General features: G+C 60.2%; 188 protein-coding genes, 1 other RNA gene and 11 pseudogenes (2 of these 200 only partly in view). 88 read left to right on the top strand and 112 right to left on the bottom strand.

Going from position 1 to position 230,686, the window contains the following annotated elements; translation table 11 throughout:
* From acnA to PSH84_RS13895, 3 genes are all read left to right on the top strand, one after another.
* Positions 1–820: the final stretch of an aconitate hydratase AcnA gene (gene acnA / locus PSH84_RS13905; protein WP_122567930.1), read on the top strand. Its footprint begins 1,922 nt before the window's first position; only the last 820 of its 2,742 coding nucleotides appear in the window; its start codon lies beyond the left edge, outside the window; it ends in the stop codon at positions 818–820.
* Between the two features lie 324 nt (positions 821–1,144).
* A complete protein-coding gene (locus PSH84_RS13900) occupies positions 1,145–1,933 on the top strand; it encodes a CPBP family intramembrane glutamic endopeptidase (protein WP_305470363.1) in 789 nt (262 codons plus the stop codon).
* 77 nt (positions 1,934–2,010) lie between these two features.
* Positions 2,011–3,576 carry a methyl-accepting chemotaxis protein gene (locus PSH84_RS13895; protein ID WP_122567927.1) on the top strand — a complete coding sequence of 522 codons (1,566 nt, stop codon included), beginning with the start codon at positions 2,011–2,013 and terminating at the stop codon, positions 3,574–3,576.
* A gap of 160 nt (positions 3,577–3,736) precedes the next feature.
* Here PSH84_RS13895 and PSH84_RS13890 read toward each other — a convergent pair.
* A pseudogene (locus PSH84_RS13890) lies at positions 3,737–4,431 on the bottom strand (alpha/beta family hydrolase).
* A 96-nt stretch (positions 4,432–4,527) separates the two neighbouring features.
* Here PSH84_RS13890 and ccoN (PSH84_RS13885) point away from each other — a divergent pair.
* The 18 genes from ccoN (PSH84_RS13885) to PSH84_RS13800 all read left to right on the top strand — a co-directional run bounded on the left by ccoN (PSH84_RS13885) (position 4,528) and on the right by PSH84_RS13800 (position 21,308).
* Positions 4,528–5,952 carry a cytochrome-c oxidase, cbb3-type subunit I gene (gene ccoN / locus PSH84_RS13885; protein WP_003199614.1) on the top strand — a complete coding sequence of 475 codons (1,425 nt, stop codon included), beginning with the start codon at positions 4,528–4,530 and terminating at the stop codon, positions 5,950–5,952.
* A 10-nt stretch (positions 5,953–5,962) separates the two neighbouring features.
* Complete coding sequence (ccoO, locus tag PSH84_RS13880; RefSeq protein ID WP_122567925.1) at positions 5,963–6,571, top strand: cytochrome-c oxidase, cbb3-type subunit II; 609 nt, start codon at positions 5,963–5,965, stop codon at positions 6,569–6,571.
* A 5-nt stretch (positions 6,572–6,576) separates the two neighbouring features.
* Positions 6,577–6,777, top strand: coding sequence for a cbb3-type cytochrome oxidase subunit 3 (locus tag PSH84_RS13875; protein ID WP_060743060.1), 201 nt, complete (start codon positions 6,577–6,579; stop codon positions 6,775–6,777).
* On the top strand, positions 6,774–7,727 hold the full coding sequence (ccoP, locus tag PSH84_RS13870; RefSeq protein ID WP_122567924.1) for a cytochrome-c oxidase, cbb3-type subunit III: 954 nt from the start codon (positions 6,774–6,776) through the stop codon (positions 7,725–7,727). Before PSH84_RS13875 ends, ccoP (PSH84_RS13870) begins: the two co-directional genes overlap by 4 nt.
* 481 nt (positions 7,728–8,208) lie before the next feature.
* A complete protein-coding gene (gene ccoN / locus PSH84_RS13865; RefSeq protein WP_053120682.1) occupies positions 8,209–9,651 on the top strand; it encodes a cytochrome-c oxidase, cbb3-type subunit I in 1,443 nt (480 codons plus the stop codon).
* Complete coding sequence (ccoO, locus tag PSH84_RS13860) at positions 9,651–10,259, top strand: cytochrome-c oxidase, cbb3-type subunit II (protein ID WP_122567923.1); 609 nt, start codon at positions 9,651–9,653, stop codon at positions 10,257–10,259. Before ccoN (PSH84_RS13865) ends, ccoO (PSH84_RS13860) begins: the two co-directional genes overlap by 1 nt.
* A 5-nt stretch (positions 10,260–10,264) precedes the next feature.
* The gene (locus tag PSH84_RS13855; protein ID WP_003183474.1) at positions 10,265–10,450 is read left to right on the top strand and encodes a CcoQ/FixQ family Cbb3-type cytochrome c oxidase assembly chaperone; all 186 of its coding nucleotides are present in this window, start codon (positions 10,265–10,267) and stop codon (positions 10,448–10,450) included.
* Positions 10,447–11,430: a cytochrome-c oxidase, cbb3-type subunit III gene (ccoP, locus tag PSH84_RS13850; RefSeq protein WP_305470362.1), complete on the top strand. Its 984-nt coding sequence runs from the start codon at positions 10,447–10,449 to the stop codon at positions 11,428–11,430. The genes PSH84_RS13855 and ccoP (PSH84_RS13850) overlap by 4 nt, the downstream gene beginning before the upstream one ends.
* Before the next feature lie 152 nt (positions 11,431–11,582).
* The gene (locus PSH84_RS13845) at positions 11,583–11,837 is read left to right on the top strand and encodes a type II toxin-antitoxin system Phd/YefM family antitoxin (RefSeq protein WP_122567922.1); all 255 of its coding nucleotides are present in this window, start codon (positions 11,583–11,585) and stop codon (positions 11,835–11,837) included.
* Positions 11,838–12,260, top strand: a complete 423-nt coding sequence (locus tag PSH84_RS13840; RefSeq protein ID WP_305470361.1) for a type II toxin-antitoxin system VapC family toxin — start codon at positions 11,838–11,840, stop codon at positions 12,258–12,260. It begins immediately after the preceding gene.
* Positions 12,261–12,740: 480 nt separating this feature from the next.
* Positions 12,741–14,156, top strand: coding sequence for a cytochrome c oxidase accessory protein CcoG (ccoG, locus tag PSH84_RS13835; protein WP_305483078.1), 1,416 nt, complete (start codon positions 12,741–12,743; stop codon positions 14,154–14,156).
* 11 nt (positions 14,157–14,167) lie between these two features.
* Positions 14,168–14,707, top strand: a complete 540-nt coding sequence (locus PSH84_RS13830) for a FixH family protein (RefSeq protein WP_122568399.1) — start codon at positions 14,168–14,170, stop codon at positions 14,705–14,707.
* Positions 14,708–14,849: 142 nt separating this feature from the next.
* Complete coding sequence (locus PSH84_RS13825) at positions 14,850–17,300, top strand: heavy metal translocating P-type ATPase (protein WP_122567918.1); 2,451 nt, start codon at positions 14,850–14,852, stop codon at positions 17,298–17,300.
* Between the two features lie 24 nt (positions 17,301–17,324).
* On the top strand, positions 17,325–17,543 hold the full coding sequence (gene ccoS, locus PSH84_RS13820) for a cbb3-type cytochrome oxidase assembly protein CcoS (RefSeq protein ID WP_122567917.1): 219 nt from the start codon (positions 17,325–17,327) through the stop codon (positions 17,541–17,543).
* Complete coding sequence (locus tag PSH84_RS13815) at positions 17,536–18,219, top strand: sulfite exporter TauE/SafE family protein (RefSeq protein WP_305470359.1); 684 nt, start codon at positions 17,536–17,538, stop codon at positions 18,217–18,219. Before ccoS ends, PSH84_RS13815 begins: the two co-directional genes overlap by 8 nt.
* Before the next feature lie 252 nt (positions 18,220–18,471).
* Positions 18,472–19,854 carry an oxygen-independent coproporphyrinogen III oxidase gene (hemN, locus tag PSH84_RS13810; RefSeq protein ID WP_305483077.1) on the top strand — a complete coding sequence of 461 codons (1,383 nt, stop codon included), beginning with the start codon at positions 18,472–18,474 and terminating at the stop codon, positions 19,852–19,854.
* Positions 19,855–19,948: 94 nt separating this feature from the next.
* The gene (gene fnr, locus PSH84_RS13805) at positions 19,949–20,683 is read left to right on the top strand and encodes a fumarate/nitrate reduction transcriptional regulator Fnr (RefSeq protein ID WP_122567916.1); all 735 of its coding nucleotides are present in this window, start codon (positions 19,949–19,951) and stop codon (positions 20,681–20,683) included.
* A gap of 76 nt (positions 20,684–20,759) precedes the next feature.
* The gene (locus PSH84_RS13800; RefSeq protein WP_122567915.1) at positions 20,760–21,308 is read left to right on the top strand and encodes an adenine phosphoribosyltransferase; all 549 of its coding nucleotides are present in this window, start codon (positions 20,760–20,762) and stop codon (positions 21,306–21,308) included.
* A 127-nt stretch (positions 21,309–21,435) separates the two neighbouring features.
* Here PSH84_RS13800 and recR read toward each other — a convergent pair whose 3' ends face one another.
* The 4 genes from recR to dnaX all read right to left on the bottom strand — a co-directional run bounded on the left by recR (position 21,436) and on the right by dnaX (position 25,915).
* Positions 21,436–22,038: a recombination mediator RecR gene (recR, locus tag PSH84_RS13795; protein WP_122568397.1), complete on the bottom strand. Its 603-nt coding sequence runs from the start codon at positions 22,036–22,038 to the stop codon at positions 21,436–21,438.
* A 66-nt stretch (positions 22,039–22,104) separates the two neighbouring features.
* A complete protein-coding gene (gene curA / locus PSH84_RS13790) occupies positions 22,105–23,139 on the bottom strand; it encodes an NADPH-dependent curcumin/dihydrocurcumin reductase (RefSeq protein WP_305483075.1) in 1,035 nt (344 codons plus the stop codon).
* Positions 23,140–23,430: 291 nt separating this feature from the next.
* On the bottom strand, positions 23,431–23,769 hold the full coding sequence (locus PSH84_RS13785; protein WP_003183512.1) for a YbaB/EbfC family nucleoid-associated protein: 339 nt from the start codon (positions 23,767–23,769) through the stop codon (positions 23,431–23,433).
* Positions 23,770–23,833: 64 nt separating this feature from the next.
* The gene (gene dnaX / locus PSH84_RS13780; protein ID WP_305483074.1) at positions 23,834–25,915 is read right to left on the bottom strand and encodes a DNA polymerase III subunit gamma/tau; all 2,082 of its coding nucleotides are present in this window, start codon (positions 25,913–25,915) and stop codon (positions 23,834–23,836) included.
* 143 nt (positions 25,916–26,058) lie between these two features.
* On the opposite strand from dnaX, the gene PSH84_RS13775 reads away from it, so the two are divergent.
* Positions 26,059–26,829 carry a substrate-binding periplasmic protein gene (locus PSH84_RS13775; protein ID WP_122567912.1) on the top strand — a complete coding sequence of 257 codons (771 nt, stop codon included), beginning with the start codon at positions 26,059–26,061 and terminating at the stop codon, positions 26,827–26,829.
* Here PSH84_RS13775 and PSH84_RS13770 read toward each other — a convergent pair.
* Positions 26,775–28,524 (bottom strand): annotated as a pseudogene (locus PSH84_RS13770) (putative bifunctional diguanylate cyclase/phosphodiesterase). The gene PSH84_RS13775 and the pseudogene PSH84_RS13770 sit on opposite strands and share 55 nt — an antisense overlap.
* A gap of 337 nt (positions 28,525–28,861) precedes the next feature.
* On the opposite strand from PSH84_RS13770, the gene PSH84_RS13765 reads away from it, so the two are divergent.
* Complete coding sequence (locus PSH84_RS13765) at positions 28,862–29,176, top strand: helix-turn-helix domain-containing protein (RefSeq protein WP_122567910.1); 315 nt, start codon at positions 28,862–28,864, stop codon at positions 29,174–29,176.
* Between the two features lie 198 nt (positions 29,177–29,374).
* Positions 29,375–29,881 carry a DUF4823 domain-containing protein gene (locus tag PSH84_RS13760; RefSeq protein ID WP_305483072.1) on the top strand — a complete coding sequence of 169 codons (507 nt, stop codon included), beginning with the start codon at positions 29,375–29,377 and terminating at the stop codon, positions 29,879–29,881.
* 180 nt (positions 29,882–30,061) lie between these two features.
* Here the strand turns inward: PSH84_RS13760 and ffs are convergent.
* The 7 genes from ffs to PSH84_RS13725 all read right to left on the bottom strand — a co-directional run bounded on the left by ffs (position 30,062) and on the right by PSH84_RS13725 (position 40,227).
* Positions 30,062–30,158: signal recognition particle sRNA small type (gene ffs / locus PSH84_RS13755), an RNA gene on the bottom strand.
* Positions 30,159–30,579: 421 nt separating this feature from the next.
* Positions 30,580–30,930 carry a hypothetical protein gene (locus PSH84_RS13750; RefSeq protein ID WP_305483071.1) on the bottom strand — a complete coding sequence of 117 codons (351 nt, stop codon included), beginning with the start codon at positions 30,928–30,930 and terminating at the stop codon, positions 30,580–30,582.
* 160 nt (positions 30,931–31,090) lie between these two features.
* Positions 31,091–32,251 (bottom strand): zinc-binding metallopeptidase family protein, encoded by a 1,161-nt coding sequence (locus tag PSH84_RS13745; protein WP_305483070.1) that lies wholly within the window; start codon positions 32,249–32,251, stop codon positions 31,091–31,093.
* Positions 32,252–32,482: 231 nt separating this feature from the next.
* Positions 32,483–34,840, bottom strand: coding sequence for an NAD-dependent DNA ligase LigA (ligA, locus tag PSH84_RS13740; protein ID WP_305483069.1), 2,358 nt, complete (start codon positions 34,838–34,840; stop codon positions 32,483–32,485).
* Between the two features lie 133 nt (positions 34,841–34,973).
* Positions 34,974–35,819: a cell division protein ZipA gene (gene zipA / locus PSH84_RS13735; RefSeq protein ID WP_122567906.1), complete on the bottom strand. Its 846-nt coding sequence runs from the start codon at positions 35,817–35,819 to the stop codon at positions 34,974–34,976.
* A gap of 258 nt (positions 35,820–36,077) precedes the next feature.
* Positions 36,078–39,566, bottom strand: a complete 3,489-nt coding sequence (gene smc / locus PSH84_RS13730; RefSeq protein ID WP_305483068.1) for a chromosome segregation protein SMC — start codon at positions 39,564–39,566, stop codon at positions 36,078–36,080.
* 1 nt (position 39,567) lies between these two features.
* On the bottom strand, positions 39,568–40,227 hold the full coding sequence (locus PSH84_RS13725; RefSeq protein WP_122567904.1) for a GntR family transcriptional regulator: 660 nt from the start codon (positions 40,225–40,227) through the stop codon (positions 39,568–39,570).
* A 382-nt stretch (positions 40,228–40,609) separates the two neighbouring features.
* Here PSH84_RS13725 and xdhA point away from each other — a divergent pair, with 382 nt between their 5' ends.
* From xdhA to guaD, 4 genes and pseudogenes are all read left to right on the top strand, one after another.
* Complete coding sequence (xdhA, locus tag PSH84_RS13720; protein WP_122567902.1) at positions 40,610–42,064, top strand: xanthine dehydrogenase small subunit; 1,455 nt, start codon at positions 40,610–40,612, stop codon at positions 42,062–42,064.
* Positions 42,057–44,456 carry a xanthine dehydrogenase molybdopterin binding subunit gene (gene xdhB / locus PSH84_RS13715; protein WP_305483066.1) on the top strand — a complete coding sequence of 800 codons (2,400 nt, stop codon included), beginning with the start codon at positions 42,057–42,059 and terminating at the stop codon, positions 44,454–44,456. The genes xdhA and xdhB overlap by 8 nt, the downstream gene beginning before the upstream one ends.
* A 122-nt stretch (positions 44,457–44,578) precedes the next feature.
* Positions 44,579–45,421, top strand: coding sequence for a xanthine dehydrogenase accessory protein XdhC (xdhC, locus tag PSH84_RS13710; protein WP_122567900.1), 843 nt, complete (start codon positions 44,579–44,581; stop codon positions 45,419–45,421).
* A gap of 19 nt (positions 45,422–45,440) precedes the next feature.
* Positions 45,441–46,744: pseudogene (guaD, locus tag PSH84_RS13705) on the top strand (guanine deaminase).
* 122 nt (positions 46,745–46,866) lie between these two features.
* On the opposite strand, the gene PSH84_RS13700 reads toward guaD, so the two are convergent.
* The gene (locus PSH84_RS13700; RefSeq protein ID WP_003183531.1) at positions 46,867–47,631 is read right to left on the bottom strand and encodes a GntR family transcriptional regulator; all 765 of its coding nucleotides are present in this window, start codon (positions 47,629–47,631) and stop codon (positions 46,867–46,869) included.
* Positions 47,632–47,955: 324 nt separating this feature from the next.
* On the opposite strand from PSH84_RS13700, the gene PSH84_RS13695 reads away from it, so the two are divergent.
* Positions 47,956–49,146, top strand: a complete 1,191-nt coding sequence (locus PSH84_RS13695; RefSeq protein ID WP_122567898.1) for a benzoate/H(+) symporter BenE family transporter — start codon at positions 47,956–47,958, stop codon at positions 49,144–49,146.
* A 168-nt stretch (positions 49,147–49,314) separates the two neighbouring features.
* Here PSH84_RS13695 and PSH84_RS13690 read toward each other — a convergent pair whose 3' ends face one another.
* Positions 49,315–49,659: a YggL family protein gene (locus PSH84_RS13690; RefSeq protein ID WP_305483065.1), complete on the bottom strand. Its 345-nt coding sequence runs from the start codon at positions 49,657–49,659 to the stop codon at positions 49,315–49,317.
* Between the two features lie 232 nt (positions 49,660–49,891).
* Here PSH84_RS13690 and dacB point away from each other — a divergent pair, with 232 nt between their 5' ends.
* Positions 49,892–51,358, top strand: coding sequence for a D-alanyl-D-alanine carboxypeptidase/D-alanyl-D-alanine endopeptidase (gene dacB / locus PSH84_RS13685; protein WP_305483064.1), 1,467 nt, complete (start codon positions 49,892–49,894; stop codon positions 51,356–51,358).
* Positions 51,359–51,786: 428 nt separating this feature from the next.
* Here the strand turns inward: dacB and PSH84_RS13680 are convergent, their stop codons facing one another.
* Positions 51,787–54,171, bottom strand: coding sequence for a sensor domain-containing diguanylate cyclase (locus tag PSH84_RS13680; protein ID WP_305483063.1), 2,385 nt, complete (start codon positions 54,169–54,171; stop codon positions 51,787–51,789).
* A 141-nt stretch (positions 54,172–54,312) separates the two neighbouring features.
* Complete coding sequence (rlmKL, locus tag PSH84_RS13675; protein ID WP_122567895.1) at positions 54,313–56,583, bottom strand: bifunctional 23S rRNA (guanine(2069)-N(7))-methyltransferase RlmK/23S rRNA (guanine(2445)-N(2))-methyltransferase RlmL; 2,271 nt, start codon at positions 56,581–56,583, stop codon at positions 54,313–54,315.
* 531 nt (positions 56,584–57,114) lie between these two features.
* On the opposite strand from rlmKL, the gene rmf reads away from it, so the two are divergent.
* Positions 57,115–57,330 (top strand): ribosome modulation factor, encoded by a 216-nt coding sequence (gene rmf / locus PSH84_RS13670; protein WP_003223300.1) that lies wholly within the window; start codon positions 57,115–57,117, stop codon positions 57,328–57,330.
* 288 nt (positions 57,331–57,618) lie between these two features.
* Here rmf and PSH84_RS13665 read toward each other — a convergent pair whose 3' ends face one another.
* Entirely contained in the window at positions 57,619–58,638 is a 1,020-nt protein-coding gene (locus tag PSH84_RS13665; RefSeq protein ID WP_122567894.1) for a quinone-dependent dihydroorotate dehydrogenase, read from the bottom strand.
* Positions 58,639–58,870: 232 nt separating this feature from the next.
* Here PSH84_RS13665 and PSH84_RS13660 point away from each other — a divergent pair, with 232 nt between their 5' ends.
* The 8 genes from PSH84_RS13660 to cobA all read left to right on the top strand — a co-directional run bounded on the left by PSH84_RS13660 (position 58,871) and on the right by cobA (position 70,714).
* The gene (locus tag PSH84_RS13660) at positions 58,871–60,082 is read left to right on the top strand and encodes a CmpA/NrtA family ABC transporter substrate-binding protein (protein WP_305483061.1); all 1,212 of its coding nucleotides are present in this window, start codon (positions 58,871–58,873) and stop codon (positions 60,080–60,082) included.
* Between the two features lie 14 nt (positions 60,083–60,096).
* A complete protein-coding gene (locus tag PSH84_RS13655; protein WP_003199539.1) occupies positions 60,097–60,672 on the top strand; it encodes an ANTAR domain-containing response regulator in 576 nt (191 codons plus the stop codon).
* Between the two features lie 451 nt (positions 60,673–61,123).
* Positions 61,124–62,335, top strand: a complete 1,212-nt coding sequence (locus PSH84_RS13650) for a nitrate/nitrite transporter (protein ID WP_305483060.1) — start codon at positions 61,124–61,126, stop codon at positions 62,333–62,335.
* Positions 62,336–62,344: 9 nt separating this feature from the next.
* Positions 62,345–64,015 (top strand): bifunctional protein-serine/threonine kinase/phosphatase, encoded by a 1,671-nt coding sequence (locus tag PSH84_RS13645; RefSeq protein WP_305470348.1) that lies wholly within the window; start codon positions 62,345–62,347, stop codon positions 64,013–64,015.
* Positions 64,016–64,463: 448 nt separating this feature from the next.
* Positions 64,464–66,917, top strand: a complete 2,454-nt coding sequence (nirB, locus tag PSH84_RS13640) for a nitrite reductase large subunit NirB (RefSeq protein ID WP_305483059.1) — start codon at positions 64,464–64,466, stop codon at positions 66,915–66,917.
* On the top strand, positions 66,914–67,231 hold the full coding sequence (nirD, locus tag PSH84_RS13635; protein WP_018605256.1) for a nitrite reductase small subunit NirD: 318 nt from the start codon (positions 66,914–66,916) through the stop codon (positions 67,229–67,231). The genes nirB and nirD overlap by 4 nt, the downstream gene beginning before the upstream one ends.
* Positions 67,231–69,948 (top strand): nitrate reductase, encoded by a 2,718-nt coding sequence (locus PSH84_RS13630; RefSeq protein WP_305483058.1) that lies wholly within the window; start codon positions 67,231–67,233, stop codon positions 69,946–69,948. Before nirD ends, PSH84_RS13630 begins: the two co-directional genes overlap by 1 nt.
* 10 nt (positions 69,949–69,958) lie before the next feature.
* A complete protein-coding gene (gene cobA / locus PSH84_RS13625) occupies positions 69,959–70,714 on the top strand; it encodes a uroporphyrinogen-III C-methyltransferase (protein WP_305483057.1) in 756 nt (251 codons plus the stop codon).
* A gap of 251 nt (positions 70,715–70,965) precedes the next feature.
* On the opposite strand, the gene PSH84_RS13620 is transcribed toward cobA, so the two are convergent.
* The 8 genes from PSH84_RS13620 to ppsA all read right to left on the bottom strand — a co-directional run bounded on the left by PSH84_RS13620 (position 70,966) and on the right by ppsA (position 79,088).
* Positions 70,966–72,000 carry an OmpA family protein gene (locus tag PSH84_RS13620; RefSeq protein ID WP_122567888.1) on the bottom strand — a complete coding sequence of 345 codons (1,035 nt, stop codon included), beginning with the start codon at positions 71,998–72,000 and terminating at the stop codon, positions 70,966–70,968.
* A 107-nt stretch (positions 72,001–72,107) separates the two neighbouring features.
* Positions 72,108–72,698: an RNA polymerase sigma factor SigX gene (sigX, locus tag PSH84_RS13615; RefSeq protein ID WP_003183614.1), complete on the bottom strand. Its 591-nt coding sequence runs from the start codon at positions 72,696–72,698 to the stop codon at positions 72,108–72,110.
* Between the two features lie 91 nt (positions 72,699–72,789).
* A complete protein-coding gene (locus PSH84_RS13610; protein ID WP_003199523.1) occupies positions 72,790–73,614 on the bottom strand; it encodes a mechanosensitive ion channel family protein in 825 nt (274 codons plus the stop codon).
* Between the two features lie 2 nt (positions 73,615–73,616).
* Positions 73,617–73,862, bottom strand: a complete 246-nt coding sequence (locus tag PSH84_RS13605; protein WP_122567887.1) for a CrfX protein — start codon at positions 73,860–73,862, stop codon at positions 73,617–73,619.
* Between the two features lie 63 nt (positions 73,863–73,925).
* The gene (cmaX, locus tag PSH84_RS13600) at positions 73,926–74,921 is read right to left on the bottom strand and encodes a divalent cation transporter CmaX (RefSeq protein ID WP_122567886.1); all 996 of its coding nucleotides are present in this window, start codon (positions 74,919–74,921) and stop codon (positions 73,926–73,928) included.
* A 25-nt stretch (positions 74,922–74,946) separates the two neighbouring features.
* A complete protein-coding gene (gene rraA, locus PSH84_RS13595) occupies positions 74,947–75,438 on the bottom strand; it encodes a ribonuclease E activity regulator RraA (protein ID WP_122567885.1) in 492 nt (163 codons plus the stop codon).
* 126 nt (positions 75,439–75,564) lie between these two features.
* Positions 75,565–76,554 (bottom strand): alpha/beta fold hydrolase, encoded by a 990-nt coding sequence (locus tag PSH84_RS13590; RefSeq protein WP_122567884.1) that lies wholly within the window; start codon positions 76,552–76,554, stop codon positions 75,565–75,567.
* Between the two features lie 158 nt (positions 76,555–76,712).
* A complete protein-coding gene (ppsA, locus tag PSH84_RS13585; RefSeq protein WP_305483056.1) occupies positions 76,713–79,088 on the bottom strand; it encodes a phosphoenolpyruvate synthase in 2,376 nt (791 codons plus the stop codon).
* Between the two features lie 184 nt (positions 79,089–79,272).
* Between ppsA and ppsR the strand changes: the two genes are divergently transcribed.
* Positions 79,273–80,091, top strand: coding sequence for a posphoenolpyruvate synthetase regulatory kinase/phosphorylase PpsR (ppsR, locus tag PSH84_RS13580; protein ID WP_003199510.1), 819 nt, complete (start codon positions 79,273–79,275; stop codon positions 80,089–80,091).
* Positions 80,092–80,239: 148 nt separating this feature from the next.
* Here ppsR and PSH84_RS13575 read toward each other — a convergent pair whose 3' ends face one another.
* Positions 80,240–81,085 carry a type 1 glutamine amidotransferase domain-containing protein gene (locus PSH84_RS13575; protein WP_305483055.1) on the bottom strand — a complete coding sequence of 282 codons (846 nt, stop codon included), beginning with the start codon at positions 81,083–81,085 and terminating at the stop codon, positions 80,240–80,242.
* 103 nt (positions 81,086–81,188) lie between these two features.
* Here PSH84_RS13575 and PSH84_RS13570 point away from each other — a divergent pair, with 103 nt between their 5' ends.
* The gene (locus tag PSH84_RS13570; RefSeq protein WP_122567881.1) at positions 81,189–82,085 is read left to right on the top strand and encodes a LysR family transcriptional regulator; all 897 of its coding nucleotides are present in this window, start codon (positions 81,189–81,191) and stop codon (positions 82,083–82,085) included.
* A 190-nt stretch (positions 82,086–82,275) separates the two neighbouring features.
* Here the strand turns inward: PSH84_RS13570 and PSH84_RS13565 are convergent, their stop codons facing one another.
* From PSH84_RS13565 to PSH84_RS13545, 5 genes are all read right to left on the bottom strand, one after another.
* Positions 82,276–82,503 carry an MbtH family protein gene (locus PSH84_RS13565; protein WP_014337323.1) on the bottom strand — a complete coding sequence of 76 codons (228 nt, stop codon included), beginning with the start codon at positions 82,501–82,503 and terminating at the stop codon, positions 82,276–82,278.
* An 84-nt stretch (positions 82,504–82,587) separates the two neighbouring features.
* Complete coding sequence (locus PSH84_RS13560; protein WP_305483054.1) at positions 82,588–84,000, bottom strand: aspartate aminotransferase family protein; 1,413 nt, start codon at positions 83,998–84,000, stop codon at positions 82,588–82,590.
* Positions 84,001–84,097: 97 nt separating this feature from the next.
* Complete coding sequence (locus tag PSH84_RS13555; RefSeq protein WP_305470341.1) at positions 84,098–84,619, bottom strand: GNAT family N-acetyltransferase; 522 nt, start codon at positions 84,617–84,619, stop codon at positions 84,098–84,100.
* 224 nt (positions 84,620–84,843) lie between these two features.
* Complete coding sequence (locus tag PSH84_RS13550) at positions 84,844–86,181, bottom strand: ATP-binding protein (RefSeq protein ID WP_305483053.1); 1,338 nt, start codon at positions 86,179–86,181, stop codon at positions 84,844–84,846.
* Complete coding sequence (locus PSH84_RS13545; RefSeq protein ID WP_122567877.1) at positions 86,178–86,858, bottom strand: response regulator; 681 nt, start codon at positions 86,856–86,858, stop codon at positions 86,178–86,180. Before PSH84_RS13545 ends, PSH84_RS13550 begins: the two co-directional genes overlap by 4 nt.
* A gap of 175 nt (positions 86,859–87,033) precedes the next feature.
* Here PSH84_RS13545 and dsbD point away from each other — a divergent pair, with 175 nt between their 5' ends.
* Genes dsbD through dsbG form a run of 3 tightly spaced genes read left to right on the top strand, consistent with a single transcriptional unit; the run spans position 87,034 to position 90,373 of the window.
* A complete protein-coding gene (dsbD, locus tag PSH84_RS13540; RefSeq protein WP_305483052.1) occupies positions 87,034–88,761 on the top strand; it encodes a protein-disulfide reductase DsbD in 1,728 nt (575 codons plus the stop codon).
* Positions 88,761–89,630, top strand: coding sequence for a TlpA disulfide reductase family protein (locus PSH84_RS13535; RefSeq protein WP_122567875.1), 870 nt, complete (start codon positions 88,761–88,763; stop codon positions 89,628–89,630). The genes dsbD and PSH84_RS13535 overlap by 1 nt, the downstream gene beginning before the upstream one ends.
* Complete coding sequence (gene dsbG / locus PSH84_RS13530) at positions 89,606–90,373, top strand: thiol:disulfide interchange protein DsbG (RefSeq protein WP_305483051.1); 768 nt, start codon at positions 89,606–89,608, stop codon at positions 90,371–90,373. The genes PSH84_RS13535 and dsbG overlap by 25 nt, the downstream gene beginning before the upstream one ends.
* A 164-nt stretch (positions 90,374–90,537) precedes the next feature.
* Here the strand turns inward: dsbG and PSH84_RS13525 are convergent, their stop codons facing one another.
* Together PSH84_RS13525 and PSH84_RS13520 are read right to left on the bottom strand one after the other, a co-directional pair.
* Positions 90,538–91,344: an alpha/beta fold hydrolase gene (locus tag PSH84_RS13525; RefSeq protein WP_122567873.1), complete on the bottom strand. Its 807-nt coding sequence runs from the start codon at positions 91,342–91,344 to the stop codon at positions 90,538–90,540.
* 216 nt (positions 91,345–91,560) lie between these two features.
* Positions 91,561–104,548, bottom strand: a pseudogene (locus PSH84_RS13520) (non-ribosomal peptide synthetase).
* Between the two features lie 281 nt (positions 104,549–104,829).
* Here PSH84_RS13520 and PSH84_RS13515 point away from each other — a divergent pair.
* A complete protein-coding gene (locus PSH84_RS13515) occupies positions 104,830–105,378 on the top strand; it encodes an RNA polymerase factor sigma-70 (RefSeq protein WP_092327046.1) in 549 nt (182 codons plus the stop codon).
* Positions 105,379–105,524: 146 nt separating this feature from the next.
* Here the strand turns inward: PSH84_RS13515 and PSH84_RS13510 are convergent, their stop codons facing one another.
* The 3 genes from PSH84_RS13510 to PSH84_RS13500 form a co-directional block, all read right to left on the bottom strand.
* Positions 105,525–106,538, bottom strand: a complete 1,014-nt coding sequence (locus tag PSH84_RS13510) for a GNAT family N-acetyltransferase (protein WP_122567871.1) — start codon at positions 106,536–106,538, stop codon at positions 105,525–105,527.
* A 70-nt stretch (positions 106,539–106,608) separates the two neighbouring features.
* Positions 106,609–107,385 carry a substrate-binding periplasmic protein gene (locus PSH84_RS13505; RefSeq protein WP_305483168.1) on the bottom strand — a complete coding sequence of 259 codons (777 nt, stop codon included), beginning with the start codon at positions 107,383–107,385 and terminating at the stop codon, positions 106,609–106,611.
* 115 nt (positions 107,386–107,500) lie between these two features.
* Positions 107,501–108,127 (bottom strand): TetR/AcrR family transcriptional regulator, encoded by a 627-nt coding sequence (locus tag PSH84_RS13500; RefSeq protein WP_122567870.1) that lies wholly within the window; start codon positions 108,125–108,127, stop codon positions 107,501–107,503.
* Positions 108,128–108,307: 180 nt separating this feature from the next.
* Here PSH84_RS13500 and PSH84_RS13495 point away from each other — a divergent pair, with 180 nt between their 5' ends.
* The 6 genes from PSH84_RS13495 to ppnP all read left to right on the top strand — a co-directional run bounded on the left by PSH84_RS13495 (position 108,308) and on the right by ppnP (position 116,207).
* Complete coding sequence (locus tag PSH84_RS13495) at positions 108,308–110,104, top strand: acyclic terpene utilization AtuA family protein (protein ID WP_305483050.1); 1,797 nt, start codon at positions 108,308–108,310, stop codon at positions 110,102–110,104.
* Positions 110,105–110,267: 163 nt separating this feature from the next.
* Positions 110,268–111,884, top strand: a complete 1,617-nt coding sequence (gene atuC / locus PSH84_RS13490; RefSeq protein ID WP_305483049.1) for a geranyl-CoA carboxylase subunit beta — start codon at positions 110,268–110,270, stop codon at positions 111,882–111,884.
* Between the two features lie 33 nt (positions 111,885–111,917).
* Positions 111,918–113,075 (top strand): citronellyl-CoA dehydrogenase, encoded by a 1,158-nt coding sequence (gene atuD / locus PSH84_RS13485; protein ID WP_305470333.1) that lies wholly within the window; start codon positions 111,918–111,920, stop codon positions 113,073–113,075.
* A 178-nt stretch (positions 113,076–113,253) separates the two neighbouring features.
* Positions 113,254–115,224 (top strand): acetyl/propionyl/methylcrotonyl-CoA carboxylase subunit alpha, encoded by a 1,971-nt coding sequence (locus PSH84_RS13480; RefSeq protein WP_305483048.1) that lies wholly within the window; start codon positions 113,254–113,256, stop codon positions 115,222–115,224.
* 62 nt (positions 115,225–115,286) lie between these two features.
* The gene (locus PSH84_RS13475; RefSeq protein ID WP_122567865.1) at positions 115,287–115,829 is read left to right on the top strand and encodes a 3'-5' exonuclease; all 543 of its coding nucleotides are present in this window, start codon (positions 115,287–115,289) and stop codon (positions 115,827–115,829) included.
* A 93-nt stretch (positions 115,830–115,922) separates the two neighbouring features.
* Positions 115,923–116,207: a pyrimidine/purine nucleoside phosphorylase gene (gene ppnP, locus PSH84_RS13470; RefSeq protein ID WP_122567864.1), complete on the top strand. Its 285-nt coding sequence runs from the start codon at positions 115,923–115,925 to the stop codon at positions 116,205–116,207.
* Positions 116,208–116,520: 313 nt separating this feature from the next.
* On the opposite strand, the gene PSH84_RS13465 is transcribed toward ppnP, so the two are convergent.
* Together PSH84_RS13465 and PSH84_RS13460 are read right to left on the bottom strand one after the other, a co-directional pair.
* A complete protein-coding gene (locus PSH84_RS13465; RefSeq protein ID WP_122567863.1) occupies positions 116,521–117,330 on the bottom strand; it encodes an MOSC domain-containing protein in 810 nt (269 codons plus the stop codon).
* A gap of 70 nt (positions 117,331–117,400) precedes the next feature.
* Complete coding sequence (locus PSH84_RS13460; protein WP_053120553.1) at positions 117,401–118,324, bottom strand: chemotaxis protein CheV; 924 nt, start codon at positions 118,322–118,324, stop codon at positions 117,401–117,403.
* Between the two features lie 481 nt (positions 118,325–118,805).
* Here PSH84_RS13460 and PSH84_RS13455 point away from each other — a divergent pair, with 481 nt between their 5' ends.
* From PSH84_RS13455 to PSH84_RS13445, 3 genes are all read left to right on the top strand, one after another.
* Positions 118,806–119,276: a hypothetical protein gene (locus PSH84_RS13455; RefSeq protein WP_305470331.1), complete on the top strand. Its 471-nt coding sequence runs from the start codon at positions 118,806–118,808 to the stop codon at positions 119,274–119,276.
* A 220-nt stretch (positions 119,277–119,496) separates the two neighbouring features.
* The gene (locus tag PSH84_RS13450) at positions 119,497–120,390 is read left to right on the top strand and encodes a sensor histidine kinase (RefSeq protein ID WP_122567860.1); all 894 of its coding nucleotides are present in this window, start codon (positions 119,497–119,499) and stop codon (positions 120,388–120,390) included.
* A complete protein-coding gene (locus PSH84_RS13445) occupies positions 120,387–121,046 on the top strand; it encodes a response regulator (protein ID WP_122567859.1) in 660 nt (219 codons plus the stop codon). Before PSH84_RS13450 ends, PSH84_RS13445 begins: the two co-directional genes overlap by 4 nt.
* On the opposite strand, the gene yegS is transcribed toward PSH84_RS13445, so the two are convergent.
* Positions 121,030–121,947 (bottom strand): lipid kinase YegS, encoded by a 918-nt coding sequence (yegS, locus tag PSH84_RS13440; protein WP_122567858.1) that lies wholly within the window; start codon positions 121,945–121,947, stop codon positions 121,030–121,032. The genes PSH84_RS13445 and yegS overlap by 17 nt on opposite strands.
* Positions 121,948–122,262: 315 nt before the next feature.
* Between yegS and PSH84_RS13435 the strand changes: the two genes are divergently transcribed.
* Positions 122,263–122,571 (top strand): hypothetical protein, encoded by a 309-nt coding sequence (locus tag PSH84_RS13435; RefSeq protein ID WP_240998505.1) that lies wholly within the window; start codon positions 122,263–122,265, stop codon positions 122,569–122,571.
* 59 nt (positions 122,572–122,630) lie between these two features.
* Here PSH84_RS13435 and PSH84_RS13430 read toward each other — a convergent pair whose 3' ends face one another.
* Positions 122,631–123,818 (bottom strand): molybdopterin molybdotransferase MoeA, encoded by a 1,188-nt coding sequence (locus PSH84_RS13430; RefSeq protein ID WP_163006838.1) that lies wholly within the window; start codon positions 123,816–123,818, stop codon positions 122,631–122,633.
* Positions 123,819–123,840: 22 nt separating this feature from the next.
* A complete protein-coding gene (gene moaB, locus PSH84_RS13425; RefSeq protein ID WP_053120541.1) occupies positions 123,841–124,380 on the bottom strand; it encodes a molybdenum cofactor biosynthesis protein B in 540 nt (179 codons plus the stop codon).
* 78 nt (positions 124,381–124,458) lie between these two features.
* On the opposite strand from moaB, the gene mobA reads away from it, so the two are divergent.
* The 3 genes from mobA (at position 124,459) to PSH84_RS13410 (ending at position 125,581) form a co-directional block, all read left to right on the top strand.
* The gene (gene mobA, locus PSH84_RS13420; protein ID WP_305470329.1) at positions 124,459–125,061 is read left to right on the top strand and encodes a molybdenum cofactor guanylyltransferase MobA; all 603 of its coding nucleotides are present in this window, start codon (positions 124,459–124,461) and stop codon (positions 125,059–125,061) included.
* A gap of 75 nt (positions 125,062–125,136) precedes the next feature.
* Positions 125,137–125,358, top strand: coding sequence for a YgdI/YgdR family lipoprotein (locus PSH84_RS13415; RefSeq protein ID WP_003199454.1), 222 nt, complete (start codon positions 125,137–125,139; stop codon positions 125,356–125,358).
* Positions 125,359–125,377: 19 nt separating this feature from the next.
* The gene (locus PSH84_RS13410; protein WP_305470328.1) at positions 125,378–125,581 is read left to right on the top strand and encodes a hypothetical protein; all 204 of its coding nucleotides are present in this window, start codon (positions 125,378–125,380) and stop codon (positions 125,579–125,581) included.
* A gap of 196 nt (positions 125,582–125,777) precedes the next feature.
* Here PSH84_RS13410 and PSH84_RS13405 read toward each other — a convergent pair.
* The 4 genes and pseudogenes from PSH84_RS13405 to PSH84_RS13390 all read right to left on the bottom strand — a co-directional run bounded on the left by PSH84_RS13405 (position 125,778) and on the right by PSH84_RS13390 (position 129,242).
* Positions 125,778–126,799 (bottom strand): annotated as a pseudogene (locus PSH84_RS13405) (IS110 family RNA-guided transposase).
* 832 nt (positions 126,800–127,631) lie between these two features.
* Entirely contained in the window at positions 127,632–128,522 is an 891-nt protein-coding gene (locus tag PSH84_RS13400) for a pseudouridine synthase (RefSeq protein ID WP_305470326.1), read from the bottom strand.
* Positions 128,523–128,593: 71 nt separating this feature from the next.
* Complete coding sequence (locus PSH84_RS13395; RefSeq protein WP_003199451.1) at positions 128,594–128,914, bottom strand: hypothetical protein; 321 nt, start codon at positions 128,912–128,914, stop codon at positions 128,594–128,596.
* A gap of 91 nt (positions 128,915–129,005) precedes the next feature.
* The gene (locus PSH84_RS13390) at positions 129,006–129,242 is read right to left on the bottom strand and encodes a glutaredoxin family protein (protein WP_122567853.1); all 237 of its coding nucleotides are present in this window, start codon (positions 129,240–129,242) and stop codon (positions 129,006–129,008) included.
* Positions 129,243–129,431: 189 nt separating this feature from the next.
* Between PSH84_RS13390 and PSH84_RS13385 the strand changes: the two genes are divergently transcribed.
* Entirely contained in the window at positions 129,432–131,144 is a 1,713-nt protein-coding gene (locus PSH84_RS13385; protein WP_122567852.1) for a cation:proton antiporter, read from the top strand.
* 8 nt (positions 131,145–131,152) lie between these two features.
* Here PSH84_RS13385 and PSH84_RS13380 read toward each other — a convergent pair whose 3' ends face one another.
* A complete protein-coding gene (locus PSH84_RS13380) occupies positions 131,153–132,361 on the bottom strand; it encodes an ammonium transporter (protein WP_122567851.1) in 1,209 nt (402 codons plus the stop codon).
* A gap of 338 nt (positions 132,362–132,699) precedes the next feature.
* On the opposite strand from PSH84_RS13380, the gene PSH84_RS13375 reads away from it, so the two are divergent.
* From PSH84_RS13375 to PSH84_RS13345, 7 genes are all read left to right on the top strand, one after another.
* Positions 132,700–133,014 (top strand): ElaB/YgaM/YqjD family protein, encoded by a 315-nt coding sequence (locus PSH84_RS13375; RefSeq protein WP_122567850.1) that lies wholly within the window; start codon positions 132,700–132,702, stop codon positions 133,012–133,014.
* Between the two features lie 2 nt (positions 133,015–133,016).
* Positions 133,017–133,406, top strand: coding sequence for a phage holin family protein (locus tag PSH84_RS13370; protein ID WP_060738527.1), 390 nt, complete (start codon positions 133,017–133,019; stop codon positions 133,404–133,406).
* The gene (locus PSH84_RS13365; RefSeq protein WP_122567849.1) at positions 133,403–133,738 is read left to right on the top strand and encodes a hypothetical protein; all 336 of its coding nucleotides are present in this window, start codon (positions 133,403–133,405) and stop codon (positions 133,736–133,738) included. Before PSH84_RS13370 ends, PSH84_RS13365 begins: the two co-directional genes overlap by 4 nt.
* Positions 133,739–133,928: 190 nt before the next feature.
* Positions 133,929–135,257 (top strand): deoxyguanosinetriphosphate triphosphohydrolase, encoded by a 1,329-nt coding sequence (locus PSH84_RS13360; RefSeq protein ID WP_305483046.1) that lies wholly within the window; start codon positions 133,929–133,931, stop codon positions 135,255–135,257.
* 399 nt (positions 135,258–135,656) lie between these two features.
* Positions 135,657–136,283, top strand: a complete 627-nt coding sequence (locus PSH84_RS13355) for a response regulator transcription factor (RefSeq protein WP_014337291.1) — start codon at positions 135,657–135,659, stop codon at positions 136,281–136,283.
* 9 nt (positions 136,284–136,292) lie between these two features.
* A complete protein-coding gene (locus PSH84_RS13350) occupies positions 136,293–139,913 on the top strand; it encodes a transporter substrate-binding domain-containing protein (protein WP_305483044.1) in 3,621 nt (1,206 codons plus the stop codon).
* A 115-nt stretch (positions 139,914–140,028) separates the two neighbouring features.
* The gene (locus PSH84_RS13345) at positions 140,029–142,977 is read left to right on the top strand and encodes an HD domain-containing phosphohydrolase (protein WP_305483043.1); all 2,949 of its coding nucleotides are present in this window, start codon (positions 140,029–140,031) and stop codon (positions 142,975–142,977) included.
* Here PSH84_RS13345 and PSH84_RS13340 read toward each other — a convergent pair whose 3' ends face one another.
* Entirely contained in the window at positions 142,978–143,460 is a 483-nt protein-coding gene (locus PSH84_RS13340; protein WP_305470322.1) for a free L-methionine (R)-S-oxide reductase MsrC, read from the bottom strand.
* Positions 143,457–144,347, bottom strand: a complete 891-nt coding sequence (locus tag PSH84_RS13335) for an ATP-binding protein (protein ID WP_122567845.1) — start codon at positions 144,345–144,347, stop codon at positions 143,457–143,459. The genes PSH84_RS13340 and PSH84_RS13335 overlap by 4 nt, the downstream gene beginning before the upstream one ends.
* A 163-nt stretch (positions 144,348–144,510) precedes the next feature.
* On the opposite strand from PSH84_RS13335, the gene PSH84_RS13330 reads away from it, so the two are divergent.
* Positions 144,511–146,832: a hybrid sensor histidine kinase/response regulator gene (locus PSH84_RS13330; RefSeq protein ID WP_305483042.1), complete on the top strand. Its 2,322-nt coding sequence runs from the start codon at positions 144,511–144,513 to the stop codon at positions 146,830–146,832.
* On the opposite strand, the gene PSH84_RS13325 is transcribed toward PSH84_RS13330, so the two are convergent.
* From PSH84_RS13325 to msrB, 3 genes are all read right to left on the bottom strand, one after another.
* On the bottom strand, positions 146,816–147,277 hold the full coding sequence (locus PSH84_RS13325; protein ID WP_122567843.1) for a MarR family winged helix-turn-helix transcriptional regulator: 462 nt from the start codon (positions 147,275–147,277) through the stop codon (positions 146,816–146,818). The genes PSH84_RS13330 and PSH84_RS13325 overlap by 17 nt on opposite strands.
* On the bottom strand, positions 147,274–147,759 hold the full coding sequence (locus PSH84_RS13320) for a glutathione peroxidase (protein ID WP_003199416.1): 486 nt from the start codon (positions 147,757–147,759) through the stop codon (positions 147,274–147,276). The genes PSH84_RS13325 and PSH84_RS13320 overlap by 4 nt, the downstream gene beginning before the upstream one ends.
* 184 nt (positions 147,760–147,943) lie before the next feature.
* Positions 147,944–148,339 (bottom strand): peptide-methionine (R)-S-oxide reductase MsrB, encoded by a 396-nt coding sequence (msrB, locus tag PSH84_RS13315; RefSeq protein WP_122567842.1) that lies wholly within the window; start codon positions 148,337–148,339, stop codon positions 147,944–147,946.
* Positions 148,340–148,559: 220 nt separating this feature from the next.
* Here msrB and PSH84_RS13310 point away from each other — a divergent pair, with 220 nt between their 5' ends.
* Together PSH84_RS13310 and htpX are read left to right on the top strand one after the other, a co-directional pair.
* A complete protein-coding gene (locus PSH84_RS13310; RefSeq protein WP_305483041.1) occupies positions 148,560–149,771 on the top strand; it encodes a pyridoxal phosphate-dependent aminotransferase in 1,212 nt (403 codons plus the stop codon).
* 302 nt (positions 149,772–150,073) lie between these two features.
* Positions 150,074–150,961, top strand: coding sequence for a protease HtpX (htpX, locus tag PSH84_RS13305; RefSeq protein ID WP_003183732.1), 888 nt, complete (start codon positions 150,074–150,076; stop codon positions 150,959–150,961).
* 888 nt (positions 150,962–151,849) lie between these two features.
* Here htpX and PSH84_RS13300 read toward each other — a convergent pair.
* Positions 151,850–153,143: pseudogene (locus PSH84_RS13300) on the bottom strand (IS4 family transposase).
* 244 nt (positions 153,144–153,387) lie between these two features.
* Positions 153,388–154,041, bottom strand: coding sequence for a thiopurine S-methyltransferase (locus PSH84_RS13295; RefSeq protein WP_305483040.1), 654 nt, complete (start codon positions 154,039–154,041; stop codon positions 153,388–153,390).
* Between the two features lie 103 nt (positions 154,042–154,144).
* Here PSH84_RS13295 and PSH84_RS13290 point away from each other — a divergent pair, with 103 nt between their 5' ends.
* Positions 154,145–154,912: a DODA-type extradiol aromatic ring-opening family dioxygenase gene (locus PSH84_RS13290; RefSeq protein WP_122568539.1), complete on the top strand. Its 768-nt coding sequence runs from the start codon at positions 154,145–154,147 to the stop codon at positions 154,910–154,912.
* 196 nt (positions 154,913–155,108) lie between these two features.
* On the opposite strand, the gene PSH84_RS13285 is transcribed toward PSH84_RS13290, so the two are convergent.
* A complete protein-coding gene (locus PSH84_RS13285; protein WP_122568540.1) occupies positions 155,109–156,782 on the bottom strand; it encodes a DEAD/DEAH box helicase in 1,674 nt (557 codons plus the stop codon).
* A 443-nt stretch (positions 156,783–157,225) separates the two neighbouring features.
* Positions 157,226–157,981, bottom strand: coding sequence for a spermidine synthase (locus tag PSH84_RS13280; protein ID WP_122568541.1), 756 nt, complete (start codon positions 157,979–157,981; stop codon positions 157,226–157,228).
* A 142-nt stretch (positions 157,982–158,123) separates the two neighbouring features.
* Here PSH84_RS13280 and PSH84_RS13275 point away from each other — a divergent pair.
* A pseudogene (locus PSH84_RS13275) lies at positions 158,124–159,472 on the top strand (class II 3-deoxy-7-phosphoheptulonate synthase).
* Positions 159,473–159,606: 134 nt separating this feature from the next.
* On the opposite strand, the pseudogene PSH84_RS13270 reads toward PSH84_RS13275, so the two are convergent.
* Positions 159,607–160,838: pseudogene (locus PSH84_RS13270) on the bottom strand (winged helix-turn-helix domain-containing protein).
* A 64-nt stretch (positions 160,839–160,902) separates the two neighbouring features.
* The gene (locus PSH84_RS13265) at positions 160,903–161,121 is read right to left on the bottom strand and encodes a DUF1127 domain-containing protein (protein ID WP_053120494.1); all 219 of its coding nucleotides are present in this window, start codon (positions 161,119–161,121) and stop codon (positions 160,903–160,905) included.
* Between the two features lie 97 nt (positions 161,122–161,218).
* Here PSH84_RS13265 and PSH84_RS13260 point away from each other — a divergent pair.
* Positions 161,219–162,075, top strand: a pseudogene (locus PSH84_RS13260) (LysR substrate-binding domain-containing protein).
* Here PSH84_RS13260 and PSH84_RS13255 read toward each other — a convergent pair.
* The gene (locus PSH84_RS13255; protein ID WP_436278788.1) at positions 162,065–162,832 is read right to left on the bottom strand and encodes a sulfite exporter TauE/SafE family protein; all 768 of its coding nucleotides are present in this window, start codon (positions 162,830–162,832) and stop codon (positions 162,065–162,067) included. The pseudogene PSH84_RS13260 and the gene PSH84_RS13255 sit on opposite strands and share 11 nt — an antisense overlap.
* Positions 162,833–162,961: 129 nt before the next feature.
* Between PSH84_RS13255 and PSH84_RS13250 the strand changes: the two genes are divergently transcribed.
* The 3 genes from PSH84_RS13250 (at position 162,962) to PSH84_RS13240 (ending at position 165,278) form a co-directional block, all read left to right on the top strand.
* Positions 162,962–163,423 carry a MarR family winged helix-turn-helix transcriptional regulator gene (locus PSH84_RS13250; RefSeq protein WP_305470317.1) on the top strand — a complete coding sequence of 154 codons (462 nt, stop codon included), beginning with the start codon at positions 162,962–162,964 and terminating at the stop codon, positions 163,421–163,423.
* Between the two features lie 385 nt (positions 163,424–163,808).
* On the top strand, positions 163,809–164,228 hold the full coding sequence (locus PSH84_RS13245) for an organic hydroperoxide resistance protein (protein ID WP_122568544.1): 420 nt from the start codon (positions 163,809–163,811) through the stop codon (positions 164,226–164,228).
* Between the two features lie 36 nt (positions 164,229–164,264).
* Positions 164,265–165,278, top strand: a complete 1,014-nt coding sequence (locus PSH84_RS13240) for an alpha/beta hydrolase (RefSeq protein WP_305470316.1) — start codon at positions 164,265–164,267, stop codon at positions 165,276–165,278.
* 208 nt (positions 165,279–165,486) lie between these two features.
* Here PSH84_RS13240 and PSH84_RS13235 read toward each other — a convergent pair whose 3' ends face one another.
* Both PSH84_RS13235 and earP read right to left on the bottom strand, forming a co-directional pair.
* Positions 165,487–166,056, bottom strand: coding sequence for an elongation factor P (locus PSH84_RS13235; protein ID WP_003199385.1), 570 nt, complete (start codon positions 166,054–166,056; stop codon positions 165,487–165,489).
* 48 nt (positions 166,057–166,104) lie between these two features.
* Positions 166,105–167,241 (bottom strand): elongation factor P maturation arginine rhamnosyltransferase EarP, encoded by a 1,137-nt coding sequence (earP, locus tag PSH84_RS13230; RefSeq protein ID WP_305483039.1) that lies wholly within the window; start codon positions 167,239–167,241, stop codon positions 166,105–166,107.
* A 121-nt stretch (positions 167,242–167,362) separates the two neighbouring features.
* Here earP and PSH84_RS13225 point away from each other — a divergent pair, with 121 nt between their 5' ends.
* Both PSH84_RS13225 and PSH84_RS13220 read left to right on the top strand, forming a co-directional pair.
* Positions 167,363–167,755 (top strand): hypothetical protein, encoded by a 393-nt coding sequence (locus PSH84_RS13225; RefSeq protein WP_122568547.1) that lies wholly within the window; start codon positions 167,363–167,365, stop codon positions 167,753–167,755.
* A gap of 1 nt (position 167,756) precedes the next feature.
* Positions 167,757–168,239, top strand: coding sequence for a GreA/GreB family elongation factor (locus tag PSH84_RS13220; RefSeq protein ID WP_122568548.1), 483 nt, complete (start codon positions 167,757–167,759; stop codon positions 168,237–168,239).
* Positions 168,240–168,252: 13 nt separating this feature from the next.
* On the opposite strand, the gene cysB is transcribed toward PSH84_RS13220, so the two are convergent.
* The 4 genes from cysB to PSH84_RS13200 form a co-directional block, all read right to left on the bottom strand.
* Complete coding sequence (gene cysB / locus PSH84_RS13215) at positions 168,253–169,227, bottom strand: HTH-type transcriptional regulator CysB (protein ID WP_003199376.1); 975 nt, start codon at positions 169,225–169,227, stop codon at positions 168,253–168,255.
* Positions 169,228–169,337: 110 nt separating this feature from the next.
* Positions 169,338–169,838, bottom strand: coding sequence for a universal stress protein (locus tag PSH84_RS13210; RefSeq protein ID WP_014337270.1), 501 nt, complete (start codon positions 169,836–169,838; stop codon positions 169,338–169,340).
* 96 nt (positions 169,839–169,934) lie between these two features.
* Positions 169,935–170,840 (bottom strand): 5'-nucleotidase, encoded by a 906-nt coding sequence (locus tag PSH84_RS13205; protein WP_305470314.1) that lies wholly within the window; start codon positions 170,838–170,840, stop codon positions 169,935–169,937.
* A 22-nt stretch (positions 170,841–170,862) separates the two neighbouring features.
* Positions 170,863–171,816 (bottom strand): putative 2-dehydropantoate 2-reductase, encoded by a 954-nt coding sequence (locus PSH84_RS13200; RefSeq protein WP_305483038.1) that lies wholly within the window; start codon positions 171,814–171,816, stop codon positions 170,863–170,865.
* 267 nt (positions 171,817–172,083) lie between these two features.
* On the opposite strand from PSH84_RS13200, the gene PSH84_RS13195 reads away from it, so the two are divergent.
* A complete protein-coding gene (locus PSH84_RS13195; protein WP_003183777.1) occupies positions 172,084–173,160 on the top strand; it encodes a 3-deoxy-7-phosphoheptulonate synthase in 1,077 nt (358 codons plus the stop codon).
* 87 nt (positions 173,161–173,247) lie between these two features.
* Here the strand turns inward: PSH84_RS13195 and PSH84_RS13190 are convergent, their stop codons facing one another.
* Entirely contained in the window at positions 173,248–173,529 is a 282-nt protein-coding gene (locus PSH84_RS13190; RefSeq protein ID WP_053120470.1) for a GNAT family N-acetyltransferase, read from the bottom strand.
* A gap of 635 nt (positions 173,530–174,164) precedes the next feature.
* Here PSH84_RS13190 and oprI point away from each other — a divergent pair.
* Positions 174,165–174,416, top strand: coding sequence for an outer membrane lipoprotei OprI (gene oprI, locus PSH84_RS13185; protein WP_003183784.1), 252 nt, complete (start codon positions 174,165–174,167; stop codon positions 174,414–174,416).
* Between the two features lie 124 nt (positions 174,417–174,540).
* Here oprI and PSH84_RS13180 read toward each other — a convergent pair whose 3' ends face one another.
* The 3 genes from PSH84_RS13180 to PSH84_RS13170 form a co-directional block, all read right to left on the bottom strand.
* Positions 174,541–175,512 carry a L,D-transpeptidase family protein gene (locus PSH84_RS13180; protein WP_060738551.1) on the bottom strand — a complete coding sequence of 324 codons (972 nt, stop codon included), beginning with the start codon at positions 175,510–175,512 and terminating at the stop codon, positions 174,541–174,543.
* A gap of 228 nt (positions 175,513–175,740) precedes the next feature.
* Positions 175,741–176,034 (bottom strand): hypothetical protein, encoded by a 294-nt coding sequence (locus tag PSH84_RS13175; RefSeq protein ID WP_003199347.1) that lies wholly within the window; start codon positions 176,032–176,034, stop codon positions 175,741–175,743.
* Between the two features lie 56 nt (positions 176,035–176,090).
* Positions 176,091–176,696 carry an arylesterase gene (locus PSH84_RS13170; protein ID WP_122568551.1) on the bottom strand — a complete coding sequence of 202 codons (606 nt, stop codon included), beginning with the start codon at positions 176,694–176,696 and terminating at the stop codon, positions 176,091–176,093.
* A 10-nt stretch (positions 176,697–176,706) separates the two neighbouring features.
* Here PSH84_RS13170 and PSH84_RS13165 point away from each other — a divergent pair, with 10 nt between their 5' ends.
* The 3 genes from PSH84_RS13165 to greB are packed head-to-tail and all read left to right on the top strand — an operon-like array spanning position 176,707 to position 180,426.
* Positions 176,707–177,390: an ABC transporter ATP-binding protein gene (locus PSH84_RS13165; RefSeq protein WP_060738553.1), complete on the top strand. Its 684-nt coding sequence runs from the start codon at positions 176,707–176,709 to the stop codon at positions 177,388–177,390.
* Positions 177,390–179,894: an ABC transporter permease gene (locus tag PSH84_RS13160; protein ID WP_305470311.1), complete on the top strand. Its 2,505-nt coding sequence runs from the start codon at positions 177,390–177,392 to the stop codon at positions 179,892–179,894. Before PSH84_RS13165 ends, PSH84_RS13160 begins: the two co-directional genes overlap by 1 nt.
* 34 nt (positions 179,895–179,928) lie before the next feature.
* Positions 179,929–180,426, top strand: a complete 498-nt coding sequence (greB, locus tag PSH84_RS13155; protein ID WP_003199337.1) for a transcription elongation factor GreB — start codon at positions 179,929–179,931, stop codon at positions 180,424–180,426.
* A gap of 7 nt (positions 180,427–180,433) precedes the next feature.
* On the opposite strand, the gene PSH84_RS13150 is transcribed toward greB, so the two are convergent.
* The 4 genes from PSH84_RS13150 to PSH84_RS13135 all read right to left on the bottom strand — a co-directional run bounded on the left by PSH84_RS13150 (position 180,434) and on the right by PSH84_RS13135 (position 183,928).
* Positions 180,434–180,742, bottom strand: coding sequence for a class I SAM-dependent methyltransferase (locus tag PSH84_RS13150; protein WP_122568553.1), 309 nt, complete (start codon positions 180,740–180,742; stop codon positions 180,434–180,436).
* Positions 180,743–181,531: 789 nt separating this feature from the next.
* Positions 181,532–181,696: a hypothetical protein gene (locus PSH84_RS13145; protein ID WP_163006873.1), complete on the bottom strand. Its 165-nt coding sequence runs from the start codon at positions 181,694–181,696 to the stop codon at positions 181,532–181,534.
* A gap of 274 nt (positions 181,697–181,970) precedes the next feature.
* Complete coding sequence (locus PSH84_RS13140; RefSeq protein WP_305483037.1) at positions 181,971–182,405, bottom strand: DoxX family protein; 435 nt, start codon at positions 182,403–182,405, stop codon at positions 181,971–181,973.
* Positions 182,406–182,506: 101 nt separating this feature from the next.
* On the bottom strand, positions 182,507–183,928 hold the full coding sequence (locus PSH84_RS13135) for an MltF family protein (protein ID WP_122568914.1): 1,422 nt from the start codon (positions 183,926–183,928) through the stop codon (positions 182,507–182,509).
* A 235-nt stretch (positions 183,929–184,163) separates the two neighbouring features.
* On the opposite strand from PSH84_RS13135, the gene PSH84_RS13130 reads away from it, so the two are divergent.
* The 3 genes from PSH84_RS13130 (at position 184,164) to PSH84_RS13120 (ending at position 187,397) form a co-directional block, all read left to right on the top strand.
* Positions 184,164–184,970, top strand: coding sequence for a TatD family hydrolase (locus tag PSH84_RS13130; protein WP_122568915.1), 807 nt, complete (start codon positions 184,164–184,166; stop codon positions 184,968–184,970).
* A 299-nt stretch (positions 184,971–185,269) separates the two neighbouring features.
* The gene (locus PSH84_RS13125) at positions 185,270–186,751 is read left to right on the top strand and encodes a methyl-accepting chemotaxis protein (RefSeq protein ID WP_305470308.1); all 1,482 of its coding nucleotides are present in this window, start codon (positions 185,270–185,272) and stop codon (positions 186,749–186,751) included.
* Positions 186,752–187,022: 271 nt separating this feature from the next.
* On the top strand, positions 187,023–187,397 hold the full coding sequence (locus PSH84_RS13120; protein ID WP_122568918.1) for a terminase: 375 nt from the start codon (positions 187,023–187,025) through the stop codon (positions 187,395–187,397).
* A gap of 8 nt (positions 187,398–187,405) precedes the next feature.
* On the opposite strand, the gene PSH84_RS13115 is transcribed toward PSH84_RS13120, so the two are convergent.
* The 3 genes from PSH84_RS13115 to PSH84_RS13105 all read right to left on the bottom strand — a co-directional run bounded on the left by PSH84_RS13115 (position 187,406) and on the right by PSH84_RS13105 (position 189,621).
* The gene (locus PSH84_RS13115) at positions 187,406–188,203 is read right to left on the bottom strand and encodes an acyl-CoA thioesterase (RefSeq protein ID WP_305483036.1); all 798 of its coding nucleotides are present in this window, start codon (positions 188,201–188,203) and stop codon (positions 187,406–187,408) included.
* A 260-nt stretch (positions 188,204–188,463) separates the two neighbouring features.
* Complete coding sequence (locus PSH84_RS13110; RefSeq protein ID WP_122568920.1) at positions 188,464–189,225, bottom strand: CHAD domain-containing protein; 762 nt, start codon at positions 189,223–189,225, stop codon at positions 188,464–188,466.
* 105 nt (positions 189,226–189,330) lie between these two features.
* Entirely contained in the window at positions 189,331–189,621 is a 291-nt protein-coding gene (locus tag PSH84_RS13105) for a hypothetical protein (protein ID WP_122568921.1), read from the bottom strand.
* Positions 189,622–189,828: 207 nt separating this feature from the next.
* On the opposite strand from PSH84_RS13105, the gene PSH84_RS13100 reads away from it, so the two are divergent.
* On the top strand, positions 189,829–190,866 hold the full coding sequence (locus PSH84_RS13100) for a patatin-like phospholipase family protein (RefSeq protein ID WP_060738563.1): 1,038 nt from the start codon (positions 189,829–189,831) through the stop codon (positions 190,864–190,866).
* A gap of 150 nt (positions 190,867–191,016) precedes the next feature.
* On the opposite strand, the gene PSH84_RS13095 is transcribed toward PSH84_RS13100, so the two are convergent.
* The 6 genes from PSH84_RS13095 to kdpF form a co-directional block, all read right to left on the bottom strand.
* Positions 191,017–191,715: a response regulator gene (locus tag PSH84_RS13095; protein ID WP_305470307.1), complete on the bottom strand. Its 699-nt coding sequence runs from the start codon at positions 191,713–191,715 to the stop codon at positions 191,017–191,019.
* A 78-nt stretch (positions 191,716–191,793) separates the two neighbouring features.
* On the bottom strand, positions 191,794–194,445 hold the full coding sequence (locus PSH84_RS13090) for a DUF4118 domain-containing protein (protein ID WP_305470306.1): 2,652 nt from the start codon (positions 194,443–194,445) through the stop codon (positions 191,794–191,796).
* A 223-nt stretch (positions 194,446–194,668) separates the two neighbouring features.
* A complete protein-coding gene (gene kdpC / locus PSH84_RS13085) occupies positions 194,669–195,214 on the bottom strand; it encodes a potassium-transporting ATPase subunit KdpC (protein WP_122569066.1) in 546 nt (181 codons plus the stop codon).
* A 138-nt stretch (positions 195,215–195,352) separates the two neighbouring features.
* Positions 195,353–197,407, bottom strand: coding sequence for a potassium-transporting ATPase subunit KdpB (gene kdpB, locus PSH84_RS13080; protein ID WP_305483034.1), 2,055 nt, complete (start codon positions 197,405–197,407; stop codon positions 195,353–195,355).
* Positions 197,408–197,417: 10 nt separating this feature from the next.
* Entirely contained in the window at positions 197,418–199,112 is a 1,695-nt protein-coding gene (gene kdpA / locus PSH84_RS13075) for a potassium-transporting ATPase subunit KdpA (RefSeq protein ID WP_305483033.1), read from the bottom strand.
* Between the two features lie 8 nt (positions 199,113–199,120).
* A complete protein-coding gene (gene kdpF, locus PSH84_RS13070) occupies positions 199,121–199,210 on the bottom strand; it encodes a K(+)-transporting ATPase subunit F (RefSeq protein WP_003218754.1) in 90 nt (29 codons plus the stop codon).
* Between the two features lie 404 nt (positions 199,211–199,614).
* Between kdpF and eat the strand changes: the two genes are divergently transcribed.
* Positions 199,615–200,979, top strand: a complete 1,365-nt coding sequence (gene eat / locus PSH84_RS13065) for an ethanolamine permease (protein ID WP_305483032.1) — start codon at positions 199,615–199,617, stop codon at positions 200,977–200,979.
* A gap of 120 nt (positions 200,980–201,099) precedes the next feature.
* The gene (locus PSH84_RS13060) at positions 201,100–201,267 is read left to right on the top strand and encodes a DUF2897 family protein (protein WP_003183831.1); all 168 of its coding nucleotides are present in this window, start codon (positions 201,100–201,102) and stop codon (positions 201,265–201,267) included.
* Between the two features lie 181 nt (positions 201,268–201,448).
* Here the strand turns inward: PSH84_RS13060 and PSH84_RS13055 are convergent, their stop codons facing one another.
* The 30 genes and pseudogenes from PSH84_RS13055 to wbpA all read right to left on the bottom strand — a co-directional run.
* Positions 201,449–202,300 (bottom strand): urea carboxylase-associated family protein, encoded by an 852-nt coding sequence (locus PSH84_RS13055; protein WP_122568928.1) that lies wholly within the window; start codon positions 202,298–202,300, stop codon positions 201,449–201,451.
* 15 nt (positions 202,301–202,315) lie between these two features.
* Positions 202,316–202,966 carry a GntR family transcriptional regulator gene (locus PSH84_RS13050; RefSeq protein ID WP_305483030.1) on the bottom strand — a complete coding sequence of 217 codons (651 nt, stop codon included), beginning with the start codon at positions 202,964–202,966 and terminating at the stop codon, positions 202,316–202,318.
* Positions 202,967–203,119: 153 nt separating this feature from the next.
* Positions 203,120–203,456: pseudogene (locus PSH84_RS13045) on the bottom strand (ComEA family DNA-binding protein).
* Between the two features lie 114 nt (positions 203,457–203,570).
* Positions 203,571–205,528, bottom strand: a pseudogene (locus PSH84_RS13040) (polysaccharide biosynthesis protein).
* Between the two features lie 113 nt (positions 205,529–205,641).
* Positions 205,642–206,658 (bottom strand): MraY family glycosyltransferase, encoded by a 1,017-nt coding sequence (locus tag PSH84_RS13035; protein WP_122568932.1) that lies wholly within the window; start codon positions 206,656–206,658, stop codon positions 205,642–205,644.
* Positions 206,659–206,692: 34 nt separating this feature from the next.
* The gene (locus PSH84_RS13030) at positions 206,693–207,652 is read right to left on the bottom strand and encodes an NAD-dependent epimerase/dehydratase family protein (RefSeq protein WP_122568933.1); all 960 of its coding nucleotides are present in this window, start codon (positions 207,650–207,652) and stop codon (positions 206,693–206,695) included.
* Positions 207,649–208,404, bottom strand: coding sequence for a glycosyltransferase family 2 protein (locus tag PSH84_RS13025; protein ID WP_240998538.1), 756 nt, complete (start codon positions 208,402–208,404; stop codon positions 207,649–207,651). The genes PSH84_RS13030 and PSH84_RS13025 overlap by 4 nt, the downstream gene beginning before the upstream one ends.
* Positions 208,404–209,813: a mannose-1-phosphate guanylyltransferase/mannose-6-phosphate isomerase gene (locus PSH84_RS13020; protein WP_305470301.1), complete on the bottom strand. Its 1,410-nt coding sequence runs from the start codon at positions 209,811–209,813 to the stop codon at positions 208,404–208,406. The genes PSH84_RS13025 and PSH84_RS13020 overlap by 1 nt, the downstream gene beginning before the upstream one ends.
* Positions 209,814–209,911: 98 nt before the next feature.
* On the bottom strand, positions 209,912–210,886 hold the full coding sequence (gene fcl / locus PSH84_RS13015) for a GDP-L-fucose synthase (RefSeq protein WP_122568936.1): 975 nt from the start codon (positions 210,884–210,886) through the stop codon (positions 209,912–209,914).
* A 2-nt stretch (positions 210,887–210,888) separates the two neighbouring features.
* Positions 210,889–212,013: a GDP-mannose 4,6-dehydratase gene (gmd, locus tag PSH84_RS13010; RefSeq protein ID WP_305470300.1), complete on the bottom strand. Its 1,125-nt coding sequence runs from the start codon at positions 212,011–212,013 to the stop codon at positions 210,889–210,891.
* Complete coding sequence (locus PSH84_RS13005) at positions 212,010–213,152, bottom strand: glycosyltransferase family protein (RefSeq protein WP_305470299.1); 1,143 nt, start codon at positions 213,150–213,152, stop codon at positions 212,010–212,012. Before PSH84_RS13005 ends, gmd begins: the two co-directional genes overlap by 4 nt.
* Positions 213,153–213,251: 99 nt before the next feature.
* A complete protein-coding gene (locus tag PSH84_RS13000) occupies positions 213,252–214,319 on the bottom strand; it encodes a hypothetical protein (protein WP_305470298.1) in 1,068 nt (355 codons plus the stop codon).
* A gap of 130 nt (positions 214,320–214,449) precedes the next feature.
* On the bottom strand, positions 214,450–215,538 hold the full coding sequence (locus PSH84_RS12995; protein WP_305483029.1) for an N-acetyl sugar amidotransferase: 1,089 nt from the start codon (positions 215,536–215,538) through the stop codon (positions 214,450–214,452).
* A 28-nt stretch (positions 215,539–215,566) separates the two neighbouring features.
* Positions 215,567–216,274: an AglZ/HisF2 family acetamidino modification protein gene (locus PSH84_RS12990; RefSeq protein WP_305483028.1), complete on the bottom strand. Its 708-nt coding sequence runs from the start codon at positions 216,272–216,274 to the stop codon at positions 215,567–215,569.
* A gap of 68 nt (positions 216,275–216,342) precedes the next feature.
* A complete protein-coding gene (gene hisH / locus PSH84_RS12985) occupies positions 216,343–216,717 on the bottom strand; it encodes an imidazole glycerol phosphate synthase subunit HisH (RefSeq protein ID WP_305483027.1) in 375 nt (124 codons plus the stop codon).
* The gene (locus tag PSH84_RS12980) at positions 216,695–216,970 is read right to left on the bottom strand and encodes a type 1 glutamine amidotransferase family protein (protein WP_305483026.1); all 276 of its coding nucleotides are present in this window, start codon (positions 216,968–216,970) and stop codon (positions 216,695–216,697) included. Before PSH84_RS12980 ends, hisH begins: the two co-directional genes overlap by 23 nt.
* Positions 216,967–218,241 (bottom strand): hypothetical protein, encoded by a 1,275-nt coding sequence (locus PSH84_RS12975; RefSeq protein WP_305470296.1) that lies wholly within the window; start codon positions 218,239–218,241, stop codon positions 216,967–216,969. Before PSH84_RS12975 ends, PSH84_RS12980 begins: the two co-directional genes overlap by 4 nt.
* Positions 218,238–218,942 carry an acylneuraminate cytidylyltransferase family protein gene (locus PSH84_RS12970; protein ID WP_305470295.1) on the bottom strand — a complete coding sequence of 235 codons (705 nt, stop codon included), beginning with the start codon at positions 218,940–218,942 and terminating at the stop codon, positions 218,238–218,240. The genes PSH84_RS12975 and PSH84_RS12970 overlap by 4 nt, the downstream gene beginning before the upstream one ends.
* A complete protein-coding gene (locus PSH84_RS12965) occupies positions 218,935–219,990 on the bottom strand; it encodes a nucleotidyltransferase family protein (RefSeq protein WP_122568945.1) in 1,056 nt (351 codons plus the stop codon). The genes PSH84_RS12970 and PSH84_RS12965 overlap by 8 nt, the downstream gene beginning before the upstream one ends.
* Positions 219,991–220,002: 12 nt before the next feature.
* Positions 220,003–220,656, bottom strand: a complete 654-nt coding sequence (locus PSH84_RS12960; RefSeq protein ID WP_305470294.1) for an acetyltransferase — start codon at positions 220,654–220,656, stop codon at positions 220,003–220,005.
* A 2-nt stretch (positions 220,657–220,658) separates the two neighbouring features.
* Positions 220,659–221,747: an N-acetylneuraminate synthase gene (gene neuB / locus PSH84_RS12955; RefSeq protein WP_305470293.1), complete on the bottom strand. Its 1,089-nt coding sequence runs from the start codon at positions 221,745–221,747 to the stop codon at positions 220,659–220,661.
* Positions 221,748–221,750: 3 nt separating this feature from the next.
* Positions 221,751–222,905, bottom strand: coding sequence for a UDP-N-acetylglucosamine 2-epimerase (neuC, locus tag PSH84_RS12950; RefSeq protein ID WP_305470292.1), 1,155 nt, complete (start codon positions 222,903–222,905; stop codon positions 221,751–221,753).
* A complete protein-coding gene (locus tag PSH84_RS12945) occupies positions 222,902–224,053 on the bottom strand; it encodes a LegC family aminotransferase (protein WP_305470291.1) in 1,152 nt (383 codons plus the stop codon). Before PSH84_RS12945 ends, neuC begins: the two co-directional genes overlap by 4 nt.
* Before the next feature lie 9 nt (positions 224,054–224,062).
* Entirely contained in the window at positions 224,063–225,040 is a 978-nt protein-coding gene (locus tag PSH84_RS12940) for an NAD-dependent 4,6-dehydratase LegB (protein WP_305470290.1), read from the bottom strand.
* 139 nt (positions 225,041–225,179) lie between these two features.
* Positions 225,180–225,692 carry an acyltransferase gene (locus PSH84_RS12935; protein ID WP_305470288.1) on the bottom strand — a complete coding sequence of 171 codons (513 nt, stop codon included), beginning with the start codon at positions 225,690–225,692 and terminating at the stop codon, positions 225,180–225,182.
* Complete coding sequence (locus tag PSH84_RS12930) at positions 225,689–226,981, bottom strand: lipopolysaccharide biosynthesis protein (RefSeq protein WP_305483024.1); 1,293 nt, start codon at positions 226,979–226,981, stop codon at positions 225,689–225,691. The genes PSH84_RS12935 and PSH84_RS12930 overlap by 4 nt, the downstream gene beginning before the upstream one ends.
* Entirely contained in the window at positions 226,981–228,108 is a 1,128-nt protein-coding gene (locus tag PSH84_RS12925) for a DegT/DnrJ/EryC1/StrS family aminotransferase (RefSeq protein ID WP_305470286.1), read from the bottom strand. The genes PSH84_RS12930 and PSH84_RS12925 overlap by 1 nt, the downstream gene beginning before the upstream one ends.
* Complete coding sequence (locus PSH84_RS12920) at positions 228,105–228,686, bottom strand: acyltransferase (protein ID WP_122568953.1); 582 nt, start codon at positions 228,684–228,686, stop codon at positions 228,105–228,107. Before PSH84_RS12920 ends, PSH84_RS12925 begins: the two co-directional genes overlap by 4 nt.
* Positions 228,687–228,693: 7 nt before the next feature.
* Positions 228,694–229,644: a UDP-N-acetyl-2-amino-2-deoxy-D-glucuronate oxidase gene (gene wbpB, locus PSH84_RS12915; protein ID WP_305470285.1), complete on the bottom strand. Its 951-nt coding sequence runs from the start codon at positions 229,642–229,644 to the stop codon at positions 228,694–228,696.
* Between the two features lie 17 nt (positions 229,645–229,661).
* A protein-coding gene (gene wbpA, locus PSH84_RS12910; protein WP_305470284.1) for a UDP-N-acetyl-D-glucosamine 6-dehydrogenase crosses the window boundary here: on the bottom strand, positions 229,662–230,686 show its 3' portion. The gene runs 289 nt beyond the window's last position; the window shows 1,025 of its 1,314 coding nt (coding positions 290–1,314); the start codon falls outside the window, past its right edge; it ends in the stop codon at positions 229,662–229,664.

The following is a 230,686-nucleotide window of genomic DNA, read 5'->3' as shown; positions in this document are numbered from 1 at the left end:
CATCGAAGTGCCGCAAGCGGCGACTTACGTCTGGCAGGATGACTCGACCTACATCCAGCACCCGCCGTTCTTCGACGACATCGGCGGGCCGCCACCGGCCGTCAGGAACGTCGAGGGCGCCCGGGTCCTGGCCCTGCTGGGAGACTCGGTGACCACCGACCACATCTCCCCGGCCGGCAACATCAAGGCCGACAGCCCGGCCGGTCGCTACCTGCGCGAACAAGGCGTGGAGCCACGGGACTTCAACTCCTATGGCTCCAGACGTGGTAACCACCAGGTGATGATGCGCGGCACCTTCGCCAATATCCGCATTCGCAACGAAATGCTCGACGGCGAGGAAGGCGGCAACACGATCTACATCCCCAGCGGCGAACGCATGCCGATATACGATGCCGCCATGCTGTACCAGGCCACGGGCACGCCCCTGGTGGTGATCGCCGGCCAGGAGTATGGCACCGGGTCGAGCCGGGACTGGGCGGCCAAGGGCACCAACCTGCTGGGGGTCAAAGCGGTGATCGCCGAAAGCTTCGAGCGCATCCATCGCTCCAACCTGGTGGGCATGGGCGTGCTGCCGCTGCAGTTCAAGCTAGACCAGAATCGCAAGCGCCTGAACCTCACAGGCAAGGAAACCTTGGACATCCTGGGACTCAATGACGTCGAACTGACGCCGCGCATGAACCTGCCCCTGGTCATCACCCGGGAGGACGGCAGCCAGGAGCGAATCGAAGTGTTGTGCCGGATCGATACCTTGAATGAAGTGGAGTATTTCAAGGCCGGTGGGATTCTTCATTATGTCTTGCGACAATTGATCGCCGCGTGAAAAGACCGCCTCGATGGCGAATACGAGCCTAGGCAAATACCTGTGGGAGCGAGCTTGCTCGCGATAGCGGTGGATCACTCAACATCAATATTGGCTGGCAAGCCCCTATCGCGAGCAAGCTCGCTCCCACATTATTTAACAGGCGCCGTTTTTGTATGAGCCCGCCTATAATCCCGCCGGCACTCACGCAACCGCGTCAGCCAACTGCTTGCCCCTCCTGCGCATGAATCTGCATGGACACAAATGTGCTCTTTGCGCGACACGGTGGCGTCGAAGACCCGACGGCCGCCCTCGCCCAGAGTTTTCCCGCTAAAAGGATGTTGTATGCCCGCTTTACCCTGGCTCCACCTGGCCCTTCTTTCCACAGGCTACGGCCTGGCGCTGGTCTATGGCCAGTTGACCTGGACCGCGCTCATCTCGGTCGCGCTGCTGCTGTTCGCCGGGTATGCGGTTCGCCAGCAACAAACGCCGGTTGGCCAGTTTCTCGGGCACGCCCTGTTTCTGGTCATGGCACTGGCACTGGCCCTGCACTGGATGCCTGGTTTTTTCAACGGACGGGTAATCGCGCCGCAACGCTTGACCGATGACGCCGTGCCGTTTGCCATGTACCTGAACCAGGACAAGCCGCTGATCGGCTTCTGGCTGTTGCTGGCCTGCCCCTGGATCGTCGGCCGACGCTCATGGCGCCTGTCGGTCCAGGCCACGGCCCTTGGCCTGACGTTGAGCGCCGTGCTGGCCCTCGGCGGGGCCGTGCTGCTGGGCATGATCCAGTGGGCGCCGAAGTGGCCGGATCACGCCGGGGTGTGGATCCTTAATAATCTTTTATTGGTAACGCTCGTGGAGGAAGCGCTGTTTCGTGGCTACATTCAAGGGGGCTTGAGCCGGCGCTTCAAACATTTGGCCCAGGGCGACAACCTGGCGCTGCTCCTGGCCTCGCTGCTGTTCGGCCTGGTGCATGCCGGTGCCGGTTGGCAATGGGTGTTGCTGTCGGGCCTGGCGGGGGCCGGTTACGGCCTGGCGTATCGTTTTGGCGGCCTGGGCGCGGCGATTGCCACGCATTTCCTGCTCAACCTGCTTCATTTCGCCCTCTTTACCTACCCGATGCTGGCGTGATAGCGACAGGCAAAAATAACTTCAACTAAAACCTGACAACGCCGACAACCTTTCAAAGCCTTGCGGATCTACACACCATGCGTAACAACCAACCCGTCACACAGCGCGAAAGGACCTTCCCGGCCCAGCAACGATTGATTTCCACCACCGACGCCAAGGGTGTCATCACCTACTGCAACGATGCGTTCGTTGAGGTCAGCGGGTATTCGAAGGAAGAACTGATCCGTGCGCCGCACAACCTCGTGCGCCACCCTGATGTCCCATCCGCCGTGTTCGCGCACATGTGGGGCACGCTGAAACAAGGCTTGCCATGGATGGGCATCGTCAAGAATCGCTGCAAGAGCGGTGACCATTACTGGGTCAACGCCTATGTCACACCCGTGTTCGAAGGCAATCAGGTGGTCGGCTACGAATCGGTGCGGGTCAAGCCCTCCGCCGAGCAGATCGCCCGTGCCGAAGCCCTGTATCAACGCATCAACCAGGGCAAGTCCGCGGTTCCGGGCAGTGACAAATGGGTGCCGATCCTGCAGGACTGGCTACCGTTCATCCTGGTCAGCCAACTGGGCTTCGTCGTCGGCGCGTTTCTGAATTCATCCTGGGGCTTTGCCCTGGCCGCCCTGTTGTCCGTGCCCTTGGGGCTGATGGGCCTGCAATGGCAGCAACGCGGGATCAAGCGTCTGCTGCGCCTGGCCGAGCAAACCACCTCCGACCCGCTGATCGCCCGGATGTACACCGACAGCCGTGGCGTCCAGGCACGCCTGGAGATGTCGATCCTCAGCCAGCAAGCGCGCCTGAAAACCTGCCTGACGCGCCTGCAGGACACCGCCGAGCACCTGAACGACCAGGCTCGCCAGTCCAACACCTTGGCCCATGACAGCTCCAGCGGCTTGGAGCGGCAACGGGTGGAAACCGAACAGGTCGCCACGGCCGTCAACCAGATGGCGGCAACCACCCAGGAAGTCGCCAGCCACGTGCAGCGCACTGCCGATGCCACCCAGGAAGCCAATCGCCTGACCAGTCGCGGCCGCGACATCGCCGGGGAAACCCGCGAAGCCATCGAGCGACTGTCGGTGGTGGTCGGTGAGACCGGTCAAACCGTGACCCAGCTGGCCCAGGACAGCGACGAGATCGGTGGTGTAGTCGACGTGATCAAAGGCATCGCCGACCAGACCAACCTGTTGGCCCTCAACGCCGCCATCGAAGCCGCCCGTGCCGGTGAAATGGGTCGTGGCTTTGCCGTGGTGGCCGACGAAGTGCGGCAACTGGCACAACGCACCAGCGAATCCACTGGGCAGATCCACGCCCTGATCGCCAAGCTCCAGCAGACCGCCACCAATGCCGTGCAAACCATGGAAGCCGGCCATCGCCAGGCCGAAGAAGGCGTGGCGCGGGTCATGGAGGCGGATCAGGCACTGGTGGGCATCAGCGAAGCGGTGGCCCACATCACCGACATGACCACCCAGATCGCCGCCGCCACCGAGGAACAAAGCTCAGTGGCCGAGGAGATCAGCCGCAACATCAGCAACATCTCGGACCTGGCCGACCAGACCTCGGGGCAAGCTCACAGCTCGGCGTTGCTGAGCGAAGAACTGACCCGAACGGCCAATACGCAGTATTCGTTGGTGGAGCGGTTCAACCGCTGACTTCAGTCGGAAAACTAAAACCCGGACAGCGAACGCTTCCGGGTTTTTTATTGCCTGACAGGCCGCTATCGCGAGCAAGCTCGCTCCCACATGGGATGGTCAACGCCGCAAATCCAGTGTGGGAGCGAGCTTGCTCGCGATGAGGCCATGACAGGCACCATCAATCTTGAGACAGGAACCCGGACACCCCCTGCGCCGCCGCCTCCAGATGCTGCTCATGACTGAACCCCGAAGCCTTCAACGGCTTGAGGTCATGATCCCCCGCCACCAACCACAACACCTCGATGCTCGGAGACAAACTGTAGCCCTGCACCGCTTCCCGATTGCCCAACGCATCGCGCTCGCCCTGGACGATCAAGGTTCGGGTCTTCAATGCGGCCAAGTGCTCGACCCGGGGCTTCTCCGGCTTACCCACCGCATAGAAGGGATAGCCCAGGCACACCAGCGCATCGACGCCCAACTCATCGGCCAGCAAACTCGCCATGCGCCCGCCCATGGACTTGCCGCCAATGGCCAGCCGCCCAGCGACATAAGGCCGCACCGTGGCGTACACCTCACGCCAGCATTCCAGCAGCTTAGGTGCCGGGTTGGGCGGGCGTTTCCCCCCATCCAGACGCCGCTGGGCCATGTAAGGAAACTCGAAACGCAATACGTTGACGCCCCGTGCAGCAAGGCGCGTGGCTATTTCCTCCATGAAACCGCTGTCCATCGGCGCACCGGCACCATGGGCCAGAATCAGGGTCGCAGGCGTGGCGCCCGCGCCCGGCTGCGCGGCCACGTCCACAGCCAGCCGTGTTGCGCGACGCACCGCGCCCATTGATCCCCGTCAATACTGGCCTTGTGCTGTTTGTCCATGCTTGCCTCGCTTTTAGTCTGCCTATAACTCCAGGCGAAGAACGCCGCACTGCCTTGCGCAGGCGCTCACTTCGGCTGAACCGTGGATGGGGAACCATGAACACTTCTATCAGTACCGCCTACAACTACAAGGTGGTCCGCCAATTCGCCATTATGACGGTGGTGTGGGGCATCGTCGGCATGGGGCTCGGGGTTTTTCTCGCCGCCCAATTGGTCTGGCCACAACTCAACTTCGATTTGCCCTGGACCAGCTTCGGCCGCCTGCGCCCGCTGCACACCAACGCAGTGATCTTCGCTTTCGGCGGCTGCGCCCTGTTCGCCAGTTCGTTCTACTCGGTGCAACGCACCTGCCAGACCCAGCTGTTTGCGCCGAAAATCGCCGCGTTCTGCTTCTGGGGCTGGCAACTGGTGATCCTGCTGGCGGCCATCAGCCTGCCCCTGGGCTACACCAGTTCCAAGGAATACGCCGAACTGGAATGGCCGATCGACATCCTGATCACCATCGTCTGGGTGGCCTACGCCATCGTGTTCTTCGGCACCGTGGCCAAGCGCAACACCAAGCACATCTACGTCGGTAACTGGTTCTTCGGCGGGTTCATCCTGACCGTGGCGATCCTGCACATCGTCAACAACCTGGAACTGCCGGTGAGTTTCACCAAATCCTACTCGGTGTACGCCGGGGCCACGGATGCGATGGTGCAATGGTGGTACGGGCACAACGCCGTAGGCTTTTTCCTCACCGCAGGCTTCCTGGGGATGATGTACTACTTCGTGCCGAAACAGGCCGAACGTCCGGTGTATTCCTATCGCCTGTCCATCGTCCACTTCTGGGCACTGATCACCCTGTACATCTGGGCCGGCCCGCACCACCTGCACTACACCGCGCTGCCGGACTGGGCGCAGTCCCTGGGCATGGTGATGTCGCTGATCCTGCTGGCACCCAGCTGGGGCGGCATGATCAACGGCATGATGACCCTGTCGGGGGCCTGGCATAAATTGCGCAGCGACCCGATCCTGCGCTTTTTGGTGGTGTCCCTGGCGTTCTACGGCATGTCGACCTTCGAAGGTCCGATGATGGCGATCAAGACCGTCAACGCCCTCTCCCACTACACCGACTGGACCATCGGCCACGTGCATGCCGGCGCGCTAGGCTGGGTGGCGATGATTTCCATCGGGGCGCTGTACCACATGATCCCGAAAGTCTTCGGTCGGCCACAGATGCACAGCATCGGCCTGATCAACGCGCATTTCTGGCTCGCGACCATCGGCACGGTGCTGTACATCGCCTCGATGTGGGTCAACGGTATCGCCCAGGGCCTGATGTGGCGTGCGGTGAACGAGGACGGCACGCTTACCTACTCCTTCGTCGAAACCCTGGTGGCCAGCCACCCAGGCTTCGTCGTGCGGTTGGCGGGCGGGTCGATCTTCCTTCTCGGCATGCTGCTGATGGCCTACAACACCTGGCGCACCGTGCGGGCCTACCAGCCTGCCGAAGCCGCCGCTGCCGCGCAGATGGCCTGAGGAGTCCGCCATGAAACACGAAACAATCGAAAAAAACGTCGGCCTGCTGATGCTGTTGATGGTCCTGGCGGTGAGCATTGGCGGCCTGACCCAGATCGTGCCGCTGTTCTTCCAGGACGTGACCAACAAGCCGGTGGACGGCATGAAGCCCTACACCGCCCTGCAACTGGAGGGCCGCGACATCTACATCCGTGAAGGCTGCGTCGGCTGCCATTCGCAGATGATCCGTCCGTTCCGCGCCGAGACCGAGCGCTACGGCCACTACTCCGTCGCTGGCGAAAGCGTCTGGGACCACCCATTCCTGTGGGGCTCCAAGCGTACCGGGCCGGACCTGGCACGGGTCGGCGCACGCTACTCCGACGACTGGCACCGCGCCCACTTGTACAACCCGCGCAACGTTGTGCCCGAATCGAAAATGCCGGCCTACCCGTGGTTGGTGGCCCAGGCGGTGGACAGCAGTCACACCGAGGGCAAGCTGCGCGCCATGCGCACCCTCGGCGTGCCGTACACCGACGACGACATCGCCGGCAGCGTGGCCGCGCTCAAGGGCAAGACCGAAATGGACGCGCTGGTGGCCTACCTGCAAGTGCTCGGCACTGCCATCAAGAGCAAGAGGTAAGCCTGATGTTCTTTGAAATGAGCACTGGAATGATCCGTGGCCTGGGCACCGTCGTGGTGTTCATCGCCTTCATCGGCCTGACCCTGTGGGTGTTCAGCAGCAAGCGCGGGCCGGAATTCGCCCAGGCGCGCCTGCTGCCGTTCGCCGACGAACCGCCCGCCGACATCACCCCCCAAGACCCTGCGACAAGGAGTACCCGGCCATGACCACCTTCTGGAGTACGTGGATCTGCGTACTGACCATCGGCAGCCTCATCGGCCTGACCTGGCTGCTGATCGGCACCCGCAAGGGCGAGACCAAGGGCAGCGTCGACCAGACCATGGGCCACAGCTTCGACGGCATCGAGGAATACGATAATCCGCTGCCGCAGTGGTGGTTCCTGTTGTTCGCCGGCACCCTGGTGTTTTCCGTTGGCTACCTGGTTCTCTATCCGGGCCTGGGCAACTGGAAAGGCATCCTGCCCGGCTACGAAAACGGCTGGACCGGCGCCCATGAATGGGAAAAGGAAATGGCCAAGGCCGACGCCCGGTTCGGGCCGATCTTCGCCAAATTCGCCGCCATGCCCGTGGAAGAAGTGGCCAAGGACCCACAGGCCTTGAAGATGGGTGGGCGCCTGTTTGCCTCCAACTGCTCGGTCTGCCATGGCTCGGACGCCAAGGGTGCCTTCGGCTTCCCGAACCTGGCCGACAGCAACTGGCGCTGGGGCGGCGCCGCCGACACCATCAAGGCGACCATCATGGGCGGCCGCATGGCGGCGATGCCAGCCTGGGGTGAAGTGCTGGGGGACGCCGGGGTCAAGAACGTGGCCGCGTATGTACGCCACGACCTGGCCGGCCTGCCGTTGCCGGCGGACAGCGGTGCCGACCTGCAAGCCGGCCAGCAGGCCTTCAACACCACCTGCATCGCCTGCCACGGCGCCAACGGCCAGGGAACCGAAGCCATGGGCGCGCCGAACCTGACGCAACCGGCCGGCTTCATCTACGGCACCAGCCTGGCCCAGTTGCAGCAGACCATTCGCCATGGTCGCCAGGGCCACATGCCGGCGCAGAATGAGTTGTTGGGCAATGACAAGGTGCAACTGCTCGCGGCTTACGTCTATAGCCTGTCCCAGGGTGCGGGCACCGAGCGCCTGCAAGCGGAACACAAAAGCGAATAAATCCTGACCACACGAACCGCCGCATTCATCTGGATGCGGCGGCTCCCTGCCCCTGCGCGACGCATTGTCGCACCCTCCCTTCGTCTTTCTTTCGGTTCCCTTGAATCGGGTCTAAGCTTGCCTCTGCGTGCGCTGGCGACTGCCGGTTTCAGGTCGACCCGACCCGATGCGTTCGACAATCGTTCGACAAAAAGGCCGCAAAGGCAGGTGAATACCGGCTGTTGCGACAGTTGCCTGGCATCACCCGAACGCCGTGTTCGAACACACCCCGTTACAACCGACCTGACCCCCTCGCCTCTTTCCTTCGTTGCGACATTTTGCCGAGGGCCAATTTTGTCCCTACTCGGCACATGGAAAGGCCGCAGAATCAGCTTTGGAAAGCATTGACCCAGGTCATGGCGCGTTGCAATGACCCCCCGCTTTCTCCATACTTGCGACCGATTTTTATCCTAATAAAACACCCAAACCGTGGAACCTTAGAATGAGCACAGCAATCAGTCCGACTGCTTATAACTATAAGGTAGTCCGCCAGTTCGCCATCATGACGGTGGTCTGGGGGATCCTTGGCATGGGGCTCGGTGTCTTCATCGCCTCGCAACTGGTCTGGCCGGAGTTGAACTTCGATCTGCCATGGACGACATTTGGACGCCTGCGCCCGCTGCACACCAACCTGGTGATCTTCGCCTTCGGTGGTTGTGCGTTGTTTGCCACTTCTTACTACGTCGTGCAGCGAACCTGCCAAACGCGACTGATCTCCGACAGCCTCGCCGCCTTCACCTTCTGGGGCTGGCAAGCGGTGATCGTCGGTGCGATCGTGACCTTGCCAATGGGTTTCACTACCACCAAGGAATACGCGGAACTGGAATGGCCCCTGGCTATCCTGCTGGCCATCGTCTGGGTGACCTACGGTTTGGTGTTCTTCGGCACCATCGTCAAGCGCAAGACCAAGCACATCTACGTCGGTAACTGGTTCTACGGTGCTTTCATCGTCGTGACCGCCATGCTGCACATCGTCAACCACGCCTCCCTGCCGGTCAGCTTCTTCAAGTCGTACTCGGCCTACTCGGGCGCGACCGACGCGATGATCCAGTGGTGGTACGGCCACAACGCCGTAGGCTTCTTCCTGACCACCGGCTTTTTGGGGATGATGTACTACTTCGTGCCGAAACAGGCCGAGCGTCCGATCTATTCCTATCGCCTGTCCATCGTCCACTTCTGGGCGCTGATCACCCTGTACATCTGGGCCGGTCCGCACCACCTGCACTACACCGCACTGCCGGATTGGGCACAGTCCCTGGGCATGGCAATGTCGATCATCCTGCTGGCGCCAAGCTGGGGCGGCATGATCAACGGCATGATGACCCTGTCGGGTGCCTGGCATAAGCTGCGCACCGACCCGATCCTGCGGTTCCTGGTCGTGTCGTTGGCGTTCTACGGCATGTCGACCTTCGAAGGCCCGATGATGGCCATCAAGACCGTCAACTCCCTGAGCCACTACACCGACTGGACCATCGGCCACGTGCACGCCGGTGCGCTCGGCTGGGTGGCAATGATCTCCATCGGCGCCATCTACCACATGATCCCGAAACTGTTCGGTCGTGCGCAGATGCACAGCACCGGCCTGATCAACGCGCACTTCTGGCTCGCGACCATCGGCACCGTGCTCTACATCGCCTCGATGTGGGTCAACGGCATCACCCAAGGCTTGATGTGGCGTGCGATCAACGACGACGGCACCCTGACCTACTCGTTCGTCGAAGCGCTGCAAGCCAGCCACCCTGGCTTCATCGTGCGTGCCCTGGGCGGCGCGTTCTTCGCCAGCGGCATGCTGTTCATGGCCTACAACGTGTACCGCACCGTTCGTGCCTCTGACCCGGCTGAAGCTGAAGCCGCCGCCAAGATCGCCGTAGTTGGAGCTCACTGATGAAGCACGAAGCAGTAGAGAAGAATATCGGCCTGCTGGCCTTCTTCATGGTCATCGCCGTGAGCGTCGGCGGCCTGACCCAGATCGTTCCACTGTTCTTCCAGGACGTGACCAACAAGCCGGTCGAAGGCATGAAGCCGCGTACCGCCCTGGAACTGGAAGGCCGCGACATCTACATCGCCAACGGCTGTGTCGGCTGCCACTCGCAGATGATCCGTCCGTTCCGCGCTGAAACCGAACGCTACGGCCACTACTCCGTTGCCGGTGAAAGCGTCTGGGACCACCCGTTCCTGTGGGGTTCCAAGCGTACCGGTCCGGACCTGGCCCGCGTTGGCGGCCGTTACTCCGACGACTGGCAGCGTGCGCACTTGTACAACCCGCGCAACGTCGTGCCTGAATCGAAAATGCCGGCCTACCCGTTCCTCGTAGAAAACAAGCTCGACGGCAAAGACACCGCCAAGAAAATGGAAGTCCTGCGCGCCTTGGGCGTGCCTTACACCGACGAAGACATCGCCGGTGCCAAGGATGCCGTCAAGGGCAAGACTGAAATGGACGCGCTGGTGGCCTATCTGCAAGGCCTGGGCACCATCATCAAAAGCAAACGGTGATCTGGATGGATATCGGGATGATTCGTGGCCTGGGCACCGTCGTCGTGATGGTGGCCTTTATCGGCCTGGCCTTGTGGGTGTTCAGCCCCAAGCGCAAGTCGGAGTTTGACGACGCGACCTTGCTGCCGTTCGCGGATGATCCCGAAGCCATCAAGCACGTCGAGCAAGCTTCTAGGAGTAACAAAGAATGACTACGTTCTGGAGTCTGTACGTCACAGTCCTCAGTCTGGGTACGATCTTCGCCCTGACCTGGCTGCTGCTGTCGACCCGCAAGGGCCAGCGCAGCGAAGCCACCGAAGAGACGGTTGGCCACTCCTTCGACGGGATCGAGGAGTACGACAACCCGCTGCCGAAATGGTGGTTCATGCTGTTCGTGGGCACCATCGTGTTCGCCCTCGGTTACCTGGTGCTCTACCCTGGCCTGGGCAACTGGAAAGGCCTGCTGCCAGGCTATAACTACCTGGACAACGAAAAGCAGACCGCCTTCGCCAACGGCCAGACCGGCTGGACAGGCGTTCACGAGTGGGAAAAGGAAATGGCACGCTCGGACGCCAAGTTCGGTCCGATCTTCGCCAAGTTTGCCTCCATGCCGATCGAAGAAGTCGCCAAGGACCCGCAAGCCCTGAAGATGGGTGGCCGCTTGTTCGCCTCCAACTGCTCGGTCTGCCACGGTTCCGACGCCAAGGGTGCCTACGGCTTCCCCAACCTGACCGACGCCGACTGGCGCTGGGGCGGTGAGCCGGAAACCATCAAGACCACCATCATGGGCGGCCGTCACGCGGTGATGCCGGGCTGGGCTGCCGTGGTGGGCGAACAAGGCGTGGCCGACGTGGCCGCCTACCTGGTGACCAGCCTGCACGGTCGCAAGCTGCCGGAAGGCGCCAAGGCCGACCCGGCCAACGGCCAGAAACTGTTCGCGGCCAACTGCGTGGCCTGCCACGGTCCTGCCGGCAAGGGCACGCCCGCCATGGGCGCACCTGACCTGACGCACCCGGCCGGTTTCATCTACGGTTCGAGCTTCGCTCAACTGCAGCAGACCATCCGCTACGGTCGCCAGGGCCAGATGCCGGCCCAGGCCGACCTGCAAGGCAACGATAAGGTCCACCTGCTGGCGGCCTATGTCTACAGCCTGTCTCACGGCGAAAAGGCTCCGGCCGCTGACGCCCAGTAAGACAAGCAACTGATACACGAAAGGCCCCGCCAATCCGATTGGCGGGGCCTTTTTGTTACCGGTCGAAAAGCCTGGACGAATCGGTTGCGCTTGCCGCCCCTCCATACCAGTAGTAACGTGCCTACATTCGAATTCAAAATGAGGGCGCGCCCATGTCCATCACGACGATCTCCAGCCGCGAATTCAACCACGACACAAGTGGTGCCAAAAAAGCCACCCGTGAAGGGCCAGTAATCATCACCGACCGTGGCAAGCCGGCCCATGTGCTGCTAAGCATTGAGGAGTACCAGAAACTGACCGGCATTGGCGCCAGCATTGTCGAGTTGTTGGTCATGCCCGATGCGCCGGACATCGATTTCGATACCGAGCGCGCCGTCATCACACCCCGCTCGGTGGACCTGTCCTGAATGTTTCTACTCGATACCAACGTCATTTCCGAACTGCGCAAATCCCAGGCAGATAAAAACGTCCAGGCCTGGGCGCGTAGCGTTCCCGCTCCCAGCCTGTACGTCTCGGCGATTACCGTACTGGAACTGGAAACCGGCGTGCTGCGCTTCGAACGCAAGGACCCGACGCAAGGCAGCCGCTTGCGGGCCTGGCTGGATAATCATGTGCTGCCGGCCTTTGCCGGCAGGATCCTGGCCGTGGACCGTGCCGTCGCGCTGCGTTGCGCTCGCCTGCATGTGCCTGGCCGCAGCAATGAAAGCGATGCATTGATTGCCGCTACCGCATTGGTCCATGGATTGACCGTGGTGACCCGCAACGTAAGTGATTTCCAGAGCAGCGGCGTGTCGGTACTCAACCCGTGGTCAGGAGATGAAAAGAACTAGATCTGAAGCTCCAGGTGCGGACCTGTGGCGAGGGGATTTATCCCCGCTGGGCTGCGAAGCAGCCCCCAATAAGCTGATTACATCGGCCTGACACACCGCGTTGGCAGGTTTTAGGACTGCTTCGCAGCCCAGCGGGGATAAATCCCCTCGCCACAAAGACAGACCTGCACCTGACAGAGGCATTTGCCCGCACCTGATGGAGCCTTCAGCGACCAAGTTGGGGGTTGCTCCTGTCTACTGATTTGTCCACAACCCCTCTTTCGTTTTTTCGTCAACGCCATGAACTGTCTATAGTCAATTGATCTGGGTCATGACTTGTTACATCCGCTACACCATTCGGCCCAGACGCCCAACGCGACCAAAGGTCGCACCCTTGAGCCAGAGCGACAGGCGTATCATTGCGCCACTGCAACACCCTTTCTGACCGAGGTCGGCACGTACTGGCCCCGGCACTTTTCCACTGCCGTGGGATGCAATTTGATGAGTAACCAGATTCCGGTACATGACGTTACCCCGCCTGCCAAGGACGCGAACAACAGCGTCGATCTGTATGCCTCTCGGGAAAAAATCTACACCCGCGCCTTCACGGGCCTGTTCCGCAACCTGCGGATGCTTGGCGGAGGGTTCTTGTTCCTGCTGTATTTCGGTACGGTCTGGTTGAACTGGGGCGGCCATCAGGCTGTCTGGTGGAACCTGCCGGAACGCAAGTTCTTCATTTTCGGCGCGACCTTCTGGCCCCAGGATTTCATCCTGCTGTCCGGGATGCTGATCATTGCGGCATTTGGTCTGTTTTTCATCACGGTCTATGCCGGACGGGTGTGGTGTGGCTACACCTGCCCACAAAGCGTGTGGACCTGGATCTTCATGTGGTGCGAAAAAGTCACCGAAGGCGATCGCAACCAGCGCATCAAGCTCGACAAGGCCCCCATGGGCGCCAACAAATTCCTGCGCAAATTCGCCAAGCACAGCCTGTGGCTGCTGATCGGCTTCGTCACCGGCGTGACCTTTGTCGGTTACTTCACGCCGATCCGCGAACTGGTGTTCGAGTTCTTTACCGGCCAGGCCGATGGCTGGTCGTATTTCTGGATCGGCTTCTTCACCCTCGCCACCTACGGCAACGCCGGCTGGCTGCGCGAGCAGGTGTGCATCTACATGTGCCCTTACGCACGCTTCCAAAGCGTGATGTTCGACAAGGACACGTTGATCGTGTCCTACGACCCGCGGCGTGGCGAAAGCCGTGGTCCGCGCAAAAAAGGCGTGGATTACAAGGCCCTGGGCCTTGGGGACTGCATCGACTGCACCATGTGCGTCCAGGTCTGCCCGACCGGCATCGACATCCGCGACGGCTTGCAGATCGAGTGCATCGGCTGCGCGGCCTGCATCGATGCCTGCGACAACATCATGGACAAAATGGATTATCCCCGCGGCCTGATCAGCTACACCACCGAACATAACCTCTCGGGGCAGAAAACCCATAAACTGCGCCCGCGCCTGATCGGTTACGCCTTGGTGCTGCTGGTCATGATCAGCTTGCTGGCAGCGGCATTCTTCATGCGTTCGCTGGTGGGTTTCGACGTCAGCAAGGACCGCGTGCTGTACCGCGAAAACGCCGAAGGCCGGATCGAGAACGTCTACAGCCTGAAGATCATGAACAAAGACCAACACGACCATACGTATGTCCTGGAAGCCGTCGGCCTGCCCGACCTCAAGCTGCAAGGCCGCCGGGAAATCAAGGTCGCGGCCGGCGAGATCTACAGCCAGCCGGTTGAACTGTCCAGCGCACCGGAACAACTGCCATCGAGCACCAACGAGGTGACTTTCATCCTCAAGGACGCCGATGACGAAAGCGTACATGTCGAAGCCAAGAGCCGGTTCATCGGCCCACAAACTCGTTGAGAGAAATGAACATGCCTGCAGCAACCGCCACCAGCCCTTGGTACAAGCACCTCTGGCCGTGGATTATCATTGCGATCCTGAGCTGTTCGGTGACACTGAGCCTGACGATGGTGACCATTGCGGTGAAGAACCCGGACAACCTGGTCAACGACAACTATTACGAAGCCGGCAAAGGCATCAACCGCTCGCTGGAGCGCGAACTGCTGGCCCAGACCCTGCAACTGCATGCCAACGTGCAACTGGATGACGTGACCGGCGAAGTGAACCTGCGCCTGAACGGCAACAGCCGCCCCCAGACACTGGAACTGAGCCTGATCTCGCCGACCCAGCCGGAGAAGGACCGCAAGATCATCCTCACCCGCAACGACAGCGAACCGGGTCGCTACGTCGGCCAGTTGACGGACAAGATCGAAGGCCGGCGCTTTGTCGAATTGCTGGGGGTGGAGAACGACAAGACCTGGCGCCTGTTCGAAGAAGAACAGATCAACCACGACCAGGCCATCCTGCTCGGCGATGAACCGCTGCAAGGCGCTGAAGACCTGAAAAAATAGACGACTGCGCTTCGCGCAATCGCGAGCAAGCTCGCTCCCACAGTTGATCGCGGATGGCTATACACCGCCCATCCCCTGTGGGAGCGAGCTTGCTCGCGAAGAGATTTTCAGACGCCCTGAAAGCTGCGATATGTGAATACTCATGACCACTCCACAGCCTTGCTACCACTGCGCCCTGCCCGTCCCCCCTGGCAGTCGCTTCACCGCCGTTGTCCTCGGTGAAACCCGCGAGCTGTGCTGCCCGGGCTGCCAGGCGGTGGCCGAAGCCATTGTCGCCGGTGGCCTGGAAAGTTATTACCTGCATCGCAGTGAAGCGTCGGCCAATCCCGAGACCCTGCCCGTCCAGTTGACCGATGAACTGGCGCTGTACGATCGCCCTGATGTGCAGCAGTCGTTCGTGCGCCATGAGGGCGACTTGGCCGAAACCACCCTGTTGATGGAAGGCATCAGTTGCGCCGCCTGCGGCTGGTTGATCGAAAAACAGCTGCGCAGCCTGCCGGCCGTGGCTGAGGCGAGGTTGAACCTGTCCAACCATCGCTTGCATGTGCGTTGGGCCGACGCCCAGTTGCCGCTGAGCACGCTGCTCGCCGAGTTGCGCCAGATCGGCTACGTCGCCCATCCGTACCAGGCCGACCAGGCGTGCGAGCAACTCGCCGCACAAAACCGCCTGGCCCTGCGCCAGTTGGGCGTGGCCGGCCTGTTGTGGTTCCAGGCGATGATGGCAACGATGGCCACCTGGCCGGAATTCAACATCGACCTCAGTCCCGAGATGCACACCATCCTGCGCTGGGTCGCCTTGTTTCTCACCACGCCCATCGTGTTCTACAGCTGCGCGCCATTCTTCAAAGGCGCCATGCGCGACCTGCGCACCCGCCACCTGACCATGGACGTGTCGGTGTCCCTGGCAATTGGCAGCGCCTACGTTGCCGGAATCTGGACGTCGATCACCGGCGTCGGCGAGTTGTACTTCGATGCCGTGGGCATGTTCGCCCTGTTCCTGCTGGCCGGCCGTTACCTGGAACGCCGGGCCCGGGAGCGCACGGCCGCCGCCACCGCCCAACTGGTCAATCTGCTGCCGGCCTCGTGCCTGCGCCTGGCGGCTGACGGCCAGAGTGAACGCATCCTGCTCAGCGAATTGCGCACTGGTGACCGGGTGTTGGTGCATCCCGGGGCGGTCCTGCCGGCTGACGGCAAGATCCTCGAGGGGCAGTCCAGCATCGACGAATCGCTGCTGACCGGCGAGTACCTGCCACAACCTCGACAAGCGGGCGATGCGGTCACCGCGGGCACACTGAATGTCGAAGGCGCCTTGACCGTCGAGGTGCTGGCCCTCGGGCAAGACACCCGGTTGTCGGCCATCGTGCGGCTGCTGGAGCGGGCCCAGGCCGAGAAACCGCGACTGGCGGAAATCGCCGACCGCGCCGCTCAATGGTTCCTGCTGTTCTCCCTGGTCGCGGCAGCGGCCATCGGCCTGTTGTGGTGGCAACTTGATGCCTCGCGGGCTTTCTGGATCGTCCTGGCGATGCTGGTCGCCACCTGCCCCTGCGCATTGTCCCTCGCCACGCCGACCGCCCTCACCGCGGCCACCGGCACCTTGCACAAACTTGGCCTGCTGCTGACACGCGGCCATGTGCTGGAAGGCCTGAACCAGATCGACACGGTTATTTTCGACAAGACCGGAACCCTCACCGAAGGCCGCCTGGCGTTGCGCGCCATTCGGCCGTTGGCGGCCCTCGACAGCGATCAATGCCTGGGGCTGGCCGCGGCCCTGGAAAACCGCTCGGAACACCCCATCGCCCGAGCCTTCGGCCGCGCGCCACTGGCCGCCGAGCAGGTGCAAAGCACCCCGGGACTGGGGCTGGAAGGCTTCGTGGCCGAACAACGCCTGCGCATCGGCCAGCCCGGTTTTGTCTGCGAACTGAGTGGCGCCGCCGTGCCGCAAATGCCGGACGAACCCGGGCAATGGCTGTTGCTGGGCGACGAGATCGGACCATTGGCCTGGTTCGTCCTCGATGACCGCTTGCGCGCCGATGCTCCGGCCCTGCTGGCGGCCTGCAAGGCACGGGGTTGGCGAACGCTGCTGCTGTCGGGCGACAGCTCACCGATGGTCGCCAGCGTCGCCGCCGAACTGGGCATCGATGAAGCCCGCGGCGGCCTGCGCCCGGACGATAAACTGGCGGTATTGCAGCAATTGCACCAACAGGGCCGCAAGGTGCTGATGCTCGGCGATGGCGTGAACGACGTGCCCGTGCTGGCGGCGGCCGACATCAGTGTCGCCATGGGCTCGGCCACCGACCTGGCCAAGACCAGCGCCGACGCCGTGCTGCTGTCCAACCGCCTCGACGCCCTGATCCATGCCTTCAACCTGGCCCGGCGCACTCGCCGGGTGATCGTCGAGAACCTGGTGTGGGCAGGGCTGTACAATGGCCTCATGTTGCCGTTCGCCGCCCTCGGCTGGATTACGCCGGTGTGGGCCGCGGTCGGCATGTCCATCAGTTCGTTGACCGTGGTGTTGAATGCCCTGAGGCTAACGCGTCAGCCCAAGGCGCAGGTTTTCGCCGCCACGCCCGATACCCGCCCGCTGCCGGCCTGAGCCGCGCGGGCATGGAGTTCCGACATGCCAGCTCTTTACGTGATGATCCCGGCCGCGCTGCTGATCGTGGCCATCGCCGTGTACATTTTCTTCTGGGCCGTGGACAGCGGCCAGTACGACGACCTCGACGGTCCGGCCCACAGTATTCTGTTCGACGATCAGGACCCGAACCACAAGGCAGCGGTGGACGAAGCCAGTGGCGAGGCCCGCCAGCCGGACGACAAGGCCCCGCCCCATGCTTGACCTGGCGCCACTGCTGGTTTCGGCCGTCATCCTTGGCCTGTTGGGCGGCGGCCACTGCCTGGGCATGTGCGGCGGCCTGATGGGCGCCCTGACCCTGGCGATTCCCAAGGAACAGCGCAGCCGCCGCTTTCGGTTGCTACTGGCGTACAACCTGGGGCGGATCCTGAGCTATGCCACCGCCGGGTTGCTGATCGGCCTGGCCGGCTGGGCTGTGTCCAACAGCCCGGCCGCGATGATCATGCGGGTGCTGGCCGGCTTGCTGTTGATTGCCATGGGCCTGTACCTGGCGGGCTGGTGGAGCGGCCTGACCCGCATCGAAAGCGTGGGGCGTGGCCTGTGGCGGCACATCCAGCCCGTCGCCAACCGCTTGCTGCCGGTGTCGAGTCTGCCCCGGGCCTTGCTGCTCGGCGCCCTGTGGGGCTGGCTGCCGTGCGGGTTGGTCTACAGCACCCTGCTCTGGTCCGCCAGCCAGGGCAATGCTCTGGACAGTGCCTTACTGATGCTCGCCTTCGGCCTGGGCACCTGGCCGGTGCTGCTCGCCACCGGCCTGGCCGCCGAGCGCATCACCGCCCTGCTGCGCAAACGCAGCGTGCGCATGGCCGGTGGGCTGTTGGTGATTGTCTTTGGCGTCTGGACATTGCCAGGGCCGCATCAGCATTGGCTCATGGGGCATTGACCAGCCCTGTGGCGAGGGAGCTTGCTCCCGCTGGCCTGCGAAGCAGGCCTCAACAATCCTCAGGCAGAACGCATCCACAGATATAGCGACTGCTGCGCAGCCGAGCGGGAGCAAGCTCCCTCGCCACGGGTTTGAGCTGTCTGGGCTGACATCATCCTCGACAACTCCCCATGCCCGTTGACACAAATCAAAACGGCCTCGTGCCCAGCCCCCTAGACTCGCCCCATGCCAGCCTACCCGGGGAACACCCGCATGCTCGACGCCATCCGTTGGGACTCAGACCTGATCCGCCGCTACGACCTGGCGGGACCACGCTACACCTCGTACCCGACTGCGGCGCAGTTCGGCGGCCAGGTGGGCACCTTCGACCTGCTCCATGCCCTGCGTGACAGCCGCAAGGCCCGGCGGCCACTGTCGCTGTATGTGCACGTGCCGTTCTGCGCGAACATCTGCTACTACTGCGCCTGCAACAAGGTCATCACCAAGGACCGTGGCCGCGCCCACGCCTATCTGCAACGCCTGGAACAGGAGATCCAGCTGATCGGCTGTCACCTGGACCCCACCCAGCGCGTGGAGCAGCTGCACTTTGGCGGCGGCACCCCGACGTTCCTCAGCCACGACGAGCTGCGCCAACTGATGGCCTCGCTGCGCCAGCACTTCAATCTGCTGGACGACGATTCCGGCGACTACGGCATCGAGATCGATCCCCGGGAGGCCGACTGGTCGACCATGGGGCTATTGCGTGAACTGGGCTTCAATCGGGTCAGCATCGGCCTGCAAGACCTCGACCCGGCGGTGCAGCGTGCCGTCAATCGCCCGCAAAGCCTGGAAGAAACCCGCGCCGTGGTCGAGGCTGCCCGGACCTTGCAATTCCGTTCGATCAACATCGACCTGATCTATGGACTGCCCAAGCAGACCCCGGACACCTTCGCCCGCACCGTCGAGGAAGTCATCCACCTGCAACCGGACCGGCTCTCGGTGTTCAACTACGCCCACCTGCCGGAACGCTTCATGCCCCAGCGGCGCATCAACAGCCAGGACTTGCCGAACCCGGAGCAAAAACTGGCGATGCTACAAGACACCATCGAACAGCTAACCTGCGCCGGCTACCGCTACGTGGGCATGGACCACTTCGCCCTGCCCGACGACGAGCTGGCCATCGCCCAGGAAGAGGCCACGTTGCAGCGCAACTTCCAGGGCTACACCACCCATGGGCATTGCGACCTGATCGGCCTCGGCGTGTCGGCCATCAGCCAGATCGGCGATGTGTACTGCCAGAACAGCAGCGACCTGAACCATTACCAGAACACCCTCGCCAACGGGCAATTGGCGACCAGTCGCGGCCTGATCTGCAATACCGACGATCGGTTGCGACGCGCGGTGATCCAGCAGTTGATCTGTCACTTTCATCTGGCCTTCGCCGAGATCGAGCAACGCTTCAATATCGATTTCCGCGGTTACTTCGCCCCGCTTTGGCCGCAATTGCGGGCGATGGCCGAGGATGGGCTGATCAAATTGGATGACACCCACATCCAGGTATCGCCCGCTGGTCGCTTGCTGGTGCGATCGGTGTGTATGGTGTTCGACGCCTATTTGGAACAACATAATCGGCAGCGTTTCTCCCGCGTTATCTGAGCGCGACAATTTGACGAGGAAAGCGCGCTAGTCGGAGTGCCTGCACTGGGGTACCCTTACGTCTTATGTGTGTTTTCCCACAAGGATTGAAGAAATGTCCGAGCCAGTCAAACTGCGCGCCCACAACCAGGCCCACTGCAAGGATTGCAGCCTGGCGCCTCTGTGCCTGCCACTTTCATTGAATCTGGAGGACATGGAGGCGCTGGACGAAATCGTTAAACGGGGCCGTCCGTTGAAAAAAGGTGAATTTCTGTTTCGCCAGGGTGACACCTTCGATTCCGTCTATGCGGTGCGCTCGGGCGCCTTGAAAACCTTTAACCTGAGCGACGGCGGCGAAGAACAGCTCACCGGTTTCCACCTGCCCAGCGAACTGGTGGGCCTGTCGGGCATGGACACCGAGACCCATCCGGTCTCGGCCCAGGCGCTGGAGACCACCTCGGTGTGCGAAATTCCTTTTGATCGCCTGGACGAGCTGGCCATCCAGTTGCCGCAACTGCGTCGCCAGTTGATGCGGGTCATGAGCCGGGAAATCCGTGACGATCAGCAGATGATGCTGCTGCTCTCGAAAAAAACCGCCGACGAGCGCATCGCCACGTTCCTGGTCAACCTCTCGGCGCGCTTCCGCGCCCGCGGGTTCTCGGCCAACCAGTTCCGCCTGAGCATGTCGCGCAACGAAATCGGCAATTACCTGGGCCTGGCGGTGGAAACCGTGTCCCGGGTGTTCACCCGTTTCCAGCAGAACGAGTTGATTGCCGCCGAAGGCAAGGAAATTCACATCCTCGACCCGATCCAGCTTTGCGCCCTGGCCGGCGGCTCGATCGAAGGCTGATGGACAAGCGCGGCTGAGGGATTGGCCTCGCCGCGCTATACTGCGCCGTTTGCAGCCCTGCCAGGACACTTCCACGATGGTCTTTGACTCCTTCGACATCAAATCCCTGATCCGTCCCGTGATCGACTTCCCCAAACCCGGCGTGATCTTTCGCGACATTACCCCCCTGTTCCAATCCCCGACCGCCCTGCGCCTGGTCATGGACAGTTTCGCCCACCGCTATGTCGAGGCCGAGTTCACTCACATTGGCGCGATGGATGCCCGGGGCTTTCTGATCGGCTCGATCCTGGCCTATCAGTTGAACAAGCCGCTGATCCTGTTTCGCAAGCAAGGCAAGCTGCCGGCCGACGTGCTGGCCGAGGGTTACCAGACCGAATACGGCGAAGCCTTCCTTGAAGTGCATGCCGACAGCCTGTGCGAGGGGGATTCGGTGGTGATGTTCGATGACCTGATCGCCACCGGGGGCACGCTGATCGCCGCCGCCAACCTGATCCGCCGCATGGGCGCCAAGGTCCACGAGGCCGCAGCGATCATTGACTTGCCGGAACTGCTCGGCTCCCAGCGTCTGGAAGACATGGGGATTGCGACGTTCTGCCTGACGCAGTTTTCGCTCAGCGAAAAATAATTACCGAGTGAGTAACCCTGTGGGAGCGAGCTTGCTCGCGATAGCGGTGTGTCAGCAAACATAGATATCGGCTGATCTACCGCCATCGCGAGCAAGCTCGCTCCCACAGGGGATCGTGTTGCTGCTGTTACAAAGCGATCGGCTTGCGCCCCGCAAACGAATGCGCCAACGTCCCGCCATCTACCAGTTCAAGCTCCCCACCCAGCGGCACGCCGTGGGCGATGCGGGAGGCGATCAGGCCTTTGTTGTTCAACAACTGGGCGATGTAATGGGCAGTGGCTTCGCCTTCGACCGTCGGATTCGTGGCGAGGATGACTTCCGTAAACGTGCCCGCCTCTTCGATCCGCGCGATCAGCTGTGGAATGCCGATGGCTTCAGGCCCCAAGCCGTCGAGCGGGGACAAATGGCCCTTGAGCACGAAATAACGGCCACGAAAACCAGTCTGTTCCACCGCATACACATCCATCGGCCCCTCCACCACGCAGAGCAAGGTGTCGTCCCGACGCGGGTCGGCGCATTGCGGGCAGAGGTCGTCCTCGGTGAGGGTGCGGCATAAGCGGCAATGCCCCACGCCTTCCATGGCCTGGCTCAAGGCCTGGGCCAGGCGCGAACCGCCGCTGCGATCACGCTCAAGCAATTGCAACGCCATGCGCTGGGCAGTTTTCTGACCCACACCCGGCAACGTTCGCAGGGCATCGATCAGTTGGCGAATCAAAGGGCTGAAGCTCATGGAGGAAATGTCCGACATAACAACGAGACGCGGTTTATACCCGCGCCTCCGATTAGCGTCAAATACTCAATCCTGCGCGACTCGCACCACCAACTTGCCGAAGTTGCGTCCTTCCAACAGGCCGATAAACGCCTGTGGCGCATTTTCCAGGCCATCGACCACGTCCTCGCGGAACTTGACCTTGCCATCGCGCACCCAAGGGGCCATGGCACTGGTGAACTCCGGCTGACGGTCACCGTAGTCATCAAACACAATAAACCCCTGAATCCGCACGCGCTTGGTCAGCAAGGTGCGCTGCAGTTGCGGCAAGCGATCCGGGCCGCTCGGCGCCTGATGCTCGTTGTAGGACGCGATCAGGCCACAGAGCGGGATCCGTGCCTTGGCGTTGAGCAACGGCACGACGGCATCGAAGACCTTGCCGCCGACGTTTTCGTAATAGATATCGATGCCCTTGTCACAGGCCCGCGCCAGTTCCTCGGCAAAATTTTCGCTCTTGTGATCGACACAAGCATCAAAACCCAGCTCGTCGACCACGTACTTGCATTTTTCGCTGCCGCCCGCGACGCCGACCACACGCAGGCCCTTGATCTTCGCCACCTGGCCGACCACCGAGCCCACGGCACCCGAGGCGGCCGCGACCACCAGGGTTTCCCCGGCCTTGGGCTGGCCAATGTCCATCAGTCCCATGTAAGCGGTCATGCCCGGCATGCCCAGTACACCCAAAGCCATCGACGGGCTGGGCAACCCCGAGGGGATGGGCATCACGTTGCGCCCGTCGCTGATGCTGTGGCTCTGCCAACCCGTGGCGCCCACCACCAGATCACCCTCCTGGAATTTCGGGTGCGTCGAACGTTCCACGCGGCTGACAGCGCCGCCGGTCATCACTTCATCGATTTCCACCGGAGCGGCGTAGGAAGGGCCTTCACTCATGCGCCCGCGCATGTAGGGGTCCAGGGACAGGAACAGCGTCTTGAGCAGGATCTGCCCTTGTGCCAGGTCCGGCAGGGTCACGTGCTCCAGGCGGAAATTGTCCGGGGTCGGGGCGCCGTGGGGGCGAGAGGCCAGGACGATGCGCTGGCTGGTGGTCGATGCTTGTGACATGGAAGCGTCTCCTTGATCGTTGAGTGGCACGTATAGGGAGCAGACCATTATCGGGGGCGCGGCGTTCGATGTTTGTTCAGCGGGTCATTGTGGGAGCAAGGCTTGCCCGCGATGAACGATGGCGCGCAGTTCCGACAAACCGAGGCGTCTGTATCGCGGGCAAGCCTTGCTCCCACAGAGCCTTGCTCCCACAGGTTAGGTTTGTGTCACCGCTCACCCCTATGACAGAAACAAAAATGCCAGGCGCGATGCCTGGCATTGTGTGTAGCCCATCCCGACCGGGATGGCGAATCAGAACGGCAGTTTCATGCCCGGCGGCAGTTGCATGCCAGCGGTCATGCCGGACATCTTGTCCTGGCTATTGGCTTCGATCTTGCGCACCGCGTCATTGACGGCGGCGGCGAAGAGGGCTTCGAGCATTTCCTTATCATCTTCGCTCAGGCCTTCGACCACGCTTGGGTCGATGCTGACGCGCTTGATGTCGTGGCGACCGGTCATGACCACGGTCACCATGTCGCCGCCGGATTTGCCGGTGACTTCGGCGTTGGCCAGTTCTTCCTGCATCTTGGCCATTTTTTCCTGCATCTGCTGCGCCTGCTTCATCAGGCCGGCCATGCCACCTTTCATCATGGGAATCACCTCGAAAGTACTTGGATAAACAACGCGCCCGACCCGTTCGGCCCGGCGCCTTCAGTTATGAGCCCTGGGTGACCGGGGCTTCGACAGGTTCGATAGTATCGTGACGGACCACGGCGCCGAACTGTTGCATCATCTGCTGGATGAATGGATCACTGTGGATCGACTCCTCGGCTTCACGCTGACGGTCGGCACGGCGACGGGACGCGGCCTGGGCCGGGGTCTCCTGCTCGGGCTTGATCAGCTCGATGGTCAGCGTCAGGGTGCGCTGGTGGTACTGGTTCAGCGCATCGTTGAGGCGACGTTGCTGGGTCGCGTTGAACAGTGCGCTGTGGGCCGGATCCAGGTGCAACAGCCAGTGGTCGCCTTCCACGGCCATCAGCGTGCAGTTGGCCGCGATGCTGCCAGTCATGCCGCTGATCGGCAGTTTAGGGAACAGTTCCAGCCATTGCAGGGCCAGCCCGGTGGCCGGCATCGCCGCCGGTTCCGGCTCGGGCTCCGGGGCCGGCTCAGCGGCGTGCTCGCTGGCCAGGTCGTCCAGGTAGCTGTAGGCCGAATCCATGTCCGGCTCGATGTAATCCTCGTCCAGCGGCGGCTCGTCGTCCAGGTCGATGCCTGGCGTGGCGACATCGACGTCGGCCACCGTCGGCTCGGGCACGGGTGCGGCGACCCACTCAGGCGCATCGGGCACCACGCTGTCGGGCGTCGGCAGCGGCATCGGCGGCAACTCGGGCTGCTCGGCGACCGTTTCCAGCACGGGCTCGACGACCGGCTGCTGGACCACTTCCGGCTCGACCGGGTCATTCCAAGGCAGGTCGACGACTTCTTCAGCGACGGGTTCGGGCAACGCCTCGACGACCGGCTCGGGTTCCGGCTCAGGCGCCGCGACCACAGGTACTGGCGCCGGAATCGGTTGGGGTACAGGTGCCACCGCTGCCGGCACCGAAGCCACTGCCGGCGCAACGACGGGCGCGGCAGCCACTGGCTTGGCGGAATCAGCTGTGGCCTGGCTGATCCCCACTGGCTTTAGCGTTTGCCTCGGGGCGTCCGCCGTGTCGGCTGGCCGGAACGCCAGCATGCGCAGCAGAACCATTTCGAAGCCGCCTCGCGGATCCGGCGCCAGGGGCAGGTCGCGACGGCCGATCAGGCCCATCTGGTAATAGAACTGTACGTCTTCGGCCGGCAGTGCCTGGGCCAAGGCCAGTACGCGATCACGGTCGCCATGGCCGTTGTCGACGCCTTCAGGCAGGGCCTGGGCGATGGCGACACGGTGCAGCACGTTGAGGATTTCCGAGAGCACGCCATTCCAGTCCGGCCCCTGCTCGGCCAGGTGACGCACCGCCTCGAGCAGCGCCTTCGCGTCGCCTTCGATCAGCGCATGCAAGACGTCATAGACCTGGCCGTGGTCGAGGGTTCCGAGCATGGCCCGGACATCGGCGGCCATGACCTTGCCTTCACCGAAAGCGATGGCCTGGTCGGTCAGGCTCATGGCGTCGCGCATCGAACCATCGGCGGCGCGGCCCAGCAGCCACAGGGCATCGTCTTCGAACGGCACGTTCTCGACGCCCAGTACATGGGTCAGGTGCTCGACCACCCGTTCCGGCGTCATGTTCTTGAGGGAGAACTGCAGGCACCGCGACAGAATCGTTGCAGGAAGTTTCTGGGGGTCGGTGGTCGCCAGGATGAACTTGACGTAGGGCGGCGGTTCTTCGAGGGTCTTGAGCAGCGCATTGAAGGAATGGCTGGAAAGCATGTGCACTTCGTCGATCAAGTAGACCTTGAAGCGCCCGCGGCTCGGGGCGTACTGCACGTTATCGAGCAGTTCACGGGTGTCTTCGACCTTGGTGCGGCTGGCGGCGTCGATCTCGATCAGGTCGACGAAGCGGCCCTCGTCGATTTCCCGGCAGACCGAACACTCGCCACAAGGTGTCGAAGTGATACCGGTTTCACAGTTCAGGCACTTGGCAATGATCCGCGCGATGGTGGTCTTGCCCACGCCCCGGGTACCGGTGAACAGGTAGGCATGGTGCAGCCGCTGGCTGTCCAAGGCATTGATCAGAGCCTTGAGCACATGGGTCTGGCCGACCATTTCGCGGAACGAGCGCGGACGCCATTTACGTGCAAGAACCTGATAACTCATCGAAAACCGTCGCAACTAAGGAACATAAGCGGCTAATGCTAGCGGAGCAGGGGCGAAATTGCATCCGGTGTGCTCGTCTAATCTGACTAAGCTTGGACTTGGGACTCGGTTGTCGACACGGTTTTGTACAGTCAGGAGAGTTTATGCGCTCAGCCATGGGGGCTTTGCTGTTGTTGGGTACCGGTTGTTTTGCCGAGGAAGGCCCCTTGCGTTTCGCCATTACCGACGGTTGGGCAATGCCCCTGGTGCAGATCGAACGAGGTCGCCCGACCCAGGGCATCATTCCCGACATCATGACCAGCCTGGCGACCCAGGTAGGCAGGCCGGCGCAATTCCACGTCCTGTCCCGCGCCCGGCTCGATGGCGCCATGAAACACGGCGAAATCGACATGCGTTGCTACGTCAGCCCCGACTGGGTGAAGGACAGTGGCGATTACCTGTGGAGCATCCCGTTGTTTTTCCAGCGTGACCTGATCGTTGCCACGGCCAGCACCCCTGTGGCGGTAACACTGGCCACGTTGCCGGAACAACCCATCGGCACGGTGCTCGGCTATACCTACCCAACCTTGCAACCCTTGTTCGACCGCAATCAACTGCACCGCGACGACGCCCGCAGCCAGGAACAAGTGCTGGCGAAACTGCTGGCCGGGCGTTATCGCTATGGGATCAGTAATCAGTGGGCACTGGACTGGTTCAATCAGCGCCATACCGAAGATCGACAACTTCATGAAGTGGCTGTGCTTCAGGAACAGCAGTTGAGCTGTTACGTGCGCGACGATCCAAACATTCCAGCACAACGCATCCTGAGGACCTTGCTGAACATGAAAACATCCGGGGAAATCGACGCGATCATCCAGCTTTACACCGGCCGCAGTGAAGCATCGCGGGCCAGGAGCGAGACGCCCTCGCCCTGATCGACTGGCCGTTGCTGCCATTGCGACGGCGGGATAAATCCCTGCACCCAGGCCGGTATCTGTTCGGGCGGCATGGGCCGGGCGATGAAATAACCTTGTGCCACCTCGCAGCCCAGGCTCAGCAACAGTTGGCCATGCTCCAGGCTGTCCAACCCCTCGGCGACCACCTCGCGACCAAACGCCCGGGCCAAGCCGATCACCGCCTCGGTCAGCGCCAGGTCGTCACGGTCATCGAGAATGTCGCGCACGAAGGTCTTGTCGATCTTGATGGTTTGCGTACGCAGGTGCTTGAGGTCGTTGAGCGAGCAGTAGCCGGTGCCAAAACCGCCCAGGGAAAACCCCACGCCCAACGCCTGGCAGGCCTGGAGACAGGCGCTGACGTGGGCAAGGTTCTCCACGGCGACGGATTCGACAATCTGCAGATCCAACAGGCGTGGCGGCACAGCCGGATGCCGCTCCAATACCTGCCGCAGCCGCTCGACAAAATCCGCCCGCTGGAAATGCCGCGCCGAGATATTGATGCTCACTGGCCAGCCCTGCCCCGCTTGCTGCCATTGCTGCAACTGGGTCAAGACCTGTTCCATGACCCACTCGCCAATCTCGACGATCAGGTCCGTCTCCTCCACCAGAGGCAGGAACTCCCGAGGCGGCACCAGGCCACGTTGCGGATGCTTCCAGCGCAGCAGTGCCTCCAGCCCGACCACGGTGCCATGACGCATATTGACCTTGGGCTGGAAATGCAGCCGCAACTCGTTATCGGCCAGTGCCTGGCGGACCCGTTCGACAGTCTGGTAAGTAGCCCGTACCTCCTTGTCCCGGGACACATCGAACAAGTGGAAACGATTGCGACCGCTTTGTTTGACCACGTACATCGCCTGGTCGGCGTGACGCAACAAGGTCTCGGCGTCTTCGTTGTCCCATGGGAACAGCGTGACGCCAATACTGGCGAAAACCTTGATGTCCTTGCCGTCAATGGCATACGGCATGGAGACGGCGATCAACACCCGGTTCAACGCGGCATGCAACTCTTCCATCCCACGCACATGGCGCAGCACCAGCACGAACTCGTCCCCGCCCAGCCGCGCCACCACGTCCTCGCCACGCACGATGCTGCGCAGGCGCCTGGCGACCTCCACCAACAGTCGATCACCGCTGGCGTGACCATAGCCGTCATTGACTGCCTTGAAGCCATCGAGGTCGAGCATGCACACCGCCAAGGGCAGGTTTTCCGCACGGGAAAACTCCAGGGCCTGGTCCAGCAAATCCGACAGATAAGTACGATTGGGCAGCCCGGTCAGCACATCGTGACCAACCCGCCATTGTAATGAATGCAGCAAGCGACGCTTTTCGCTGACGTCGAAGCGAATCGCCAGGTAGCGCTCGATGTTGGCCTGTCTCGTCGTCGATCACCGGCACCAGGGTGGTGTCGACCCAGTGCAGCGTACCGTCCTTGGCCCGGTTGCAGATTTCCCCTTTCCAGACCTGGCCCAGGGCAATGGTGCGCCACATGGCGCTGAAGAACTCGCCAGGGTGCTGGCCGGAATTGAGCAGGCGATGGTTCGCACCCAGCAACTCATCGCGCCGGTAACCAAAAAGGCTGCAAAATTGATCATTGACGTAGGTGATGCGCCCGCTCAGATCGGTCTCGGAAAAAATCGCGGCGGCGTCAACGGCCCTGCGGTACTTCTTATCCATCGAAGCAGTCATCCATGAGTCAGGCTCATTTGTCGCGCGCGGTTGCACCGCCTTCAAGACAGGCGAAAATCAACTAGGCTCAAACACTCTGAGAGAAACTGGAGCGCGGGCCCTGGCGGCGCCAAGGGAGGGCTCAGCCCTTGCCTTGTATCGTGGCAAGAACACAAGGCCCGGTCCCTGCACATACCTCGGCTTCGAAAAGCAGGTCACCAAATACCCGTGCCAAAGGCCGATTCTACGAAACACATCACATTTTGCAAAGCAAGGTGATGGATCACGCGGTTGCCTAATGCGAAAATCTATCGTTAAGTTCTTGATTCTAAATGGGAATTAAGCGATGCAAATTTCAAGTTTGGGTCCAGCCATCAGACGCTACCGCAAAGTAGCGGGGCTTACTCAGGCTGAACTTGGCGAAAAAACCGGTTTTGACCCTAAAACCATCAGCCGCTTCGAAACCGGCACCTACACCCCCAGCATCGAAGCCTTGTTCCTGCTTGCCAACGTGCTGGATGTGCAGATGAAGGCCTTTTTTGCCGACATGGCCGATGAGGACGAACAGCGGGCGTACCTGTTTGGTGTCATACATAAAGCCACCCCGAAGGACCTGGGAAAGCTGATCGCAGCGGTCGACCAGGCCTTGTCCAAGCCTTGATGCAGTGAAAGAGAAACCTGGCCTGTCGATACAAGACAGGCTGGGCTTCTCTTTGCTCGATCGCCCAATCCCGAGGGTGACGCAAGACACAATGTCACGTTGACATCGCTTGCCACGAACCTCGACTATCAACGCGTTGATTCCTGCGTCCCCATGACGCCTACGACTCGTCGATACAATAAAATCCCAGGGAACACTGTGCATAAACTTTCGATCATTCTTGCCTCGATACTCGCCACCGGCTGTACCGCCAAATACGCGCAACAAGAGGTATTTCCCAACCCGGGAAAACTTGATCGGCAAATGCCCGTCACCATCGCCACACCGATCGACGGCCGCTACGAAACAACGCCCTACCCTGCCTCCGGCGATATGACAGCTGCCGCTGTCAAAACAGCCTTCTCTTATTACACCAACCGTGTGACGGTCATGGGCTCGTGTCGTGAATTGAGCTGCCTGAGACAGAGCAACCCTTCGGGCTACTACGTCATCCCGGAAATCCTGCATTGGGAAGAACGCGCCACGGAATGGTCGGGCCTCCCCGACAAGATTGAGGTGAAGCTCGCCATTTATGGCCCGACTGGCGCACAGCCGCTGGGGTCTGCGATCTTGTCCGGTAAAAGCAAATGGGCGACTTTCGGCGGGGATCATCCGCAGGATCTTTTACAAGAGCCGATTGCTGAGTACGTGAAGGCTCAGTACTGACGGCAGGCCGCGGTCCTGTCGATGCACAGGGCCGGCCTCCTTGTTGACGTTGACACTCGGTTGCCCTGTCTGGCCAAAGACCGGACAGCAGAACGCACCGATCGGTACCGATCAGCAAAACAACAAGAAATTTTGAATTGGCAAACCTTGCGAATGAAGGCCTGGGCGTTATGGAGGCAACCCCACCAGCCACACCCCGGCACACAATGTTCCCGCTGTGGCTGCTTCCTTCCGGATCTGACCAGGTTCACGGGTAATCGTTGCGGGGGGACCGATGGGGTCACCATAACGACGCCCGCCTGACGGCGAGCCGCGCCATTGTACCTATCTGGCAAGAAGTTACAACCGTTCGTGCCGGATAAAAAAACTGAAGAGGTTCAAGCACTTGCTGTGGGAACCCAGCTTGCCTGTGATGGCGCCGACACATTCGGCATGGGTTCCGGCTGACCAGCCGCTATCGCGAGCAAGCTCGCTCCCACAGGGGATCTGAAGCGAACACTGGATCTGTGAACACTAGAGAGCCCATGTGAGAGCCGAGCTTGTTCGCAATGACGGAGGCTCATTCATCGATTCACCGCCATCGCGAGCAGGCTCGCTCCCACAGGGAACCTGTAGTGAAGTTGTAACAGACTGAACCTTTCAACCAACGACTAATGACTAACTACGACCTTAAATCATGGTTGATATTAAATAATCGGTCACGACGAAGTATTACAAACTACCGCTGGACAGAACGCCCCAAACTCACCATTGGAAGCTTGCGCCCGAACTTGAACATTGAAATAGACCGGTCGGGCGCCGCCACTGACGCCTATTTCATGTCGGTACCAACCGCGCCCGTCCGGTTTCACTTGGGTTGCAGGAACAAACTGCGGCTGCCCAGTTGCCACCGCAGTGACTTTAAACGTATGAGCCGCTATCTGATCGGGCCGAGCATTATCCGAGATTTGCCAAGCCAATATAATGCTGTATTTGCTTTGTCCGGCCTGGGCAAGCCGCCGAGGCGCATTGGGAATGGTTGTCGCTTTATCCACGTCATCATGTTTCATAGTATTTTCCTTAATAAATATAGCCATCATCCATGGCGGCCTTAGGGTAAAGGAAAACTTGAATATGAAACTACTATCAAAACAAATAGCATTACTTTAACTTGGCCCAGCTCCCTTATCGAGAATCGACGATGTAATCTGGCGAACAAACACCTGCTAGTTACATCAGCACCTCATCCGCCCGACCACCCTCCTCCTGGATCACCAGATGGATGAAATGCAGCTTGGTGATCACCGCCGCGGGTACGACGAACGGATAGAAATCCGGTTGGCCCATGCTGCGGGACAATTCGTTGAGCATGCCGGCCAGCTCGATCCAGGCGTTGACGAACGAGAGGAACGCCGCACCGCCTGTGTGCTCGGCGTCGTACAAGGTTTCGGGCGGGAACGGTTGGTAGTCGAAATCCATCTCCCGGGCACTCATGCCGAAGCCCAAGGCGGTGTCCACCGCGTCCATCATGTGCAGGTAATGGGCCCAGGTTTCCGCCCAGTCCTCCCACGGGTGCATGGTGGCATAGGCGCTGACGTAGCGGGTTTGCCAATCCAGCGGCGCGCCTTGCTGGTAGTGCCGCTCCAGGGCTTCGGCGTAGCTGGCGCGCTCGTCACCGAACAGTTCGCGAAAAGCCTCGAGCCAGTGGCTGTTGGCAATCAGCCGGTCCCAATAGTAATGCCCCACCTCATGACGAAAATGCCCGAGCAAGGTGCGATACGGCTCGCGCATCTGCTGGCGCACGTATTCACGATGGGCGTCGTCCGCCTCTTTGATGTCGAGGGTGATCAGCCCGCTGGCATGGCCGGTCATTGGCGATTTGCCGTCGGGGTCGACGCCGATGAAGTCGAAAGCCAGGCCGATAGTTTCGTCGACGGTTTTGGGGATGACCGGCAAGCCGAAGGTAATCAGTTGCGCGACCAGCCGACGCTTGGCGGTCTCGACCTTGCGCCAACGCTCAGGGTTTTCCGGAATCGACAGGTCGGGGATGGTGCGATTCAGGCTGCAGGCGATGCACAGGGTATCGCGCCCATTGTCCGGCAGCAGCCAATTGCAGGCAGCCGGGGTGTCGAGGTTGGCGCAACGGCGGAACAGCCCGGCGTGCGGATCGGCATCCAGCGTCCAGGTGTCGGGCTGCTCACCGGGTTGCAAGGACGACAGGCGACTCTGCTCGGGTTGATACCCCAGGGCCGCCAGGCAGGCCAGGCATTGGCTGTTGCGAAAGAACAACGACTGGCCGCAGCGGCACGGCCAGACCTTGCTGTTACGTGACCGATCGCCCAGGAACGGCGCGGCGATGCGTGAGCTCAGTTGTTCGAAGAAGCGGTACATGGCGATCTCTCCCTGGAGCCTGCAAGACTAGATCACCTTACGTTCATGATCGTTCCAAAGCGCTGCGTCATAGCGCCGATCAACCGTGGCGAGGGAGCTTGCTCCCGCTCGGCGGCGCAGCCGTCGCAAAACCGGCCAATGCGGTCCACCAGGAGGATTGGGTCGCCCCGATTGGGGCGGCTGCGCCACCCAGCGGGAGCAAGCTCCCTCGCCACAAAAAGCCGAGCACCCTCAGAGTGCGACGCCATGCCCTGTCAGGAAATCGACAAAGGCTTGCTCATCCAGCACCTTGAGCCCCAGCTCATTGGCCTTGGTCAGTTTCGAACCCGCCCCCGGCCCGGCCACCACACAATGGGTTTTCGCCGACACGGAACCGGCGACCTTCGCCCCCAGGCTCTCCAGCTTGTCCTTGGCAACGTCGCGACTCATCAGCTCCAGCGAACCGGTCAGCACCCAGGTGTGCCCTGCTTCGGGCAAGCCTTCGACGACTTTCCTCTCGCTTTGCCAATGCATACCGAAATCGCGCAACTGTTGTTCCGCTGCTTCGGCCTGCTGACGGTTGGCAGCAATGGCGAAAAACTCGCGTACGGCGTTGGCCTGCTTTTCCGGCAGCGCCTGGCGCATGTCCAGCCAGTCGGCGCTCATCACCCCTTCGAGGGAGCCGAACTTGTCCGCCAGTTTCTGCGCCCCGCCCGGTCCGACCGAAGGAATGTGCAGCTTGTCGAGAAAGCCGCCCAGGGTAGTGCTGGCGGAGAACTCGGCGCCCAGTTCGCCCTGATCCTGGATCTCAAGACCGTGACGCAGCAGGTCCTTGATCACCTGTCGGTTGTGCGGGTCTTCGAAGAAGCTGTGGATCTCGTGGGCGACTTCCAGGCCGACGTCAGGCAAGTACGTGAGCACCTGGGGCAACGCCGCCTGCACGCGCTCCAGCGAACCGAGGGAGCGGGCCAGGACCTTGGCGGTCTCCTCGCCCACGTCCGGGATGCCAAGGGCATAGATGAAACGCGCCAGGCTCGGTTTTTTGCTGTCGACGATGGCGGCCAGCAGGTTCTTGCTCGACAGTTCGGCGAAGCCTTCCAGGTCGACCACCTGCTCGAAGGTCAGGGCATACAGATCGGCAGGCGAACCCACCAACCCCTCATCCACCAGTTGCTCGACGCTCTTCTCGCCCAGGCCTTCGATGTCCATGGCCCGACGCGAGACGAAATGGATAATCGCCTGCTTGAGCTGCGCGCCACAGGCCAGGCGACCAACGCAGCGGTACACCGCACCTTCGCTGACGGTTTCACGGCCCTTGCTGCGTTTGATCAATTGCGTGCGCTCGACGTGGGAGCCGCAGACCGGGCATTGCTGGGGTACTTCCACCGGGCGGGCGTTTTCCGGGCGGCGCTCGGTGACGACCTGCACCACCTGCGGGATCACATCCCCGGCGCGACGGATGATCACCGTGTCGCCGATCATCACGCCCAGGCGCGCCACTTCGTCCATGTTGTGCAAGGTGGCGTTGGCCACGGTCACGCCAGCGACTTTTACCGGTTTGAGACGGGCCACAGGGGTCACCGCCCCCGTGCGGCCGACCTGGAACTCGACGTCGAGCAACTCGGTGAGTTCTTCAGTGGCGGGAAACTTGTGGGCGATGGCCCAACGCGGTTCCCGAGCGCGGAAACCGAGCTCGCGCTGCGAGGCGATGCTGTTGACCTTGAACACCACACCGTCGATCTCGTAGGGCAGCGCGTTGCGTCGCTCGCCGATGTCACGGTAGTAATCCAGGCATTCATCGATGCCGTGGGCCAGCTTCAACTCACGGCTGATGGGCATGCCCCAGGCCTTGAGTTGCTTGAGATTGCCGATATGGGTGTCGGCGATGTCCGACGTCACCTGGCCGATGCCGTAGCAACAGAACTCCAGGGGACGGTTGGCCGTGATCCTGGAATCGAGCTGACGCAGGCTGCCGGCCGCCGCGTTGCGCGGGTTGGCAAACGTCTTGCCGCCCACCTCCAACTGCGTGGCGTTGAGACGCTCGAAGCCGGCCTTGGACATGTACACCTCGCCGCGCACTTCCAACAGCGGTGGCCAACCAGTGCCTTGCAACTTGAGGGGAATGTTGCGCACGGTGCGCACATTGACGCTGATGTCCTCGCCCGTGGTGCCGTCACCGCGGGTGGCACCACGCACCAGCATGCCGTCCTGATACAACAGGCTGACCGCCAGGCCATCGAGCTTCGGCTCGCAGCTGTATTCCACCGCCGCGCCACCACCCAGCAAATCGCCCATGGGCAGGTCGAGACCTTCCGTCACCCGGCGGTCGAATTCACGCATGGTGGTTTCATCGAAGGCGTTGCCCAGGCTGAGCATCGGGATCTCATGGCGCACCTGGCTGAACGCCGACAGCGCCACGCTGCCGACCCGCTGGGTCGGGGAATCGCTGGTGACCAGTTCCGGGTGCTGCTCTTCCAGGGCCTTGAGCTCGTGGAACAGACGGTCGTACTCGGCGTCCGGGATGCTCGGTTCATCGAGGACGTGGTAACGGTAGTTGTGCTGGTCCAGCTCGGTGCGCAGCTGTTGGATGCGGGATTCGACGGCATTCATGGGGTGTTCTCTCATAAAGCAAAAGAGCAGCCTGGGCTGCTCATTTTTTCAAGACTTTTTGGGGGGGCTTCGCCCCCAGCGGGAGCAAGCTCCCTCGCCACAAAAAGCCCTAGCCATAAAGACTCTGGCGACTTTAGCGCTTCTGCGTCAGTGCCCGGCGCTCGAATTCGACGATGCGCTGGCGGTAATGCTCGATGGTCTGGGCGGTCAGCACGCTGCGCTGGTCATCCTTCAGTTCGCCATTGAGCTCCTGGGACAGCTTGCGAGCCGCGGCCACCATCACGTCGAAGGCCTGTTTGGGATGACGCGGGCCAGGCAGGCCGAGGAAGAAGCTCACCGCCGGCGTGCTGAAATGATCGATGTCGTCCAGGTCGAACACACCGGGCTTGACCGCGTTGGCCATGGAGAACAGCACCTCGCCGTTGCCGGCCATGCTTTCGTGACGGTGAAAAATGTCCATCTCGCCGAAACGCAGGCCGCTTTCGAGGATGTTCTGCAGCAACGCCGGGCCCTTGAAGCCGGCCGGGTCGCGGCAGATGACGCTGATCACCAGCACTTCTTCAGCCTGGGCCTGGTCCTTGTCGACGCTCGGGGTCTTGCTCTCGTCCGGGAAGTCGCCGTCGCGACTGCTGAAGCTCGGCCCGCCATCCAAGTCGAGGTTCAGGTTCAAATCACCCTGGGACGGCTCGCTGTTGCGCTTGCCGCGCTTGGAACCTGTCTCCCGTGGCTCACGGGCAGGCGCGCTCATCGACGGCAAGTCGTGTTCATCCAGCTGCGGCTCCTTGTGGGTGTCCAGCACCCGCGGCGGGCCCAGCAGTTCGGCGCTGTCATCCTCATCGGGCAGGTTCGACAGGCTGCGATCCAGGCGAAACTTCAGTTTCCCCTTGCCGCCGCGCATGCGACGCCAGCCGTCGAAAAGAATACCGGCAATGACAATGATGCCGATGACGATCAGCCACTCGCGCAGACCGATTTCCATGTAATCCCGTGCCTCTATAAAAATGCTGAAAAATAAGGGGCTTAGCTATTTGCAAACCGCTTTAAAACGTGGCGCCAACTCTATGTTCTGAATGGCGTTTTGCCCACGCATACGAAAAATTGACATTAAACTAGCACGACCAAAGATAACTTTACACCGTCTGTCGCATAGGCTTGTGCCCAATCTGTGAATTGAACATCAGCCACCCGGGTAAAAAATACCTACAGCGTTCGAAGCAGAAGCCCTACAACCGGTTCTTCAGGCATCCACCAGAGCCATGGCCTCCTCCACATCCACCGCCACCAGTCGCGAACAGCCCGGCTCGTGCATGGTCACCCCCATCAACTGATCGGCCATTTCCATGGCGATCTTGTTGTGGGTGATGTAGATGAACTGCACCGTTTCAGACATCTCCTTCACCAGCCGTGCGTAACGGCCTACGTTGGCGTCGTCCAATGGCGCGTCGACTTCGTCGAGCATGCAGAACGGCGCCGGGTTCAATTTGAAAATGGCAAAGACCAGGGCCAGCGCTGTCAGCGCCTTTTCGCCGCCGGAGAGCAAATGGATGGTGCTGTTCTTCTTGCCAGGAGGACGCGCCATGATTGTCACCCCTGTATCGAGTAAATCTTCGCCCGTCAGTTCCAAGTAGGCGCTGCCACCACCGAAAACTTTTGGAAAAAGTGCCTGCAAACCGCCGTTGATCTGATCAAAGGTATCCTTGAAGCGGTTGCGGGTTTCCTTGTCGATCTTGCGGATGACGTTTTCCAGGGTCTCCAGCGCTTCCACCAGATCATCGTTCTGGGCGTCCAGGTAGCGCTTGCGCTCGGACTGCTGCTGGTACTCGTCGATGGCCGCCAGGTTGATTGCCCCCAGGCGCTGGATGCGCTGGGCAATGCGTTCCAGTTCTTCCTCGGCATCCTTCTCGTTCGCTCCGGCCACCAGGGTGGCGAGCACGCCATCGAGGTCGTAGCCGTCTTCCAGCAACTGGTCCTGCAAGGCTTTGCGCCGCACCGTCAGGGCTTGCCACTCCATGCGTTGCTGTTCCATCTGGCCGCGGATCAGTTGGGATTGCTGCTCGGCCTGGCTGCGGCGCTTTTCGGCGTCGCGCAGTTCGCGGTCGGCGTCCTCCAAGGCGATCTGCGCGGTCTTGAGTTCTTCGTCGACGCTCATGCGCTTGTCGAGCAACTCCTCGAGCTTGAGACGCAGCTCTTCCAGCGGCGCCTCGCCCTCCTCCAGATTGAGGCTCAACTGCTCGCGTTTTTCGGTCAGGCGCTCGGACTGCATTTCCAGCCGTTCCAAGGCCTGGCGCGTGGAATCGTGCTGGGCCTTGAGCGAGCCCAGGCGCACCGCCAACTGATGGGCATGGTCCTTGTGCTGGCGCGCTTCCTGGCGCACCCGGTCCAGGCGCTCACGCAAGCTGTCACGCTGGGCCAGCAGCAACTCGCGCTGCTCGGTGTCCAGCGCCATGGCATCGAGGGCTTCTTGCAGTTGCAAGCGCGCCTCGCCGATCTGTTCGTGCTCCAGCGCCCGCTGCTCGCCCAGTTCGGCGATCTCTTCATCGAGGCGGGTGCGGCGCAGCGCCAGTTGTTCAACCTTGGCCTTGCCGGCCGACAACTGCGCCTTGAGCTCGCCTTGCTGGCGCGCTTCATCCTGCAACAGCCGCCGCAGGTGCTCGCGGCCGTTCTCCTGCTGACGCTGTTGCGCCCGCAGGTTTTGCAATTCGGTTTCCAGGGCTTCGACGCTGGCCTCACGCTCTTCGCGCTCGGCGCCCAGGCGCTGAATTTCCTGGCCGCGGGCGAGCATGCCGCTTTCGGCTTCGCTGGCCCGGCGCACCCGCAGGAAATGCCGGCCAACCCAATACCCGTCACGACTGATCAGGCTTTCGCCGGCCGCCAATTGCCCACGCAGGGCCAAGGCCTGTTCAAGGCTGTCCACCGGTTTGACCTGCCCGAGCCAGGGCGACAGGTCGACCTGGGCCTCGACCTTGTCCAGCAAGCTGCCGGGGATTCGCACGCCGTCGCCGGCCGGGCTGAGCAGACGCAGATCGCCCTGGGTGAAGCCCGACAGGTCGAAGCCGCCGAAGTCATCCACTAGCACCGCTTGCAGGTCGGCCCCCAGCACGGTTTCCACCGCCAGCTCCCAACCGGCATCGACCTTCAGGCCCTCGGCCAGTCGCGGACGCTCGGCCAAGTGCTGGTCGCGCAGCCATTCGGCGGCGCCAGTGCCCGGATCCAGCGCCGCTTGCTGCAAGGCCTCCAGCGAAGCCAGGCGCCCATTGAGCCGCTGCAACTCACCCTGGCCCTGCTGCTGGTTCTGCAAAGCCAATTGCAAGGCCTGGCGCAGTTGCTCAAGGCGTTCGACTTGGGCGTCTTCGCTGGCCTGCAGGTCTTCGAGGGTGGCTTCGCTGGTCGCCAGCTGCTCGCTCAGTTCCAGGATCGCGGCGTCTTCCGGGTCCGCCGCGAGCAACGCGCGTTCTTCGGACAAGCGGCGCTGACGTTCGGCCAGGCGCTCCATGCTGCTTTCCAACTGCTGGATGCGCGACTGCTGGACTTCAGCCTGACGCCGCGGCTCGGCCGAGGTCAGATTGAAACTATCCCACTGCTCTTGCCAGCCATGCATGGTCAGTTCGGCTTCTTCCAAGGCCGCGGCAGCCTCTTCGGCGGCGGCGCTGGTGATTTCCTGCTCCGGCGTCAGCCTGTCCAGCTCTTCGCCGAGGGTCAACAGCAGGGTGCGGTCGTGGCCCAGGTGCGATTCGGTTTCCAGGCGCGCCCGCTCGGCTTCCTTCAAGTCATCCTGCAACTGCCGCAGCCGTTGCTGCCCATGCTGGATGCTCTGCTCGACCCGGGCGATGTCACCCCCCACGGAATAGAAACGTCCTTGCACCAGATTGAAGCGCTCGGACAGGTCATGGTGGCCGTCGCGCAGGCGCTCGATGGCGGCGTCCGCATTACGCTGCTCGGCCACCAGGGCTTCGAAGCTGACTTCCTGGTTGCCGATGATCGCCTCACGCTGGCCGACCTGCTCGTTCAACGCCTGCCAGCGCAGGGCCGACAGTTGGGCCTTGAGCTGGCGCTCCTCGCCCTTGTATTCCTGGTACTTTTTCGCGGCCTCGGCCTGACGGTGCAGACGTTCAAGCTGGCGTTCGAGTTCTTCGCGCAGATCGGTCAGGCGTGCCAGATTTTCGTGAGTGCGACGAATGCGGTTTTCGGTCTCGCGCCGTCGCTCCTTGTATTTGGAAATACCGGCGGCTTCTTCGATGAAATTGCGCAGATCTTCGGGCTTGGCTTCGATCAGCTTGGAGATCATGCCCTGTTCGATGATCGAGTAGCTGCGCGGGCCCAGGCCGGTGCCGAGGAAAATGTCGGTGATGTCGCGACGCCGGCACTTGGCACCGTTGAGGAAATAGCTGTTCTGGCTGTCGCGGGTCACTTTGCGACGAATGGAGATTTCCGCATAGGCCGCGTACTCGCCCACCAGGGTGCCGTCGGAGTTATCGAACACCAGCTCGATGCTCGCCTGGCTCACCGGCTTGCGACTGGTGGAGCCGTTGAAGATGACGTCGGTCATCGACTCGCCGCGCAGGTTCTTGGCCGAACTTTCGCCCATCACCCAGCGCACGGCGTCGATGATGTTCGACTTGCCGCAACCATTGGGCCCGACCACCGCCGCCATGTTACTGGGGAAGTTCACCGTGGTCGGGTCGACGAAGGATTTGAACCCCGCCAACTTGATGCACTTGAGCCGCACGTCAGGCCGCCGTCAGGGCAGCAACCACCAGATCGCAACTGCGCTGGGCGTAAGCCGTGAGCACGATGCGGATCTGCGGCAAATCACGGGCCAGCACGGCGGCGAGCAGGCGCTGGAACAGGTCGAGGAATTCGCTCATTTCCGCCTTGCGCTGCTCCAGGGCCAGGAAATAGGCGCGGCTCATGGCCGGTTGCAGGTTCTCGACGGTTTCCTGCAGGTACGGGTTGTTGGCAAACGGATAGGCGGCGCGCATCACGCTGAAGCTTTCATCGACGAAAGTGCGGATGTCCTGGCGTGCGTAGGCGTCCTTGAGACGCTGCTGGATCGCCACGAACGGCGCCATGTCGGCCTGTTCTTTCCAACCATGGGCCACGGCGTTGCCCAGCAGGATGTACAGCTCGCTCATCAACGCGCAGAGGCTGCGCACCTTGTGCTCGGTGAGTTCGGTGACGTGGGCGCCACGGCGCGGCAGGATCGCGATCAAATGGCGTCGCTCCAGGATCAGCAAGGCCTCGCGGACCGAGCCGCGGCTGACGTTGAGCGCCAGCGTGACCTTCTGCTCCTGGATGCGCTCTCCCGGTTTCATTTCGCCGCGAATGATGCGTTCGGCGAGGTGATGGGCGATTTGCTCGGCGAGGCTGTCCGGGGCCTTGAACGTCATGGTTGTCCTTCAAACTCTTCGATTTGCACAAGCGGCGCAGTGTAGCGCACTCAATACGTCATGGCGCAGGGCCTGTAGCGGGTTTTTGGCACGATTCAAGCAAAAAAGTTTGAGCCTTCACCTTGAAACCAAACCTGTGGAAGAACCTGTGGGAGCGAGCTTGCTCGCGATAGCGGTCTGTCAGCTTGCATCCATACTGAATGTACCGCCGTCATCGCGAGCAAGCTCGGCTCCAACAGGGTTCTACAGTGTCCATAGATGGTTGTTTATCGACTAGACGGATTTTCTTGACCTTTAAGTCAGAAAATCGTTGACCGAAAAGTCAGACCTGATAAATTCAGGCTCACGTCGATACAACAATAATGAGTCTGCGAGGCCTTCCGTGATCCAGTTTTTACTCAACCAGGAACTCCGTAGCGAGCACGCCCTGGACCCGAACCTGACCGTGCTCAACTATTTGCGCGAACACGTTGGTAAACCAGGCACCAAGGAAGGCTGCGCTAGTGGCGACTGTGGTGCGTGCACCGTGGTGGTGGGCGAATTGGAAACGGACGCGAATGGCCGCGAACGCATTCGCTACCGCAGCCTCAATTCGTGCCTGACCTTCGTCTCGTCCCTGCACGGCAAGCAACTGATCAGCGTCGAAGACCTCAAGCACCAGGGCCAATTGCACAGCGTCCAGCAAGCCATGGTCGATTGCCACGGTTCGCAGTGCGGCTTCTGCACACCGGGCTTCGTCATGTCGCTGTTCGCCCTGCAAAAAAACAGCGAACAACCCGACGCCCACCAGGCCCACGAAGCCCTGGCCGGCAACCTGTGCCGTTGCACCGGCTATCGGCCGATCCTGGCCGCCGCCGAGCAGGCCTGCTGTGACAAGCCAGCGGACCAGTTCGACGCCCGCGAGGCCGAGACCATCGCCCGCCTCAAAGCCATCGCCCCGACCGAGACTGGCGAGCTCAACAGCGGCGACAAACGCTGCCTGGTGCCACTGACCGTGGCCGACCTGGCCGACCTCTACGACGCTTATCCCCAGGCGCGCCTGTTGGCCGGCGGCACCGACCTGGCCCTGGAAGTCACCCAGTTCCACCGCACCCTGCCGGTGATGATCTACGTGGGCAACGTCGCCGAACTCAAGCGTGTCGAACGCTTTGACGATCGCCTGGAGATCGGCGCCGCCACGGCGCTGTCCGATTGCTACGGGGCCCTGAAAGCCGAATACCCGGACTTTGGCGAATTGCTGCAACGCTTTGCCTCGCTGCAGATCCGCAACCAGGGCACCCTGGGCGGCAACATCGGCAATGCCTCGCCGATTGGCGACTCGCCGCCCCTGCTGATCGCCCTCGGTGCGCAGATTGTGCTGTGCAAGGGCCAGACCCGTCGCACCCTGGCCCTGGAAGACTATTTCATCGACTACCGGGTCACCGCCCGCCAGGAAAGCGAATTCATCGAAAAAATCATCGTGCCCCGGGCCAGCGCCGAACAGGCGTTCCGCGCCTACAAGGTGTCCAAGCGTCTGGACGATGATATTTCCGCGGTGTGCGCGGCGTTCAACCTGCGCATCGACAACGGCGTGGTCCGCGATGCCCGCGTGGCCTTCGGCGGCATGGCCGCCACACCGAAACGCGCCAAGCATTGTGAAGCCGTATTGATCGGTGCGCCGTGGACCGACAGCACCGTCGAACGCGCCTGTATCGCCCTGGCCGAGGACTTCACACCGCTGTCGGATTTCCGCGCCAGCAAGGAATACCGACTGCTCAGTGCCCGCAACCTGTTGCGCAAATACTTCATCGAACTGCAAACGCCGCACATCGAGACTCGGGTGACCGCTTATGTCTAACCATCACGCCGTAGAGAAGACCCAAGCCGAACTGGCCGAGCTGTTCGCCCGCGACCTCACCACTGGCGTGGGCCGCAGCGTCAAGCATGACAGCGCCGCCAAGCATGTGTCCGGCGAGGCGCAGTACATCGATGACCGCCTGGAATTCCCGAACCAGTTGCACGTCTATGCCCGGCTTTCGGACCGCGCCCACGCCCGGATCATCCGCATCGATACCGCGCCCTGCTACGCCTTCGAAGGCGTGCGCATCGCCATTACCCATGCAGACATCCCGGGGCTGAAGGACATCGGCCCGCTGTTGCCCGGCGACCCGCTGCTGGCCATCGATGATGTGCAGTTCGTCGGCCAACCGGTGCTGGCCGTCGCCGCCAAGGATCTTGAGACGGCACGCAAGGCGGCCATGGCCGCAATCATCGAATACGAAGACCTGGAACCGGTGCTGGACGTGGTCGAGGCCTTGCGCAAGCGGCATTTCGTGCTCGACAGCCACACCCACCAGCGCGGCGATTCGACCACAGCGCTGGCAAGCGCCGAACATCGCATTCAAGGCTCGCTGCACATCGGCGGCCAGGAGCATTTTTACCTGGAAACCCAGATTTCCTCGGTGATGCCCACCGAAGACGGCGGCATGATCGTCTACTGCTCGACCCAGAACCCCACCGAAGTGCAGAAACTGGTGGCCGAGGTGCTGGGCGTGTCGATGAACAAGGTCGTGGTGGACATGCGCCGCATGGGCGGCGGCTTTGGCGGCAAGGAAACCCAGGCCGCCAGCCCCGCGTGCCTGTGTGCGGTCATCGCACACCTCACCGGTCAGCCAACCAAGATGCGCCTGCCCCGCGTGGAAGACATGCTGATGACCGGCAAGCGCCATCCCTTCTACATCGAATACGACGTGGGTTTCGACAGCACCGGACGCCTGCAAGGCATCGCCTTGGAACTGGCCGGCAACTGCGGTTGCTCGCCGGACTTGTCGGCCTCGATTGTCGACCGGGCGATGTTCCACGCCGACAACGCCTATTACCTGGGCAATGCGACCATCAACGGCCACCGCTGCAAGACCAACACCGCGTCTAACACCGCTTACCGGGGTTTCGGCGGCCCCCAAGGCATGGTCGCCATCGAAGAGGTGATGGATGCCATTGCCCGGCACCTGGGGCTCGATCCGCTGGCGGTGCGCAAGGCCAACTATTACGGCAAGACCGAACGCAACGTCACCCATTACTACCAGACCGTCGAGCACAACATGCTCGAGGAAATGACCGCCGAGCTTGAACAAAGTAGCCAGTACACCGAGCGCCGTGAAGCGATCCGTCGCTACAACGCAGGCAGCCCGATCCTGAAAAAAGGCCTGGCGCTGACACCGGTGAAATTCGGCATTTCGTTCACCGCCAGCTTCCTCAACCAGGCCGGCGCCTTGATCCATGTCTACACCGACGGCAGCATCCACCTCAACCACGGCGGCACCGAAATGGGCCAGGGCCTGAACACCAAGGTCGCTCAGGTGGTGGCCGAGGTGTTCCAGGTGGAAATGGACCGCGTGCAGATCACCGCGACCAACACCGACAAGGTGCCGAATACCTCGCCCACCGCGGCCTCCAGCGGCGCCGACCTGAACGGCAAGGCGGCACAGAATGCCGCCGAAACCATCAAGCGGCGCCTGGTGGAGTTCGCTGCGCGGCAGTACAAGGTCAGCGAAGAAGACGTGGAATTCCACAACGGCCATGTGCGGGTGCGCGATCACATCCTGACGTTCGAGGCCCTGGTTCAGCAGGCGTATTTCGCCCAGGTCTCGCTGTCGAGCACCGGCTTCTACAAGACCCCGAAAATCTACTACGACCGCAGCCAGGCCCGTGGCCGGCCGTTCTATTACTACGCCTATGGCGCGGCCTGTGCCGAGGTGATCGTCGACACCCTCACCGGCGAGTACAAGATGCTGCGCACCGACATCCTCCACGACGTCGGTGTCTCGCTGAACCCGGCCATCGACATCGGCCAGGTCGAGGGCGGCTTCATCCAGGGCATGGGCTGGCTGACCATGGAAGAGCTGGTGTGGAACGACAAGGGCAAGCTGATGACCAACGGTCCGGCCAGCTACAAGATCCCCGCCGTAGCCGACATGCCCCTGGATCTGCGGGTCAAGCTGGTGGAAAACCGCAAGAACCCCGAAGACACCGTGTTTCACTCCAAGGCCGTGGGCGAACCGCCGTTCATGCTCGGCATCGCCGCGTGGTGCGCCATCAAGGACGCCGTGGCGAGCCTGGGGGATTACCGGCACCAACCGAACATCGATGCGCCAGCGACACCGGAGCGGGTGTTGTGGGGGTGTGAGCAGATGCGGGGGCTAAAAGCGCTCAAGGCCCAGAAGGCTGAAGCCGAAGTGGCTTCGCTCTAGACCGCGGCGCGGCCATCGCGAGCAAGCTCGCTCCCACAGGGGATTTGTGAATACCGACCCAATGTGGGAGCGAGCTTGCTCGCGATGAGGCCCGAACAGACAACAGAGATGTCGAGGTGAATATGTACAACTGGATCAGCGCCCTCGCCGACCTGCAAACCCGCGGCGAACCCTGCGTGCTGGTGACGATTATCGAAGAGCTCGGCTCCACCCCGCGCAACGCCGGTTCGAAGATGGTCATCAGCGCCAGCCAGACATTCGACACCATCGGTGGCGGGCACCTGGAATACAAGGCCATGGAAATCGCCCGGAACATGCTTGCCAGCGGCCAGCAGAACACCCATCTGGAGCGCTTCAGCCTCGGTGCGAGCCTGGGCCAGTGCTGCGGCGGCGTCACCGTGTTGCTGTTTGAACCCATGGGCCAGGTCCAGGCGCAGATCGCCGTGTTCGGCGCCGGCCATGTCGGCCGCGCCCTGGTGCCGCTGCTGGCGAGCCTGCCCTGCAAGGTGCGCTGGATCGACTCGCGGGAAGCGGAGTTCCCCGAACACCTGCCCCACGGCGTGCACAAGATCGTCACCGAAGAGCCACTGGATGAAGTCGACGAATTGCCCGCCGGCAGCTACTGCATCGTCATGACCCACAACCACCAGCTCGACCTGGAACTGAGCGCCGCGATCCTCAAGCGCAACGACTTCGCCTACTTCGGCCTGATCGGCTCGAAAACCAAGCGGGTCAAGTTCGAACATCGCCTGCGCGATCGTGGTTTCGACAGCAGCACCTTGCAACGCATGCGTTGCCCGATGGGCATCGGCGAAGTCAAAGGCAAGCTGCCTGTGGAAATCGCCATCTCCATCGCCGGCGAAATCATCGCCACCTATAACGCCGATTTCGGCCAGCACACCGTGCGCGCCGAACCGATTGCCAAGCTGCTGCCGGCTTCGCGCCGCAGCCAGGCGAACCGTTGAACACTCGTTGAGAACTCCCATGCCCCTGACACGCAAAGCCTACCGCGCCGCCCTGCTCCACAGCCTCGCCGACCCGGCCGAAGTCGGTATCGAGGCGTCCTATGAATATTTCGAAGACGGTTTGCTGGTGGTGGAAAACGGCCAGATCAGCGCCATCGGCCACGCCCATGACCTGCTGCCCACCCTGGCGGCGGATATCGAAATCGCCCACTACCCGGACGCGCTGATCACGCCGGGTTTGATCGACACCCACATCCACCTGCCGCAAACCGGCATGGTCGGCGCCTATGGCGAGCAATTGCTGGACTGGCTCAACACCTACACCTTCCCCTGCGAGAGCCAGTTCGCCGACAAGGCCCATGCCGAGGCGGTGGCGGATATTTTCGTCAAGGAACTGCTGCGCAACGGCACCACCACCGCGCTGGTGTTCGGCAGCGTGCATCCGCAGTCAGTGAAATGCGTTTTTCGAAGTGGCCCAGAAGCTTGACCTGCGGATGATCGCCGGCAAGGTGATGATGGACCGACGCCCCGGACTACCTGACCGACACTGCCGAATCCAGCTACACCGAGAGCAAGGCGCTGATCGAGCGCTGGCACGGCAAGGGCCGGCTGCACTACGCCGTGACCCCGCGTTTCGCCCCCACCAGCACCCCGGAACAACTGGCCCTGGCCGGTCAGTTGCTGGGGGAATACCCCGACTTGTACATGCAGACTCACATCAGTGAGAACCTGCAAGAAGTGCAGTGGGTCAAGGAACTGTTCCCGGAACGCAAGGGCTACCTGGACGTCTACGATCACTACCAACTGCTCGGCGAGCGCTCGGTGTTCGCCCACGGCGTGCACCTGTGCGATGACGAATGCGCGCGCCTGGCCGAGACCGGTTCGGCCATTGCCTTCTGCCCGACCTCGAACTTTTTCCTTGGCAGCGGCCTGTTCAACCTGCCGATGGCCGAGAAGCACAAGGTGAACGTAGGACTGGGCACAGACGTGGGTGGCGGCACCAGTTTTTCGCTGCTGCAAACCCTGAACGAAGCCTACAAGATGATGCAGCTGCAGGGCGCACGGCTGAGCCCGTTCAAGTCGCTGTACCTGGCCACCCTCGGCGGCGCCCGGGCCCTGCGCCTGGAGGACAAGATCGGGACGTTGCAGCCGGGGACGGACGCGGATTTCCTGATATTGGACTACAACGCCACGCCGCTATTGAGCTATCGCCTCAAGCAGGCCAAGGACATTGCCGAGCGGTTGTTCGTGTTGATGACGCTGGGGGATGATCGGACGGTGGCGCAGACTTATGCGGCGGGTCGGTTGGTGCATCAGCGCTAGATTTCAGCGTCTGTTGGATTGCCATCGCGAGCAAGCTCGCTCCCACAGTGGATTTGTGTCGTTCACATACCCCTTGTGGGAGCGAGCTTGCTCGCGATTGGCGGCACGACTGATTCAACCCATCAAAGCTTGGCCGTCGACCGCCCCGGCTTCTTGCTCTGCAACAAATGCGAGAACACCGCGTGCAAGTCATCCGACGCGCTTTCTTCGTCGAGGTTGAGCTTGCTGTCGATGTGGTCCATGTGATGCATCATCAGGTCCACCGCCAATGTCGCATCGCGCGCCTCGATGGCGTCGATCAACTGCGTGTGTTCGTCGTAGGAACAGTGGGACCGGTTGCCGCTTTCGTACTGGGCGATGATCAGCGACGTCTGGGACACGAGGCTGCGCTGGAAACTGATCAGCGGGGCGTTCTTCGCCGCTTCGGCCAGCTTGAGGTGGAACTCGCCCGACAGACGGATGCCGGCACCGCGGTCACCGCGGGAAAAACTGTCGCGCTCGTCGCTGACCATCTGCCGCAGCTCAGCCAGTTGTTCGGCGGTAGCGTGCTGCACCGCCAACTCGGTGATCGCCCTCTCCACCAGGCGCCGGGCCATGAACACCTGGCGGGCCTCTTCGACACTCGGGCTCGCCACCACGGCACCGCGATTGGGCCGCAGCAACACCACGCCTTCGTGGGCCAGGCGTGACAACGCCCGGCGGATGATCGTGCGGCTGACCCCGAAAATTTCCCCCAGCGCCTCTTCGCTCAACTTGGTACCGGGCGCCAGGCGTTGTTCGAGGATGGCCTCGAAGATATGCGCATAGACAATATCGTCCTGGGTTCCGCTGCGGCCGGCTTTACCAGCTCGCGGTTGTTTCTTGAGGGGCTGCAACTGTTCGTTCATGGGCACTCGAGTCGGGAGAACTGCGGCGAATTGACCGTGACTGTAATACGGCACAGCGGGTCGCTGGCAAGTATCGCGTAAAAAACAGCTCGATTGTACACAACCTCTGATGGCAACACGACTGTACGGCTGTTTGCGGGCATGGCTGTATTGCAATCGCTCACAGGGTTGAGTTTAGGCTTAAACCCACAATTCTGTGACACCTGTGGGAGCAAGGCTTGCCCGCGATAAAGCTGACGTAATGCCTTGGAATCGAGGCGTTCTCATCGCGGGCAAGCCTTGCTCCCACAGACGCATAACCTACAACAAGGAACACCGCCCACCATGACCGAAGTCACGACCACACCACTTCGTCCATTGGCCGACACCTCGCCTTCGGCCATCGTCGCCGGGTTCATCGCCATGATGACCGGCTACACCAGCTCCCTGGTGCTGATGTTCCAGGCCGGACAGGCGGCAGGGCTCACCAGCGGGCAGATTTCCTCGTGGATCTGGGCGATTTCCATCGGCATGGCGGTATGCACCATCGGGCTGTCGCTGCGCTATCGCACGCCGATCACCATCGCCTGGTCGACACCCGGCGCGGCGCTGCTGATCACCAGCCTGGGCGGTGTGAGTTACGGCGAGGCCATCGGCGCCTATATCACCTGTGCAGTCCTGGTGACGATCTGCGGCCTGACCGGCAGTTTCGAGCGTTTGGTCAAGCGCATTCCGGCCTCGCTGGCGGCGGCGTTGCTGGCGGGCATCCTGTTCAAGATCGGCAGCGAGATCTTCGTCGCCACCCAGCATCGCACCGGCCTGGTGCTGGGGATGTTTTTCACCTACCTGATCGTCAAGCGCCTGTCGCCGCGCTACGCGGTATTGGCGGCACTCTTGATCGGTACGGCGCTGTCGGGCCTGCTGGGGCTGTTGGACTTCAGCGGCTTTGCCCTGGAAGTCGCGACGCCGGTCTGGACCACGCCGCACTTTTCCCTGGCGGCCACCATCAGCATCGGCATCCCGCTGTTCGTGGTGGCGATGACCTCTCAGAACATGCCTGGCATCGCCGTGTTGCGGGCCGACGGTTACACCGTGCCGGCCTCGCCGCTGATCACCAGCACCGGCATCGCCTCGCTGCTGCTGGCGCCGTTCGGCTCCCATGGCATCAACCTGGCGGCCATCAGCGCGGCCATCTGCACCGGCCCCCACGCCCACGAAGATCGCAACAAACGCTACACGGCGGCGGTCTGGTGCGGGATTTTCTACGGGATCGCCGGGGTGTTCGGCGCGACGCTGGCGGCGTTGTTCGCGGCGCTGCCCAAGGAACTGGTGCTGTCCATCGCCGCGCTGGCGCTGTTCGGCTCGATCATCAATGGGTTGAGCATCGCCATGAGCGAAGTGAAGGAACGGGAAGCGGCGCTGATTACCTTCATGGTCACGGCGTCGGGGATGACGCTGTTCTCCATCGGTTCGGCGTTCTGGGGGATTGTGGCGGGGGTGTTGACCTTGCTCATCCTGAACTGGCGCAACGCCTGACAGCTTTTAAGAGCATCGCGAGCAAGCTCGCTCCCACAGGGAATTTGTGTCGTTCACATCACCACTGTGGGAGCGAGCTTGCTCGCGATGGCGACCTGAAGGACAACACCTACCCAACAGACAGGCACAAAAAAACCGGCGCCCAAACGGGCTGCCGGTTTTTGAACATCAAGCGACCGGATTGATCGGCTTTTCCGGGTACCAGACGTCCATCAGCGGGCTGACTTCAGCGCTGGTCAGCTCAGGACGCGCCTTGAGCCAGGCTTCAACGGCAGCACGCTGCTCTTCGGAGACCGAGCCACGCTTCTGCAGGCAAACCAGACCGTAGTCGTCGCCGCCGACGTAGCCCAGGCCATTGGCTTCCATGGCTTCTTTCAGGAAAGCGTCGAGGAAAGCGTCAATAGCCTCATCGGCCAGATCTTCTTTGAAATCCAGGTTCAGTTCGAAACCCAGCTCTTGAAATTCATCCACGCACAGTTTTTTGCGCAGACGCTGGGAACGGTTAGTCGCCATTGGAACAATCCTCATAAGTAATAACGGCCGGCACTTTACCAGTTTGGCTCGTCGATTGCCCGACTGATCGGGGCGTATCGGCCTACCGTCGGTAAAAAATAGCAGCCGAAGGGCTCAGGCACGGCCCAAGCCGTTGCGGCTTGGGGCATAATGCCGACACTTTCATGACCGTTGAGGACGTTCATTTTCATGTCCTCGTTTTTTCCCCCTCGCCCGTAGGGTTCTATTTCAAATGATCAAATCTTTGCGTCCACTGCTTCTGGCCAGCCTTCTTCTTCCCCTGGCCCTCCCTGTCACCGCCCACGCCGCCACGATCAACACTGCCCTGTCGCTCAACGTGCAAAAGGCCCTCAAGGCCAGCAAGCTGCAGAACGACGCCCTGTCCCTGGTGATGGTGCCGCTCAATGGTCCCGGCACCCCGACCTTGTACAACGCCGACGTCTCGGTCAACCCCGCTTCCACGATGAAACTGGTGACCACCTACGCGGCCCTGGAAATGCTCGGCCCCAATCACCAGTGGAAAACCGAGTTCTACACCGACGGCACCCTCAGCGGCGGGATCCTCAACGGCAACCTATACCTCAAGGGCGGCGGCGATCCCAAGCTGAACATGGAAAAACTCTGGTTGCTGATGCGCGACCTGCGGGCCAACGGCGTGCAGCAGATCACCGGCGACCTGGTCCTGGACCGCAGTTTCTTCATCCAGCCGCAACTGCCCGAATTCAACGACGACGGCAACGACGAAAACAAGCCATTCCTGGTCAAGCCCGACTCGTTGCTGGTCAACCTCAAGGCCCTGCGCTTCGTCGCCCGCAACGACGGCGGCCGGGTCCTGGTGTCGGTGGAACCGCCGATTGCCAGCATCCGCATAGAAAATCAGGTCAAGGCGGTCAATTCCAAACAATGCGCCGGCGGCGTGCGCTACAACCCGGTGCCACAGGCGGACGGCAGCGTGACGGTGACCGTCGGCGGCCAGCTCGGTGACGGTTGCAGCTCCCAGACCTACCTGTCGCTGCTGGACCATGCCACCTACACCGCTGGCGCCGTGCGGGCGATCTGGAAGGAACTGGGTGGCAGCATCCAGGGCAAGGACCGCCTGGCCGCTACCCCGAGCAACGCCAAGGTGCTGGCCCGGGCATTCTCTCCGGACCTGGCGGAGATCATCCGCGACATCAACAAATACAGTAACAACACCATGGCCCAGCAACTGTTCCTGAGCCTCGGCGCGCAGTTCCGTAACGAAGCCGACGGCGATGACGCCAAGGCCGCGCAACGGGTGGTGCGCCAGTGGCTGGCCAAGAAAGGCATCACCGCACCGCACCTGGTAATGGAGAACGGCTCCGGCCTGTCCCGCGCCGAGCGGGTCAGCGCCCGGGAAATGGCCGCGATGCTGCAAGCCGCCTGGCGCAGCCCGTATTCGGCGGAGTTCATCAGTTCGATGCCAATTGCCGGCACCGACGGCACCATGCGCAGACGCCTGAAGACCACCGCCATGGCCGGCGAGGCCCACGTCAAGACCGGGACCCTGAACACTGTCCGCGCCATCGCCGGCTACAGCCGCGACATCAATGGCAACACCTGGGCGGTGGTGGCGATCCTCAACGATCCGAAGCCATGGGGCGCTTCGTCAGTGCTGGACCAGGTGTTGCTGGACCTGTACCGCCAGCCGAAACTGTCACAGACGGCTTCGGTGCTCTGACCCCCGACTCACCACAGATTCAGTGGTGATCAGAGGTACAAATGTGGGAGCGAGCCTGCTCGCGATGCGGTCGGTCAGCAAACATCGATGCTGAATGACATACCGCTATCGCGAGCAAGCTCGCTCCCACAGTGGATCTGTGTCGAACACGAATGTTGGGCCCACTGAAGATCAAGTGTGGGAGCGAGCTTGCTCGCGATTCGGTCGGTCAGTTGATGGGGATGTGGCTGGCCTGACGCTATCGCGAGCAAGCTCGCTCCCACAGGGGATTTGTGTCGAGCACAGATTTTTTGCCCACTGAAGATCAACTGTGGGAGCGGGCTTGCTCGCGAAGGCGGCGTGTCAGCCAATGCAATGCTTGAATGTTACACCGCATTCGCGAGCAAGCCCGCTCCCACACCTTTCGCCCCCAGACCCGGCCAAAATGGCTAACCCAACTGCGTCTCGACCCGGTCCCGCCCGGCCTGCTTGGCCGCGTACACGCCTGAATCGGCCCTGAGCAGCAGCGCATCGGCGCCCTCCCCGGCACGCCAAGTGGCGATGCCGAAGCTGGCGGTGACAACGCCCACATCGTCGATGGGCGCAGCCCGCAAGCCTTCCCACAGCTCCAGCGCCAGAGAGTAGGCGCTGTCACTGTCAGTGTCCGGACACAGCACCACGAACTCTTCCCCACCCAACCGACAGAACACATCGGTGCGGCGCAACCGTTGGGCGATGCGCTGGCAGACCGCCTGCAACACCCGGTCGCCCACCGCATGGCCGTGCTGGTCGTTGATGCGCTTGAAGTGATCGATGTCGAGCATGATGACCGCCAGCCCCCCCGAACCGCGCTCAACCCGGACCATCTCCGAGGTCAGCCGCTCCTGGAAATAACGACGGTTGCGAATGCCGGTCAAAGCGTCGGTCACGGACAAGGCCCGTAGTTCTTCTTCCACCCGTTTCAAGTCGGAAATATCCGAGATGTAGCCGTGCCACAACACCCCACCGCCGGGCAACTCCTCGGGTGTGGCCTCGCCGCGCACCCAGCGCAGGCCGCGTAAAGGCAATTGCACCCGGTACTCTTCCCGCCACGGGCTCAAGGTATGGGCCGAAGCACGAATCGAAGCACGGACGCGCGTGCTGTCCAACGGGTGAATACGCGAGAAAATAGCCTCGGCGTTCTGCACCAGTACATCGGGTTCCAGCTCATAGATGTCACGAATGCCGTCGCTGGCATAGATCACGCTGAAGCGATCATTGAAATCCATCTTGAACTGGTAGATCCCCCCGGGCACGTGGGCGCTGAGCTTTTTCAGCAACAGATCACGGGCCGCCAGCGCTTCGTGAACGCGCTTGCGTTCGGTGATGTCGATGCAGATCGCCAGGTGCCCGACCCACAACCCCTGGTCATCGAGCATCGGTGTAGCCAGCATGTTCACGGTCAGGTGGCTACCATCGCGACGCACCAGCGTCCATTCCCGCGCCTGTTGTCCACCCTGTTCGCCGCCCTCGAGCAACATCGCGTGGCAGGTGGGAATCGGTTTGCCAAAACGCGCGCCAAGCTGGGCGGCCCGAGCCTGGAGTTCGCGCGGCACATGCAAGCTCTCCAGGGTCATGCTTTGCAGCACCTCGCAACTCGGGTAGCCGAGCATCTGTTCGGCGCCGACGTTGAAGGTGGTGATGACCCCGCGCAGGTCCGTGGCGATGATCGCGACCTGGGTCGCGGCATCCAGCACGCCGCGCAATTGGCCATGAGTACCGCGCAGCTCCTGCTCCCGGGCGCGCAGTTCACGGGTGCGTTGCTCGACCAGTTTCAAGGCCCGCTGCCGCTGGCTGACCAGCACATAGAGCAAGGCGCTGAGCAGCAGGCTGAGCAAGCCGCCGAGTATCACCAGGCTGGTGACCGAAGAATGATTGGTCGACAGGAATACCCGGCTGGGCCGTAACTCCACCCGATAGTCGTGATCGGCCAGACGTAACAGGCGGGTCGCCGACAAATCGCTCTGGCCCGGCTGGTTGCGGGATTCGAACAGCGTCTGCGCACCGTTTTCGGCAGACAGGTCCACGACCCGCATCGACAGATTGTCGTGACTGGACGCCGGCAGTCCGTCGCCCACCAGTTGCGACATACTGATAGCCGCCACCACGTAGCCGAACGGTTCATTGGCCGATTCCCTGATAACTGGCGCGACCAGCAATATTCCGTGGGTAGACACCGGGTCGCCGTCCATCAAGTCCAGCGGTTGCGAGGCCACCAGCCCGCCGCGCTGGCGAGCCCGCTGGAGGGTGGCACGGCGCAAGGGTTCGGAAAGCAGATCCAGGCCCAGCGGTGCACCGTAGGGAGTCCGGCTCTGGATGTAGAGCACCGGAACGTACTCGTCCCGTTCGGCGGCCTGCCGCAGGCCACCGCTGCCATCCGCCTCGCGGATCGAAAATTGAGGAGCCCCTTCGGCCTGCGCCTGCTGTTCGAACGCTTGCCGTTCGTCGCGAAGCACCCTGGGCGCCCAGACGAAGGCCCGGGTACGGCGCAACAGCGCGTCGGCGTAGCCACGGAATTCCCGGTTGGAAACGTCTTCGGAGTTGGCAAAGAAGCGCCCGAGGCTGCCGAGGAGTAGCTCCTCGTCCTGGAATTGTTCCTCGATGCGGCTGAAGCGCTCCTCAACGTGCAACTCGAAGCGCTGGCGCAATTGCTGATTGAACAGGTTCGTCATCGCCCAGCTCAACACGCCGGTCAGGAAGGTACCGGCCAGCAGCACCAGCGAAGCCACCAGCCAGGCCGACACATCTTCGCTGATAAAGCCCAGGATTCTGGGGCGCACCTGATGCAATGCCATAAATACAACCCGCAAAGGGACCAGGCATAGATACAACCCTGGACACAGCCTAAGTTATAGCTATTCGCCATCACTTTAGCCAGCCCCAAACGAGGCTAGAAGCCCTGAATTACAAGGCTTCGTGGATCCAATCAGGCCCAGTCAACGCGCCATGATTTTCCAGGCACGGTGGATCTTGCCGTTGCGGGCGAAATCCGGATCAATCGTCTTGGCGGTGATTTCTTCCACCGCATAGCGCTCGCCGAGGTTGTCCTCGAGTTGGAACTTGCGGAAGTTGTTGGAGAAATACAGCACACCGCCCGGGGCCAGGCGCGCCATGGCCAGGTCCAGCAACTGCACGTGATCGCGCTGCACGTCAAACACGCCTTCCATGCGCTTGGAGTTGGAGAAGGTCGGCGGGTCGATGAAGATCAGGTCGTACTCGTCACGACTGGCTTCCAGCCATGCCATCACGTCACCCTGCTCCAGGCGGTTCTTGTCGGAAAAACCATTGAGCGACAAGTTGCGCCGCGCCCAGTCCAGGTAGGTTTTCGACAAGTCGACACTGGTGGTGCTCCGGGCTCCCCCCTTGGCGGCGTGGACGCTGGCGGTCGCGGTGTAGCAGAACAGGTTGAGGAAACGCTTGCCGGCGGCCTCTTTCTGGATCCGCAGACGCATCGGTCGATGATCGAGGAACAGCCCGGTGTCCAGGTAATCGGTAAGGTTGACCAGCAGCTTCACGCCGCCTTCGTTGACCTCGGTGAACTTGCCCTGGGCGCTCTGGCGCTCGTACTGCTTGGTGCCGCTCTGACGCTCGCGGCGCTTGATCACCACGCGGCTCTTGTCCACGTTCAGCGCCTGGGGAATCGCCGCCAGGGCGTCGAACAGCCGGGCCGAGGCCTTTTCCGGGTCGATGGACTTCGGTGCGACGTATTCCTGGACGTGAACCCAGTCGTGATAGAGGTCGATGGCCATGGAGTATTCCGGCATGTCGGCATCGTAGACCCGGTAGCAGTCCACACCTTCACGCTTGGCCCATTTACTCAGCAACTTGAGGTTCTTTTGCAGGCGATTGGCGAACATCTGCCCGCCTTCGCTCAACCGCGCCTGCTCGACCACAGGGGCCGGTGCCGGCGCCGGTTTGATCGGGTTACCGTTCTTGTTGTACTGGCGCTCTTGCGGCACTTCGGGGGCTTGATCGTAAGCGGCTTGCTCGCGCTCGGCCTGGCGTTGCTCCGGGGTGCGACGCTCGCCAGTGACGAACTGGTCCGGCAGGACCTTGATCAGCAACAACTTGCACGGCAAGGCGCCGTTCCAGAACGAATACTGCTTGTGGCTGCGAATGCCCATGCGCTTGCCCAGGTCCGGCGCACCGGTAAACACCGCCGCCTCCCAGTTCAGGCACGCCTGGCGCAGGCGTTCGCCCAGGTTCTGGTAGAGATAAAGCAGGCTGGCTTCGTCGCCCAGACGCTCGCCGTACGGCGGGTTGCAGATCACCAGGCCTTTCTGGTTCTGATCCGGACGCGGTTCGAAGGTGGCAACTTCGCCCTGATAGATCTTGATCCACTCGCTCAGGCCCGCCCGCTCGACGTTGTTGCGGCCCGGTTGGATGAGCCGTGGGTCGGCTTCGTAGCCGCGAATCCACAACGGCGGCTTGGCCAGCCCGGCGGCGGCGCGTTCGCTGGCCTCTTCGTGGAGCTTCTTCCACAACGCCGGCACGTGGCCGAGCCAGGCGGTGAAGCCCCACTGCTGGCGACGCAGGTTCGGCGCCATGTCGGCGGCGATCATGCCGGCTTCCACCAGGAACGTGCCGACACCGCACATTGGGTCGGCCAGCGCCCCGCCTTCAGCGGCAATGCGCGGCCAACCGGCGCGGATCAGAATCGCGGCGGCGAGGTTTTCCTTCAGCGGCGCGGCGCCTTGCTGCAGGCGATAACCGCGCTGGTGCAGGCTGTGGCCGGAAAGGTCGAGGGAGAGGATCGCTTCGCCACGGTCCAGGCGCAGGTGGATGCGCAGGTCCGGGTTGAGCTTGTCGATGGACGGTCGCTCGCCCGATGGCGTGCGCAGCTTGTCGACGATGGCATCCTTGACCTTCAAGGCGCCGAAGTGGGTGTTGTCGATGCCCGAACCATGACCGCTGAACTCCACTGCCAAGGTGCCATCGGCCAGCATATGGTCTTGCCAGTCGACATCCAGCACACCGTGGTACAGGTCTTCGGCATCCTTCATCGGGAAGCGCTTGAGCACCAGCAACACGCGGTTGGCCAGGCGCGACCACAGGCACAGGCGATAAGCCGTTTCCATGTCGGCCATGCCGCGCACGGCCGAGGTGTGCTCGCGCGCCTCTTCAAGGCCAAGCCCGACGGCTTCCTCGATCAGCAGGCCTTCGAGGCCCTTGGGGCAGGTGAGGAAGAGTTCGAAACGATCGGACATGGGGTTTCCAGAGCCTTTGGCTAAGTGGGCCGGGCAACGCATTGCCGGGCCGGGTTCAGTCAGGTGCTTTTCTCAAGAGCACCCGCGTGGCACGAATGTGTGCCGTGCCGCCCTCGCCGCTCAGGTTAAAAGAGCTTTGATGCGAAGGCAGGTAAAAAATTCTGTGCAACAAATTGTGAAAACTCGACCCTTTCGTCGAATAGTACCTGAGTGCAACAGGGGGACATTCTCATTCAAGGAAAGGCCGTCCCCTTTGGCGCAGGGCCGATCATACAGGGGTCTTGCTCAAAAGCGGTCAATGAACATGAAGTTACTTATCGCCCTAACATCTTTACTGTTACGTGCTTATGACAAAACGATCATTCCATCCCTGTGACGCTTTGGTTAGAACTCAACACAGGTTGACGTCGCAACGGCGTCAACACCTCGGCTCGTCACGCCGGCAACGAGCCACCAACGGCAGAATGATTCTGCCCCGGCCTCGATAGAGGTCGACGCTAAGTAACAGTCAACAAGTGAGGGCAACACCCTATGAGAAGACTTAAGCGTGATCCGTTGGAAAGAGCATTTTTACGTGGTTACCAATATGGCGTTGGTGGTAAATCCCGTGAGCTTTGCCCCTTTACTCTACCGTCGGTACGTCAAGCCTGGATCAATGGCTGGCGAGAAGGACGCGGCGACAACTGGGACGGTATGACCGGCACTGCGGGTATCCATAGACTCAACGAACTTCACGCCGTCGGCTGACACAGGGCTTAATACTCAAGAACTCGACAATTTGAAACCCATATCGATTTAACCACGCACGTCCCATCCGGGCGGCGGGCTACGGCCCAGGGGGCTCCTTCGAGGAGCCCTTTTTAATGCCTGGGTTATTAACTTGAGTTGCAACATGTTGTGGCGAGGCCCTGTGGGAGCAAGGCTTGCCCGCGATGAAGACAACGCGGTCTGTCTGGAACCGAGGCGACCTTATCGCGAGCAAGCTTTGCTCCCACAGAAAACCTGCTCGCCACAATAGAGCCGAGCACTCCTGAATCAACCCAACGCCGCAATCGCATCCACCGACTCACGAATCAACGCCGGCCCCTTGTAGATGAAGCCCGAGTAAACCTGCACCAGGCTCGCCCCGGCGGTGATCTTCTCGGCGGCATGCCTGCCTTCGGTAATCCCGCCCGCCGCGATGATCGGCAAGCGCCCCGCCAACTCAGCGGCCAGCACCTTCACGGTGTGGGTGCTCTTGTCACGCACGGGCGCGCCAGACAAACCGCCCGCCTCGTCACCGTGCTCCAGCCCTTCGACGCCTTCGCGCCCCAGGGTCGTGTTGGTGGCGATCACCGCGTCCATGCCCGTCTCGATCAGGGCCTGGGCCACCTGGCTGGTCTCTTCGTCGGTCATGTCCGGGGCGATCTTGATCGCCAGTGGCACATGCCGACCATGGGTCAAAGCCAGTTCCGCGCGACGCCGGGCCAGGTCGGCCAGTAGTTGCTTGAGGGAATCACCGAATTGCAGGCTGCGCAGCCCCGGGGTGTTGGGAGAGCTGACGTTGACGGTCACGTAGCTGGCGTGGGCGTAGACCTTGTCCAGGCAGATCAGGTAGTCGTCGACGGCGCGCTCCACCGGCGTGTCGAAGTTCTTGCCGATGTTGATGCCGAGCACGCCCTTGTATTTGGCCGCGGCCACGCGGGCCAGCAGGTTGTCGACGCCCAGGTTGTTGAAGCCCATGCGATTGATGATCGCCTCGGCTTGCGGCAGGCGGAAGAGCCGTGGCTTGGGGTTGCCCGGCTGCGGGCGCGGAGTGACGGTGCCGATTTCCACGAAACCGAAACCCAACTGGGCGAAGCCGTCGATGGCCGCGCCATTCTTGTCCAGGCCCGCCGCCAACCCGACCGGGTTGGGAAACTCCAGGCCCATGACCGTCACCGGCAATTTCACCGGCGCCTTGCACAGCAAACCGTTGAGGCCGAGGCGTCCGCCCGCGCCGATCAAGTCCAGGGACAGGTCGTGGGAAGTTTCCGGGGAGAGTTTGAACAGCAGTTCACGGGCCAGGGTGTACATGGGCGGCTTTGACTCGGGCGACGAAATGAGGCGGCGATTATAGCCGGGCAACGGCGGCTCAAGCGAGGCGCCCGCACAAAACGATAGCGCTGGCATATGCCTTGCACCCTTTTGGTCATCAGCGCCCATGCCAGCGACGGAATGAGTGCCACACTGTTTTAAGGGACAACGGCGTCGTCGTCCGGTCTCCTGAGCCCGGACACGGCGCTTTTTTATGCGGAAGGTGATACCGATGAATGAAGTTCCAGCCAACCCCCTGGCCTGGGTCAACGGCAGCGATGCCCCGGAAAAGAGCGCGATCAACCTCGGTTTCATGGCCTTGAGCGACTGTGCCCCGGTGGTGGTCGCTGCCACCCAGGGCTTCGCCCAACCCTACGGCCTGACCCTGAACCTCAAGCGCCAAGCGTCCTGGGCCAACCTGCGGGACAAACTGGTCAGCGGTGAAATCGATGCCGCCCACAGCCTGTATGGCCTGATCTATGCGGTGCATCTGGGCATCGGCGGCGTGGCACCGACCGACATGGCGGTGCTGATGGGGCTGAACCAGAACGGCCAGAGCATCAACCTGTCCCATGGCTTGCAGGCCCAAGGCGTGACCAGTCCTGAAGCACTGGAACGGCACGTGCACCAAACTCGCCCGAAACTGACCTTCGCCCAGACCTTCCCCACCGGCACCCACGCCATGTGGCTCTATTACTGGCTTGCAGCCCAGGGCATCCACCCCTTGTCGGACGTCGACAGTGTGGTGGTGCCGCCGCCGCAAATGATCGCGCACCTGCAAGCCGGGCGCATCGACGGGTTTTGTGTCGGCGAGCCGTGGTGCGCCAGCGCGGTGAAGCAGAACCTCGGTTTTACCCTTGCGACCACCCAGACCATCTGGCCCGACCACCCGGAAAAAGTCCTGGGCTGCACCCAGGCGTTCGTCGAGCAATACCCCAATACCGCCCGGGCCTTGGTGATGGCAATCCTCGAAGCCAGCCGCTTCATCGAACAGAGCAACGAAAACCGCCGCAGCACCGCGCAACTATTGAGTGCACCGGAATACCTCGACGCCCCGCTGGACTGCATCGAGCCGCGCCTGCTGGGGATCTATGCCGACGGCTTGGGCAACAGCTGGCAGGATCCCCACGCAATGCGCTTTCATGGCGGCGGCGAAGTGAACCTGCCGTACCTGTCCGACGGCATGTGGTTCATGACCCAGTTCCGTCGCTGGGGCCTGCTGCGTGAAGACCCGGATTACCTGGCCGTGGCCAGGGACGTCCAACAGCTCAAACTGTACCGTGAAGCCTGCGCTGCACTCGACATCGCGTCTGCGGACCAGGACATGCGCAGCAGCCAACTGATCGACGGCACCACCTGGGACGGCTCGGACCCGGCCGGGTACGCCCGCAGCTTCAAACTGCACGCCTTGAGCGATGCGGCTCCCCTTCTCGCCAGCCGCTGACAGGAGCCACGACCATGCTGCGTATCCTGCTGATCAACGACACCGCGAAAAAAGTCGGCCGCCTCAAGGCTGCCCTGATTGAGGCCGGCTTCGAAGTGATCGACGAATCCGGCCTGACCATCGACCTGCCGGCGCGCGTCGAAACGGTGCGTCCGGACGTGATCCTGATCGATACCGAGTCACCCGGACGCGATGTGATGGAACAAGTGGTGCTGGTCAGCCGCGACCAGCCACGACCGATCGTCATGTTTACCGACGAGCACGACCCCAATGTGATGCGCCAGGCGATCAAGTCGGGCGTCAGTGCCTACATCGTCGAAGGCATCCACGCTGCGCGCCTGCAACCGATCCTCGACGTGGCCATGGCCCGCTTCGAAAGCGACCAGGCCCTGCGTGCCCAACTCCTGGCCCGGGACCAGCAACTGGCCGAACGCAAGCGCATCGAACTGGCCAAGGGCATGCTGATGAAGATGAAGGAGTGCAACGAAGAACAGGCCTATACCCTGATGCGCCGCCAGGCCATGAGCCGCCAGCAGAAGCTGATCCAGGTGGCGGAGCAGATCATTGCCATGAACGAGTTGCTCGGCTGACAGCCTTGTAGCGCCTGGCCTGACGCCATCGCGAGCAAGCTCGCTCCCACAGGTCCTGTAGCCACTGGAGTTCCAATGTGGGAGCGGGCTTGCTCGCGAAAGCGGCTTTCCATTCAACATCGATGTCGACTGACCGGACGCCTTCGCGAGCAAGCCCGCTCCCACAGGTATTGTGCCCACTGAAGATCCATTGTGGGAGCGAGCTTGCTCGCGATAGCCCTCACGCCAATCCCTCCTGTTGGCACAGATCTCGCTTAAGCAATCCCACAGGTAACCAACGGCGGTTGCCCCACCTACGACAAAGACGTCGCACACCCACCTTGCCTCTCTGGCAATCCGGGTTGCGGCGTTTTTTTGTTTTGGCTCTTCGGAGCCGGTGGTGCGACCACAGACGGCGCACTGCTTCTGAGCACTGACTCATTTCTCGAGACTTTTACAGCTGAGGTGCGCGATGAATTCAAGCTTCTGGAAATCCGGCCACACCCCGACACTGTGCGCGGCCTTCCTCTATTTCGACCTGAGTTTCATGGTCTGGTACCTGCTCGGTCCACTGGCAGTGCAGATCTCCGCCGACCTGCACCTGACCACCCAGCAACGCGGCCTGATGGTCGCGACGCCGATCCTGGCCGGTGCCGTACTGCGTCTGTTCATGGGCTTGCTGGCCGATCGCATCTCGCCGAAAACCGCCGGCATGGTCGGCCAGGTGATTGTGATCGGTGCGTTGTTTTGCGCCTGGAAACTGGGCATCCACAGCTACGAACAAGCCCTGCTGCTCGGCCTGTTCCTGGGCGTGGCCGGCGCTTCGTTCGCCGTGGCCCTGCCGCTGGCTTCCCAGTGGTATCCGCCACAACACCAGGGCAAGGCCATGGGCATCGCTGGCGCCGGTAACTCGGGCACCGTGCTCGCGGCGTTGATCGCTCCGGTCATGGCCGTAGCCTTCGGCTGGACCAACGTGTTCGGCTTCGCGCTGATCCCGCTGGTGTTGACCCTGGTCCTCTTCGCCTGGCTGGCCAAGAACGCTCCCGAACGGCCGAAAGCCAAATCCATGGCCGACTACCTCAAGGCCCTGGGCGACCGTGACAGCTGGTGGTTCATGTTCTTCTACAGCGTGACCTTCGGCGGTTTCATCGGCCTGGCCAGCGCCCTGCCCGGCTACTTCAACGACCAATACGGCCTGAGCCCCGTCACCGCCGGCTACTACACCGCTGCCTGCGTCTTCGGTGGCAGTCTGATGCGTCCCTTGGGTGGCGCCCTGGCGGACCGTTTCGGTGGCATCCGCACCTTGCTCGGCATGTACACCGTTGCTGCAGTCTGCATCGCCGCGGTGGGCTTCAACCTGCCGAGTTCCTATGCGGCCCTGGCCCTGTTCGTTTGCACCATGCTCGGTTTGGGTGCGGGCAACGGCGCGGTGTTCCAACTGGTGCCACAACGCTTCCGTCGCGAAATCGGCGTGATGACCGGGCTGATCGGCATGGCCGGCGGCATCGGCGGCTTCGCCCTGGCGGCGGGCATGGGCGCGATCAAACAAAGCACCGGCAGCTATCAACTGGCCCTGTGGTTGTTCGCCAGCCTCGGTGTCCTGGCCTGGTTCGGCCTGCACGGTGTCAAGCGTCGCTGGAGAACCACTTGGGGTTCGGCAGCCGTCACCGCTGCTCGGGTATAACCTGCAACCATGAGCCTGCAATTGAGCTTCGCCGAAGCCAGTGCCATCGGCCCGCGGGAGGAAAACCAGGACGCCCTGCGCCTGGTCACCCCCGCCCCGGCCCTGGCCGCCAGCAAGGGTTACCTGTTCGCCATCGCCGACGGCGTGAGCCAATGCGCCGATGGCGGATTGGCCGCCCGTTCGACCTTGCAGGCCCTGGCCCTGGACTACTATTCCACGCCGCAAACCTGGGGCGTGGCCCAGGCGCTGGACCGCTTGTTACTGGCGCAGAATCGCTGGCTGCAGGCCAACGGTGGCGGGCAACCGCTGCTCACCACCGTCAGCGCCCTGGTCCTGCGAGGCCGGCGCTTCACCCTGGCCCACGTGGGTGATTGCCGGGTCTATCGCTGGCACGCCGATCACTTGCAACGGGTCAGCGAAGATCACGTCTGGGAACAGCAAGGCATGCAGCATGTGCTCAAGCGGGCCCTGGGACTGGATCAACACCTGATTCTCGACTTTCTCGACGGTGAACTGCGCACCGACGAAACGTTCGTGTTGCTCAGCGATGGCGTCTGGGCCGTCCTGGGGGACACGGCCATCGCCGGCATCCTTCGCGACCAACCGGACCTGGACCTCGCGGCCCAGACGCTGGTCAACGCCGCGCACCTGGCCGGCAGCCAGGACAACGCCAGCGCGTTGTTGGTGCGGGTCGATGCCCTGGGCGAAGCCAGCATCGGCGATGCCTTGATCCAACTGCAGCAATGGCCCCTGCCCCCCATGCTGAAACCGGGCCAGGTGTTCGAGGGCTGGCAGGTCGAAGGCCTGCTTGGCCAGAGCCAGCAATCGTTGCTCTACCGGGTACATGACGGCCAGGGCCAACCCTGGTTGCTGAAAACCTTGCCCGTGCAGCTACGGGACGACAGCCGGGCTGGACAGGCCTTGCTCTCGGAGGAATGGTTTCTCAAGCGCGTCGCCGGGCGGCAGTTTCCCGAGGTCCATGGCGTTCCCCAGCGTCAGCATTTGTACTATGTGATGCGCGAGTATCCGGGCGCGACCCTGGCCGAGCTGTTCAACCAGGCCGGGCCATTGCCCCTGGCCCAATGGCAGGACCTGGCGCAACGGCTGATGCGGGCGGTGGGCCTGTTGCATCGAAGGCAGATCTACCACCGCGACATCAAGCCGGAAAACCTGCACCTGGGTGACGACGGGGAGTTGCGCTTGCTGGATTTCGGCCTGGCCTACTGCCCGGGCCTGTCCGAGGACCAGGCCAACGTCTTGCCCGGTACGCCCAGCTACATTGCCCCGGAAGCCTTCGGCGGCACCGCACCCACGGCGCAACAGGATTTGTATGCCGTCGGCGTGACCTTGTATTTCCTGCTGACCGGGCACTATCCCTACGGCGAAATCGAAGCCTTCCAGCGCCCGCGCTTTGGCGTGCCGGTCAGTGCCAACCGCTATCGGCCGGACCTGGCTGAATGGCTTGGGCAAAGCCTGGAACGCGCCGTCGCGGCGGACCCGGGCCAGCGCTTTGAAACCGCCGAGGAATGGCTGTTGCTGCTGGAACAGGGCGAACGCCGCAGCTTGAGCGTAAGGCCCAGGCCGTTGCTGGAAAGGGAGCCGCTGAAGGTCTGGCGGACGTTGGCACTGGTGTCGTTGGTGGTGAATGTTGTGTTGTTGTTTCTGATGTTTCACAGCTGAAATCCGGTCGTCCCCATCGCGAGCAAGCTTTGCTCCCACAAGGGACCTGCTGTCACAGGGCATTTGCTGCCACAAGGGATCTGCTGTGGGAGCAAAGCTTGCTCGCGATGGCGGCCTGCCTGCCACTAAAAAGCTATCGGCCCCACGCTCCATTACCGGGCAACACGCTTTGATTCGGTGCAATAAACCCCACCCCAATCCGCTCAATCAGCTCGCTGCTCAATAAATCCGCACCTTAGAGCCAGTTGGCACAACCACTGCATAACCTCTCTCACCATACATAAAGCAACGCCTCCAACGATGAAGGCGGTGCTTCCCGAGAGAACGGGACCAGGACAAAGGCGTCCTCGCTAGCTTGCTAGCGGGACGCCTTTTTTTGTTTTCGTAAAAATTGCCGAGCCAGTCCGATCGCCGTGATGAAACGGACCTGAGCTTGCGGAGAACCCTGATGAAAAAACTCAAACTGGTGATGATCGGCAACGGCATGGCCGGGGTTCGAACCCTCGAGGAACTGCTCAAGCTGAGCAACGAGCTGTACGACATCACGGTGTTCGGCGCCGAGCCCCACACCAACTACAACCGCATCCTGCTCTCGCCGGTGCTGGCCGGTGAGCAGACGTTCGAAGAGATCGTGCTCAACGACCTGAGCTGGTACCTGGACAACAACATCAAGCTGCTGCTCAACCGCAAGGTGGTGGAGATCGACCGGATAAAGCGCCGGGTCATCGCCGAAGACGGTAGCGAAGCCGAATACGACCGCCTGCTCATCGCCACCGGCTCCACGCCCTTCATCCTGCCGATCCCCGGCAACAGCCTGGACGGCGTGATCGGCTACCGCGACATCGCCGACACCCAGGCGATGATCGATACCGCCAAGACCCACAAGCACGCCGTGGTCATCGGTGGCGGCCTGTTGGGCCTGGAAGCGGCCAACGGCTTGAAGCTGCGGGGCATGGACGTGACCGTGGTGCACCTGGGCGAATGGCTGCTGGAACGGCAACTGGACAAGACCAGCGGCCAACTGCTGCAAACCGCCCTGGAAAACCGCGGCCTGAAATTCCGCCTCAGCGAACAGACCCAGGCCTTGCACGATGCCGGCAATGGCCGGGTCGGGTCGGTCCAGTTCAAGAACGGCGACATCATCCCCGCCGACCTGGTGGTGATGGCCGCCGGCATCCGCCCCAACACCGAACTGGCGGAAAAATCCGGCATCCCGTGCAACCGCGGGATCCTGGTCAACGACACCATGCAAACCTACGACCCACGCATCTACGCCATCGGTGAATGCGCCAGCCACCGCGGCACCGCCTACGGCCTGGTGGCACCGCTGTTCGAACAAGCCAAAGTCTGCGCCAACCACCTCGCGCAACTGGGCTTCGCCACTTACAAGGGTTCGGTCACGTCGACCAAGTTGAAAGTCACCGGCATCGACCTGTTCTCCGCCGGCGACTTCATGGGCGGCGAAGGCACCGAGACCATCACCCTGTCCGACCCCATCGGCGGCGTCTACAAAAAACTGGTGATCAAGGATGACGTGCTGGTCGGTGCCTGTCTGTACGGCGATACCGCGGACGGCGGCTGGTATTTCCGCCAGATCCGTGAGAACCACGGCATCAGCGAGATCCGCGATCACCTGATGTTCGGTGAGAATGCACTCGGCGACGTAGGCCACCAGGGCCAGGACAAAGCCATGAGCATGGCCGACAGCGCCGAAGTCTGCGGCTGCAATGGCGTGTGCAAGGGCACCATCGTCAAGGCGATCCAGGAACACGGGCTGTTCAGCGTCGATGACGTAAAAAAACACACCAAGGCCGCCAGTTCCTGCGGTTCCTGCGCCGGCCTGGTGGAACAGATCCTGATCAACACCGTCGGCGGTGCGGCGGACGTCAAGCCGAAAAGCGAAAAAGCCATCTGCGGTTGCAGCGACCTCAACCACGGCCAGATCCGCCAGGCGATCCGCGACCAGCACCTGCTGAGCATCGCCGGGACCATGAGCTACCTGAACTGGCGCACCCCGAACGGCTGCGCCACCTGCCGTCCGGCATTGAACTACTACCTGATTTCCACCTGGCCCGGCGAAGCCCACGACGACCCACAGTCGCGCCTGATCAACGAACGCGCCCACGCCAACATCCAGAAAGACGGCACCTACTCCGTGGTTCCACGGATGTGGGGCGGCGTGACCAACCCCTCCGAGCTGCGGCGCATCGCCGACGTGGCCGACAAATACAACGTGCCGATGGTCAAGGTCACGGGCGGGCAGCGCATCGATTTGCTGGGGATCAAGAAGCAGGACCTGCCCGGCGTCTGGAAAGACCTCGACATGCCCTCCGGCCACGCCTATGGCAAGTCCATTCGCACCGTGAAGACCTGCGTGGGCAGCGAGTTCTGCCGCTTCGGCACGCAGAACTCCACCCAACTGGGCATCGAGCTGGAACACGACCTGTTCAACATGTGGTCGCCCCACAAAGTGAAGCTGGCCGTCTCCGGTTGCCCACGCAACTGTTCGGAAGCCGGGATCAAGGACGTCGGCATTATCGGCGTCGATTCCGGCTGGGAGATGTACATCGGTGGCAACGGCGGGATCAAGACCGAGGTCGCCGAGTTTTTCGTCAAGCTCAAGACCGCCGAAGAGGTGCGTGAATACAACGGCGCCTTCCTGCAGCTCTACCGTGAGGAAGCCTTCTACCTCGAACGCACCGTGCATTACATGCAGCGGGTTGGCATGGAGCACATCAAGAAAGCCGTGCTGGAAGACCCCGAACGACGCAAGGCCCTCCACGAACGCCTGAAGTTTTCCCTGTCGCTGGAACAGGACCCTTGGAAGCAACGCCTGGAACAGCCTCAGTTGAAGAAAGAGTTCGAGGCCATCCCCGTGAAGAACCTGGAGGTGCCGGCATGAACTGGTTGGATATCTGCGCACTGGAAGAGATCAACATCCTCGGTTCGCGCATCATCAATGGCCCCAAAGGCGATATCGCGATATTCCGCACCAGCGACGATGAAGTGTTCGCACTGGATGACCGTTGCCCGCACAAGGGCGGCCCGTTGTCCCAAGGGTTGGTCTACGGCAAGCGCGTGGCCTGCCCGCTGCACAACTGGCAGATCGACCTGGAAAGCGGCCAGGCCCAGGCCCCCGACGTGGGCTGCGCCCATCATCATTCGGCCCGGGTCGAGAACGGCCGGGTGCAACTAGCCCTGCGGGATGCAAGCTGATGAACCGCCAGATCACTGCCTCCACCTGCTGTTATTGCGGGGTCGGTTGCGGCGTCCTGATCGAGCATGACGGCGAGCGCATCCTCGGCGTCAGCGGCGATCCCGCCCATCCGGCCAACTTCGGCAAACTGTGCAGCAAGGGTTCCACCCTGCACCTGACCGGCGACCTCGCCGCTCGCGCCCTGTACCCGGAACTGCGCCTGGGCAAAGGCCTGGCCCGGGCCCGTACCGACTGGGACAGCGCCCTGGATCACGCCGCCAGCGTCTTCGCCGAGACCATCGCCGAGCACGGCCCCGACAGCGTGGCGTTCTACATCTCCGGCCAGTTGCTGACCGAGGATTACTACGCATTTAACAAACTTGCCCGGGCATTGGTGGGCACCAACAACATAGACAGCAATTCCCGGCTGTGCATGTCCTCCGCCGTGGTGGGCTACAAACGCAGCCTCGGCGCCGACGCCCCACCCTGCAGCTACGAAGACCTGGAACTGAGCGACTGCGTGATGATCGTCGGCAGTAACATGGCCTACGCCCATCCCATCCTCTTTCGCCGCCTCGAAGAGGCCAAATCCCGCCGACCACAGATGAAAATCATCGTCATCGACCCCCGGCGTACCGACACCTGCGACCTGGCGGACCTGCACTTGGCGATCCTGCCCGGCACCGATGTCGCTTTGTTCCATGGGATTTTGCACCTGCTGCTGTGGGAAGACTGGGTCGACCGCGACTTCATCAAGGCCCATACCGAAGGCTTCGCAGACCTGAAGAACCTGGTGCGCGACTACACCCCGGCCATGGTCGCCCAGTTGTGCGGCATCAGCGTCGAACAACTGCACCAGTGCGCCGAATGGGTCGGCACGTCGCCAAGCTTCCTGTCGTTGTGGTGCATGGGTTTGAACCAGTCCACCGCCGGCAGCGCGAAAAACAGCGCCCTGATCAACTTGCACCTGGCCACGGGACAAATCGGTCGACCGGGTGCAGGCCCCTTCTCTCTGACCGGCCAACCCAATGCCATGGGTGGACGGGAAACCGGCAGCCTGTCGAACCTGCTGCCGGGCCATCGCGAAGCCGCCAACCCGGAGCATCGCGCCGATGTCGCCCGCTATTGGGGTGTCGAGCAATTGCCCGCCACCACCGGTTTGAGCGCCATCGAGCTGTTCGAACAGGTGCGCAGTGGCAAGATCAAGGCCTTGTGGATCGCCTGCACCAACCCGGCCCAGTCGATGCCGGACCAGACAGCGGTACGTGAGGCGCTGCAAGCTTGCCCGTTCGTGGTGTTGCAGGAAGCCTTCCGGACCACCGAGACCGCCGCCTTTGCCGACTTGCTGCTGCCGGCAGCCAGCTGGGGCGAGAAAGAAGGCTCGGTGACCAACTCCGAACGGCGGATTTCCCACGTCCGTCGGGCCGTCGGCGCACCGGGTGAAGCACGTCCGGACTGGGCAATCACAGTGGATTTCGCACAGCGCCTGGAGAAACGTCTGCGCCCGGGCCAAACCAGCCTGTTCGCCTTTGACACCCCGGCCCAACTGTTCGATGAATACAAACAACTGACCCGAGGCCGCGACCTGGACTTGTCCGGCATCAGCCATGCCCTGATCGATCAACTCGGCCCCCAGCAATGGCCCTTCCCCGAAGGCGCCACGGTCGGAACGGCGCGCCTGTACGTGGACGGGATTTTCCCGACCGACAACGGCCGGGCGCGTTTCGTGGCCGATCCCTATCGCGCCGCCCAGGAACTGCGTGACGCCCGCTACCCATTGACCCTCAACACTGGCCGCCTGAGGGACCAGTGGCACGGCATGAGCCGTACCGGCACCGCCGCGCAGCTGTTTGGTCATGTGAACGAAGCCGTGCTCAGCCTGCACCCCGACGAAATGCAGCGCCATCGCCTGCAAGCGGGCGACCTGGTCAACCTCAAGAGCCGTCGCGGCAGCGTGATCGTGGCCGTGGACAGCGACGACAGCGTGCGCCCGGGCCAGGCGTTCCTGCCCATGCACTGGGGTGATCGGTTCCTCAAGGGCGGCGTGAACACCCTGACTCAACCGGCCTTCGACCCCTTGTCGAAACAACCGGAACTCAAGCACAGCGGCGTGCGCCTGGAACCGGTGAACCTGCCTTGGCAGTTGTTCGCCTTGATCGAAGGCGATGTTCAACAACATTTGGAGGCGCTGCGCCCCCTGTGCGAGGGGTTTTCCTACGTCAGCCTGAGCCTGACCGGCCGTGAGCGTCCCGCATTGCTGATTCGCGCTGCCAGCGCCGTCGCGCCAGAACCGCAACTGCTCAAGGCCATCGACGAGCAATTGGGCCTGATCGACGGGCCGGTACTGGCCTATGACGACCCGCGTCGCGCCATCGGTAAACGGGTGCGCATCAAAAACGGCCGCATCACCGCCATCCGCCTGGCCGGCGAAACCCTGGCCCGGCACTGGCTGCAGAACCTGTGGCTGGAAGGCCGTGCCGATGAACAACTGCGGCGCTGGCTGCTGGCGCCTTTGAGCGCGCCGCCGGGCAATGTCGGCGCTACAACGGGTGGCAGCAAAACGCTGTGCAACTGCATGAACGTGAGCCAGCGTGCGATCTGCGCAGGCATCGAGCGTGGCTTGGACTTGCAGGGGCTCAAGCAAGAATTGGGCTGTGGCACGCAATGTGGTTCTTGCGTACCGGAAATCAAACGTCTGCTGGTTGCCACGGCGCAACCGCTGGCGGCTATCTCGTGAGGAAAACACTATGAACGCAAAAGTCTGGCTGGTGGGTGCAGGTCCCGGTGACCCTGAATTGCTGACCCTCAAAGCCGTGCGCGCCTTGGGCGAGGCCGACGTGGTGTTGATCGATGACCTGGTGAATACCGCGGTGCTGGAACACTGCCCCGACGCGCGCATCATTGCCGTGGGCAAGCGCGGCGGCTGCCGCTCCACACCGCAGGCTTTCATTCATCGGCTGATGCTGCGTTATGCCCGCCAGGGCAAATGCGTGGTGCGCCTCAAGGGTGGCGACCCGTGCATCTTCGGCCGCGGCGGTGAAGAGGCGCAGTGGCTGCGCGAGCATGGCGTCGAGGTGGAACTGGTCAACGGCATCACCGCAGGCCTCGCGGGGGCGACTCAGTGCGATATTCCACTGACCTTGCGCGGAATTGCCCGGGGCGTGACCCTGGTCACGGCCCACACTCAAGACGGCAGCAGCCTGAACTGGCAAGCCCTGGCGCAAAGCGGGACCACCTTGGTGGTGTACATGGGCGTGGCAAAACTGAGCGAGATCCGCGAGCAGTTGCTGGCCGGTGGCCTGGCGGCGAACACGCCCGTGGCCATGATCGAAAACGCCTCCCTGCCCCACCAGCGTGATTGCCGCAGCGACCTGGCCTCGATGGAAGCCGATGCCAGCACCTTTCAACTCAAGAGCCCGGCGATTCTGGTGATTGGCACGGTGGCCGGCGCTGCCGAACTGGCCGACTCCTCGCCGACCTGGGCCCAGGTTTCAGCCCTCTAACAGACACCCATGTGGGAGCGAGCTTGCTCGCGATTGCAATGTATCAGCAGCCTGGAGGGTGACTGACACACCGCAATCGCGAGCAAGCTCGCTCCCACATGGGATTGAGTACGACCGAGAGAGACAGGCCGCCATCGCGAGCAAGCTCGCTCCCACAGGTCTTGTGTGTTCCAACCCACCCCATGATTTTCATAAATCCCAGGCAAAGAAAAGCCCGGCCTAAGCCGGGCTTTTCCAAAGCTGTGGGCTAATTACTTAGCTTGGGCTTCAACCTGCGCTTCTACGCGACGGTTAACTGCACGACCAGCGTCAGTGGCGTTGTCGGCAACTGGGCGGGATTCGCCGTAGCCAACAGACTGAACGCGGGACGATTCAACACCGTACTGGTTGGTCAGAACTTGCTTAACGGCGTTTGCACGACGCTCAGACAGTTTCTGGTTGTAAGCGTCAGGACCGACGGAGTCAGTGTGACCTTCAACAGTAGTGGTGGTGGATGGGTACTGCTTCATGAAGTCAGCCAGGTTCTTGATGTCGCCGTAGCTGTTAGGCTTGACAGTCGACTTGTCGAAGTCGAACTTGACGTCCAGCTCAACACGAACGACTTCAGCAACAGCTGGGCAGCCATCAGCGTCAACAGTTACGTTGGCTGGGGTGTCAGGGCACTTGTCGACGTTGTCGCACACGCCATCGTTGTCGCTGTCGGAGCAGACTTCAGCCGGAGCTGGAACTGGAGCAGCAGCAGGCTTGGAGCCGCCACCGAAGTTCACACCGATACCGACGCTTGGTGCCCACTCGGTGTCGCCCTGGTCGATGTTGTACTGAGCTTCGACGCCAGCACGGGCGTAGAAGTTGTCAGTGAAATACAGCTTGGCGCCGCCACCAACGTTAGCGAAGGTAGAACGGTTACGACCGTTGCTGCCATTCTGGTCGATGCTCTGGTCCGAGAAACCGGCAGAGACGTAAGGACGCAGCATGTCGCCTGGGTTGTTGAAGTGGTACAGAGCGTCCAGAGCGGTGTTGGCGCCCTTGACGTTAGTGCCGTCTTCGGTACGTGCGTTGTGCACTTCGTCGTAGGCCAAACGCAGTTCAACGTCGTCGGTCAGGAAGTAACCAACCGAACCGCCGAACAGGTTGCCGTTGTTCTTGAAATCACGAGCGCTGTCGAACATTTCTTTCTTGGCGAAGCCTTCGATTTCAACTGCGCCTTGGCCTTGTGCCAGAGCGCCGAACGAAGTGGCAGCAATCAAAGAACCAATGGCAAAGCCCAAGGTGTTTTTCAGTTTCATCCGTTAAATCCCCATCTGGTGATTGTGAAGCAGTCCCGCAAACCGGGGGACAACTCGGCGGCAAGTCTATCAGAACTTGCCTACACGTAAGAGATATTTGCGCCGAACTAAGTTTCAGCAATGCCCGCAAATTTCTCACGCAATTTGTCAAGAGCGCGCTTGTAACGCATTTTTGTCGCGCTCAAACCCATATGCATTATGTCTGCGATCTCCTGGAATTCCAGCTCTGCGACAAATCGTAGCACCAGAATTTCCCGGTCGATCGGGTTTACATAGACCAACCAGCGATCGAGTCCACCCTTTTCCTCGGGCTTGGGCGCCTTGTCTTCCGACGCTTCCTCGAGAGGGTCCAGGCTCAATGCGTCCATCAAGCGACGCTTTCGCCGTTCCTTGCGATACTGCGTGATGCATTCGTTGTACGTGATGCTGTAGAGCCAGGTCTTGAACTTCGATTTCCCCTCGAAGTTCTTCAGGCCATACAGCACCTTCAACATCACCTCCTGACAGACATCGTCAGCATCACGATCGTTCCCTAGATAACGCGCACAAACGTTAAATAAAGTTCTCTGGTAGCGACGCATCAACTCTTCATAGGCGCGTGTTACGTGAAACAGCTCCGTATGCGCGCGCGCGACCAACTCCTCATCGGAGAGATCACGGGGGTCGTAGCGCGTGGATAGCGATTGGGGTTTGTTCAAAACAAGTCGGGCCGACAGTCTAGGTCAATGTGCGCCACAGCCTGTGGTAGCAGGCATTTCGCGGCGGCATACATTAGCAGGGTTTGCCGGGTTAGCGGCTACTCACATGCTGTTCCAGCAGGATCCGATTGGAAAGCGACACCAGCTCGCCCTCCTCGGTCAGCAATGTGGTTTTCACCGTGCCGATCTCTTCGATCTGGCCTTCGACCTCGCCAACACGCACTTGTTGCCCAACCTCATACAATTCACGCACATAGATTCCCGCAAGAATCTGACCGGCGATTTCCCGGCTTCCCAATCCCATTGCCAGCGCAACCGCCAGACCAACGGTAATCAATACGATCACGATCACGTGGTTGAGCAGGTCAGTCTTGACCTCCAACTGGCTGATCGCCACCGAAATACTGATGATAATCACCAGGCCCTGGGCGATACGCCCCACGCCAGCGGCGTAGTCCAGCCCGACGCCTTCGGCCGCACCGCGCACCAGCCCATTGGCCAGTTGCGCCAGCAGGACACCGACCAGCAACACCAGCGCGGCACCAAAAACCTTCGGCAAATACAATGCGAGCATATCGAGCGTAGCCGAAACTCGCTCAAGGCCAAGGGATTCTGCTGCGGAAACCAGGAAAATCAGCAAGACGAACCAGTACACGATCTTGCCGACCAGGGTCGAGATCGGTACCTGGATGCCGCCACGGGACAGCAGCTTGGTCAGGCCAGTGCCGCCCATCAGGCGATCGAGGCCCAGCTTGGCGAGCAGCTTGGACAGCAGCGTGTCCAGCAACTTGGCCACGACAAAACCCAACAACAGCACCACCAGCGCGCCGAAGAGGTTCGGGATGAAGTTAGCTACCTTGGTCCACAACGCAGTCATTGCCGTGACGAGGCTCTGGGTCCAGAGATCAAGTTCCATATTCAATCAGCCTTATCAGCGGTGCGAGCAACAGGTTTACGGCGGGAAACCGGCGAGACATGGGCCGATCCATTATTCAGGGCGATCATCAGCGCGGGCAACCAACGGCCCAGCAGGCTGAACAGATCGCCCGCACCGACCTGGCGGTTGGCGGTTTTCAGTACACGCCCCAAGCACGCGTCGTCGTCCCGGCTGGACGGCGAAGCCTTGAGCATGTCGCGCAAAGACTGTTCAAACGGATCGTGCATACGCACCTCTCGTGATGTCTGTGGAAGACGCGATCACATTTGGTCGGGTCACATGAAACCCCATCACACCCAGCGCAAGCGGCGAAACAACCACCACTGCCCCAGCGCCACGCAGATCATCAGCAGGCACGCGACCATGAAACCGTAGGGACTTTCGGAGAACGGAATGCCGCCGACGTTGATACCCAAAAGACCGGTGAGAAAACTCATCGGCAGGAAAATCCCGGTGACGATGCCGAAGCGGTACATGGTGCGGTTCATGCGCACCGAAAGTCGCCGGTCTTCAGCCTCCAGCACAAGCCCCACGCGCTCTCGGGTCAATTCAAGCTCTTCGAGATAACGGGTCAGGCTGTTGTTCAATTCGTTCCAATAGTCGCCGTCTTCCTCCAGGAACCATGGCAACTTGATCCGCGACATCTGGCCGAAAATATCCCGTTGTGGTGCCAGGAAACGCTTCAGTCCGGCGGCCCTTCGACGGATGTGCAAAATGGCGTCATGCTCGGGTGCATACCGTTCGTCGGCGTCGAGTTTTTCTTCCTCGCCATCGACGATTTCCGAGAGGCAAGTGACCAGGTCCTGCACCTTGTCGGTGAGGTATTGCGCCATATAAAGGATGAGCTCAGAGGCGTTTTCAGGCCCCTTGCCTTCAGCCAGTTGCGCCAACAATTCATCGGTAGCGCGCAACGGCCGCAGGCGCAGGGAGATCACCCGCTGGGCGGACGCGAAGATCCGTACCGAGACCATGTCTTCAGGTTCGGCGCCCGGGTTGAGGTTGATCCCCCGCAGGAACAGCAGCATCTCGGCATTGGGCAACGGCAACAACCGCGGCCGCGTGTTCTCTTCGAGCAGCAGGTCGCAGTTGAATTCGCTCAAGCCGCTGGATTTGCGCAGCCAGGTGTGGGTTTGCGGATGACTGCGATCCCAGTGCAGCCACAGGCTTTCGTGGGCCTGCAACTGCAAATCGTCGAGTTCGGTCCGGGCTATGGAACGCGCGCCGCCTTTACCATCCAGCACCAGGGCATGCACCAGCCCCCATTGCGCGTTTTCTTCCTCGAACATCCTCATCCCTTATGGCAGTGGTGCTTCATTCAGGCATTTTCAGCGGGCTTGGCGAAACGATCACGCCGTTGTTGTCGGCATAGACATACTCACCCGGGCGGAACGTCACGCCGGCAAAGGTCACCGCTACATTGAGCTCGCCGACGCCGAGCCGGTTGGTTTTCATCGGATGGCTGGCCAGGGCCTGGACCCCGAGGTCGGTCTGGGCGATGACATCGACGTCGCGGATGCAACCGTAGATCACCAGCCCTTCCCAGCCATTTTTCGCGGCTTTTTCCGCCAGCATGTCCCCCAGCAGTGCCCGACGCAGGGAACCGCCGCCGTCGACCACCAGCACCTTGCCGTTGCCTTTGAGTTCAACTTGCTCCTTGACCCGCGAGTTGTCCTCGAAGCACTTGATGGTCACGATTTCGCCACCGAAGGAGTCGCGGCCACCGAAATTGCTGAACATCGGTTCCAACACCTGCACCAGTTCCGGGTAGGCGTCGCACAGGTCGGGCGTGAGGTAATGGTTCATCGAACAACTCCTGAAAGGCTGGAACGTCAGACTGAATGAGCAACCGTTTGTGACTGGAACCGCTAGACGCGTCATATCTTAGCCGCAAGCCGACCAGAGCGAAATGCCCTTGTCAGAGCCTTCGCTTCAAACCGCCTCGGCCAGCTGGGGCTGTTCGCCCAGCAAGGGTGCCTGCTGATCCTCGAGCCAACGGGCCACCAACGGCCAGACCTCAAGGTGAGCGGCTTTGCTGACCAGCATCTCGACGTGACCGAAATCGTCACTGAAGCCCTGTCCCCGGCCCAGGCAGACAAACTGCTTGTGCGCGGAACCGATCTGATCGAAGAGTTTGCGGCACGCCCAGGTCGGGTCCTGGTGATCGCCGGCTGCACTCACCGCCAGCACTGGCAGCTGGACATCGGCCAACCCGGCCCACCAGTTTTTCTCGGCATCGCCGAAACGCCCGAACAGGCCGTACCAGCGCATGCTTTCCAGGGCCAGGCCGATGGGTTCGTCCTCGGGGCCGCGCTTGAGCCTTGAACCGGACAATTGGGCAAAACGCTTGAGAATGAAGCGACCGCTCCATTCCACCGGCGGGATCTTCAGCGGCCAGTAGGTGCGGCTGACCTGGGTGCCGAAAAACGCCGCCGACGCCACCGCGGGCTCACCCAGGTAGTGGCCGCCCAAAGCTGCCGCCAGGGTAATGCCACCCAGCGAATGACCGATCCAGTGGGGCACTTGCCCGCTCTGCTCACGCACGAAGGCGCCAATGGCCGGCAAGTCGTAACGGGCATAGTCGGCCACACGATTGTTGCGATAGCCCTGGTTGCGCTGGGACAAGCCGTGGCCGCGCATCTCGGGAATCCACACATCGAACCCCAGGCGTGCCAGGTACGCCCCCAGGCCCAGGCCCTTGGGCGAGTACCAGAAGCGCCGGTTGGAAAAACTGCCATGCAACAGAATCACCGGGACGCCACGGGTTTCACCGGCGTCGGCCATGCCCAATCGGGTGACAGCCAGTTCGACACTGGCGTCCGGGCTGTTGCCGGGTTTCAAGCGATAGACATCTTCGCTCAGATCACCGCGCCGCTCGGCGCTGATCAAGGCGACAGGAAAGAGGTTGCTGCTGCTTTGCATAATCTTCTTGCACAAAAAAAGACGACTGTGGGAGCGAGCTTGCTCGCGATTGCGGTGGATCAGCAAAAACAATCTTGGCTGACATTCCGCTATCGCGAGCAAGCTCGCTCCCACAAAGGTTACCCGCCTTACATTACCGGCGAGGCCCCTTCACTCAATCAGACCGCAGCCTGACCCTCAGCCAGGAAGAACCAGGTTTCCAGCACGGAGTCCGGGTTCAACGAAACGCTTTCGATGCCCTGCTCCATCAGCCATTTGGCCAGGTCCGGGTGGTCCGAAGGGCCCTGGCCGCAGATGCCGATGTACTTGCCGGCCTTGTTGCAAGCGGCAATGGCGTTGGCCAGCAGCTTCTTGACCGCCGGGTTACGCTCGTCGAACAGGTGGGCGATGATCCCGGAGTCGCGGTCCAGGCCCAGGGTCAATTGGGTCAGGTCGTTGGAACCGATGGAGAAACCGTCGAAGAACTCAAGGAACTCTTCAGCCAGGATGGCGTTGGACGGCAGCTCGCACATCATGATCACGCGCAGGCCGTTGTCGCCACGGGCCAGACCGTTTTCCGCCAGCAGGTCGACGACCTGGCTCGCTTCGCCCAGGGTCCGCACGAACGGCACCATGATCTCGACGTTGGTCAGGCCCATCTCGTTGCGCACGCGCTTGAGGGCGCGGCATTCGAGCTCGAAGCAGTCGCGGAACGATTCGCTGATGTAGCGCGAAGCACCACGGAAGCCCAGCATCGGGTTCTCTTCTTCCGGCTCGTAGAGCTTGCCGCCGATCAGGTTGGCGTATTCGTTGGACTTGAAGTCCGACAGGCGCACGATGACCTTTTTCGGCCAGAACGCCGCCGCCAGGGTGCTGATGCCTTCCACCAGTTTCTCGACGTAGAAGCCGACCGGGTCGTCGTAGCCGGCAATGCGCTTGTCGACGCTGTCCTTGATGTCCTGGGGCAGGCCGTCGTAGTTCAGCAGTGCCTTGGGGTGCACGCCGATCATGCGGTTGATGATGAATTCCAGGCGGGCCAGGCCCACGCCGGCGTTCGGCAACTGTGCGAAATCAAAGGCGCGGTCCGGGTTGCCGACGTTCATCATGATCTTGAACGGCAGGTCCGGCATGGCATCGACGGAGTTTTTCTTGATGTCGAAGCCCAGTTCCCCTTCGAAGATGTAACCGGTATCGCCTTCGGCGCAGGAAACGGTCACGCCCTGGCCGTCTTTCAACAGCTGGGTGGCGTTACCGCAACCCACAACAGCCGGAATACCCAGTTCACGGGCAATGATCGCCGCGTGGCAGGTACGCCCGCCGCGGTTGGTAACGATGGCGCTGGCGCGCTTCATCACCGGTTCCCAATCCGGGTCGGTCATGTCGGAGACCAGTACGTCGCCGGCCTGGACCTTGTCCATCTCCGAGACGTCCTTGATGATCCGCACCTTGCCCGCGCCGATGCGCTGGCCGATGGCACGGCCTTCCACCAGCACAGTGCCGGTTTCCTTGAGCAGGTAACGCTCCATGACGTTGGCCTGGGTACGGCTCTTCACGGTTTCCGGGCGGGCCTGCACGATGTAAAGCTTGCCGTCGTCACCGTCCTTGGCCCACTCGATGTCCATCGGGCACTTGTAGTGCTGCTCGATGATCATCGCCTGCTTGGCCAGCTCGCTGACTTCGGCGTCGCTCAGGCAGAAACGCGCGCGCTCGGCCTTGTCCACATCGACGGTTTTCACCGAACGACCGGCCTTGGCTTCGTCGCCGTAGATCATCTTGATGGCCTTGCTGCCCAGGTTGCGGCGCAGGATGGCCGGACGACCGGCTTGCAGCGTGCCTTTGTGAACGTAGAACTCATCCGGGTTCACCGCGCCTTGCACGACGGTTTCACCCAAGCCGTAGGCGCCGGTGATGAACACCACGTCACGGAAGCCCGACTCGGTGTCGAGGGTGAACATCACGCCGGCGGTGCCGGTTTCGGAGCGGACCATGCGCTGCACACCGGCGGACAGGGCGACCAATTTGTGGTCGAAGCCCTGGTGCACGCGGTAGGAAATGGCACGATCGTTGAAAAGGGAGGCGAAGACTTCCTTGGCTGCACGGATGACGTTTTCCACGCCACGGATGTTCAGGAAGGTTTCCTGCTGACCGCCAAAGGAGGCATCCGGCAGGTCTTCGGCGGTGGCCGAGGAGCGCACGGCGACGGCGATGTCGGGATTGCCTTCGGATAGCTTGGCGAAAGCGGTACGGATCTCGGCGTTCAGTTTCTCGGGGAACTCGGCTTCCATGATCCATTGGCGGATCTGGGCACCGGTCTTGGCCAGGGCGTTGACGTCATCGACGTCCAGGGCATCGAGCGCATCGTGGATCTGCTGGTTCAGGCCGCTCAGTTCCAGGAAATCACGATAAGCCTGGGCGGTCGTGGCGAAGCCACCTGGCACCGATACGCCGGCACCGGCGAGGTTGCTGATCATCTCGCCCAGGGATGCGTTCTTGCCCCCCACATGCTCCACATCATGGACGCCGAGCTTATCGAGGGAAACTACGTACTCTACCAAGGTGATCTCTCCACTAACTGTGTTGGAAAAGCTCAAGGCACCGGCGGCTCCAGGGGAGCGCTTGCCGGCGATATGGCCTGGACCTGGAAAATAAGTGAGAATGCAGGCCACTGGCGGCCGGCAAATCGCGCCTATCATATCCAAGAATCGTCACTAGCTCACTAGCTTAAGGCCCAAGGCGCAAATGAAACGATCTGCTTTCTTTATCTCCGACGGCACCGGCATCACGGCCGAAACGCTAGGCCAAAGCCTGTTGGCACAGTTCGAAAACATTACCTTCGCCAAATTCATACGTCCGTACATCGACAGCGTCGACAAGGCGCGGGCCATGGTACAGCAAATCAATAAAGCCGCCGAAACCGACGGTTTCCGCCCGATCATCTTCGATACCATCGTCAATCAGGACATCCGTGAGATTCTCGCAACGTCCAATGGTTTCATGATCGACATTTTTTCCACCTTCCTGGCGCCCCTGGAACAGGAGCTGAGCGAGCATTCCTCCTACTCGGTCGGCAAGTCCCATTCCATTGGCCACAACTCCAACTACATGGAGCGGATCGAGGCGGTCAATTTCGCGCTGGACAACGATGACGGCGCCCGCACGCATTATTACGACAAGGCCGACCTGATCCTAGTGGGCGTGTCGCGTTGTGGTAAGACACCGACGTGCCTGTACATGGCGATGCAATTCGGCATCCGCGCGGCCAACTATCCGCTGACCGAAGACGACATGGAGCGCCTGCAACTGCCCAGCGCGCTGCGCGCCCACCAGCACAAGCTGTTCGGCCTGACCATCGACCCGGACCGCCTCACCGCGATCCGCAACGAGCGCAAGCCCAACAGCCGTTATTCAAGCTACGCCCAGTGCGAGTTCGAAGTGCGCGAGGTGGAAAACCTGTTCCGGCGGGAGAACATTCCCCATATCAACTCCACGCATTTTTCCGTGGAAGAGATTTCGGCGAAGATCCTGGTGGAGAAAGGGGTGGAGCGGCGGTTCAAATAAAACCGCCACACCACTAAAACCTGTGGGAGCGAGCTTGCTCGCGATTGCGGAGTGTCAGCCGGCATCAATGTTGCTGATTCGCCACTATCGCGAGCAAGCTCGCTCCCACAGGAGGATCTCCCACAGGGAAATCGGTGGTGTTCCTGGGTCAGCGCTTCAGACGCTTGACCAACGCCTGCCCCACCGCCAGCGCCGACGCCGGGTTCTGGCCCGTGATCAATTCCCGATCCGTCACCACATGGGACGTCCACGGCGAGGTGTTGCTGCTGTAGTGCCCTCCCGCCTGCTCCAACGCGGTTTGCGGATAGAACTTCATGCTCCCGCCGCCCAGCAGGCCCTTGGCCAGCTCTTCTTCCTGATTGCTGATCACCGTCATCTTGTACCCGGCATAGATCCAGTCGGCCTTGCCCGAGGCCTGGCCTTTGGCGGCCAACTGACCCACGAAACCCTCGGCATCAGGCAGCGTCGACAGCAGCGCGATTGGCCCGTGGCAAACCAGCGCGGTGGTCTTGCCCTTGTCATGGAAGTGCGTCAGCACCCGCCCCAACAGTGCGCTCGTCAGCAAATCCTGCATCGGCGCATGCCCACCTGGGATGTACAGGGCGTCGAACTGCTCCAGGCCGATCTGCTCGACACGGGCCAGGCTGATCACCGGCGAGTCCTTGGCCGCCGTGATGTTCAACTGCGCCAGCAACGCCTGATAGCGCTCCAGCTCCGCCGAGTCGTTATTGAAATACATCTTGTCCACCGAGGACCGGTCCAGCGTCGGCGCCTTGCCTTCGGGCGTCGCGAACGTCACCTGGTGACCGGCATCCAGCAACAGTTTCACCGGTTGCAGCAGCTCGTTGAGGTAGAACCCGGTGGAGAAGACCTGGCCATTTTTCAAATCCAGATGATCGGAATCGGACAGGACCACCAGCACGTTATCGGCATGGGCCGCGACACTGATGCCTGCCAGAACGACAGATGTTGCCAAGGTCGTGAGCTTTTTCATGATGACTCCAGAACGCTTCGAGAAAAGATGCGCTCACTGTATTGATGCGCTTACCGGCGATAAACTTGTTCTCCGGAACATCACTTGGCCCCTGGAGGCAACAATGCCCCGTCGATTCGATCATCTGGCCGACGTGGAGGCCTTCGTCACGGTCGTGGAGAAAGGCACCCTCAGCGCCGGAGCCGTGGCGCTGGGCACCACACCTTCGGTCCTGAGCCGCGCCATTTCCCGCCTCGAAGCCCGGCTCGGGGTGCAACTGTTGCGACGCACGACCCGGCGGCTGAACCTGACCGATGCCGGCACGTTGTACCTGGAACAGTCGCGCTCGGCCTTTGCCCTGATTGACGACGCCGAGCGGCGAATCCAGGGCCAGGACGGTGTCTTGACCGGACGCGTGCGCTTGAGCGTACCGACCACCTACGGTCATTACCGCCTGCCATCGCTGCTGTCGCGTTTCGCCCAGGCGTGCCCGCAAGTTCGGGTCGAACTGAGCATCACCAACCGCAATGTCGATCTGGTCGCTGAGGGGTATGACTTGGCAATCCGCCTTGGGCCGCTGCCGGACAGCGGGCTGGTCGGGCGCAAACTCGAAGACGCCCGCCTTTGCCTGGTGGCTGCGCCGCAGTATCTGGAACGCGCCGGAACGCCCCGGCACCTCGATGAACTGGCTGCCCACGCTTGCCTGCCCTTCGTGATGCCCAGCAGCGGACGCATCGCACCCTGGCTGTTTCGCTTAAATCAGGAAGATCGAGAATGGCTGCCGACGGGCAATGTGCAAGTGTCCGACGATGTATTGGGCATCGTGTCCCTGGCTCAGGCCGGGATGGGGATCTGCCAGACCTATGACTTCATTGTCCGGGAGCGAATCGAGCGTGGGGAACTGGTGGCGTTGCTGGAGGACGTTGGCGGGCGCAGCCGACCGTTTTCGATCATCTACCCGCCCCATCGACAATTGCCAGCGGCGGCACGGGCGTTGATTGATTTTTTGATTGGGCAATAGCTGGTACCGCCGGCCGTCCCTGTGGGAGCGAGCTTGCTCGCGATGGCGGCGTGTCAGCCGGCATCGATGTTGCTGATCCGCCGCCATCGCGAGCAAGCTCGCTCCCACAGGGGTTCCGATGTGACTGCAGGATTTGCATCCTCCCGCAGCCATCCTGTGGAAAGCTTCCTTGCTGCCACAGGTTCTACATTCAATGAACCGCAGCCGCCTGCTCCTCCATCTTCTTGCGCAGGCTCAGCGGGCGCATGTCGGTCCAGACTTCTTCGATGTAGGCCAGGCATTCCTTCTTGAAGCCGCTTTTGCCAACGGTGCGCCAGCCCTCGGGGACGGCCTTGTAGTCCGGCCAGATCGAATACTGTTCTTCGTGGTTGACCACGACCTGAAAGACGATGTCCTCGCGGTCGAATACTGAAGTCATGGGTGTCTCTCCATCTTTGCTCGAGGTTCGCTGCGTCGCATACGCAGCCAGGATATGAAAGGAACGTACGGGGCCGGGTGAAAATTAGCTGTCGGTGACCGCCGCATGCAGGGCTCGCCCGAAAATCTCGGCGACCCGGTCGATTTCCGCCCGGGTGATGATCAACGGTGGCAGGAACCGCACCACGCCGCCCTGCCGGCCGCCCAGCTCCAGGATCAGCCCGCGCTTGAGGCATTCGCGTTGCAGCCGTGGCGCCAACTGTGCATGCACCGGCGGATGACCGAGGGCATCCGGCTTGCCCGCCGGGTCTACCAGTTCAACACCAAGCATCAACCCGCGACCGCGGATATCGCCCAGTTGCGGGAAGTCTCGCTGCAGGATGCGCAGGTGCTCGCTCAAGCGTTCGCCCATGGCGGCGGCGTGGGCCGGCAGGTCGTGCTCACGCAGATAGCGCATGACTGCGGAACCGGCGGCCATGGCCATCTGATTGCCACGGAAGGTCCCGGCGTGAGCGCCCGGCAGCCAGGTGTCGAGCCACTCGCGGTAAACCACCACCGCCAGCGGCAAGCTGCCGCCGATGGCCTTGGACAGCACGACCACATCCGGGATGATCCCGGCATGCTCGAAGGCAAACATTTTGCCGGTACGGCCGAAGCCGCTCTGGATTTCGTCGACGATCAACGCCACCCCTGCCTGCTCGGTGATCCGTCGCAAGCCGCGCAGCCAGTCCAGGTCGGCGGGAATGACCCCGCCCTCGCCCTGCACCACTTCGACGATGACCGCCGCCGGCAATTGCACGCCGGCCTCCGGGTCGTTCAGCAGGTTTTCCAGATAATGCAGGTTGGCCTTGACGCCCTCGACACCGCCCAGCCCGAACGGGCAGCGGTAATCGTAGGGGTATGGCATGAACTGCACACCACTGCTGAGCAAGGCGCCCAAGGGTTTCTTCGGCCCCAGGCTGCCCATCAGGCTCAATGCCCCCTGGCTCATGCCGTGGTAACCGCCCTGGAACGACAGCACGGTGCTGCGTCCGGTGGCGGTGCGCACCAGCTTGAGGGCGGCTTCCACCGCGTCGGTACCGGTGGGGCCGCAGAACTGGATTTTCGCCTCGGCGGCCAGCTCTATCGGCAACAGACCGAACAGATCCTGGACGAAGCGGTCCTTGACCGGTGTGGTCAGGTCCAGGGTGTGCAACGGCAGTTCATCGGCCAGCACCTGCTGGATCGCGTCGATCACCACCGGGTGGTTATGCCCCAGCGCCAGCGTGCCGGCGCCGGCCAGGCAATCGATGAAGGTACGGCCCTCGACGTCCTCGACATACAATCCCTTGGCGCGCTTGAGGGCCAGGGGTATCCGCCGTGGATAGCTGCGGGCATTGGATTCCTGCCGACTCTGGCGCGCCAGCAGTGGTGATTCATTGAACTGGTAGAGCGTCTCGGCCGGCACCGGGCTGACCCGGGCCGGCTGTGCTTCGATAAGGCTGTTGGCGACTGACATCTCTCGACCCCGCAGTACGTAGTGACCCAAAACGACACACCGGGCAGGTGCGCATCCGGTCGGGGCGCACATGCAGGTTTCCTGTTGTGGAAACGCATCAGCCACGGACGGATTTACTCGCGGGCAGCACTTTCGCCAGTGGCGCGATCAGTGGCTTGTGCATCGCGATGGCCTTGACCCCGCCGACGGCGAAGGCGTCAGCGCTTTGCTCGAAGCCCAGGTGTCGATAGAACGCCTGGCTGCTACGGGTGCTGTTGAGACGCACCCGGGCCACCCCGCGCCCGCGCAGCCAGGCCTCGATGTCCCGCACCAGCGCCTGGCCGACACCGCGGCGGAAGGACTCCGGTTGTACATAGCAGAAGGCGATCCGGCCACTGGCCGAGGCCATGGCGACACCCGCCGGCCGCCCCTGCAAACGTGCCAGGGTCAGGCGCAAGCGTGGGTCGGCCAACCAGGGGTGGATATGCGCAAGGGTGTTATTGCGTACCCAGGCGGCGACGATAGTGGGGTCGTTGCGGTGTTCGGCGGCACACCCGATCCGTATGGAGCGTTCGGCGATCCGGCTGATGATGCCGGCATCGCTGGGCGTGGCCGTGCAGATTTCGATGAACGTGTCCATGGCGCGGTTTTCCTCAGTCCTTGAGTCGAGCTGAAAAAAACATAGACCCGGATAAGGCCGAGGCGCCAATGGCGGATCGTTACAGCAGATGTACACAAGCCTGAAGAAGCAAATTCCGTGGGAGCAAAACCTGTGGGAGCAAAGCTTGCTCGCGATGGCAGCACCTTGGCCAACAGTCAGACCGAGGTGCCTGCCTCGCGAGCAAGCTTTGCTCCCACAGATAATTAACCGGGCAGCACCTGCACCGGCATCGTCAATTCGACCCGCAATCCATCCGGGCGGCTGTCGAAATGCAGCCCGCAGCCGCACCGCTGGACAATGGCCTGGACGATCGCCAGCCCTAGCCCGCAGCCGGTGCTCTGGCCGTTGCGCCAGAAGCGCTGGGTCAGGTGCTGAATGTCGTCGGCGGCGATGCCCGGGCCATGATCGCGGACTTGGAAGCGTACGCGCTGGCCGATCATTTCCAGGCTCAGTTCCACATCGGTATCGTCCGGGGTATGGCGCAGGGCGTTATCCAGCAGGTTGCGCAAGGCGGCGATGGAGAGCACCGCCGGCATCTGCACCGGTGCATCGGACAGCCCTGGGGCCAGGTGCAGCTTGATTCGCCGGGACTCACTGCTGGCCGAGTCCTGGATCGCCAATCGCGCGACCTGCTCGGCATTGCAGTGCACGCCATCGTCGAACGACAGGCTGCCTTCGACCCGCGCCAGCAACAGCAGTTGTTCGAGGGTGCGATGCAAGCGGTCGGCGCCCTCCTCGGCCCGGGCCAGGGATTGGTCACGGGCGGCGCCCTCGGTCATGCGCGCCACTTGCAGGTGGTGTGTCTTGATTGCGGTCAGTGGGCTGCGCAGTTCGTGGGCGGCGTCGCCGGTCAGCCGGCGCTCGCGTTCGATGGTCTTGCCGATGCGCTGGAACAACTGGTTCTGGGTCTCCAGCAAGGGTCGCAATTCGCTGGGCAGCGGATGGATCTGCAAGGGCTCCAGAGAGTCGGCATTACGCCGCATCAGCGCATCGCGCATGCGGTTGAGCGGCGCCAGGCCCTGGCCGATGCCCAGCCACAACAACAGGCACAGGCAACCGAGCAACGCCACGCCCACCGGCACCGAGGCGGCCAGCAGTATCGACATGTTCAGGGCTTCGCGCTCGATCTGGCGGTCGGCGGTGGTGATGCGCAAGTCGCCCCGGGCCAGGGTGAAGCTGCGCCAGGGCGCGCCGTCGATCATCTGGTCGTGGAAGCCCATTTTCTCGGCTTCCAGGACCTGTTCCGGGGTGCCGTGGCTGCGGGCCAGAATCTCCCCGCGCAAGGAACTGACCTGGCAGGCCATGCCGCCGGGAATGCTCAATTGCTCGGAGCTCAAATGCGTGCCGTCGCCCTTGCTGGGCAACGGCGGCATCTGTTCCAGCAACCCGGCGACCATCCGCGCCGAGGCCACCAGACGCTGGTCGAGGGAGAACATCATCTGGTTGCGCAGGTCACTGAGCATCCACGCCGCGGCCAGGGCCCAGATCAGGGCGAAGGCGGCGCCGAGGGTCAAGCTCAGGCGCAGTCGCAGGCTCATCACTTGGAGGACTCTCCGCCGTCGGCCGGCCCCAGGCGATAACCCAGGCCGCGCACGGTCTCGACAATGCCGTTACCCAGCTTGCGCCGCAGGTGATGGATATGGACGTTGAGGGCGTTGCTTTCCAGTTCGTCGTTGAACCCGTAGACGCTGTCCTTGAGTTGCTCGCTGGACAGCACCCGACCGCGACTGTGCAAGAGCGCCTGCAACAGCGATTGCTCGCGCCGGGACAGATCCACCGGCTGGCCGTCCAGGGTGGTCTCCCGACTGCTGGGGTCGTAGGTCAGGCGACCGTGCTCGATCAGGTTGACGCTACGCCCCGCCACGCGCCGCAGCAACGTATGCAGGCGCGCCGCGAGCTCGCGCAGGTCGAAGGGTTTGAGCAGATAGTCATCGGCGCCGGCCTGCAAGCCATCGACCCGGTCGGTCACCGAGTCACGGGCGGTGAGGATCAGCACCGGCGTTTCCAGCCCCTGCTGACGCAGTTGCCGGAGCAACTTGAGACCGTCCTCATCGGGCAATCCCAGGTCCAGCACCATGACATCGAACTCCGCCACGCCGACCATCGCCCGCGCCGCCGATGCGGTGGCCACGTGCTCGACCGTCAGGCCCTGCGCCGTGAGGCCGGCAACGATCCCGCTGGCAATCAACTCATCGTCTTCGCAGACCAGTACGCGCATGGTAAGCCCCGTGGAAAAAGGTACATTAGGCCGCCGGCCGATTAAGCCGACATTATGCGACGAGTACGGCCAACATGGGCGATCATTGCGGCCTGCCGGTCGTCGCCGGGTTAATCGACGGTTAATCGCCAGCCGCCATTGTGTTTTCCACTTGCTTCGTTCTAAGGCTTTATCCATGCGTCGATTGTTTTTGCTGTGGCTGTTCCTGATCTCGGGCCTGGCCCAGGCCGCCAATCCCTTCGAAACCAAACCCGATTTCCTGCCGGTGGAAAAGGCGTTCGTGTTGACCTCCGAACGCCTGGACTCCGGTCAGACGCAGCTGTTCTGGCAGATCGCCGATGGGTACTACCTGTATAAGCAGCGGCTCAAGTTCGATGGCCTGGCCGAGGCGCAGAAACCGCAGCTGCCGGAGGGTGAGGCCCACAGCGACGAGTTTTTCGGCGACCAGCAAGTCTATCGCCAGGCGCTGGAACTGAAGATACCCGCCGGTGCCACGGGCAAGATCAAGGTGGGCTTCCAGGGCTGTGCCGACGCCGGCCTGTGCTATCCACCCCAGACCCAGGTGATTGACCTGGGTGGCAGCGCACCCGCGGCGGCCACCGGCGAGGCACCGGACCAGGCCCTGGCCAGCGGCCTGCAACAACGGGCCTTGGGCTGGAGCCTGCTGGTGTTCTTCGGCCTGGGCCTGCTGCTGGCGTTCACCCCTTGTTCGCTACCTATGTTGCCGATTTTGGCCGGGCTGGTGGTGGGCAGCGGCGCCGGACCGAGACGCGGCCTGGCCCTGGCCGGCAGCTACGTGATCAGCATGGCCCTGGTGTATGCGGCCATGGGCGTGCTCGCCGCGCTGCTGGGGGCTAACCTGCAGGCACTGCTGCAACAACCGTGGCTGCTGGGCAGCTTCGCGGCCGTATTCGTGTTGCTGGCGTTGCCGATGTTCGGTTTCTTCGAATTGCAATTGCCGGCGGCGCTGCGTGACCGTCTGGAAAACGCCGGACGCCAGCGGCGCGGTGGCAGCCTGGTGGGCGCCGGTATTCTCGGGGCGTTGTCCGGCCTGTTGGTGGGCCCGTGCATGACCGCCCCGCTGGCCGGCGCCCTGCTGTACATCGCCCAGAGCGGCAATGCGCTGCACGGCGGGCTGATCCTGTTCACCATGGGCATCGGCATGGGTCTGCCGCTGTTGCTGCTGGTGACCGTGGGCAACCGCTTCCTGCCCAAGCCCGGCGCCTGGATGAACCTGCTCAAGGGCGTGTTCGGCTTCCTGTTCCTGGGCACCGCGCTGCTGATGATTCGCCCGATCATCGACGGCTCGCTGTGGATCGGCCTGTGGGGCGTGCTGCTGTTGATCGCCGCCTATAGCGCCTGGCGCCAGACCGAAGGCTTCGGCCGCATGGCCTACCTCTGCGGCAGCGCTTCGTTGCTGTTCGGCCTGTGGGGCAGCCTGCTGGTGATTGGCGCAGCGGGCGGTGGCGATGACCTCTTCCAACCCCTGAAGGTCTACGCCGGCAGCGAGGGCAGCGCGAGCGTCAGCGTCCACGACACCTTCGTTACCGTCAGCGAGCCCGCCGCCCTGCAACGGGAACTGGACGCCGCCAAGGCCCAGGGGCAGTGGGTGCTGCTGGACTATTACGCCGACTGGTGCGTGTCCTGCAAGATCATGGAAAAACAGGTATTCGGCCGCGCCGAGGTACTCGACGCCTTGCAAGGCGTGCGCCTGCTGCGCCTCGACGTCACCGCCGACAGCCCCGCCAGCCGCGAGCTGCTGAGCCGTTACCAGGTACCGGGGCCGCCGAGCCTGCTATGGATCGGCGCCGACGGTGAAGAGCGCCGCAGCCAGCGGATCACCGGGGAAGTCGACGCCAAGGCGTTCCTGGCGCGCTGGAACCTCACCCGGGACGCACGCTGATGCTGACGTTCACCCTCGGCACCTTCGCCATCGCCCTTAACCACCTGTTGCTGATCAGCGCCCTGGCCCTGGCGACCTTCGTCGGCTGGCGGGTGGCCAAGCGCGGTGGCGAGAACCCCGAGTCGGTGCTATTCGTGCTGTTTCTACTGGGGCTTTTGGCCGCGAGGATCGGCTTCGTCGTCGCCTATTGGCAACATTACCGCGACGACCCTTGGCAGATCGTCGACCTGCGCGACGGCGGCTTCCTCGCCTGGCCGGGGATTGTGGCGCTGCTGATCGGCGCCTTGTTGTGGGCCCGGCACCGCCCGGCCCTGCGCCGACCGTTGGGCTTCGGCGTCGGCAGCGGCCTGCTGTTCTGGCTGGTGGCGACCCTGTCGCTGACGATTTATGAACAAGGCACCCGACTGCCGGACATCACCCTGCGCACCGCCGACGGCCAGACCGTGAAGCTCACCGACTACCAGGGCGGCCCGCTGGTGATCAACCTCTGGGCCACCTGGTGCCCGCCCTGCCGGCGAGAAATGCCGGTGCTCGAAGAAGCCCAGCAACAGCGCCCGGACCTGACCTTCCTGTTCGTCAACCAGGCCGAAAGCATGCAAAGCGTCAGCACCTACCTGGCCACCCAGGGCCTGAGCCTGACCAACGTATTGTTCGATGGCAGCGGCCGCCTCGGCCAGGCCGTGGGTTCCATGGCCCTGCCGACCACCCTGTTCTACAGCGCCGACGGCCGCCTGCTGGGCAGCCACCTGGGCGAATTGTCGGAAGCGAGCCTGGCCCGCGCCCTGGAAAACTTCGAAACACCGGGCTCGACCACGGTGCCCCACTCCGCCACAAGGAAACCGCCATGCCCCGCCTCCGCCACCTGCTGACCCTGGCCGTTGCCGCCACACTGTCGCAGACCCCGTTGCTCCAGGCCGAAGAATTGCCTGCGGCCATCAAGAAGATCGAAGCCAAGGGCGCGAAAATCATCGGCACCTTCGAGGCCCCGGACGGGTTGCGCGGTTACGCCGCGCAATACCAGAACCGTGGCATGGCGCTGTACCTGACCCCGGATGGGCAGCATGTCCTGCTGGGCAACCTGTACGACGCCAACGGCAAGGACCTGAGCGCCGAGCCGCTGCAAAAACTGGTCTATGCACCGATGGCCAAGGCCATCTGGGCGAAGATGGAAGCGAGCAACTGGATCGCCGACGGCAACAAGGACGCACCGCGCACGGTGTACCTGTTCAGCGACCCGAACTGCCCTTACTGCAACATGTTCTGGGAGCAGGCCCGGCCTTGGGTCAAGGCTGGCAAGGTGCAGTTGCGCCACATCATGGTGGGCATCATCCGCGAAGACAGCCCAGGTAAATCCGCCGCCTTGCTGGCCGCCAAGGACCCGGAAAAAACCCTGGCCGAGCATGAAAAAGCCGGCAAGGGCAGCCCGCTCAAACCACTCAAGGACATACCGCCCGCCATCCAGGCCAAACTGGACGCCAACCAGCAGTTGATGGACGAACTGGAACTGTCCGCCACCCCGGCGATTTTCTACCTGGATGAGAAAGGCGACCTGCAACAGCAGCAAGGCGCGCCGTCGCCGGACAAGCTGGTGAAGATTCTCGGGCCGAAGTGACCGACCGCCAGACCGCCACTGCAGCCCCCCTGTGGGAGCGAGCTTGCTCGCGATTGCGGCAGATCAGTCAGCATTGAGGTGACTGACATACCGCTATCGCGAGCAAGCTCGCTCCCACAGTGGATTTGCATCGGTCACAAAATCCCTGCACGCGATGACAACGGTCAGCGACGCAGGAACTCCAGCAACGCCTCGTTCACGAATTGCGGGTTCTCCAGGTTGGAGATATGCCCCGCCTCCGGAATCAACACACGGGCACACCCGATCAACTCGGCCATTTCCAACGCCTCGGACGGCGGGCGGGGTTTGTCCTGGTCGCCGCACATCACCACTGTGCCCTTGGCATCCAGGGCATGCAGGCGTGGCAGGATGTCGTCCCGACCGAAAATGATCCGCCCCAGCGGCACGATGCTGTCGCGCAGTCGTTCAGTCGGCAGCGCGGCCAATGTGGCGCGGAACTGTTGATAGAGCGCCGACTGCGGATCGATGCCCGGCCGGAAGAAGATCGGCACGACGATGTCCAGCAACGGCTCGGGAATGCTGCCGATGGCCTCGATCTTGTCGAACAGTGAAAAATAATAAAGCCGGGTCGGCTCCGGCTCGACGCCGACGTAGGTGTCCATCAATACCAGCGACTGCACGCGCTCAGGCGCCGCCAGCGCCAGCCGAGCGCCCCACATCCCGCCCACCGAAAGCCCGACCAGGTGGAAGCAGTCAATGTCCAGGTGATCCATCAACGTCAATGCCTGGCGGGCCAGGTCGTCCAGGGAGGTCATGCCCTCGGGCAATCGCCCGGACTGGCCGTGGCCCCACAGGTCCAAGGCAATGACCCGGTAATGCCGGGATAACACCTCGATCTGCGGCGCCCACATGGTGTGGTCCCACAGATAGCTGCTGCCCAGCAGCACCACCGGGCCCTGGCCTTGGTCCAGGTAGTGAAGCGGTTGTCCGTCGATCGTTGCAAAGGGCATGGGTGACCTCCTTGTTTGAGTCTGGAAAAAAGCCTTGGGAGACTGAGCGGTACAGAGTAAGCAGTCAACCTTTAGGCCAACAGTGCCTGTTCTGCCCTCATCGCGGGCAAGCCTTGCTCCCACAGAGTTGAAGCTCGAACACAGATAATCTGCTCGCAGCCGATCCCTGTGGGAGCAAGGCTTGCCCGCGATGAGGCCTCTATAGACGCCGCAAAACTACATTCCTTCCAACTCCGCCATCAAATCATTCAACCGATCCACCTTTTCCTCAGTGATTTCGCTGGCCGCCAGGCCATCGATGTAGTCGGCCAGTTCCTGCACCGTGCTGCACTCGAACATCGCCCGCAGCGGCACGTTGCGTTGCAGGGCCTTTTGCACCCGTGAGGCGATTTGCGTCGCCAGCAAGGAATGACCGCCCAGCTCGAAGAAGTTGTCCCGCACGCCCACGCGCTCGACTTTCAGCACCTGGGCCCAGATGTCCGCCAGGGTCTGCTCCAGCTCATTGCCGGGCGCCTGATAGTCCTGGCTTTGCAACTGGCCGATCTCCAGAGCCGGCAAGGCCTTGCGGTCGAGTTTGCCATTGGCGTTGAGGGGCAGGCAGTCGAGCCACAGCCAGTGCAGCGGCACCATGTACTCCGGCAGCTCGGCCCGCAGGCGCTGCTTGATGCGCTCCAGGCGTTCGGTGGGTTTCAGTGCCGAATCGGTGGCAACCAGGTAGCCCACCAGATGCTTGCCATTGGCGCCCTCCTGGACGCCCACCGCCCCATCGCGCACTTCCGGCTGTTCATGCAACCGCGCTTCGATTTCCCCCAGTTCGATGCGGTAGCCACGGATCTTCACCTGATGGTCGATGCGCCCGACGTACTCCAACACCCCGTCGCTGCGCCGCCGCGCCAGGTCGCCGGTGCGGTACAGCCGCTCTCCCGGCGCCCCGAACGGGTTCGGCACAAACACCGGGGCGGTGCGCAACGGATCGCTGACATAACCGCGTCCAACCCCCGTGCCCGCCACGCACAACTCGCCCACCGCGCCGAGCGGTACCAGGTCCAGCGCGCCGTCGAGCAGGTACAAACGGTTGTTATCGGTAGGTGTGCCAATCGGTAAGTAAGTGCCACGGGTCGAGGCCATGTCGACCCGGAAAAACGCTACGTCATCGGAGCATTCCGCCGGACCGTAGGCGTTCACCAGGCCGATATCCGGGTAGCGCAACAGCCATTGATGAGCCAACTGCGGCGGCATCGCTTCGCCGGTGGGCAGCATCCAGCGCAGGCCGTCCAGACCGATACGGTCTTGGGCGAGCATGCCCTGGATCAGCGACGGCACGCTTTCCAGCACGGTAATGCCCTGGTGTTGCACATGCTCCAGCAGCCCTTGCGGGTCGTGGGCTATGGCGTTGGGCACGATGTCGACCCGGGCGCCGAACAACGGTGCGGCGAGGAACTGCCAGACCGAAATATCGAAGCTTTGGGACGCCGTCTGGGCGATCACGTCCGCCTCGCTCAGCGCCAGGTACGGCACTTTGCTCAATTGGTTGTTGAGCATGCCGCGCTGTTCCACCATCACGCCTTTGGGCTGGCCGGTGGAGCCGGAGGTGTAGATCACGTAGGCCAGGTTATCCGGCCCGCTGTAGACGCCGGGGTTTTCCTGCGACACAGCGCTGGCCTGGATGGCTTCCCACACCAGCAACTTCGGCCGCCCGGCACAGGCGAACTCCTCCAACAGCGCCAGCGCCTGGGCATGACAGGCCTGGGTGCAGACCAACAGCGGCGTGCGGCTCAGTTCGATGATGCGGCTCAGGCGCTGGCTCGGCAGGCCCGGATCCAGCGGCAAGTAGCCGGCACCGGCCTTGAAACTGCCGATGATCATGCCCAGCAGTTGTGCATCCCGTTCAGCCAGCAACGCCACCGGCTGATCCAGGCCGACACCGGCCGCGATCAGGGCGTGGCCGAGGCGGTTGCTGCGTGCATTCAACTCGGCGTAGCTGTAGCTCGCGTCCAGGCAACTGACCGCACGGCGGTGGGGATGGGCCGCGACCCGCGCCTCGAACAGCTCGACGTAGCTCTGCTCCAGCGGATAGGCATGCGCGCTCTGGTTGCAGCCCTCGATGAGGAAGTCCTGTTCTTCGGCACCGATCAGCGGCAGCTCGCTCATGTCGCCGTGCAAGCCCTCCATCAACGCCAGCAGCAACCGTTTGAACTCGCCCAACAGCCCCTGGACGGTGCTTTCATCGAAGTAGCGCTGGTCGTACGAAAGGTGCAGTCCCAGGTCATCCCCCGGGTAGCAGACCGCCGTCAGCGGGAAGTTGGTGTGGGTGCGCCCCGAGTCGGAGGTGGCATTGAGGCTTTGGGCACGGTCCAGCACCGAGACTTCCACCGGCGCGTTCTCGAACACGAACAGGCTGTCGAACAGCGGCTGGCCCTTGGGCAGTTCGCTGACTTCCTGGATGCTCACCAGCGGCAGGTATTCGTACTCGCGTAGTTGCATGTTGCGGTCCAGCAAATCGCTGAGCCACTGGCGCACGCTGCAACGCTGATGGTCCTCGGGCATCTGCACGCGCAGGGCGATGCTGTTGATGAACAGCCCCACGGTGCGTTGCATCTGTGGCAGTTCCACCGGGCGTCCGGCCACGGTGACGCCGAACAGCACGTCGCGGTCGCCGCTGACCCGGCGCAGTACCAGGGCCCATGCCGCCTGGGCGAAGGTGTTGACCGTCAGTTGGTGGGCCTGGGCCAGTTCCCGCAGCCGTGCGCCGTCCCGGGCATCGAGACGGGTGTAGCAGTCGCCGACGATCATGCCGCCGCTGTCACCGGCGTGCTCGCGCAGGAACGGCCGGTCGCCAGGGATCGGCGTGGTCCGCTCAAAGCCTTGCAGGTTGCGCTTCCACCACTGCCGGGCGTCGTCCAGGCTCTGGTGTTGCAGCCAGCCGATGTAGTCGCGATAGCGCGGCGGCACGGCCAACTGCGGCTCGCGCTGTTCGCCCAGGGCGGTGTAGAGCTCGAAGAAGTCGTCCATCAGCAGCGAACGGCACCAGGCATCGATGAGGATGTGGTGGTTGCTCATCATGAACCAGTAGCGCGCCGCGCCGACCCGAATCAGCCGCAGGTGGAAGGGCGCCTGGTTCAATAGATCGAAACCGGCCTCGCGTTCATCCTTGAGCAGGGCCTGGAGCTTGGCTTCCTGGGCGTCTTCCAGCACCTCGGACCAGTCGAGGTAATCCACCGGCGTGCGGCCCGGCTTGTGGATAATTTGCAGCATGTCTTCGCCGACGTTCCAGCAGAACGAGGCGCGCAAGGCTTCGTGGCGAGCGATGACCGCCTGCCAGGCCTGGGCAAAACGCCGCGGGTCCAGTTCGCTGTTAATGCGGTAGCGATCCTGCATGTAGTACAGGCCGGTGCCCGGTTCCAGCAGGGTATGCAACAGCATGCCTTCCTGCATGGGCGTCAGCGGGTAGACGTCTTCGATCTGCGCGGCCGGCACGGGCAGGCTGTCGAGCTGGCCCTGGGTCAGCTTCGCCAGGGGGAAATCCGATGGCGTCAGGCCGCCCGCTTCGTCCGTCAGGCAATGTTCGATCAGGCGTTGCAACTCATCGAGGTAGGCCTCGGCCAGCGTGGCGATGGCCTCTGGGTCGTGACGCTGAGCGCTGAAGGTCCAGCGCAGCACCAGCTCGCCGCCGCTGACCTGGCTGTCGACGCTCAGTTCGTTGGGCAACGGTGCATCGGGATCGTGGATCGCCCCCAACGGCGCATCCAGCGGCTGGAACAGCGCATCCTGACCGAGGGTCTGGTCGAGCTGCCCCAGGTAGTTGAAGGTGATCGCCGCGTGCGGCAGGCCGGCCATCGCCTCGCGAGTCGCCGCGTCCGCCAGGTAACGCAGCACGCCATGGCCGAGGCCCTTGTGGGGCACCGCGCGCAGTTGCTCCTTGATGCTCTTGATCGAGACACTGAAATCTTCGGCCGCTGGACTCAGGCGCACAGGATAGACGCTGGTGAACCAGCCCACGGTGCGGGTCAGGTCGAGGTCGTCGAACAGCGCTTCACGGCCGTGGCCTTCAAGCTGGACCAAGGCCGAATCATGGCCGCTCCAACGGCACAGCACCCGGGCCAGCGCCGTGAGCAGCAGGTCATTGACCTGGGTACGATAGGCGCTCGACGCCCGTTGCAGCAGTTGTCGGGTGCGCTCGGCGTCCAGGCGCACGCTGACGGTTTGCGCGTGACGTTCCTGCAGCCCGCCGTCAGGATTGGCGCACGGCAACGCCAATGGCGCACCGCTCAACTGCGCTTGCCACCAATCCAGTTCTTCGCGCAAAGATTCGCTGCCGGCGTAGGCCTGCAAACGCGCGGCCCAGTCACGCAACGGGCTGGTCTTGGCCGGCAGTTGCAGCGCCTGCCCGGCGCTGAGCTGGCGATAGACAGTTTGCAGGTCGTCCAGCAGCACCCGCCACGACACACCGTCCACCACCAGGTGATGGATGACGATCAGCACCCGTTGCTGGCCATCCGGGAACTGCGCCAGCACGGCACGCAGCAACGGCCCGGTGGCGAGATTGAAACGGCTCTGCGCCTCGGCAAACAACGCTTCGCACGTCTGCGTGGTGTCCACGCAGACCTGCTGCAACAGCACGGCGCCAGACAACGACTGGTGCTCGGCGCACCACTGCCCGGCGCTTTTGTCGAAGCCCAGGCGCAAGGCATCGTGGTGCTGGAAGACGGCGTGCAACGCCCGTTCCAGAAGTTGCGGTGCCAGGGCCGTGGTCGGCTCCAGCACCAGCGCCTGATTCCAGTGATGCCGGTTGGGGATCGGACGGTCGAAGAACCAGTGCTGAATCGGCGTCAGCCCCGATTCACCCTGCAACAGCCCCTGTTCGGCGTGCACCTGCTGGCTGCGCGTGGCAACGGCGGCCAGGGTCTGTACGGTCTGGTGCTGGAACAAATCCCGGGGGGTGAAATGGATACTCTGCTGTCGGGCGCGGCTGACCACCTGGATGGACAGGATCGAGTCGCCGCCTAGCTCGAAGAAGTTATCGTTGAGGCCCACCTGCGTCACGTTCAGCACCTCGCACCAGATCGCCGCCAGGGCCTGCTCCAGAGCATTGCTCGGCGCCACGTAGTGTTGGCGATTGAGCTCAAGATCGGGCAGCGGCAAGGCGCGGCGGTCGAGCTTGCCGTTGGCGGTCAGCGGCATGCTCGCCAGCAGGATCAGGTGCGTGGGCACCATGTAGTCCGGCAGTTGGGTCTTGAGATGGTTTTTCAGTGCTTCGCGCAGAGCCGCTTGTTGCTCGTCGTCCTGGCTGGCGATGTCGCTCACCAGGTAGCCGGCCAGTTGCTTGCCGCCAGGCATGTCGAGGGCCAGGACCACCGCCTCGCGCACCGCCTCATGTTCCAGCAGACGGGTTTCGATTTCCCCCAGCTCGATACGGAAACCACGGATTTTCACCTGATGGTCGATCCGTCCCAGGTATTCCACCAGCCCGTCGGCACGCTGGCGCACCAGGTCGCCGGTGCGATACAGGCGCCCGCCCTCGGTGGCGAACGGGTCGGCGACGAAACGCTCGGCGGTCATGCCCGGACGCTGGTGATACCCCTGGGCCAGACCGGCGCCGCCGACATACAACTCACCCGTGGCGCCTGGCGGCACCAACGCCAGGTCGGCGTCGAGGATGTACGCCACCCGGGCGCCAATCACGCTGCCAATCGGCACACTGGCCGCGCCCTCCTCCAATTGCTCTGGGGCCAGGCTTGCCAGGGGCATGACCACGGTTTCGGTCGGGCCATAGGCATTGAAGAACAGGCTCGGGCTGAACGCGGCGCGAATGCGCTGCAAATGCTCGCCCGTCAGGGCTTCGCCGCCGGTGATGCACATGCGCACGGGCAAGGTCTGCCCTTGGGTCGCCAACCACTGCGCCAACTGGCTGCCGTAGCTGGGGGTGAACCCGAGGATGTTGATGCGGTGCTGGCGAATCAGCCCGCAGATTTCCTCGGCGTCCCACTGGCCCTGGGCCCGCAGCACCACGTGGGCGCCACTGAGCAACGGCACCAACAGGCGTTCGGTGGCCGCGTCGAAGTTGATGGAATAGAAATGCAGTTCGCAATCGTCCGGGCGCATGCCAAAGCGCTGGATCACCGCCTGGCAATGCATGGCGATTTCACCGTGGGACACCACCACGCCCTTGGGTTTGCCGGTGGAACCGGAGGTGTAGATCAGGTACGCCTGATGCTGTGGCAGATTGATCAGCGGCAGCGAGTGATCCGGGTATTGGGCCAGGGCCGCCGAATCATCTTCCAGGCACCAGCACCCCACACCCTCAGGCAATGCACCGAGGGCCTGGAGCATCGCCCTGTCGCTGAGCAGCAGGCTGATGCCACTGTCTTCGATCATGTAGCTCAAGCGGTCCAGCGGGTATTCCGGGTCCAGCGGCACATAGGCACCGCCAGCCTTGAGGATCGCCAGCAGGCCGATGACCATTTCCAGCGAACGCTCCAGGGCCAGACCGACCCGCACCTGCGGCCCAACGCCTCGCTCGCGCAGGCTCCAGGCCAGGCGATTGGCGTGGCTGTCCAGTTGCGCATACGTCAGGGTCTGCCCGGCGAAGGTCAGGGCTGGGGCGTCGGGACGCGCCCGGGCCTGTTCGTCGAACAGTGCGTGGAGGCACTGGTCCAGGCGATGCTCACCGGGCTCGACACCCAGGCTGTCGAGCAGTTGTTGCTGCTCGCTGGCGCCCAGCAACGGCAACTCGCTCAGCCGCCGGGTCGGATCCTCCAGCAACGCTTCCAGCAGATTGCGCCAGTGCCCGGCCATGCGTGCGATGCGCGGTTCGTCGAACAGGTCGGTGCTGTAGGTCAGGCAGCACCCCAGGCGCTGATCCAGGTCGGTGACCTCCAGGTTGAGGTCGAACTTGGTGGCCCGGGCGTCGTTGACCAGGTATTCGACGCTCATGCCGGCCAGCGTGCGGCTCTGCTGGAATTCCCAGCGCTGCACGTTGCACATCACTTGGAACAACGGGTTGTAGGCCGTACTGCGCGGTGGTTGCAGGGCTTCCACCAAATGATCGAACGGCAAATCCTGATGGGACTGGCCTTCGATGACGGTGTGGCGCACCTGCTCAAACAATTCGCCCACCGACATCTGCCCGTCGAGCTGGCAACGCAGCACTTGGGTGTTGAGGAACGCACCGATCAAGCCTTCGCTTTCCGGGCGGATGCGGTTGGCCACTGGCGCGCCGATGCGCAGGTCGGTCTGGCCGCTGTAGCGGTAGAGCAGCACGGCCAGGGCGGCGGTCATGGTCATGAACAGGGTCAGGCCCTGCTGCGCATTGAAGGCGCGGACCCGCGCTGCCAGCTCATCACTGAGATCGAAACGGAACAGTTCGCCGCGATGGCTTTGCACCGACGGACGCGGGCGATCGCCGGGCAGCTCCAGCAGCGGATGTTCGCGGCCCAGTTGCGCGGTCCAGTAGTCCAACTGCCGTTGACGCTCGCCGGATTCCAGCCATTGGCGCTGCCAGACGCTGTAGTCCAGGTACTGCACCGGCAACGGTTCCAGCGGGGATTCACGGTCGTCGACAAAGGCTTCGTACAGCGCGCTCAGTTCACGGGCGAAAATATCCATCGCCCAACCTTCGGTGACGATGTGGTGCAGCGTCAGCACAAAGTAATGCTCATGCTCGGCGGTCTTGACCAGACAGGCCCGCAGCAGCGGACCGGTTTCCAGGTCGAAAGGCTGGTGGGCCTCGCTGTCCGCCAGTTGCTGCACCCGCTGCTGGCGAATGTCAGCGGCCAGCCTCGAGAAGTCCTTCCAGCCCATGCGCAGGCCCGTCTCGCCGTGCACCTGTTGGCGAGCCACACCGTTGACGCTCGGGAACGTGGTGCGCAGGGTTTCGTGGCGCAGGATCAACGCCTGCAAGGCCGCCTCGAAGCGCCCGACGTCCAGCACCCCGCGCAATCGCGCCATGCCGCCGACGTTGTAGGCCGGGCTGTCCGGCTCCATCTGCCAGAGGAACCACATACGCTGTTGGGAATACGACAGCGGCACCGGTTGGCTGCGGTCGACCTTCTCGATGGGCGGCTGGCGGTTGGTCTGGCCGCTGCCCTGGATCAAGCGCACCTGTTCGGCGAAAGCCCCAAGCTCACTGGCCTCGAACAAGGTGCGCAGTGGCAGCTCGACGTCGCAGACCTGGCGGGTGCGGGAAATGATCTGGGTCGCTAACAGCGAATGGCCGCCCAAAGCGAAGAAATCATCCCGCAGGCCGACGCGCGCAAGGCCCAGCACGTCGCGCCAGATACCAGCGATTTGCTGCTCAAGGGCGCTGACCGGCTCGACGTGCTCGCGCACCTGCCATTGCGGCTCGGGCAAGGCGCGGCGATCGAGCTTGCCGCTCGGGCCCAGGGGCATGGCGTCCAGGCGCAGCAGTTGAACAGGCACCATGTAGTCCGGCAGCTCGGCGGCCAGGGCGGTTTTGAGCCGGGTGTTCAGTTCGTCCTGGCCGAGGGCAACCTCAGGCGCGGTGTAATAGCCGATCAACTGCGGGCCAGCCGAGGTGTCGCGCACCAGCACCGCCACTTGGGCGACGCCGTCCTGGGCCAGCAGGCGCGCTTCGATTTCCTGCGGTTCGACCCGGAAACCGCGCAGTTTGACCTGCTGGTCGAGGCGACCGAGGTATTCGATCACGCCGTCGGCGCTCCAACGTGCCCGGTCGCCGGTGCGGTACAACCGCGACCCAGCCGGCCCCATTGGGTCGGCGACGAAACGCTCGGCGCTCAGGCCCGGACGACCGAGGTAACCCCGGGCCAGGCCCAGGCCGCCGATGCACAGCTCGCCCGGCACACCGGCCGGCACGGGATTGAGGTCGCTGTCGAGCACCCGGCACAGCACGTTGCCCAACGGCCGCCCAATCGGCGAGCGCTCGCCATCGGCTTCAGTGCACTGCCAATGGGTGACATTGATCGCGGTTTCGGTCGGGCCGTAGCGGTTGTGCAATTGCGCCGACGGCAGGCGCGCCAGCACCCGGTTGCGCAACTCGGCCGGCAAGGCTTCGCCCCCAGAGAAGACCCGCCGCAGGCTGCTGCAATGGACACTCAGTGGTTCGTCGACGAACAGGCTCAACAGCGGTGGTACGAAGTGCAGCGTGGTGACGCCAAACTGCTGCGCCAACTGGGCGATGCGGTGCGGATCACGGTGCTCGCCGGGGCCGGCCAGCACCAGTTGGCTGCCGGTGATCAGCGGCCAGAAACATTCCCAGACCGACACGTCGAAACTGATGGGGGCCTTTTGCATCAGCACATCGCTGGCATCCAGCCCGTAGGTCGCTTGCATCCATTGCAGGCGCTCGGCCAGGGCCGCGTGGGTATTGCCGACGCCTTTAGGCTGGCCGGTGGAGCCGGAGGTGTAGATCACGTAGGCCAGGTGATCGCCGTGCAGGTGCAGGCCCGGTGGGTTGCTCGGCCATTGTTCCAGGTGCAGGGCGTCCATGGCGATCACGCTGACACCCTCGCAAGCTGGCAAGCGTTCGAGCAACGCGGTTTGGGTCAGCAGCAAGTCGACGCCGCTGTCGTCGAGCATGTAGGCCAGGCGGTCGGCCGGGTAGTCCGCATCCAACGGCACATAGGCACCGCCGGCCTTGATGATGGCCAGCACGCCGATGAGCAACTGCGGCGAGCGCTCGGCGGCAATCGCCACGCACACGTCCGGGCCAACGCCCTTGTCCCGCAGGTAATGGGCCAGGCGATTGGCCTGGGCGTGCAGCTCGGCATAATCGAGTTGACCGCCGTCCCAGCGCAGGGCGATTCGTTGCGGCGTGCAGCGGGCCTGCTCGTTCAACAGCTCCGGCAACCATTGGCTGGCCGGCGCGCACGGGGCCGCGCTCCACTGCTGCTGTTGGCTGTGTTCATCGGCGGTCAATAACGGCACATCGCCGATGGCTTGCTGCGGATCGGCACAGACCGCTCGCAACAGGTTGCAGTAATGCACTGCCAGCCGCTCGATGGTCGCCGCCTCGAACAGTTCGTCGGCGTAGTCGAACGACAGGGTCAGCCGGCCGTTGCGATCTTCTTCGCTGTGCAATTGCAGGTCGAACTTGGCTTCGCGACTGTGCCACGGCAATTCCTCGGCCAGCAACCCCGGCAAACGGCGCAAGGCACTCAGGTCACGCTGCTGGTGGTTGAACATCACCTGGAACAGGCCTTGTTCGCGCGCCTCGGGAAACGCTTCGAGCAGTTGCTCGAATGGCAGGTCCTGGTGGGCCTGGGCCCCGAGCGTGGCTTCCCGGGCCTGGGCCAGCAGCGCGGCGAACGGTTGACGGGAATCGACCTGCCCGCGCAAGACCTGGGTGTTGATGAAGAAGCCGATCAGCCCCTGGGTTTCCAGGCGCGGACGGTTGGCATTGGGCACACCGACGCGGATGTCGGATTGCCCGGTGTAACGCTGCAACAGCGCCTGGAAGGCCGCCAGCAACAGCATGAACGGCGTCGCGTCATGGGCCTGGGCCACATGGCGCAGGGCCTCGCCGAGATCCTTGTCCAGACGCAGGCTGTGCCGCGCGGCGCTGCGCAGACGTTGAGCGCTACGTAGGTGATCCGTGCCCAGCACCAGGGCCGAATGTTCAGCGCCCAGTTGCTGCTTCCAGTAGCTCAGTTGGCGCTCGGCCTCACCCTCGGCGAGCCACTGGCGTTGCCAACTGCCGTAGTCGGCGTATTGCAAGGGCAACGGCGCCAACTCGGCGATCTGGCCTTGGGAGGCGGCGGCATACAACCGGGAGAATTCTTCGAGCAATACATTCATCGACCAGCCGTCGGCGATGATGTGGTGCAGCGTCACCAGCAGTTGATGGTCATCCTCGTCGAGGCGCAACAGGGTGACCCGCAGCAGCGGCCCCTTCTCCAGATCGAACAGCGTGGCCGCTTCGTCTTCTCGAACCTGCCGCGCCCGGGCTTCGCGCCGGCTCCCTGGTTCGTCACTGAGATCGATCACCTGCAGCTTGAATTCGCCAGCCGGATCGACCTGTTGCAAGGCCACGCCATCGCGTTCCAGAAACCGCGTGCGCAAGGACTCATGACGCTCGATCAGTTGCTGGAAACTGGCGCGCAACGCGTCTTCGTCCAGCTCGCCGCGCAGGTGCAAGGCGCCGGGAATGTTGTAGGCGCGGCTCGTCGGGTCGAGCTGCCAGGTGATCCACAAACGGTTCTGCGCCAGCGACTGTGGCAGTGGCGCGTGGCGCGGCAATGCGCTGATCGCACCCTGGGCCCGGCCGCCGTCCTGCTGCTGGTTCGCCACCGCTGCCGTGAACGCAGCCAGGGTCGGGGCTTCGAACAACAGGCGCAGGTTGAGCGCCAGCCCGAGGGTTTCGCTCAGGCGGGCGATCACCTGGGTGGCGGCGATGGAGTTGCCGCCCAGCAGGAAGAAATGATCGTCGGCCTGGACCTGCTCGACCTGCAATTGCTCCCGCCAGACCTGGCCGATGAGGGCTTGCAACTCGGAGGCTGGGACAAACTCATCAACCACGTCGACTTCGACGGACGGGAACTGCGCATAACTGTCCAAACTGCCGTCGGCCAATCGGCTGCGGCAGGCCGAGCGCTGCAACTTACCGCTGGAGGTCTTGGGCAGCGCGCCGGGGTTGAGCAGCACCACCACGCTCGGGGCTTGTTGGCAGGCCTCGGCCACGGCCTGGCGAATGGCTTTGATCAAGGCCTCTGGCGGCAGGACTTTCTGCACGCTGCGGCTGATTTCCGCGGCGATGCCGATGCCTTCCTCGCCGTTGTCGTTGACCGCGAACACCGCCACCCGGCCCTTGCGCACCACTTCCACTTCGCGCTCGATAGTTTGCTCGATGTCCTGGGGATAGAGGTTGTGCCCACGCACAATCAGCAGGTCTTTCAGGCGACCGGTGATGAACAGTTCGCCGCCACGCCGGAACCCCAGGTCCCCGGTGCGCAGCCAGGTCCGGCCGTCGTGCTGGACAAAGGTCTTGGCGCTGGCTTCGGGGTTGCGCCAGTAGCCCAGGGCGATGCTCGGCCCGGCGGCCCAGACTTCACCGACCTGGTTATCGGCCAACGGCTGCAACGTGGCGGGCTCGACGATCAGCACCGCGTGCCCGGGTTGGCTGACACCGCAACTCATCACCGCGCCGCCCTGCCCCGGCTCGACCCGGTTTTGCGCCAGCGCCGCGTCATCCACCCGCAGCGAAGGAATGCCGTGGCGGCGTGGCGTGCCGGCGACGAACAAGGTCGCTTCGGCCAGGCCATAGGAGGCCATGAAACTGTCCGGCGTGAAGCCGCACGGGGCGAACTTCTCGGCAAAACGCTCCAGGGTGTCGAGGCGGATCGGCTCGGAGCCGGAATAGGCCACGCGCCAGCCGCTCAGGTCGAGACGCTGCAGGGCCGAATCACTGACCCGCTCGCTGCACAACCGATAGGCGAAATCCGGGCCGCCGCTGATGGTGCCGCCGTACTCGCTGATCGCTTCGAGCCAACGCAGGGGTCGGGCCAGGAAATAAGCCGGAGACATCAATACGCAGGGAACGCCGCTGAACACCGGCTGCAACAAGCCGCCGATCAGACCCATGTCGTGGTACAGCGGCAGCCAGCTGACGATGACGTCGTCGGGGTTCAGGTCGATGCCGAAGCCATGGCGAATCAGCAATTCGTTTGGCCACCAGGTTGCCGTGGCTGACCTGCACGCCCTTGGGCAACGCGGTGGAACCGGAGGTGTATTGCAGGAACGCAATGTCATCGTCCTGCAGCGTCGGCATCCGCCATTGCCCGGCGCAGGCCGGGTCGAGGGTATCGACGCACAACACCGGCGGCGCCGATTCGATGGCTTGCAGCGGCTCGCGCAGATCACTGCTGGTGAGCAGCAGGCGCGGTTCGGCGTCTTTGAGGATCGACAGCAAACGCTCCTGATGATGGCGACGGGCGGACTCCGGTGGATAGGCCGGAACGGCAATCACCCCGGCATAGAGGCAGCCAAAGAACGCTGCGACGTAATCCGGGCCGCTGGGGAACAGCAGCACGGCGCGATCGCCCAGTGCCGCTTCGGCCTGCAAGGCGCCGGCAATGGTCCGGGCGCGCAGGTCCAGGTCGCGATAACTCAACACCACACCCTGCTCCGGGGTGTCGGCAAGGAAGCGCAAGGCCACCCGGTCCGGCGTCAGCGCGGCGCGGCGCTGGAGGGCATGAGCCAGGGTGCTGGGGAGTTCGAACGCGTCGGTCATGGGGGTTTCCTGCCTGAATTCGGCTTGCAAGTTGTCCCCCATGGAACGGATAGCCCCGACAAATAATTAGTCGGGCCGCCGACTCACCACACCCTGCAGCGAAGCATCCGACAGCCACGCGCCGCGGCAATGGGTCGCGGGGCCGAGGCTGGATTTTATTGCACCAATAATTCTCCTTCTCAATTGACAATCATTATCATTAAGCCTAATTTGGCGCTCGATGTGTAGGACGGGTCCGCCATCCGGACGTCCCGCTAACTTTTTGCAGCAAGGTGAATTCCATGACGGAACAAGTATCCACAAGCAGGTGCGACTCACCGTTACTCCAGGCGTTCGTCGATAACCGACTGATCCTGGTCAAGATCGCGGCGCGCATTACCGGTTGCCGGTCCCGCGCGGAAGATGTGGTACAGGACGCTTTTTTCCGGCTGCAATCGGCGCCGCAGATCACCTCCTCGTTCAAGGCGCAGCTCAGCTATCTGTTCCAGATCGTGCGCAACCTGGCGATCGACCACTACCGCAAGCAGGCGCTGGAACAACGGTACTCGGGACCGGAAGAGGAAGGGTTGAACGTGGTGATCCAGGGTGCTTCGCCAGAAACCTCCCATATCAACTTCTCCACGCTGGAGCACATTGCCGACGCCCTGACCGAACTGCCCAGCCGTACCCGCTATGCCTTCGAGATGTACCGCCTGCACGGCGTGCCACAGAAGGACATCGCCAAGGAACTGGGCGTCTCGCCGACCCTGGTGAACTTCATGATCCGCGACGCCCTGGTGCATTGCCGCAAGGTGTCGGGGGTTCGGGGGGATACTTTCGCTCGGCGGTAATGCGGGTAGCAGTTCCGGCCCCATCGCGGGCAAGCCTTGCTCCCACAGGTTACCTGTTCACAAAAAGGTGCCTGATAGAGATCCTGTGGGAGCAAGGCTTGCCCGCGATAGCGTCCTGACGGCAGCCACTTGGGCCGAGCTGAACCTCACATCAACCCACACCGATCAAAAAACCGCTCACGCCCCAGGATCATCAGTGCCGCGCGCTTGTGGGGGAAATCGAATTCCTTTTCGCAATGAAAGCACTGGTTGTGCAGGTGCCCGATCATCCGGGCATTGTCGGCCCGAGGTTCGGCCACCACACGCTGGGTGCGCGGGTCGTCCAGGAACAGGTAGTGCACCAGCGCCGACAGCCAGCTCGCCACCTTGTGCGGCCCGCGGTGCTGCTCTTCGCCCACCAGCATGTGGATGCCGCGGTCGTAGTGGTCGGCCTCATAGAACGGCGCGATCCGGTCTTCCTTGGCCCAATAGGCTTCGAAGTAGGCGAACGGCTGGTCATCGAAGCAACCGATCAGGGTCAGGACCCGGGGATCGGCCTGCAGCTTGCCCAGGTACTCACGATGTTGTTCCAGGCTGCCCTCCTCCTGCCAGAAACTCGCCACCCGCGGGCTGTTCTGCCAGCGGTTGAATCGCTCCAGGTCCTGCTCGATTTCCACGGTGCGCAAGGACACCCAGGCCCCCAACCGCGCATCGAAACGCCGGTACACCTCGCCACGCGGCTTCATCGGCCGGCGTGGATGGCGGCGGCCATCGGTGATGATCATCTGTTGCGGGTAACTGCCGCTGAACGACTCCCCCAACCAGGGCTGCGGCAATTGCCAGAACATCGTGCGCTCGCAACGGTATTCACCGGCACGCTCGGTGCCCGTCAATAAACCGCTGAGCAAGGCTTCGCCGGGGCGTTCGTCGAGGTGCCAGGTCAGGTGCTGACATTCGGGGTCGCGGGCAAACAGCCAATAGCAGGCCGCCCACAGCGCCGGGCCCACCGGGCGATCATTGATTTCCTGCAAATGCACATGCAACGCGGGACCGCGCACCAGGCGCAGCCGGATCAGCGGCGCGCCTTCAAGCATCAGGCTCAGGTGGCGTTCGGTTTCATCGGCGCCGAGGCGACGGCCACCAGGCAAGGGCAGCGTCGTCGGGTGGTTGAGGTTGGACATGGGAGCGGCTCGCGTATTCGTCGGTAGTCAACGTGTGACGTGAGCCGGGGAGGGAAATTTAGTGTCGCCTTCAATGGGAATGCGTGGGCACCAGCTGGATCTGGTAAGGCTGGAAAATCTTCAGCAACTGACCGTTATCCCGCAGCATTTGCAGCAACTGTGCAAACGCCTCACTGGAAATGGGCGCCTGCGGGCGGATCAGCGCGTAATGGTGGTAAACCTGATCGATGCGCTCGGACACCAGCAATTGCGGGCCGACTTCGGGATTGCGCAGCACGTAATCGTTGAGGTACGAACGGGTCACCAGGGCGATATCCGCCCGCCCGCGCAACACCATCAACAAATTGCTGTCGTGGGAATACGTCAGCGTGGCGTTGTATTGGCCGATGGGGAACTTGGGGTCGGCGTTGAATTCGGCAAAGGCGTAGTGATAACCGCTGAACAGCGCCAGGCGCTTGCCCCTGAGATCGGCGAAATAACTTTGCTGTCGCTCCGGCTGGCGCTGAGCGACGAAGACTTCCGCATCTTCCAGGCCCATGTCCACCGCAGTGTGCGGCACCTCCTGCCAACCCCATTCGGGGTTCTCGAAAATCGCCATGTCGACCCGGCCCTGCTTGAAATCATTGAACCGGCGCGGGATCGAAGTTGGCACCAGTACGAACTGATAGTCGCTTTGCGACTGGTTCAAGGCCTCCACCATCTGCGGCAGCAGGCCGGTGTCGGCGCCGTTCTCGGGACGAACGGTATAGGGCGGAAAATGCGCCGCGCCGATCCTCACCAGTTGCGCCGCCTCGAGTGGCAACGCCAGGAAAACGGCCAGAGTGGCCAGCAGTACACGCGAGGTCATCCCCATCGGCGAAAACGTCAAGATAACCCACTCCCCAAAAGTCCCCATCACTACAATCAAGCTAGGCGGTTTCAGCCGCTGAGCCAGCCACACGGCCATTTATAGCACCGCTCGATTATTGTTTTTCTTCAAGCACCAGGATCAAGGCCTGCTCGGCCAGTTCATCGAGGCTCAGGCTGCCTTCGGCGCGAAACCAGGTGGTGGTCCAGGACAACGCCCCCGTGAGGAAGCGCCGGGTAATGGACACGTCCCCGCGAATATACCCGGCCTCCTTGGCCTGGCCCAGGACCTCGAGCCACAGCGCTTCATAACTATCACGCAGGGCCAGCACATGTCGCTGTCCATCCTGCGAAAGCGAACGCCACTCGTAGACCAGCACCGCCATGGCCTCGCCCGTGCCGCCCATGATCGACTGCAATTCGCAGCGAATCAGCGCCAGCACCCGCTCGCGCACGCTGTCGGCTTCGGCCAGGGCGGCGCGCATCAACGCGGTGTTGTAGCGGATGGTTTCTTCCATCACCGCCCGCAGGATGTCGTCCTTGCTTTTGAAATGATGAAAGATACTGCCCGACTGGATGCCCACGGCACTGGCCAGGTCGCGCACCGTGGTGCGCTCGAAGCCTTTGTTGCGAAACAGGTGGGCGGCGGTCTGGAGCAGTTTGCCGCGAGCACTGTCCGGGTCGGTCAGTTGCCCGTTGTCGACCAGCTCACGCATCACGCCCTGGGCTTTTTGCTCGTCCACCCATTCTCTCCTACAGTCGATCCACCAACGCGCCGCCATCGCACACCAAAGCATCGGTGGCGCGGGCAATTTAAGCCGAGCGAGGCAACCAAGCAAGCGCTCGGCCCGAAGAACCGGTGGACGTTTACAAACCAAGCGCTTGCTTGGTAGTCTCGAACCACCTTTGCCGGAGGGAACGCCATGCCCAAAACGATCCGAATCGGTTGCGCCAGCGCCTTTTGGGGCGATACCTGCACCGCGGCGGCGCAACTGGTCGAGGGCGGGAACCTGGACTACCTGGTGTTCGACTATCTGGCCGAAATCACGATGTCGATCATGGCCGGGGCGCGCCTGAAGGACCCATCGAGCGGCTATGCCACGGACTTCATCGAAGTCCTCACCCCGCTGCTCCAGCAGTTGCATGACGACGGGATCCGCGTCATCAGCAACGCCGGCGGGGTCAATCCCCAGGCCTGCGCGAAGGCCTTGCAAGCCGCCTGCGACCAGGCTGGCGTAGCGCTGAAGATCGCCGTGCTGCTGGGCGATGACCTGCAACCGCAAGGTGAACGACTCGCCATCCAAGATATCCGCGAGATGTTCAGCGGCGAGCCCTTGCCAGCCACGTGTGTGTCCATCAATGCCTACCTCGGCGCGCCCGGTATCGTCGAGGCGCTGCGCCTGGGCGCCGATGTGGTGATCACCGGCCGCGTGGTGGACAGTGCCGTGGTCAGCGCCGCCCTGGTGCATGAATTTGGCTGGGCCTGGGACGATTACGACCGATTGGCCCAGGCCGCACTGGCGGGGCATCTCATCGAGTGCGGCGCCCAGTGCACCGGCGGCAATTTCACCGACTGGCAGGACGTGCCGGATTACGAGCACATCGGCTTTCCTATCGTCGAGGTCAGCGCCGACGGCCCATTCATTGTCACCAAGACCGAAGGCAGCGGTGGGCTGGTCACGCCGTTGACCGTCGGCGAGCAACTGCTCTACGAAATCGGCGACCCGCAAGGTTATCTGTTACCCGACGTAATCTGTGATTTCAGCCAGGTCAGGTTGATCCAGCAGGGCAAGCACGCCGTGCGCGTCCATGGGGCCAAGGGCCTGCCGCCCAGCGATCGATACAAGGTCTGCGCCACGTGGCTGGACGGTTGGCGCTGCACCGCCACTTGCCTGATCGCCGGCATCGATGCAGTGGCCAAGGCTGAACGGGTCAGCCAGGCGATTGTCGCCAAGACCTCGCAGCTATTGCACCAACGTGGCTGGGCGCCCTACAGCGAAGTGAGCATCGAACTGCTGGGCAGCGAAGCCACTTATGGCCAGCACGGCCAGCGCCGGGACAGCCGTGAGGTGGTGATCAAACTGGCGGTACGGCACCCGGACAAACAACCGCTGGTGCTGTTTTCCAGGGAAATCGCCCAGGCCGCCACTGGCATGGCGCCGGGACTGACCGGCCTGGTCGGCGGCCGGCCGACGGTGTCACCGTTGATTCGCCTGTTCTCGTTCCTGGTCGAAAAAGCCACCTGCCGGCTCGACATCGAACTCGACGGCCAGCGCCACCCTTGCCCCCTGCCCGCTGTCGAACCGCTGCACACCGTCGATCTGCCGGTCGCCCCGGCCCCGCCCAAACCCCAGGGCCAGGGCCAGGCCGACGCCAGCGTGCCGCTGATCAAACTGGCAGTGGCGCGTTCCGGCGACAAGGGCAACCACAGCAACATCGGCGTGATCGCCCGGGAACCCGAATACCTGCCCTGGATCGCCGAGGCGCTGACCCCAGAGGTGATGGTCGACTGGATGAGCCACGTGCTCGACCCGCTGCTGGGCCGGGTCGAACGCTGGTACCTGCCGGGCATCCACGGTTTGAATTTCCTGCTGGAAAACGCCCTCGGCGGCGGCGGTGTCGCCAGCCTGCGCATCGATCCCCAAGGCAAGGCGTTCGCCCAGCAGTTGCTGGAGATCCAGATACCGGTGCCGCAGCACATTGCCGATCAGGTCGGCTAGGGGCGGCCGCCATGGCAAATAAACGATCAGCAGTGTGGCGAGGGAGCTTGCTCCCGCTGGGTTGCGCAGCGACCCCGGCTTTTGCGATTGCTGCGCAATCGAGCGGGAGCAAGCTCCCTCGCCACAAGGGTTCAGCTGATCCGTTCCAACACGAGGAGTCTGCATGCCGGTCATCGAATCGCACCTGGATCCCCACAGCGCTGACTTCACGCGCAACCACGCGGCGATGCTGGCCGGCGTCGAACAGTTGCGCCAGCTCGAACGGGCCGTGGTGGAGAAAGCCGCCCAGGCCCAGGGCAAGTTCGACCAGCGCGGCCAACTGCTGCCGCGCCAGCGCCTGAACCTGCTGCTGGACCCCGGGGCGCCGTTTCTCGAACTGGCGAGCCTGGCCGGCTACAAACTCCATGACGACAAGGACGGCAGCCAGGCCGGCGGCGGCCTGATCGCCGGGATCGGCTATGTGTCCGGGGTGCGGGTGCTGGTGGTGGTCAACAACAGCGCGATCAAGGGCGGCACGATTTCCCCCAGCGGGTTGCACAAGACCCTGCGCCTGCAACAGATCGCCATGGAAAACAAACTGCCGGTCATCACCCTGGCCGAAAGTGGCGGCGCCAATCTCAATTACGCTGCGCAGATTTTCGTCGAAGGCGCGCGCTGCTTCGCCAATCAGGCACGTATGTCGGCCATGGGCCTGCCGCAGATCACCGTGGTGCATGGCTCGGCCACGGCCGGTGGCGCTTATCAACCAGGTTTGTCGGATTACGTGGTGGTAGTGCGCGACAAGGCGCGGCTGTTCCTGGCCGGGCCACCGTTGCTCAAGGCCGCGACCGGCGAAGTGGCCAGCGAAGAGGAACTGGGCGGTGCGCTGATGCATGCGCAGGTGGCCGGCACCGCCGAATACCTGGCCGAGAACGACGCCGATGGCATACGCCTGGCTCGGGAAATCCTCGACTTGCTGCCCTGGAATGCACAATTGCCGCCACAGCCCGAACGGACCTGGACCGAGCCGCTCTACCCCGCCGACGAATTATTGGGACTGGTGCCTGACGACCCGAAGAAACCCTATGACGTGGGGGAAATCATTGCCCGTATCGCCGACGGCTCGCATTTCCTGGCCTTCAAAAGCGAATTCGACACCCAGACGATTTGCGGCCACCTGCGCATTCGCGGCCATGCCTGCGGCCTGGTCGGCAACAACGGGCCGATCACGCCCCAAGGCGCCAGCAAGGCCGCGCAGTTCATCCAGTTGTGCGATCAGAGCCGCACGCCGTTGCTGTTTTTGCACAACACCACGGGATTCATGGTTGGCACGGAGTCGGAGCGACAAGGGGTGATCAAGCACGGCGCCAAGATGATCCAGGCGGTGGCCAATGCCCGGGTGCCCAAGCTGACCGTCGTGGTGGGCGGCTCCTATGGCGCTGGCAACTATGCCATGTGCGGCCGCGGGCTTGACCCACGCTTCATCTTCGCCTGGCCCAACAGCCACACCGCCGTGATGGGCGGCGCCCAGGCCGGCAAGGTCCTGCGGCTGGTCACCGAGGCCACACAACTCAAGAACGGCCTGAGCCCCGACCCGAAGATGCTGGACCTGCTCGAGCACACCACCGCGCAGAAACTCGACAGCCAGTCCACTGCCCTCTACGGCAGCGCCAGCCTGTGGGACGACGGGCTCATCGACCCGCGTGACACCCGCACCTTGCTGGGCTACCTGCTGGACATCTGTCACGAAGCCGAACAGCGGCCATTGCAAGCCAACAGTTTCGGCGTGGCCCGTTTCTGAGGACGCTCCACGACTCACAGGAGAACAATAAAAATGATCTTCACCCAGGAACACGAGGCACTGCGGCGCACCGTTCGCCAGTTTGTCGACCACGACATCAACCCCTACGTCGACGAATGGGAGCAGGCCGGGCGCTTCCCCATCCACGAGATTTTCCGCAAGGCCGGCGCGCTGGGCCTGCTGGGCATTTCCAAGCCGCAGGCCTTCGGCGGCATGGGCCTGGACTACAGCTATTCGATCGTCGCGGCCGAGGAATTCGGCACCATTCATTGCGGCGGCGTGCCGATGTCCATCGGCGTGCAGACCGACATGTGCACCCCGGCCCTGGCCCGTTTCGGCTCCGATGAGTTGCGTGAAGCGTTCCTGCGCCCGGCCATTCGCGGCGAACAGGTGGGCTGCATCGGCGTCTCGGAAGTCGGTGCCGGCTCCGACGTCGCCGGGCTCAAGACCACGGCGCGCAAGGACGGCGACGACTACGTCATCAACGGCAGCAAGATGTGGATCACCAATGCGCCGTGCGCCGATTTCATTTGCCTGCTGGCCAACACCTCGGACGACCAGCCCCACGTCAACAAATCGCTGATCATGGTGCCGATGTGCAGCCCCGGCATCAGCCTCGGCCAGCACCTGGACAAACTCGGCATGCGCAGCTCGGAAACCGCCCAAGTGTTTTTCGATGACGTGCGGGTGCCACAACGCAATCGCATCGGCCAGGAAGGCGCCGGGTTCATGATGCAGATGCTGCAATTCCAGGAAGAACGCCTGTTCGGCGCGGCCAACATGCTCAAGGGCCTGGAACATTGCATCGACAGCACCATCGCGTACTGCAAGGAACGCAAGACCTTCGGCGCGGCCCTGATCGACAACCAGGTGATCCACTTTCGCCTGGCGGAACTGGCCAGCGAGATCGAATGCCTGCGGGCGCTGGTCTACCAGGCCACCGAGCAGTACATCCACGGCCAGGACGTCACACGCCTGGCGTCGATGGCCAAGCTCAAGGCCGGACGCCTGGCCCGGGAAACCACCGACAGTTGCCTGCAATACTGGGGCGGCATGGGCTTCATGTGGGACAACCCGGTCGCCCGGGCCTATCGCGACGTACGGCTGGTGTCCATTGGTGCCGGCGCCGACGAAATCATGCTGGGCATCATCTGCAAGCTCATGGGCATTTTGCCGGGGAAGAAAAAATGAATACAACGCCTGCCAGGCAGCCATCGCGAGCAAGCTTTGCTCCCACAATGCCTGGCGAGTGCATTCGCCTGTGAGAGCAAAGCTTGCTCCCACAATGCCTGGTGAGTGCATTCGCCTGTGGGAGCAAAGCTTGCTCGCGATGAGGCCCTGATAGCCACCGCAAACCCCAGGAGCGACCATGCCCACCTTCAGCAAAATCCTCATCGCCAACCGTGGCGAAATCGCCTGTCGCATCCAGCGCACCGCCCAGGCCCTGGGTTATCGCACCGTGGCGGTGTTCAGCGAAGCCGACGCCGATGCGCTGCACGTGCGCATGGCCGATGAAGCCGTGCTGGTCGGCCCGGCCCCGGTGCAGCAGTCCTACCTCGACCCCTTGGCCATTCTCGACGCGGCCCGGCGCAGCGGTGCCGATGCGCTCCACCCCGGCTACGGTTTTCTTTCGGAAAATGCCGGGTTCGCCCAAGCCTGCGCAGACGCCGGCATCGTTTTCATCGGCCCCAGCCCCGAAGCCATCGACCTGATGGCCAGCAAGCGCCGCGCGAAAATCGCCATGATCCAGGCCGGCGTTCCCTGCATTGCCGGTTACCAGGGCGCGGCCCAGGACGACGACGCGCTGCTGCGCGAAGCCGGGCGCATCGGCTACCCGCTGATGATCAAGGCCAGCGCCGGCGGTGGCGGCCGCGGCATGCGCCTGGTCCAGTGCGCCGAAGACCTGCTGGAGCAGTTGCGCAGTGCGCGCTCGGAAGCCCTGCACGGCTTCGGCAGCGACGAGTTGATCCTCGAAAAGGCGTTGATCGATCCACGGCATGTGGAAGTGCAGGTCTTCGGCGACCATCATGGTCAGTTGATCCACCTGGGCGAACGGGACTGCTCGATCCAGCGGCGCCACCAGAAAATCATCGAGGAAGCGCCCTGCCCGGTCATGACCGCCGACCTGCGCCAAGCCATGGGCGAGGCGGCGCTCAAGGCGGGGCGTGCAGTGAATTACATCGGCGCCGGGACCGTGGAATTCCTGCTCGCGGCGGACGGCAAGTTTTACTTCCTGGAAATGAACACGCGCCTGCAGGTCGAACACCCGGTCACCGAGTTGATCACCGGCCTGGATCTGGTGGCCTGGCAATTGGACGTCGCCGCCGGCAAGCCGCTGCCCCTGCGCCAGGACCAGGTGACGTTCAGCGGCCATGCCCTGCAAGCGCGGTTGTACGCCGAGGACCCGGCGGCGGATTTCCTGCCCCAGACCGGGCAATTGGTGGGCTGGGAGCCGCCCATCCGCGACGATGTGCGAGTCGACCATGGCCTGCTGGAGGGCCAGGTCATTACCCCGTTCTACGATTCGATGCTGGGCAAACTCATCGCCTACGGCGTCACCCGCGAAGAGGCCCGCCGTAAATTGTTGCGAGCGGTGGACGATTGTGTGCTGCTTGGGGTCCAGAGCAACCAGCGCTTGCTCGCCGGGCTGCTGGCACATCCGCGCTTCATCGACGGCGACGTCAGCACCGGTTTCATCGGCCAGCACTTTGCCGATCATTCGGCGCTCCTGCCCCTTGAGCCCTCGGCCGAACAACTGGCCATCGCCACGGCAGCGTTTTATCAGGCTTCGCAGGCACGGCATGCCCCCGGTCTGGGTGGATGGCGCAACAGCCTCGGCACGGCGCGGCATTGTCGGATCGGCGTCGGGGAGCGCGACTGGGTGCTGAGCCTTGAGGCCGAAGCCGACGGGACACTGAACATCCGCAGTGCCGGACGCCTGATCGAACTGAAGCTGCTCGACGTTGACGCGCAGGGTGCAACGCTGGTCATCGACGGGATTCGCCAGCGCCATGCCTGGCGCCTCGATGGCCACGATCTCTGGCTGTCCACCCGCCCCGGCGGCCTGCACTTGCAGGATCGGACCCTGGCCCCGGTCGCCGCCCAGGCCAGCGCCAGTGACGGGACACTCCAGGCCCCCATGGACGGTGCCATTATCGAGGTGCTGGTCAGCGAAGGCAGCCCGGTGCGCCAAGGCCAACTGCTGATGGTGCTCGAGGCGATGAAAATGGAGCACCCACTCAAGGCCGGCATCGACGGCGTGGTCAGGCAATTACACGTCACACGGGGTGCCCAGGTGAAAAACCGCCAGGTTTTGTTGCGCGTTGAAACAGCCCACTAGTCGGATGCCGAGGGTTTGACTACGCTCAAACCCATCAGCACGCCGACACCGGGAACCTCGCAATGCCTCACTGGCTGGTGATTGATCTGGAGGCCACCACCGATGAAGGTGGCTGGCCGGTAACCGAAATGGAAATTATCGAAATCGGCGCCACGCTGGTGAATCGTGACGGCCGCGAAGTGGATCATTTCCAGCGCTTCGTACGCCCCCTGCGGCGACCGCTGCTCACGCCGTTCTGTCGCGAACTGACTCACATCACCCAAGCCAATATCGACGGCGCCGCGCCCTTGACCGAAGTCTGGCCGGCGTTCGAGCGTTGGCTGGCGCCGTATCATCCGAAGCTGGAAAGCTGGGTCAGTTGGGGCGACTACGACCGCAAGCAATTACTTCAGGAATGGCAGCACCAACAGTTGCACAGTGTCCTCGCCCAGATGCCGCACATGAACCTCAAGCAACGCTTCGCCAAGGCTCGTCGGCTGGAACGACCGCTGGGGCTCAATGGCGCGCTGCAACTGGCGGGCCTGCAATTTTGCGGGCAACAGCACCGCGCCCTGGAAGATGCCCGCAACACCGCGCGGTTGTTGCCCCTGGTGCTGCCGGGTTGAGCGGCGGCCACCGCCCGGCGCGGCAGATGACGAATGTTCAAGCCTTGTGCATACTGGCCGGCCTTTTTAAGCCCCTTTTTCGAGGAATCGCCCATGTTTAAAGTCAACGAGTACTTCGACGGCACCGTCAAGTCGATCGCTTTTGGCACTGCCGAAGGCCCCGCGACCATCGGCGTCATGGCACCGGGCGAATATGAGTTCGGCACGGCCCAACGGGAAATCATGCACGTCGTTTCCGGCGCCCTGACCGTGAAGCTGCCCGACAGCACCGGCTGGGAAACCTTCGCGGCCGGCAGCCAGTTCAATGTACCGGCCAACAGCAAGTTCCAGCTCAAAGTGACCGTCGACACTGCCTATCTGTGTGAATACCGCGGCTGATTCGGCACACCACCGAAACTGGCCCCCTCCCGGAGACACGGTTACCTCTGTGGCGAGGGAGCTTGCGGCTGATTCTGTGGCGAGGGGATTTATCCCCGTTGGGCTGCGCAGCAGCCCCAAGACCTGCCGCCTTGGTGTGTCAGGCTGATTGTGCTAAGCCTTGTTGGGGGCTGCTTTGCAGCCCAGCGGGGATAAATCCCCTCGCCACAAAAGCTAGAAAAGCTAGAAAAGCTAGAAAAGCTAGAAAAGCCGTGACGTGACAAACAAAAATGCCCGTGTCCAATGACACGGGCATTTTTATTCACGGCTCTTTTTATTCGAGCACTTCAACCGGCATGCCGACTTCAAGCCGGCCATCGCTGTCGTTGACCAGGTTCTGGCCGAACATCGCACCGTCCGGCGTCGAACGGTATTGCTGCAACGTGGCAAAGGGTTCGCGATGCGGATCGCGTTCTCCGGTGTGCGGATCGACCGTGGTCATGATGCAACGCGAGCAAGGCTTGACCAGCCGAAACTCCACCTCGCCGATACGAATGCGCTTCCAGCCGTCCTCGGCAAACGCCTCGCTGCCCTCGACCACCAGGTTGGGACGAAAGCGCAGCATTTCCAACGAGCGACCGACCCGGCTCGACAAGTCCTGCAATGACGCCTGGCCAATCAGCAGCAGGGGGAAACCATCGGCAAAAGCGACCTTGTCGTCGTCCTTGCCATAACCGGCGGCGGTGGTACGTGCCAGTTCCACCGGCACATGCACCAGCCGCGTGGGGTTGCCGATGAATTCGCTGACCCAGGCCGCGGCCGCGTCACCGGCGTCCGGCACACGCAAGGTGTCACGCCAGATGATCACGCCGCGCCGCTGCTCTTGCTGGGTGGGCGGCAACGGCACGTCGATGGCGCCATGGCCCGGCGCGCTGAGCGTCAGGCCACCCGCCTCGTTCCATAAGGCCGAAAGCTGGCTCATCTTCGCCACGGCGCGTTGGGTCAAGAACCGGCCCGTGCCCTCGTCCACCAGCATCCAGCGCCGATCACCGTCCAGCCCGAGCTTGTCCAGGCCAATGTCCTGCAGGGGTTGACCCTTGCCGGACTTCAACGGATACCGATACAGCGCGCTCAGCCGCAACATGGTCAACTCCCCGGTGGCAAAAAAATGCCACCTTATACGAGCCGGCCGTTGAAGCAAACCACCATCGGTTTCAGTCGAGCATCAACCGCTGACGCACCACGTCGACCAGCTTGTCCGGCTGGAATTTGGAGAGGAAATTGTCGCAACCGACCTTCTTGACCATCGAGTCGTTGAAGCTGCCGGACAGCGAGGTGTGCAGTACGACATAGAGCCCACGCAAACGCGGGTCGTTGCGGATTTCGGTGGTCAGGCGGTAGCCGTCCATTTCCGGCATTTCCGCGTCGGTGAAGATCATCAGCAATTTGTCGGTCATGACCTCGCCGGTATCGGCCCAGGCCTTGAGCATGTTCAGGGCCTTCAGGCCGTCGCTGGCGATGTGCATTTTCACGCCCAGTTGACCCAGGGTGTCGCGCAGTTGCGAGAGCGCAACATTGGAGTCGTCCACCAGCAGCACTTCGCGGCCACGGGCGCGCTCCAGCACCGGGTCTTCGAGTTTGTCCCGGGAGACCTTGGCGTTGTAAGGCACGATTTCGGCCAGGACTTTTTCCACGTCGATGATTTCCACCAACTGATCGTCCACCTTGCTGATGGCCGTCAGGTAGTGCTCGCGACCGGCACTGGTCGGCGGTGGCAGGATCGCTTCCCAGTTCATGTTGACGATGCGGTCGACACCGCCCACCAGGAACGCCTGAACCGAACGGTTATATTCGGTCACGATAATGGTGCTGTTGGCTCCTGGCACCAGCGGACGCATGCCAATGGCCTGGGACAGGTCGATCACCGGCAGCGTCTGGCCTCGCAGATTGACCACGCCGCACACGAACGGGTGGCGTTGCGGCATCAGGGTCAACTTCGGTAGTTGCAGGACTTCCTGGACTTTGAACACGTTAATGGCGAACAACTGCCGACCCGCCAGGCGAAACATGAGAATTTCCAGACGATTCTCACCCACCAGTTGGGTTCGTTGATCTACTGTGTCGAGAATGCCGGCCATCGATGACTCCTGGGCTTGTTCGGATGAATCCAATAAAACCGATATCGGCCGTACGAACCGAATCTTGACCCCCGGATAAAACACAGCGAGGGGAATTGATATCACATTAACATCATGTTTTACTGGCTTCATGATTTCATCTGCTACTTTTCCCCGCTGCGCGACTCCGGTTTGCGCACTAAGTTCCCCTGCCTAAGGGATTCCCTTAGGCACAATCAGGTCCAACCTGATATTCCCGTTATCCAATAGCCATTAATGTGACGCCATTCTCATTGCTGAACGGAGTCAGGCTTTTGTACGCGACCACAGGACATCGGACCTGCAGCCTTTCGGCCGATCCCACCCGTGTAATCGTTTACGAATTCACCTTCGCTGAACGGCACGGGCGTGTCGTCACGCGTCCGTCCGCGCTCGACCTTGAGATCCAGCCGTTCGCCATACGCGGTTTCCTTTCGCCTGACATGATGTTGTGGAGATAAGCATGCCGAACGATCGTAGGAACTGGAATCAACGTCTTCCCGAATTTCTGATCGAGGCCGAGACACTGCTGGCCAAGTCGGAGGAATGCCTGAGCCATCTGCAATTGATCAACAATGACAAGGACGCCATCGACTGCATGCTCAGCACTTTGCTGAAACTGGCAAACAAGGCCAATGCCCTGGCGCTGGAAGCCGTTTCGGAGTTTTCCCTACATATCCATGGCTTGCTCAGCCATGCGCAAAACCACATGGAGTTGCATGATCAGGCCCTGGACGCGTTGAAGGATTGCTTCACCCTGATGGCTTGGCAATTGGAACTGGTCGATCACACCACTGGCCAGTTGGGCCTGGACAGCAGCGAACAGACGTCCTTGATCGAGGCATTCGCTTTCCAGGTGGGTCAGAGTCCCGGCCAGGCATTGGCCGCGTCGCGTCCGCTGGCGTTGGTGTCTTATCCCCAGAAACAAGCCTGATACGATGGCGATGTGCCTGCTCCCTAGCGCTTTCACGGCTCCATGCCGAGCGCGACCAACGATAGGCGAAGTGGTACTATCTCCCGCGTCAGCCACTTCAAGACAGCGTCATAAAAGCCGCCAACCGAAGCCGCCTTCGACCTGAAACGTTTACCCGACCCGGCCTGTCAGATGCGCTGACCGGCCTGCCCGCAGCGAACATTCATTGGCTCCATCCGCTATGCACGCCAGCCTCAAGTCATTCATCACCTGGCCTCCCTCCCGAGAAAACGCCCGTCGCTTCACCTTATTATTGTGCATCTGCTCGACCCTCGGCTGCCTGCTCACCTACCTGTACGCCGACACGGTGCCGTTGGTCCTGCTGGCCCTGAATGTCGCGGCCTTGAGCTGTGTCTGGATCCACCATCGATTGTCGCGCAAATCCATCAAATTCCAGCCCCAGGAGCTGGCCGACCGGTTGCTCGAGGTCCAGGAGAATGAGCGCCATCGACTCAGCCGCGAACTGCACGACGACATTGGCCAGTTGCTGACCGCGGCGAAACTGCAAGGCGAATGGCTCAAGCGGCGGATGCCAGAGGAATTGCAAGGTCAGTGCGCGCTCTTGTGCGAGACCCTGGACGAAACCCTCAACAAGGTCCGCGACGTATCGGCGATTCTCAACCCCAGAGAACTGGCCAGCCTCGGGCTTGAGGCCAGCCTGCGGGCGCACCTGCTCAAGACCCTGGCCAACGTCCCGGTGAAGTGGAGCCTCGATTGCCAACAGCGCATGACGGGGATCCCGGAGGAGATGTCGGTCGCGGTGTTCCGGATCACTCAGGAAGCAGTCACCAATATATTGCGCCATGCCCGGGCGACGAACCTGCTGGTACGCCTGCAACGCCTGCCCGACGGCCTGACCCTGGTGATCAGCGACGATGGCCAGGGATTTGTCCCGGCCAGCCACCCCGCTCGCGAAGGTCAACGAGGCATGGCCGGCATGTTGGAGCGGGTCGAACAATTGGGCGGTACCCTCAAGATCATGAGCGAGGCCGGCAAAGGCACGCACATCGAAGCACGCTTCCCCTGGGCACCGCGCGCCCTGGAACGAGCCAGTAAGAATAAGGTTCTCCTTTGATTTGTAATTTGCTTCTGGTAGATGACCACTCCCTGATCAGGGCCGGCGTACGCGCCCTGGTCATGGATATCCCAGGCTATGCCGTGATCGGCGAAGCCAATGACGGCACGCAATTGGTGGAGTTGGTCGAGCGGCTGAACCCCGACATCGTGCTGCTGGACATTTCCATGAAGGACACCAGCGGCCTGGATGCCTTGCAACAGCTCAAGCGGGTACGACCTCACAGCAAGGTGATGATCCTGTCGATGCATACGGATCCGACACTGATCATGCAGGCGCTCGAATCAGGCGCCCATGGCTACCTGCTCAAGGACACCACCGCCACCGAGCTGAAACACGCCTTGGAAGCGCTGCGCAATGACGAACGCTACCTGAGCCCTGCCATCGCTCACACGGTGATCAACCAGGCACTGACCCGCGTCCAGAAACATCAGCCGGGCCCTGCCCAGACCCATAACCTGACGGCACGCCAGTTGGAAATTCTGCGGCTGATCGTGCGTGGCAAGTCCACTCGGGAAATTGCCAACGGCCTGAACCTGAGCGTCAAGACCGTGGAAACCCACCGGGCGCAAGTCATGAAGCGCTTGCAGATCCATGACGTGGCCGGCCTTGTGCTGTTCGCGGTGCGCGAGCAAATCATCAGCCTGGATGACTGAGCACCGTCGCGCCGCCCAACAGCGGCGAATCGGATGGCAGGTGCAGCCGCAGCGCCTTCGGTCGGACAGTGAAGCGCAGGGTGCCGACCTGCAACGGTTCGCCATCGAGATTGATGTCCAGGCCTTGAGCGACCTTGATTTCCACCCACGGCAAGCGCGCGCGGACAAACATGTTGTCGATGCCCAGGCCGCCAGCGAGCAAGTCCTTCAAGGTACTGACCACTTCCTGGGGCGCCGGCAGGATGCTGATGTCCAGCAACCCATCATCCGCCAACGCCTCCGGGCACAGCACATGGCCTCCCCCCGCCTGCCGGCCATTCCCGATGCCCAGCGCGAGCAAATCGCCCTGCCAGTGAAAATCGGGGCCCTGCAACTCACCATAGGCGGCACTCAGCTCACTGAATCGCGACAGGCCCGTGAACAGGTAGGCGGCACCGCCCAAGACCTTCTTGAGATCCTCGGAGGTGTTCGCCGTCACCTGGCTACCAAAACCACCGGTGGCCATGTTCAGGAAAATCCGCCCGCCGACTTCGCCCACATCAACGGCCTGCGGCGCAACGTCCAATAGATCCAGGGCCTGCGCAGGCTCCAACGGAACACCGGCCGCCCGGGCGAAATCGTTGGCCGTGCCCAGCGGCAGCAGTACCAGACTGGCATCGCTGGACTTGAGGGCGATCGCTTCGGCGATATCACGCAAGGTTCCATCACCGCCGCCGGCGATCAGTCGGGTATAACCAGCATCCAGGGCTTCATCGACGCATCGCTGGGCATCACCAGCTTCCCAGGTCAACCGTACCGCCAGCTCCCAGCCCTGTTCGCGCTTGAGCATCACTGCCGAGCGAACCTCTTCGTTGAGCGCTTGCTTGCCATGCAGAATCAACAGCGCCTTGCCTTTGCTCATCGTGGTCTCCGTCATTGGAAGGTACAGGCATGGGACCACCCATTCGAGCGAAAAAGCCCGACGCATCTCAATTTATTAACAGAGCAGGACGACTCGCCCGATCGACACGCCCTGATTCGAAGAGTTTTCTTACAAGATCTGGCGAATCAGCTCAATTGACCCTCCAGCGGTATTGAGACACCTTGGCTTCATGTTTGCTGGATCGCTTAAACCCTCATCACACAAGGAAGCATTCTCCCATGGATGGATACGTCACGGCCCGCAGGGGCCGGATCAGTCGCTCGAACAGTTATGGCCAAGGGGATGGACCGTCCCATGCATAACCGTGAATACAAACTGTCGCCCCGGCAGCTCGCATCCTTTGGAAGCGGGCGGGCCGATACTCGAAACGAATGCAAAAGTTGCAGTAATCCCGTTGGAGGAATTGATTTGGAACCGCGCGTCGTTGAACTGGAAACCCACCTCAAATACATCCGCAAAGACATGGATGAAATTCGCACCGACGTCAGGGTGATCCGCCACCGGCTGGCCTATTCGGCTGGGGCTGCGGCGGTGGTGCTCGGCCTGCTGGGCTGGATCGCCAACAATCGATTCGATCAGTTGGTGATGCTGCTCACGCGATAAAGGTGAGGCGCGCAAAGGCCCGAGCGTCCAACTCGGGCCGGAGAACACCTGCCAGGGTACTAGCCCAGGACTTCGCTCAAGGGGATGAAGCCCACCTCGTCGCCCTCCACCAGCGTCTGTCCCTCGAGCACTTCGACCAGCCCTTCGGCCCAGGCCGCGCTGCGCAGGACACCCGAGCTCTGATTTCGGTAGATGATCGCTCGACCATTCTCCATACGGCCTCGCAGGTATTCTCGTCGACTGCCCGCCTTTGGCCAGGCGAAACCGGCCGGCACCTTGAACTTGAGCGGCGCCACCGACTGAACGCCTTGGCGTCTCAATAGGTAAGGTCGTGCCAGCAGCGCGAACGTCACGAGGGTCGAAGCGGGATTTCCAGGCAAGCCTATGACTGGCACACCACGGTAATGCCCGAACGTCAGCGGCTTACCCGGTTTGATGGCGAGTTTCCACAGCGCCAATTCACCGTCCTCGCGCAAGGCGATGCCCAGGAAGTCCGCCTCCCCCACCGATACCCCTCCAGTGGACAGGATCAGATCGACATCCGACAACTGTGCCAGGCGCTCGCGGGTGGCCGACAAATCGTCGGGCAGGATACCTGCGTCAACCACCTCACAGCCCAGGCGTTGCAGCCAGCCGCACAGCAACACGCGGTTGCTGTTATAGATCTGGCCGGGACCCAATGCCTGCCCGGGCTCGACCAGCTCATCACCCGTGGACAGCACGGCGACGCGGACCTTGCGCACCACGTCCAGCGACGCACAGCCCAAGGATGCCGCCAAGCCCAGCTCGATCGGCCCCAGGCGAGTACCGGCGCAAAGGACTTGCTCCCCAACGGTGGTCTCCTGTCCTTGAGGACGAATGTTCTGCCCACCGACCATGGGCTCGGTAAACCGCACCCGTTGATCGCTTTCAACCACGGTGTTTTCCTGCATCTCGACGCAATCGGCGCCGGCAGGGACTGGCGCCCCCGTGAAGATCCGCGCACACGTGCCAGCGGCCAGCGGCTCCGGCGCCTGCCCGGCAAAAATCCGCTGGCTGACCACCAACGGCTCGCCGTTCCAGTCCGCCAGCCGCAAGGCATAGCCGTCCATGGCGCTGTTGGGCCATGGCGGTAGATCAAGGGTCGAGACCAGATCCTCGGCAAGCACTCGCCCTGACGCCGCGGCCAAAGGCAAATGCTCGCGCTGGACAATCGGTGTACTCGCCGCCATCTCGAGCAGCCGCTCCAACGCCACCTCAACGGCCATCAAGGCACCGGCCTTGCCCGGTTTACCCACGGGATTCACAAGGAGCAGCCTGTTTCAAATGGGCCACGAAGTTGCACGGTCGATGCCGCACATCCAATTGTTCGGCCAGGATCCCATCCCATCCGGTACGCACCGCATTGGTCGACCCTGGCAGGCAACATACGAGCGTGCCATTGGCCAGGCCGGCCAACGCACGGGACTGCACAGTGGAAGTGCCGATGTCAGCCACGGATATCTGCCGGAACAACTCGCCGAACCCGTCGACCTGCTTGTCCAGCAGACACGTGACCGCTTCCGGCGTGCTGTCACGCCCCGTGAAACCGGTGCCGCCGGTGATCAGCACCACTTGCACCACGTCCTCGGCAATCCAGGTCGCGACTTGCGCGCGGATCTTGTACAAATCATCTTTGAGCAGGACCCGCGCCGCCAGGTTGTGACCGGCCGCCGTGAGCCGATCGACAAAGACCTGCCCGGACGTATCGGTTTCCAGGGTACGGGTGTCGCTGACTGTCAGCACCGCGATATTGAGCGGCACGAAAGGTACATCAGCCTTGGCTTTCATAGGCTCGTCCAGTTGTGAAGGAAACAGCCCGGTGTTATATCACAGCGCTTCATTTTTTCGCCCGCGCGGAGACACGACATGACCTCGAACACGCCGCTGCCATCCTGCTCCATTCTGCTCTTGGCGGGTGGGCGTGGGCAACGCATGGGCGGCCAGGACAAAGGCCTGGTGCAGTGGCAAGGCGAACCGCTGATTGCTCATCTCCATCGCCAGACCCGCGCCATGAGCGATGACCTGATCATTTCCTGCAACCGCAATGCGCAACGTTATGCAGCGTATGCCGATCAGTTGGTGCATGACGAGGAAGGCGACTTTCCCGGGCCGCTGGCGGGCATCCGGGCGGGTCTCAAGGCAGCGAGGCATCCGTATTTGCTGGTGCTGCCGTGCGACGTGCCGCAGATCGACGCGAGCCTGCTCGACAACATGCGCAAAACGGCCAGCCAGCACCCTGATCAACCATTGATGGTGCGGCACGGCGAGCATTGGGAGCCGCTGCTGTGCGTCATTCCGTTAACCCTGGCAGCACGCTTCGAACAGGCCTGGAGCGAAGGCGAACGCAGCCCCGGTCGCATCATGCGCGCGCTGCACGCCATTGCCTTGCAGTGCCCTGCCGACGATCCGCGGCTGGCCAATCTGAACACCCCGGAGTTACTGGCCCGACATAAAGGCGTGTCAGATTGACACTAGCCAGGAACTTGCGCGCAATGTATACGTCTGAAGGTCAGTAACTTGAAGAATCCATTTCGGAGAAACACCATGACACAACGGACCCTCGCCACGTTCATGCTCGCTCTGGGCCTCGCCACCCTTGCCGGGTGCGCTTCGCCAACAGTGATCACCTTGAATGACGGTCGCGAAATCCAGGCCGTCGATACCCCCCATTACGATGAAGAAAGCGGCTTCTACGAATTCGAGCAACTGGATGGCAAGCAGACTCGCGTGAACAAGGATCAGGTTCGTACCGTTAAGGATTTGTAATCTGTAGCGTTGCTGCCCGATGTTGCTGGAAAAACTGGCGCTTCCTGAAGAGGGAAGCGCCGGTTTTTTTTTGGGCTTGGGTTTTGAGTTTTGGGTGTATATCCGTTTCTTCGGTAACGGCCACTGGCGGTTCCGCTCTTACAGCGGCTCACTTTTGAAAAGCGCAAAAGTAAGCAAATGTATGGTCAGCCCATCTCCTGCAACCACGGGCGATGAGCGGTAAAGCATGCTTGCACTAATGTATCCGGGCTCCTAGTCGGCAATTTGCCGCCTGGCCCTTGATGAGTAGTCGCTCCTGCCTGTCCTTGAAAAACGCTTCAGCTTCGAAAGCTGTTTTGCTTACCAGGTTCTCAGGCAGGATTTGAGCTGTTTATCGTCATCATCGCTGTCGTCGCAAAAGCCGGTAGTGTGGGTTTCGGTCAAGCCCTGGACTGGGTGTTGTAGCTTCCTCCGTGAACTAAAACGGCCCACACGATTCTTGCCAACTTATTGGCTAGGGCGCAGGCGACCTTGTTTGGATGTTTTCGTGTCAGCAAGTCCCTGCACCAACTTCCCAGAGCATCATTGCGCTTGTCGATGCGCACCAGGACCGCCCGAGAGCCTTGAACCATCAGCTTTCGAAGGTATTTATCACCTCGCTTACTGATGTTCAAAAGGACTGTTGATCACCCGTTGAATACTGCCTCGGCACCAGGCCCAATGAAGCGGCGAAGTCTCGCGCTGAGCGAAAATTGGAAGCGTCCCCGATGTCGGCCAGCAGCGCACTAGCGATGATTGGGCCGATGCCGGGGATGCTCATCAGCCGGGTTCCCGCGTCATCAGCACCCACCTGCTCTTTAATCGTACGATCAACCGCCTTGATTTCGTCGGTGAGCCGTTTGGTCTCTTCTGCCAAATGCTCAATGAAGTCCTTCAACTGTTGCGGCAAGTCTGCGGCCGGGTCGTCCAAAATTTGATGAATCTGATTCATCGCAGCTTTTGTCGCAGGTAACTCAATTCCGAACTCAAGCAAGAACCCGTGAATGCGATTGATTGTTTGAGTCCTCTGGACGATTAAGGCTTCGCGAAGACGATGTTGCGTCGATAGAAGCTGTTGCTCAACAGTCTTGATGGCAACGTAGTGTGTCCTGGGACGGGAGGCAGCTTCGCAGATGGCCTCAGCGTCGATGTAGTCGTTTTTATTGCCTCTGACGTAGGGTTTCACATGCTGCGGGGCAATCAATTTCACTTGATGGCCGAAGGATCTGAGCTTCCTTGCGAGCCAGTGTGAACCGCCGCATGACTCCATCACTATGGTGCAGGGTTCGAGCTTTGCAGCGAACTCAAGTAGCCGCTTACGATTGAATTTTTTGCGTAGGACTTCCTTGCCTTTGGCGTCGTGCCCTACGAGATGGAAGGTGTGTTTCCCGATATCCAGGCCGATTAGCTTCAAGGGTTCCATGAGAGGTCTCCTTCAGGTAAGTGAGAGCCCCGGTCAGTTTAGATTTACCGGGACTCCCACACGGGCTGACCATCTCATTAACGCTCTGCCCCACCACTCGGTGCCTCGCTTAGGCTCGGCATGCCTGAACGAAGGCATTGCTCCGTGGGCCGCCGCGAAGGGCCATCCATGGCCCAGCGCGGCTAACCCGGCATCCATGCCGGGTTGCCCACTCCACAATACCTTCGTTCAGCCAGCGTGGTTAACGGGGCGCCGAGATCAACGTCCACCGCGAGGCGGCCTAACAGCCGACCTGGTTCTGGTTGGGATCGCGTTTCTCCTGTGGGAGCGGGCTTGCTCGCGAAGGCAGTGAGTCAGTTTTCGGTGATGTTGGAGGTGCCGGCGTCATCGCGAGCAAGCTCGCTCCCACAGGGGGGTTAGGTGCACATGAATTTTGTATTCGCTGAAGATCCAGTGTGGGAGCGAGCTTGCTCGCGATAGCGGTGGCTCAGCCACATAGATGCCGGCATGAACCCCGCTCTTGCTTTGCTTTGCTTTGGATTTTGATCTCGGCGCCCCGTTAAACCACGCTGGCCGAACGCAGGCATTGTGGAGTGGGCATCCCGGCATGGATGCCGGGATAGCCGCGCTGGGCCATGGATGGCCCTTCGCGGCGGGCCCACGGAGCAATGCCGGAGTGAGGGCATGCCGAGCCTGAGCGAGGCACCAAGTGGTGGGGCAAAGCGTTTTTGGTTACTTTTGGCGCTCTTCCAAAAGTGACCCGCTGTAAAAGCGGAACCATAAGCCGCCGTTACCTAAATAACGGATATACACACCCTACCCTAAACAAAAACTACCACTGCAACGAAATACCACTCTCGAACACCCGCTCCTGCCCCGTAACCGGATCGACAAAACGCAACCCCTGAGCCAGCAGCTTTAGCGGATTGGAGTAATCATCCTCAACATCCCGAAGCACATCAGGATAAAACGGATCGTTGCAGATCCCCGCCCCAAGGGCATTCATGTGAACCCGCAACTGATGCTTCTTACCCGTCACCGGATACAAACCATAACGCCACAACTCGCCATTCCTTTCCAGCACTTCGATGGCCGTTTCGGTATTGGGCTCGCCCGGCCCTTCCTGCATTCGGAAGAACGGTTCGCCATCGATCATTCGGCTTTTATGTACTCGCGGAAAGGTCAACCCAGGCAACGCGCGGGCAATGGCCTGGTAGCGTTTCTCGATCCGCCGCGTCGGAAATAACGACTGATACGCCGAGCGGGTATTCGGGTTGGCCGAAAACAACACCAGCCCAGCCGTATGCCGATCGATGCGGTGCAAGGGCACCAGATGCGGGTTGTCCAGCCGCCGGATCAGCCGTCGCAGCAAGGTTTGTTCGACGTATTCGCCCGCCGGGGTGACAGGCAGGAAATGCGGTTTGTCTGCCACCACCAGATGCTCGTCGGCGTACAGGATCGACTCCACCACCGGAATCGGCTTCTCGTCGGGCACTTCACGGAAGTAGTGGATGCGCAGGCCTTCACGGTACGGCAAGTCGACAGGGATGGCCTTGCCCTCCCCGTCCAATACCCGTCCCCGGGCGATCCGGTCCAGCCACTGCTCGCGACTGATGGCGCTGAAATGCTCGCACAAGCACTCCAGCACCGTCGACCAGGAACCGGGCGGCAGATACAGCGTACTGGCCTGATGATGAGCGGCGGAAAACAATGAACCGGACATTGAAAACTCTTGGGCGTTTTACAGGGCGGCATTATCCGACAGTCGCATCGGTCAGCCCAGCGATGATTGCTTCACGCCGTGACTGACGTCGATTTGGCAGCCGCTTCGGTGAACTCCTTCAACCAGCGCAGCACTTCCACCGCCTCCCAGCGACCTGGATCGTACAGCGCGTACAGCAAGCCCTGGTAACCCACCACATCCAACTGCTTGTGATAGCCGGCACGCTGGAACAACGCTTCGATCTCGGCGAAACAGGTGTTGAAATGCAGTTTATTGAACGGTGTCTTGCCTTCGGTCACCAAGCCATCCAGACGCAGCTCCAGGACCGCCTCACGCACAACGTCCGCGGACATCCTGTTTACGCTGCTTTTCAGTTGTTCGACATTGACCAAGGGATGCACTCCAGATAACTGTATGAACATACAGTAACCGAAGCAGGCTATTTTCGCCAACCGCAGTATCAGAAACTGACGGACGAGCCACTCAGCGGAGAAAGGTCACGATCTGTTCGGCGCCGAAAGGCCAGTCCAGCTCAGCACCAGTATCGATCCTGCGCAGGACCGGGATACGTAACTCATAGGCTTCGAAAAAGGTCTCGTCCTCGGCGATATCCACCAGCTCCACCAACAATCCATGTTCGACGAAAGGCATCAGTTCAGCTTCGGCGACTTCGCAAAGATGACACCCCAGGGTGCCGAACAACTGGCATTCAGGAAGCATGGCTGGTAGACCCAAAAAAGATAGACGGTCATTCTAGGCCCGCCTCGGAAAACCGTCGAGTCACTGGCTCGCTTCAGGGTGTTTCGGTAAAACGCTGATGCAAATCACTGAACATAAATGCTTTTCCAGCGACGCTTGTCACGGTTTCCCCTCTACGCTGTGCGTTGTAGCCTTGAAACGGAGTTCCCCTTGTTTGCCAACCTGCTGATCATCCTCGCTTCGTCCCTGGTGGTCATCGCCCTGTTCCGGCGGCTGCGCCTGCCCCCCGTGCTGGGCTATCTCTGCGTCGGGCTGGCGGTGGGGCCGACCGCGCTGGACTGGGTCAACGACAGCGAAGAACTGCCAGACCTGGCCGAGCTCGGGGTAGTGTTCCTGTTGTTCTCGTTGGGACTGGAGTTTTCCCTGTCGAAAATGCTCGAGCTGCGTCGGGTCGTGTTCGGCCTCGGCAGCCTGCAGGTGTTGTGCTCGGGAGCGCTGCTGGCGGGATTGCTGGCCGTGTGCGGCGCGCCGGTGATCGCCGCGTTGCTGCTCGGTGCGGGGCTGGCCTTGTCCTCCACCGCCATTGTCAGCAAGGAGTTGACCAGCCTGGGCGAGATCTTCAGCAGCCACGGCCAGAACGCCATCGGTGTGTTGTTGTTCCAGGACGTCGTCGCAGTGCTGCTGTTGACCCTGGTGCCGGTCTTCGCCGGCAGCAGCGAGCACCCGTGGTACTGGGCGCTACCGCTGACCCTGGGCAAGACCCTGGTGTTGTTCGGGGGCCTGCTGCTGGCCAGCCGGCTGCTGTTGCCCCGGCTGTTCCATGAGGTAGCGGCGTCCCGCTCCGCAGAATTGTTCGTGCTGCTGGCCCTGGTGATCGTATTGCTGACGGCATGGCTGACCCACCTGCTCGGCTTGTCGCCGGCCCTGGGGGCTTTCCTGGCAGGCATGTTGCTGGGGGAAAGCCACTACCGCCATCAGATCGAAGCCGACATACGCCCGTTCCGCGACATCCTGCTGGGGCTGTTTTTCGTCAGCATCGGCATGCTGATCGATCTGCAGCTGTTCCTCGATGACGGCCTGCTGATCCTGGGATTGACCCTCGGCTTGATGCTTATCAAGGGTTGCGTGGTCGCCGCCCTGGTGAAATGGCGCGGCAGTGATGGGGAAACCGCCTGGCGCAGTGGCCTGGCCCTGGCCCAGGGCGGCGAATTCTGTTTTGCCTTGATGGCGCTGATGCAGCAGAACCGTCTCATGCCCGCCGACATCAGCGGCCTGCTGCTGGCCGCGACATTCTGCTCGATGCTGCTGACCCCGCTGTTGCTGCGCGCGGCGCCACGCATCGCCGCGCGCCTGCATCGCAAACCCAACGAAGAGGCGCAACTGGAGCAGATCAGCGCACTCAATGCCGGCTTGTCGGATCACGTGGTGATTTGCGGCTACGGTCGCGTCGGCCAGTCCATAGGGCGCTTCCTGCGCCGCGAAGGCCAGGCGTTCGTCGCCCTGGATGACGACCCGGTGATCATCCAGGAAGCCACCGTCGGGGAAAACTGCGTGCATTACGGCGATTCGCGACGGGGTGACCTGCTCACCGCCGTTGGCTTGAGCCGCGCCAGGCTGTTGGTGATCGCAGTGGACAAGACCGACATCGCCATCACCGTGCTCAAGGCGGCCCGACGGGTCAACCAACAGGTGCCGATCCTGGTGCGCACCCGTGACGACAGCCAATTGGCCGAGTTACAGGCAGCCGGGGCCAGCGAAGTGGTCCCGGAGCTGCTGGAATCGAGCCTGATGCTGGCGTCCCACGCCCTGATCATGCTCGGCCTGCCCGAGCAGCAAGTCCGGCATCATGTGGATCAGGTTCGTCACGACCGTTATCGCCTGCTCCATGGTTTTTACCCGGGCAACCAGGACAAGGAACCTTAGTGCGCCGATCAGTCCTGGCTGACTGCGCCGATCTTGTGAATCGACAGGTCGGCACCGTAATACTCTTCTTCCTGGCTCAAGCGCAGTCCCAGCACGGCCTTGATCGCGCCATAGACCGCAAACCCGCCAGCCAGGGCGACGACAACACCCAGTGCAGTGCCAATCAACTGGCTGATCAGGCTAACCCCACCCAGGCCGCCGAGGGCACCCTGGCCAAAGATGCCACAGGCAATGCCACCCCAGACGCCGCACAGCCCGTGCAGCGGCCAGACGCCGAGCACATCGTCGATCTTCCACTTGCCCTGAGCCGCCGTGAAGCACCAGACAAACAAAGCACCGGCAATGGCACCCGTGGCCAGCGCACCCACCGGGTGCATCAGGTCGGAACCGGCACAGACCGCCACCAGCCCGGCCAGCGGGCCGTTGTGCAGGAAGCCTGGGTCATTGCGCCCGACAATCAAGGCCGCCACGGTACCGCCTACCATGGCCATCAACGAATTGACCGCCACCAGCCCGCTCACCCCAGGCAGGGTCTGGGCACTCATCACGTTGAACCCGAACCAGCCGACAATCAGGATCCACGAGCCCAAGGCCAGGAATGGAATGCTCGAAGGCGCGAACGCCACCAGGCGACCGTCCCGGTAGCGGCCATTGCGGGGGCCGAGCAAAAGCACCGCGGCCAACGCCAGCCAACCGCCCATGGCATGCACCACCACAGAGCCGGCGAAGTCATGGAAACTGGCGCCGAACCGGGCTTGCAGCCAGGCCTGCAGGCCGAAATTGCCGTTCCAGACCAAGCCTTCGAAGAACGGATAGACAAACGCCACGATCAGCACTGTGGCGCACAACTGCGGGGCGAACCGCGCACGCTCGGCAATACCGCCGGAAATGATGGCCGGGATCGCGGCGGCAAAGGTCAACAAGAAGAAGAACTTCACCAGGCTGTAGCCATGATCGGTGCTGAGCACCGCCGCTGGCTGCAGGAAGGTCACACCGTAGGAAATCCAGTAGCCTACAAAGAAATAGGCCAGGGTCGAGACCGCGAAATCGCTGAGGATCTTCGACAGCGCATTGACCTGGTTTTTTTGCCGGACCGTTCCCACCTCAAGAAAGGCGAAGCCGGCATGCATGGCCAGGACCATGACGGCGCCGAGCAGGATGAACAGCGTGTTGGAGCTGTGGACCAGACTGTCCACGGCACTTTGCATATTTTCCATGGGTTGGCAGACCTGAAAAAGTTGAAAAAAGCACCAAACCGGCTCATCCACCCCACAAGCGCACCAAGTTGAAACGATTCGTCGGCCGAACGCAGGCCAACGAACCGCTTTGGTGCGCCACAACGGGCAAAACGAAGCCCCGCTTGGAGCTGCTTCGCGGGTTTTGATTATTTGGGTTAAGGTTTTGCGGGCTTGCGCCCAGCTTCAGCGCACTGGCGCAGGCTGACGCACCAGTACATGGCAGATGCCTGAGCAAAAGTTGTACCAGTCACTTTCACTGAACCTTCCAGCAAGGCTCATACTCGAACGCTTCAGACGTCACTTACGGAGATTCACCCATGGCCAGAACCCAGGCAAAGACTGCTCAAGACATCCTGATGGAAGATTTCCAGACGCTGGTCAGCGACACGGAGCGCTTGCTCGATCACACCGCGACGCTGGCAGGCGATCAAGCCGATGCGCTGCGCAGCCAGATCCACGAAACCCTCCTGCGCGCCCGCGAGACGCTCAAGCTGACTGAAGACTCCATGCGCGAACGTGGCCAGGCTGCGGTAGTCGCCACTGAGGAATATGTACAGGCCAACCCTTGGCAATCGGTAGGCATTGCCGCGGGCGTTGGTTTTCTGATCGGTCTGCTGGCGACACGGCGCTGATCATGGGTATCGACGAATCCGGCTCGTCCGAAGCGGGCACACAACCTACAGCACGCCGCCTGGGCGCGGCGTTTCTTGGCTTGCTACACAGCCACGTCGAATTGTTCGGCATGGAGTTGCAGGAACAGAAGGCCCGCACCGTCAGCCTCCTGCTGTTCGCCGGTCTTGCACTGGTGTTCGGCTTGCTGCTGCTGGTCGGGCTTTCGGCGCTGGTGCTGATCCTGGTCTGGGACACCTATCGTCTGTCGGGCATTATCGGCCTGTGCTTGTTTTATCTGCTGGCGGCGCTGTTCTGCGGTCTGCGGCTCAAGGCAGCGATCTACGACGAGTCCTCCCCTTTCAACGCCACCCTCGAAGAACTGGCCAATGACCGGGAGCGCCTGCTGCCATGAGCCTGCCTGATATCCCTCAAGCCCGGACACGACAGGAAATGCGCAAGGCACTGGTGCGCCTGCGCATGGAAATGCACCGCCAGGAAATCCGCCAGGAGACGCGCCAATTGCTGCAGCCCTTGCAACGGGTGCGCGGCTTGACGCAAAGCTGGCACGAAGGTTTCGGCATCAAGCATGCGCCACTGTGGGGCGTAGCGGCGGTGTCCCTGCTCGGTTTCCTAACCGGAAAACGGACCCGCCATGGCGGTGGCGGTGGTTTAACTGGCCTGATCCGCCTGGCAACGACATTGCTGCCGCTGGTCAAGCTGGCCAAGGACCTGCGCAAACCCTGAAGGGATCGTGGAGCAAGCGCTGTGTAGGAGCTGTCGAGTGCAACGGGGCTGCGATCTTGTCCCAGCCAATTGAATCCTGAGTGAACGAAAAGATCGCAGCCTTCGGCAGCTCCTACCCGCATAAGCCTTGCAGGGCGACCCACGAACCGGGAAGCTAGGGCATCGACATCATCGAACGGAGCAACCGGCCTTGGATTGGCATACCCTGCTGACTCGCGAACGTCTCGGAAAACCGCTGCATAGCCCGCAAGAACTGGGCCGTAGTCCCTTCCACAAAGACCACGACCGCATCATCTTTTCCGGTGCCTTCCGCCGCCTCGGGCGCAAGACGCAAGTGCATCCGGTTTCCAGCAACGACCACATCCACACGCGCCTGACCCATTCCCTGGAAGTCAGTTGCGTCGGGCGCTCCCTGGGCATGCGCGTGGGAGAAACCATCCGCAATGCCCTGCCCGACTGGTGCGAGCCAAGCGACCTGGGCATGGTGGTGCAATCGGCTTGCCTGGCACACGACATTGGCAACCCGCCGTTCGGTCATTCCGGCGAGGACGCCATTCGTTATTGGTTCCAGCAGGCCGCCGGGCGTGGTTGGCTTGATGCTATGAGCGAAGCCGAGCGCAACGACTTCCTCAATTTCGAAGGCAACGCCCAAGGCTTCCGCGTCCTCACCCAACTTGAATACCACCAGTTCGACGGCGGAACCCGGCTGACCTATGCCACCCTCGGCACGTACCTGAAATACCCCTGGACTGCCCGCCACGCCGATTCCCTGGGCTACAAGAAGCATAAGTTCGGTTGCTACCAGAGCGAACTGCCACTGTTGGAACAGATCGCCCATAAACTGGGTTTGCCACAGATCGAGGATCAACGCTGGGCACGGCATCCGCTGGTTTACCTGATGGAGGCCGCCGATGACATCTGCTATGCGCTGATCGACCTGGAAGACGGCGTGGAGATGGATCTGCTGGAATACCCACAGGTGGAATCGCTGCTCCTGGACCTGGTGGGCGACGATCTTCCGGACACCTACCGGCAACTGGGGCCACTGGACTCGCGACGGCGCAAACTGGCGATCCTGCGGGGCAAGGCCATCGAACACCTGACCAACGCCGCCGCCCGGGCGTTTGTCGAGCAGCAGGAAGCGTTGCTTGCCGGCACGCTGCCAGGGGACCTGGTGGAGCATATGCACGGCCCGGCAAAACGCTGCGTGTTGAATGCCAAGGACATGGCGCGCCGGAAAATCTTCCAGGACAAGCGCAAGACCCTGCATGAGATCGGCGCCTACACCACGTTGGAAATCCTGCTCAACGGCTTTTGCGGCGCCGCCCTCGAACAGCACGGTGGCCGCACGCCTTCGTTCAAGAATCGGCGCATCCTCGACCTGCTGGGGAACAATGCGCCAGATCCCAACGGCCCTTTGCATGGCGCATTCCTGCGAATGATCGACTTCATCGCCGGCGTGACTGACAGCTATGCCAGCGAAATGGCCCAGGAGATGACCGGCCGCACGCGCCAATAAAATATACCCTGGCACATCCTACATCGATGCACACAGATCCACCGCCATCGCGAGCAAGCTCGCTCCCGCAGGGGATTGGCGGTGCATGTGGATTTTGTAGCACCACCCCACAAGGAGTTTGAAGTAGATAAATAAATGTATGGCTTACACAAATCTTGGTTAAAGCGCGTCCTTTGTTTGCACAAACAACACAATCAAAGAAATATCCTTCCACACACCGCCAACATCTCCCCTCTTATTGTCATCCACCTACTAAAAAACCGATTACACCGTAATATCTTGCCTCTTTTTTTGTAGGAAACTTCTGAAATTGAAGTTGCATACCCGTCTCTTCGTACGGCCCCGGCTGTAAGTGGGCTAAGGTGCGCGCTTTATTCAAGTTCGCAGGGTAATTTATTCATGAACTCCGTTTTCATTGTCGACGATCATCCGGTCATCCGCCTCGCCGTTCGAATGCTCCTGGAACATGAGGGCTATAAGGTCGTAGGAGAAACTGACAACGGCGTCGACGCGATGCAAATGGTGCGCGAATGCATGCCAGACCTGGTTATCCTGGACATCAGCATCCCCAAACTTGACGGGCTGGAAATTCTGTCGCGCTTCAACGCCATGACCACGCCGCTCAAGACACTGGTGCTCACGGCACAATCGCCGACGCTCTTTGGTATCCGATGCATGCAATCCGGCGCCTCTGGTTACGTGTGCAAACAGGAAGACCTCAGCGAACTTGTCAGCGCGATCAAAGCGGTATTGTCCGGCTATAACTACTTTCCCAGCCAGGCGCTGAACCCGGTACGCCCGGATGACCCGCGCAGCATAGAGCTGGACCTGTTCAAAAGCGTCAATGATCGGGAACTGATGGTACTGCAACTTTTTGCCCAAGGCCGGACCAACAAGGAAATAGCCAAGGGGATGTTTCTCAGCAATAAAACCGTCAGCACTTATAAAAAGCGCCTGATGCAGAAACTCAAGGTCAAGTCCCTGGTCGAGCTGATTGAAATGGCGAAGCGCAACGCGCTGGTGTGAGAAAACAGGATGCTCAGACGCATAACCGAATGCCTCCTGCTGATCAGCGCAGCGTTATATACAGGAGTGCTCGCGGCGACACCGGATGCGCCCGGGCAGTACACGCTGCTAGGGCGTTCGTCCATGGCTCAGGCCGAGATCAAGCTCGATGATGTCCACCGCGCCTGGCTAAAAAGCCGGCAGGAACTGGTCCTGGGAACTTCCGCACCGGATTACCCGCCCTTCGATCTCTCCGCCAGCGGACGCGACTACGAGGGCCTGACCGCCGACTATGCCAACATCCTCGCCAAGGCCACCGGCCTGCCCATGAGTGTCCTGCGTTTCGCTTCCCGTGAGGCAGCCATGGCGGCGCTCAAGGATGGGAAAATCGATATGCTGGGCACCGCCAACGGTTTCGAGGCCCGCGACCCCGACATTGCGCTCTCGACGCCATACGCAGTGGACCAACCCGTGCTCGTCACCCGAACGAATGAAAGCCGATCCCTGAATGAAGACCTCAAGGGGTTGCGGCTGAGTATGGTCTATCACTACCTGCCATTGCGGGAAATCGAAAAACTCTACCCCAAGGCAATCATCACCACCTATCCGTCCTACCAGAACGCCATCAACGCTGTCGCCTTTGGCCAGGCCGATGTATTTCTCGGCGATACCCTGTCCACCCACTACATGATCAGCAAGGGTTACTTGAGCAATATCCGTATGGCCAGCTTCGGCAAACATGAATCCTATGGATTCGGTTTCGCCGTACGCCGTGGCGATACCCGTCTGCTGGACATCATCAACGCTACGCTGAACCAGGTTCCCATCGCCGAACAGGCGGCCATTTCCAAGCGCTGGAGCGCAGGCAGCGACCTGTACCTCACAGACCACCGGGTACAACTGACCGACCGCGAGCAACGCTGGCTGGCCCGGCATCCGGTAGTCCGGGTGGCGGTAAACGAAACCTCCGCCCCCTTCACCTTCTTCGATTCGGACGGTGATTTTCGCGGCATCAGCGCCGACCTGCTGGAACTGATCCGGTTGCGCACCGGCCTGCGCCTGGACATCCAGCGCCATCAGCACGACAGTGAAATGATTGCCGCAGTCCTGAACGATCAAGCCGACATGATCGCCGCACTGTTGCCCAGCAGTGAACGGCAACGCCAGTTGAAATTCAGCCGTCCCTACGTCGACAGCTCGTTCGTTCTATTGACCCGCAAGCCGTCCGACACGCCCACCACACTGGATCAATTCGGCCACGCCAGCGTGGCGATCGCCAAGGGTAATCCGGTCATTGAATGGCTGCGCAGCCAGTACCCGAGCATCCAGATCATCGAAACGGACGGCCCCTTACGCGCCGTAGACATGCTCGCCCATGGCCAGGTCGACGGCAGCGTGCACTCGCAGGTGATGGCCAACTACTTCATTTCCTCCCATGCGTGGCGGGACAGGTTGCAGATCAGCAGCACGGTGGGCACCCAACAGGCGCTGTTCGCGCTGGCCACGGCCAAAAACGCCAGCGAGTTGAACGCCATCCTCGACAAGGCCCTGACCAGCATCGACCCCGACGAGCTGGGCGTCATCAACAACCGCTGGCGCGGTTACGTCTCTCCCTCGGAACACACCTGGCGCACCTATAACCGCCTGTTCTTCCAGGTCGTCGCGGGCGTCGGCCTATTGCTGCTGCTTTCCCTGGCGTGGAACGCCTACATGCAGCGCCAGATCAGGCAGCGTCAACGGGCAGAACTGGCCCTCAACGATCAACTCGAATTCATGCATTCGCTGCTTAATGGCACCCCCCACCCTATTTACGTGAGGGATCGCAACGGCATCCTGCAAAGCTGCAACGACAGTTACCTGGAAGCGTTCAACGCCAGGCGCGAAGACATCATCGGCAAGGACTCGATGCCAGGCTCCATGAGCAACGCCTTCGAAGCGCAGGAATACCAGGCGGACTACCAGCGCGTCATGGCCGAAGGCACTGCCCTGATCGTCGACCGTCCCCTGCACATCGGCGACCGTAAACTGACGATCTATCACTGGATCCTTCCCTACCGAAACTCAGCCGCGCAAGTGCAAGGCATCATCGGCGGCTGGATCGACATCAGTGAACGCCGGCAGCTGTTCGAGGAACTGCGCGCATCCAAGCAACGGGCCGATGACGCGAACCGCGCCAAAAGCACGTTCCTGGCCACCATGAGCCATGAAATCCGCACCCCGATGAACGCGGTGATCGGCATGCTCGAGCTGGCCCTGAAACACGCCGACAAAGGCCACGTGGACCGTTCGACCATTGCAGTCGCGTACGAGTCGGCTTCCGGCATGCTCGAACTGATAGGCGACATCCTGGACATCGCCCGTATCGAATCCGGCCATTTGAGCCTGGCCCCCGAACGCGTCAACCTCAGGGCCCTGCTGCAATCGGTCATACGGGTCTTCGAGGGAGTGGCCCGGCAGAAAAACCTGGCGTTGTCGCTACAGTTCGACACCGCCGAGGGCAATCCTGACGTGTTGATAGACCCCTTGCGATTCAAGCAGGTGCTGTCGAACCTGATCAGCAATGCCCTCAAATTCACCGAGCAGGGCCAGGTCGTGGTCAAGGTAAGGCTGTCGCCAACCGAGCGGAACGATGTGCTGCACATGCATCTGGAGGTCAACGACAGCGGCATTGGCATCGGTCCGGCCGACCTGCAACGCTTGTTCGAACCTTTTGCCCAGGTCGATAACACCAGTCGGATGGCCCGCAAAGGCGCGGGACTGGGGCTGGTGATCAGTCGTAACCTATGCCGGATGATGGGCGGTAGCCTGCACATGAGCAGCCAACCTGGCTTCGGTACCCAAGTCCTGGTCCGCCTGCAACTCACCGTCCTGTCAACGGCGCCGCTTAGCGTTCCACTTGAACCGGTCATCGAAACGGCCCAGGCCGCCTTGAACGTCCTGATCGTGGACGATCACCCCGCCAATCGCCTGCTGATGTCCCAGCAATTGGAATACCTCGGCCATCACTACCAGGTCGCCCATGATGGTGCCCACGGGCTCGAGGTCTGGCAGAAAGGCCATTTCGATCTTGTCATCGCCGATTGCAACATGCCCATCATGAGCGGTTACGAACTGGCCCGGTCGATTCGTCGCGAGGAGTCCGAACAGCGGCGGCCGCCCTGCACCCTCCTGGGGTTCACCGCCAATGCCCAGCCGGAGGAAAAACAACGCTGCCAGGACGCCGGAATGGATGACTGCCTGTTCAAACCGATCAGCCTGAGTGCCCTGAGCCAATGGATCAAGACGGTCAAACCCAGCGGTCGCCCGGCGGCTTTCAGCGTGCACAGCCTCCAGGCGTTGACCGGCGGCGACCCTACGTCCAACCGGCGCCTGCTGGCGGAACTACTCAGCAGCAGTCGCTCGGACCGCCAGGAGTTGCTCGACGTCGCCCAGGACGCAAACCGGCAAGCGCTGACCGAAACGGCGCACAAGATAAAAGGCGTAGCCCGCATCGTCCAGGCGACCACGCTGATCCAGCGGTGCGAGGCATTGGAGCAGGCGTGTCATCAGGCACAGGCACCTGAACGAATCAGCGACTGCATCGACGCCCTCGACCGCGCCATGAGCGACCTGGAGTGGGCTCTGGAAACGGAGATCGCCAAGGCAAAATAACCCAGCATTTACTATGCTATTCGCTCAGCAGTGCGTACCTGGGGGGTTCTCGATCGGTTTCCCTTGCACGCGGGAACACCCATCGAGAACGCCCCTGACACTTGGAGTGACTGCAATGCCCAGCGCACCGCGTCCGGACAAACGCCGGTTCCCCCTGCACGTCCATATCAGCGTGATGTTTACCCTGCTTCTGCTGTTGACCGGCGTGGTGCTGGGTATTTTCAATTACCGGCAAACCACGCAAATCATCCTGTCCAGCAGTGAAAAACTGTTCAACCGCATTGAACAGGATGTGCGCCTGGATTTGTATGACACCTACGAACCCATCCGCCACCTGTTGAGCCTGCTAGCCGACTACCCGGCGACACGCACACCGCAGATGGCGCAACGCCTGGCCCTGCTCGTGCCTTTCAGTCAGGCATTGCGGGACAACCCGAACCTGGCTTCGTTGTACCTGGGCGATCAGCGCGGCAATTTCCTGATGGTCCGGCCACTGCGCACCCCCGCCCTGAAAACCGCCCTGCTGGCACCCACCGGGGCGGCCTATCAGGTCTGGACCGTGGAGCGAGACACCGAGCAAGGCCCGGTTCATTCCGAGTCGCTGTTCTACGACGAGACCCTGACGCTCATCGAGCGCCGGGACATGGCCGACGAAACCTACGATCCGCGCAGCCGCGACTGGTTTCGCAGCGCCGCCGGCAGCACCGAGCAGATCACTACCGAGCCCTACGTTTTTTTCTCGACCCATAACGTCGGCACCACCCTGGCCCGCCGTAGCGGCGAGCAGGCAGTCATCGGCGCCGACCTGACCCTGGCGGCCCTGTCCCAGACCCTGGCCAAGCACAAGGTGACCACTGGCACCGAGATCGTATTGCTCGATCCCAAGGGCAATGCCGTGGGTTATCCCGACAGCGACCGGCTGCTCACCGACGCCCGGTCAGCGCGACTGATCAAGGCCCGCGACCTCAGCCCGGCCGTCGCCGCCGTCCTCGACGACAACGCTGACACGACCCGCTTGGAAGCGGCCGGACGCCAGTGGATCGTCTCGCGCAGCCACATGCAGGAAGGCGGCCCCCAAGGCCTGGAACTGGCGTTACTGGTGCCTGAAGACGAGCTGCTGGACAACGCTTATCGCATGCGTTGGCAAGGCGCACTCATCACCCTCGCCACCCTGCTGCTGTGCCTGCCCCTGGGCTGGCTGACATCCAGGATCCTGGTTAAGCCCTTGCGCGAGCTGGTGCAGGAAGCTGACGCCATTCGCAGCTTTGACTTCAACTATCCGGTGTCCCGCCGCTCCCCGGTGCTGGAAGTCGATCAGTTGAGCGTCTCGATGGGGCGCATGAAAGAGACCCTGGCAAGTTTCTTTGAAATCACCGCCAGCCTGCGCGCCGAAACCCGCTTCGCCCCGTTGCTGGAGCGGGTGTTGTTCGAAACCGTGAAAATCGGCCAGGCCCAAGCCGGCCTGATCTACCTGCGTGAGAACGACGAAAATCGGCTCAAGCCCTATGGGCTGGTGATCGATGGCACCCCCAGGGACCTCGACGCCTTCAAGCTGCGCAGTCATGAGCTACAGGCTAGCGACAGCCCGCAATGGCTCCAGCAACTGGCCGTCTCGGACAATCTTGTGACCTCCCTGGGCTTCGAGCAGGCGGCCGACCTGCAAGGCATCCTGCGGGCACTGGACTCGCCTCGGGTCCACCTGATCGGCATCCGCCTGCGCAATCGCCACCAGGAAACCGTCGGCGTCTTGGTGTTGCTGATCACCGACAGCGGCACCGAAGCCGACCTGGAAAAACTCCAGCCCGATCGCATCGCCTTCCTGCAAGCCGTGTCCGGCGCCGCCACCGTGAGCATCGAGGGCCAGCGCCTGCAGGCCAAGCAAAAGCAACTGCTGGACGCCTTCATCCAACTGCTGGCCGGCGCGATCGATGCCAAGAGTCCTTACACCGGCGGCCATTGCCAGCGGGTGCCGGTCCTGACCCTGACGCTCGCCCAGGCCGCCGCCGCCAGCCAGGCACCGGCGTTCAGCGCCTATCAACCCACGGAGGATGAATGGGAAGCCCTGCACATCGCCGCCTGGCTGCACGATTGCGGCAAGGTCACCACCCCCGAATACGTCGTCGACAAAGCCACCAAACTGGAAACCCTGAACGACCGGATCCACGAGATACGCACCCGCTTCGAAGTGCTCAAGCGCGACGCCTGGGTCGAGTACTGGCAGGCTGTGGCAAGCGGCGGCGAGTCGTCCTCCCTGGCACAACAGCGGGACGCGACATTGACCGCACTGGATGACGACTTCGCTTTCGTCGCTCGCTGCAACCTGGGCTCCGAAGCCATGGCCGAGGTCGATCTGCAACGCCTGCAACATATCGCTCAACGCCCGTGGATGCGGACCCTCGATGATCGCCTGGGGGTTTCCTGGGAAGAGAACCAGCGCCAGGCCCGCACGTCCAAACCGACACTGCCGGTCACCGAGCCGCTGTTGGCGGACAAGCCCGAGCACCTGATCGAGCGCAACGCGGCCGAACTGATCCCGGCGAACAATCCGTGGGGCTTCCAGCTCGATGTGCCGGTCTGGAAATACAACCGCGGCGAGCTCTACAACCTGAGCATCACGCGAGGCACGCTGACCCGCGAAGAGCGCTACGTCATCAATCACCACATGGTGCAGACGATCCTGATGCTCAGCCAGCTGCCCTTCCCCAGCCACCTGAACAACGTGGCGGAGATCGCCGGCGGGCATCACGAGAAGATGGACGGCAGCGGTTATCCCAAGCGCCTCAAGCGCGAAGAGATGAGCCTGCCGGCACGCATGATGGCCATCGCCGACATTTTCGAAGCACTGACGGCGGCCGACCGACCCTACAAGAAAGCGAAGAAGCTGAGTGAGGCATTGGGCATCATGGCCACCATGTGCCGTGACGCCCATATCGATCCCGAGCTGTTCGGGCTGTTCATCGAAGAAAAGATCTACCTGAGCTACGCCGAGCAGTTCCTCGACCCGCACCAGATCGATGAGGTCGACGCCGACAACCTGCTGCTCAAGGCAGGGCTGAAGGCATGATCAGCAATCCGTCAGGCGCAGGAATATTGCAGCCAACGCTTCAATGCCGGCCTGATCATGCTCGCTGAAACGCGCCAGTTTCGGACTGTCCAGGTCAAGCACTCCGATCAGGCGCCCGTCCTTGACCAGCGGCACCACCAGTTCGCTGTTCGACGCGCTGTCGCAGGCGATGTGCCCGGCGAAGGCATGGACATCTTCAACGCGCTGGGTCTGCCGGGTCGCTGCCGCCGTGCCGCACACACCACGGCCAAAGGGAATCCGCACACAGGCGATCTGACCTTGGAACGGTCCCAGGACCAGCTCTTCGTTGCGATTGAGGTAGAAACCGGCCCAATTCAGATCGTCCAACTGACTGGACAGGAAAGCCGAGAACTGCGCGGCGTTGGCGATGAAGTCACGCTCATCGGCCAGCAAGGATTCCAACTGTGCCGATAACAACGCGTAGCCATCGAGGCCAGCACCGGTGCTCTTCAAATCGATCATGCCTTGTGCTCCAACAATTTCAGGCCTACCCAATAACGGGCAAATTGATAAGCGCAACGTCCGTTGCGGTTGCCGCGACCGGTTGCCCAGCGTACCGCCAGCACATCCAACGCTTCGTCGCGCTGCCAGGCCAGCCCGGCCTTGGCCGCCAGTTCGCCGATCCAGTGCTCCACGACGTTGAGGAAATGCTCCTGGGTAAACGGATAAAACGACAGCCACAAGCCAAAGCGATCAGACAAGGCGATCTTGTCCTCAACCGCTTCGCTGGGGTGAAGTTCGCCGTCGACCCGTTTCCAATTCTCGTTGTCGCTCTCTTTTTCCGGCACCAGGTGACGACGGTTGGAGGTGGCATACAGCAGCACGTTATCCGGCGCCTGCTCCAGGGAGCCATCCAACACACTCTTGAGCACGCGGTAATCGCCTTCGCCGGACTCGAACGACAAGTCATCGCAGAACAACACGAAGCGCTGTGGCAGTTTCGCTACCTGCTCGACCACCCGGGGCAGATCAGCCAAGTGATCGCGTTCGATCTCGATCAACCGCAGGCCATGCTGGGCATGTTCGGCCAACAGGGCGCGCACCAGGGACGACTTGCCGGTGCCACGCGAGCCCCAGAGCAAGGCATGGTTGGCCGGCATGCCATCGATGAACTGGCGGGTGTTGCGGCCCAGTTGTTCGACCTGGCGGTCCACGCCGATCAGGTCCGACAGGCGCATGTCGAGGCTGACCTGCAGCGGCAGCAGGTAGCCGCTGCGCCCGTCACGCTGCCAGCGGGCGGCCAGGGTCTGGGTCCAATCGATGGAGGGCCGGGGCGCCGGCAGCAAAGGCTCGATCCGGGCCAGCACGGCATCGGCGCGCTCAAGAAAAGCATTCAATCGCGAGTCCACGTCTTTTCCTCGGACAGGTTCACAGTAATGATGGCGCTCCAGCAACGAAACGCCGTATCCAATGGCGGGTCTACTTCACACAAAACCAACCGGTTGCGCCGGTATTCAGAGATGATCAGCTATGCTTGACCGGCGAAGGGAAACGTAAGTGGTTCATCACTCAATGGACATCAGATTCACCCAACGGCTTTCCTATAAGCAGGCCCGCCTGACCGTCCTGGTGGGCTTCGTGTTGGGCACCTTGCTCAGCCTGATGCAGATCGGCATCGATTATGCCAGCGAAGACGCGTCGATCAACCGTGAAATCCTGTCGCTGCTGGAAATCAGCCACAACCCGGCCTCGCGCATCGCCTACAACATCGACGCCGAACTCGCCCAAGAACTGTCCATGGGTCTGTTGCGCTCACCGGCCATCATCGGCGCCGAGCTGATCGATAACAACAATACCGTGCTGGCCAGCGTCAAGCGGCCCGAGCTGCAAAGCAGCTACCGATTCATCAGCGACTTCCTGTTCGGTGCCCAGCGCCAGTTCGAGGACCGGCTCTACCTGGACCACTTGCCCGCCGAATCCCTGGGCATACTGCGACTGGACGTCGACACCTATGCATTCGGCAGTCGTTTCCTGCGCCGTGCCGAGGTCACCTTACTCAACGGCTTCGCCCGCAGCCTGATCCTGACCGGCCTGCTGCTGGCGCTGTTCTACGTGATGCTGACCAAGCCTCTGGTGCGGGTCATCCGCGAACTGAGCAGCCGCGACCCGAGCAGCAGTGAACAGAACCGTCTGGAATGCCCGGCCGGCCACCAGTCCGATGAAATCGGCGTGCTGGTGTCCGTCGCCAACCAGCAGTTCGAAAATATCTCCACGGAAATCCAACAGCGACGCACGGCCGAAAATCGCCTCACCGAATACCTTGCGCAACTGGAAAACATCGTCTCGGCACGCACCGCCGAACTCAAGGCCATCAACACCCGCCTCAGCCAGTCCAACGAAGAGCTGGAGGTGGCCCGACGCACGGCCCTGGACATGGCCGAAGCCCGCTCCGTGTTCCTCGCCAACATGAGTCACGAGATCCGCACGCCGCTCAATGGCCTGCTGGGCATGATCGCCCTGTCCCTGGACGGTCCCCTGACGGCCGAGCAACAGCAGCAGCTCTCGATTGCCCATGACTCGGGCAAGGTATTGGTCGAACTGCTCAACGACATCCTCGACCTGTCGAAATTCGACGCTGGTCAACTGGAGCTCGAACGCATCCCGTTCGACCTCGGCGCCCTGGTGGAGGATACCGCCAACCTGCTTTCCCAGAACGCGGCTCCCAGTGTCGAGCTGGCCTGCCTGATCGATCCCCGGTTCCCGGCGCAGGTGCTCGGCGACCCGACCCGGGTGCGCCAGATCGTCAGCAACCTGCTGTCCAACGCCTTGAAGTTCACACGCTTCGGGCGGGTCGACGTGAAGGTGAGCCATTACGAAGGCGGCGTGCGAATCGAAGTCTGCGACACCGGTATCGGCATTCCTCAGGAAGCCCAGGCGAGAATCCTGCAACCGTTCACTCAGGCCGGCGCCGGGATTACCCGTCAGTTTGGTGGCACCGGGCTGGGCCTGGCATTGACCTACAACCTCTGCGAAGCCATGCAGGGCCGGTTGACGATCAGTTCCGAAGCCGGCTTCGGCAGTCAGTTCTGCGCTGACCTGCCCCTGCCTTGTCACCTCCCGGCAACGCCGCTCGAACCGTTGCGCGGCAACGTCGTCGCCATCACCGCCAGCAGCAGCGGCCTGGCCGAGTTGCTGAGCATGCTGTTGCCGGGATGGGGTTTGGATTATGTGCAACGCTCCATCGATGACGGACTGCTGGGGCTCAAACCTGACGTGCTGATTACCGATTGCCCGGAATGCCTGTTCAACCTGCGGCCGACCTTTGATGCGCCGATCCTGCTGGTGACCGCCTATGGCAGCTTCATGCCCGGCGAGGAAGCCGCCGCCCTCGCCCCGCTGATACAACAGGCTCGACCGCTGGCACGCCATGCGCTGTACCAGATCCTGCGGCGCGCCATGCAAAGCGAGGCAACCACCATCAACGATGCACAGATCGAAACCCTGGCGCCGTCCAGGCGCGGACGAGTGCTGCTGGTGGAGGACAATCCGGTCAACCAACTGGTGGCCAAGGGCATGCTGGTGAAACTGGGCTGCGAAGTCACCGTCGCGGCCCACGGCGTCGAAGCCCTGGATCAACTGGAACAGCAGGTGTTCGACCTGGTGTTGATGGACTGCAACATGCCGGTGATGGACGGCTACGAAGCCAGCCGGCAGATTCGCCGCAGCGGGCGCTGGTCGGATCTGCCGATCGTTGCGCTGACGGCCAACGCGATGCCCGAGGAACGTGAGCGCTGCCGGGCCTCTGGCATGAACGATTACCTGTCCAAACCGTTCCGCCGGGAAGAGTTGGCGGCCGTGCTGGACCAGTGGATACCCACTACGTCAGCGCTTTGATCTGGCCCAGCAGATGATCGAGACCGTCCCGCAATGCGCCCAGGCGGTCCAGATCGACGCCGCTGTCGCATAACAGGCGGGCCTTGAGCGGGCCAACCTGTTCGCGCAAAGCCCGTCCCGCAGCCGACAGGCTCAAATGTACCTCTCGCTCGTCCCGGGCCGAACGCTGGCGCTGGACCAGGTCCAACTGCTCCAGGCGCTTGAGCAGCGGCGTCAGCGTGCCGGAATCCAGCAGCAAACGCTCGCCCAGGGCCTTGACCGTCGGCTGCGGCGGAGCCGTGTCTTGCCATTCCCACAACACCAGCATCGCCAGGTATTGCGGATACGTCAGGCCGAGCTGATCGAGCATCGGCTTGTAGCCACGGATCACCGCACGGGAAGCGGCGTACAGCTTGAAGCACAACTGGCTGTCGAGCTTCAGCGAATCGACGGACAGGTCATTCATTTGAGCAGCGCTTCGATCTCACCGGTCAGGTCCTGGGGTTTGGTGGTCGGGGCAAAACGCTTGACCACCTGACCGTCCTTGCCGATCAGGAACTTGGTGAAATTCCACTTGATGCCTTTGGACCCCAGCACGCCGGGGGCTCGCTGTTTAAGCTGGACGAACAGCGGATGGGCGTTGGCGCCGTTGACTTCGATTTTCTTGAACAGCGGAAAACTCACACCGAAGTTCAGTTCGCAGAACTCGGTGATCGCCCCTTCATTTCCCGGCTCCTGCTTGCCGAACTGATTGCAGGGAAAGCCCAGCACCACCAGGCCTTGGTCCTTGTAGGTCTGCCACAACGCCTCAAGCCCTTTGTATTGCGGAGTGAACCCGCACTGGCTGGCGGTGTTGACCACCAGCACAGCCTTGCCGGCGAAATCGGCGAGGGTCTTTTGCTCACCCTTGATGGTGGTGCACGGGATGCTCAGCAGGTTGTCGCTCATGGCAAGGCTCCAGATGGGAAGAAGAGGAAGCCGAAGATAGCGAGCAATTAAATTGCATGCAATTTAATTATCAGAAATTCCCACGTCACAAGCTGTGGGAGCAAGGCTTGCCCGCGATGAAGGCAATGCGATCTTTCAGGGATCGAGGTGCCCTGTTTCGCGAGCAAGCTTTGCTCCCACCGTATTACTCGCGGGGGACCAGATCCAGGCACACCGAGTTGATGCAGTACCGCAAATCCGTGGGCGGCGGGCCGTCGGGGAAGACGTGGCCCAGGTGGGCGTCGCATTTGGCGCAAACCACTTCGGTGCGAATCATGCCGTGGCTGACGTCCCGCACCTCCACCACCGCACTGCCCTCGATCGGCGCGTAGAAACTCGGCCAGCCACAGCCCGAATCGAATTTGGTCTGCGAATCGAACAGCGGCTCGTTGCAGCAGACGCAGTGGTACACACCGTCGGTCTTGGTGGCGTTGTATTTGCCGGAGAATGGCCGCTCGGTGCCCTTCAACCGACAGACGTTGTACTGCTCCGGGTCGAGCATGGCGCGCCATTCTTCAAGGGTTTTCTGCAACTTTTCCATCGTCCTACCTCGGCAATTGAAAAAGCCCGATCCGACGCTTTTCCGCAGATCGGGCGGCACGTATGATTGCGCCTCGTCAGACGCCAGTCTGGCAGTCACGCCATGCGCATTCAAACGGATTGTGGCGCCTACACCGCGTCAGGCCTGGGCACAGACGCAGGATTCCCAGTACGGTAGCTCATACGCCGCCTGGATCGTTCATTTTCGGGAACACATCGCCATGCAGGTCAGCAAATCGAACAAGCTCGCCAACGTCTGCTACGACATTCGCGGCCCGGTGCTCAAGCACGCCAAACGCCTGGAAGAGGAAGGCCATCGCATCCTCAAGCTGAACATCGGCAACCCGGCACCCTTTGGTTTCGAAGCGCCCGATGAAATCCTCCAGGACGTCATTCGCAACCTGCCGACCGCCCAGGGCTACAGCGACTCCAAGGGCCTGTTCAGTGCGCGCAAGGCCGTGATGCAGTATTACCAGCAGAAGCAGGTCGAAGGAATCGGCATCGAGGACATCTACCTGGGCAACGGCGTGTCCGAGTTGATCGTGATGTCCATGCAGGCCCTGCTCAACAACGGCGACGAAGTCCTGGTGCCAGCACCGGACTATCCGCTGTGGACCGCTGCCGTGAGCCTGTCCGGTGGCAACCCGGTGCATTACCTGTGCGACGAACAGGCCAACTGGTTTCCCGACCTGGCGGACATCAAGGCCAAGATCACGCCCAACACCAAGGCATTGGTGATCATCAACCCGAACAACCCGACCGGCGCCGTGTACTCCCGGGAAGTGCTGCTGGGCATGCTGGAACTGGCCCGCCAGCACAACCTGGTGGTGTTCTCCGACGAGATCTACGACAAGATCCTCTACGACGACGCCGTGCACGTGTGCACCGCCTCCCTGGCACCGGACCTGCTGTGCCTGACCTTCAACGGCCTGTCCAAGTCCTATCGGGTCGCCGGTTTCCGCTCCGGCTGGATCGCCATCTCCGGGCCCAAGCACCATGCCCAGAGTTACATCGAAGGCATCGACATGCTGGCCAACATGCGCCTGTGCGCCAACGTGCCGAGCCAGCATGCGATCCAGACGGCGCTGGGCGGCTACCAGAGCATCAACGACCTGGTCCTGCCCCAGGGCCGGCTGCTGGAACAGCGCAATCGTACCTGGGAACTGCTCAACGACATTCCCAGCGTCAGTTGTGTCAAGCCGATGGGCGCCCTGTATGCCTTCCCACGGATCGACCCGAAGGTCTGCCCGATCCACAACGATGAAAAGTTCGTCCTTGACCTGCTGCTGTCCGAGAAGCTGCTGGTGGTCCAGGGTACGGCGTTCAACTGGCCATGGCCGGACCACTTCCGCGTCGTGACCCTGCCGCGGGTCGATGACCTCGACCAGGCCATTGGCCGGATCGGCAACTTCCTCAAGTCCTACCGTCAATAAGCCAGGCAGCGTGCGAGGCGTCCTCACCTCGCACGCTGTTTGATTCAGCAACATATCCGTTCTGCCGAGTCCGTCGGGCCTTCTACACTGGGGATTGGACGGTTAACGTGCATCTGGGCTCAACGTTCACGGGGGGCAGGCAGCGCATTTCTTTTCCCTGGTCACTTTCAGAAATGTCTTTCAAACATTTAGGACGCCTGTAGGACACAGTTTGAAATAGTCGGCGAGTTGAATAGCCTGCAGCAGCACCTTATATACCCCGCATAACGCTACATCTTTAGCATGAGGAGATTTTCACAACCATGATGCGCATCCTGCTGTTCTTGGCCACTAACCTGGCGGTCGTGCTGATTGCCAGCATCACCCTGAGCCTCTTTGGCTTCAACGGGTTCATGGCGGCCAATGGGGTTGACCTCAACCTCAATCAGCTGCTGATCTTCTGTGCGGTGTTCGGTTTCGCCGGTTCCCTGTTCTCGCTGTTCATCTCCAAGTGGATGGCGAAGATGAGCACCGGCACCCAGATCATCAGCCAGCCGCGCACGCGTCACGAACAATGGCTGCTGCAGACCGTCGAGCAGTTGTCCCGCGAAGCCGGTATCAAGATGCCGGAAGTGGGTATCTTCCCGGCCTACGAGGCCAACGCCTTCGCCACGGGCTGGAACAAGAACGACGCCCTGGTCGCCGTCAGCCAGGGTTTGCTCGAGCGGTTCTCGCCCGATGAAGTCAAGGCCGTGCTGGCCCACGAGATCGGCCACGTTGCCAACGGCGACATGGTGACCCTGGCGCTGATCCAAGGCGTGGTGAACACCTTCGTGATGTTCTTCGCCCGGATCATCGGTAATTTCGTCGACAAGGTGATTTTCAAGAACGAAGAAGGCCAGGGCATTGCCTACTACGTGGCGACGATCTTCGCCGAGCTGGTACTGGGCATCCTCGCCAGCGCCATCGTCATGTGGTTCTCGCGCAAACGCGAGTTCCGCGCCGACGACGCCGGTGCACGCCTGGCCGGCACCAGCGCCATGATCGGTGCCCTGCAACGTCTGCGCGCAGAGCAAGGCTTGCCAGTGCACATGCCCGATACTCTGAACGCCTTTGGTATCAACGGTGGCATCAAGCAGGGCCTGGCACGCATGTTCATGAGCCACCCGCCGCTGGAGGAGCGTATTGACGCACTGCGTCGTCGGGGCTGACAGGTTCGAGCGTCAAGCGTAATGCTGTTCACTTAGAAAAAACGGCGCTTCTTCAGAAATGAGAAGCGCCGTTTTTTTGTTCTCTGTTTTTTAGAGTGGTGTGTATATCCGTTGCTGCGGTAACGGCCACTTAGGGTTCCGCTTTTACAGCGGGTCACTTTTGAAGAGCGCAAAAGTAACCAAAACGCTTCTGCCCCACCACTCGGTGCCTCGCCTAGGCTCGGCATGCCTGAACGAAGGCATTGCTCCGTGGGCCCGCCGCGAAGGGCCATCCATGGCCCAGCGCGGCTACCTCGGCATCCATGCCGAGGTGCCCACTACGCAACACCTTCGTTCAGCCAGCGTGGTTAACGGGGCGTCCGAGATCAACGTCCACCACGAGGCGGCCTGATAGCCGACCTGGTTCTGGGTGAGACCGCGTTTCTCCTGTGGGATGAGTGTGGGAGCGAGCCTGCTCGCGATGGCGGTGGGTCAGTTTTCGGTGATGTTGGATGTGCCGGCCTCATCGCGAGCAAGCTCGCTCCCACAGGTTTTGCGGCGTACATGGATTTTGTGTCTTCTGAAGATCCAGTGTGGGAGCGAGCTTGCTCGCGATAGCGGTGGTTCAGCTAAACAGATGCTGGCATGTACCCCGCTCTTGCTTTGGATCTTGATCTGGACGCCCCATTAAACCACGCTGGCCGAACGCAGGCATTGCGCAGTGGGCATCCCGGCATGGATGCCGGGATAGCCGCGCTGGGCCATGGATGGCCCTTCGCGGCGGGCCCACGGAGCAATGCCGGAGTGAGGGCACACCGAGCCTTAGCGAGGTGCCGAGCGGTGGGGGAAAGCGTTTTTGGTTACTTTTGGCGCTCTTCCAAAAGTGACCCGCCGTAAGGGCCATCCCTTTCAAGGTCTTTTCGTTTTGGCGGCCTTGATTACCCGGTCCGTTGAAACATGTGCATGCACCGCAGTGCCTTGCACCCATGTTTTGGGTTTAGGCACCTTGGGGCCCCGGGGATTTTTCGCAACTTGTTTTGGTTGGATGTTTCTGGCCAGTTCCAACAAGCGCTGGGCCAGTTTTTCCAGAGGTATGACGGGAAGACATTCCGAGGGCAGCGCAATTTGCAGGCCTTCATAACCACTCCGGACCTGAACCGCCAAGTGATAGGTTGAGGCTTCCCAGCCGTCAGGCTGGGAAGCCTGATGGGCTTGCTCGACGCTTCGTTTGAGTACGGCCAGGACGTTGTAGGCCAACACCGCAGTAGCGAACCCGAGCAACGCAGCCTTTGGGCTACCAAGGGTTTCGATTTCACTCTCCAGGATTGTTTCCAGTCGCTGGAACATGCCTTCAATGCTCCAGCGGCGGCGATAGAGTTCCGCGATCTGCTGCGCGCTGACGCTTTCAGGCAGGTTGCTCCAGAACCAAGCTGCTGTCACCGAGTCTGTTGGCGAATGAAGCGTCAGTTCGACACGCCGACACTGATAACCGCCTCTGACCTGAATGATCTGCTCACGCACAGTGCCCGCGTCCACAGGCACGGGTTCTTGCCAATGCCCCTCTTGAATCAAGCGTGGATGCTTGGCTTGTTGACGAATGACAAAGGAGGTTTTGACCTGTTCGCAAGCCTCCATGACCGGGAGCGTGCAATAGAGTCGATCAGCCAGCCACACCTGGCCCGGCTCGGCATCCGCCAAGAGAGGCAGCACGCAAACACGCTCGCTTGCGTAGGCATCTTCACATGCCTGCAGGTCGATGACTTGATCCAGGTCGGGGTCGTAGACCACCGAAAACCCGGGCCGAGCGGCGCCGCGCTCGTGGCGTAAAGCCCCAGTCGTTTCTCAGTGGATGCCAAGTGATTACCGTCCACCACCCGAACCTGCCAACCGGCAACATCGTCGTGCAACCCAACTCCTTGATGGTTGGAGCCAGGCGCTGCGCACAGCCCGTGACCAGGGCGCGCAACAAAGCTGGCTCGGTACGACTGATCTTGTCGTAGAGGGCCGCCAGGCTGACAGGAAGATCTTCCAGTTGCCGCGCCGCGGCGTGCAGGGATGGCTTCAAACCCAATGAAACAAGGGACATCAGCTTGATGATGGTCGAGAACAGTAGCTCACGAGAATACTGCCGTTGCCGATGTTCTTCGAAAACCTGATCGACCCACTCAGGAGCAATAGCGTGCTCCAGCGCCAATTTGGCCATAACGCTGGCAGGTGCTTTTTTCTCGAAACGCTCCAGAACATCGGCCCACATCGTTCGGGTATCCCTGATAGAAACTTCAGGGGATTTTACCTAAGACCTTGAAAGGGATGGCCGTAAGGGCGGAACCCTAAGCAGCCGTTACCGCAGCAATGGATATACACACCAAACCACACCTCTCGGAACAGATAATCAAAATCTTCAATAACGGCTTAAGTGAACAGCATTAGCCAGTGATACGGGCTCATCAATAACTGGAAATCCGATACACCCGCTCATCCAACCTCGTCACCCCCGCCTGCAAAAAATTCCAGCTCTCCCCAAGCACATCCTGCTCCTGCAAAACCTCCAGCCGCCAACCCTCTCCCCACAGCCGCTGCACCTCATCATCCCCGACGGAAAACGGTGGGCCAGGCATTTCATCCTGGTTGTAATCCAAGGTAATCAACAAGCCGACACCGCCGGGCAAAATCCTCTGCAGGTGAGCCGCGTACCGCTCCCGCATCGGCATAGGCAAGGCAATCAACGCAGCGCGATCGTACAGCCCCGTACAATCGGCCACATCCTGCGCGCCCAGGGCAAAGAAATCACCGCAGCGAATCTCGATATCACCGGCACGGAACACCCTGAAAGCCCCCTCTTCACTCACAACCGGCTCAAGCTGATGCTCAAGAAAAAAATCAGTGGCGGCTTTTTCCGACAACTCCACGCCCAGCACCGAGTAGCCCTGATGGGCAAGCCACAGCAGATCCAGGCTTTTTCCACACAACGGCACCAGCACCCGACTGCCCCGGGCCAATCCCAGTTGCGGCCAGAAACGTTGCAGGTAAGGGTTCACCTCCGGCAAGTGAAAACCGATCTGGTTCGATGACCAGCGCTTGTGCCAAAACTCGGGCTCCATGATTCGCTCCAAAAATTCGATCAAAACAGGCTAAAACTTATATTAGATTTAGATCATAGACCTGACGGAAGATGACCCCATCTTAACGCTCAGGAGTCCCTTCATGCTGCCCAGCCTGTTTATCTCCCATGGCTCACCGATGCTGGCCTTGGAGCCCGGTGCCAGCGGCCCGGCCCTGGCTCGCCTGGCCGGTCAGTTGCCCAAGCCCAAGGCCATCGTCATCGTCTCCGCCCACTGGGAAAGCAACGAACTGTTGGTCAGCGCCAATCCGCAGCCGCGCACTTGGCACGACTTCGGCGGCTTTCCCCCCGCGCTGTATGAAGTGCAGTACCCCGCGCCTGGCGATCCTCAACTGGCAGAGCAAGTAGCCGACATGCTCAACGCCGCGCACCTGTCAGCCCGCCTCGACCCTCAACGGCCGTCCGACCATGGCGTCTGGGTGCCATTGTCGTTGATGTACCCCGAGGCCGACATCCCGGTGGTGCAGGTTTCCCTGCCCAGCCGCCAGGGACCGCTGCTGCAGACACAGGTCGGCCAGGCCCTGGCAAGCCTGCGCCAAGAGGGCGTCCTGCTGATCGGCTCCGGAAGCATCACCCATAACCTGCGCGACCTGGACTGGAACGCCGGCCCTGACAGCATCGAACCCTGGGCCAAGGCCTTTCGTGATTGGATGGTCGAGCACCTGGCGGCCAACGACGAGGCCGCGCTGCACGACTACCGCCGTCAGGCGCCCAATGCCGTACGCAGCCACCCCAGCGACGAGCACTTGTTGCCGCTGTATTTTGCCCGGGGTGCCGGTGGGACATTCAGTGTGGCCCATGCAGGGTTCACGATGGGGACGCTGGGGATGGACATTTATCGGTTCGACTGATGGACCGCGTCGCTGCAATCGCGAGCAAGCTCGCTCCCACAGGGAGTTTGTGAGCGCCGCAAATCCAGTGTGGGAGCCAGCTTGCTCGCGATTGGCCTCCACGACACTTCCCCTGAAGACATACCAAACGCCAGGCAAAAAAATCCCCGAACCAGTCGGGGATTTTTCATGTTCGATCAATCAGCCCAAGAGCCGATCAATCCTCGCGGTAGCGACGCAGCTTGAGCTGCTTGCCAGCGACGCGGGTGTCTTTGAGTTTGGTCAGCAACTTCTCCAGACCATCTTCCGGCAGCTCGACCAGGCTGAAGCTGTCGCGCACCTGGATGCGGCCGATCGCTTCGCGGGCCAGGCCGCCTTCGTTGAGGATGGCACCCAGCAGGTTCTTGGCCGCGATGCCGTCACGGGCACCCAGCGCGGTACGGCAGCGCGCACGACCTTCGGCCAACGGGATCGGAGCACGACGCTCGCGATCACCACGGTCCGGACGATCACCGGTGCGCTCGGGACGATCGCCACGCGGTGCGTTGTTCGGCACCAGGGGACGTTCCTTCTCGATTGCAGCCAGGTTCAGCGCTTGGCCATTGGTGGCCTTGCGCAGCAGTGCGGCGGCCAGGGCGCGTGGGGTGCAACCGATGTCGGCGGTCAGGCGATCGAGCAACTCACCGTGGGTCGATTCGGCGTCAGCCACCAGGGGCGACAGGCTGTTGGTCAGTTTCTTGATGCGAGCATCGAGAACGGCCTGGGCGTCCGGCAGGCGAACTTCAGCCACCTTCTGGCCAGTCACACGCTCGATCACTTGCAGCATGCGGCGCTCACGTGGGGTGACCAGCAACAGTGCACGGCCTTCGCGACCGGCACGACCAGTACGGCCGATACGGTGAACGTAGGATTCCGGGTCGTACGGCATGTCCACGTTGAACACGTGGGTGATGCGCGGAACGTCCAGGCCACGGGCCGCGACGTCGGTCGCCACAACGATGTCCAGGCGGCCATCCTTGAGGGAGTCGATCACGCGCTCACGCTGGTTCTGGGCAATGTCACCGTTCAGCGCAGCGGCTTTGTAGCCTTTGGCTTCCAGGGCGCTGGCCAGGTCCAGGGTCGCTTGCTTGGTGCGCACGAACATGATCAGGGCGTCGAAGTCTTCCACTTCCAGCAAGCTGAGAACGGCGGAAGTCTTCTGGTCGGCGTGAACCAGCAGGTGAGCCTGTTCAATCGCGGTGACGGTCTGAGTCTTGGTCTGGATCTTTACGTGTTGCGGATCGCGCAGGTGGCGCTCGGCAATGGCACGAATCGATTGCGGCAGGGTGGCCGAGAACAATACAGTCTGGCGGGTTGCTGGCAGAGCCTTGAAGATGACTTCCAGGTCATCCATGAAGCCCAGCTTGAGCATCTCGTCGGCTTCGTCGAGAACCAGGTGGTTCACGGTAGCCAGGACTTTTTCGTCACGACGCAGGTGGTCGCACAGACGACCCGGCGTGGCGACAACGATCTGCGCGCCATTACGGATAGCTTTCAGTTGTGGGCCCATCGGGGCGCCGCCGTAAACGGCCACAACGGTAACGCCAGGCATTTGCTTGGAGTAAGTTTCAAAAGCGGTGGCTACTTGCAGCGCCAACTCACGGGTTGGCGCCAGGATCAGGGCTTGCGGCTCGCGCTTGGCAGGATCGATGCGATGCAGGATCGGCAGGGCGAACGCAGCGGTTTTACCCGTACCGGTTTGCGCCTGGCCAATCATGTCGTGGCCGGCCATGATGATCGGGATCGATTGCTGCTGAATCGCCGAAGGTTCTTCGTAGCCGGTCGCAATGACGGCAGCAAGAATGTTCGGGTTGAGATTAAAAGCGGCGAAGCCGCCGGTTTCCTGGGTCATGGGTCTGCCTCTAAGTGCATCCGCAAAGACCCATGCTCCAAAGCTGCGCATGCCGTGTTGAGACTCAAGAGTCGCCCTGGCTGCTTTGTCGGCGGGGATTTGCGAAAACGAATGAATGAAAAAGAACGTCGTGGAAGCATCCGTTGTGCGGACATGCAACCGAAGCTGACTTCGGAGAATTGCGCTACCTTGACGCGGCCCGGCTAAAGGCCGGCGCGCACTATACCGGAATTCGCCCAAAAAGGGAGCTTTTTTTATCGGAAAAGCCCGATACATGGCTCTCTGCCACAAGGCCTTGGGGCAGCCAGCTAAAACGATTCATCTTTACCTGTGGGAGCAAAGCTTGCTCGCGATGCAGACACTGCGATTTCCGCAAGTACTGAGTTGTGTTCTTCGCGAGCAAGCTTTGCTCCCACAAGTTTTTTCACCCCCTGGGACGTGTGTCAGGTCGCCGGGCGAATAGCCTTGATCAACGACTGCAACGAATAGCCCAGCCGCGGCGCCAGCCCTTCGGCCCTGGTGGCCAGTCCTTGCATGTCCAGCTCCTGATCCAGGTCCGCCGGCACGATCAGGATCACGTTGCCCTCCTTCACCGGCAGCTCCCAGTAATGCCGGTGGTACAAGCCGCGCAACAGCGCCGCCCCCAAGGGCTTGCCGTCGTCGGTGGCCCATTGGTTGATCACCAGCCAGCCGCCCGGGTTGAGGCGTTTCTGGCAGTTTTCCAGGAACCCCCAGGCCAAGTGCCCGACGCCTGGGCCGACATCGGTGTAAAGGTCGACGAAAATCAGGTCCGCCGGCTCCGCCGTTTCAAGCAATTCCAAGGCATCGCCAATACGGATGTACAGTCGCGGATCGTCGTCCAGCCCCAGGTATTCGATGGCCAGGCGCGGCACGTCGGGGCGCAGTTCGATGGCTTCGACATCTTCCAGCGGCAGGAACTTGAGGCAGGCCTGGGTCAGCGTACCGGCGCCCAGCCCCAGGAACAGCGCGCTTTCCGGCTGCTCGTGACACAACGCACCGATGAGCATGGCGCGGGTGTAGTCATATTCGAGCCAGCTCGGATCGGCTGTGAACACGCAGCTTTGCTCGATGGCATCGCCGAACTCCAGAAACCGGTAATCGGCCACTTCGAATACGCGAATCATGCCGAATTCGTCGTGCACCTCGGCGAGCAAATGCTCGACGCGCTCCTCTGTCATTTCATCTCCTGATGATTGCCGTGCCGGCATGAGCCTGCGGATACGGGACAAAGGCGCGATTGTCCGCGAAGCAAGCGGAACAGGTCACGCACTAATTTGCTGATAACATGGCCGTCCGAGCGTAAATCACCTAGAGAACATGATGAGCCAACCCTGGAGCCCTGACAGCTGGCGCGCCCTGCCGATCCAGCAACAACCCCGCTACCCCGACGCCGCGCACCTGTTGCAGGTGGAGCAGACCCTGGCCAGTTATCCGCCCTTGGTGTTTGCCGGTGAAGCCCGGGAGTTGCGTCGTCAGTTCGCTGAGGTGACCCAGGGCCGGGCGTTCCTGCTGCAAGGTGGCGACTGCGCCGAAAGCTTTGCCGAGTTCTCGGCGGCCAAGATCCGCGACACCTTCAAAGTGCTCTTGCAGATGGCGATCGTCATGACCTTTGCCGCCGGCTGCCCGGTGGTCAAGGTCGGGCGCATGGCCGGGCAATTCGCCAAGCCGCGCTCGGCCAACGACGAAACCATCGACGGTGTGACCTTGCCGGCCTACCGGGGCGACATCGTCAACGGTATCGGTTTCGACGAAAAAAGCCGCGTACCGGACCCGGAGCGACTGTTGCAGTCCTACCACCAGTCCACCGCTACCTTGAACCTGCTGCGCGCCTTCGCCCAGGGCGGGTTTGCCGACCTGCACCAGGTGCACAAGTGGAACCTGGACTTCATCGCCAACTCGGCCCTGGCGGAAAAATACAGCCACCTGGCCGACCGCATCGACGAAACCCTGGCGTTCATGCGCGCCTGCGGCATGGACAGCTCGCCGCAATTGCGCGAAACCAGTTTCTTCACTGCCCACGAAGCACTGTTGCTCAATTACGAAGAAGCCTTCGTACGCCGTGACAGCCTGACCAATGACTATTACGACTGCTCGGCCCATATGCTGTGGATCGGCGACCGCACCCGTCAGTTGGACGGAGCCCATGTCGAATTCCTGCGTGGGGTGAACAACCCGATCGGGGTCAAGGTCGGCCCGAGCATGGACCCGGACGACCTGATCCGCCTGATCGACGTGCTCAACCCGGACAACGACCCCGGTCGACTGAACCTGATCGCCCGGATGGGCGCCAACAAGGTCGGCGAACACTTGCCACCGCTGTTGCGCGCCGTGCAGCGTGAAGGCAAGCAGGTGCTGTGGAGCTCCGACCCGATGCACGGCAACACCATCAAGGCCAGCAGCGGCTACAAGACCCGGGACTTCGCGCAGATCCTCGGTGAAGTGAAGCAATTCTTCCAGGTCCACGAGGCCGAAGGCACCTATGCCGGTGTGGGATTCACATCGAAATGACCGGGCAAAACGTCACCGAATGCATCGGCGGCGCACGGCCGATTACCGAGGACGGGCTGTCGGACCGCTACCACACCCACTGCGATCCGCGGATGAATGCCGATCAGTCGCTGGAATTGGCGTTTCTGATTGCGGAGACGTTGAAGCAGGTGCGGCGGTGAGTCAGTAGGCTCTTCATCGCCGGTTAGACTGCTATCGCGAGCAAGCTCGCTCCCACAAAGGACCTGTTGAGTTCACAAAATCGGTGACCGATTCGGTCCAATGTGGGAGCGGGCTTGCTCGCGAAAGGGCCAGTTCAGTCACCATCGATCTGCGCTAACGCCACCGCCAACCGCACCCCACCCACCCGCGCTGGCAATTGAGCTGAACCCGCTCCAGCCCCAACCACCGGGCCATGCGCCACAGGTTCAGCGCCAACGCCTGCATCCCCTCCTCGTCCAGCCCCGGCACCTCCTCGTGCACAGCATGCACGGCCAGTTGCCCCAAGGCCCGCTCCGCCCGCAGATCCACCCGCGCCGCAATGCGTTCGTGGTGCAGGAACGGCAACACGTAGTAGCCGTACACCCGCTTGTGCACGGGAGTGTAGATTTCCAGCCGATAGCGAAAGTCGAACAACCGCTCGGTACGGCCGCGCTCCCAGACCAGCGAATCGAACGGCGACAGCAAGGCACTGGCGGCGACCTTGCGAGGGATTTTCACCGCGGGTCGGCACCAGGCCGGTTGTTTCCAGCCCTGCACCTCGCAGCGCAGCAGTTCCCCGGCCTCTTCCAGCTCAGCCAACCGCCCGCGACTGTCGGCCGGGTCGAGGCGAAAGTAGTCGCGCAGGTCTTTCTCGGTCGCGATGCCCAGGGCTTCGGCGGCATGTACCAGCAAGGCGCGCTGAGCCTGGGCTTCGTCCGGCAGCGGTTGCCGCAGGATCGAGGCCGGCAGTACTCGCTCCGGCAAATCGTAGAGTCGCTCGAACCCACGCCGTCCGGCCACCGTGACTTCGCCCGCCGCGAATAGCCATTCCAGCGCATGTTTCTCCGCGCTCCAGTCCCACCATGGCCCGGCCTTTTCCTGACGGGTGGATAAACTGCCGGCGCCAAGGGCACCCTGCTCCTGGACCGACGCCAGGACGCGGCGGATGACATCCTGGCGTTCCTGGCCGAAACGCGCCAGTTGCTGGTAGATCCCCTCGCCACCCGACGCCCGGTCCATGCGCCAGCGCATCAGCGGATACATCGACATCGGCAGCAGCGACGCTTCATGGCCCCAGTATTCGAACAGCGTGCGACGTCGGCCCAGGCTCCAGGCAGCTTGATCGAGCAAATCACGAGGGTAGTGACCGAGGCGGGAAAACAGAGGGAGGTAATGCGAGCGCACCAGCGCATTGACGGAGTCGATCTGCAGGACGCCGAGGCGTTCGATCAGGCGGTTGAGGCGCGAGGGTTGCACCGAAGCTGGCGGCGACCGCCCATCGAATCCTTGGGCGGCCAACGCCAGACGCCGGGCCTGTTTGAGGGTAAAGGATACAGTCGCGGGCATGGAGATCTCCTTGTCTGCTCGCAACCTACCTCACCAATAAGGGGTTTGTGTAGGAGAGGATGGCTCATTTGTGCATGGGGTCATCCCAGAATGGCCGAACCACTTCCTGCTCTACGTCGGCACGACTCACGCCGATGTCCTTGAGCGCCTCGTCGCTCATTCCGGCCAGCAGTTCACGTTCGTGGTGCAATTCGTACCAGCGACTAAACTTGTGCAGCAAGGCGCTGATGGAAAAGCCGTGGGAGAGTTTGTCTATCAGTAGATAACCTTTTTGACCTTTCATCGTGATGTCCTCCGTTGGGGATGGCTCAAGTCTCGCGCTAACGCTAAGATCAATCCAACGAATGTTTCTTATGCAATACATCTCGGAGATTGATCAATTGTCGAGTTACCCGAGCATCGATACGGAAGTGCTGCGTACCTTTGTCGCCATCGCCGACCAGGGCGGTTTCACCCGGGCCGGGGAATTGGTCAATCGCACCCAGTCTGCCGTCAGCATGCAGAGATGAAGCGGCTGGAAGAAGATGTCTTGCAGCGACGGCTGTTCGAGCGTGACGGGCGCCAGGTCAAGCTCACCGCCGAAGGCCAGGTATTGCTGGGTTACGCCCGGCGGATCCTCAAGTTGCACAGCGAAGTGTTCAATACCCTGCGCGAACCGCACATGGTCGGCACGGTGCGCATCGGCACGCCGGACGACTACGTGATGCGTTTTTTGCCAGGCATCCTGCAACGCTTCGCCCAGTTCTATCCTCTGATCGAAATCGAAGTGCACTGCGAGTCGTCCAAGCAACTGCTGTTGCGCCAGGACCTGGATCTGTCCATCGTCACCCGTAAACCGGGGGACGAAATCGGCCAACTGCTGCGCAAGGAGCGCTTTGTCTGGGCCGAAGCCGCCTGCTTCAACGTCCATGAACAAACACCGCTACCGCTGGCAATGTTCAACAGTGACTGTTTCTGCCGGCAATGGGCCTGCAATGCGCTGGATGCCATGGGCCGCGATTATCGCGTGGCGTACAACAGCTCGAGCCTGTCGGCGCTCATGGCGGTGGTGGGTGCCGGCCTGGCAATCACGGCACAACTGGAAAGCCTGCTGACCCCGGACATGCGCGTATTGGGCGAGGCCGAAGACCTGCCGGAACTGCCCGAGGCCAGCATCATGCTGATCCGCAACCTGCACAACCCGTCGCCGATCACCGAGTGCCTGGCCGAACACATCGTCGAAGGTTTCAAACTTTAAAGGCGAGCAACACCGCGCACAGCACCAGGAAACCGCAGAACAGCCCGCGCAACAGCCGCTCCGGCAAGGCGTGGGCGACTTTCACCCCCCAACTGATGCTCAGCAGGCCACCGACGGCCAGCGGCAGGCCGATGCTCCAGTCCACTTCGTGGTGAAACGCATACGTGGCGAGGGTCACGCCGGTACTGGGCAACGCCAGCGCCAGGGACAAGCCTTGGGCAACCACCTGGCTGGTGCCAAAAATGCTGGTCAGGATCGGCGTGGCGACAACGGCCCCGCCGACGCCGAACAAGCCGCCCATGGTGCCGGATGCGGCTCCCAGCACGCCGAGCCATGGCCAACCATGACGCATCTGCGCCGACGCGGGTGCAGTGGCGGCGAACATGCGCACCAGGTTGTACAGCGTCAGCGCGATCAGGAACGCCACGAAGCCGATTCGCATGCTGTCCGCGTCGATCCCCACGGCCCAGATCGAGCCGAGCCAGGCAAAGCAGAAGCCCATGGAAGCCAACGGCAGGACATGGCGCAATTCGATGCGATTGCGCTGGTGATAGCGCCACAACGCAAGCATGACATTGGGCACCACCATGACCAGCGCCGTACCTTGGGCGAGTTGCTGGTCGAGACCGAACCAGACGCCCAGCACCGGAATTGCAATCAACCCGCCACCAATGCCGAACAATCCCCCAAGGGTGCCTAACACGGCACCGAACGCCACAAAAATTACAAATTCGATCACAGACGATTCCCCTTTCATCAGGACGCTTATCCTACGCAGTCGGCGCCAGCGGGGGAACGTAACATCTGATCAGAACGTCAGAATTATCTGGCGCATTAAAGGTTCGCCCGCTAGATTTGTCACGACCATTGATTGAAGGTTTTTGCCATGAGCACCCCGCGCGACACCCCCGAAGCCTGCGAAGCCCTGTTGCTCGACAACCAGGTCTGTTTCGCCCTGCACTCCACGTCGCTGCTGATGACCAAGGTCTATAAGCCGCTGCTACAGGCCCTCGGCCTGACTTATCCGCAATACCTGGCGATGATGGTGTTGTGGGAAAAGGACGGATTGACCGTCGGTGAAATCAGCACGCGCCTGCTGACCGACCCCGGCTCGCTGACCCCACTGCTCAAGCGCCTGGAAGCCGAAGGCCTGTTGAGCCGCACCCGTAGCCGTGAGGACGAACGCGTGGTGATTGTCGAACTCACCGAACAGGGCCGTGCCCTGCAGCAAAAGGCCCTCGACATCCCCCAATGCATCCTCGCCGCCAGCGGCCAGACCCTGGAGCAGTTGAAGAAGCTGCAACTGGACCTGCAGGCACTGCGCGGGCATTTGCAAGACAGCCTCTGACTTTCCCCTGTGGGAGCGGGCTTGCTCGCGAAGGCGTCAGCACATCCGATATCCCCGCCAACTGATCCTCCGCTATCGCGAGCAAGCTCGCTCCCACATTGGATTTCTGGTGTCCGCAAAAATCTGCGTCATCCAGCAGACCTTTGGGGGAGCGAGCTTGCTCGCGATAGCGGCAGCCCTGTCTACCAGATCCCTCCTCAAAAAAAATTTCAACACCACAAAGCAGCTCTAGCTCAAGGGTTACACGCCCTTTCAGCGTCTAAAATTCAACTCGCCTCGAAAATTTAACTTGCACACTAAATATTAGCGCTATACATTTGCCTCACACCTACTTAGCGCGCAAACATTTAGCGTAATAACACCAACCCGAAACGAGGCTCTCATCATGCAAACGCTCTACACCGCAATCGCAACCTCCACCGGCGGCCGTGATGGTCGTGCGATCTCCAGTGACAATATCCTCGACGTCAAACTCGCCACGCCCAAGGAACTCGGCGGTGCAGGCGGTGCGGCGACCAACCCTGAGCAACTGTTCGCCGCCGGCTACTCGGCTTGCTTCATCGGTGCCCTGAAATTCGTGGCCGGCCAGAGCAAACGCAAGATCCCGGACGACGCCTCGATTACCGCCCATGTCGGCATCGGCCAGATCCCTGGCGGTTTCGGCCTGGACATCGACCTGCACATCAGCCTGCCGGGCCTGGACCAGGGCGACGCGCAAAGCCTGGTGGACGCCGCTCACCGAGTCTGCCCGTATTCCAACGCCACCCGCGGCAACGTCGATGTGCGCCTGCACGTAACCGTCTGACCACCGAACCCTGGACCCGAACTTAAGGAGTTACACATGAACACGCTCAGCAAAGCCTTGACCGGCACCCTTCTCGCCCTCAGCGTCAGCAGTGCCTTCGCCGACGGCATCGTCGAACACAACACCCAGGCGTTTCTCGACGCGCTGAACGCCGGCACCGGCAAGCCACTGGAGCAGCTGTCGCCCAAGGACGCCCGCGCCGTATTGGTGGGCGCCCAGGCGGGGGTCAAACTGACCTTGCCCAAGGCCGACGTCAGCGAGAAAACCATCCAGGTCGATGGCCAGCCGATCAGCCTGACCATCGTTCGCCCCGCCGGGGTCAAGGGTGAGTTGCCGGTGTTCATGTTCTTCCACGGCGGTGGCTGGGTACTGGGCGACTTCCCGACTCACGAACGGCTGGTTCGGGATCTGGTGGCGGGTTCGGGTGCTGTCGCGGTGTTCGTCAACTACACGCCTTCACCCGAGGCGCATTACCCGGTGGCGATCAACCAGGCCTACGCCGCCACGAAATGGGTGGCCGAACACGGCAAGCAGATCAACGTCGACGGCAAGCGCCTGGCCGTGGTGGGCAACAGCGTCGGCGGCAACATGGCGGCGGTCGTGGCCTTGATGGCGAAGGACAAAGGCACACCGGCGATCCGTTTCCAGGCATTGCTGTGGCCGGTGACCGATGCCAGCTTCGAGACGGCGTCCTACAACCAGTTCGCCGAAGGGCACTTCCTCAGTAAAAACATGATGAAGTGGTTCTGGGACAACTACACCACCGATGCAGGGCAACGCGGCGAGATCTATGCCTCGCCACTGCGGGCCAGTACCGCACAACTCAAGGGCCTGCCGCCAGCGCTGGTGCAGACCGCCGAGGCCGATGTCTTGCGCGATGAAGGCGAAGCCTATGCCCGCAAGCTGGACGCGGCCGGTGTGCCCGTCACGGCGGTGCGCTACAACGGCATGATCCACGACTATGGCTTGCTCAACGTGGTCAGCCAGGTGCCAGCGGTGCGCTCGGCGATGTTGCAGGCGTCCGAAGAGCTCAAGCAGCACTTGAAATAACTGGGCTCCGGAGCCTTTGTGGCGAGGGCTGTGGGAGCAAGGCTTGCCCGCGATGAAAGCGGCGCGGTGCCTCTGGAATCGAGGTGTCTGTATCGCGAGCAAGCTTTGCTCCCACACAAGCTCCCGCTGCCCCCCGGTCTAACAGAAGGCAGCGCAAATAAAAAAGCCCGACTCAATGGTCGGGCTTTTTTTCTACACAAGACTTTGCTTATTTAGCGCGGCCTTTGTAGGAACCGCCTTCGCGGGTATCGATCTCGATCATGTCGCCGATTTCGATGAAGTCGGCAACCGACAGCTCGGTACCGTTCTTCAGTTTGGCAGGTTTCATGACCTTGCCGGAAGTGTCACCGCGAGCGGAACCTTCGGTGTAGTCAACCTGACGCACGATGGTGGTCGGCAGTTCTACGGAAACCAGGCGCTCTTCGAAGAATACGGCTTCGCAGACGTCGGTCATGCCTTCTTCGATGAATGGCAGAACGCTTTCGATGTCTTCGGCGTTCAGCTCGTACATGGTGTAGTCAGTGGTGTCCATGAACGTGTAGGTGTCGCCGCTGATGAAGGACAGGGTCGCTTCTTTGCGGTCGAGGATCACGTCGTCCAGTTTGTCGTCGGCGCTGTAGACGATCTCGGTCTTGTAACCGGTCAGCAGGTTCTTCAGCTTGGTCTTCATGATCGCGCTGTTACGACCCGACTTGGTGAACTCAGCTTTCTGAACCAGCCAAGGATCGTTTTCGAGACGGATCACGGTCCCGGGTTTCAGTTCTTTACCAGTTTTCATTGCGAATATCCGAATTTGGATGGGATTTACAAAAATCTAGGCCGCGTATCATATCCAATTTCCATAAAACTTCACCAGCGCTGCGGCAAGATCGGGTCGCGAGGCCTGTTCCAGACACCACGCCTGGGCATGTTCGGCCAGTTCCTGCTGCTCTTGGCGAGTCGCTTTCCAATGTTCGGCCATGTCCTGGCCGGCATTCCAGGCCCGCCAAAGACCGCTGATCGCTTTTTCCGCCGTTTCCGAAAGCCCCTGGGTGTAGAGCCTGAGAAATGCCTCGAGCTTTTCCAGGTGGACATCTTCTTCCTGCTGGTAGATATGCCAGAGCATCGGCCGACCGGCCCATTGGGCGCGCACAAAAGAGTCTTCGCCACGCACGGCATTGAAATCACAGCACCACAGCAATTGGTGGTCGTACTGATCCTGGCGGACGAACGGCAGCACCTGCACCGTCAGCGCGCCGCGTCGATGCAGCGCACCGGCCTTCAGGTCTTCGACCCCGAGCCACCGCTCGACATCGCCCAGCACCCGCCCTTCGGGGACCAGCACATGAAACGCCTGGGCATCGGTTGCCATCGCGTCAAACCAGCTCGCCAAACCTTCGTTCTCGTAGGCAAACAACGAGATCAGGCAGGTCTCCGGTGCCCGCTCGACGCCCAAGCCTTGCAGGAAACGGCGTTGTGCCTCGGCATCCTGCTGAAATTGCCGACGACGTTCCAGCAGACCGGCCTCACGCAGCAAGCCACCGGTTCCCTCCCGAAAGCCCGGGAAAAAGAAATATTTCTGCACGTGCTTGTATTTGACCGACGGTAAGCCGTGACAGCCGATCACCCAGTCTTCGGCGCTCAAATAATCGAGGTTCATCCACAAGGGCGTTGTCTGGCGCTCGGCCATCGCCTCCATGTAGGCACTCGGCAACTGGCAGGCAAACGCGGCGATCACCACCTCGGCGGCCTCGGTGGACGGCCAGTCCGCAGGCCAGTGGCACACTTGCACACCCTGCTGCCATTGCTCGGACAGGGTGATATCGATTTGCGGACACAGCCGTTCGAAAGCACGCAGGTCGTCGACCCACAGCCGCACCGCACATGGGTGCTCGGCCACCAATTGCCGAGCCAGGCGCCAAGTGACACCGATGTCGCCATAGTTATCGACGACGGTGCAAAAAATATCCCAGCGCACAGCCATTCCCGACTCCCCATGACAAAGGCCTGATTGTCCCGAATAAACCGATCGCGCAGAAGAGCCGACGGCGATTAATCTTCATGCGACAATCAGCGCCTGCCCATGACCCTGCCAGGAAGCAGCCATGCCCGATCACTCGACACCCTCGCGCCTTACGGCTTTGCAATTGACCTTCAGCATTGCCCTGGGCCTGTGGCTGGGGTTCCTGGCCATCGTGTTGACGGGCTGGCTGCTGTCCAGATTCCTGTTCAACGAACAACTGGCACCGGTGGCCGCCGCCGTCCATCAACTGGCGCAACCACCGGCGGTGCAACCGGCCCCGGAGCCGGAGCCGCCCGCGCCGATGTTCGAGCAGTATCAGCAGAACCTGCAACGGAACGAACAGCGCCAGGCGCTTGATCAGGCCCGCAGCAATCCGCGCAACCTGTCCAACCCCAAGTGCCAGTTCTGGTTGCAACAGGACCAGAATGCGCCCAGTGAAAAAAGCCGCGCCAACGTGCTGCAATTCTGCGAATGATATGAACAAACAGACCGTCCACCAGTTGATTCTCGACAAGCTCAAGATTGATCTCGACATCGCCGAACGCGCCGCGCAGACCGCCTACGAAACCGCGACCCACGAAGAAAACATCGCCGAAAACAAGTACGACACCCTGGGTCTCGAGGCGTCCTACCTCGCCGCCGGACAAGCCAGGCGCGTGGAAGAAATCCGCCAGGCCCTCACCCTTTGCCAAAACCTGGCGTTGAGGCCTTACGACGAGCAGCGCGGTATTCAGGTCGGCACATTGATTGGGCTGGAAGATGAGGACGGCCGCCAGCAATGGCTCTTCCTCGGGCCGGATGCGGCCGGCTTGAAGGTTTCGCTGGTGGGTCAGCCGATCACCGTCATCACCCCTCGCTCACCGCTGGGCCGAGGCCTGCTCGGCAAGTTCGAAGGGGATGAAGTCGAGATCGTGGTCGCGGGCGCCCGGCAACAGTTCGCTGTCACCGAGGCGATTTAGGCAGGTAACGCTTTTAGTGCACCGGCAGTTCGACGCCGTCGAACAGCTCTTCGAGTTCCTGCTTGTTGTGGCACTGGATGGCCTTGGCCATGACTTCCCGGGTCAGGTGCGGCGCGAATTTCTCGATGAAATCGCACATGAAACCCCGCAGGAAGGTGCCACGACGGAAGCCGATCTTGGTCACGCTGGACTCGAACAACTCGCTGGCATCCAACACCACCAGATCACTGTCGAGCTTGGTATCGACGGCCATTTTCGCGACGATGCCCACGCCCAGGCCCAAGCGGACGTAAGTCTTGATCACGTCGGCGTCGGCGGCAGTGAACACCACTTTCGGCGTCAGGCCACGATGGCTGAAGGCTTCGTCGAGCTTGGAACGACCGGTGAAACCGAACACGTAGGTCACGATCGGGTATTCGGCCAGGGCTTCGAGGGTCAGCTTCGGCAGCTTGGTCAACGGATGTCCCTGGGGCACGACCACGCAGCGGTTCCAGCGGTAGCACGGCATCATCACCAGGTCCCCGAACAACTCCAGGGCCTCGGTGGCAATGGCGAAATCCACCGTGCCGTCGGCGGCCATCTCGGCGATCTGCATCGGCGACCCTTGGTGCATGTGCAGCGCCACGTCGGGGTATTGCTTGATGAAATTGCTGATCACCGGCGGCAGCGCATAGCGGGCCTGGGTGTGGGTGGTGGCGATCGACAGGGTGCCTTTTTTCTCGTTGGAGAACTCCTGGGCGATCTGCTTGATGCTTTCGACCTTGCGCAGGATCTCGCCAGCCGTGGTGATGATACGCTCACCGGCCGGGGTCACGCGGGTCAGGTGCTTGCCGCTGCGGGCGAAGACTTCGACGCCCAGTTCGTCTTCCAACAGGCGGATCTGCTTGCTGATGCCGGGTTGCGACGTGTAGAGGCTTTGGGCAGTAGCGGAAACGTTGAGGTCGTGGTGCGCCACTTCCCAGATGTAGCGCAGTTGTTGAAGCTTCATATGTATCCCTCAAAGCAGTTGGACGCCACGGGCATCAGCGACGGTATATAACTATATGGAAGGTTTCGACAATAAATCTAGAACTTTTTATAAAACGCCATCATTTAGCCTCAAGCCTCACCCTGGCGTCGGCGCTGCACCAGGGGAACCAGGTAGACCGGCACCCGGGATAACTGCAATACCCGCGCGGCGGTCCTGCCCAAAGGGGTTTCACCGCTCGCTCCTTGGCAATGACTGCCTACGATCAGCAAATCCACAGAGAGTTTCGCAGCCTGTTCCAGGATGACCTGGGAAGGGTCGCCCTGATACACCCTGACCGACTTGATCAGTTTCAAGTCCTGTTGCCCTTCTCCCAATTCCTCACGGAAACTGTCGAGCACCCGCTGCTCGATATTGGCCATCACCGTATTCAGACCTTGGCGATGGAATTCGTTCAGCGCCTGCTCGTCGAGATAGCTTTGCAACACCGATTCGGCGAACAGCCCCATCGGTTCTACCGCATGCACCACATACAACTCGGCTTCAAACGTCCGTGCCAGCGCCAAGGCATGCTGCATCACATAAGGGGCATAAAGACCCAGGTCTGTGGCGTACAGCATCGAACGAATCATGTGACCTCCTCGCGTGCCAGAATGGCGGAGATTGATTCAGCTTAGCAGCGCCTTGGAGACTGCGACGTGCGGCCTGACGTCCCGGCCTCGAGGACGTCAGGGCTTTATTTCGTTACTGATGCCATGAGGCACGTGACCGGTGGCGACCACCTCCCGGGCCAGTTCGCAGTGGCCGGTCTGGTCATCGAAAAACACATCGGCGGCGAAGGCCTCCAGGAACGCCGACTTGGTCAGGCCGCCAAGAAACAACGACTCGTCCAGACGGATATCCCATTCACGCAAGGTCCGGATGACCCGCTCATGGGCCGGTGCCGAACGGGCCGTCACCAGTGCCGTGCGAATGGGGCAAGCGTCCTCGGGGAACTCGCGCTGCAGCGCATTGAGCGCCGCCAGGAAGCCCTTGAACGGCCCGCCCCGCAGCGGCTCTCGGGCAGACTGTCGCTCGCTGGCCTGGAAGGCTTCCAGCCCCCCAGCCTGATAGACACGCTCCGACTCGTCGGAAAACAGCACCGCATCACCGTCGAACGCAATGCGCAATTCCCCGCTGGCGGCACGACTGGCCCCACCCGACAGGATGGTCGCCGCGGCAAACCCGGCGTCCAGGGCGCTGCGCACGTCTTCAGCGTGGGTGGACAAGAACAGGTCGCAGCCGAATGCCTTGAGGTACGGGTAAGGACTGCGACCACCGACGAAGGCCGCGCGCGAAATCGCCAGCCCGTAATGATGAATCGAGTTGAACACCCGAAGGCCGGTGTCGGCACTGTTGCGCGACACCAGGATCACCTCGACCCGGGCACGTCCCAGGTGTTCGTTGAGGTCCAGCAGTTTCTGCACGAGAGCGAAGGCGTCCCCCGGCGCGAGGACTTCGTCTTCATGCTCGATCTGGTATTGCCGATAGGCCTCGACGCCACTCGACAGGTACACCTTGTGGCTTTCCCTCAGGTCGAACAGCGCCCGCGACGAAATCGCCAGCACCAGTTTGTCGTCGATGTTGTTTACCATGCCGCTCCCCCTTTCGCCCCGCTCAGCGGTTATTGCGATCCATGAACGCCAACGCCTGATACAAGGCCTCGATTTTCGGCAGCTCACACCCTGCCGCTTTCGCCGCCGCCAATGGCCGGCCGTAGATCGCGTCCACCTCCAGCGCACGTTTGTGGGAATAATCGTGGTACATGCTCGGCCAGTAATCGGGCATCTTCTCGGTCATCGTGAACAGGTACTCGGCGTAACCCGGCGCGATGTGATGCCCGCAGGCTTGCGCACCGCGGACCACCTCCGCCATCAATGCCTGGATCAATTCGCGGCTATGGTCGTTGGCCATCAGCGGCGTGGTACTGGCGCCCAGCAGAACCGAAAGACCGTTGTACGGCACATTCCACACCAGCTTCTGCCAGCGGGCCTGTTGCAGGCCAGGCATGGCCTGGGCTTCGATACCAGCGCTGCGGAACAGCATCGCCGCCTCTTCGACGATCGCCATGCGTTGTGCCTGATCGGCGCAGGGACCGCTGTGATAACCGACGTTGACCGCGCCAAGTGCCTGGTGGGCGACGACGCCCGGGCCGACGCGATGCACGCAGATCAGGCACAGGCCACCCAGCAGGTGCAACGAATCGGGCAGCAACGGTCGAAGGTTGTCCTCGACGTCCAGGCCGTTCTGCAGCAACAGGACTTTTGCCCCATCAGCGGCCGCCTGGGCAATGGCCGGAGCCAGGTCGGCATTGCTGGTGGTCTTGGCGCCGACCAGCAGCCAGTCGCAAGGCGGCATGTCGGCCGCCGAGCGATAGGCCTGGACGGGGTCGAGGGCCAGCGCGCCATAGACCGCGCTGTCGATGCGCAAACCGGCTTCGGCCACGGCAGCAAATTCGCTGCGCAGTAGAAAGTGCACGTCAAAACCGGCACGGGCCAGCATCACGCCATAAAACCCGCCAATCGCCCCGGTGCCGATCATCCCGATCCGCGGTTTAACCCCTGCCTGCATCGTTGCAACTCTCCTGGTAAAAGCCCCTGCACACTATCAGTGCGAGCAGCATGGCATGCAATCTTCATTACATCTGCTCACGAATCTGTCACAGAGCCGTCTCCAAGGCCCTTTCCCCAGCCTATAGGGCATTAAACCCGTCCCAGCCCATTGTCGAGCCACCTCGTAACGCGATAAGGTTCGGCTCCCCGACGCGCTTAAAATCCGCTGTGCACCGCCGCGCGGGGATCGCTGGCGGCCGGCACCCGTGACCTGACGAGTAACACGATGGCTGATTTACCGATCAATGACCTTAACGTCGCCTCCAACGAGACCCTCATCACGCCTGACCAGCTCAAGCGCGATATTCCCCTGAGCGACGCTGCCCTGCGCACCGTGACCAAGGGCCGGGAAGTCATTCGCAACATCCTGGACGGCACCGACCATCGCCTGTTCGTGGTCATCGGCCCCTGCTCGATCCATGACATCAAGGCCGCCCACGAATACGCCGAGCGCTTGAAAGTGCTGGCCGCGGAAGTCTCCGACACCTTGTATCTGGTCATGCGCGTGTATTTCGAGAAACCTCGGACCACCGTCGGCTGGAAAGGCCTGATCAACGACCCGTACCTGGATGACTCCTTCAAGATCCAGGACGGCCTGCACATCGGTCGCCAGTTGCTGCTGGACCTGGCGGAAATGGGCCTGCCCACCGCCACCGAAGCCCTCGACCCGATCTCGCCGCAGTACCTGCAGGACTTGATCAGCTGGTCGGCCATCGGCGCGCGCACCACCGAATCCCAGACCCACCGCGAAATGGCCTCCGGCCTGTCGTCGGCGGTGGGCTTCAAGAACGGCACCGACGGCGGTCTCACCGTGGCGATCAACGCCTTGCAGTCGGTTTCCAGCCCGCACCGCTTCCTGGGTATCAACCAGGAAGGTGGCGTGTCGATCGTCACCACCAAGGGCAACGCCTACGGTCACGTGGTGCTGCGCGGTGGCAACGGCAAGCCGAACTACGACTCGGTCAGCGTCGCCCTGTGCGAGCAGGCGCTGAACAAGGCCAAGATCAAGCCGAACATCATGGTCGATTGCAGCCACGCCAACTCCAACAAGGACCCGGCGCTGCAACCACTGGTGATGGAGAACGTGGCCAACCAGATCCTGGAAGGCAACCAGTCGATTATCGGCTTGATGGTCGAAAGCCACTTGAACTGGGGCTGCCAGGCGATCCCGAAAGACCTCGCCGACTTGCAGTACGGTGTCTCCATCACCGATGCCTGCATCGACTGGAGCGCGACCGAGAACACCCTGCGCAGCATGCACGCCAAGCTCAAGGACGTGCTGCCGAAGCGTCAGCGCAGCTGATCGGGCCTGCTTCAACGCATAAAAAGCAACGCATAAAAAAACGCCGGACTTTTCAGTCCGGCGTTTTTTTATGGGGAATCCGTTTTCTCAGAGCTTCGCCGCGTGCCGCTGGTGACGCTCCATGTAACGCTCCACATAGGAGCAGGACGGGATCACCGTGTAGCCCATTTCTTCAGCGTACTGCAGCGCCCTTTCGGTCAGCGCCGCCGCGATGCCCCGGCCACGCAAGGCGTTGGGCACGAAGGTACGATAGATATCCAGGGTCTGCTTGCCCAGGTCCATGTAGGTCAGATAGGCACGATGACCGTCCACATTGGTCTCGAACTGATGACCAGCCTGGTCATGGTGGATGGTAACCGCCTCGCTCATCACTACTCCTCGCGGGTCTGAATGCCGACCCCTACCTTACCGATGTTTTTCCGGCGAAGGAACATCTACGCCACCCCGTGCCTTCCTGGTCACCGAGCGCCAAAAACGATCCGCTCAAACCCGAGCACGTCGTGAATAGTAGGCACCAATGACGCAAATGCTCAAGGCACGCCTGTCATCGAAGGGGTAAACCTGGTCGGGTTTATCGATTGAGCGCCATCGTCGCGCTGTAGTCGATCACGGTGCAATAGCTGAACATCGCCAGTTGTTGAGTCTTGAGACGAGCGCGCGTAGTTAAAGTCACCGCCAATACCAACAAAGATGCCTGGGGCGCTGCACAAAAAATGTACAAAAGTGTAGGTTAATCAATAAACAACGACGTTAGCGAGGGCTGCAAGAGTTCTCCCAGGCCGCGGAACTTTTCTTCGTCGACGCGCTCCAGCCAAGGGCTTGGGGCTGTATATTTTTTCAACACGCCTAAGAAAAGTTGCTCGAAAAAGAATCACCGCCTACAATTTTTTTGCTTCTTGCGCTACGTCAGTTTACTTACTACAAGTAATGGGTAGTATGTACGCCGGCTAACTCCTCAGTCTGGGGAGACAGTCACTAATAGAAAGTCCTTGAAGGGGAAACCGATGAACAACGTTCTGAAATTCTCTGCTCTGGCCCTGGCCGCAGTTCTGGCTACCGGTTGCAGCAGCGCATCGAAAGAAACCGAAGCACGTCTGACTGCTACCGAAGACGCAGCAGCTCGCTCCCAGGCTCGTGCAGACGAAGCTTACCGTAAAGCTGATGAAGCTCTGGCTGCTGCTCAAAAAGCACAACAGACTGCTGACGAAGCTAACGAGCGTGCTCTGCGCATGCTGGAAAAAGCTAGCCGCAAGTAATAGTCCTTCGGGATTGTTATCGAGCCGACCCATTTTTGGGTCGGCTTTTTATTGCCTGGTGTTTTAGCAGGCGATAAAAAAACCGCCGACATCGCGAAACGTCGGCGGGTTGCTTTCGAGGTTTTTACTGTTGTAAATCGATCGGCGCGCTCGAGACCATCGGTGCCGAGGTATTGGGGACAGCGATTTCCACCGGCAGGCCATCTTCGGCCGCCACCACGTCCCGCACCACGTCCCAGTTCATGCGCAGGTTGCTGGTGATGTCTTCACGCTTGAGCATCGCGTTGATCACCGCGGTGTGCTTGTCCACCACCGATGGGTTGCCCTTGTCGTCCAACGGCGTATGCGCTTCCAGGTACACCTTGCCACCGCTCAAGCCCAGCTTGTAGGGGTCGTTGATGATCCGCACCGACGTGCCCACCGGCACCATGCCGGCCATTTCCAGTACGTTGTTGTTGAACATCCGGAAGCAACCATGGCTGGTCCGCATGCCGATGCCAAACTTCTTGTTCGAACCGTGGATCAGATAGCCCGGGGTACCCAAGGTGAACTTGAAAGGCCCCAGCGGGTTATCAGGGCCGGCGGGCACGACATTCGGCAACGGGTCGCCGTCGGCGGCGTGTTCGGCCTTGATCGAGGCAGGCGGCGTCCAGGTCGGGTTCGGCGTCTTGGCGATGATGCTGGTGTGGGCGATCGGCGAACCCCAGCCCTCACGGCCAATCCCCAGTGGGAAGGTGTAGACCACGTTCCGGCCCTTGGGGAAATAGTAGAGACGGTACTCGGCCAGATTGATCACGATGCCCTCGCGCGGGCCCGGCGGCAGGATGAAGCGAGTGGGCAGCACGATCTCGGTGCCAGCGCCCGGCAACCAGGGATCGACCCCCGGGTTGGCGGCGACCATCTCGCTGTAGCCCAGGTCATAGGTAGTGCCCAGGTCGGCGAAGGTGTCTTCGTATTTGGCCTTGATGACTTGCACCTGGCCAATGATGTCTTCACCCGGCGGTGGCAGAGGCAGCTCGAGTGCGGCAACGGGGCCCGCCATACACAAGGCGGCAAGAGACAGGCAGCGGGCGACGGCAGGCAAGCGCGGCAACATCCGGGAAATCCTTCGCAGATCGAACAGGGGTATGAAAACGGCGATTGTACACTGCCACCTGTTATTTCGGGGAGAGCGGTACGCAGGCGTCCGATGCGCAGCATGTCTGGAACTGAAATGAAACCTGTGAGAGCGAGCTTGCTCGCGATAGCGGAGGGTCTGCTGGCATTAGTGTTGAATGTGCCGCCCTCATCGCGAGCAAGCTCGCTCCCACACTGGAGCAAGGGATTACAACTCGAACCGCAGCTCCGGCCAGATTGGCGAGGTGCCGCGCTTCTGGGACTCCAGGATCGCCCGGCACAGCGAGCACAGGCGATGATCCTGGAAAATCTTGCGATCGACGCTGGACCAGCGCGGCTGGGCCGGCAGCAGGCTGCCGCAGAGGGTCCGGTCGGCCGAGCCACCGAGTTCCAGTTGCCGGGTTACCAGGTGCACCCGTACTTCCTGGCAGGCGAACAGATCCAGCTGCTCGTCAGGCTCGATCAGTTGGTAGGCAAACAGGGACCAGGCGGGACGCGGCATCGGGGGCTCCAAATCGGGGGCGCCACATTAGCCGAAAGCCCGCCGGTAGAAAAGCGTCAAAGCAGCGGTTTGAGCGTCGGCCAGACATTTTCCAGCAACTTGTCCTGGGCTGCGACGGACGGGTGCAATCCGTCGGCTTGCATCATGGCTGGAACGCCCCCGATGTCCTTGAGGAAAAATGGCACCAGCGGGACTTTTTTCTCCTCGGCCAGGGTGCTGTAGACCCGGCTGAAGGCCTCGGTGTAGCGGCGTCCGTAATTGGGCGGCAATTGCATGCCCAGCAAAAGCACCTTGGCACCGCTGGCGCGGGCGCTGTCGATCATCGCTGCAAGGTTTTGTTGCAATTGTGTTGGCGGTTGTCCGCGCAAGCCATCGTTGCCACCCAGCTCCAGGATCACCAGGTCCGGTTTATGGGCTGCAAGCAGCGCCGGCAGCCGCGCCTGACCTCCGGCGCTGGTGTCTCCGCTGATGGAGGCATTGACCACTTTATCGTCAAAACCCTCGGCCTTGAGCCGTTGTTCGAGCAACGACACCCATCCTTGCCGGGTATCCAGGCCGAAAGCCGCGCTGATACTATCGCCAACGATCAGGACTGTACCCGCCGCTGCGTTCTGGGCCATGCACATCAAGGCCAGGCCGGCACTCAAAAACCACACACGCATCGGATTCTCCATGGGCTCAAGCATTCTCACCGCGACGGACCTTAGCAAAGTGGTCGCCAGCGCGGAAGGTGAACTGACCATCCTGCACGAACTCAGCCTGGAACTGAACAAAGGCGACAGCCTGGCCATCGTCGGCGCGTCCGGTTCCGGCAAATCCACCCTCCTGGGCCTGCTGGCCGGCCTCGACCTGCCCAGCAGCGGCGAAGTCACGCTCGCCGGCCAGGCCCTCAGCGCGCTGGATGAAGATCAGCGGGCGCGGATCCGTGCCGAGCATGTCGGTTTCGTCTTCCAGTCGTTCCAGTTGCTCGACAGCCTCAATGCATTGGAAAACGTCATGCTGCCGCTGGAACTGGACGGCCGCAAGGATGCCCGCGAACGCGCCACGCAACTGTTGCAGCGCGTCGGTCTGGGCCAGCGCCTGACCCATTCACCGCGCCAGCTCTCCGGCGGCGAGCAGCAACGGGTGGCGATTGCCCGCGCCTTTGCCGCCGAGCCCGATGTGCTGTTTGCCGACGAACCCACCGGCAACCTCGACAGCCACACCGGCGAACGCATCAGCGACCTGCTGTTCGAACTGAACAAGGAACGCGGCACGACCCTGGTGCTGGTCACCCATGATGAACGCCTGGCCCATCGCTGCCGGCGCCTGATCCGACTTGAAGCCGGCGAGATGGTCGCCCCTCTGGAGCCTTGATGGCACGTTTGCCGCTGTTGCGCCTGTTCAGTCTCGCTGTCCGTCAATTGCTTCGCGATGCCCGCGCCGGTGAGTTGCGGGTGTTGTTCTTTGCCTTGCTGGTGGCCGTGGCGGCGAGTACCGCCATCGGTTACTTCGGTGCCCGCCTCAACGGCGCGATGATGATGCGCGCCACCGAATTCCTCGGTGCCGACCTGCTGCTCGAAGGCAGCTCGCCGGCCCGCCTTGAGCAGATCCGCAGCGGCACCGAACTGGGGCTGGAACACGCCCGGGTGGTGGAGTTCTCCAGTGTCGTGGCCACCGACAATGGCATCCAGCTGTCCAGCGTCAAGGCCGCCGATGACAACTACCCTCTGCGCGGAGAGCTGAAAAGCACCCCCGCCCCATTCGCGCCGGAAGAAACCGGCGGACGTCCGAACCCTGGCGAGGCCTGGGTCGAGGCACGCCTGCTGACGGCACTGGACCTGAAGATCGGCGACAGCATCGACGTTGGCAACCAGACCCTGCGGTTGGCCCGAGTGCTGACGTATGAGCCGGATCGCGCCGGCAACTTCTACAGCCTCACCCCGCGAGTGCTGATCAACCTCAAGGACCTGGAGGCCACCGGCGTGGTGCAACCGGGCAGCCGTGTCAGCTATCGCGACCTGTGGCGCGGCCCGGCGCCGGCCCTGCAGACCTATCGCGATCTGGTCAAGCCTGGCCTTGAACCCAACCAGCGCCTGCAGGATGCCCGCGACGGCAACCGCCAGATCGGCGGCGCCCTGGGCAAGGCCGAGCGCTACCTGAACATGGCCAGCCTGGTGGCGGTGTTGCTGTCCGGGGTCGCTGTCGCGCTCTCGGCCAACCGCTTTGCCACCCGACGCTTCGATGCCAGCGCGCTGCTGCGTTGCCTGGGCCTGTCACGCCGGGAAACCATGGTGCTGTTCAGCCTGCAATTGACGGTGCTGGGCCTGCTCGCCAGTATCAGCGGCGCCCTGCTCGGCTGGGTCGCCCAACTGGGTCTGTTCGCCCTGCTGCATGACTTGCTGCCGACCACCGTTCCGCCGGGCGGCCTGCTGCCGGCGATTGCCGGGATCGGCACCGGGCTGGTGGCGCTGGCGGGGTTCGCCCTGCCGCCACTGGCTGCGCTGGGGCGAGTGCCGCCATTGCGCGTGCTGCGCCGGGACATGCTGCCGATCCCCTCCAGCTCCTGGGTGATCTACGGTGCGGCACTGGGTGCCTTGGGCCTGATCATGTGGCGCCTGAGCCTGGACCTGGTCCTGACCTTCGCCTTGTTGGGTGGTGGCGTCGTTGCCGCACTGGTGCTCGGCGGCTTGTTGTTGCTGCTGCTCCAGAGCCTGCGTCGCCTGCTGGCCCGCGCCGCCCTGCCCTGGCGGCTGGGCCTCGGCCAACTGCTGCGCCATCCGTTGGCGGCGGCCGGCCAGGCCCTGGCGTTCGGCCTGATCCTGCTGTCCATGGCATTGATCGCGCTGCTGCGCGGTGAATTGCTGGACACCTGGCAAAACCAGTTGCCCAAAAACGCGCCGAACTATTTCGCCCTGAACATCCTGCCCAACGACAAGCAGGCCTTCACCGACAAGCTGCTGGCACTGTCGGCGCAATCGGCCCCGCTCTACCCTGTGGTCCCCGGACGTCTGATCAGCATCAATGGCGAACCGGCCAAGGAGTTCGTCACCAAGGATTCAGCGGGTGACCGGGCGCTGCAACGCGACCTGAGCCTGACCTGGGCCGCGGACCTGCCGGCGGGCAACGTCGTCACCGCCGGGACCTGGTGGCCGCAGCAACCTCCGGACGATGTCCCGGGGGTTTCGGTGGAAGGCAAAGTGGCCGAGAACCTCAAGATCAAGTTGGGCGACCGCCTGGTCTTCAATGTCGGCGGCGTCAACCGTGAAGCGAAGGTCACCAGCCTGCGGGAAATCAACTGGGACAATTTCCAGCCCAACTTCTTCATGATCTTCCAGCCCGGCACACTGAAGGACTTACCGGCGACCTACCTCACCAGCTTCTACCTGGCGCCGGGTCACGACCAACAGATCGTCGACCTGTCCCGGGCCTTTCCGGCGGTGACGATCCTGCAAGTCGAGGCCCTGCTCGAACAACTGCGCAGCATCCTGGCCCAGGTGACCCTGGCCGTGGAATACGTGTTGCTGTTTGTGCTGGCGGCGGGGATGGCGGTGCTGTTTTCCGGCCTGCAGGCGACCCTCGACGAACGGATTCGCCAAGGCGCGCTGTTACGCGCCCTGGGCGCCGAACGGCCCCTGTTGGTCAAGGCCCGGCGCATCGAGTTCGGCCTGCTGGGCGCGGTCAGTGGCCTGCTCGCGGCCCTGGGTTCGGAGCTGGTGAGCCTGGTGCTTTACCGGTACGCCTTCGACCTGCCCTGGCATCCGCATCCATGGCTGTTGGTATTGCCGCTGCTGGGGGCTTTGTTGATCGGCGCAGCCGGGGTGTTCGGCACCCGTCGGGCGCTCAACGCCAGCCCGCTGACAGTATTGCGCGAGGGTTGATAGACTCCCGGCTTCGCTATCACAAGAAGTTGCCATGAGCCGTTATCGCCCACCCCGCACTGCCGGCACCGCGCTGATCACCCCCGAGGGTGAAGCGCGGATGCGTGCTGAATTCCATGAGCTGTGGCACGTGCGCCGTCCGCAGGTGACCCAGGCGGTCAGCGAGGCGGCGGCCCAGGGTGATCGTTCGGAAAATGCCGAATACACCTATGGCAAGAAAATGCTGCGGGAAATCGACAGTCGCGTGCGCTTCCTCACCAAGCGCCTTGAGGCGCTCAAAGTGGTCAGTGAAAAACCCAGCGATCCGAACAAGGTGTATTTCGGTGCCTGGGTCACGGTCGAAGATGAGGACGGCAAGGAATCACGCTACCGCATCGTCGGCCCGGATGAGCTGGACCTGAAACAGAACCTGATCAGCATCGACTCGCCGTTGGCCAGGGCACTGATCGGCAAGGCCCTGGACGCCGAGGTCAGCGTCCAGACGCCCACAGGCGAGAAACGGGTCTACATCGTCGACATCGCGTATCCGTAATCGCGCCTCAGCGGCGCGTGATCAAGCCTTGCCGTGCGACACGGGTCAGGTGCCGGATTATTTCAGGAGCGTCCGCTGCGCTGGGGGACTGGATGACAGCCAGGTCGAAGCTGTCATTGGCAAAACGCGCCAGTGACTCACCGTCTTCGACAAACTGGATCAGGAATGCAGCAGGCCCGTGGTTGCGACGCGGCCAGCCGTCGAGGTAACGCAAGAGTGTTGGCTGGTGAGTGCCGCCCAGGAGAATTTTCGGGTTGCGTTGCACAAGGTTCGCCGTGATTGGCGCAAGACGTACAAGGGGACTGGGTGCGTTCATTGTGTCGTGTCTCTGCCTCAAAAGTCTGCATGGCAGGTGAGAGGCAACACCGAACCAGCGCTTTAGCGGTATTTCGAAGCCGTGTCTTTTCGGCTTCTATCGGCGACTTGATGAGTCACCTGGCGCCCCGCAAGTAGCTGTTTAAATCGGCGCATGAGCGGCATCCTAGAGAAGCTGACTGGCCAGTGTCAAGAATCACTTCCCATAAAAAAGGCCGCGCAAGACGGTAATGCTGTTTTCTGATTATCTGTTCCGAGAGGTGTGAGTTGGTGTGTATATCCGTTATTTAGGTAACGGCTACTTAGGGTTCCGCTCTTACAGCGGGTCACTTTTGGAAAAGCGCCAAAAGTAACCAAAAGCGCTTTGCCCCACCACTCGGTGCCTCGCTTAGGCTCGGCATGCCCGAACGAAGGCATTGCTCCGTGGGCCCGCCGCGAAGGGCCATCCATGGCCCAGCGCGGCTATCCCGGCATCCATGCCGGGATGCCCACTGCGCAATGCCTGCGTTCGGCCAGCGTGGTTTAACGGGGCGTCCAGATCAAAAGCAAAGCAAAAGCGGGGCTCATGCCGGCATCTATGTGGCTGAACCACCGCCATCGCGAGCAAGCTCGCTCCCACACTGGATCTCCGGTGAACACAAATTTATGTCCGACACAGAACCACTGTGGGAGCGAGCTTGCTCGCGAAGAGGCTGGCACATCCAACATCTTCATTGGCTGACACTCCGCTTTCGCGAGCAAGCCCGCTCCCACAGGAGAAATGCGGTTTCACCCAGAACCAGGTCGGCTATCAGGCCGCCTCGCGGTGGACGTTGATCTCGGGCGCCCCGTTAACCACGCTGGCTGAACGAAGGTGTTGCGTAGTGGGCACCTCGGCATGGATGCCGAGGTAGCCGCGCTGGGCCATGGATGGCCCTTCGCGGCGGCCCACGGAGCAATGCCTTCGTTCAGGCATACCGAGCCTAGGCGAGGCTCCGAGTGGTGGGGCAGAAGCGTTTTGGTTACTTTTGACTGGGCCGGCTTCCGGGCTCTTCAAAAGTGACCCGCTGTAAAAGCGGAACCCTAAGTAGCCGTTACGCAAAAAATGGATATACACACCAAAGCAACCCGTCACCGAACACTCTCAAAAAAACCCAAAAAAACGGCGCTTCCCATTTCTGAAAGAAGCACCGTTTTTCCTAAGTGAACAGCTTTACGTACAAGACGAGCCTCAGGTTCAAATCGAGCAATCAACCTGCGATGGCGCGATCCACCGACAACTTGCCCGCCCCTTCGATCAGCACGGCAATACTGCCCGCCAGCAACGCCAGGGCGAACTCATAACCATTGTTGGCCATGAACAAGCCGTTACCGATGTGCACGGAGAAAATCGCCACCAGCGACACAAGCGCCAGGCCCAGCGCCGCAGGACGCGCCAGCAGACCGATGATCAGCGCCAGCCCAGCGAAAAACTCGGTACCGCCCGCCAATGTCGCCATCACATAGCCCGGGGTCAGGCCGATGCTTTCCATCCACTGCGCCGTGCCTGCCAGGCCGTAGCCACCGAACAGGCCAAAGAGTTTCTGCGCGCCATGGGCGGCAAATATGACACCGACGGCGATGCGCAGGACAGTCAAGCCATAGCCGGCGCGGGTGAACAGGACTTTGTTGATGAAAGTGCTCATAAGGTCATTCCTTGGAAGTAGTAGGGAGTTGGCCGCTATATTAATCAATAAAATTCATGTTAAAAGCGGAAAAAATCCGTAATACAAATCAATTTATTCGATCACTTACGCAATGCAACCTTTTGCTCCTTCGGTTCCAAGGACTCCCGTTCACGATCAAATGCCAGGTAGTACTTATTCACACTATTAACATAGCTGACGGCGCCCATTCCCACCTGCTCCATGGCAATACGCTCAACCTGGAAAAACCATTGGTTGGGGTTCAGTCCCCGCCGCCGGGCCTCGGCTCGCATGCCTTGGACGCGCTCGGGGCCCATGTTGTAGGCCGCCAGGACGAAGGCCATGCGTTCGCGCTCATTGAGCTTGGGGCTGGCAAAGAACTTGCGGCGGATGAGGGCCAGGTACTTGGCGCCGGCCTGCACATTGGCGTCCAGGTTCTGGATGTTATTGACCCCGACCCGCTGGGCCGCCGCCGGGGTGATCTGCATCAGGCCGGTGGGGCCTGAGCCGCTCCGGGCATTGGGTTGCAGGGCTGACTCCTTGAAGGCCAGGGCCGCCAGGTTGAGCCAATCCATGCCCTGGGCATCGGCGTGTTTTTGCAGCACCGGGCGCAGTTTTTCCAGGCGTTGGCGATTGGCCCGGGCCAGCGGATAGTGGACCTGGTACAAACGCCGATAGATACGCAGGAAGGCCGCGTCCTGGTTGGAGGGCACCTTATAGGTCGCCAGGAATCGGTCGATGCTCGCCCGCAGCATGGCGGCGTCACGGCGAACGAACCAATACTCGTCACCCGGTTCGCCAATCAACACCTGACGGTCGAAGCGCAGTTTGGGCAGGATCTTGCCCCAGCGCTCGGCGATGGGTTGCTCGACGATGGTCAAATGGAAAATCCCGCCCTGGACCATCTCCAGGACATCCTCCACAGCCAGGGAGGGATCGACCCATTCGACTTTCACCGGCGGTAACTTGAGCAGCGCCAGCTTCTGGTTGATCTGGCTCACGGCATCCCCCGCCGCACTGCCATTGGGCAGGGCCAGGGTCTTGCCAGAAAGTTGCTCCACGCGCGTGTAGCGCTTCTCGCCCTTGATGCCCACCAACAGCAAAGGCACGTCGGTACGGATCGGATTGCTGGCGCTGACGGCATGGCCGGCCTGGGGCTCGAGCAGCTCACCCGGTGCGACGAGGTCGCCCTCCCCGCGCTGCAAGGCACCGAGCAGTTGGTCCTTGGCCTTGGGAATGATCTTGAGGGTGATTTCCTGGCCGTCACGGGCGTGGCCGTTGAGGTATTGCTCGAAGGCGCGCAACCGATGGTATTCGACGCCAATGGGTTGCCCCTGGACTTCACCGGAGCTGTTGCGGCTCTGGTTGACCAGCACCTTCAACACACGGCTGCCGCGGATCTGCGCCAGGTCGCGCACCGTGCCCGGCGCCACGGCCTGCACCGGCCCGGGCAGCCGCGCTTCGGCCGGCATCGGCAACAGCAGCGAACAACACAACAGTAACAATACCTGGGGACGTGTCATCCACTCTCCGGAAGGAATACTGCCGACCGCCTCCGTGAAAAACGAGGCTGAGTCGACAGAAACAGAGCGCCTGAGACGCTGAAAAAGTGCGGAAGACTGGCACAGTGATGGCTGTTATACCAACCCGATGTGTCTCGCGGCCTTAACAGACAGCCTCAACTCGTTGTAGTTCTTGGCTTTTCTTATAAATCTACAGCTCTGATATGCTTTCCGGCCTTTGGGCCGAGGTAGCACCATGCAACTCATCGATATCGGCGTCAACCTGACCAACCCCAGTTTCGCCGACAAACACCAGGCGGTGCTTGAGCGCGCCTATGCATCCGGGGTCTGCCAACTGGTCTTGACCGGCACCAGCATCGAGGGCAGTGAACAGGCCCTGCAATTGTGCCAACAGCTCGACGACACTGGAGAACGGCTGTTTTCCACCGCCGGCATTCACCCTCACAGCGCCAGCGAGTGGACAGCCGACAGCGCCCGGCACCTCAAGGATCTGCTGATGCACAGCCGCGTGCGTGCGGTGGGGGAATGCGGACTGGATTTCAACCGCGACTTCTCTCCACGTCCCCAGCAGGAAAAGGTCCTGGAGGAACACCTCGCCCTGGCGGTTCAGTTGCAATTACCGGTCTTCCTGCATGAACGCGACGCCGACCAGCGCTTGCTGGACATCCTTCGGGAATTTCGCGATCACTTGCCAGCGGCCGTGGTGCACTGCTTCACCGGTGAAAAAAAGGCGCTGTTCAGCTACCTCGATCTCGACCTGCATATTGGTATCACCGGCTGGATCTGCGACGAACGACGGGGCACGCACCTGCACCCGCTGGTGCGCGAAATACCCTGTGGTCGGCTGATGCTCGAAAGCGACGCGCCGTACCTGCTGCCCCGCACGCTACGGCCAAAACCCAAGAATGGGCGCAACGAGCCGGCCTACCTGACGGAGGTTCTGCGTGAAGTGGCCTTGCACCGGGGCGAAACCCAGGAGGATCTGGCAGCTCACAGCAGCGCCTGCGCCCGGGCGTTTTTTGGATTGCCCACCCTCTCCTGACCAAATGAGCCCTGTGGCAATGACCCCCTGTGGGAGCGAGCTTGCTCGCGATAGCGGTGTATCAGTCGGCCCATGTGCAAGCTGACCCACCGCTATCGCGAGCAAGCTCGCTCCCACAAGGGGTCCTGTGTTGGCTGTTGGCTCCATCAAAACCCTGGGCTCTGTGTGGTCTGTTAGTCCATATCAAAATCCCCGGCACCTATATTGTCTGTTGACCCACATCAAAATCCCGGCACCTGAATAGCGGCAGAATAATGGCACCTTGCCAATGCTGTTTCCGCTATCAGAGAAAACCTTCCATGGGTGCCTGGCTTAGCAATATCTCGTTGAAATACAAATTCTGGGCGGTCAATGCGGTCGCCTTTATCACCACCTTGCTGCTGGTGCTCTACGCCGTGCATCTCGAACAGCAGGCGCGCAACCACGCAGCCCAGGCGAACGCCCAGGCCCAGGCACAGGTGCTCGATGCCTGGCCTGTCGGACAACCTTTGCCCAAGGCCGACAACCTCTTGGCATTCCAGCGCGACCAGATCCCGATGCTCCACGAACAATCGTTGCCTTCGCTGGTGCAGGCCGAGGGCTGGGTCGAACTCGATGCAGGGCCGCTGCTGGGCGACAATCCGCTGCTGGGCGCCCAAGTGATCCGTCGAGGTGACGGCCAGCAAATCGCGGTGCTGGCCCATGGTGCAAGCCTGGGCCAAGTGTTCGGTGAACGCTTCAGCCAATACGCCGTGGCGGTATTCGTGTTGATGCTGGCGATGTTGGGCGCGTCGCAGCTGTTGATCCGCTTTTTGCTCAGCCAACTCAACACGCTTAAAGACGTGATGCTGCATGTGGAAAAAACCGGTGATTTGTCCGCCCGCGTGCCCCTGGCCTGCAAGGACGAGGTGGGCCAGATGGCGGCAGCGTTCAACGCCATGCAGGCCGGTTATCAACGGGTGGTCGACACCGTAGCCAGCACTGCCCGGCAGTTGGACAGTGGTGCGGCGCGCCTGGCGTCGAGCATGAACGATGTGCGCCACGGCATGCTCGGCCAGCAAAGCGAAACCGATCAGGCAGCCACGGCGATCAACGAGATGTCTGCCACTGTCTATCACATCGCCCAGCACGCCGGCGCCACCCGCGACCTGTCGAAAACCGCCGACACCCTGGCCGGCAACGGCCACGAAGTGGTCGGCCGGGTGCAGCAGTCGATCACCGGGTTGTCGTCGGGGGTGCAGCAGACTGCCGAAATGATCCAGCGCCTGGCCGAAGACAGTCAGAAGATCAACGGCGTGGTCAATGTGATCCACAGCATCGCCGAGCAAACCAATCTGCTGGCCCTGAACGCCGCCATTGAAGCCGCACGGGCCGGGGAAATGGGCCGGGGGTTTGCCGTGGTGGCCGACGAGGTGCGCAACCTGGCCAAGCGGGTACAGGCCTCCACGGATGAAATCACCACCATGGTTTCGGCCTTGCAAGCCGGGACTCGGGACGCGGTGGACTTCATGCAGGAGAGTTCGCTCAAGGCCGACGATTGCGTGCAACAGGCCCGCGAGGCCGGCGACGCGCTGGCCCAGATCACCGCAGCGGTGGCGCAAATGCGCGAGAGCAACACCCAGATCGCTGTCGCGGCCGAGCAGCAAAGCCACGTCGCCGAGGAAATGAACCGGGCGGTGGTGAGTATTCGCGACGTGACCGAAAACACCGTGCGCCAGACCGTCGACTCAGCCACCACCAGCCATGAACTGGCGACGTTGGCGGGGGAGTTGAGCAAGGCGATTGGGCAGTTGAAACTGTAGAGCGCTGGCTTGCCTGACTCCCTGTGGTGAGGAAACTCCCTCTGTGGGAGCAAGGCTTGCCCGCGATGGAGGCACCTCGGTTCACCAAAGACCGTATTGCGCCTATCGCGGGCAAGCCTTGCTCCCACAACCTTGCTCCCACAAACAAGTCCCCTCGCCACAACAGCAAAACTGTATGGCCACCTATCGCCTCGATAGCCAACCGCCATTCGCCGCCCCGCCCGCCCGGACCTATCCTTGGATTATTCGGTTTCGTTCAAGGAATAGCATCATGGGCAAACGTCACCCCAATCTTCCAGCCTGGCAATGGCGCGCCTACCCCGACAATCATCGCCACCCCACCAACCTGGTGTTGCACCTGATTGCCGTGCCGCTGTTCATCATCGCGTTTCTGCTGATTGTGTCGGGGGTGTTCAGCTTGAGCCTGGGCGATGTCGCCATCGGCATCATCGGCCTGCTCGCGGCGCTCGGCTTGCAGCGTCACGGACACAGCCTGGAGGCCCAGGCCTCCGAACCGTTCAGCGATCGCAAGGATGCCGTGTCACGCCTGCTGGTGGAGCAGTTCCTGACTTTTCCACGGTTCTTTCTCAGCGGTGGCTGGTGGCGCGCCTGGCGCGATCGCCATCGTCACAACCGTAAACCTTAACCAAAGCCTTATCCGAAAATAGTGACCGTCTGCCGGCTCAGGGCGATCAAGCGGCCATCGGCACTCCAGAACTTCGCGGCGACATGGCCGTAGCCGTCCTGGGCATGCTCGATCTCGGCCAGGTACTTGCACCAGTCCAGCGTCGTGAGGTCCAGCAGCGGCTGGACGAACTCGATGGTCCACGTGAGCGTACTGCCCGGGGCCATTTGCGAGAGGTGCGGCAACAAGGCCGGGGGCCAGGCGTCCACCAAAGCCAGGATATGGCTTTCGTTCAGCGGCTCCTCCCGCACGTCACCGCGCAAGCGCACCCAGCCGCCCATGCTCCGGGATTTATTACCACTGAACGGCAAGCCGCCGACGCTCCAGCACAGCGCCAAGTGGCGCATGAACTCCGGGGTCATGCCCTTGACGTAAGGCATTTCCTGGCATTGCTCCACGCTCTTGAATTCCGGCGCGGGGTCGGCCTGCACCGCCACCACGGACGAGCGCGAAGCGCCGAAACTGCCTTGCACCACGGTCACCACTTGGCCGTTCTGCACCGCCCGTCCCAACACTTGGCTCACCGCCTTGCCTTCGCGCAACACGTCGACTTCGAAACTGACAGGCACGTCGGCTTCGACCGGGCCGACAAAGGTGATCGCCAACGAACGCACCGGGCGATCTGCCGGCACCTGGGCACGCATCGCCTCATATTGCAGCGCCGCCACCAACCCGCCAAAACTGGCCCGACCCTGGCCCCATTCAGGCGCGATAGTCACCGCACCTGGCTGCCGGCGTACAGCATCGATCAAATCGGAAAAGCGCATGACAACCTCGAAAACGGGGAAAAGGATGAAGGGATCTTAACCAGACCGGGCTGACGGCACAGGGCTTATTCCGGCCAAAGAGGCTGACAGAAAAGCCGAGGATCTTGAATTCCCCCAATCCTCTGTGGGAGCGAGCTTGCTCGCGATAGCGGTGTATCAGTCAATCCGTAGGCAAGCTGAACCACCGTCATCGCGAGCAAGCTCGCTCCCACAGGGGGAAGTCCCACAAGGGGAAATCCCACAGAGGGAATGGGATGGGTTCAGGCTTTTTCGAAGCAACTGGCAATCAGCTTGTCGAGCACCTTGTCGGACTTGGCCTCGGCCTTCTCCATCGTGGCGTGCCAGGTGGGCACACACGCTTGCAGATCGGTTTCTTCCTTGGCCCTGGCCAGCCATTGCCAGCAATCGTGCCAGTCGCCCAGCGCGCCCTGGGCGGACTTGAGCCGGGGCATGGCGGCCTCAGGCAGGCGGTCGAGCTCAGGGTAAGCTTCGATGGCGTAGCGCACGCGCTTGATCAGCAGGCGCAACCGGTGGCGGTCATGGGCCGGATCACGCAGGGCTTCATCGAGCTTTTTCCATTGTTTGTCCAGGCGTTTTTCGATGCGTTTGCGCAAACTCTTCAGCAGCCCCTCACGCTGGGCGGCGCGAATGAAGCGCGGGAAGGCATCGAGGATCATCAGCAACTGGGCCAGTTCGACACTCGCGGCCACGGCGGGATAGGCATCGGCCATTTGCAGTTGGCGTCGCCGCGCCGCCTCGGCCTGGCCATGTTGTTCAAGGTAAGCAGCCAACACTTCCCGGTCACGCAAAGGCGTGGTCAGGGTGCCCACCGCCGAAGCCGCCGTTTCCAGCTGTTCGACACCGGGCAACCCACGCAGTGGACGCAGCAGGCTGCGTAAACGGCGTACCGTGGTCCGCAGGTCATGCAGCGCTTCGCTGTCGGTGTGGGCATTCAAGCGGGCCTGACAGGCCAACAGGCGGACTTCCAGGCCCACTATGCGGGCCACCAGCCGATCGATCATGGACGTACTCCGTACACAGCGTTGAGCGTCAAACCGCAAGCTACCCGTGAAAAACGATTCTGCGCCCTTCCCTTGTAGCTTGCAGCTGATTGGTTGTCGCTGTCTTTATCGTCCCGCGCGGGATTCGCGGATGTAGAAACGCGCCTTCTCGGCTTTCTTGGAGCAGCCTTCGAACGCTTCGAATTGCTGCTGGGTCTTGGCACCCGTCAGCAGGGACAGGGCCTTGGAGTAGCTAACGGTGCCGGCAAAACCTTCGGCCTTGGCCAGGTCCAGTTCACGCCAGGCACTGTCGAGTTGGCTGCCGCAGCTGTCACGGTAAGCGGTTTTACCTGCGCAACCGGCCAGGGCCAAAACCATCAAAGATGCCACCAAGGGCAGGCGGATCCGGGCTTTCATCAATAACACCTCAGGTCAGGTCAACAGTCGTGCTGTTAAGACGGTGGCAACGGCGAAAAGTGCCTTGCTTGACCGCGTAAATTCAAGTGTGGGCGAGCATACGCAAATGCCGCCGCAGCGTGTCAAAAAACGACGCCTGCGCTACAAGGATTGAGCCGAGCCGTCGATAAGTGCATTGTTGAAGTCTGTTCGACAAGAGGCCGGGTCATGACAAAACGTGTCGCATTGGTATTGGGCTCGGGTGGCGCCCGGGGCTATGCCCATATCGGGGTGATCGAAGAAATCGAACGACGTGGCTACGACATTGCCTGCATCGCCGGTTGTTCCATGGGGGCTGTGGTGGGTGGGATCTATGCGGCGGGCAAGCTTGAGGAGTACCGCAACTGGATCGAAAGCCTGGATTATCTGGATGTCCTGCGCCTGGTAGACGTCAGTTTTCGCCTGGGGGCGATCCGCGGCGAGAAGGTCTTCGGGCAGATCCGCAAGATCGTCGGCGAACTCAACATTGAAGAGTTGCGCATCCCCTACACCGCCGTCGCGACCGACCTGACCAACCAGCAGGAAATCTGGTTCCAGGAAGGTTGCCTGCATCAGGCAATGCGTGCGTCGGCGGCGATTCCCAGCCTGTTCACGCCGGTGATGCAAGGCAACCGCATGCTGGTGGATGGCGGCCTGCTCAATCCCTTGCCGATCGTGCCGGTGGTGTCGAGCCATTGCGACTTGATCATCGCGGTCAACCTCAACGCCACCAACCAGAAACAGTACCGATTACCGGTGATCCCGCGCCCCGCCGCGTTCAGGCGTCGCTTCGACACCCTGGTCAGCTCCCTGGGCTCGCGCCTGCCGTTTCGCCGCAAACAGGCCGAGCAATTGCTGCTGCTGGAACAGGAAGCCTTGAAGGCCGAGGCCGCCGACATCAATCCGTGGATCGACTCGGCCGAGCCCGAAGGCCAACAACCAGCTGCCGCGCCGGAGAACGAAGGCGCGCCGAAATCCGCCACCGGCTCGTTCATCATCGATAACGTCGGCCCGGCGTCGTTGCTGGACTTGATCAACCAGAGCTTCGAAGTGATGCAGACCTCGCTGGCCCAGTACAAGATCGCCGGTTACCCGCCGGATGTGCTGATCAACGTGCCAAAACGAGTGTGCCGGTTTTTCGAGTTCTACAAGGCGCCGGAGTTGATCGCGTTGGGACGGGAGATTGCCAGCGATACCCTGGATCGGTATGAGCGTGAACAGAACTGAATCTGGGAAATCTCGATTGATTGAGCAGGCCTCATCGCGAGCAAGCTCGCTCCCACATGGGTCCTGCTGAGTAAATAAAAATTTGTTGCCAACTCGATTCTCTGTGGGAGCGAGCTTGCTCGCGATGGCGGCAGCCCGGACAACACAGAACTAGAGCCCACCCTCCCCCAACAACCGATACCCCACCCCCGCCTCGGTCACAATGAACCGCGGCCGGGTCGGGTCGTCGGCCAGTTTCTGACGCAGGTGACCGACCACGATCCGCAAGTAATGACTGTCTTCGGTGTGGGTCGGACCCCAGATGTCCTTGAGCAATTGCTGCTGGGTGATGACCCGTCCCGGGTGCCGCGCCAGTTGCGCCAAGACCGCGTACTCCTTGCGGGTCAGGGCCACTTCGGTGTCGTCCAGCAGCACCCGTCGATAGGCCAGGTCCACCGTCAACGGGCCGAACTTCAGCGCGGCTTCCTGTGGTTCGCCGGCCGGGGCCTGGCGTAGCAAGGCGCGGATGCGGGCGAGGAATTCCTGGATGCCGAACGGCTTGGTCACGTAATCGTTGGCGCCGTTGTCCAGCGCCTCGACTTTCTGCGCTTCGCTGGCCCGCACCGAGAGCACCAGCACCGGCACCGTCGACCATTGGCGAAACTCGCGCAACACCTGCTGGCCGTCCATGTCCGGCAGGCCCAGGTCGAGCACCAGCAGATCGGGCTTGTTCAGCGCCGCCTGGGCCAGCCCTTCGGCGCCGGTGCCGGCTTCCAGCACCTTGTAGCCTTGGGAGCTCAGGCTGATGCGCAGGAATTTGCGGATCTGCGGTTCGTCATCGATGACCAAAAGGGTCGCGGTCTGGCTCATGGGGCTCGTTCGTTGCAATCAAGTGGAAAGGCAAGCAGGTGGCAAGCTGCGGGTAACAGAAGAGTATCTCAGCCAGGCTCAGGCTTCATCGTCCATGCCCGGTTGCGCCTGCAACGGCAGGTGCAACGTGATGCAGGTGCCGCGTCCGTCGAGACCTTCGGCCACACTGATGCGCCCGCCATGGGCACCGACCATGCCCTGGCAGATCGCCAATCCCAACCCTGTGCCCTGCCCGCCTCGATCACCGCGTGCGGCGGTGTAGAACATATCGAAGATTTTCTCCCGCTCCTCTTCAGGGATCCCGGGCCCTTCGTCGGCCACGGCAAAAAACACCTCATTGTCTGTCGCCCCGGCGCTCAGCAGCAGGCGTCCTTGGGCCGGCGAGAAGCGCGCCGCGTTCTCCAACACGTTCACCAGGGCCTGTTCGATCAGCGCCGCATGGACATACAGCAGAGGCAATTCAGCGGGCACCTCGACACTGAGCGCCAGGGGCGCCAACACTGCGCGCAGGCGGTTCAGCGCGCTGCCGACGATGTCGGCCGGGGCCACCCAGTCCCGCGCCAGCTTCAGGGCACCGTGGCCAAGGCGAGTCATGTCCAGCAGGTTCTGAATGTAACGATCCAGCCGCTCGGCTTCATCGCGGGTGCCTTCGAGCAGTTCGCGACGATCGGCCAGTGGGATCGCCTCCCCCAGCGCCAGCAAGCTGTCGATGCTGCCACGCATGGCGGTCAGCGGCGTGCGCAGGTCGTGGGACACGGAAGCCAGCAAAGCGCTGCGCAGTTGTTCGGTTTCACCGTGCAGACGCGCCGCTTCCAGGTCCTGGGCCAGTTGCGCCCGGGCCAGCGCCTGGGCCAATGGCTGACTGAGGGCCGCCAGCAAACGGCGGCGCTGGCCACTCAGGGGCTGGCCTTCTTTCGGGCATACACCCAACAAGGCCAGCGGCCCGCCCTCCGCCGACAACGGCCACCACCACCAACGCCCGGAGGGCAGTGTCCCGGTGCCGGCGCCGGCCGGCTGGTCGTGCTGCCAGGACCAGTCGGCCGCCGCGCGCTCGGCCTCGGTGAAGGTCAGCGGCTCACCGCTCTCGACTTTCCAACCGCCCTGGCCGTCGCGGTTGAGCAGGCACAGTTGCAAGTCGTGCCAACCGTTGAGGTGCTGCGCGGCGGCGCTGATCACCGCCTGGCGGTCGGTGGCGGCAGTGAGTTTGCGGGACAGATCGAGCAGTTCACCGGTTTCCTGCTGGGTGTCGCGCAGGGCCTGCAACTGGCGGCGCTGGCGGGCGGCCAAGTTACCGGTCAGGGCGGCCATGAGCAGGAAAAACACCAGCGTCAGAACGTCTTCTTCGCGTTGGATGGTCAGGGAGAAATTCGGCGGGATGAACAAGAAGTCATAGGCCAGGAACGACAACGCCGCGCAGGCCAGCGCCGGGCCGAGGCTGCTGCGTACGGCCACCAGCAACACCGCCATCAGGAACACCAGGGAAATATTGGGCAACGCCAACAGCCCCGAGACTCCCCAGGCCAATGCACTGGCCGCCGCGGTAGCCAACAACGCCAGCACATAATCGAACCCGGTCTGGACGGCGCTTGAACGCACGCGGGCGGGACGCGGTTGCTCATCGCTGTCCAACACGTTGATCTCCAGGCCCCGGGCATCACGCAGTAAACGCGAAGCGAGGCCGCCGCCAAACAACCGTCGGCGCAAACGCGGCCGGGACTGGCCCACCAGCACCAGGGTGGCGCGACGTTCGCTGGCATGTTGGATCAGCGTCCTGGCCACTTCGCCGGCCCGCAGCAGCACCACTTCACCGCCGAGGCGTTCAGCCAGTTGCTGGGCACTCTGCAAACGCTGGCGCGAGGCCTCGTCACGGGCGCTGCCGTTGTCCACGTGCACCAGGCTCCAGGGCAGATGCCGACGTTGGGCGACGCGGCTGGCATGGCGCACCAGGCGTTCAGCCTGCACGTCACCGTCCACCCCCACCAACAAGCGTCCGCGCACCGCCGGCGCAGCCTGGCCCAGTTGTCGATAGCCCTGGGTCAGGTCATTGTCGACCTGGGCGGCGGCGGTCTGCATCGCCAGCTCACGCAACGCGGTCAAATTGGTCTGGGAGAAAAACGCATCGATCGCCGCCCGGGCCTGTTCCGGCACGTAGACCTTGCCATCGCGCAGCCGCTCCAGCAGCTCACGGGGTGGCAGGTCGATCAGCAGCAGTTCATCGGCCTCCTGCAGGACCCAGTCCGGCAACGTCTCGCGCACCTGCACGCCGGTGATGCCCCGCACTTGGTCGTTAAGGCTTTCCAGATGCTGGACATTGACGGTGGTGTAGACGTCGATGCCCGACGCGAGCAGGTCCTGGATGTCCTGCCAGCGTTTGGCATGGCGGCTGCCGGGGGCGTTGCTGTGGGCCAGTTCGTCCACCAGAACCAGGCTCGGCCGGGCGGCGAGCAGGCCGTCGAGGTCCATTTCCTCGAGCATCACGCCTCGATACTCCGAGCGCACCAACGGCTGCTGCGCCAGGCCGCCGAGCAGCGCTTCGGTTTCGCTGCGACCGTGGGTCTCCACCACCCCGGCGACGACCTTCACGCCTTGGCGCAGTTGGGTGTGAGCCGCTTGCAGCATGGCGTAGGTCTTGCCGACACCCGGGGCCGCGCCCAGAAAGACCTTGAGCCGGCCACGGCCGTTGCGGGGCAGATTGGCTAACAGTGCATCGGCGCGGCCGGAGTCGCTCATGGTGTGGAAATCTCTTTCAAATATTGATCAAACACCCCTGTGGGGAGCCGGGCCTGTGGGAGCAAAGCTTATGGGAACGGGACCAGTGGGAGCAAAGCTTGCTCGCGATCAAGGCGACACAGTTCAACGGATGGACCGCGTTATCGTTCATCGCGAGCAAGCTTTGCTCCCACTGGTTTTGCTCAGCAGGCTTTGCTCCCACTGGTTCTGCAACCACAGGTTCCTACAGTTTTTCCAGGGCCAGGTTCAGCGCCAGCACATTCACCACCGGTGGGCCCACCAGGGGTTGCTCGGTGTTGGCATCGAGCAATTGCTGCAAGGTCGAGGCCGGCAGGTTGCGCGCGGCGGCGACACGCGCCAGTTGATAGGCAATTGCCGCCGGAGGCAAGTGCGGATCCAGCCCGCTGGCGGAGGTGGTCAGCGATGCCAGCGGCACCGGGCCCTGACCGGGCACCTGGAGTTTGCGGGCGTCATCGATCACCCGTGTGGCCAGGGCCGGATTGCTCGGGGAGAAATTGCTGGCACCGCTGGCGACCGTGGCGAAGGCACCGGCCGATGGCCGTGGATGAAACCAGGCATCGCCGGTGAAATCCTGGGCGATCAGCGTCGAGCCACGGACCTTGCCGGCGGCATCGACGATCAGGCTACCGTTGGCCTGGGCGGGAAAGGCGACTTGCGCCACGCCGGTGACTACCAGTGGGTAGGCGACACCGGTGATCAGGGTCATCAGTAATAGCAGGCTCAAGGCCGGGCGAATCAGAGTGGACATTTCAAAATCCTCGAATTGAAGTAAATCCTGGGAATCGCCTTGTGGGAGCAAAGCTTGCTCGCGATGCAGACACTTCGATCCCAGGCAGACCGCGTCATCGTTCATCGCGGGCAAGCCTTGCTCCCACAAATGGTGAACTCAAACCAGGTGCAACGCCGTCAGCAACATATCGATCGCCTTGATCCCCACGAACGGCACCACGATCCCGCCCAGGCCATAGATCAACAGATTGCGCCGCAACAACGCCGCCGCGCTTGCCGCGTGCACGCGCACGCCACGCAAGGCCAAGGGAATCAACACGACGATGATCAGGGCATTGAAGACAATGGCCGACAAAATCGCACTCTGCGGGCTGCTCAGGTGCATCACGTTCAACACGCCGAGCTGTGGATAAATCGACGCGAACAGCGCCGGCAGGATCGCGAAGTACTTGGCGATGTCGTTGGCAATGGAAAAAGTGGTCAACGCCCCACGGGTCACCAACAGCTCCTTGCCGATCTGCACCACATCGAGCAATTTGGTCGGGTCGCTGTCGAGGTCGACCATGTTGGCCGCCTCCCGCGCCGCCTGGGTGCCGTCGTTCATCGCCATGCCGACATCGGCCTGGGCCAAGGCCGGAGCGTCGTTGGCGCCGTCGCCGCACATAGCCACCAGCCGACCGTCATTTTGCTCGTGACGAATACGCGCCAGTTTCTTCTCCGGCGTGGCCTCCGCCAGCACGTCGTCGACACCGGCCTCGGCGGCAATCGCAGCGGCGGTCAACGGGTTGTCGCCGGTGACCATCACCGTGCGGATCCCCAGCTTGCGCAGCTCGGCAAAACGCTCACGGATGCCGGGCTTGACCACGTCCTTGAGATGGATAGCGCCGAGCAGCTTGCCATCCACGCACACCAGCAACGGCGTACCGCCGCTCTGGGCGATCTTGTCGACCTCCCGCGCCAGTGCCGATGGCAATTCATTGCGTGCAAGGCCGATGAAATCCAGCAACGAATCCACGGCCCCCTTGCGGTAGATGCGACCCTGATAGTCGACCCCGGACAAACGGGTTTCGGCACTGAACGGCACGGCCGTCAGCGCGTCGACGCCGGGCTCGGGCAGTGAATGCAAACCTCGCAGGTACTCGACGATGGACTTGCCCTCGGCGGTGTCATCGGCCAACGAGGCAAACAGTGCGCCTTCGGCCAGTTCCTTGGCACTCACGCCGGGGGCGGCATAGACCGCCGTGCAGCGGCGATTGCCAAAGGTGATGGTGCCGGTCTTGTCCAGCATCAACACATGCACGTCCCCCGCCGCCTCGACCGCGCGACCGGATTTGGCAATCACGTTCAGGCGCACCAACCGATCCATCCCGGCGATGCCGATGGCCGACAGCAGCCCGCCGATGGTGGTGGGAATCAAGGTGACCAGCAGTGCCACCAGAAACACCAGTGGCAGGCTGGCATTGGCGAAATGGGCGAACGGTTGCAGCGTCACCACCACCATCAGGAAGATCAGCGTCAGGCCGATCAACAGGATATCCAGCGCCACCTCGTTCGGCGTTTTCTGGCGCTTGGCACCTTCCACCAAAGCGATCATGCGATCCAGAGTGGACTCGCCAGGATTGCTGGTGATGCGTATCAGCAACCAGTCGGAGACCAACCGCGTATTGCCGGTGACGGCCGAGCGATCGCCGCCGGACTCACGAATGACCGGGGCCGACTCGCCGGTGATCGCCGCCTCGTTGACCGCAGCGATGCCTTCGATCACTTCGCCGTCGCCAGGGATCATGTCGCCGGCCTCGACGCGCACCACATCGCCTTTGCGCAGACGGGTGGCGGGGATGATTTCAAACCCGCTGGCAGTCTGGCGACGTGCGTTGAGGCCTTCGCTGCCGGCCTTGAGACTGTCCGCCCGGGCCTTGCCGCGCCCTTCGGCCAAGGCTTCGGCGAAGTTGGCGAACAGCACGGTGAACCACAGCCACAACGCAATTTGCGCGGCGACGAAGGTCGGCACCGTACTGTCGGGAATGAAGCACAAGACCGTAGTGAGGATCGCGGTCAATTCCACCACCAGCATCACCGGTGCACGGTGCAGTTGGCGAGGATCGAGCTTGACGAACGCTTGCACCAACGCTGGCCGCCAGAGGGCCGACAGGTGGGTCTTCGGTTGTTCCGGCGCCTTGGCGGCGACGGTTTTGCTCATCGGCATATTCATCATCAGATCCTCAGAAGCCCATGCTCAAATGTTCGGCAATCGGCCCCAGCGCCAGGGTCGGCAGGAAGGTCAAGCCACCCACCAGCAGGATGGTCATGGTCAACAGGGTCACGAACAGCGGGCCGTGGGTGGGAAAGCTGTTCTGGCCAATCGGCGCGGTTTTCTTCAAGGCCAGGCTGCCGGCCAACGCCAGCACCGGCAGGATGTAGCCGAACCGGCCAATCAACATGCCCAGGCCCAGCATCAAGTTGTGGAAAGGTGTGTTGGCGCCGAACCCGGCGAATGCCGAACCGTTGTTCGCACCCGCCGAGGTGTAGGCGTACAACAACTGGCTGAAACCGTGGGCACCCGGGTTGCTCACCGCTGCGGCGGGCCCGGGCAGGCTGGCGGCGACGGCACCCAGCACCAACACACTGACGGGCATCACCAGCAGGGTTGCCACCAACAGTTGCACCTCGCGGGCGCCCAGCTTCTTGCCCAGGTATTCCGGGGTGCGACCGATCATCAAGCCGGCCAGGAACACGGCGATCAACACGTTCAACAGCATCCCGTAGAGCCCGGCCCCGACGCCGCCGAAGATCACCTCGCCGACCATCATGTTCACCAGCGACACCATGACGCTGAGCGGGTTGAGGCTGTCGTGCATGGCGTTGACCGAGCCGTTGGACGCTGCCGTGGTGGTCACCGACCACAGCACCGTGGCGGTGGTGCCAAAGCGGGTTTCCTTGCCTTCCAGCGGCGCGGTCTGTTCGACGGCCGCGTCGTTCAAGGCCGGGTTGGGTTGGTATTCGGCCCACAGTGACGTGGCGCCGCCGATCAGGAACAGCGCCAGCATGCAGGCAATGATCGCGCGGCTCTGGCGCAGGTCCTTGACGTAATGACCGAAGGTGAACACCAGCGCGGCGGGGATCAGGATGATCGACGCGACCTCGAACAGGTTGCTCCAGGCCGTCGGGTTTTCGAACGGGTGCGCCGAGTTGACGCCGAAGAAACCGCCGCCGTTGGTGCCCAGTTGCTTGATCGCGATCTGGCTGGCGGCCGGCCCCAGAGGAATGACCTGGTCGGCACCCTGCAGCGTGACCCCATGCACATAGTGCGCGAAGGTTTGGGGCACGCCCTGCCAGACCAGGAATAACGCCAGCAGCAGGCACAGCGGCAACAACCCGTAGAGGCTGGCGCGGGTCATGTCGACCCAGAAGTTGCCCAGCGTTGCGGCGGACTTGCGCCCGATGCCGCGACACAACGCCACCAACACCGCCAGGCCGGTGGCGGCGCTGACGAAGTTCTGCACGGTCAGGCCGACCATCTGGCTCAGGTAGCTCAGGGACGCTTCACCGCTGTAGGACTGCCAGTTGGTGTTGGTCATGAAACTCACGGCCGTGTTGAAGGCCTGGGTCCACTCCATGCCGGGCAGTTGCTCGGTATTGAGGGGCAAATGTCCCTGCAGCAGCAAAATCGCAAACAGCAACACAAAACCCGCCAGGTTGAAGGCGAGCAAGGCCAGAGTGTATTTCTGCCAGCTCTGCTCAGCGGCGGGATCGACACCGGCCAGGCGATAGCAGCCGCGCTCCAGCGGGCCGAGGATCGGCGAAAGCCAGGTGCGCTGGCCTTCCATCACCCGATAGTAAAAACGCCCCAGAAACGGTGCGGGAATCAGCACCAGGGCGAAAAAGCCGAGGATCAACCCGTAGTCATAACCGTGCATAGCCGCTCCTAGTTCCGATCGGCGCGCAACAGCGCAACCAGCAGATAGATGAACAGCGCCACTGCCAGCAGCAGCGACACCCCGTCCAGAACACTCATGGGATTTCTCCGTGATACGGCGTCGTGCCGTGTATGGAGTGATTGTCGACAGGGAGGCTGTAAAGGAACGAGATCGAGAGAGGGGTTGGGAGATAAAGAAACTGTAAAAAATCGGCTGAGTGGTTGGCTGGGCGGACCTCATCGCGAGCAAGCTCGCTCCCACAATGGCTCTGTTGTGAATAGAGAGCTCACGTCGACTGATGATCCCCTGTGGGAGCGAGCTTGCTCGCGATGAGGCCAGCCCAGGCGCCGACGCTCTGAACTGGGGCACAAAACCAAGCCATCCAGCAGCGAACATCCTCGATACGACACGATTTCACCCATTACGACCGCCCCCGCCACACTGGCACGCCCACTGCACTGCCCTCCCCAGCGCTTTTGCTATGGATCGAGGGGAGCCACCGATGAACACACAACTCAAACCTACCCTGGGCACCCTGCATTTATGGGGCATTGCCGTCGGCCTGGTGATTTCCGGCGAGTATTTCGGCTGGAGCTATGGCTGGGGCGTAGCCGGGACGCTGGGTTTCCTGGTGACCTCCTTCATGGTGGCGGCCATGTACACCTGCTTCATTTTCAGTTTCACCGAGCTGACCACCGCCATTCCCCATGCCGGAGGGCCGTTTGCCTACAGCCGTCGTGCCTTCGGCGAGAAAGGCGGGTTAATTGCAGGGCTGGCGACGCTGATAGAATTCGTCTTCGCGCCGCCGGCCATTGCCCTGGCCATCGGCGCCTACCTGAACGTGCAGTTCCCGGCCCTGGACCCGAAACACGCCGCGGTCGGCGCCTATATCGTGTTCATGGGCCTGAACATCCTCGGGGTCAAACTGGCGGCGACGTTCGAGCTGATTGTCTGCGTCTTGGCAGTGGCCGAACTGCTGGTGTTCATGGGCGTCGTGGCCCCGGCGTTCAGTTTCAGCAGCTTCGCCCTGAACGGCTGGGCCGGTTCCGATGTATTCGGCGCCCCAGCCATTGCCGGCATGTTCGCCGCGATTCCTTTCGCCATCTGGTTCTTCCTGGCCATCGAAGGCGCGGCCATGGCCGCCGAAGAAGCCAAGGACCCGAAACGCACGATTCCCAAGGCCTATATCAGCGGCATCCTGACCCTGGTGTTCCTGGCGATGGGCGTCATGTTCATGGCCGGCGGCGTCGGCGATTGGCGCACCCTGTCGAACATCAACGATCCGCTGCCCCAAGCCATGAAAACCGTGGTCGGCGAAAGCTCCGGCTGGCTGCACATGTTGGTATGGATCGGCCTGTTCGGCCTGGTGGCGAGCTTCCATGGCATCATCCTCGGCTACTCGCGGCAGTTCTTCGCCCTGGCCCGCGCCGGCTACCTGCCCGCCTCCCTGGCCAAACTGTCCCGCTTCCAGACCCCGCACCGGGCCATCATCGCCGGAGGACTGATCGGCATTGCCGCGATCTACAGCGACGGCCTGATCAACCTAGGCGGCATGACCCTGACCGCAGCGATGATCACCATGGCCGTATTCGGCGCCATCGTCATGTACATCATGAGCATGCTCAGCCTGTTCAAACTGCGCAAAACCGAACCCAACCTGGAGCGCACCTTCCGCGCACCGGGCTATCCGATCGTGCCCGGCATCGCCCTGGTGCTGGCGCTGGTGTGCCTGGTAGCGATGGCCTGGTTCAACGCGCTGATCGGGCTGATCTTCCTCGGCTTCATGGCGGTGGGCTTCGTCTACTTCATCCTCACCGCCCAACTGCGTGCAGACGCGCCCGCCGATGCGATGCTGACCGGGCTTTGAGGTGAAGCCGGCCGAACGGGCGTAGTATTGAACCACTGCGAACAACCTTCGCTCATAAGTGGTAGGTGCGATGGATCGGCGAAATGTTCGTCCGTCCATCGCCCCCTCAAGGAGAGCCCTATGCCCTGGTATGCCTGGTTGATTCTGATTGTTGCAATCGGCTCGATCGTTGGTGGTCTGATGATGCTGCGCGACACCGCCAACAAGGTCGAATTGACGGACGAACAGCGCAAGCGTGTTGCCGAGCGCAATGCGGAAATGGATGCGAAGGAGGCCAAGGATCGTTGAGCTATTCCCCGTCCCGGCTACATGTGCTTTTGTGGCGAGGGAGCTTGCTCCCGCTGGGGCGCGAAGCGGCCCTGAACCTGCTGGCGCGGAGTATCAGGCTAATCGGGTTTTAGCCGTTGGGGCTGCTACGCAGCCCAGCGGGAGCAAGCTTCCTCGCCACAAAAAGCCCGCGCCTTCGGCTTCACTTTTCCCAATCCGCCTTGGCAATATGCAAGCCATGCAACCCCTTGTACGCCGCCCGTTCAGGCTGGCTCCAGCCTTCCAACAATGAATCCTCCAACCGATAGATCTCCACCCCCAGCGGACGACAGACGCTGAGAGGATCCTGCGCATCCGGCCCCCACATCGCCAGCGACAGATCACCACCCGGGCAAGTGGACAGTGCACACAACAGATCAATCTCGGCAAAAAATTCCAGGTAATCACCCTTCTGCGCCGGACAAGCTTTCATGAAGTACATATCGTCATGATTGAGCCCCGTGCACTGGAAAATATTCAGCACGTCATGCACATCGAACTCCGTCAGGCCGTGGGGCAACACGGCACGGGTCAGGTTCGAGTGGCAATGGTGGTGGAAATCCTCCCCGGTGAGCATCTTGTTCACATACGGATCACAGCGCGTCCCCAGCAGATCGTGCAATCGTCCGCCATGCTCGTCGATGCCGTAACCGGCCAGACTGTCATCGGTGATGGTCACCAAGGGCCGAAGGAATGGCAGGTTCGACCACAACCGATCATGGGTGCTGACATGAGCGCCCTGAAGCTGACGCGTGCGCGCCGCCCACAGGCGTTCCCGAGGATCGTGGGCGTTCCAGACGTTGAAGTCCCCCACCTGCGGGCCCACCGGGGTGGTGACGCGGAACACATGGCCAGCGGGTACGTGCCAGGCGCGGCCGGTGCGGATGGGTACCTCGAACTGTTCGATCAGGGTGCGTTTGTTTTGCTGGGAGCGGATACGGTCGTAGAAGGGTTTGTCCACCTGCAGGGCTGAACCTTTGCTGACCTGGTAGGCGGCTGGGTAGTCTTTGTACATGGCGCGGGTCCTTGATCAGTGGTGGGTGGGAGTTAGCAGTTGCAGAAGCAGATGCTCGGAATCATCGAGGTAAAGGCTCATGGCTTCGTGGGCCGCAAGCTTGTCACCTTCGGCCAGCCAATCATGGATGCACCGGTCACGGGCCAGCCACGGCGCCTGGAAACGCGCCTCATCAGGCGCTGAGCTAAACACCAGGCGCAGTTGTGCAACCACATTGGTGAAAAACTCATCAAGTAATGGACTGCGCATCAATCCGACGATGTGCTGATGAAAGGCCAGGCCATGGGTACCGACTGAACGCCAGTCCTCACGCTCGCGAGCCAAATCCGCAGCTTCGAGGGCTTCGAGCATCCGGTCGGATTGATACTCACGCAATGGTTGGCTGCTCAGGATGGCTTGCAACTCCAGGGTCCGACGGACCTTGAACAGATCTCGCACGTCATTCACATCTAACCTGCGGACCATCACCCCTTTGTTGCGCACGTAACGGGTTAAGCCTTCCTGGCCTAGACGGTGTAGCGCCTCGCGGATGGTGTTGCGTGAGGCGTTGTAGGCCGAGACCAGGTTGTTCTCTATCAGGGCCATGCCTGGTAGCAGGCGGCCGCCGATGATGTCGGCTCGTAGCTCCAGGGTGATCTGGTCGGCGAGGGAGAGTGTGTTGGTCATGGGTGGAAGGCCTTGGATTGTTGAACAATCGGTTGGCTGTAGGTAATCATTATTTATGCCAATGGTGGGACGTTCCCAGAACTCGTCCAAAATTTGCACCAGCCAGTCAGCAAAAAGGCCAGTCAATTCGACCGGCCTCCTTCAATCACAAACTCAATTCACTTCCAGCTTGTCACGGTTCCGGTCGAGAATCGCCTCCTTGCCGATTCCCTTGACCTCCAATAATTCTTCTACCGAAGAGAACGGCCCATTACTCTCCCGATACGCAACAATCGCCTCAGCCTTGCCTTTACCTATTCCGGTCAGCTCGCGCTGCAGCGTTGCAGCATCCGCCCCGTTTAAATCCACCTTGGCGCCCTGCGTTCTGGCTGGCTGCTCCACTGCTTGCGGCGCAGCGACCGACTCAGGTTTGCTCACCGGGGCTGCGATAGCAGCAATCGAGGCGCTGGTGGAAGGCAAAAACCAGAGAGTAGAAATAGCCTGTACGCATAAATGACGCTCCATGACATCGTTAAGAAAGAAGCAGCTTTTGCGAAGCTGCCTCTCAAACTTAGGCGATGATGTATCGCTGTCAAAAATGTGTCCGTTACAGCGTATGTAACAATCAGGGTTCGAGGCGGCGTTGCTGATAGATCCAGTCGACAATCTCGCCGTCCGGAGCGTAACCACTGACAGTGTCCCGAAGCAGCTGGCGGACCCTGGTGTAGTCATCGTGTTCGATGGCGGCCAGCAACTCAGCCAGCTTGAACTTAAGCACATCCCAAGGCAGATGGTCCTCGTTGGCACTCATGATCATTGGGTGCTGGGTGGCGACGACGTTGTCGCCAATCAGCAACTCCTCGTATAGCTTCTCGCCTGGACGCAGGCCTGTGAATTCGATTGAAATGTCGCCGTGGGGGTTCTTTTCCGAACGGACACTCAGGCCGGACAAATGAATCATTTTTTCCGCCAGCTCGACAATCTTCACCGGCTCCCCCATGTCCAGCACAAACACATCCCCACCCAGCCCCATGGAGCCCGCCTGGATCACCAACTGCGCGGCCTCGGGAATGGTCATGAAATAACGCGTGATCTTTGGATGCGTGACCGTCAACGGACCGCCGGACTTGATCTGTTTATGAAACAGAGGAATAACCGAACCGGATGACCCCAACACGTTGCCGAACCGGACCATGGTGAAACGGGTTTTGTTGACTCTTGAGACGTTGGCCTTATCGCCGAATAACACAGGGGCCAGCTCACGGCTAAGGGCCTGCAAGGTCAGCTCTGCAAGCCGCTTGGTGCTGCCCATTACATTAGTCGGGCGCACCGGCCTGCAACGCAGCCTGTGCCGTATTCAACGTACCGATCACATTGTTCAGGACGCCTTCGGCGATATTGTGCTCGACCATCGGCACATGTTTGTAGGCCGCGGCGTGATAGACCGTGTCGACATTCCAGGTCTTCATCACGTCCTGCAGTTTGTCCTGGTCTCGTACCGACCCAAGGATAGGCAGCAACCGAACCGACAACGATTCCCGAATCACTCGAGGTTCAAGTTCAGACAGAATGCTATAGAGATTGAATTCACTATGCTCATACAGCAGCAGCGTAGTCGGTTTCAGTGCCAGGATTTGCCGACAAAGCTCGGAGCCAATCGAACCTCCGGCCCCAGTGACCAAAACCGACTGGCCAGTGATGCAATGCTCCAGCAGGTCAGGTTGTGCGGGAACCGGATCGCGCCCTAGAAGATCCGCGATGTCCACTTCCTGAATGTCATCGACCTTGACCCGGCCGCTGGCCAGGTCCATGAACCCGGGGACGCTGCGGACATGCAGCGGGAAGCCTTCAAGCAACGTCAAGATCTCCCGACGGCGCCCACGCGACGAGGAAGGCACCGCCAGTAGAATCTCCTGTGCACCGGTTGTGTCGATCATTTTCTGGATATGCTTGGGCGCGTAGACCTGCAGCCCAGCGATCACGCGGTCTGCGATGCTGTTGTCGTCATCGATGAATGCGACCGGTCGCATCACTCGCCCCATGCGAAGCGCGGCAACGAGCTGGTTACCTGCGGCCCCGGCACCATAAATAGCAACCTTGGGCAGGCCGTCATCGCGATTAGTAAAGGGCACATGCTGGGCTGCGGTAAACCAGTCCCCCAAGAAGTATTGCCGCATCATCAGGCGCAAGCCGCCGATCATGATCAGGCTGAGCCACCAGTAATTGAAGATGATCGAGCGCCGGGACCACGGTTTTATGGTTGCTGTACCAATACACTATGAGGGCTAGCAGTAACGCTGAAAGGCTGACAGCCTTGCAAATGGTGATCAGCGCATCGTTACCGAAGTAACGCATGACGGCGCGATACATGCCAAAGCGGATGAAAATTGGGATGGCGACCAGTGGGGCAGAAGCAAAAAGCCAAAGATGCGTTGCAATCGGACTGGCCGATGCCTCGACTCCCAGTCGAACAACGAATGCCAACCATAAGGCAACCCAGACGAGAAAAACATCTGTGGCTACCTGGATCGCGCGTTTGTGGCGTCTTGGCAACCCCAGCAAAGCCGCTCTTAACTTATCCATAAATCCTTCACGCACCTTGGCCAGCTCCTAAACTAATCCATTCCTGATGCAGGCGGCTCCATCGCCGAGCATTGGACAATCGATAAACGAAAAACGCGAGCCTTACCCTGAAATCAGGCCTTCTCAAGCTCGCCTGCATGAAACCTGATGGCTAGCAGTATCAATGGTACGTAAGCCACTATCAAAGCCAATGCTCCGTCCATGTTCCAGAGCACCACACTCGCCGCCACGGGCAACAACCAAAACAGGTTGATCGCAGCCACCCCTAGCGTCACCGTCAAGTGCCTGCCGTAATGACGCGAAGCAAATTGATAGGCGTGACTGCGATGCGCCTCATACACCTTGTCGCCGCGCAGTAGGCGCCGCATCAACGTGACGGTAGCATCGACAATAAAGACCCCCAGCAAAATCAACCAGCCCCAGAGCAGTTCCGGTGAAGCCCAGGCTGCCTGCAACGCTAGCAGCCCCAGAATGATGCCGAGAAACCCGCTTCCCGCGTCGCCCATAAAGATGCGGGCGGGAGGAAAATTCCAATACAGGAAACCAGCCACAGCCATTGCGAGTACCAGCGGAGCGACGATCAAGCTTTCAAAACCACCCAGCCAATAAAGAAGGCAGGCTCCAAGACATGCACAAATAGCCTCGACGCTGGCAATGCCATCGATGCCGTCCATGAAGTTGTAGAGGTTGAGCATCCACACCAGGTAAAAGACAGCTAGGACGTCTCCAAACCAAGTCAATTCGAGGCCGATACCAAACAGCGTGATTGGCGGCAAGCCGTCCAACCAATACAACGCCCATGCTGATGCCAGGAAATGCCCCAACAATCGCCAGCGCGCCGCAATATGGCCATGATCGTCGAGGAAACCTAATATAGCGATTCCTGATCCTGCCCCCAGCATCGCCCACATAGTGGGCCAATCCATAGACCCAGTGATTGCTAATACGGGCAGCGCCAACAGAAAGCTAACGACGATTGCCACGCCGCCACCGCGTGGGGTTGGGACAGTATGTGAGCTTCGGGCGTTGGGGATGTCGATTATGCTTCGGGCAAGGGCATATTTACGCAATGCTCCCGTCAAGAGGAGTGATAACACAGCCGCGATAGAAATGATCGACCAAGAAGACATGAATGAAAATTTTCCATAACAAAAAGTAAGAGGCTCAACGAACACGAGAAATATAATCTTTCCCAGCCCTGAATAACGCCTCGTCGGGTGTTATAGGAGCCGTCCAAGCTAAAAGGTCACGAGCCTTGCTCGAATCAATAGCAAGAGAACCATAAAGTTGATCATAGGTCGTTTTGCGCCCTAATAACTCAGCCCCCCGATAAATCAATGAATCAGGGATAGAAAATAATCGAGCCTCACGCCCCATCCCCTTGGAGAGACAACGAATAATTTGCGGAGTCGATACATCTATCCCATCGGACACGAGAAAAGACTGATTGGCTGCGGCAGGATGCTCTATGCATAGCGCAATCAAATCGACCAAATTATCTAAAGCAATCATACTGCGCTGATTATTGACACCCAAAAAAGGAAGCGGCAGCCCGCTTGCAACTAGTTTTAACAAACGTTCAAAATTTCCAGGAGCATGTCCAGCATAAATCAAGGGTGGACGGAGAATAACCAGTTCCATCCCGTTCTCAACCGAAATTTCCTTGAGGCCGTTCTCTGCTTCCAATTTTGAAAGCGCGTAATCAGCATGAGGTATCAACGGAGAGAGTTCATCCAAGGGCTTACCTGCCGTACTCGCTCCATGGACCCCGATTGAACTGATGAAAACAAATCGCTTCACCCCGGCTTCGGAAGCCTGCCGCGCGAGATTGAGACTGGCACCAACATTCACCTTCCTGAATTCCGCCAAAGGGTTTTCAAGCTTGTCATTAAGTTTATGAGCTCTGCCAGCAACATGCACGACGCAATCAACACCTTGCAACGCAGGAGTCCACACAGTCTCACTCGAAAGATCACCAACACCGATCGTCTGGGAGCCGTTCCAAACTATCTGAGCCGAGCGAGATGTCGCTACAACAGAATAGGTCGTACCAAGAGCGGCGTGCAACCTGCTCCCGACAAAGCCCGTGCTACCTGTTAATAAGACCCGTTCTATAGAATTCATTTTTTAAGATAGCTTGCCAGCTTGAATGGAACTTTCATAGCCACGAGTAGAATGTTGGTATAAATCCCATTTTCTTTGCAAGCTTTGACGATCTCCAAATTCTGATGAATTCTCCACCAAAAACCCGTAGTACTTATTCCGCCCTCTCGCATTTTAACCATGACTGCGGCGTGCCTGACCATTTTTACATTCTTGGAAAAAAAACGAGCCATCAATTCAAAGTCAGCAGAAACCCGATAACCCAATTTGTAATCACCGTACCTTTCAAAAAGCTCACGCCGTGCGTAAAAGGTAGGGTGAGGTATCATAAAGCCGAAACGAACTTTCCACGGAGAGAAACTTTCTGAAGAGTATTTTCGAGTAACAACATCTATTTGTTTTCGCTGTACAAAAACAAGATCCGCGTAACAGGCCTCTGCATCCGGATTACTCTGCAGATGCGCCACCATCTCCTGAATCACATTTTCCCCAGCAAAAACATCATCAGAATTCAATATACCAACATAATCACCCGTTGCGACCTTGACACCTTTATTCATAGCATCATATATGCCTTTATCGGGCTCGCTTATTACTTTGGCAATCCGGCCTTCGTACTCGGATATTACGCTGAGTGTTCCATCCTTCGATGCACCGTCCACCACGATGTACTCAATATTGGGATACCGCTGCAAAAGAACAGATTCGATGGTATCTCTAATAGTTTCAACACTATTATAACAAACAGTAATTATCGAGATTTTCAATGCCACTAGCTCCGACCGTATATATCTTCAAAACGGACAATATCATCCTCCCCCAGATAGGTGCCTGATTGAACTTCAATCAACTCTAACGGTATAACACCAGGATTCTCCAAGGCATGGACCTGCCCAACAGGGATGTAAGTAGACTGGTTCTCCGTGACGAGATAGTTTTTTTCGCCATTGGTTACTCGCGCAGTCCCACTGACAACTATCCAATGCTCCGCCCGATGATGGTGCATTTGTACCGATAACTTCGCACCCGGATTTACCGTAATACGTTTAACCTGATAACGCGGTCCATTATCGATGGAGTCATAGACACCCCACGGACGGTAAACTTCACGATGATTAGCGTACTCAGGACGCTTACAGTTCTTCAATTGATCGACGATTTTCTTGACGTCTTGCACATCACCCTTGTGCGCTACGAGCACCGCGTCTTTGGTTTCAATGACCACAAGGTCATCCACTCCTATTGTAGCCACAAGTCGGTGGGTGGCATGTATATAGCTGCTACTTGTACGCTCAGTCAGTACATCGCCTTTAAGTACGTTGCCATCAGCGTCCTTATCTGCGGTATCCCAAAGTGCTGACCACGAGCCGACGTCACTCCATCCCGCGTCAAGCAGCACCATTACGGCGTCCGAAGTACGCTCCATCACCGCATAGTCAATTGATTTTTCCGGGCATGCACCAAACGCCTGAGCATCGACACGGATAAAATGCATATCCTGCTGGGCACCTTCAAATGCTGCGCGGCAGGCATTAAGAATATCCGGCGCAAAGCGTTCCAGCTCTTGTAGATAACGGCTCGCTCGAAACATGAACATGCCGCCATTCCAAAAATACTGCCCGCTGTTCAGATATCCCTGAGCAGTCGCCAAATCAGGTTTTTCCACAAACTGGCTGACAACGTGCCCCCCTTGTTCAAGCGCCTTACCCCTTTCCAGATAGCCAAAACCAATTTCCGGATGGGTGGGGACAATTGCGAACGTTACCAATTTGCCAGCTTCGGCCAGCACCAACGCCTGACTGACACTGGTGTGAAACGCCTTTGTATCTTGAATAAGATGATCGGCAGCAAGAACCAATAAAATCGGATCATTCCCGGAAGCGGTCGCCTGTAATGCTGCGAGCGCGATAGCCGGTGCAGTATTACGTCCTACCGGCTCAAGTAGTATCCTAGCCTCCTCCATTTCCAATTGCCGCAATTGTTCTGCCGCAAGGAAGCGATGCTGTTCATTGCAGATCAGTATCGGCATATCATGATCAAGCCCTTCCAGCCGTTTGATTGTCGACTGCAGCAGCGATAGCTCCGCATCGACCAAAGGCAGAAACTGCTTGGGATTTAGCTGGCGAGACAGGGGCCAGAGACGGGATCCCGCACCGCCTGCCATGATTACCGGAAGAAACATGCAAAAGTGTCCTTTACTGCTGCTATCAAGATTGGCTGCTATTTTTATTACTCATAGGTTATGGCGTCACTGCCATATAAATCCAGCCCGACGATGCCTCAATTTCTGGTTTCCAGGCGATGCTCAACAAACCATCGATAGGCGTCGGTCAGCCCTTCTTCAAGATCAATTGTAGCCTGCCATCCTAGCGCCCTAAGCCGAGAAACATCCATCAATTTACGTGGCGTACCATCAGGCTTGCTTGCGTCGAAAGACAATTGCCCCTTGAATCCAGTAACCTTGGCAATGGTTTGTGCGAGCTCACGTATCGTACAGTCTATCCCCGTCCCCACATTGATATGCGACAGCATAGGCTGGGTGTTGGCCTGGTAGCTGGCCGCAGCAAGCTCCATTACGTGCACGCTAGCAGCCGCCATGTCATCGACATGCAGGAACTCTCGCATCGGATTGCCGCTCCCCCAGATAATCACTTCAGCTTGGTTCTCCTGCACTGCCTCATGAAAGCGACGAAGTAGCGCCGGGATCACATGGCTGTTTTCCGGGTGATAGTTATCGTTCGGTCCATAAAGGTTCGTAGGCATGACACTACGATAATCGCGACCGTGTTGCCGATTATAGCTCTCGCATAACTTGATCCCGGCAATCTTGGCAATCGCATAAGGCTCGTTGGTAGGCTCTAGCTCCCCGGTAAGCAGGGCCTCTTCTCGAATTGGCTGAACCGCCTGCTTGGGATAGATGCAGGAGGATCCGAGAAACAGCAACCGTTGAACATTTGCCCCATGCGCCGCGTGAATTACGTTCGCCTGAATCATCAAATTGTCGTAGATGAAGTCTGCTGGGAATGTGTTGTTGGCATGAATGCCTCCGACCTTGGCTGCTGCAAGATAGACTTGATCGATACGATTCTTTGCGAAATAGGCATGCACCGCCTGCTGGTCAAGCAGATCCAATTCGTCACGACTGGCACAAAGAATGGAACGGTAGCCAAGAGCATGGAGCCGACGCACGATGGCTGAGCCCACCATGCCCCGATGGCCGGCAACGAAAATGGTCTGGTTTAATTCGCGCGGCATTATCAATTCTCCAAAGCGACCGGTACATCGTGTCCATGCAGCTTGAGCAAGGCATGGCGCTGAGCTACCTTAAGGTCTTCACGGACCATTTCCGCACACATTTCTTGTACGGTAATTTCCGGTATCCAACCAAGATTTTGTTTGGCCTTGCTCGGATCACCCAATAGGGTTTCAACCTCGGTAGGTCGGAAGTAACGTGGATCCACACGAACGATAACATCCCCGACGTTCAACGCCGGTGCCAACTCACCATCGATGCGCTCCACTACCGCGCACTCCTCTACACCCTTGCCCTCAAAACGCAACGTAATCCCCAGCTCAGCGGCAGACCACCGCACGAACTCGCGTACCGAATACTGGACACCTGTAGCGATCACGTAATCTTCAGGATGCTCCTGCTGCAGCATCATCCATTGCATACGGACATAGTCCTTGGCATGACCCCAATCTCGCAACGCATCCATGTTGCCCAGAAACAGGCATTGTTCTAACCCTTGGGAAATGTTTGCCAAGGCACGGGTGATTTTGCGTGTTACGAAGGTCTCACCACGGCGCGGTGATTCATGGTTGAAAAGGATCCCGTTACAAGCATACATACCATAGGCTTCACGGTAGTTTACGGTAATCCAATAAGCGTAAAGCTTCGCTACGGCATAGGGAGAGCGAGGATAGAAAGGAGTCGTTTCCTTTTGCGGAGTTTCTTGCACCAATCCATACAACTCAGAAGTAGACGCTTGATAGAAACGCGTCTTTTTTTCCAGACCTAGCAAGCGGATAGCTTCCAGAATCCGGAGCGTACCCATTGCATCGACATCAGCAGTATATTCTGGAGACTCAAAACTCACTGCGACGTGAGACTGAGCACCGAGGTTATAGACTTCATCCGGTTGTACTTCCTGTATGATTCGAGTGAGGTTCGAGGAGTCACTCAGGTCACCGTAATGGAGAACGAAATTGCGGTTATCAACGTGCGGATCCTGATAAATATGATCTACGCGTTGAGTGTTGAAAGATGACGCACGACGTTTTATACCGTGGACTTCGTAGCCTTTTTCAAGCAGCAGCTCAGCCAAGTAAGAACCGTCCTGACCAGTAACGCCTGTGATGAGTGCCTTCTTACCGTTCATTTAACCACCCTTGAATAAATAGCATTTAATGAAGCAACATAATTTTCATAGTTATCACGGACACATCGGTTTCCCGCCGACTCCTGGCAACCAGACAATGCCCCCACAAGTCCCATCAATCTTGCAAAATCCCCCGGAGGATAGCAAAAAACTTTATCTTTGAATTCAACTAGCAACTCATCCCCCTCAAGATCACTGTCCGCTCCGGGAACAATGACTTTAGAACCTGAATACAGGGCCTCATATACAGTTCGACCAGTGCAAAAAAACGGCTCCCCTCGGATCAAAAAATCGATTTCTCCGAAAAAACCCGTGGATTGTAAATCAGTGATCTGCCCAAGGTAACCAATAGTACCACCAGACCTATCTACCATGGCCCTCAGTTGATCAATACATCCAGCCGTGCCCCCTCCGACGATTAACAGCGCCGCGTTAGTGGGAGCTTGCGACAAAAAATGACTACAGATTTCTAGAACGCCCTTCCCATTTTCAATTCGACCGGCAATGGCAAATACGACTCTCCCAGCTTCTTTCAGCGTAGCTATTTCTCTCGGCAAACGCTCATTTGCCCTGGCTCCCTTGAAAGGATTTTGGACAATATCAAACTCATGCTCCCCCCCTACAACTTCAGAAAAACGCCGCTGTACAGCCTTATCAATAAATACAAAGTGGTCACATACACCCATGAGATATTTCTGATAAGGAGAAATATGGGTAGCCAGCATCTCCCGAACATGTGACACCACTGCGACTCTTTTGAAAAACCGATAAGCACGCAACAACAGCAAGAAGTCCGACAAAACCAAACTGTTCATATGGACTATATCAGGCGAAAGCCTAAACAATTTATAGAGCACCCAGGGGCTGCTAGCCCAGAAAGCAAAGCGCGAAGCCCAAGAGAGAATGACGGCCCTAAAAAAAGACAACTGTACATCATAGTTGTAAGTGATCGGAGACAAAAAATTTATCACATGTACGTCTTTCCCAACACTAGAAACCACCCTATGCACAGGTGAAAACAGCGATAACTGGTGTCTTGCCATCAGACTCATATGCTGACGCAAGCTGGAACCGGCTCCATATATGGAGTCAGGGGAGACGTGGCTGACCATCAGAATTTTGAAACTATTAACGCTCATACGAACCCAACTATCATTGGCCAGACCGAAGCAAAACTAAAAAATTTCATGCCATTCCCCTCGCTAGCCAATACTGACATTCTTTATTTCCGCAGCTATCTAACCAAGCCTAGCCTGTGAGCCAAAGTTCTTGACTACCCCAACAAACTCAGAGCGCCGCGCTAGAACCAGACAGGACAAAAAGAACACCGGATAAAAATACCTCGGAGAATAAATCGGAGTCAGCACAAATATAGAACAATAAATGACCGCGATAAAAATCAAATCATCACTCAACCTTAAACGTCGACGAAAAAAAATAATCAAAAAAAACAAAAATGCAACAAGACAATGCAGTGTAACCACTACATTATTATAAACATCATTAAAATCAAACACATTACCTACCCTAAACACCAAACCATACATAGCATGAAGCGCTTTAGGTATAAAAACCAAAAAATAAAGTCCATTCCGCTGAGCATCGTTGAGGAAAACATATGCTCCACTGCCTTCATCTATGGCGGCGCCTCTATCAGCATTACTATTTACACCAACAAATTGATCTCCTATAAAAAAATAGACTATAGAGATACCTGATAACAGAAGCGCCAAAAAAAACACACGTTGATGTCGTAATGGATTGATGGATGAGAAGGCTGAAAAAACCACTAAAATAAAAAGAGAGAGCTGCCAACGAACCAAAAAAGACGAAATAAACGCCAAAATCAAATAGCCCGCACTCCTGCGAAACAACCAAGCAACAAGCAACGACATTGTTAACAAGGAGATTATTTCCTTGTTAATAGAGAGCAAACTAGAAAATGTGATCGGACTCAAAAAAAACAAAAAAACAAAAAGAACCCAATCATACTGATCACCGGTTCTAACCAACCACAAGGAAATAAAGGCTAGAGCAATATTAAAACAGAGCACTAAAACACGGTCACCGCCGAAGACCTCTAAAATTACCAATGGGCCAAAATAATTACTATCCCAAGAAATCATTTCAGAAAAAGATTTAAAATCTGACTCTTGATATAACTTTTCGTAAGTCAGTGAGTCTGCAAAAAATTTGAAATCAATCTCACCGCTAAGCATGTACCTACCCAAAAAAGCGTAGAACAAAACTGCAGAAACCGCGAAGAAAAATAACAGAAATGTCGACTTCCTCATGTACAGCTTCATCTTTCCCCTCGCTGCGACACCGCATCACGAACATCAATTTCGTGGCTTTTAGAAATATACATATGCCGTAAATAAGGGGCTGTGTTGGCACCCCTTATTTTCTAGCGAACAGCCTATGGATCACTACGCTTTAAGAGGCCGCTCTAAAATACTTATGATAAATTTTTTTCATCCCATCCCATAGCGCTCGGTCGCTTGGATATTCATCATGTCGCTTTTCGGGGCGTTCAAGGTAAGCCCTTAACGTAGATTCATCCCAACCCATTTTTTTGAGAAAGTATTTTTTGTCTGTTTCCAACCCTTCCTCTGACGGGTAAGGCGACTCTTCAAGCCTGGCCAACGCTTCATCACGACTCATCTGACCACTCATTACAAGCGTAGCTAAATGTAATTTTCGTTTATCCACGCCGAACTTTTCCGGAAGCAAATATCCTTGATAAAAGCGAGTGAAGATAGACTCGTAATGCTTATAGGGGTAACGTTTATAACCATACTTTGTTTCAAGCTCATCCAAAGCTTGGTTCTTTTGATAATCATAAAAATCGAGATAGGAAACCCATTGGATTCTACGCACCAAACGATTGACAATATAATCAAGCGTACCAACGGACGGAAATGTTTTTAATTTAACACCACCAAGCGCACCCAATGCCTTAATATTTTTTTTATCCCACTTTCGCCAATTCCAACCTTCTGGCATGGGCATACCCTCAGTAGCAGAATTACTTCCTGAGAGGATATACTTTATTCCATACTTTCGCGCTTGAGCAAAATTAACTGCGAGCATCGCGTTATCATATAACAATTCAACATCGATAACATCCGCATCAAAAAAAGCCTGCATGAGACGCTTATATTCCGGCCACTCGATAACGTGGGTGTAGAGATCGACATCAAGCCCCGAAACAAGATTTTTTATATTATTTGCTGCCAATTCGGAGTTCCAGTTATTATCCATATGTACAGCTAATGGCCTCAACCCCTCCTTTACCGCAAGATCAAGTGCATATGAGCTGTCCACACCGCCAGACAACCCCATTACACAATCGTATCTTTTGCCCTTACCAGCTTGTTTAACTTTATCTATAAAGAGTTTGCGTTGTATTGCTCGCTCCTCTTCTGAAACGAAAACAATCTTGCTAATCTGCCTTTCAAAATACGAACAAAAATTACAAATTCCATTGACGTCAAAGGATATATCAGTGGCTGAGGTATCCATCACGCACCGTGTGCATACCTGGTATTTTTTATGATACATCTGAACTCCTAAATAACGACTCAAGCGCTGAGTAACTGGGATAACTAATCAGTACAGCTCGATGAGGTCCTTGCAAAACAAATAAGCTACCCGCGGCTACCGCAGAAGCTCCCGCTTGAACGGCTTCGAGCAAATGCCCCATGTTACCAGCACCGCCCAAGGCAACCAATGGAATATCAAGGACTGAAGCGGCGGATTTTATCACGTCCAAATCATAACCATTCTGCATACCGTCACGGTCAACAGCGTTCAGAAGGATTTCCCCCGCTCCGACTGAGGATAATTCCTTCATGACTGCCAGCCAATCGGCGGATAGTTTTCGCCGAGAAGAGGCTGACCAAAGCTTAATTCGACCTAACCAGTCGCGCTTTACATCAATAGATATTACGATGCTTTGACTGCCGAAGCGCGAAGCCAATTCAGCTATAAGCCTTGGATTGTCTAGCGCTGCAGATTGTAAAATAACCTTCTCAACGCCAAGCGAAAATAAAGTCCGTGCTTGCTCCACGGTATTTATTCCGCCACCGTAACCAAGCGGCATAAAGCACTCAGCCGCAAACTCCTCAATCAGCGCGTAATTTGGGGGCTGCTTTAGACGAGTGGCATCAATATCAAGAACAACGAGCTCATCCACTTCTTTTTCATTGAAAATGCGGATAGCGTTGATCGGATCGCCAACGTATTTTTGACTTGCCAAAACGCTGCGTCTTTACTAAACCGTTATCACGTAGTAGTAAAGCTGGTATTACTCGATGTCCCAGCAAGTCACACCTCTAAAAACTGCTTGAATAGTTCCATGCCAAACCGATGGCTCTTCTCGGGGTGGAATTGCACCCCCCACATATTTTCTCGATGAAAGCCTGCAACAAAATCTCTTCCATAGTTGCAGATAAACATTTCATCCGATTTGTTCATACACTCCACATAATAAGAGTGCACGAAATAAAAGCGCCGCTCCAATGATTCGCTGGAAACGAGCGAATCCTCACCAACAATACTTACCGCGTTCCACCCCATATGCGGAACTTTCAATCTACCCACGTTATCCTGAAACTCAAACCGTCTCACTCTGGCGTCGATCCATCCTAATCCAGCCTCCTGCCCTTCCTCACTTGACTTACACATCAGCTGCATGCCCAAGCAAATGCCTAGAGTCGGGGACCTTACGCTGCAATACTGCCTGATTGAGTTCAGCAAGCCAGCCACCAGTCCGCAAACACTCCATAGCGTGACCAAAGGCACCAACGCCTGGGAGCAGCAATTTTTGAACGTTCGACAAATCACTGGGGCAGGAAATTATTTCAGCCTCCCCACCGACATGCTTAATCATGTTGACTACAGAGGCGATATTACCGGCTCCGTAATTAATGACAGAAATCTTACGCTTATTCATGCTTTCATCATCGCCTTATCCAGTATGGCCTGGATGCCGCCCTCAGGAACGACGCTCGGAGCGGCTTGAGCGCAAGAGAGCCTTTCACTTATCCACAACTCTATAGCCTCGGCATTCTGCTCAACAACAGTTGCTATTCCAGAGCGACGCTCATAGTCATATAGGCCTTCAAGAATTCCGCCCTTGTTTAAATAAGGATTCAACAGCGCAGAAGGTAATCCAAACCAGGAGGCTTCGATCACCACAGAACTCATATCAGTTATATGTAAGCTGGCTTGAGATAGTAATATGGGTAGCGGCAATAAACTTGCTCGATGCCATTCTACTCCAGCAAAGCCACCAAATTCCTGATCCAAATACGCCTCGCAGTACTCGCCCTCATCGCCCGTCAATTGAATCGGATGCAGACGTAACAACCAGTTATATCGATTATGAGTCCGCTTAATCACTGACTCCAGCGCCTTACACATAACCTTGTTGAAGTCGATATCGGAATAGTAATGAATATGTAACCCCCATTGTAAAGCCACCAAAATAATGGGTTTTTCATCGAAAAAAATTCTGCTACTTCTCAGTGCATCCTGAACCAGTAAGTCGTTATCGCTCGGAAACTGGAATCGCTGAAACCAAGGATGACCTATCACATTAATTGTAACACCACGCGCGGGAGCCCAACTTTTTAGATACTCTGCGCTTTGTCGATCCCAACATAAAAAGCCATCCGGCAAATCCGAGACGGCGACTTTGTTTGGTAAAATATCCCCATACCACTTGTTATCTTTAGAAATAACGCCATGTTGGATATCATATACAGGAACATTTAAAAGTCTACAAGCTCGACAGAGAGCAAGGTCGGGCTGTATACCTATTACTATTTTGGGTTTAACCAAATTCAATATTTTTAACCATACAACAGCCTTTCTTGACACCCCATACTCTTTACTTTTCTCCCGCCCGATAAAAACAGACAGCATTCGCACCCACAATGCAATCCATGACAGGGAACGATTAAAGGCTGCAGGTGAATTATAAGCGCGCGCCCCCACGAGCCGACTAATAGGTGTAGCAACAGACTGAACGCTTATATTTTTCTTAAAACACTCCTCAACAACTGTATCAATTATCGGAGAATACGCTTTCCCCGCGTGCTGATATCCGCAGTCCGCATCGTGTCGAACAACTAAAACATCGGACGCCTCAAGGTTAGACCAGCAATTTTTGCGAAAGATCGCAAATAGCAACAACCTGAGTTTCGAAAAAGTCACTTTCATTTATCCATGGTATCATAAAGATATTCACACACCTTAAAATCTAGAGGCGTATCAATATCTATCGACCTTTCCGTCGGCATTATAAAAGCTTGACTATTACGCATAAAAAAACCTCGCGACTTTAAAAAGCTTTCCGTTTTAGCCAAATAAATTGCGCCATTCAGGCGGTAATACACAGGAAGATCCTGGCTACGTTGATTCAATATTTCCGGCCGTAAAAAGTCGTCCATAAACCCGTCAGCCTCTAGCGTGTTGCTCCACAGCGGCGAGTGCTCACACCGGCATACGCTGATGATACTCTCTGCTTTCGTCTTATCCATACATTGCACAGCCTGGTAGATGTCCTCAGCTTTGCGCAGAGGTGAAGTCGGCTGTAAGAGCATCAGTCGGGCAGGCCGCACTCCCTCCTTGGCCAAAGACTCCAATGTATGAACAAGCACATCGACGGTCGCTGCGGTGTCGCTAGCCAGATCGACTGGACGCCTAATTGTGTGAAGACCGAGTCGAATGCCTTCCGCCAGAATCGCATCATCATCGCTGCTAACGACTAACTGATCGACAACTTGACTCTCGAGGGCTGCCTCAAGCGTCCAACGGATTAACGGTTTACCGTGCAGATCCAAAAGGTTCTTTCCAGGTAAACGCTTACTACCCGCTCGGGCGGGCACCACCGCAAGGATATCTACATTGTAGTTACCCATTGAATAAACCTGAAATGTCAGATTGCGCTCGTTGAAAATCCTCCATTCTGCCTATATCAAGCCAGTATTCGTGTATGGGGAACATATTTACATCCTTGTCTTTCGCAATCTGCTGCTCCAACAATGTGGGCATGTCAATACGAGTTCCCGCAACAACGCTTTTTACTAATTCAGGTGAGAGCAAATAGATTCCCGCATTAATAAAGAAACGATGTACTGGTTTCTCCACCATGGAACGAATCCGATGCCCTTCACTTTGGATAACACCATAGGGCACACAATGTTCGTACTCTCGCACGCACATGGTCGCCACACCTTGATGCTCCTGATAAAATTCCAGCAGGTTCTGGAAGTTCAAGGTGGTGAGCAGGTCGCCATTCATCATGAACATTGGTAAATCAATTTCATCATGAGGCAACAACCCTAATGCACCGCCCGTACCCAGAGGCTCTTCCTCATGAACATACTGGATGCTTACGCCCCAACGGCTGCCATCGCCAAAATACTCACGGATCATTTCTGGCATGTAATGCGTAGAAATGAAAAACCGATAAAACCCGGCATTAATGAAACTCTCGAGAATAAGCTCAAGAATAGGTTTATCACCTATTTTTAATAAAGGTTTTGGACAGGTTTTAGTTAACGGACGCAGACGCGATCCAAACCCGCCGGCCATAAGGAAGACAGGATTATCATATTGTCGTTTCTGCAAAAGCCCATGGAGGGTTTCCAAACCCACAACGCGTTGCAGGGCATCAACGACGGGTAACTGCAGCAGTTGATGCTTCTCCATAACCGCTAGCATGCGCTCCTTACTCCAACTCCGCTCAACCGTCTGCGGCGAAGCGCACATGACCTCCTTAACACTAATATCCAGTGGCAGGTGCTTGAGTAAGCAACGTCGCACATCACCATCAGTTAAAGTCCCCAACAGACGTCTCTCGGCATCTACAACCAGAACGATGCGCAACGCCATGCGATCAAGTGTTGCGATCGCCTCTTCGAGAGATGTCTCCGGGCCTACGAGTACTGATTCCCACTTTTGCATACAAAATAATCCTTAGTCATCGCGCGAAACGGCTTTTTTACGCACCGCTGGACCTAACAAAATCTGTCGGGTCGCGAGGTCACGAACCACCACAGCCCCCGCGCCAACGACGGCGCCCTCTCCGACCGTTATTCCCTGGATCACGGTGGCACCGCTGGCAATAAAAGCGTGATCATGTATCTGAGCGCTTCCACAGATTGTCGCGCCGGGGGCGACATGAACGTCCTTTCCCACGCAACAGTCATGATCGATCACGGCCCGGGTGTTAATGATCGAATTCGAGCCAATAACGACATCTGCTTGAATTATCGCCCCAGCCATGACCTGCACCCCTTCCTCCAAATGCGCCGTGGGGTCGACCCATGCGGCAGGATGGACAAGGACAGGAAAATGGAACCCTTTCAACTTTAAATTCGCAAATATGTCCCGCCGCCCCGCCCCACCCACAAGTTGACCTATGCCGTTGACCAGGTCTACAGATGCGGGCCCCCACTCATCAAGCACCTCGTCGCCACCCAGAACCTTGATACCGCGCCACTGGGAAACACCCTGAGCGTACAATCCGGGGTCACAAAGACCTAACAGGTCCAGCTTCATCGCCTGAATTAGCGACAATAGCACCTTCGCATGACCTCCAGCCCCCAGCATCACCAACCGCTTGCTCATGCTCACAGCTCAATGATCTCACCTGCGTTGTAGGAGCGGCCCACACGGCGCCCCACTAGCGCCCACAAAGCAGTCGGCGGTAAACCTTGCCCACTCCTTGCCGTGGTTAATTGCTCCCTTTTGAGCAGCGTCCCTTCGGCAATGTCGCAAGCCGCAACGACCTGCTGGCGGGCAGCCTTACGAGTATCCCACTCACTAGCTTGGGGCGCTTTAGCTCCATCACCCAACGCTTCCTGTAGAGCACGGATATCATCTATCATCGTCTTGAGCTCTTCAGGCTCGAGCGACGCCAGGTGATCCGGGCCGGGCAATGATCGATCCAGAGTGAAATGCTTTTCGATAACCCTTGCTCCTCGAGCTACTGCTGCGATAGAGACCAAGCTGCCTTTAGTGTGGTCGGAATAACCTACGTCAAGCCCAAAAGCCGTCGCCAAGGTATCCATAGCTCTAAGGTTAACCTCACCCCATGGCGTTGGGTACTGAGAGGTGCAATGAAGCAATACCACATGCCCCTGCAGCCTTGCTCTCGACTCCTGATGACTCCAGCAACGCCAGACGTCATCCATATCTGCCGGCTCACTACTGAACTCTAAAGCATGTGCAACTATCGCCAACGCCTGCTCGACTTCCGAGAGGGTCGCCATGCCTGTAGACAATATTAGTTTTTTACCGGTGCGAGCGAACTGCCACAGCAATGGACCATTTGTCAGCTCACCGGAGGGTACCTTGAATAGAGGCATTTCAAGATCACACAGAAAAGCTAGGCTATCTGAATCGAAAGCGGTAGAAAGAAAATCAATTCCCTTCTGTCGAGCATAGCTCTGCAAGTCAACATGCCAAGCCCGCGGCAGCTCTAATTTACTGAGCATCGCCAACTGACTCTCGGCCTCATCCGTGCTGCTTTTCTGGTAAGCCGCTTTAGGGACTTCTTTCGAAGCCAGACGTGCAGCAATAAAGGTCTGAAATTTTACAGCATCGGCGCCAGCGGCTGCCGCGGCATCCACCAAAGCAAAGGCTAGCTCTCGATCACCGTTATGATTTACGCCAGCCTCGGCGATAACGTAAACCGCGTCTCTATCGTAGTGCTTCATGTGTCAGCTCAGATCATGGAATGATTTGTGGGACGCCCCGTCGTAATTCTCCAGGACCTTTAAGATTGCCTCTGAAGCATCGCCCTTCCCGTACGGATTGACAGTAGTTTTACACGCTGCTGCGAATTCAGATGTCAGCGCCTTGTGAAGCGCCTGCTCGATTGAATCGCTATTCGGGTCACAGTGCAATATAGAGTTGGCTGCTAACCTGCCCTTCTGCCGAACGCCAATATCTACTGTTGGAATTCCAAAAGCTGGGACCTCGATAATCCCGCTCGAAGAATTACCCACTACAGCAGATGCCATGGAGATCGCAGACAAATAACGTCTGAAGCCCAACGACGGAATAGCCAATACTCGGTCAGGCTGCGCCTGTGCATAGGCTTCAAGTAACGGAATGATAGCTCGACCACCGTTATCAGCATTAGGGTAGGTGAATATGATCTGATACTGGGGGAATTTATCCAGCGCCTCGGTGAGTGCAATGAAACTCTCTTGAGGGTCTTCATCCATCACCGTGACCGGATGGTAGGTGACGACGAGATAAGGTGAATGCAAGTCAAAACCGAGACTTTCTCGAAGCACCTCAATGCTCATCTTCGGAGCACGTAGCAAATGGTCAATTCCGACGGCCCCGACGTTGAAGACACGCTCCGGCGACTCCCCCATCTGAATGACACGCTGACGGTAGGGCTCAGCGGCCACAAAGTGCAGATAAGCCATTTTACTGATGGCGTGCCGAATAGCATCATCATAAGCACCCTCGGTAATTTCGCCACCATGAAGGTGTGCAATGGGGATACGCATTATCAAAGCAGCCTGCGCAATTGCCAATGCTTCGAAACGGTCCCCTAGAACCACCAACATGTGCGGTTGCAACCGATCTAGAGCGTCGGCAAAACCTAACGTACCAACGCCCATTGATTTTACGATTCCAACGGCAGAGTCCGATGAAAGCAACATCTCTACCTTTGCATCAATGTGAAAACCATCCTCCTCAATTTGACGCCATGTCTCCCCAAATTCAGGCGATAGATGCATCCCGCTTACGATGATCTGCAACTGAACTTCGCTACTCGACTGAAGGTCTTTCATCAACCAGTAGAGTAGACCGTACTCAGCCCTCGAGCCGGTAAAAATGGCTATCTTGCGTTTCACGTTGGTATCTCCGGCACAACGCTACTTGGTAAATTCACGATGCGCGCTGATAGCCACTCGGAATTTGTCAAGTCCCCCCGCAGACACTTAGCGTAGAGAGGGAGGTGATTCATCAACTTCCAGATAGGCCGGGTCATGACGCCAGTGTCGTTGGTAGCCTTCAATAGCTCGTCTCTCTGAACCTTATTAGCGCAAATTACAGCATTCAGCCAGTAGTTTGACCGACAGCCTTCAGGCTCTTTAACAAACTGCAAATCGCTCCCTTTCAATACTTCCGCATAGTTAGACGCCAACTCTCGCTTGGACGCAATAAAGCCCTCCAACTGCTCCAACTGCGCGCACCCCAGTGCCGCGTTTATATTAGGCAGACGATAGTTGTAGCCGAGCTCATCGTGCACATACTCGTAGGGATGAGGTTGCTTGGCAGTGGTTGTAAGGTGCTTCGCCTTGGCTCCCCATTCCTCATTAGCCAGAATCATACCGCCACCGCCGGTCGTAATGATCTTGTTTCCGTTAAAACTCAGGGTGCCCAAGCGACCGAAGCAACCGGTGTGACGCCCCTTATACAAACTACCCAACGACTCCGCTGCATCCTCAATCAGAACCAGCCCCCAACGGATGCACACATCCAACAAGTCATCCAGTTCAACCGGATGGCCAAAGGTGTGCATTGGAAGACAGGCCCGCACTATCTGCCCGGTCGCCTTATACCGACATAAGCCATCGGCACTCAGCTGCGCGTTGTTCTCAAGCCAAATTTCAAGGGCCTTCGGTGATAACCCCAACGTATGGCGATCAACATCAACAAACACTGGCTCGGCGTTGCAATACGCAATCGCGTTGCACGTCGCTACAAATGTCAATGACTGAGTCACGACCAAATCACCAGCCTCAACCCCAGACAATAACAATGCGACGTGCAGTGCCGCTGTGCCATTCACCGTCGCAACTGCTCGGGGGCTCCCGGTGTAAGAAGCCATATCCCGCTCAAAGCGATCAACAAAGGCGCCCACACTTGAAACGAACGTCGACTCGATCGTTTCCACCACGTAATCACGCTCATGCCCTAAAAAAACAGGCGCGTGAAGTGGAATAAAATCGTTTGTACGGTATTGCGCACGCACGAACTGGATTAGAGAGTCGAACATAAGAGCGCCTCAAACGTTATAAATATCGGCTTTGTATTTGGCCAAGTTCTCGGGAAGCAACAACCAGTCAATTGTCTTCTGAAGCCCCTGACGAATGTCATATTGTGGCTCGAAGCCGGTGAGCCCACGGATTTTGGTATTATCGCACCACAGACGGAATACTTCAGACTTACCAGGGCGGATCCGCTGCTGATCTGTGAGGAATTCCACATCACTCCCCATCAACTCACGAATGAGGTTCAAAGTATCGCCTACGGATATTTCATAGTTTGAGCCGATATTCACTGTCTCCCCAATAGCTTCGCTGCACCGAGCCAACTCCAGAAAACCCCGGCAGGTATCAGCGACATAATTGAAGTCACGGGTAGGGGTAGTGTCGCCCAATTGAATTTGTTTTTTCCCGCTGGCAATCTGAGTGATAATGGTTGGAATCACCGCTCTCGCAGACTGACGAGGACCGTAGGTATTAAATGGCCGGGCGATAGTCAGAGGCAGGTCAAACGAATTATAAAAGCTCATCGCCATCGCATCGGCACCAATTTTCGATGCACTGTAAGGCGACTGCGCCTGCAATGGGTGATTCTCATCTATAGGTACATATTGAGCGGTGCCATATACTTCGCTGGTTGATGTATGTATGACTCGCTTCACACCATTTTCCAAGGCGGCCTGACAAATATTTAGCGTACCCTTGATATTGGTATCGACATAACTATCCGGAGCAACATAAGAATAGGGGATAGCAATTAAAGCGGCGAGATTAAAAACCAAATCAACGTCTTTGGTGACGTGTTTGCAATAATGGGGATCTCGAACATCCCCGCTAACCACTTCCACACTAGACAAACAGTCAATATTCTCCAACCATCCCCAGTAATTAAAAGAGTTATACTGAGAAAGCGCTTTTACTTCATACCCCTCACGCACAAGCAGTTCGGTAAGGTGTGAACCGATAAAACCATCAGCACCTGTGATCAATGCTTTCACAAGCAGTCTCCTATTCAAACTAAGCAAGCTTATCAACAGTCTCCACAACAAGCACGTCAGCAGAGCCGCATCTAATCCACAATCATAAATACATCATTAACCGCCAAAAAACCGCATTTCACACCGCAATACAAACCGACTATATAGCAGCACACGCTTTTCTCCTAATAAGCTTTGCGGGCACGCCACCCCAAATTTCATTGGGCGGAATGTTTTTCGTCACTACGGAGTTCGCCCCGACGACAGAGTTTTCACCTATGGTCACATCAGGGTTTATAAATACATTGGCGCCTACCCAGCAAAAATCTCCGATTTTTACATCTCCTTGCTTCGTCCCCACTGGAGGCTTGGAAAAATCAGAGTCTGCCATAGCGGAGCTCGTATAAATTCTTACGTTATGAGAAATTCGGCAATTAGCGCCAATTACCACAACACATTCTGACGCTGATTGTATAGTAGATAACTCACCAATATAGCTATTTCGACCACCCTCAATTCTACCTGGACCATAAAACTGAATATAGTAGCCATTAAATCTAAAAGTTTTATTCAACTCATACTGCTCTCGATACATCGCATAAGTTATCTTCCAACTCGTCGAGCGCATAACACTTACAAACTTCGACAGAGCCCGCACTAATAATCCCTTCACTTAGAAAGACTCCGCTTCAGGACAAACCGCATCGATGAAAAAACCTCAAACCATGGCATACTATAAACCCTCCACGAGAGCAGCCAAGCAAGCAAAAACAAAACACTCTCCGAAAGAGCATATGCCATAGCCGCACCTTTAATTCCGAGCAACTTCACAAGAAACATCGTAGCGACAATAGAAAACACCCCAGTGAATATTGTCACAATGGAAACATTGCTCGTTCTCGAGGAGAAAAAAAAGAACCCCGCGATCGAAAAATACATCCCCTTGAACATCTGCCCAAGAAAAAACCAGAACACAATTTCCTGTGCCCTAAGAAACTCAGCCCCAACCATATCCGTAAAAAACAGCTTACAAAAGAAAGTCGCCATTAATGCCATTAACAAAAAACATAACCACACGAGATAAGTAACACCCACAATTTCCATTCTCGATCCGGCAGTATTCTCTTTCAGTTTTCCATATAACCACGGGCCGTAGACCTTAACGAAAGCATCAGCTACCAAGCCCAAAATAAGCCCAAACTGTAGCGCCAGTGTATAAATACCTACCGATTCAACACCTAACATATTTGCAATAACAAAACGGTCGGCAACCACCATTACCAAACCACCAACCACATGTGGAATAAGCGGCACTCCAAATCGAAGAGCATCCCCGACCGCCCCTTCTTTGGAGGAAGGAAGAGCAGCCTCTTTGCTTTTAATGAGCCAAAATAACGCTACACTACCAAATATCAAGACTGCGAAAATCTGCCCTAATACTATACCCTCCCAAACCATCAAAAAACCGAATATAAGCACTAATGAACAGCCGGCATTCGTTAAGCCCTGCAGCACTTGAAAAGATCCATACTTTTTTGCCGCGCGGCTCACTTGCCATAAAGTGAGCTTTACATTAACTATAAATTGAGCACCGGAAACGAGGACAGCAGCGAGTAACCACTCAAAAGGCACACCAGTCGGTTTAACTAACCATTTTCCAAATATCCCAACCACCAGGAAAACCGCGATAGTACTTACAGCAAGTATAATAAGACATCCACCCACGTAACGCGCCAAAGAGAGCTTATCCAACTCAAAATAGCGCGCAGCAACCGCTCCATGTACACTCAACCCTGTGAAGGCACCAAACAAACTCACCATCACGCCAAACATAGCAACCACACCGTAGTCAGCTGGTGTCAGCACACGAGTGAGAAACGGAAGCAAGAGAAACGGAATTCCGGCGTTAACTATATTGGCCGCAAGGAAAATACCGGCATTGCCGAATAACTTCCTAATCATTACCTGTTACTTTCACAATCATGAGAGACGTGCTCTAGCGCTTCCCTTAACCCCGCCCACACATGATTAATAATTTCAGATGCATCGGGACTCATCGGCAAACTCAATACTCTTTTTGCTACTGCAGTGGAAACTGGTGTGTCGATCGCAAGACCGTAACCCCGGTAGATGGGCTGCTCGTTCAAGGGTACAGGGTAGTGTATCGCTGTAGGGATACCCTTCAAACTAAGCAATTCCTGAAGAGTTTCTCGATTCTCTATCAAAACCGTGTACTGAGCAAATACACTTGTCCGATCCGCTTTCTGCCGAACTCGTTCCACACCCAACTCATCCATCATTTTGTTATAGGTACTACCTATTTCTATACGCTGAGCGACCTCCCAATCAAAACGCTCAAGTTTAGCCAAGACGATGGCACACTGCAGCGTATCCATTCGACCGCCTAAACCAATACGGGTATGCCAGTAACGCTTACTTTGTCCATGAATCCGAATTTCCCGACACGTTTGAGCAATCGAATCATCCGATGTAAAAATCGCACCGCCATCTCCGTAGCATCCCAGCGGTTTACTTGGAAAAAAACTAGTGCAACCAATAGTAGACAAGTTGCAGCTCTTTTTGCCTCTGTAATCAGCTCCAAAACTTTGTGCAGCATCTTCTATTACTGGTATATTTCCGTAGCGAGCCGCAATAGCATTTATTTCATCCATATCTGAAGGCTGACCATAAAGGCTTACAGGCATAATTATTTTTGTTTTGCTTGTAATTGCCGCCTCTAATTGCGTCACGTCGATATTGCAAGTAAGTGGATCTATATCAATGAAAACGGGTATTGCCCCTAACAGAACGATGACTTCTGCAGTAGCCGCAAAGGTGAATGGAGTTGTCACTACCTCGTCACCAGGTCCCACACCTAAAGCCATTAAACTAATGAGTAGTGCGTCAGTACCGCTGGAGACTGTTATGCAGTGTTTGGCACCTGTGTAGACAGAAAGCCGCGACTCAAGTTCTGCAACTTCAGGCCCCATAATGTATTGCCCATGCTCAAGAACGTTATTAATCCGGCACTGAATGTTTTCCTTCAATGCCTCATACTGAGTTCTTAAATCAACGAAAGGGATGCTCATGCGCCAGTGCACTCCAGATAGCCAGCAACTAATTTATAACGTTGTGCTGTGTGAGGACATGTATACGTCCCCTCTCCAGCAAGGCCGAGTGGTACCCTCTCTCCTTGCTGACTGATCCAGCCGATCTGCTTAGCTGGCACACCGGCCACCAATGCGTAGGGCTTGACATCCCGATTAACAACCGCACCTGCGGCAACGAATGCGTACTCACCAATCGTTACGCCACATACAATAGTACAGTTAGCACCTAACGTGGCACCTTGCTTAACCAACGTATCCCTATATTCATCTTTGCGAGAAACTGCGCTACGTGGATTATATACGTTGGTAAATACCATGCTCGGGCCGCAGAAAACATCATCTTCGAGAGTGACGTTATCGTAGACTGACACATTATTTTGAATTTTTACGTTATTACCTATAACAACACAATTACCCACAAACACGTTCTGACCAAGCGAACAATCTTCACCGATACGCGCACCCGAACAAACATGAACAAAATGCCATATGCGCGACCCGCTTCCGATCTCGGCGCCTGGATCCACGATAGCGGAAGGGTGTAACTGATAGTTCATAGATTGCTCATCTGTTCAAGTTTTGAAGAAACGGGTGACCTTCATCATCCCGAACACTGCAAATCATTGAAGATCGAATACTTTCAACCGTCTCGACACAGTGCCGGGCATCCTCAAGGCCATAACCACGCCCCGCAAGTATTTCCTCATAACTTACAGTGTGAAGATCCGTAAACCCCTCAGAAAACTCCATTTCTTCGGCATCGACTGTGATCGAGCGATAGGTAGGCTTTTTGCCTTTCACCGCTTCCGGCAGATCGTTGGCATCAATTGATAGAAACCACCGCACGCGAGCCTTCTCGTATTCCAGATAACCGGCTGCCTTATATTCACTATTAAAGTGAACGACGCTTCTCTGAAGCTTCCCAAATATAAAATGCAGCATATCGTAGAAATGCACACCAATATTGGTAGCCACGCCATAGGACTTACGTGGATCGCCCTTCCAGCTTTCCATATACCACTTACCCCGCGAAGTGATATAGGTAAGCTCTACATCATGCTTATGCTCAAGGAATTCTCGAGAAACTTCATCCTTGAGTTTGATAATTGCCTGGTGATGACGCAATTGTAGGATATTGTATACTTGGCGCCCCGTTTCCTGCTCAATTAGAACAAGCTCATCAAGACACTCCGACGTTGGCACCAACGGCTTTTCACAAATAACGTCGCACCCCAAACGCAACCCCGCAGCGATATGGGCCTTATGAAGATAATTAGGCGAACATACAGCTACATAATTTAATGCCTGGGCGGGATCTCGCTTCAAATTCCAAGCATGTTCATAAAAGCGCTCAAACTCAGTAAAAAACTCACTCTGAGGTGAAATACTATCAATTATACCAACTGAATCATTAATATCATAAGCGGAGACCAGCTCATGACCTGTATCCTTGATTGCACGCATATGACGTGGAGCTATATAACCCGCTGCACCAATTAGAGCAAAACGTTTCAAGATCACCTCTCCAGCAATCAAGCTTTAATGATATGTTTTTCTGAGATTCGATATTTTCCACGCGTATCAATTAATAAATTTGAGTGCTTAGAAATAAAGCTGTAATCAAACCCATCATGATCCGTCGCCAAAATCACCGCATCAAAGCTGGCGATATTTTCGGCCGAAAGCGTCTCACTTACAAGATTAAAATTATGCTCTCGCATTTTTGGAAAAACAGGGACATGCGGATCGCTGTAGGCAACTACCCCACCTTTAGCTGCAACTAACTCCATAATTTCCACAGAGGGAGACTCTCGCATATCGTCGACATTTTTTTTGTAAGCAATACCCAAAACTAATACTCGACTATTCTTAAGCGCCTTGCCTCGGTCATTCAGTCCATCCATCAACTTGTTTACAACATATTCAGGCATCGCTTTATTGACCTCACCCGACAATTCAATAAATCGGGTATGCAGGCCATATTCACGAGCCTTCCAGGTCAGATAAAATGGATCAATTGGGATACAGTGCCCCCCCAAGCCAGGCCCTGGGTAATAGGCCGTGAAGCCAAACGGCTTGGTCGCTGCGGCGTCAACAACCTCAAAAATATCTATCCCCATCCGGTCAGCCACGACCTTCATTTCATTAACCAAACCAATATTCACAGCTCGATGTATATTTTCCAACAACTTTGTCATTTCCGCAGTTTTGGTTGAACTGACGGATACAATCTTATCAATAGCATGTTCGTACAACGCTATTCCCACCTCAAGGCAAGCCGGGGTATGCCCACCGATCACCTTAGGTATCGTACGTGTTTCGAAATTTGGATTGCCTGGATCCTCACGCTCAGGTGAGTAAACTAAAAAAATATCCTGTCCAACGCGCAGACCACCCTCCTCCACGCGTGGCAGTAACTCCTCTTCAGTTGTACCCGGGTAAGTGGTGCTCTCCAGAGAAACAATTTGCCCCGGACGAAGAAAAGGTTTAAGAGCGTTTGTAGTATTAATCACAAAGCTCATATCAGGTTCACGATACTTATTTAAAGGAGTAGGCA

The sequence above is a fragment of the Pseudomonas beijingensis genome (genome assembly GCF_030687295.1).
GTDB classification, from domain to species: domain Bacteria; phylum Pseudomonadota; class Gammaproteobacteria; order Pseudomonadales; family Pseudomonadaceae; genus Aquipseudomonas; species Aquipseudomonas beijingensis.
This window is presented reverse-complemented; position numbering and strand designations above follow the sequence as displayed.

Coding starts and splice junctions, on each gene's coding strand:
- PSH84_RS13460 (WP_053120553.1), bottom strand. CDS start 118,324: ATGGCCGGCATTCTCGACACAGTAGATCAACGAACCCAACTGGTGGGT.
- greB (WP_003199337.1), top strand. CDS start 179,929: ATGAGCCGTTATCGCCCACCCCGCACTGCCGGCACCGCGCTGATCACC.
- mobA (WP_305470329.1), top strand. CDS start 124,459: ATGACCTCGAACACGCCGCTGCCATCCTGCTCCATTCTGCTCTTGGCG.
- msrB (WP_122567842.1), bottom strand. CDS start 148,339: ATGGAAAAGTTGCAGAAAACCCTTGAAGAATGGCGCGCCATGCTCGAC.
- PSH84_RS13120 (WP_122568918.1), top strand. CDS start 187,023: ATGGGCAAACGTCACCCCAATCTTCCAGCCTGGCAATGGCGCGCCTAC.
- PSH84_RS13170 (WP_122568551.1), bottom strand. CDS start 176,696: ATGCGTGTGTGGTTTTTGAGTGCCGGCCTGGCCTTGATGTGCATGGCC.
- PSH84_RS13325 (WP_122567843.1), bottom strand. CDS start 147,277: ATGAATGACCTGTCCGTCGATTCGCTGAAGCTCGACAGCCAGTTGTGC.
- PSH84_RS13345 (WP_305483043.1), top strand. CDS start 140,029: ATGCCCAGCGCACCGCGTCCGGACAAACGCCGGTTCCCCCTGCACGTC.
- PSH84_RS13745 (WP_305483070.1), bottom strand. CDS start 32,251: ATGTACCGCTTCTTCGAACAACTGAGCTCACGCATCGCCGCGCCGTTC.
- PSH84_RS12975 (WP_305470296.1), bottom strand. CDS start 218,241: ATGAAAGTGACTTTTTCGAAACTCAGGTTGTTGCTATTTGCGATCTTT.
- PSH84_RS13220 (WP_122568548.1), top strand. CDS start 167,757: ATGAACAAACAGACCGTCCACCAGTTGATTCTCGACAAGCTCAAGATT.
- dnaX (WP_305483074.1), bottom strand. CDS start 25,915: ATGAGTTATCAGGTTCTTGCACGTAAATGGCGTCCGCGCTCGTTCCGC.
- PSH84_RS13110 (WP_122568920.1), bottom strand. CDS start 189,225: ATGATCGATCGGCTGGTGGCCCGCATAGTGGGCCTGGAAGTCCGCCTG.
- PSH84_RS12980 (WP_305483026.1), bottom strand. CDS start 216,970: ATGAATAAGCGTAAGATTTCTGTCATTAATTACGGAGCCGGTAATATC.
- PSH84_RS13830 (WP_122568399.1), top strand. CDS start 14,168: ATGCCTGCAGCAACCGCCACCAGCCCTTGGTACAAGCACCTCTGGCCG.
- PSH84_RS13105 (WP_122568921.1), bottom strand. CDS start 189,621: ATGAAAGCCCGGATCCGCCTGCCCTTGGTGGCATCTTTGATGGTTTTG.
- rraA (WP_122567885.1), bottom strand. CDS start 75,438: ATGAACCATTACCTCACGCCCGACCTGTGCGACGCCTACCCGGAACTG.
- dacB (WP_305483064.1), top strand. CDS start 49,892: ATGATCAAATCTTTGCGTCCACTGCTTCTGGCCAGCCTTCTTCTTCCC.
- PSH84_RS13050 (WP_305483030.1), bottom strand. CDS start 202,966: ATGACCAACACACTCTCCCTCGCCGACCAGATCACCCTGGAGCTACGA.
- xdhC (WP_122567900.1), top strand. CDS start 44,579: ATGTACAACTGGATCAGCGCCCTCGCCGACCTGCAAACCCGCGGCGAA.
- kdpF (WP_003218754.1), bottom strand. CDS start 199,210: ATGAGTGTTCTGGACGGGGTGTCGCTGCTGCTGGCAGTGGCGCTGTTC.
- ccoN (WP_053120682.1), top strand. CDS start 8,209: ATGAGCACAGCAATCAGTCCGACTGCTTATAACTATAAGGTAGTCCGC.
- PSH84_RS13095 (WP_305470307.1), bottom strand. CDS start 191,715: ATGAGCCAGACCGCGACCCTTTTGGTCATCGATGACGAACCGCAGATC.
- oprI (WP_003183784.1), top strand. CDS start 174,165: ATGAACAACGTTCTGAAATTCTCTGCTCTGGCCCTGGCCGCAGTTCTG.
- PSH84_RS13630 (WP_305483058.1), top strand. CDS start 67,231: ATGAACCGCCAGATCACTGCCTCCACCTGCTGTTATTGCGGGGTCGGT.
- PSH84_RS13660 (WP_305483061.1), top strand. CDS start 58,871: ATGAATGAAGTTCCAGCCAACCCCCTGGCCTGGGTCAACGGCAGCGAT.
- PSH84_RS13245 (WP_122568544.1), top strand. CDS start 163,809: ATGCAAACGCTCTACACCGCAATCGCAACCTCCACCGGCGGCCGTGAT.
- kdpB (WP_305483034.1), bottom strand. CDS start 197,407: ATGAATATGCCGATGAGCAAAACCGTCGCCGCCAAGGCGCCGGAACAA.
- PSH84_RS13250 (WP_305470317.1), top strand. CDS start 162,962: ATGAGCACCCCGCGCGACACCCCCGAAGCCTGCGAAGCCCTGTTGCTC.
- PSH84_RS13370 (WP_060738527.1), top strand. CDS start 133,017: ATGGGTATCGACGAATCCGGCTCGTCCGAAGCGGGCACACAACCTACA.
- PSH84_RS13190 (WP_053120470.1), bottom strand. CDS start 173,529: ATGAGCGAGGCGGTTACCATCCACCATGACCAGGCTGGTCATCAGTTC.
- PSH84_RS13415 (WP_003199454.1), top strand. CDS start 125,137: ATGACACAACGGACCCTCGCCACGTTCATGCTCGCTCTGGGCCTCGCC.
- PSH84_RS13435 (WP_240998505.1), top strand. CDS start 122,263: ATGCATAACCGTGAATACAAACTGTCGCCCCGGCAGCTCGCATCCTTT.
- PSH84_RS13115 (WP_305483036.1), bottom strand. CDS start 188,203: ATGCGCTTTTCCGATTTGATCGATGCTGTACGCCGGCAGCCAGGTGCG.
- rmf (WP_003223300.1), top strand. CDS start 57,115: ATGAGAAGACTTAAGCGTGATCCGTTGGAAAGAGCATTTTTACGTGGT.
- PSH84_RS13570 (WP_122567881.1), top strand. CDS start 81,189: ATGCCCCGTCGATTCGATCATCTGGCCGACGTGGAGGCCTTCGTCACG.
- PSH84_RS13240 (WP_305470316.1), top strand. CDS start 164,265: ATGAACACGCTCAGCAAAGCCTTGACCGGCACCCTTCTCGCCCTCAGC.
- ppsR (WP_003199510.1), top strand. CDS start 79,273: ATGAAACGATCTGCTTTCTTTATCTCCGACGGCACCGGCATCACGGCC.
- PSH84_RS13700 (WP_003183531.1), bottom strand. CDS start 47,631: ATGAACGAACAGTTGCAGCCCCTCAAGAAACAACCGCGAGCTGGTAAA.
- PSH84_RS13775 (WP_122567912.1), top strand. CDS start 26,059: ATGCGCTCAGCCATGGGGGCTTTGCTGTTGTTGGGTACCGGTTGTTTT.
- PSH84_RS13555 (WP_305470341.1), bottom strand. CDS start 84,619: ATGGACACGTTCATCGAAATCTGCACGGCCACGCCCAGCGATGCCGGC.
- neuB (WP_305470293.1), bottom strand. CDS start 221,747: ATGAAGCACTACGATAGAGACGCGGTTTACGTTATCGCCGAGGCTGGC.
- PSH84_RS12995 (WP_305483029.1), bottom strand. CDS start 215,538: ATGGATACCTCAGCCACTGATATATCCTTTGACGTCAATGGAATTTGT.
- PSH84_RS12960 (WP_305470294.1), bottom strand. CDS start 220,656: ATGAGCAAGCGGTTGGTGATGCTGGGGGCTGGAGGTCATGCGAAGGTG.
- PSH84_RS13655 (WP_003199539.1), top strand. CDS start 60,097: ATGCTGCGTATCCTGCTGATCAACGACACCGCGAAAAAAGTCGGCCGC.
- nirD (WP_018605256.1), top strand. CDS start 66,914: ATGAACTGGTTGGATATCTGCGCACTGGAAGAGATCAACATCCTCGGT.
- PSH84_RS13090 (WP_305470306.1), bottom strand. CDS start 194,445: ATGAGCGACTCCGGCCGCGCCGATGCACTGTTAGCCAATCTGCCCCGC.
- PSH84_RS13375 (WP_122567850.1), top strand. CDS start 132,700: ATGGCCAGAACCCAGGCAAAGACTGCTCAAGACATCCTGATGGAAGAT.
- dsbG (WP_305483051.1), top strand. CDS start 89,606: ATGCCCCGCCTCCGCCACCTGCTGACCCTGGCCGTTGCCGCCACACTG.
- PSH84_RS13815 (WP_305470359.1), top strand. CDS start 17,536: ATGCTTGACCTGGCGCCACTGCTGGTTTCGGCCGTCATCCTTGGCCTG.
- cobA (WP_305483057.1), top strand. CDS start 69,959: ATGAACGCAAAAGTCTGGCTGGTGGGTGCAGGTCCCGGTGACCCTGAA.
- PSH84_RS13750 (WP_305483071.1), bottom strand. CDS start 30,930: ATGAAACATGATGACGTGGATAAAGCGACAACCATTCCCAATGCGCCT.
- PSH84_RS13690 (WP_305483065.1), bottom strand. CDS start 49,659: ATGGCGACTAACCGTTCCCAGCGTCTGCGCAAAAAACTGTGCGTGGAT.
- PSH84_RS13000 (WP_305470298.1), bottom strand. CDS start 214,319: ATGAAGCTGTACATGAGGAAGTCGACATTTCTGTTATTTTTCTTCGCG.
- PSH84_RS13255 (WP_436278788.1), bottom strand. CDS start 162,832: ATGAAAGGGGAATCGTCTGTGATCGAATTTGTAATTTTTGTGGCGTTC.
- PSH84_RS13195 (WP_003183777.1), top strand. CDS start 172,084: ATGGCTGATTTACCGATCAATGACCTTAACGTCGCCTCCAACGAGACC.
- PSH84_RS13055 (WP_122568928.1), bottom strand. CDS start 202,300: ATGTACAAAGACTACCCAGCCGCCTACCAGGTCAGCAAAGGTTCAGCC.
- PSH84_RS13365 (WP_122567849.1), top strand. CDS start 133,403: ATGAGCCTGCCTGATATCCCTCAAGCCCGGACACGACAGGAAATGCGC.
- PSH84_RS12945 (WP_305470291.1), bottom strand. CDS start 224,053: ATGTTCGACTCTCTAATCCAGTTCGTGCGTGCGCAATACCGTACAAAC.
- PSH84_RS13565 (WP_014337323.1), bottom strand. CDS start 82,503: ATGACTTCAGTATTCGACCGCGAGGACATCGTCTTTCAGGTCGTGGTC.
- PSH84_RS12930 (WP_305483024.1), bottom strand. CDS start 226,981: ATGATTAGGAAGTTATTCGGCAATGCCGGTATTTTCCTTGCGGCCAAT.
- ccoP (WP_122567924.1), top strand. CDS start 6,774: ATGACCACCTTCTGGAGTACGTGGATCTGCGTACTGACCATCGGCAGC.
- PSH84_RS13150 (WP_122568553.1), bottom strand. CDS start 180,742: ATGAACGCACCCAGTCCCCTTGTACGTCTTGCGCCAATCACGGCGAAC.
- kdpC (WP_122569066.1), bottom strand. CDS start 195,214: ATGTCCACTCTGATTCGCCCGGCCTTGAGCCTGCTATTACTGATGACC.
- PSH84_RS13475 (WP_122567865.1), top strand. CDS start 115,287: ATGCCTCACTGGCTGGTGATTGATCTGGAGGCCACCACCGATGAAGGT.
- PSH84_RS13165 (WP_060738553.1), top strand. CDS start 176,707: ATGGGCTCAAGCATTCTCACCGCGACGGACCTTAGCAAAGTGGTCGCC.
- PSH84_RS13145 (WP_163006873.1), bottom strand. CDS start 181,696: ATGCCTGAACGAAGGCATTGCTCCGTGGGCCGCCGCGAAGGGCCATCC.
- PSH84_RS13495 (WP_305483050.1), top strand. CDS start 108,308: ATGCCCAAAACGATCCGAATCGGTTGCGCCAGCGCCTTTTGGGGCGAT.
- PSH84_RS13290 (WP_122568539.1), top strand. CDS start 154,145: ATGCTGCCCAGCCTGTTTATCTCCCATGGCTCACCGATGCTGGCCTTG.
- PSH84_RS13895 (WP_122567927.1), top strand. CDS start 2,011: ATGCGTAACAACCAACCCGTCACACAGCGCGAAAGGACCTTCCCGGCC.
- PSH84_RS13030 (WP_122568933.1), bottom strand. CDS start 207,652: ATGAATTCTATAGAACGGGTCTTATTAACAGGTAGCACGGGCTTTGTC.
- PSH84_RS13135 (WP_122568914.1), bottom strand. CDS start 183,928: ATGACACGTCCCCAGGTATTGTTACTGTTGTGTTGTTCGCTGCTGTTG.
- PSH84_RS13340 (WP_305470322.1), bottom strand. CDS start 143,460: ATGATCGATTTGAAGAGCACCGGTGCTGGCCTCGATGGCTACGCGTTG.
- PSH84_RS13140 (WP_305483037.1), bottom strand. CDS start 182,405: ATGAGCACTTTCATCAACAAAGTCCTGTTCACCCGCGCCGGCTATGGC.
- PSH84_RS13515 (WP_092327046.1), top strand. CDS start 104,830: ATGACGGAACAAGTATCCACAAGCAGGTGCGACTCACCGTTACTCCAG.
- PSH84_RS13450 (WP_122567860.1), top strand. CDS start 119,497: ATGCACGCCAGCCTCAAGTCATTCATCACCTGGCCTCCCTCCCGAGAA.
- earP (WP_305483039.1), bottom strand. CDS start 167,241: ATGGCTGTGCGCTGGGATATTTTTTGCACCGTCGTCGATAACTATGGC.
- PSH84_RS13455 (WP_305470331.1), top strand. CDS start 118,806: ATGCCGAACGATCGTAGGAACTGGAATCAACGTCTTCCCGAATTTCTG.
- PSH84_RS13560 (WP_305483054.1), bottom strand. CDS start 84,000: ATGTCAGTCGCCAACAGCCTTATCGAAGCACAGCCGGCCCGGGTCAGC.
- PSH84_RS13765 (WP_122567910.1), top strand. CDS start 28,862: ATGCAAATTTCAAGTTTGGGTCCAGCCATCAGACGCTACCGCAAAGTA.
- PSH84_RS13390 (WP_122567853.1), bottom strand. CDS start 129,242: ATGCTTCCTGAATGCCAGTTGTTCGGCACCCTGGGGTGTCATCTTTGC.
- PSH84_RS13465 (WP_122567863.1), bottom strand. CDS start 117,330: ATGTTGCGGCTGAGCGCGCTGTATCGGTATCCGTTGAAGTCCGGCAAG.
- yegS (WP_122567858.1), bottom strand. CDS start 121,947: ATGAGCAAAGGCAAGGCGCTGTTGATTCTGCATGGCAAGCAAGCGCTC.
- ppnP (WP_122567864.1), top strand. CDS start 115,923: ATGTTTAAAGTCAACGAGTACTTCGACGGCACCGTCAAGTCGATCGCT.
- PSH84_RS13650 (WP_305483060.1), top strand. CDS start 61,124: ATGAATTCAAGCTTCTGGAAATCCGGCCACACCCCGACACTGTGCGCG.
- PSH84_RS13510 (WP_122567871.1), bottom strand. CDS start 106,538: ATGTCCAACCTCAACCACCCGACGACGCTGCCCTTGCCTGGTGGCCGT.
- ccoS (WP_122567917.1), top strand. CDS start 17,325: ATGCCAGCTCTTTACGTGATGATCCCGGCCGCGCTGCTGATCGTGGCC.
- PSH84_RS13430 (WP_163006838.1), bottom strand. CDS start 123,818: ATGGCCGTTGAGGTGGCGTTGGAGCGGCTGCTCGAGATGGCGGCGAGT.
- PSH84_RS13900 (WP_305470363.1), top strand. CDS start 1,145: ATGCCCGCTTTACCCTGGCTCCACCTGGCCCTTCTTTCCACAGGCTAC.
- PSH84_RS13785 (WP_003183512.1), bottom strand. CDS start 23,769: ATGATGAAAGGTGGCATGGCCGGCCTGATGAAGCAGGCGCAGCAGATG.
- PSH84_RS12970 (WP_305470295.1), bottom strand. CDS start 218,942: ATGGGTAACTACAATGTAGATATCCTTGCGGTGGTGCCCGCCCGAGCG.
- PSH84_RS13525 (WP_122567873.1), bottom strand. CDS start 91,344: ATGCCCTTTGCAACGATCGACGGACAACCGCTTCACTACCTGGACCAA.
- PSH84_RS13130 (WP_122568915.1), top strand. CDS start 184,164: ATGCAACTCATCGATATCGGCGTCAACCTGACCAACCCCAGTTTCGCC.
- PSH84_RS13235 (WP_003199385.1), bottom strand. CDS start 166,056: ATGAAAACTGGTAAAGAACTGAAACCCGGGACCGTGATCCGTCTCGAA.
- PSH84_RS13210 (WP_014337270.1), bottom strand. CDS start 169,838: ATGATTCGTTCGATGCTGTACGCCACAGACCTGGGTCTTTATGCCCCT.
- PSH84_RS13480 (WP_305483048.1), top strand. CDS start 113,254: ATGCCCACCTTCAGCAAAATCCTCATCGCCAACCGTGGCGAAATCGCC.
- PSH84_RS12920 (WP_122568953.1), bottom strand. CDS start 228,686: ATGAACTATCAGTTACACCCTTCCGCTATCGTGGATCCAGGCGCCGAG.
- cmaX (WP_122567886.1), bottom strand. CDS start 74,921: ATGTTCGAGGAAGAAAACGCGCAATGGGGGCTGGTGCATGCCCTGGTG.
- PSH84_RS13590 (WP_122567884.1), bottom strand. CDS start 76,554: ATGCAAAGCAGCAGCAACCTCTTTCCTGTCGCCTTGATCAGCGCCGAG.
- fcl (WP_122568936.1), bottom strand. CDS start 210,886: ATGCCGCGCGAATTAAACCAGACCATTTTCGTTGCCGGCCATCGGGGC.
- atuD (WP_305470333.1), top strand. CDS start 111,918: ATGATCTTCACCCAGGAACACGAGGCACTGCGGCGCACCGTTCGCCAG.
- PSH84_RS13020 (WP_305470301.1), bottom strand. CDS start 209,813: ATGTTTCTTCCGGTAATCATGGCAGGCGGTGCGGGATCCCGTCTCTGG.
- PSH84_RS13695 (WP_122567898.1), top strand. CDS start 47,956: ATGACCGAAGTCACGACCACACCACTTCGTCCATTGGCCGACACCTCG.
- htpX (WP_003183732.1), top strand. CDS start 150,074: ATGATGCGCATCCTGCTGTTCTTGGCCACTAACCTGGCGGTCGTGCTG.
- cysB (WP_003199376.1), bottom strand. CDS start 169,227: ATGAAGCTTCAACAACTGCGCTACATCTGGGAAGTGGCGCACCACGAC.
- gmd (WP_305470300.1), bottom strand. CDS start 212,013: ATGAACGGTAAGAAGGCACTCATCACAGGCGTTACTGGTCAGGACGGT.
- PSH84_RS13175 (WP_003199347.1), bottom strand. CDS start 176,034: ATGCCGCGTCCCGCCTGGTCCCTGTTTGCCTACCAACTGATCGAGCCT.
- ccoP (WP_305470362.1), top strand. CDS start 10,447: ATGACTACGTTCTGGAGTCTGTACGTCACAGTCCTCAGTCTGGGTACG.
- nirB (WP_305483059.1), top strand. CDS start 64,464: ATGAAAAAACTCAAACTGGTGATGATCGGCAACGGCATGGCCGGGGTT.
- PSH84_RS13855 (WP_003183474.1), top strand. CDS start 10,265: ATGGATATCGGGATGATTCGTGGCCTGGGCACCGTCGTCGTGATGGTG.
- PSH84_RS13875 (WP_060743060.1), top strand. CDS start 6,577: ATGTTCTTTGAAATGAGCACTGGAATGATCCGTGGCCTGGGCACCGTC.
- PSH84_RS13225 (WP_122568547.1), top strand. CDS start 167,363: ATGCCCGATCACTCGACACCCTCGCGCCTTACGGCTTTGCAATTGACC.
- PSH84_RS13330 (WP_305483042.1), top strand. CDS start 144,511: ATGGACATCAGATTCACCCAACGGCTTTCCTATAAGCAGGCCCGCCTG.
- PSH84_RS13285 (WP_122568540.1), bottom strand. CDS start 156,782: ATGACCCAGGAAACCGGCGGCTTCGCCGCTTTTAATCTCAACCCGAAC.
- kdpA (WP_305483033.1), bottom strand. CDS start 199,112: ATGCACGGTTATGACTACGGGTTGATCCTCGGCTTTTTCGCCCTGGTG.
- PSH84_RS13380 (WP_122567851.1), bottom strand. CDS start 132,361: ATGGAAAATATGCAAAGTGCCGTGGACAGTCTGGTCCACAGCTCCAAC.
- dsbD (WP_305483052.1), top strand. CDS start 87,034: ATGCGTCGATTGTTTTTGCTGTGGCTGTTCCTGATCTCGGGCCTGGCC.
- PSH84_RS13535 (WP_122567875.1), top strand. CDS start 88,761: ATGCTGACGTTCACCCTCGGCACCTTCGCCATCGCCCTTAACCACCTG.
- PSH84_RS13160 (WP_305470311.1), top strand. CDS start 177,390: ATGGCACGTTTGCCGCTGTTGCGCCTGTTCAGTCTCGCTGTCCGTCAA.
- PSH84_RS13035 (WP_122568932.1), bottom strand. CDS start 206,658: ATGTCTTCTTGGTCGATCATTTCTATCGCGGCTGTGTTATCACTCCTC.
- PSH84_RS13205 (WP_305470314.1), bottom strand. CDS start 170,840: ATGGTAAACAACATCGACGACAAACTGGTGCTGGCGATTTCGTCGCGG.
- PSH84_RS13280 (WP_122568541.1), bottom strand. CDS start 157,981: ATGACAGAGGAGCGCGTCGAGCATTTGCTCGCCGAGGTGCACGACGAA.
- PSH84_RS13100 (WP_060738563.1), top strand. CDS start 189,829: ATGACAAAACGTGTCGCATTGGTATTGGGCTCGGGTGGCGCCCGGGGC.
- PSH84_RS13800 (WP_122567915.1), top strand. CDS start 20,760: ATGGTCTTTGACTCCTTCGACATCAAATCCCTGATCCGTCCCGTGATC.
- PSH84_RS13620 (WP_122567888.1), bottom strand. CDS start 72,000: ATGAAACTGAAAAACACCTTGGGCTTTGCCATTGGTTCTTTGATTGCT.
- PSH84_RS13310 (WP_305483041.1), top strand. CDS start 148,560: ATGCAGGTCAGCAAATCGAACAAGCTCGCCAACGTCTGCTACGACATT.
- PSH84_RS12925 (WP_305470286.1), bottom strand. CDS start 228,108: ATGAGCATCCCTTTCGTTGATTTAAGAACTCAGTATGAGGCATTGAAG.
- ccoO (WP_122567923.1), top strand. CDS start 9,651: ATGAAGCACGAAGCAGTAGAGAAGAATATCGGCCTGCTGGCCTTCTTC.
- PSH84_RS13725 (WP_122567904.1), bottom strand. CDS start 40,227: ATGACGTTCAAGGCCCCGGACAGCCTCGCCGAGCAAATCGCCCATCAC.
- PSH84_RS13200 (WP_305483038.1), bottom strand. CDS start 171,816: ATGCAGGCAGGGGTTAAACCGCGGATCGGGATGATCGGCACCGGGGCG.
- PSH84_RS13005 (WP_305470299.1), bottom strand. CDS start 213,152: ATGAGCGTTAATAGTTTCAAAATTCTGATGGTCAGCCACGTCTCCCCT.
- PSH84_RS13295 (WP_305483040.1), bottom strand. CDS start 154,041: ATGGAGCCCGAGTTTTGGCACAAGCGCTGGTCATCGAACCAGATCGGT.
- PSH84_RS13180 (WP_060738551.1), bottom strand. CDS start 175,512: ATGTTGCCGCGCTTGCCTGCCGTCGCCCGCTGCCTGTCTCTTGCCGCC.
- PSH84_RS12965 (WP_122568945.1), bottom strand. CDS start 219,990: ATGCAAAAGTGGGAATCAGTACTCGTAGGCCCGGAGACATCTCTCGAA.
- PSH84_RS13605 (WP_122567887.1), bottom strand. CDS start 73,862: ATGCACGATCCGTTTGAACAGTCTTTGCGCGACATGCTCAAGGCTTCG.
- eat (WP_305483032.1), top strand. CDS start 199,615: ATGAACACACAACTCAAACCTACCCTGGGCACCCTGCATTTATGGGGC.
- PSH84_RS13610 (WP_003199523.1), bottom strand. CDS start 73,614: ATGGAACTTGATCTCTGGACCCAGAGCCTCGTCACGGCAATGACTGCG.
- moaB (WP_053120541.1), bottom strand. CDS start 124,380: ATGAAAGCCAAGGCTGATGTACCTTTCGTGCCGCTCAATATCGCGGTG.
- PSH84_RS13125 (WP_305470308.1), top strand. CDS start 185,270: ATGGGTGCCTGGCTTAGCAATATCTCGTTGAAATACAAATTCTGGGCG.
- rlmKL (WP_122567895.1), bottom strand. CDS start 56,583: ATGTCCGATCGTTTCGAACTCTTCCTCACCTGCCCCAAGGGCCTCGAA.
- PSH84_RS13825 (WP_122567918.1), top strand. CDS start 14,850: ATGACCACTCCACAGCCTTGCTACCACTGCGCCCTGCCCGTCCCCCCT.
- PSH84_RS13575 (WP_305483055.1), bottom strand. CDS start 81,085: ATGAAAAAGCTCACGACCTTGGCAACATCTGTCGTTCTGGCAGGCATC.
- PSH84_RS13265 (WP_053120494.1), bottom strand. CDS start 161,121: ATGAAAGGTCAAAAAGGTTATCTACTGATAGACAAACTCTCCCACGGC.
- PSH84_RS13350 (WP_305483044.1), top strand. CDS start 136,293: ATGCTCAGACGCATAACCGAATGCCTCCTGCTGATCAGCGCAGCGTTA.
- PSH84_RS13665 (WP_122567894.1), bottom strand. CDS start 58,638: ATGTACACCCTGGCCCGTGAACTGCTGTTCAAACTCTCCCCGGAAACT.
- atuC (WP_305483049.1), top strand. CDS start 110,268: ATGCCGGTCATCGAATCGCACCTGGATCCCCACAGCGCTGACTTCACG.
- zipA (WP_122567906.1), bottom strand. CDS start 35,819: ATGGAAATCGGTCTGCGCGAGTGGCTGATCGTCATCGGCATCATTGTC.
- PSH84_RS13545 (WP_122567877.1), bottom strand. CDS start 86,858: ATGCGCGTACTGGTCTGCGAAGACGATGAGTTGATTGCCAGCGGGATC.
- hemN (WP_305483077.1), top strand. CDS start 18,472: ATGCTCGACGCCATCCGTTGGGACTCAGACCTGATCCGCCGCTACGAC.
- ccoN (WP_003199614.1), top strand. CDS start 4,528: ATGAACACTTCTATCAGTACCGCCTACAACTACAAGGTGGTCCGCCAA.
- recR (WP_122568397.1), bottom strand. CDS start 22,038: ATGAGCTTCAGCCCTTTGATTCGCCAACTGATCGATGCCCTGCGAACG.
- ccoO (WP_122567925.1), top strand. CDS start 5,963: ATGAAACACGAAACAATCGAAAAAAACGTCGGCCTGCTGATGCTGTTG.
- fnr (WP_122567916.1), top strand. CDS start 19,949: ATGTCCGAGCCAGTCAAACTGCGCGCCCACAACCAGGCCCACTGCAAG.
- PSH84_RS13845 (WP_122567922.1), top strand. CDS start 11,583: ATGTCCATCACGACGATCTCCAGCCGCGAATTCAACCACGACACAAGT.
- PSH84_RS13840 (WP_305470361.1), top strand. CDS start 11,838: ATGTTTCTACTCGATACCAACGTCATTTCCGAACTGCGCAAATCCCAG.
- PSH84_RS13355 (WP_014337291.1), top strand. CDS start 135,657: ATGAACTCCGTTTTCATTGTCGACGATCATCCGGTCATCCGCCTCGCC.
- PSH84_RS13060 (WP_003183831.1), top strand. CDS start 201,100: ATGCCCTGGTATGCCTGGTTGATTCTGATTGTTGCAATCGGCTCGATC.
- PSH84_RS13645 (WP_305470348.1), top strand. CDS start 62,345: ATGAGCCTGCAATTGAGCTTCGCCGAAGCCAGTGCCATCGGCCCGCGG.
- PSH84_RS13320 (WP_003199416.1), bottom strand. CDS start 147,759: ATGAGCGACAACCTGCTGAGCATCCCGTGCACCACCATCAAGGGTGAG.
- ccoG (WP_305483078.1), top strand. CDS start 12,741: ATGAGTAACCAGATTCCGGTACATGACGTTACCCCGCCTGCCAAGGAC.
- PSH84_RS13400 (WP_305470326.1), bottom strand. CDS start 128,522: ATGTCCGGTTCATTGTTTTCCGCCGCTCATCATCAGGCCAGTACGCTG.
- xdhB (WP_305483066.1), top strand. CDS start 42,057: ATGTCTAACCATCACGCCGTAGAGAAGACCCAAGCCGAACTGGCCGAG.
- PSH84_RS13680 (WP_305483063.1), bottom strand. CDS start 54,171: ATGGCATTGCATCAGGTGCGCCCCAGAATCCTGGGCTTTATCAGCGAA.
- PSH84_RS13410 (WP_305470328.1), top strand. CDS start 125,378: ATGTTGCTGGAAAAACTGGCGCTTCCTGAAGAGGGAAGCGCCGGTTTT.
- curA (WP_305483075.1), bottom strand. CDS start 23,139: ATGTCACAAGCATCGACCACCAGCCAGCGCATCGTCCTGGCCTCTCGC.
- PSH84_RS13505 (WP_305483168.1), bottom strand. CDS start 107,385: ATGACCTCGCGTGTACTGCTGGCCACTCTGGCCGTTTTCCTGGCGTTG.
- ligA (WP_305483069.1), bottom strand. CDS start 34,840: ATGAATGCCGTCGAATCCCGCATCCAACAGCTGCGCACCGAGCTGGAC.